Source organism: Leeuwenhoekiella nanhaiensis, assembly GCF_002744755.1.
In the GTDB taxonomy this organism is placed as follows: domain Bacteria; phylum Bacteroidota; class Bacteroidia; order Flavobacteriales; family Flavobacteriaceae; genus Leeuwenhoekiella; species Leeuwenhoekiella nanhaiensis.
This window is the reverse complement of the sequence record NZ_KZ319292.1, coordinates 56,647-244,513: the sequence shown is the minus strand read 5'-3', so window position 1 is coordinate 244,513 and position 187,867 is coordinate 56,647. Positions and strand designations below refer to the sequence as shown.

The 187,867-nt window shown below is 41.8% G+C and carries 153 protein-coding genes (1 of these 153 cut by a window edge); 82 read left to right on the top strand and 71 right to left on the bottom strand.

What is annotated here, in order from left to right; translation table 11 throughout:
* Positions 1-294: 294 nt before the first annotated feature.
* From CJ305_RS12805 to CJ305_RS12795, 3 genes are all read left to right on the top strand, one after another.
* Positions 295-1,581 carry an APC family permease gene (locus tag CJ305_RS12805; RefSeq protein ID WP_099646672.1) on the top strand — a complete coding sequence of 429 codons (1,287 nt, stop codon included), beginning with the start codon at positions 295-297 and terminating at the stop codon, positions 1,579-1,581.
* Between the two features lie 83 nt (positions 1,582-1,664).
* A complete protein-coding gene (locus tag CJ305_RS12800) occupies positions 1,665-2,624 on the top strand; it encodes an ion channel (RefSeq protein WP_223248873.1) in 960 nt (319 codons plus the stop codon).
* Positions 2,625-2,731: 107 nt separating this feature from the next.
* Positions 2,732-3,460: a phosphatase PAP2 family protein gene (locus CJ305_RS12795; RefSeq protein ID WP_099646671.1), complete on the top strand. Its 729-nt coding sequence runs from the start codon at positions 2,732-2,734 to the stop codon at positions 3,458-3,460.
* Between the two features lie 54 nt (positions 3,461-3,514).
* Here CJ305_RS12795 and tamL read toward each other — a convergent pair whose 3' ends face one another.
* On the bottom strand, positions 3,515-5,803 hold the full coding sequence (gene tamL, locus CJ305_RS12790) for a translocation and assembly module lipoprotein TamL (protein ID WP_099646670.1): 2,289 nt from the start codon (positions 5,801-5,803) through the stop codon (positions 3,515-3,517).
* A complete protein-coding gene (locus tag CJ305_RS12785) occupies positions 5,787-10,763 on the bottom strand; it encodes a translocation/assembly module TamB domain-containing protein (protein WP_099646669.1) in 4,977 nt (1,658 codons plus the stop codon). Before CJ305_RS12785 ends, tamL begins: the two co-directional genes overlap by 17 nt.
* A 177-nt stretch (positions 10,764-10,940) precedes the next feature.
* Here CJ305_RS12785 and CJ305_RS12780 point away from each other — a divergent pair, with 177 nt between their 5' ends.
* Complete coding sequence (locus tag CJ305_RS12780) at positions 10,941-11,219, top strand: hypothetical protein (protein WP_099646668.1); 279 nt, start codon at positions 10,941-10,943, stop codon at positions 11,217-11,219.
* A 64-nt stretch (positions 11,220-11,283) separates the two neighbouring features.
* Here the strand turns inward: CJ305_RS12780 and CJ305_RS12775 are convergent, their stop codons facing one another.
* On the bottom strand, positions 11,284-12,018 hold the full coding sequence (locus CJ305_RS12775) for a hypothetical protein (RefSeq protein ID WP_099646667.1): 735 nt from the start codon (positions 12,016-12,018) through the stop codon (positions 11,284-11,286).
* A gap of 150 nt (positions 12,019-12,168) precedes the next feature.
* On the opposite strand from CJ305_RS12775, the gene CJ305_RS12770 reads away from it, so the two are divergent.
* The gene (locus CJ305_RS12770) at positions 12,169-13,464 is read left to right on the top strand and encodes a carboxypeptidase-like regulatory domain-containing protein (RefSeq protein ID WP_099646666.1); all 1,296 of its coding nucleotides are present in this window, start codon (positions 12,169-12,171) and stop codon (positions 13,462-13,464) included.
* Between the two features lie 93 nt (positions 13,465-13,557).
* The gene (locus tag CJ305_RS12765; RefSeq protein WP_099646665.1) at positions 13,558-14,085 is read left to right on the top strand and encodes an ExbD/TolR family protein; all 528 of its coding nucleotides are present in this window, start codon (positions 13,558-13,560) and stop codon (positions 14,083-14,085) included.
* On the opposite strand, the gene CJ305_RS12760 is transcribed toward CJ305_RS12765, so the two are convergent.
* Complete coding sequence (locus CJ305_RS12760) at positions 14,075-16,324, bottom strand: tetratricopeptide repeat-containing hybrid sensor histidine kinase/response regulator (RefSeq protein WP_189319444.1); 2,250 nt, start codon at positions 16,322-16,324, stop codon at positions 14,075-14,077. The two genes, CJ305_RS12765 and CJ305_RS12760, sit on opposite strands and share 11 nt — an antisense overlap.
* A gap of 208 nt (positions 16,325-16,532) precedes the next feature.
* On the opposite strand from CJ305_RS12760, the gene CJ305_RS12755 reads away from it, so the two are divergent.
* Complete coding sequence (locus CJ305_RS12755; RefSeq protein ID WP_099646663.1) at positions 16,533-17,180, top strand: WbqC family protein; 648 nt, start codon at positions 16,533-16,535, stop codon at positions 17,178-17,180.
* Here the strand turns inward: CJ305_RS12755 and CJ305_RS12750 are convergent.
* The 7 genes from CJ305_RS12750 to CJ305_RS12720 form a co-directional block, all read right to left on the bottom strand.
* Positions 17,169-18,197, bottom strand: coding sequence for an endonuclease/exonuclease/phosphatase family protein (locus CJ305_RS12750; protein WP_099646662.1), 1,029 nt, complete (start codon positions 18,195-18,197; stop codon positions 17,169-17,171). The two genes, CJ305_RS12755 and CJ305_RS12750, sit on opposite strands and share 12 nt — an antisense overlap.
* The gene (locus tag CJ305_RS12745; protein WP_099646661.1) at positions 18,197-19,084 is read right to left on the bottom strand and encodes a rhomboid family protein; all 888 of its coding nucleotides are present in this window, start codon (positions 19,082-19,084) and stop codon (positions 18,197-18,199) included. The genes CJ305_RS12750 and CJ305_RS12745 overlap by 1 nt, the downstream gene beginning before the upstream one ends.
* Before the next feature lie 2 nt (positions 19,085-19,086).
* Complete coding sequence (locus tag CJ305_RS12740) at positions 19,087-19,860, bottom strand: rhomboid family intramembrane serine protease (RefSeq protein WP_099646660.1); 774 nt, start codon at positions 19,858-19,860, stop codon at positions 19,087-19,089.
* Positions 19,861-19,902: 42 nt separating this feature from the next.
* Positions 19,903-21,783 (bottom strand): DNA mismatch repair endonuclease MutL, encoded by a 1,881-nt coding sequence (gene mutL, locus CJ305_RS12735; protein WP_099646659.1) that lies wholly within the window; start codon positions 21,781-21,783, stop codon positions 19,903-19,905.
* 88 nt (positions 21,784-21,871) lie between these two features.
* Positions 21,872-22,153, bottom strand: a complete 282-nt coding sequence (locus CJ305_RS12730; RefSeq protein WP_099646658.1) for a riboflavin synthase subunit beta — start codon at positions 22,151-22,153, stop codon at positions 21,872-21,874.
* Between the two features lie 156 nt (positions 22,154-22,309).
* Positions 22,310-22,801, bottom strand: coding sequence for a 6,7-dimethyl-8-ribityllumazine synthase (gene ribH / locus CJ305_RS12725; RefSeq protein ID WP_099646657.1), 492 nt, complete (start codon positions 22,799-22,801; stop codon positions 22,310-22,312).
* A gap of 29 nt (positions 22,802-22,830) precedes the next feature.
* Positions 22,831-23,595: a tetratricopeptide repeat protein gene (locus CJ305_RS12720; protein ID WP_099646656.1), complete on the bottom strand. Its 765-nt coding sequence runs from the start codon at positions 23,593-23,595 to the stop codon at positions 22,831-22,833.
* Positions 23,596-23,747: 152 nt separating this feature from the next.
* Between CJ305_RS12720 and recF the strand changes: the two genes are divergently transcribed.
* The 3 genes from recF to CJ305_RS12705 are packed head-to-tail and all read left to right on the top strand — an operon-like array spanning position 23,748 to position 25,545.
* A complete protein-coding gene (gene recF, locus CJ305_RS12715; RefSeq protein ID WP_099646655.1) occupies positions 23,748-24,827 on the top strand; it encodes a DNA replication/repair protein RecF in 1,080 nt (359 codons plus the stop codon).
* Positions 24,824-25,249, top strand: a complete 426-nt coding sequence (locus tag CJ305_RS12710) for a lipocalin family protein (protein WP_099646654.1) — start codon at positions 24,824-24,826, stop codon at positions 25,247-25,249. Before recF ends, CJ305_RS12710 begins: the two co-directional genes overlap by 4 nt.
* Positions 25,249-25,545: a DciA family protein gene (locus CJ305_RS12705; RefSeq protein WP_099646653.1), complete on the top strand. Its 297-nt coding sequence runs from the start codon at positions 25,249-25,251 to the stop codon at positions 25,543-25,545. Before CJ305_RS12710 ends, CJ305_RS12705 begins: the two co-directional genes overlap by 1 nt.
* A 119-nt stretch (positions 25,546-25,664) precedes the next feature.
* On the opposite strand, the gene CJ305_RS12700 is transcribed toward CJ305_RS12705, so the two are convergent.
* On the bottom strand, positions 25,665-26,084 hold the full coding sequence (locus tag CJ305_RS12700; protein WP_099646652.1) for a nucleoside-diphosphate kinase: 420 nt from the start codon (positions 26,082-26,084) through the stop codon (positions 25,665-25,667).
* A 111-nt stretch (positions 26,085-26,195) separates the two neighbouring features.
* Complete coding sequence (locus tag CJ305_RS12695; protein WP_099646651.1) at positions 26,196-27,218, bottom strand: alkaline phosphatase D family protein; 1,023 nt, start codon at positions 27,216-27,218, stop codon at positions 26,196-26,198.
* A 77-nt stretch (positions 27,219-27,295) separates the two neighbouring features.
* On the opposite strand from CJ305_RS12695, the gene CJ305_RS12690 reads away from it, so the two are divergent.
* The 4 genes from CJ305_RS12690 to CJ305_RS12675 all read left to right on the top strand — a co-directional run bounded on the left by CJ305_RS12690 (position 27,296) and on the right by CJ305_RS12675 (position 30,799).
* Complete coding sequence (locus CJ305_RS12690) at positions 27,296-28,312, top strand: DHH family phosphoesterase (RefSeq protein ID WP_099646650.1); 1,017 nt, start codon at positions 27,296-27,298, stop codon at positions 28,310-28,312.
* Positions 28,305-28,862 carry a gliding motility-associated peptidyl-prolyl isomerase GldI gene (gldI, locus tag CJ305_RS12685; protein ID WP_099646649.1) on the top strand — a complete coding sequence of 186 codons (558 nt, stop codon included), beginning with the start codon at positions 28,305-28,307 and terminating at the stop codon, positions 28,860-28,862. The genes CJ305_RS12690 and gldI overlap by 8 nt, the downstream gene beginning before the upstream one ends.
* Positions 28,863-28,960: 98 nt before the next feature.
* Entirely contained in the window at positions 28,961-30,133 is a 1,173-nt protein-coding gene (locus tag CJ305_RS12680; protein ID WP_099646648.1) for a peptidylprolyl isomerase, read from the top strand.
* Between the two features lie 159 nt (positions 30,134-30,292).
* A complete protein-coding gene (locus tag CJ305_RS12675; RefSeq protein WP_099646647.1) occupies positions 30,293-30,799 on the top strand; it encodes a DUF4168 domain-containing protein in 507 nt (168 codons plus the stop codon).
* Positions 30,800-30,839: 40 nt separating this feature from the next.
* On the opposite strand, the gene CJ305_RS12670 is transcribed toward CJ305_RS12675, so the two are convergent.
* Entirely contained in the window at positions 30,840-32,303 is a 1,464-nt protein-coding gene (locus CJ305_RS12670) for an aminoacyl-histidine dipeptidase (protein ID WP_099646646.1), read from the bottom strand.
* Between the two features lie 148 nt (positions 32,304-32,451).
* On the opposite strand from CJ305_RS12670, the gene CJ305_RS12665 reads away from it, so the two are divergent.
* From CJ305_RS12665 to CJ305_RS12650, 4 genes are all read left to right on the top strand, one after another.
* Entirely contained in the window at positions 32,452-32,736 is a 285-nt protein-coding gene (locus CJ305_RS12665; RefSeq protein WP_099646683.1) for a 4a-hydroxytetrahydrobiopterin dehydratase, read from the top strand.
* Between the two features lie 74 nt (positions 32,737-32,810).
* On the top strand, positions 32,811-33,536 hold the full coding sequence (locus tag CJ305_RS12660) for a YebC/PmpR family DNA-binding transcriptional regulator (protein WP_099646645.1): 726 nt from the start codon (positions 32,811-32,813) through the stop codon (positions 33,534-33,536).
* A 112-nt stretch (positions 33,537-33,648) separates the two neighbouring features.
* Positions 33,649-34,866: a peptidoglycan-binding domain-containing protein gene (locus tag CJ305_RS12655; protein ID WP_099646644.1), complete on the top strand. Its 1,218-nt coding sequence runs from the start codon at positions 33,649-33,651 to the stop codon at positions 34,864-34,866.
* Between the two features lie 2 nt (positions 34,867-34,868).
* The gene (locus tag CJ305_RS12650; RefSeq protein ID WP_099646643.1) at positions 34,869-35,381 is read left to right on the top strand and encodes a hypothetical protein; all 513 of its coding nucleotides are present in this window, start codon (positions 34,869-34,871) and stop codon (positions 35,379-35,381) included.
* A gap of 78 nt (positions 35,382-35,459) precedes the next feature.
* Here CJ305_RS12650 and rny read toward each other — a convergent pair whose 3' ends face one another.
* From rny to CJ305_RS12630, 3 genes are all read right to left on the bottom strand, one after another.
* Positions 35,460-37,025 (bottom strand): ribonuclease Y, encoded by a 1,566-nt coding sequence (gene rny, locus CJ305_RS12645; RefSeq protein ID WP_099646642.1) that lies wholly within the window; start codon positions 37,023-37,025, stop codon positions 35,460-35,462.
* Between the two features lie 221 nt (positions 37,026-37,246).
* Positions 37,247-37,537, bottom strand: coding sequence for a cell division protein ZapA (locus tag CJ305_RS12635; protein WP_099646641.1), 291 nt, complete (start codon positions 37,535-37,537; stop codon positions 37,247-37,249).
* 10 nt (positions 37,538-37,547) lie between these two features.
* Positions 37,548-37,838, bottom strand: coding sequence for a septum formation initiator family protein (locus tag CJ305_RS12630; RefSeq protein WP_099646640.1), 291 nt, complete (start codon positions 37,836-37,838; stop codon positions 37,548-37,550).
* A gap of 368 nt (positions 37,839-38,206) precedes the next feature.
* On the opposite strand from CJ305_RS12630, the gene CJ305_RS12625 reads away from it, so the two are divergent.
* Both CJ305_RS12625 and CJ305_RS12620 read left to right on the top strand, forming a co-directional pair.
* A complete protein-coding gene (locus CJ305_RS12625) occupies positions 38,207-39,898 on the top strand; it encodes a M23 family metallopeptidase (protein WP_099646639.1) in 1,692 nt (563 codons plus the stop codon).
* Between the two features lie 5 nt (positions 39,899-39,903).
* Positions 39,904-42,360 (top strand): TonB-dependent receptor, encoded by a 2,457-nt coding sequence (locus tag CJ305_RS12620; protein WP_189319443.1) that lies wholly within the window; start codon positions 39,904-39,906, stop codon positions 42,358-42,360.
* A 13-nt stretch (positions 42,361-42,373) separates the two neighbouring features.
* Here CJ305_RS12620 and CJ305_RS12615 read toward each other — a convergent pair whose 3' ends face one another.
* Positions 42,374-43,519: a cysteine desulfurase family protein gene (locus CJ305_RS12615; protein WP_099646638.1), complete on the bottom strand. Its 1,146-nt coding sequence runs from the start codon at positions 43,517-43,519 to the stop codon at positions 42,374-42,376.
* 106 nt (positions 43,520-43,625) lie between these two features.
* On the opposite strand from CJ305_RS12615, the gene CJ305_RS12610 reads away from it, so the two are divergent.
* Positions 43,626-44,558 carry a hypothetical protein gene (locus CJ305_RS12610; protein WP_099646637.1) on the top strand — a complete coding sequence of 311 codons (933 nt, stop codon included), beginning with the start codon at positions 43,626-43,628 and terminating at the stop codon, positions 44,556-44,558.
* On the opposite strand, the gene CJ305_RS12605 is transcribed toward CJ305_RS12610, so the two are convergent.
* The gene (locus tag CJ305_RS12605) at positions 44,555-45,106 is read right to left on the bottom strand and encodes a Smr/MutS family protein (protein WP_099646636.1); all 552 of its coding nucleotides are present in this window, start codon (positions 45,104-45,106) and stop codon (positions 44,555-44,557) included. The genes CJ305_RS12610 and CJ305_RS12605 overlap by 4 nt on opposite strands.
* 93 nt (positions 45,107-45,199) lie before the next feature.
* Here CJ305_RS12605 and CJ305_RS12600 point away from each other — a divergent pair, with 93 nt between their 5' ends.
* Genes CJ305_RS12600 through CJ305_RS12590 form a run of 3 tightly spaced genes read left to right on the top strand, consistent with a single transcriptional unit; the run spans position 45,200 to position 47,761 of the window.
* On the top strand, positions 45,200-47,149 hold the full coding sequence (locus tag CJ305_RS12600) for a T9SS type A sorting domain-containing protein (protein ID WP_099646635.1): 1,950 nt from the start codon (positions 45,200-45,202) through the stop codon (positions 47,147-47,149).
* Between the two features lie 7 nt (positions 47,150-47,156).
* Entirely contained in the window at positions 47,157-47,432 is a 276-nt protein-coding gene (locus CJ305_RS12595) for a DUF2752 domain-containing protein (RefSeq protein ID WP_099646634.1), read from the top strand.
* A gap of 2 nt (positions 47,433-47,434) precedes the next feature.
* Complete coding sequence (locus CJ305_RS12590; RefSeq protein ID WP_099646633.1) at positions 47,435-47,761, top strand: CCC motif membrane protein; 327 nt, start codon at positions 47,435-47,437, stop codon at positions 47,759-47,761.
* 77 nt (positions 47,762-47,838) lie between these two features.
* Here CJ305_RS12590 and CJ305_RS12585 read toward each other — a convergent pair whose 3' ends face one another.
* The 3 genes from CJ305_RS12585 to CJ305_RS12575 are packed head-to-tail and all read right to left on the bottom strand — an operon-like array spanning position 47,839 to position 51,174.
* Positions 47,839-49,203 carry an alanine/glycine:cation symporter family protein gene (locus CJ305_RS12585; protein WP_099646632.1) on the bottom strand — a complete coding sequence of 455 codons (1,365 nt, stop codon included), beginning with the start codon at positions 49,201-49,203 and terminating at the stop codon, positions 47,839-47,841.
* A 47-nt stretch (positions 49,204-49,250) separates the two neighbouring features.
* On the bottom strand, positions 49,251-50,204 hold the full coding sequence (locus CJ305_RS12580) for a phosphoribosylaminoimidazolesuccinocarboxamide synthase (protein ID WP_099646631.1): 954 nt from the start codon (positions 50,202-50,204) through the stop codon (positions 49,251-49,253).
* Between the two features lie 16 nt (positions 50,205-50,220).
* Entirely contained in the window at positions 50,221-51,174 is a 954-nt protein-coding gene (locus CJ305_RS12575) for a PhoH family protein (RefSeq protein WP_099646630.1), read from the bottom strand.
* Between the two features lie 109 nt (positions 51,175-51,283).
* Here CJ305_RS12575 and CJ305_RS12570 point away from each other — a divergent pair, with 109 nt between their 5' ends.
* From CJ305_RS12570 to miaA, 7 genes are all read left to right on the top strand, one after another.
* Positions 51,284-52,114 (top strand): SAM hydrolase/SAM-dependent halogenase family protein, encoded by an 831-nt coding sequence (locus tag CJ305_RS12570; RefSeq protein ID WP_099646629.1) that lies wholly within the window; start codon positions 51,284-51,286, stop codon positions 52,112-52,114.
* Between the two features lie 68 nt (positions 52,115-52,182).
* The gene (locus CJ305_RS12565) at positions 52,183-52,494 is read left to right on the top strand and encodes a putative quinol monooxygenase (RefSeq protein WP_099646628.1); all 312 of its coding nucleotides are present in this window, start codon (positions 52,183-52,185) and stop codon (positions 52,492-52,494) included.
* A gap of 77 nt (positions 52,495-52,571) precedes the next feature.
* On the top strand, positions 52,572-53,459 hold the full coding sequence (locus CJ305_RS12560; protein ID WP_099646627.1) for a 3-hydroxyacyl-CoA dehydrogenase family protein: 888 nt from the start codon (positions 52,572-52,574) through the stop codon (positions 53,457-53,459).
* Positions 53,460-53,529: 70 nt separating this feature from the next.
* Positions 53,530-54,189: a YggS family pyridoxal phosphate-dependent enzyme gene (locus tag CJ305_RS12555; protein WP_099646626.1), complete on the top strand. Its 660-nt coding sequence runs from the start codon at positions 53,530-53,532 to the stop codon at positions 54,187-54,189.
* A gap of 28 nt (positions 54,190-54,217) precedes the next feature.
* Positions 54,218-55,555 carry an exonuclease domain-containing protein gene (locus CJ305_RS12550; protein ID WP_099646625.1) on the top strand — a complete coding sequence of 446 codons (1,338 nt, stop codon included), beginning with the start codon at positions 54,218-54,220 and terminating at the stop codon, positions 55,553-55,555.
* A 10-nt stretch (positions 55,556-55,565) separates the two neighbouring features.
* The gene (locus CJ305_RS12545; RefSeq protein WP_099646624.1) at positions 55,566-56,411 is read left to right on the top strand and encodes an ion transporter; all 846 of its coding nucleotides are present in this window, start codon (positions 55,566-55,568) and stop codon (positions 56,409-56,411) included.
* Positions 56,404-57,312, top strand: coding sequence for a tRNA (adenosine(37)-N6)-dimethylallyltransferase MiaA (gene miaA / locus CJ305_RS12540; protein WP_099646623.1), 909 nt, complete (start codon positions 56,404-56,406; stop codon positions 57,310-57,312). Before CJ305_RS12545 ends, miaA begins: the two co-directional genes overlap by 8 nt.
* 26 nt (positions 57,313-57,338) lie before the next feature.
* Here miaA and CJ305_RS12535 read toward each other — a convergent pair whose 3' ends face one another.
* The 13 genes from CJ305_RS12535 to CJ305_RS12475 all read right to left on the bottom strand — a co-directional run bounded on the left by CJ305_RS12535 (position 57,339) and on the right by CJ305_RS12475 (position 69,654).
* Complete coding sequence (locus CJ305_RS12535; RefSeq protein WP_099646622.1) at positions 57,339-58,058, bottom strand: response regulator transcription factor; 720 nt, start codon at positions 58,056-58,058, stop codon at positions 57,339-57,341.
* Positions 58,059-58,062: 4 nt separating this feature from the next.
* The gene (locus CJ305_RS12530) at positions 58,063-59,634 is read right to left on the bottom strand and encodes a sensor histidine kinase (protein ID WP_099646621.1); all 1,572 of its coding nucleotides are present in this window, start codon (positions 59,632-59,634) and stop codon (positions 58,063-58,065) included.
* A 66-nt stretch (positions 59,635-59,700) separates the two neighbouring features.
* The gene (coaE, locus tag CJ305_RS12525) at positions 59,701-60,294 is read right to left on the bottom strand and encodes a dephospho-CoA kinase (RefSeq protein WP_099646620.1); all 594 of its coding nucleotides are present in this window, start codon (positions 60,292-60,294) and stop codon (positions 59,701-59,703) included.
* The gene (locus tag CJ305_RS12520; protein WP_099646619.1) at positions 60,291-61,232 is read right to left on the bottom strand and encodes a CdaR family protein; all 942 of its coding nucleotides are present in this window, start codon (positions 61,230-61,232) and stop codon (positions 60,291-60,293) included. Before CJ305_RS12520 ends, coaE begins: the two co-directional genes overlap by 4 nt.
* 23 nt (positions 61,233-61,255) lie before the next feature.
* A complete protein-coding gene (locus CJ305_RS12515) occupies positions 61,256-62,254 on the bottom strand; it encodes a glycosyltransferase family 2 protein (protein ID WP_189319442.1) in 999 nt (332 codons plus the stop codon).
* A gap of 105 nt (positions 62,255-62,359) precedes the next feature.
* Complete coding sequence (locus tag CJ305_RS12510) at positions 62,360-63,184, bottom strand: enoyl-ACP reductase FabI (RefSeq protein ID WP_099646618.1); 825 nt, start codon at positions 63,182-63,184, stop codon at positions 62,360-62,362.
* 38 nt (positions 63,185-63,222) lie between these two features.
* Entirely contained in the window at positions 63,223-64,875 is a 1,653-nt protein-coding gene (gene recN, locus CJ305_RS12505) for a DNA repair protein RecN (protein WP_099646617.1), read from the bottom strand.
* A 103-nt stretch (positions 64,876-64,978) separates the two neighbouring features.
* Positions 64,979-65,863 carry a type IX secretion system protein PorD gene (gene porD, locus CJ305_RS12500; protein WP_099646616.1) on the bottom strand — a complete coding sequence of 295 codons (885 nt, stop codon included), beginning with the start codon at positions 65,861-65,863 and terminating at the stop codon, positions 64,979-64,981.
* The gene (coaBC, locus tag CJ305_RS12495; RefSeq protein ID WP_099646615.1) at positions 65,856-67,067 is read right to left on the bottom strand and encodes a bifunctional phosphopantothenoylcysteine decarboxylase/phosphopantothenate--cysteine ligase CoaBC; all 1,212 of its coding nucleotides are present in this window, start codon (positions 67,065-67,067) and stop codon (positions 65,856-65,858) included. Before coaBC ends, porD begins: the two co-directional genes overlap by 8 nt.
* A gap of 2 nt (positions 67,068-67,069) precedes the next feature.
* Complete coding sequence (locus tag CJ305_RS12490; RefSeq protein WP_099646614.1) at positions 67,070-67,393, bottom strand: DNA-directed RNA polymerase subunit omega; 324 nt, start codon at positions 67,391-67,393, stop codon at positions 67,070-67,072.
* A gap of 19 nt (positions 67,394-67,412) precedes the next feature.
* Positions 67,413-68,204 (bottom strand): outer membrane protein assembly factor BamD, encoded by a 792-nt coding sequence (locus tag CJ305_RS12485; protein ID WP_223248872.1) that lies wholly within the window; start codon positions 68,202-68,204, stop codon positions 67,413-67,415.
* A gap of 51 nt (positions 68,205-68,255) precedes the next feature.
* Positions 68,256-69,137 (bottom strand): 4-hydroxy-tetrahydrodipicolinate synthase, encoded by an 882-nt coding sequence (dapA, locus tag CJ305_RS12480; protein ID WP_099646612.1) that lies wholly within the window; start codon positions 69,135-69,137, stop codon positions 68,256-68,258.
* A gap of 1 nt (position 69,138) precedes the next feature.
* Positions 69,139-69,654 carry a DUF6913 domain-containing protein gene (locus tag CJ305_RS12475; protein ID WP_099646611.1) on the bottom strand — a complete coding sequence of 172 codons (516 nt, stop codon included), beginning with the start codon at positions 69,652-69,654 and terminating at the stop codon, positions 69,139-69,141.
* A 73-nt stretch (positions 69,655-69,727) separates the two neighbouring features.
* Here CJ305_RS12475 and CJ305_RS12470 point away from each other — a divergent pair, with 73 nt between their 5' ends.
* Both CJ305_RS12470 and CJ305_RS12465 read left to right on the top strand, forming a co-directional pair.
* On the top strand, positions 69,728-70,477 hold the full coding sequence (locus CJ305_RS12470) for a 5'-nucleotidase C-terminal domain-containing protein (protein WP_099646610.1): 750 nt from the start codon (positions 69,728-69,730) through the stop codon (positions 70,475-70,477).
* Positions 70,478-70,479: 2 nt separating this feature from the next.
* Entirely contained in the window at positions 70,480-71,394 is a 915-nt protein-coding gene (locus CJ305_RS12465; protein ID WP_099646609.1) for a bifunctional metallophosphatase/5'-nucleotidase, read from the top strand.
* 146 nt (positions 71,395-71,540) lie between these two features.
* Here CJ305_RS12465 and CJ305_RS12460 read toward each other — a convergent pair whose 3' ends face one another.
* The 6 genes from CJ305_RS12460 to CJ305_RS12435 all read right to left on the bottom strand — a co-directional run bounded on the left by CJ305_RS12460 (position 71,541) and on the right by CJ305_RS12435 (position 76,840).
* Positions 71,541-72,080, bottom strand: coding sequence for a hypothetical protein (locus CJ305_RS12460; RefSeq protein WP_099646608.1), 540 nt, complete (start codon positions 72,078-72,080; stop codon positions 71,541-71,543).
* Positions 72,081-72,184: 104 nt separating this feature from the next.
* Complete coding sequence (locus CJ305_RS12455) at positions 72,185-72,874, bottom strand: hypothetical protein (RefSeq protein ID WP_099646607.1); 690 nt, start codon at positions 72,872-72,874, stop codon at positions 72,185-72,187.
* A gap of 37 nt (positions 72,875-72,911) precedes the next feature.
* Entirely contained in the window at positions 72,912-74,903 is a 1,992-nt protein-coding gene (gene ligA, locus CJ305_RS12450; protein WP_099646606.1) for an NAD-dependent DNA ligase LigA, read from the bottom strand.
* Between the two features lie 20 nt (positions 74,904-74,923).
* On the bottom strand, positions 74,924-75,517 hold the full coding sequence (locus tag CJ305_RS12445) for an LOG family protein (RefSeq protein ID WP_099646605.1): 594 nt from the start codon (positions 75,515-75,517) through the stop codon (positions 74,924-74,926).
* Positions 75,514-76,359, bottom strand: coding sequence for a peptide chain release factor N(5)-glutamine methyltransferase (gene prmC, locus CJ305_RS12440; protein ID WP_099646604.1), 846 nt, complete (start codon positions 76,357-76,359; stop codon positions 75,514-75,516). The genes CJ305_RS12445 and prmC overlap by 4 nt, the downstream gene beginning before the upstream one ends.
* Positions 76,349-76,840, bottom strand: coding sequence for a GNAT family N-acetyltransferase (locus CJ305_RS12435; RefSeq protein WP_099646603.1), 492 nt, complete (start codon positions 76,838-76,840; stop codon positions 76,349-76,351). The genes prmC and CJ305_RS12435 overlap by 11 nt, the downstream gene beginning before the upstream one ends.
* Before the next feature lie 35 nt (positions 76,841-76,875).
* Here CJ305_RS12435 and ribD point away from each other — a divergent pair, with 35 nt between their 5' ends.
* From ribD to CJ305_RS12415, 4 genes are read left to right on the top strand one after another with little or no spacing between them, the layout of a single operon-like run.
* A complete protein-coding gene (gene ribD, locus CJ305_RS12430; protein WP_223248871.1) occupies positions 76,876-77,922 on the top strand; it encodes a bifunctional diaminohydroxyphosphoribosylaminopyrimidine deaminase/5-amino-6-(5-phosphoribosylamino)uracil reductase RibD in 1,047 nt (348 codons plus the stop codon).
* On the top strand, positions 77,919-78,533 hold the full coding sequence (locus CJ305_RS12425) for an HAD family hydrolase (RefSeq protein ID WP_099646601.1): 615 nt from the start codon (positions 77,919-77,921) through the stop codon (positions 78,531-78,533). Before ribD ends, CJ305_RS12425 begins: the two co-directional genes overlap by 4 nt.
* The gene (locus tag CJ305_RS12420; protein ID WP_099646600.1) at positions 78,530-79,405 is read left to right on the top strand and encodes an EamA family transporter; all 876 of its coding nucleotides are present in this window, start codon (positions 78,530-78,532) and stop codon (positions 79,403-79,405) included. The genes CJ305_RS12425 and CJ305_RS12420 overlap by 4 nt, the downstream gene beginning before the upstream one ends.
* Positions 79,405-80,013 carry an IMPACT family protein gene (locus tag CJ305_RS12415; protein WP_099646599.1) on the top strand — a complete coding sequence of 203 codons (609 nt, stop codon included), beginning with the start codon at positions 79,405-79,407 and terminating at the stop codon, positions 80,011-80,013. The genes CJ305_RS12420 and CJ305_RS12415 overlap by 1 nt, the downstream gene beginning before the upstream one ends.
* On the opposite strand, the gene CJ305_RS12410 is transcribed toward CJ305_RS12415, so the two are convergent.
* Positions 80,010-80,408 (bottom strand): acyl-CoA thioesterase, encoded by a 399-nt coding sequence (locus CJ305_RS12410; RefSeq protein ID WP_099646598.1) that lies wholly within the window; start codon positions 80,406-80,408, stop codon positions 80,010-80,012. The genes CJ305_RS12415 and CJ305_RS12410 overlap by 4 nt on opposite strands.
* Before the next feature lie 201 nt (positions 80,409-80,609).
* On the opposite strand from CJ305_RS12410, the gene dnaA reads away from it, so the two are divergent.
* The 4 genes from dnaA (at position 80,610) to tnpA (ending at position 83,852) form a co-directional block, all read left to right on the top strand.
* On the top strand, positions 80,610-82,040 hold the full coding sequence (gene dnaA, locus CJ305_RS12405) for a chromosomal replication initiator protein DnaA (protein ID WP_099646597.1): 1,431 nt from the start codon (positions 80,610-80,612) through the stop codon (positions 82,038-82,040).
* 69 nt (positions 82,041-82,109) lie between these two features.
* A complete protein-coding gene (locus CJ305_RS12400; protein ID WP_099646596.1) occupies positions 82,110-82,565 on the top strand; it encodes a low molecular weight protein-tyrosine-phosphatase in 456 nt (151 codons plus the stop codon).
* Between the two features lie 16 nt (positions 82,566-82,581).
* Complete coding sequence (locus CJ305_RS12395; protein ID WP_099646595.1) at positions 82,582-83,301, top strand: SAM-dependent methyltransferase; 720 nt, start codon at positions 82,582-82,584, stop codon at positions 83,299-83,301.
* A gap of 116 nt (positions 83,302-83,417) precedes the next feature.
* Positions 83,418-83,852, top strand: a complete 435-nt coding sequence (gene tnpA, locus CJ305_RS12390) for an IS200/IS605 family transposase (RefSeq protein ID WP_099646594.1) — start codon at positions 83,418-83,420, stop codon at positions 83,850-83,852.
* Positions 83,853-83,927: 75 nt separating this feature from the next.
* On the opposite strand, the gene CJ305_RS12385 is transcribed toward tnpA, so the two are convergent.
* From CJ305_RS12385 to dapF, 4 genes are all read right to left on the bottom strand, one after another.
* Positions 83,928-84,584: a peptidoglycan-binding protein LysM gene (locus CJ305_RS12385; protein WP_099646593.1), complete on the bottom strand. Its 657-nt coding sequence runs from the start codon at positions 84,582-84,584 to the stop codon at positions 83,928-83,930.
* Positions 84,585-84,890: 306 nt separating this feature from the next.
* A complete protein-coding gene (mltG, locus tag CJ305_RS12380; RefSeq protein ID WP_099646592.1) occupies positions 84,891-85,934 on the bottom strand; it encodes an endolytic transglycosylase MltG in 1,044 nt (347 codons plus the stop codon).
* The gene (locus tag CJ305_RS12375; RefSeq protein ID WP_099646591.1) at positions 85,924-86,466 is read right to left on the bottom strand and encodes a GNAT family N-acetyltransferase; all 543 of its coding nucleotides are present in this window, start codon (positions 86,464-86,466) and stop codon (positions 85,924-85,926) included. The genes mltG and CJ305_RS12375 overlap by 11 nt, the downstream gene beginning before the upstream one ends.
* Entirely contained in the window at positions 86,454-87,230 is a 777-nt protein-coding gene (gene dapF, locus CJ305_RS12370) for a diaminopimelate epimerase (RefSeq protein ID WP_099646590.1), read from the bottom strand. Before dapF ends, CJ305_RS12375 begins: the two co-directional genes overlap by 13 nt.
* 133 nt (positions 87,231-87,363) lie before the next feature.
* On the opposite strand from dapF, the gene CJ305_RS12365 reads away from it, so the two are divergent.
* The 10 genes from CJ305_RS12365 (at position 87,364) to CJ305_RS12320 (ending at position 99,556) form a co-directional block, all read left to right on the top strand.
* A complete protein-coding gene (locus CJ305_RS12365; RefSeq protein ID WP_099646589.1) occupies positions 87,364-88,758 on the top strand; it encodes a trypsin-like peptidase domain-containing protein in 1,395 nt (464 codons plus the stop codon).
* Positions 88,759-88,882: 124 nt separating this feature from the next.
* Positions 88,883-90,331 (top strand): glyceraldehyde-3-phosphate dehydrogenase, encoded by a 1,449-nt coding sequence (locus CJ305_RS12360; RefSeq protein ID WP_099646588.1) that lies wholly within the window; start codon positions 88,883-88,885, stop codon positions 90,329-90,331.
* Positions 90,332-90,492: 161 nt separating this feature from the next.
* A complete protein-coding gene (locus CJ305_RS12355) occupies positions 90,493-91,095 on the top strand; it encodes a hypothetical protein (RefSeq protein ID WP_099646587.1) in 603 nt (200 codons plus the stop codon).
* Between the two features lie 54 nt (positions 91,096-91,149).
* Positions 91,150-91,827, top strand: coding sequence for a tRNA (guanosine(37)-N1)-methyltransferase TrmD (gene trmD, locus CJ305_RS12350; RefSeq protein ID WP_099646586.1), 678 nt, complete (start codon positions 91,150-91,152; stop codon positions 91,825-91,827).
* A gap of 134 nt (positions 91,828-91,961) precedes the next feature.
* Positions 91,962-92,312 (top strand): 50S ribosomal protein L19, encoded by a 351-nt coding sequence (gene rplS / locus CJ305_RS12345; protein ID WP_099646585.1) that lies wholly within the window; start codon positions 91,962-91,964, stop codon positions 92,310-92,312.
* A gap of 667 nt (positions 92,313-92,979) precedes the next feature.
* The gene (locus CJ305_RS12340; RefSeq protein ID WP_099646584.1) at positions 92,980-95,205 is read left to right on the top strand and encodes an NADP-dependent isocitrate dehydrogenase; all 2,226 of its coding nucleotides are present in this window, start codon (positions 92,980-92,982) and stop codon (positions 95,203-95,205) included.
* Between the two features lie 103 nt (positions 95,206-95,308).
* Complete coding sequence (locus CJ305_RS12335) at positions 95,309-97,687, top strand: TonB-dependent receptor (RefSeq protein ID WP_394340050.1); 2,379 nt, start codon at positions 95,309-95,311, stop codon at positions 97,685-97,687.
* Positions 97,688-98,497, top strand: coding sequence for a DUF4249 domain-containing protein (locus tag CJ305_RS12330; protein ID WP_099646583.1), 810 nt, complete (start codon positions 97,688-97,690; stop codon positions 98,495-98,497).
* 32 nt (positions 98,498-98,529) lie between these two features.
* Positions 98,530-99,348: an N-acetylmuramic acid 6-phosphate etherase gene (gene murQ / locus CJ305_RS12325; RefSeq protein ID WP_099646582.1), complete on the top strand. Its 819-nt coding sequence runs from the start codon at positions 98,530-98,532 to the stop codon at positions 99,346-99,348.
* Positions 99,335-99,556 carry a DUF6095 family protein gene (locus CJ305_RS12320; RefSeq protein ID WP_189319441.1) on the top strand — a complete coding sequence of 74 codons (222 nt, stop codon included), beginning with the start codon at positions 99,335-99,337 and terminating at the stop codon, positions 99,554-99,556. The genes murQ and CJ305_RS12320 overlap by 14 nt, the downstream gene beginning before the upstream one ends.
* Before the next feature lie 121 nt (positions 99,557-99,677).
* Here the strand turns inward: CJ305_RS12320 and CJ305_RS12315 are convergent, their stop codons facing one another.
* Positions 99,678-99,929, bottom strand: coding sequence for a type B 50S ribosomal protein L31 (locus tag CJ305_RS12315; protein ID WP_099646679.1), 252 nt, complete (start codon positions 99,927-99,929; stop codon positions 99,678-99,680).
* Positions 99,930-100,137: 208 nt separating this feature from the next.
* Here CJ305_RS12315 and CJ305_RS12310 point away from each other — a divergent pair, with 208 nt between their 5' ends.
* The 7 genes from CJ305_RS12310 (at position 100,138) to CJ305_RS12280 (ending at position 107,351) form a co-directional block, all read left to right on the top strand.
* Positions 100,138-100,668, top strand: coding sequence for a DUF4199 domain-containing protein (locus CJ305_RS12310; protein WP_099646580.1), 531 nt, complete (start codon positions 100,138-100,140; stop codon positions 100,666-100,668).
* A gap of 6 nt (positions 100,669-100,674) precedes the next feature.
* A complete protein-coding gene (locus tag CJ305_RS12305) occupies positions 100,675-101,622 on the top strand; it encodes a glycosyltransferase family 2 protein (protein WP_099646579.1) in 948 nt (315 codons plus the stop codon).
* 148 nt (positions 101,623-101,770) lie between these two features.
* Positions 101,771-103,489: a phospho-sugar mutase gene (locus CJ305_RS12300; RefSeq protein WP_099646578.1), complete on the top strand. Its 1,719-nt coding sequence runs from the start codon at positions 101,771-101,773 to the stop codon at positions 103,487-103,489.
* A 76-nt stretch (positions 103,490-103,565) separates the two neighbouring features.
* Positions 103,566-105,389 carry an ABC transporter ATP-binding protein gene (locus CJ305_RS12295; protein WP_099646577.1) on the top strand — a complete coding sequence of 608 codons (1,824 nt, stop codon included), beginning with the start codon at positions 103,566-103,568 and terminating at the stop codon, positions 105,387-105,389.
* A gap of 447 nt (positions 105,390-105,836) precedes the next feature.
* Complete coding sequence (locus CJ305_RS12290) at positions 105,837-106,355, top strand: RNA polymerase sigma factor (RefSeq protein WP_099646576.1); 519 nt, start codon at positions 105,837-105,839, stop codon at positions 106,353-106,355.
* A gap of 31 nt (positions 106,356-106,386) precedes the next feature.
* A complete protein-coding gene (locus CJ305_RS12285; protein ID WP_099646575.1) occupies positions 106,387-106,887 on the top strand; it encodes a hypothetical protein in 501 nt (166 codons plus the stop codon).
* A 20-nt stretch (positions 106,888-106,907) separates the two neighbouring features.
* A complete protein-coding gene (locus tag CJ305_RS12280; protein WP_099646574.1) occupies positions 106,908-107,351 on the top strand; it encodes a hypothetical protein in 444 nt (147 codons plus the stop codon).
* Positions 107,352-107,387: 36 nt separating this feature from the next.
* Here the strand turns inward: CJ305_RS12280 and CJ305_RS12275 are convergent, their stop codons facing one another.
* Complete coding sequence (locus CJ305_RS12275) at positions 107,388-108,437, bottom strand: WD40/YVTN/BNR-like repeat-containing protein (protein ID WP_099646573.1); 1,050 nt, start codon at positions 108,435-108,437, stop codon at positions 107,388-107,390.
* Positions 108,438-108,512: 75 nt separating this feature from the next.
* On the opposite strand from CJ305_RS12275, the gene CJ305_RS12270 reads away from it, so the two are divergent.
* From CJ305_RS12270 to CJ305_RS12215, 12 genes are all read left to right on the top strand, one after another.
* A complete protein-coding gene (locus CJ305_RS12270) occupies positions 108,513-109,733 on the top strand; it encodes an RsmB/NOP family class I SAM-dependent RNA methyltransferase (protein ID WP_099646572.1) in 1,221 nt (406 codons plus the stop codon).
* A 178-nt stretch (positions 109,734-109,911) separates the two neighbouring features.
* Positions 109,912-113,568, top strand: coding sequence for a phosphoribosylformylglycinamidine synthase (gene purL, locus CJ305_RS12265; RefSeq protein ID WP_099646571.1), 3,657 nt, complete (start codon positions 109,912-109,914; stop codon positions 113,566-113,568).
* Positions 113,569-113,799: 231 nt separating this feature from the next.
* The gene (locus CJ305_RS12260; RefSeq protein ID WP_099646570.1) at positions 113,800-115,569 is read left to right on the top strand and encodes an AMP-dependent synthetase/ligase; all 1,770 of its coding nucleotides are present in this window, start codon (positions 113,800-113,802) and stop codon (positions 115,567-115,569) included.
* Between the two features lie 135 nt (positions 115,570-115,704).
* Positions 115,705-116,169 carry a MarR family winged helix-turn-helix transcriptional regulator gene (locus CJ305_RS12255; protein WP_099646569.1) on the top strand — a complete coding sequence of 155 codons (465 nt, stop codon included), beginning with the start codon at positions 115,705-115,707 and terminating at the stop codon, positions 116,167-116,169.
* On the top strand, positions 116,166-118,574 hold the full coding sequence (locus tag CJ305_RS12250; protein ID WP_099646568.1) for a 3-hydroxyacyl-CoA dehydrogenase/enoyl-CoA hydratase family protein: 2,409 nt from the start codon (positions 116,166-116,168) through the stop codon (positions 118,572-118,574). Before CJ305_RS12255 ends, CJ305_RS12250 begins: the two co-directional genes overlap by 4 nt.
* Positions 118,575-118,621: 47 nt before the next feature.
* Entirely contained in the window at positions 118,622-118,978 is a 357-nt protein-coding gene (locus CJ305_RS12245) for a four helix bundle protein (RefSeq protein WP_099646567.1), read from the top strand.
* 44 nt (positions 118,979-119,022) lie between these two features.
* Positions 119,023-120,213 carry an acetyl-CoA C-acyltransferase gene (locus tag CJ305_RS12240; RefSeq protein WP_099646566.1) on the top strand — a complete coding sequence of 397 codons (1,191 nt, stop codon included), beginning with the start codon at positions 119,023-119,025 and terminating at the stop codon, positions 120,211-120,213.
* Between the two features lie 110 nt (positions 120,214-120,323).
* Positions 120,324-122,132: an acyl-CoA dehydrogenase family protein gene (locus tag CJ305_RS12235; RefSeq protein ID WP_099646565.1), complete on the top strand. Its 1,809-nt coding sequence runs from the start codon at positions 120,324-120,326 to the stop codon at positions 122,130-122,132.
* Between the two features lie 410 nt (positions 122,133-122,542).
* On the top strand, positions 122,543-123,421 hold the full coding sequence (locus CJ305_RS12230; RefSeq protein WP_099646564.1) for a TolB-like translocation protein: 879 nt from the start codon (positions 122,543-122,545) through the stop codon (positions 123,419-123,421).
* A gap of 9 nt (positions 123,422-123,430) precedes the next feature.
* Positions 123,431-124,591: an MFS transporter gene (locus CJ305_RS12225; protein ID WP_099646563.1), complete on the top strand. Its 1,161-nt coding sequence runs from the start codon at positions 123,431-123,433 to the stop codon at positions 124,589-124,591.
* A 92-nt stretch (positions 124,592-124,683) separates the two neighbouring features.
* Entirely contained in the window at positions 124,684-125,424 is a 741-nt protein-coding gene (locus tag CJ305_RS12220) for a sugar-binding protein (RefSeq protein ID WP_099646562.1), read from the top strand.
* An 8-nt stretch (positions 125,425-125,432) separates the two neighbouring features.
* Entirely contained in the window at positions 125,433-126,338 is a 906-nt protein-coding gene (locus tag CJ305_RS12215; protein WP_099646561.1) for an aldo/keto reductase, read from the top strand.
* A 3-nt stretch (positions 126,339-126,341) separates the two neighbouring features.
* On the opposite strand, the gene CJ305_RS12210 is transcribed toward CJ305_RS12215, so the two are convergent.
* The 16 genes from CJ305_RS12210 to CJ305_RS12135 all read right to left on the bottom strand — a co-directional run bounded on the left by CJ305_RS12210 (position 126,342) and on the right by CJ305_RS12135 (position 157,776).
* Positions 126,342-129,065 carry an MG2 domain-containing protein gene (locus tag CJ305_RS12210; protein ID WP_099646560.1) on the bottom strand — a complete coding sequence of 908 codons (2,724 nt, stop codon included), beginning with the start codon at positions 129,063-129,065 and terminating at the stop codon, positions 126,342-126,344.
* Positions 129,066-129,071: 6 nt separating this feature from the next.
* Positions 129,072-132,200, bottom strand: coding sequence for a beta-galactosidase, LacZ type (locus CJ305_RS12205; protein WP_099646559.1), 3,129 nt, complete (start codon positions 132,198-132,200; stop codon positions 129,072-129,074).
* Between the two features lie 312 nt (positions 132,201-132,512).
* Complete coding sequence (locus CJ305_RS12200; RefSeq protein WP_189319440.1) at positions 132,513-134,549, bottom strand: DUF2264 domain-containing protein; 2,037 nt, start codon at positions 134,547-134,549, stop codon at positions 132,513-132,515.
* Between the two features lie 36 nt (positions 134,550-134,585).
* On the bottom strand, positions 134,586-135,212 hold the full coding sequence (locus CJ305_RS12195; protein WP_099646558.1) for a hypothetical protein: 627 nt from the start codon (positions 135,210-135,212) through the stop codon (positions 134,586-134,588).
* Positions 135,213-135,266: 54 nt separating this feature from the next.
* Positions 135,267-136,454: a glycoside hydrolase family 88/105 protein gene (locus CJ305_RS12190; protein WP_099646557.1), complete on the bottom strand. Its 1,188-nt coding sequence runs from the start codon at positions 136,452-136,454 to the stop codon at positions 135,267-135,269.
* Between the two features lie 2 nt (positions 136,455-136,456).
* A complete protein-coding gene (locus tag CJ305_RS12185; protein ID WP_099646556.1) occupies positions 136,457-137,326 on the bottom strand; it encodes a glycoside hydrolase family 16 protein in 870 nt (289 codons plus the stop codon).
* A 9-nt stretch (positions 137,327-137,335) separates the two neighbouring features.
* Positions 137,336-140,728 carry a VCBS repeat-containing protein gene (locus tag CJ305_RS12180; RefSeq protein ID WP_099646555.1) on the bottom strand — a complete coding sequence of 1,131 codons (3,393 nt, stop codon included), beginning with the start codon at positions 140,726-140,728 and terminating at the stop codon, positions 137,336-137,338.
* Positions 140,729-140,782: 54 nt separating this feature from the next.
* Positions 140,783-142,741 carry a glycoside hydrolase family 97 protein gene (locus CJ305_RS12175; RefSeq protein ID WP_099646554.1) on the bottom strand — a complete coding sequence of 653 codons (1,959 nt, stop codon included), beginning with the start codon at positions 142,739-142,741 and terminating at the stop codon, positions 140,783-140,785.
* An 8-nt stretch (positions 142,742-142,749) separates the two neighbouring features.
* Positions 142,750-145,875 (bottom strand): glycoside hydrolase family 2 TIM barrel-domain containing protein, encoded by a 3,126-nt coding sequence (locus CJ305_RS12170; RefSeq protein ID WP_099646553.1) that lies wholly within the window; start codon positions 145,873-145,875, stop codon positions 142,750-142,752.
* A gap of 6 nt (positions 145,876-145,881) precedes the next feature.
* The gene (locus CJ305_RS12165; protein ID WP_099646552.1) at positions 145,882-147,198 is read right to left on the bottom strand and encodes a BNR repeat-containing protein; all 1,317 of its coding nucleotides are present in this window, start codon (positions 147,196-147,198) and stop codon (positions 145,882-145,884) included.
* Between the two features lie 262 nt (positions 147,199-147,460).
* The gene (locus CJ305_RS12160) at positions 147,461-148,666 is read right to left on the bottom strand and encodes a hypothetical protein (protein WP_099646551.1); all 1,206 of its coding nucleotides are present in this window, start codon (positions 148,664-148,666) and stop codon (positions 147,461-147,463) included.
* Between the two features lie 127 nt (positions 148,667-148,793).
* Positions 148,794-150,008 carry a DUF4998 domain-containing protein gene (locus tag CJ305_RS12155; RefSeq protein WP_223248870.1) on the bottom strand — a complete coding sequence of 405 codons (1,215 nt, stop codon included), beginning with the start codon at positions 150,006-150,008 and terminating at the stop codon, positions 148,794-148,796.
* Between the two features lie 19 nt (positions 150,009-150,027).
* The gene (locus CJ305_RS12150) at positions 150,028-151,245 is read right to left on the bottom strand and encodes a DUF4959 domain-containing protein (protein ID WP_099646550.1); all 1,218 of its coding nucleotides are present in this window, start codon (positions 151,243-151,245) and stop codon (positions 150,028-150,030) included.
* A 16-nt stretch (positions 151,246-151,261) separates the two neighbouring features.
* The gene (locus tag CJ305_RS12145) at positions 151,262-153,229 is read right to left on the bottom strand and encodes a RagB/SusD family nutrient uptake outer membrane protein (protein WP_189319439.1); all 1,968 of its coding nucleotides are present in this window, start codon (positions 153,227-153,229) and stop codon (positions 151,262-151,264) included.
* A gap of 12 nt (positions 153,230-153,241) precedes the next feature.
* Entirely contained in the window at positions 153,242-156,454 is a 3,213-nt protein-coding gene (locus CJ305_RS12140; protein WP_223248869.1) for a SusC/RagA family TonB-linked outer membrane protein, read from the bottom strand.
* Positions 156,455-156,612: 158 nt separating this feature from the next.
* Positions 156,613-157,776, bottom strand: a complete 1,164-nt coding sequence (locus tag CJ305_RS12135) for a glycoside hydrolase family 43 protein (RefSeq protein WP_099646549.1) — start codon at positions 157,774-157,776, stop codon at positions 156,613-156,615.
* Positions 157,777-158,002: 226 nt separating this feature from the next.
* Here CJ305_RS12135 and CJ305_RS12130 point away from each other — a divergent pair, with 226 nt between their 5' ends.
* Complete coding sequence (locus CJ305_RS12130) at positions 158,003-162,103, top strand: hybrid sensor histidine kinase/response regulator transcription factor (RefSeq protein ID WP_099646548.1); 4,101 nt, start codon at positions 158,003-158,005, stop codon at positions 162,101-162,103.
* A 93-nt stretch (positions 162,104-162,196) separates the two neighbouring features.
* On the opposite strand, the gene CJ305_RS12125 is transcribed toward CJ305_RS12130, so the two are convergent.
* On the bottom strand, positions 162,197-164,383 hold the full coding sequence (locus CJ305_RS12125) for a glycoside hydrolase family 43 protein (RefSeq protein WP_099646547.1): 2,187 nt from the start codon (positions 164,381-164,383) through the stop codon (positions 162,197-162,199).
* Between the two features lie 241 nt (positions 164,384-164,624).
* Between CJ305_RS12125 and CJ305_RS12120 the strand changes: the two genes are divergently transcribed.
* From CJ305_RS12120 to CJ305_RS12110, 3 genes are all read left to right on the top strand, one after another.
* Positions 164,625-165,734, top strand: coding sequence for a mechanosensitive ion channel family protein (locus CJ305_RS12120; protein WP_099646546.1), 1,110 nt, complete (start codon positions 164,625-164,627; stop codon positions 165,732-165,734).
* A complete protein-coding gene (locus CJ305_RS19625; RefSeq protein ID WP_317044002.1) occupies positions 165,694-166,239 on the top strand; it encodes a glycosyl-4,4'-diaponeurosporenoate acyltransferase CrtO family protein in 546 nt (181 codons plus the stop codon). Before CJ305_RS12120 ends, CJ305_RS19625 begins: the two co-directional genes overlap by 41 nt.
* 257 nt (positions 166,240-166,496) lie before the next feature.
* Positions 166,497-167,360 carry an alpha/beta hydrolase gene (locus tag CJ305_RS12110; protein ID WP_099646544.1) on the top strand — a complete coding sequence of 288 codons (864 nt, stop codon included), beginning with the start codon at positions 166,497-166,499 and terminating at the stop codon, positions 167,358-167,360.
* A gap of 62 nt (positions 167,361-167,422) precedes the next feature.
* Here CJ305_RS12110 and pgl read toward each other — a convergent pair whose 3' ends face one another.
* The gene (gene pgl / locus CJ305_RS12105; protein ID WP_099646543.1) at positions 167,423-168,136 is read right to left on the bottom strand and encodes a 6-phosphogluconolactonase; all 714 of its coding nucleotides are present in this window, start codon (positions 168,134-168,136) and stop codon (positions 167,423-167,425) included.
* A 181-nt stretch (positions 168,137-168,317) separates the two neighbouring features.
* Positions 168,318-169,856, bottom strand: a complete 1,539-nt coding sequence (gene zwf, locus CJ305_RS12100; protein WP_099646542.1) for a glucose-6-phosphate dehydrogenase — start codon at positions 169,854-169,856, stop codon at positions 168,318-168,320.
* Positions 169,857-170,055: 199 nt separating this feature from the next.
* Here zwf and gndA point away from each other — a divergent pair, with 199 nt between their 5' ends.
* From gndA to CJ305_RS12080, 4 genes are all read left to right on the top strand, one after another.
* Positions 170,056-171,468: an NADP-dependent phosphogluconate dehydrogenase gene (gene gndA / locus CJ305_RS12095; RefSeq protein WP_099646541.1), complete on the top strand. Its 1,413-nt coding sequence runs from the start codon at positions 170,056-170,058 to the stop codon at positions 171,466-171,468.
* Positions 171,469-171,605: 137 nt separating this feature from the next.
* Complete coding sequence (locus CJ305_RS12090; protein WP_099646540.1) at positions 171,606-173,012, top strand: amidohydrolase family protein; 1,407 nt, start codon at positions 171,606-171,608, stop codon at positions 173,010-173,012.
* An 89-nt stretch (positions 173,013-173,101) separates the two neighbouring features.
* Positions 173,102-174,589 carry a S10 family peptidase gene (locus CJ305_RS12085; RefSeq protein ID WP_099646539.1) on the top strand — a complete coding sequence of 496 codons (1,488 nt, stop codon included), beginning with the start codon at positions 173,102-173,104 and terminating at the stop codon, positions 174,587-174,589.
* Positions 174,590-174,658: 69 nt separating this feature from the next.
* Positions 174,659-175,480, top strand: coding sequence for an HAD family hydrolase (locus tag CJ305_RS12080; RefSeq protein ID WP_143469382.1), 822 nt, complete (start codon positions 174,659-174,661; stop codon positions 175,478-175,480).
* Here CJ305_RS12080 and CJ305_RS12075 read toward each other — a convergent pair.
* Entirely contained in the window at positions 175,466-175,888 is a 423-nt protein-coding gene (locus CJ305_RS12075) for a secondary thiamine-phosphate synthase enzyme YjbQ (protein WP_099646538.1), read from the bottom strand. The genes CJ305_RS12080 and CJ305_RS12075 overlap by 15 nt on opposite strands.
* A 134-nt stretch (positions 175,889-176,022) precedes the next feature.
* Between CJ305_RS12075 and CJ305_RS12070 the strand changes: the two genes are divergently transcribed.
* From CJ305_RS12070 to CJ305_RS12055, 4 genes are all read left to right on the top strand, one after another.
* The gene (locus tag CJ305_RS12070) at positions 176,023-177,033 is read left to right on the top strand and encodes a pirin family protein (RefSeq protein WP_099646537.1); all 1,011 of its coding nucleotides are present in this window, start codon (positions 176,023-176,025) and stop codon (positions 177,031-177,033) included.
* Positions 177,034-177,141: 108 nt separating this feature from the next.
* A complete protein-coding gene (locus CJ305_RS12065) occupies positions 177,142-181,806 on the top strand; it encodes a gliding motility-associated C-terminal domain-containing protein (RefSeq protein ID WP_099646536.1) in 4,665 nt (1,554 codons plus the stop codon).
* Between the two features lie 15 nt (positions 181,807-181,821).
* Positions 181,822-182,766 carry a PorP/SprF family type IX secretion system membrane protein gene (locus CJ305_RS12060; protein WP_099646535.1) on the top strand — a complete coding sequence of 315 codons (945 nt, stop codon included), beginning with the start codon at positions 181,822-181,824 and terminating at the stop codon, positions 182,764-182,766.
* Positions 182,767-182,783: 17 nt separating this feature from the next.
* On the top strand, positions 182,784-184,664 hold the full coding sequence (locus CJ305_RS12055) for an OmpA family protein (protein ID WP_099646534.1): 1,881 nt from the start codon (positions 182,784-182,786) through the stop codon (positions 184,662-184,664).
* Between the two features lie 72 nt (positions 184,665-184,736).
* Here CJ305_RS12055 and CJ305_RS12050 read toward each other — a convergent pair whose 3' ends face one another.
* The 3 genes in view from CJ305_RS12050 to CJ305_RS12040 are tightly spaced (at most 15 nt apart) and all read right to left on the bottom strand, a layout consistent with a single transcriptional unit that may run on beyond the window.
* The gene (locus tag CJ305_RS12050; protein ID WP_099646533.1) at positions 184,737-186,200 is read right to left on the bottom strand and encodes a magnesium chelatase; all 1,464 of its coding nucleotides are present in this window, start codon (positions 186,198-186,200) and stop codon (positions 184,737-184,739) included.
* A gap of 15 nt (positions 186,201-186,215) precedes the next feature.
* Positions 186,216-187,043 (bottom strand): sulfurtransferase, encoded by an 828-nt coding sequence (locus CJ305_RS12045; RefSeq protein ID WP_099646532.1) that lies wholly within the window; start codon positions 187,041-187,043, stop codon positions 186,216-186,218.
* On the bottom strand, positions 187,043-187,867 hold the 3' portion of the coding sequence (locus CJ305_RS12040; RefSeq protein ID WP_099646531.1) for a vWA domain-containing protein. The gene runs 297 nt beyond the window's last position; only the last 825 of its 1,122 coding nucleotides appear in the window; its start codon lies beyond the right edge, outside the window; its stop codon occupies positions 187,043-187,045. Before CJ305_RS12040 ends, CJ305_RS12045 begins: the two co-directional genes overlap by 1 nt.

Genomic DNA, 187,867 nt, shown 5'->3' with positions numbered 1-187,867 from the left:
TTAACTTACACAGTTAATAGGATAGTGTCAACTTTTATAAAATCTCGCGTATTTAAATCTCCCAGAGCTCCTAGATAAATCATTTTTGTGGTGTTATGACCTTGCCAAAGCCGCACTTAAATTTTTGAAAACATTTAAGACAGCCTGTCTTAAATTAACGAATCTTTACACCGCGACATTAAAGGCTTCCACTCAATTTTCCGAATTTTATGTAAGCAAGAGTACAGAGACAAAAAAACGATTTTTCTGTTCTTCACGTAACTGAAAATCTACCCCGCTGAAAAATCAAACCCAATGAGTAAAAAAATAGGATTAAAAGACGCCATCTCTATTGGAATTGGAGGTATGGTTGGCGGTGGAATTTTCGCAGTTCTGGGCCTTGCGGTTTCCCTGGCTAAAGGAGGTACCCCGGTTGCCTTTGCCTTTGCCGGGCTGATTGCCTTCCTCACTGCCTATTCCTATGCAAAACTTTCTAAAAAATACCCCAAAGATGGTGGTACGGTTGAGTTTGTAAACAGTCAGTTTGGCGAAAGTCTGTTTTCGGGAGGTATCAATAATTTGCTTTGGGTAAGCTATATCGTTATGCTGGCACTTTATGCCTCGGCATTTGGCTCTTACGCCGCAGAATTGATTTCGCTAACAGGAACCAAAAGCCTGGATACGCATATTTATCAAACCGGGATTCTGGTCATTGCATTGCTTATCAATTATTTAAGCATGAAACTGGTAAGCGGCATAGAGTCTGTCGCTGTGGTCATCAAACTCCTCATTCTCATAGCTTTTATAGGAGTTGGCTTCTACGGCCTCACCACCAATCCTGAAAACTTAAGCCAATTAGCTCCCGCAAATTGGGAAAGTCCGTTGATTTTACTCAGTGGCGGTATGGTCATTTTTGTCGCCTATGAAGGTTTTGAATTGATTGCCAATTCCATTTCCGATTTAAAGGACCGTGAAAAGAATACTGAAAAAGCCTATTTTGGTGCAGTAGGCTTTGTGATCGTGCTGTATATCCTAATTGCTATCGTGACCGTTGGTGCCTTACCTTTTGATAAAATTGCCAGCGCTCAGGATTACGTGCTTGCGAAAGCGGCCGAGCCTACCTTAGGTCAGATCGGTTTTACCATTATTACCATTACGGCAATGATTTCCACATTTTCAGCTATAAACGCTACCGTGATGGGCAGTGGTCGGGTGAATTATGACATCGCCAAAGATGACGAGTTGCCTAAATACTTCACCCATAAATTTTGGGGCAAACCCATAGGTTATCTGATCACCGCGATACTTTCAATAACCCTGGTAAACATTTTTAATCTTCAGAGTATTTCAACTGCCGGAAGCGCCGGCTTCCTGCTTATTTTCGCGATCGTCAATTACATCGGTTACCAAAAGCACAACGAATTAAATTCCAAAAAATGGATACACGCCGTAGCCGGAATTCTGTGTGTTTTGGCCTTTTTTACCCTCCTCATTCAGCAATTTGGGAGCAATAAAACCGGAGTCCTGGTTTCTGTTGGTATCATTCTTTCCTGCTTTGTGATCGAATTTATTTATAAGAAAACACGGGCTGAAGAAGCCTAAGCCGCCTATTTTCGTATCTGAAACGCTTGTAAAACCTGCAACTAAAATTTTAGCCCTATTTTAGTGCGATTAAAAGCCAAGGTATGTCTGCAATGCAACCCCCGGAAACCTATACAAAACAGGAATACAATGACTTTGGTCTGGGCGAAAAAGCCACTTCCGGCCATTATCGCGTGCTTAAAAAAGACGGTTCGTTCAATATCCACAAAGACAATGTGCCTTTTCTGGAAAGACTGAATTTCTTTCACAGCCTGGTGACCATGTCCTGGACCCGTTTTTTGCTGCTTGTGGGTCTCACTTATTTTTGTACCAACCTCCTCTTTGCCTCAATCTATGTCGCTATAGGTACCGAAAATTTAACCGGAATAAATGGCATCACGCCCTTTGAACGTTTTACCGAAGCTTTCTTTTTCAGCGCACAAACCATTACAACCCTGGGTTACGGGCAGGTGGCGCCATTAGGTATTCTGGCCAATATTGTCGCCGCTACCGAGTCTATGCTGGGGCTACTGGGTTTTGCACTGGCTACCGGTCTCGTTTACGGAAAATTTTCAAAACCGGCTTCAAAACTGAAATACAGCGAGCATGCCGTAGTTGCACCTTACAAAAACATAAACGGCTTTATGTTTCGGGTTGCAAATCCGCATGGCAATCAATTGCTTGAGATTGAAGCCAAAGTTTCGCTATCTATCCTACGTGAGAATTCAAGCCTGCGCGATTTTTATGAGCTCGAATTGGAACGCTCTAATGTAGTGTTTTTGCCCGCTGTCTGGACGATTGTCCATCCCATTTCAGGCGACAGCCCTTTCTTAAAATTTAAGCGGGAAGAACTGGCGATGGGTGATATTGAGATTATTGTAGTGATTAAGGCTTTTGACGAAAGCTTCTCGCAATCAGTCTATTCGCGCTCTTCATATAAGTTTGATGAAATTAAATGGGGAGAGAAATTCGTGTATTTAATGTCTCACAAAAACGGAAGAATTTCCGTCGACCTGAGCGGATTGAGCACGAGCGAAACCGCCGAACTCAACACCGATTCTTAAGGCCATTGTACCTTTCTGCTTAAAACCTTAAGATAAAATTAAAAGTATAGCTGCCTAAAATTGGTATTTTCAACCGCTTAACACTTCCGGCAGGCTAAATTGCATCTATGAGAAATTCGTTACTTCAGTTTATTTACAAATTAGGCCGGCTGCTGCGCGATAAATTTCATCAGTACAACCCCGGGCTGCCCTACCTCATCACCATTCTGGTAGCTTTGGTCATTGTTGTTTTGGGCATCAACCTGTTTATTGAACTTACCGATACGCTGGAGTCTGATATGCTCAATGCATGGGATTCGCGCGTTACTGAATTTGTTCTCTCGTACCGAAACCCGGCACTTACCAAATACTTCATTTTTGTAACAGATGTTGGAGATGTATACGGTTACTTAGCCATTTTAGTCATTGCCACGATTTTATCCTATTTTGTATTTAAGCAATGGAAGTACGTCTTACAAATCGTTCTGGTACTTGCCCTGGCTTCGATCTCAAACGTGATTTTAAAACGCTTTATAGACCGCGCACGCCCCAGTATCGAACATCTGGTTACGGTAGAAACACTGAGTTATCCCAGCGGCCACGCGATGAGCGCCATGGCGTTTTACGGCTTCCTCATCTATCTGGTTACTCGTTTTAGGATGAATAGGTTTTTAAAAGCGCTCTGCATTACTGCGCTGGTACTGTTTATTCTGAGTATCGGCATCAGCCGTATTTATCTGGGTGTCCATTTTCCTTCAGATATCGCGGGTGGGTTTATCGCCGGTTTTATCTGGGTGATTTTCTGTATTCTGCTTTTTAATGTAATCGAATTATTCCGTAGAGATCCTAAAACCTAGGCCTGTAAACAGACTTTTAGTATACTATTTGAAAAGTTTAGCTTTCGCGCAAGCTTAAAACGGATAACCAATAGCGAAATTCAAAATAGGGTTGCTAACATCCCAGGACCAACGCTGCCCTTGTTGCAAACTGGGATCGTGAAAAGGAGCTGCAAGATCCAGACGTATCACAAAACTCTGAATGTCTACACGCAGCCCAAAACCGCCGCCAATACCCAATTCACTCATAAAATCACTGCCAAAAGTATCCCCTTCCAAAGCTTCGTTATTTGTAGTATTCCAAACGTTACCGGCATCCACAAATAAGGCTCCCTTCAGCACATTGATGAGCGGAAAACGGTATTCGATATTGGCCTCTAAACGCAAATTACCGGTCTGGTCATAATAACTGTTGTTGTTATCGGGCTCATAAGTTCCGGGACCCAGCGAACGTGTTCTAAAGGCTCGTACACTATAGGGCCCGCCCGAAAAGTACTGCTTGGTGTACGGCACCACTTCAGAATTGCCGTAAGGAACACCCAGACCGGCAAAAAGTCGTGTCGCAAGGGTTTGATTGCTGAAGTTGAAATGATACCGCACATCGGCATCCAGGCGCGCGTATTGGGCATAATCTAGGCCAAAAATACTTTGGGGTTTGTCTCCGCTTGCAAAAAGGCTCAGACTGTTTCCGGCTGTGTCAAAGTTGGCATTAAAATATATTTGGTGCGTCTTGCCGGCATCTACCATTCCGTTATAAATAAATGAATAAGTAAGTCCGGAAATAAACTGCTGCTCAAAACTGGTTTGTAAAAAAGGATTGGCCTCCAGAATTTCATCAAATTCTGGAGTGGTATTGGCCAGAGAAACGTAGTTTATCGCTACGGGATTGATCTCGTGAGTCACATATTTATTAGCCTGCCACACATAACCAAATTTCCCTTCAACCGAACCCAGCGTAAACAATTGGGTACGGTTGAGATAAGCCACGCCTAATTCCATCTTGGTTTTAGGAATGTCGTATTTAAAGTAATTTTTTGAAATCGTTATGGGGAAAAGCATTCGGGGGAGAATCAGGGTTCCGTTTAGACCCAATTGAATACTCGAACTCCCTGCGTTATTACCGGCACCACCGGCCTGTACTTCATAACTTCCGTCGAGAGAAATGTTGAGCGTCTCCCCGCCTTTAAACAGGTTTCGGTTTACAAAGGTGAGTCCGAGCCCCGGCCCGGTAAATCCGTTAGATTTCGTCACCGCCTTAACCTCAGCGCGCACGGCACGTTTGTTTAAGGGCGAAAGAAAAATATTGGCTTCCAGCAACCCCAGACTATCATCTGTAGCATCAGTTTCGAGCTCATTATAGCGAATGTTCACAAACTTATAAGCGCCAATGGAACCCAAGCGACGGCTGGTAGATTTTGAAGTTGACGGACTGTACAAATCGCCTTCTTCAAGCAGGATAAATGGATCAAGACGCTTCGGTTTAAAAAAGGTTTCGCCCTGAATAAAATTCTTTTCCGCATAACGGGTTGTGTCTAGCGCGCTGCTATCAAGCTCTACGGTATTATTGGGATAGACATTTACTTTAGCAATCTTGTAAGGTATCACCGATTTTGTTGGCACGTCTTTTTTCAGCCTTAAATAGAGGTCAAAGCGCCGGTTTTTATGCTGATTGGTATCGGTTTCAAAAATTAGAAATGCCGGATTGAAGTTGTAATATCCCCTTTCTTTAAGGACGCCGTCTATACGCTGACGTTCAGCCTTCATTGCGCTGAGATCAAAACGCATATCTTTTTTTATCAGACTTTCTGATAAGGAATTTTTTATGGGATTGTAAACCATCAGCGTGTCGGTATCCAGCTGATAGGTTTTAAGACGATAGGGTTTTGACATGCGTAAGCGGTAGATCGCCTCTGCCTCTTTATTTGTAGTATCGCGCACAATCTCTGAAGTCGCCACGCTGTAGAAAAAGCCCTTATTCTCCAGGCGGTTCAACAGAATCTGCTCCATTTCATAGGTCTGTACATCGGTATCATAAACCGGTTCCTGACCAAATTTCTTGTTGAGGAAGCGATTGATGAATCCGGGCTTTTCACGGTTTGCTTTATAATGAAAATAAACGCCGGGATAACCGCCCAAAAAGCCGCTCACGGGATCGGGTCTAAGCGCAGCTTCCAAGTCAAGTTGTATGTTGTCAATATCGTTTACTACCGAATCTGGCGTTAGCTCAACCCGGTGATCCACATATAAAAATTTATCTTCCGGAATAAAGCGCTCAACCGAGCAGCTGTATAGCAGCAAACCCAGTAACAGCAGCGCGGATACCCGTGTCAATAATTGTAGTGTATGATTAGTTCTTCTCGTCATCCTCTTCTTTTTTTGCCGGAAACATCGACTTCCAGAGCTCTGTAAACTTGTTAAACTCCTGTGTAAACAAAAGCGAAATGCCATTAACGATGATTTGCCCGTCAACCACATTCTCAAACTGACTGCGGCGATAGCCTCTTAAACGGTAACGGCCGTCTTCGGTCAATAAATACTCAATACTCACATTACCCACAACCGGAGCCGTGCCGCCATCTGCATTGGTGTTACTGCCCTGCAGGTCAACATTGCTGCCCACGCTCACCACTACCCTGTCGTCAAAGAGTTTTTTCTGCGCGGCGATATCCAATGTCGTTCGCTCGCTGGGAGAACTTCCCTGATAGTCGGTATAGCTGTCCAGACCAAAATTTAAATTAAAGCCGGTGTCGCCCAAAAGTTTATCGGAAAACAGATTAAGCTGGTCTGAAATCGCATCATTCAGGTTATCGCGTGCGATAGTTGCAGTACCTCCCGCACTGCCGTCGCTGGATGCTGAAGGGAAAAATCGGTTCAGTACAAGTAATGAGAAAACCTGTTTGTTAAGTTCGTTCTCCTGTTGATTAAGCTGTTGTACCCTGCTGTACACCTGCCCTCCCACTGCACCACGGCTACCTTCCGGAATGTCGAGATTAAAGGAAATAACCGGCTGCATAAGTTCGCCGTTGATATTGATATACACCCGAAATGGTACTTCCTGGCGGTATTGTCCCTGAGTGCTGATGTCTGCTCCACTGGTTTGTGACGCCATAAGTCCGCTTGCCGAAGCTTCCACGCTGTAATAGGCCTTGATATCCAGATCGGCATCAAAAGGATCACCAGACCAGGTTATACGGCTATCGGGAGCCAGATCAAACCGACGCTTGACCAAACCGTACAAACTCATCTCATAATGCCCGTCTGTAACATCGTAACGTCCGCTGAGGGTCATCCTTCCGTTAGGATACATATCAAACTGAAAATCACCCGTACCGGAAACCTGAAAATTATCGCCGGTTTGCTCGTCAATCACCAGATTGAAGACCGCACCTTTCGCTATGCTTAAATTAGCATCCACACCAAAACCTGAAACCGTATACGATTCCTCTTCAGAATTGGTTAGAATAGCATCGGGATTTTCTTTATTTACAAAGATTACTACGCCATCTTTAGATTCGATCTGCACTTCAGAAGGCGGTAAAACATAGGTGACATCAGTTTCCGGTTTTACGGTGAGGTCCAGTTTGACTTCGGGTAAATTGAGATCTCCGGTTACGCGGGCATCTGCATCAAAAACCGCTTTCCCGTAGACCAGATCAAAGTCTTCTTTGGTTGAATTTAGCGCTTCAAAATTGGTCGCTTTGATGTTTAGATCAAAGGTGGGATTGATAAAGCTTTCCGTACCCACTTCCCCATTTACAACCAGGGTATTGGAGTTGGCATCCTGTATTTTGAAATCTGAAAAATACAAAGCGGTATTATCAAGCTTAATGCTTTCGTCAGCCAATAGAAATGGAGCATTGAGTTTAGTCACTTCAAACTTAGCCTGATCAAAATTTAAGGTTCCTTCATAATTGGGTTCTGCAGTGGTCCCGGTAAGACTTAGTTTACCATTCACGGTACCCGAAGCATTGCTGATTTCTCCCAGTGAAAAGTTCTCCAAAGCTTGCATCTGCAAGGCGTTGATGTCAAGGTCTAAATCAATTTCCGCAGCGGTAGCATTGGTACGATAGGTTCCCGTAAGATCCAGATCGGCAACTCCCTGCTTTACACTCAGATCAAAATCGTAGGCCGTTGCGCTAATCGATTTTCCGTTTGCGGTAAGTACGCCCATATCGGTCCCCAATACCTCAAAATCTACGATCTTAAGATCGGTTACCATTCCCGGGGAAGTTGTAGGTTCTTCTACGGCAAAGATTCCGCTTAACTTACCTTTTGCCAGACTTTCATCGGGATTGAGGAAGCTCGTAATGGTCGAAAGTTTAAAATTATCAAACTGCACGCCCAGATGCTCTTTAGATACACCCGATAACGTGTTGCCCGCTTCTACCCGCTGGTTGTTGTAACTCAGCACAAAATCGGTAAACACAGTATTGTTTTCCTTAAATGCAATCCGGTTGTTAGGGTTCACATTCCAGGAATTTTTATTCAGTATCAATCCATCAGGCACAATGTGCAGCGTGACTACATCATCCTGTAACTCGATTTCTGAAGCGATATGCATCAGGCGTTCGTTCTTATGCATCGAACTGAAATCGAGCGCAAGCTTGCTGTTTTGTAAAGCGCCTTCCAGCCTGGTGTTTTGAAGATCAACAGGACCTGCAATCAATTCCCGTAACCCAAAATCAAAATTTAGATGCTCGGCATCAGAATCCATCGTAAATGCCAGACTGTCTATGGTATACCCGTTATAATTGATGTAGGGTAAATTGATGTCTGCATTGAGATCGCGTTTGAGTTCGTCAAAATTGATTGCAATTTGCACGGTATCAAGTTCCCTAAGATTGGGGACAAAGACTTCATTGAGTATAGGCGCCTCGTGAACCGTTCCCCTTACACGAATCACAACAGGATCTGCAATGGTATCCATATTGGGGTTGGTGTCGAGATAGCGTCTAAAATGATTTTGAACCGCTGAAAGAAAATGTCCCGGACTCGTATTAGACTCCAGATCTAACTGAAGAATTCGGTTTTGTATGTCTACCGAAGTGGTATCGGGCTTTACAAAGGCATTTACCGAAAGATCGCCCAATTGATAGGCCTCATCATCATACACCGCTACTCCACGGGTTATTTTTGACTGTACCTCATAATCGGCTGCAGTTCCTTTAAAATTAGCCTGAAGATTAAAGGCTGCCTTAATGTTTTGCTTTACCAATCCCAACTCCTGTAAATCAGCACCAATTAAATCTAGATTTACTCGTGCACTGCTCGCCACCGAATCTAGATCTACATCGGCGTTGAGCTTCATATTCAGGTTGCTGTCTTTGTAGGCTGAAGTAAGGGCTCCGCTTCCGTTTTTAAATTCCCCTTCAAGCTTTAAATCTTTAAACGTGTAATCATTATAATCCAGGCTATCAATTTGCGCAGTAAGACTGGCATCCAGATCGTTAAGTGTAGCTCCCGAACCCCGTGCATCCAGATTAAAGCTTACCTGACCCAGACTCTCGTTTTGAAGCAGCTTACCTAATCTTATTTGAGAACCGGAGACCTTGCCCTCAAATTCAATCGCGTTTTCAAAATCAAGCCGGCCATCTAAAGCTACGATACCCTCACTGGTTTGGAGTTCACTTTTGGTAAGCAGTCTGCTGTCTGTTCCTTTAAGCGATCCCCTGAGTTCAACTTGCTGAGGCAACGCTACTCCCAATTCTTCTTCGTCTAGAAATTTATTCAGATCACTTCGGGTACTTACTACTTTATAATCCGGGAAATTATAGGCTAACTCTTCAGGATTGGTGAGATTATAAACCGTACCGCGTAACCTGACGTTAGTGCTCCTTCCCCAATTGATTCTAGCGCTGTTAACGTCAAGGGCTGAAAGATTTCCGCTTGCGTAAAGATTACCCGTAACCGGGCGCCTGCTTAACGTGGCCAGGTATTCATTAGAGCGAAGCGCAGGTTGAAACTTAAACACGGTGTTTAGATCTGCCACGATTTGATTCAGGTTCAAATTGAGGCGTGCATCTCCGGGATTTTCAATAAAGTTTGCCATTGAAGCATAATTTAGTTCTGAAGATCCGGAGAGTCTGTTTCCATTCAGCTGAATATTCAGGTCTTTAAGGTTTAACTGTTTATCTGTAGCTTCGACTTCAAAATTCAGCGTTTTCAAATTCAGACCGGAAGCTTCCTGAAAATTAGCCTCAGCGACCGTCGCAGTCAGGTTTTGGTCTTTAAAATTCAGATTGGGAAGCTTAAAATTCAGCTTAGATAGCGCAACGGCATTGGGATTAAACTGATTAGAGGAAACCTGTGCCCCATCAAGCGTATAAATAAAATCGGTATTACGCAGTTCTATATTTTCAGCCTGAGCGGCAAGTTCAGCCCAGGTAAACGGAACAGGTTCTGCTGGCGTATCAGACACCGGTTGCTGTGTTTTTAAGTCGAGATTTGCGATACTGTTTTCCAGCAAAAAACCGTCTATACGGTAATTTTGATCTTTCAGATTTAAAAGGGGAACCGAAGTAATGAGATTACCCACATCTGCCTTGAGGCTTATACCATCGGGCTGTGAGGCGTAATCTACTTTTACGTTGGTTATATTTAGACTGCTTATGCTAATCTTAGGCATAGGTGCCGCGGTAGTATCCTGAGGCTCCGGAAAGGGTTTAGTCTGCTTATAATACAGGCTGGTGTTGTTAAGGCGGACATCTCCCACATCAAATACAAACTGATCCAAATCGGTTTGATCAACATCGAGTTCGAGTTGATCAAGTCGCAAGCGGGCGTCAATACCGGCAACATCATCCTGAAATTTTAAATCGAAGTTTTCAAAGTCGAAAGAACCCAGGTTAAGTTGAAAAGCCGTAGTGTCCTGAGGCGTTTGTTGAACGCTAGTAGTATCTGAAGCAAAGGCGTCAACCAGAAACTCATAATTAAATCCGGCAACAGAATCCTTACGAATGATATTTGCCTTGAGACCGTTCCAGCTTACGTCATCAATACTCAAAGGACCACCTTTTATCAAAGACCACAAGGGAATATCAGCCTCCAGATGTTTGCTGTACACCAGCGTATCGCCTTCTTTATCTTCAATATAAAGCCCATCTAACGAAAGATTTCCGTCAAAGGTGATAAACAGATTTTCAATCTGAACTTCGGTATTGGTCTTTGATTGGATGTAGTTAACCGCCTTATGAACTAAAATACCCTGCCCCCAGGGACTTCGCACAAATAAAATCAGTAGTAGAAGCAAAAGCAGTAAAACCCCAAGAATTTTAGCGGCAATCTTCAGGCTTTTTTTTAAAATCGTTTTGCTTTTTGAGGTCATACATTCCCGGTGTCACAGCAAATCAATTTGCTGTGTTTTTTTAAATGTTAAAAGTACTGTTTCTGCCCGGGGCACTAACTACGCGTTCTATTAAAACCTTGTTATAGTTTTCTTTAAACGCAGTTAAAAAGGTTTCTATAACGGTATCGGTCTGTTACCTTTAATAAAAATCACATTATGAAAACGAAGAAGAACGAAGAAAACACGTATAATTCAGACCTTACCCAACTTGATAAAGACATTCTTAATCAAAAGAATATTCATAAAGACGGAGGAGCTGATGAGCAACTCAGAGATCGTACTAAAGATGTAGACTTTACCGGAGATGATCTGGATATTCCAACCGGTGAAAAAACCACCGAACAGACTACCGGCTTAAAAGATGAAGAAAACAAGCTCTACAGTCAGGGAGGAAGCCGCAACAACAATCTGGAAGAACAAAAAGGCGAGTTGTAAAGAAATCGCATTAACTAAAAAAGGGTCTGCAGTTGCAGACCCTTTTTTAGTTTTATACGCTCAGTTAGTTACTGCTTTCCTTGACATATACAAATTGGGCTTCAAAACCGGTCGCCAGCAACCACTGATTGGAATAGACCAAATTGCCCAGTTCGTCATAAATATAAAATTCGGCAGTATTGGCTCCCAAAGATCCCTGATTCAGTGCCTTGATAGCAATTTTATTAAATCCTTCCTGGAGCTGCATGGTAATTTGAGTAAATGTACCTGCCAGAAATATTCCCGGAACAACCGTACGGTCGTTGTTTAAAATAGCTACCCTGTCATTATCAATAGCTCCAAAATCCCGGCATTTGATTATAAGCTGTTTAGAGTTGCCTTTAAAAACACCAAAATCAATATTTTCTCTAGGTATATTGCCCCGCCGTTCCTTATCTAAACGGGCCTGATATTCGTTCATCGAATCGGTATAGCGTTTCCCGGAATCTGCAAAATCCTCGCGGTCTAACATATAAAAATCTGAAGACTCAGGAGCCCGTAATACCGGCCTCTCAACCAGTTTACCGCTTGCATCCAGTTTTAAACCACCCTGAGATCTTGGGATTTCAAGATCTGGAGCCGATTTATCAGGCTGAATAGAAGGCGTAGCGGTAGAATCTTTAGCTGCCGGAATCTTAAACGAACCTCCACGATTATCAATCTGACCTAATGCATTAAAGCCCGCAAAAATCAGGAATAATACAAACACCATCCCCTTAGGGAATGCTTGCAGTTTATGGTTTCGCCGATTTTTGATCACTTTAGTTTTATTTAAATACAAGAGTTGCACTGTAATGTTGCACAAATTTACGCAATTATAATTTTCATAAATCGTGCCAAAGCCTTTTACTATGAATATTGGCTTTTAACCTATGGTGAAAAATTCGTATATTCAAAATAAAAATTTTCGATGAAAACGATTAAATCATATCATAACCTCAAACGCTCCTTGAATCTTATTTTCAGCTGTTTAGGCTTTTTGTTTTTGCTCTCACACGTTAATCTTCTGACTGCTCAGGAAAACGAAGCCTTTATTGAATATAAGGGTACCGTAATTGACGCTGACACTCAGGACCCACTTCCCTTTGTAAACATTCTCATTGAAGGTTCAAACATAGCCACAGTTACCAACTCTGAGGGAGACTTTGTATTAAAAATTCCTCAGGCAATGCCTCAGGCTAAAGTTTCATTTGGGTATCCCGGTTACGAAAAATTGCTCATCATCTTAAGCGACCTCAGCAGAACTGAAAACACTATCAGTCTCAATCCGCAGGCTACCGAGCTTGACGCCGTAAATGTTACCAGACCTAAAAGTGCAGAAGCCTTAGTTCGCCTGGTTTTTGAGAACCGAAATCAAAATTATCTGGATGACGAGACCTATATGACTGCTTTCTACAGAGAATCGATTAACCGTAGAAACCGAAGCGCGTCGCTTGCAGAGGCTGTCGTAGCAATTGAGAAAAAGCCTTATACCTCTAGCGGAAAAGATCTTGTAGCGATTTACAAAGCCCGAAAAAGCACCGATTACGATAGACTGGATACTGTTGCGCTTAAACTTCAGGGAGGACCTCTAAACGCCCTCTATGCCGATTTGATGAAATATCCTGAGTTTTTTATGACTCCGGAGACGATTTCAGATTATGATTTCAGTTTTGGAGAACCGGTAACCGATGATGGCCGACTGGTGTATACCGTAAATTTCAGACAAAAAGAGACGATTATAGATCCCCTGTATTACGGTAAACTCTTTATTGACGCCAACAGTTATGCTCTTACAAACGCGGTATATAATATGAATGTTGAAAACCGAAAACTTGCGGCAGACTTGTTTGTACGCAAAAAACCCAATCAGGTAAAAGTATGGCCTACCGAAATAACCTATCGCGTGGATTATCGTAACCGGGATGGTAAATGGTATTACGGGTATAGCAATGTTAAACTCGAATTTGTCGTAAACTGGAAGCGTAAACTCTTCAATAATAAATACCGCATCAGCAGTGAAATGCTGGTTACTGACTGGGAAAAAAGCATACCGGTAGCAGATATTTCCAGAAAATCGAAATTTAAAAATAATACTATTCTTGCTGACGAGGTTTCGGGTTTTGCAGATCCTGAATTCTGGGGGGCTTACAACCTCATTGAACCTGAAAAATCAATCGAACAGGCTATCGAAAAAATTCAGCGCCAAATACAACGCAGCGAATAAAAAGGAACTCCTTTCTGCATTATTCTCATAAACAGGGATTTGAGGCATATTAGTTGATACGTGTTTTTTATGTCTAATTAAAAAACACGTATTATGAGAACAACTACTACGGTTAATGCCGGTTCAATGGCCGACATCGCATTTTTAATGCTCATCTTTTTTCTAACCACGACAACGATTGAAACCGATAAGGGTTTAAATCAAACACTGCCTGAACCCTGTGAATCGAAGGATTGCTCTTCTGAAATCGCAGAGCGGAATCTCTTTCGCATTTCGGCGAATTCTGAAGGAAACTATCTGGTAAATGATGAGCTCACTCCGGTTGAATTGCTATCTGAAGAAATCATTCAATTTGTGACTAATCCTGATCAATTGGAAAGCAAACCCGCTCTACCTGAAAAAGCAGTGATTAGTTTTCAGTTTTCGCGCGAGCTTGATTATAGGGCTTATGTAGAAATTTTAGACCAGGTAAAAGCAGCTTATCACAAAATGCGTGCTGCATACAGTCAACAAAAGTTTTTGAAAGATCTTGATCAACTCTCTGAATCTGAATTAAAACAGGTTTTAGAAGCCTATCCGCTTAATCTGGGCGAATCGACACCAGAAGTTTTTAGTTTATAGCCTGTGCACGCCGGGCGAACTGTTCTGAAATGGCTTTGAAAAATTTCTCTGTATTGAAAGGTTTGGTAATCACATCATTCATTCCGCAGAACTCTGCTTTTCGAATTACATAGTTCTCCACAGAAGCCGTTAAAGCAACAATGGGCACATTCAATTCAAACTCGCGAATGATTTGTGTCGTTTGGTACCCATTAAGACCCGGCATATTGATATCCATAAGTATGAGGTCATAGTCCTGGCTTTTCACCCGTTCTATGGCCTCTCTACCATCAGGAGCCTCATCAACCTCAGCCTTAAAGTTTTTCAGAATACGGTTGGTTACCATCCTGTTAATCTTGTTGTCATCAACTACTAAAAAGCGCTTTCCTTCAAAATCAACCGGAAGTTCAGTGATAGGGTGAACAACTTTTTTAGGTGTACTGGCAACCTGCTGTAAAGTAGCTTCTTCGAGAAGTAGATCAAAACTAAACAGGCTTCCTCTGCCGGGTTCACTTTCCACGGTGATATCAGCACCCATTTTCTCGAGCAATTTACGCACGATAGGCAAACCGAGTCCGGTTCCCTTAGCCTCACGGAGCTGTAATTCTTCAAGCTGACTAAATTCATCAAAAATGGCTTCCTGCTTATCTTTTGGAATACCTATCCCGTTATCTTCAATTTCAAAATGTACCTGATGCCTGCCTGACTCAAGGTGTTTGCTGTTTAACCGAAGCGTTACCTCTCCTTTCGGGGTAAATTTTATCGCATTGCCTATTATATTAAGTAAGACCTGCTTGATCCTTCGAGCATCACCCATCACATAGTTGGGAACGCTTCGGTCAATTTCACAATTCAAAAAACACTGCGCGTTGCGTAATCTGTTACGGTCAAAACTGTTGATTACATCTTCAACCAATAATTTGATATTAAATGACTTCTTAACCAGCTTAAAGGAATCGTCTTCCAGCTTTGAGATGTCTAAAAGATCATTGATGATTTCAAGCAGGTGATCTGCACTAAAACGAAGCGAACTAATTTCCTCCTCGTACTTTTTGAGCTCCGGATTGTTTTCAAAAATAGTTATCGTTCCCGTAACCCCGTAAAGCGGTGTCCTCATCTCGTGACTCAAGGTAGAAAAGAAACGGGTTTTGGCGCGTTCACTTCGTTCAGCACGAATTTTAGCCTGTTCCAGGTTTTTATTCTTAACCTTTAAATTCTTAATCAATCCAAGTCTAAGTCGCTCACTGTAGAACAAATAGGCTAAAAATAAAATCATCAGCACAATGATTGATGCAAGCAGAATAGACTGGGTCTTCTTACGCTTTAAATCATTGTCCAGTATTTCCTGCTGCAATTCGGCCTGATTGCGTTCCCGCCGCGCTTCAGCGGCCTCAAATTTTGCCTGAGCCAACTGATAGGTTTCTTTGGCTTTGAGACTTTCCTGTGCTGTATAATATTCCTGAAAGCGCTTCTGCACTTCGTAAGCCTTTTCCGGATAGTCTTGCTCCAGCAGAAATTTCGCGTAGCGTTCATAAAAATCGAGTGCCAGATAATCAACTTTCTCACTTTCTATAAGCTCATGAGCGTGATTGTAACTTTTTAAAGCACGGTATTCAGACTTCAGCGCCACATAATAGTCACCCCATAAAATCTCGAGATGAATTAAAGGATCGTCAAAATAGATATATTCTGGATTATAACTTTTCTGGGCTTCTTCCAGATACTTATGCATCAGGTGATAATCTCCAGATTTGTGGTAGAGTTCTGCAAGATTAAGCGCTGCATCATAAAACTCTCCGTCATTAAGTCTGCGTTGTATACTCAGGGATTTCTTATAATATTCCAATGCCTGATTGCGCGTTTCTTTTCGTGTTGAAAGATCTGCTGCCAGATTATTGTATGCCCAGGAGATCAGCGTGTCATTTTTAGACAATTGTGCATAGTACAACGCCTTTTTTGAATAATTCATAGCAGGAATGCTATCTCTAAGATTGGCGTGACTGATACTAAGCAGGTTGTAGCTGTGAAAAAGATAGGTAAAGTTCCCTTCTTTTTCGGAATCCTTGATTAATTGACCTATTAACTGAATGGCCACCTCATAATCTTTATCATCTGTGACCTTAAAAATACTATCCAGCTGAGCTTGCAGGGAAATTTTAGGCTTTTGCTGAACATTTTTGAAATAAGCAAAAGCTGAGGAAGGTTGACCGCATAACACGATCAGGAGTAAGAAAATTAAGGGGCCGAAGTTCTTTCTCAAGTTGGGGAACATTAAAAACTGCCATAAAGATACATTTTATCGATGATATGCACGTAATAATTTGATTAGTTTTATTTTAACACAACAAATAGGGCATTATTTTGCTGAAATAAAAATTGAAAATTGAGTTATTCTAAAGTTGTTTAACTGCTTTTCTCCTTACACGCTCTGCATTAAAAATTTATCTTTGCCGCCTTATCAAAAGCTTATGAAATCTGTTTTACATCCTGTTTATTTTCCAGACATTCTTACTACAGCTGCATTAGTACAAAGCGAACAAATTATGTATGAAGTATGTGATAATTACCAAAAACAGAGCTATCGCAACAGGATGTATATAGGCACTGCAAATGGCAGGTTACTGCTTAATATTCCTATTAAACACACTGGTACGGGCGGTCACAAGAAAACGGCTGATGCGCAAATTGAACAAAGCTTTTTGTGGCAACGACAGCACTGGCGCTCGCTGGTGATAGCCTATCGTACTTCACCATTTTTCGAGTTCTACGAAGATGAACTGCACCCGTTATTTCATACTGAATTTGATTCGCTGCTGAACCTCAATAAAGCCAGTCTGCATTGCATTTATGAAATGCTTGGTATTATGCCGGAAGCAACTGATACTAAGGAGTACAAAATGAATTATGAGGATTCTGAATATGATGACCTGAGAGTTTTAGCTGATGCTAAACGCAAACCGGAAGTGCACTTGCCACGCTATCGCCAGGTTTTCGAGGAAAAGAATGGATTTATTCCACACCTCTCTGTTCTTGACCTGATATTCAATCTGGGGCCGGAAAGTCTTAGCTATTTAAACGATCTTGATTTAAAACCGCTTTTAAATTCAAAAGCTTAGTACAGCCTGAATGGGATAGTGATCGGAAAAATCAATATCAAAATTGCGAAATGCGTTTATCTGTAATTCAGGATCAGCTAGTATAAAATCGATACGCATAGGGATAACATCAAAAATAAAGGTGCGCCCAAAACCACTCCCCTTCTCTTCAAAAGCATCCTTTTTCTCTCCTCGTATTTTGTTATAGGTGTAGGAATAAACGGTGTTATTAAAATCACCCGTAACCACCTTCTTATACGTGCAAGCAGCCTGATGTTTTAAAAACAAACCCGTCTGTTCCTGTTGTTTTTTAAAGGCCTGTCCCAGTCTTCCCACAAGAGATTTGGTGTTCTCTTCTTCTAAAGCGTCTAATTTTGCAGTTAGCGCAAGGGATTGCATATGCAGATTATAAACGCGTATGGTATCCTTCCCCTTAACAAGGTCAACGAAAACCCCATTATTAAAGGTGCTTTTGAAATCTAGTGAGCCCCCGTTTATGATCTTATATTTAGAAAAAATTGCCGGACCGTAATTGATTTTTTTTGCTTCACTTCCCAGATATTTATAAGGTAGCTCCTTTAAATCAGGGGCATTGTGTGAAGAAAACTCCTGAAAACAAATCACATCAGGATGCGCATCTGCTACGAGTTGGGTAACTCCTTTGGTAATAGCCTGCGCATTATAGGTTTCACTGCGAAAAACACGAACATTATAGCTGAGTACATTGAGTTGATTTTCGGTTTTAGCGATTTCTTTAGGAAGCACTTCGTCTCCAAATCGATACAGGGTCTTTCCATTAAAAAAACTGAAGGCGATAAGCAAAGCTGAAAGCAAAAATTGCCGTTTAAACTGAATAAGCCAATAAACCACAAAACCCAAATTAACCGCTAACAATACGGGTATGACTAAGGTAAGCACCGATGCCGGAGGAAAAATACGTGGAGGAAAGTACGGCAGAATATAGCCTACAAGCAGGAAGAATGCAAAAAGGCTGTTGAGGAAAAAAACAAGCTTATTAAAAAAGCCAAGATTTCGCATCAGTTCTCTTTTCCGGCTTTAAACAGAAAGTCCTTATCTTCTTTAGAAAGACTCTCATAGCCACTTTTACTTATTTTATCAAGAATGCTGTCTATGCGCTTCTGCTGTTCACTTTTTGACATTCCGGAAGTGCTATAGCTTGTGGATTGACGGGATTGATTTTTATAAACCGTTTTCATTTTAGCTTTCTTGGGCTGCTTTGGTTTTGATTTAAACCATCCGGCTACCGTATCGGCCAGGCGCTCCCACCAGATACCAATATCGTTTCCTTTTGCCAGTTGCGTGGCATAAACATAACCAAACAGCGCGCCTCCCAGATGCGCCAGCAGTCCACCGGCATTGCCCGATGTAGGCAACTGGATCAAATCCATCAACACCACAAAAACACCAATATGCCAAAGCTTTACATTGAAAAAAATAATTCGAACTTCAGTATTTGGCGTATAGGTAGCTATAAAAATCATTATCGCACGTACCGCAGCACTTGCTCCCACTAAATAAGCAGAAGAAGTAATTAGCACTGGAAACAGATTATAGGCTAAAACATAAAGTACGCCGCCCGCTAAAGCTCCCAATAAATAGACGGTGAGAAAACGTTTTTCGGTAAACAGGTTAAGCACAATCTGACCAAACCAGTAGAGAATGACCATATTCCAGAAGATGTGGAAGAACCCTCCGTGCAAAAACGCATAGGTAAGCAGCGACCAGGGTTGAATGACCAGGCGTCCTAAATCTGTAGGTAAACTAAGCCACCGTGTAAGTATTGGCCCCATATTTAAGGCCCATTCTATTAAGAATAAGCCCAGCCACACCACTACATTTATCACAATAAGCTTGACGACTATGTTAGCCGTTTTAAACTTATAGCTTAAATCATTTGTCGCCATATCTAATACCAGCGTTTATCGTTAAAACTGTTTTTCTTCCAGTACCACATCATTATAAATCCAAACAGGGCACCACCGATGTGGGCAAAATTGGCAATATTCTGACCAAATAAGCTAAAACCGGTCACACCTGAGAACAAATCAAGCAGTAATAACGCGGGAATGAAAAATTTAGCTTTGATCGGAATAGGTAAAAAGATAAGCATAAGTTCTGCATTGGGGAATAACATCCCAAAGGCCACCAAAACCCCATATACTGCTCCCGATGCTCCCACAGCACGAGTAGAAAAGGCTTCTACCATTCCTTTTACCGCCTCAACATCGGTCACGCCATTGGGAATTCTATACTGACCCTGATTTGAAGCTATACTCGTAAAGGCGTCATTTACATAAGTAGTAATTTCACTTGGCGAAAAACCGGAATCTACCAGTGCCTGATAACCCTGGTAATAATAAAAATACGCAACTGCAAGATGAATAAGCGCAGCACCTAAACCAGCTGAAAAGTAGAAAAAGATAAATTTATTTTTGCCTATACTCGATTCTACGGGACTTCCAAAAGCCCAAAGCGCGTACATATTAAACAGTATGTGAAATATACTGCTTTGGTCGTGCATAAACATATGCGTAAGCGGCTGCCAGAACTCAAAATTTGGATTTTCCGGAAACCACAAAGCAAAAAGTCCCTGACCCTGGGGAAACAAAAACAGAGTTCCCAAATAGAAAATGATATTGATGATCAGGAGGACTTTTACAGTCTCGGTAATTCTACCCATTATTTTAATTTACAAATTAACGTCGCATCAACGACAAACCATTTAGGCGTTAAATTTACGATCGAGCTCATCAACGCTAAGCGTTATAAAGGTTTTTTTATGAAATGGTGAAAGCGTAGGCTCTGTACAGGCAAATAATTTGTTGACCAAATGCTCACGAGACAGATCATCAAGCTTTTCTCCGGTTTTAACCGCCATACTTTTTGCCATACTCTTAGCCAGTAAATCGGTTTGACTGAAGCCGGTATCGGGCACTTCATGCTCCAAATCGCTTAACAACTGCTCCAGTACGATCGAAACCTCACTCTCCGGAATGCCCGCTGGAATACCCGAAATTTCCAACACACCCTCTTCGGGTCTGTCCATTATAAAGCCGGTGTTTTCAAGCGAATCTTTGATTTCATCTAAAATCAACAACTCGTTTGCCGAAAAATCAAGCCGTAGCGGAAACAACAATTGCTGACTTACCGATTCTTTAAGGCTGATGTTGCGTAAAAATTCTTCATATAAAACGCGTTGATGCGCGCGCTGCTGATCAATTACCAGCATACCGCTTTTAATCGGGCTTACAATGTATTTGTTATGTACCTGATAGGTGTTTGCCGTTTCACTCTCAACCAGTGGTTTATCTCCAAAACCTTTACTTTCCTGCTCCACAAAAAGGGATTCGGCTTCAGGCTCTACCTCAATCTCAACGCTGCTAAACCCACTAGACTTGTTGTGCTTTTCAAGTCCGTCATAGAGATTCTCCCAACCCGATGTACTTTCCTTTTTATAGTTAGGAGTTCCGGTATAGCCACTTTTCGGACTTACGGTATCAAAAGGGTTGAAATTGCGATCTATTTCAATACGCGGGGCTTCTACAGATTTGTTTTTGTACGAATAAGGAGTATCCATACTAGACTCACGATTAAAATCGAGAACCGGAGCAATATTAAATTGGCCCAAACTGTGTTTTACCGCAGCACGCAATAAGGTGTATATGGCGTGCTCGTCTTCAAATTTCACCTCGGTTTTAGTAGGGTGAATATTGATATCGATGGTTTTAGGGTCTACGGTAAGAAACAGAAAGTAACTCGCCCGTGCACGGTCTGGCAACAAACCGTCAAATGCCGCACTAACGGAGTGATTGAGATAAGGATGCTTGATAAAGCGATCATTAACGAAAAAGAATTGCTCGCCCTTGGTTTTTTTTGCAAACTCAGGCTTGACGATAAAGCCTTCAATCTTAACAATTTCGGTATCTTCAGTCACCGGCACCAGTTTTTCATTGGTTTTAGGACCGAAAACCCCAACTATACGCTGTCTTTTATTGGTTTTCGGAAGATTGAAGAGTTCACCATCGTTATGATACATCATAAACGTTATCCCTTCGTGAGCCAAAGCCACACGTTGAAACTCGTCTATAATATGTCTCAGTTCTACGGAATCGGACTTTAGAAAATTTCGCCGTGCGGGAATATTGAAAAAGAGATTTTTAACGGCGATGGAAGTTCCTTTCAGACATGCGCAGACCTCTTGAGATTTAATTGTACTGCCCTCTATTTCAATCTGAGTACCTACATCTTCTCCTTCGGGCCGTGTTTTTAGGTCTACATGAGCAACTGCCGCGATTGAAGCCAAAGCCTCCCCGCGAAATCCTTTTGTATGTAAGGCAAATAAATCTTCAGCACTTGAAATCTTGGAGGTAGCATGCCGCTCAAAAGAAAGTCGGGCATCTGTAGTAGTCATCCCTTTCCCGTCATCAATCACCTGAATGAGCGTCCGACCGGCGTCCTTTACCAAAAGCTTTATTTGAGTCGCCTGAGCATCTATGGCGTTTTCAAGGAGTTCCTTAACCACAGAAGCCGGACGTTGCACCACTTCACCTGCGGCAATTTGATTGGCCACGTGATCGGGTAAAAGCTTGATAATATCAGACATGAATTCAGTTTAGCTAAAAATTATAAAGTAGTGCAAGTTAAAAATCTGAGAGTAGATTTTTCAGGCTAAACTGAAAAAATACGTTTGACTAGGACTGAAAGAAAATGCTCAGATCAAAATCAATGATATAAAGAAATAGAAAGACCAGAATTGCGGCAATAAGCAAGGTCGTTTTCCGGGCACGTTCATCCTTATTGTATTTGTAATCTTCCCAGGCTGTAGTAAATTTTGCTTTCAAACCTTTGGTTTCAAGCGTAGCCTTTCGGTATTTGTCAAATTTGGATTCTAATTTATACGGACTACTATCACCCTCATAATAACGAGGACTGTAGCTGTATTTTTTGTTCTTGCGTGTTTTTAAAACTCCCATAATGCCTAAAAATCTAAAGTTACATAAAAAAGCTGTAAAGCTTTATTTAGAGGGTATGTTTCAAAAAGCATTCCAAAAAAACAGGTTGTAGTTTCAGTAGGCAGTTTTCGGTTTTTAAATAACTAAAATAACCCAATAACTAAAAACCCTTAACTCCTAAAACCGGGCTTCTTTACGCAACTGGGCCATTTTAATCGCGGCGATTGCAGCTTCCACACCCTTATTACCGTGTTTACCACCACTACGATCTATAGCCTGTTGCATGGTATTATCTGTCAGCACACAAAAGATTACCGGGATATCGCTCTGTACATTCAAATCTTTAATGCCCTGAGCCACACCTTCGCAAACAAAATCAAAGTGCTTGGTCTCCCCCTGAATAACGCTACCTACGGCGATAACCGCATCGAGCATGTCGTAACTCTGTTGCATTTTTTTGCAACCGTAGATGAGTTCAAAGCTACCGGGAACATTCCAGCGTACGATATTCTCCTTAATTACACCACAGTCAATAAAGGTGTCAAAGGCACCCTGAAAAAGACCTTCAGTTATGTTGTCATTCCATTCTGAAACAACAATCCCAAACCGAAAGTCTTTCGCGTTTGGGATTGTAGATTTATCGTAAACAGACAAGTCTGTTGTTGCCATATTTTAAAATTTTAGCTTTTCAAGGGCACTTATTCGGCTTTTGCCATACCCATATAGAGCGCAACTTCACCTGCAAGAGGTGAGTTTGCATATTCCTCTTCAATTTGCTCCAAATAGCCTACCGCTTTATCATTTTGACCAAGGCTAATTGCTGTTTGAGCAGCTTTCATCAGAAAACGCGGAGTTGTAAAATCATTAGTACGCATTTTTGCAGCTTCCTCATAATAGGAAAGCGCCTCTTCAGGCTGGTCTAATTGCATAAACGCATCACCTATTGCCCCTTTAGCAAGGGGTGCAAGCATCATATCATCGCTCTCAAAATCTTCAAGCTCATCAATAGCTTCCTGATATTTATTGAGGTTTAGATACGCCATACCTGCATAATAATGTGCAAGGTTACCGGCTTTGGTGCTTCCGTAATTGTCAATGATTTCAAGGAAACCAAATTTCCCTTCGCCCCCATTTAACGCGAGATTGAACAGCGAATCTTTCGCTACGCTGCCTTCAATAGCCTCGTTAAAATAGTTTTGCGCCTGATACATCTCGTTTGAGGCCTCTAATTCCTTAGGTTGCTGAATGAATTTTTCATAACCTAAATACCCTAAAACACCAATAACCACAACCGCGATACCTATTAAGATAGGCTTTTGGTTCTGCTCCACCCAGGCTTCGGTGCGGTTTGCCCCTTCATCAAGAGAATCAAAAACTTCTGCAGTTGTGCTTTCGTCGTGCAGTTGCTCTTCTATCTCTTCCTCTTTCTTAGGTTTATATCCTCTTTTTTGATATGTAGCCATATTTTAACTTTTGTTGGGCGCAAAAATAAAATTTTTATTCAATATTGGTGGCGGATTGTTTTGTTATTTTTCAATAATTTGCAGACGACACCGCTACAACACAGCTCCTTATTTTTCAAGCATTTAGCATTTTTCAAGCCGAAAAAAAACCTATGATTCTCAAAGCCCTTTCGCTTATCAATTATAAAAATTTTGAATCGGCATCCTTTGAACTGGATGCAAAGATCAACTGTTTTGTGGGCAATAACGGGGTGGGAAAAACCAATGTGCTTGATGCGATTTACCATCTTTCGTTTGGAAAAAGTTACTTTAATCCCATCACCACTCAAAACATCAATCACGATGCTGATTTTTTTGTGATTGACGGTGTTTATGAAAAAAACGAACGTGAGGAAAAAGTGATCGTTAGTGCCAAACGCGGCCAAAAAAAGGTGATTAAACGCAACGGTAAAGTTTACGAGCGCTTTTCAGACCATATCGGTTTTTTGCCACTGGTCATTATATCACCCGCAGACCGGGATCTTATTATTGAAGGCAGTGAAACCCGCCGTAAGTTTATAGACGGGGTGATTTCGCAAAGTGACAAGGCGTATCTGGACACCCTGCTTAAATACAACAAAACCCTGTCGCAGCGAAATGCCCTGCTCAAGTATTTTAATGCAAATCATACTTTTAATCCGGATACGCTTGAGATTTACAACGCGCAGATGCACGACCTGGGAAGCCTGCTGTTTCAAAAACGGGCAGCTTTTCTCGAAGCCTTTACCCCAATTTTCAAAAAGCGTTACGAAGCCATAAGCGGCGGCAAGGAAAACGTCAAACTGAAATACAAAAGCCAGCTGCACGACGCGCCTTTGAGTCAGCTTTTTATTGAAAACCTCAAAAAAGACCGGGCTTTGCAGTACACCAGCGTTGGGGTACACCGCGATGATCTGGGCTTTAAGATTGAAGGGCATCCGATAAAGAAATTTGGCAGTCAGGGTCAGCAAAAATCCTATCTTATCGCCTTAAAACTGGCGCAGTTTGACTTTATAAAAGCTCAAAGCAATACCACGCCCCTGCTCCTGCTTGATGATATTTTTGATAAGCTTGATGAAAACCGGGTAACCCAAATCATCGATCTGGTCAACGATGAGAGTTTTGGTCAGTTATTTATAAGTGACACACACCCGGACCGGACTGAAGCCATTGTAAAAGAAATTCACCAATCGTATAAACTCTTTAAGCTTTGAAGAACACCTATTATATAGCACTTGCGCTTAGTTTTCTGGTTTTGGGCTGCACCCGAAACAATCCGCAGGAGCAATTGCAGCATCTTAACGGCTATTGGGAAATCAAACAGGTGGAAACTCCCGGTGGCAAGGAACGGGAATACAGTTTTAGCGAACAGGTAGATTATTTGGAAATTCAAGATTCTACCGGATTCAGAACCAAAGTACTACCACGTATCGACGGAAGCTTTGCAACTACAGATTCACGGGAAGCTGTAACCGCTCGTATTAAAAACGACTCGCTTTATCTGGAATACAGCACCAATTATGATACCTGGCAAGAAGTGGTCTTAAAAGCTGACGAAGAAGAATTGCAGGTGCGCAATGCACGCGGCATAACCTACACGTACAAAAAATTTGAACCTATAAATATTACCGATTAATGGCACAACGCGACGCAGATCCCAAATCTATAAAAGATGTTTTAGGCGCTTTTGTTGAAAAAAACAAATTGCAAAAAGGCATTGATAAAGTTGACGTAGCTGAAGCCTGGCGGGATGTAATGGGACCGGCCATTGCCAAATACACCACACAGATCAAACTGGACGGTGACCGGCTTATGATACAGCTTAGCTCCTCGGTATTGCGGGAAGAACTGAGTTACGGCAAAGAAAAAATACGCACCAATCTCAACGAGCAGTTGGGACGGGAAATCATAAAAAAAGTGGTTTTACGCTAAGCAACAGTTTTAAAACAGCGCATAAAAAAAAGCAGCCCTCAGGCTGCTTTAATTTTTCCGGACGAAAAGGGATTCTAAGACAAGCCTTCAGATCCCATTCGTCTTCAAAATTGAGAAGTTTAGAACATCTCTCTTCCTGAGAAATGGAAAACACCTTCAATAGCTGCATTCTCATCGCTGTCACTACCGTGAACCGCGTTTTCACCTACAGAAGTTGCATATAATTTACGGATGGTACCTTCAGCAGCATCAGCAGGATTGGTAGCACCAATAAGAGTTCTAAAGTCTTCAACAGCATTTTCTTTCTCAAGAATAGCTGCAACGATTGGTCCTCTGCTCATAAATTCTACAAGTTCGCCAAAGAATGGACGCTCGCTGTGCACCGCGTAGAATTCCTGTGCATCAGCTACAGTCATTTGGGTAAGTTTAAGCGCTACAATGCGAAAACCTGCAGCAGTAATTTTTTCTAGTATTGCACCGATGTGTCCGTTTTCTACAGCATCGGGCTTAATCATGGTAAACGTTCTGTTTGTTGCCATTTCTTCTTGTTTTAAGCGCGCCGGTATGGTTTAAAAGGCGCTACTCTGGTTTTTAAAAATCGCTGCAAAAGTAATTCTTTTAATGACAATAGCTAAAAGGCTTAACGAATATTAATAATCCTGTGTTAATGCCTGCATAACCTGATTGTTTTCACCCATTATTTTAAAATCAACCTCATTGGTACTGAGATCAATAGCAATTAAACCGTAATTCTTACGGGTGACGACTTCTCCAACCCTATGGGCATTGGGTTCGCCGTCAAAAGATATGTAAGTATGCGTAAGACCGCTACTGGTAAAATCAATAAGTGGATACTCCAGTCCCGGAAGTTCTTTTTTTGAAAATTCGGCAATATGACGATCCCCGCTTAAAAGGATTACCGCCTTGGCATTGGATTTTTCAAGGAGCCGCTCAAAACGGGCAACTTCATGCGGAAAATTCCCCCAGGTTTCAAAACCGTGTTCGTTACTGAGAAATTGAATACTGCTCATAATCACCGTAAAATCAGCAGCTTCAGAAAGTTCATTTTCAAGCCAGGCCCATTGTTCTTTACCTAACATTGTATTTGTGGTATCTGTTGAGGGTGCATAGCGCTTTTCGGGATCTATTGCGCGTTTTAGACTACTCCGAAAGTAACGCGTGTCTAACACAATAATTTTTATGGTTTTTCCGGAAACGCTGAAGTCTTTAGATGCATAAACCCCTTCAGTTTGGCGTGTTTCAGCATCTGAAGGCATTCCTATAAAATCTAAAAACAATTGCTGGCTCTTTTGCTTTTGGTCATACTCAGCTCCGGCATCGTTTAGACCATAATCGTGATCATCCCAGGTTCCCATCACCGGAATACTTTCGGCGAAAGCCTTATACTCCGGAATGTTTTTCTGGGCATTGTACATCCTTTTCATCTTACGCATATTTCGCGTATCAGCATAGATGGCATCTCCTCCCCAAATAAAAACATCAGCCTGCGTAGCGGCCATTTGATCCCAAAAAGGATTTGGCAATTCGGTACGGTTGCACGAGCCAAAAAGAATCTTAAAAGCCCCTGAATCTTCCTTTTGGGCACACAATGTCTGAAACACGAGTACACAAAAAAGTAAAATAGAAAACCGCCTGATACCTGTATTTTTCATCGCTCACATTTTGATTCGATTCAAAATTAGAACTTCTCGTATTAAGTCTATATCAAGAAATCGTATCTTCGTCAACTATGAAAAACGCAGAAATAGTCCTTCTCAAAGAGTTATTAGCATCACCTAAAAAGATTGTAATCATCCCGCATAAGAATCCCGATGGTGACGCGATGGGTTCTACCCTGGCCCTGGGACAATACCTCACCAAAACCGGCCATAGCGCTACGGTTATTACCCCAAATGATTACCCAAAATTTTTAAAATGGCTGCCCGGCGATAATCAGGTTGTTAATTTTGAATTTCAAAACAAAAAAGCCAAACGCCTCATCAAAGAAGCGGAGCTTATCTTCACCCTTGATTTCAACTCGCTTTCGCGTGTGGGCGATATGCAGCACGATCTGGAAAAGGCTACCGCGCAATTCATTATGATAGACCATCATCAGCAACCCGATGATTATGCCGTGGTAACGTATAGCGATGTTACGGTCTGCGCAACCTGCCAGATGGTGTATCATACTTTTGAGATGCTTGATGCTACCCACCTGGTAGATGCCGATATGGCGACCTGCCTGTATACGGGAATTATGACCGATACAGGTTCCTTTCGCTTCAGATCAACAACAGCAACCACCCATCGTGTCATTGCAAATCTTATAGAAAAAGGTGCCGATAATGCTTACATACACCAGCAAATCTTTGATGCCAACAGCTACGAGCGTATGCAGTTGCTGGGAACCGCACTTACCAATCTGGTAAAGCTTGAAGAATACCAAACTGCGTATATCACCTTATCTCAGGAAGAGCTTGACAAACACAATTATCAAAAAGGCGACACCGAGGGTTTCGTGAATTACGGCCTTTCGCTAGACGGAGTCGTCTTAGCCCTGATTTTTATTGAAAATAAGCAGGAAGGTATTGTCAAAATTTCGCTGCGCTCCAAAGGTGATTTTTCGGTTAATTTGATGGCTCGCGAGCACTTTGAAGGCGGCGGTCATACCAACGCTGCAGGTGGCAAAAGTGATCGCTCGCTACAGGAAACAGTTGACTATTTTATTAGTATATTACCCCAATACAAAGAAGCCCTAAATGAATAGATTAAACATCCTACTGGTTATGCTGTTGGCACTTGCCGGCTGCAAGACCCCTGAAGCGCGACGACCCGTTAGTCACGCCACAGGCTCCTATATTGACGCTTCAATAGCCCGCAATAAAGAGCTCAATAAAGCCGAAGAAAATGCCATAAAAAAATTGATGGAGGCAAATCCTCAATACGAGTATTTCACTTCAGACAAAGGTTTTTGGTATTACTATAATGTACAGGATACGACCGCGCTTGCCACAGCAGAAACGGGAGACCTGGTCACTTTTGACTATGAGATCAAAACGCTGGACGGTCAGCTTATCGTAAGTGAAGAAGAACTGGGAACACAAACCTATCAAATTGAGCAAAGCAATCAGGATTTGATTTCGGGTCTTAAAGACGGACTCAAACTGATGAAAGAAGGAGAAACTGTCACTTTTTTATTGCCTTCACACAAGGCTTTTGGCTACTATGGTTATCTTGATAAAATTGGTTCAAACTGGCCCATACAAACCCGGGTAACGCTAAATACCATTCAAAACGGAGAGACCAATAATCCGTAATATGTTCCGTTAAAAAGTCTTTTATCTTAAGCAGAAATGGGTCGTTACTTGTAATTACAGGTTTACAGATACCCAGGCTTTTCCTTATATTAAATGCCATGAAAAAAACGATACTTTTTGTTTTCCTAATAGCCCTTACATTTATTGCCTGCTCTAGTGACCAATATCCTGAGTTGAAAGACGGGCTCTACGCACGTGTAAAAACCAACAAAGGCACGATGGTTATTGAGCTGTTCTACGATAAAGCTCCGGCTACTGTTGCTAATTTTGTGTCTTTGGCCGAAGGCACTAATCCACTTGCTGATTCCATTTACAAAAAGAAAGCCTATTACGACGGCCTCACCTTCCACCGCATCTTAAAAGACTTTATGATTCAGGGAGGAGACCCTGAAGGTACCGGTAGTGGTGGTCCCGGTTACAAGTTTCACGATGAGTTTAGCCCCGAGTTGAAGCACGATACCATTGGTTTACTTTCGATGGCAAATTCTGGTTATGGCACTAATGGCAGTCAGTTTTTTATCACGCTGGCTCCTTCCCCGCATTTAGACGCATACAATGAGGCAGGCGAATTGCGCAACTGCGAAAATCCTAAGATTAGTTGTCATTCCATCTTTGGAAAAGTGGTTGAAGGTTACGATGTCTTGCAAAAAATAGCCAATGTCGAAATGCTGAATCCTCAGGCTGGCAAGCCAAAATCCCCAGTAGAAATTGAAGAGGTAGAAATTATCCGAAAAGGGAAAGAGGCCCGTTTTTTTGATGCTCCAAAAATATTTACCCGCGAAATAGACGAGAAGGAAAAAGAACGCAAAAAAGCGGAAGAAGCAGCACGTAAACGGAAAGAAGCCAAGCAGCAACAATTTGATGAACTCCGCAAGCAGGCAGACAGCCTGGAAAGTGGTCTTGCATACGTCATCACCGAAAAAGGTAGTAAAAACAAACCCAAAAGATCACAACGGGTTAAAGTAAATTACGCCGGTTATTTTGCAGAGGGTGAGCTTTTTGACACAAACGTCAAGGAGATAGCTGACAGTTGGGATAAACAAACCCGGCCTCAACCTGAAATGTATCAACCTGTCGAAATACCTTATGGCCCTGAAGCCGAAATGATAGCCGGCTTTAAGGAAGGGGTACAACAGCTTAATTATGGCGATAAGGCAGTTCTTTTTATTCCTTATTATCTGGGATATGGTGAGCGCGGGTATCGCATCATTCCACCGCGTACCAACCTGGTTTTTGAAATCGAACTTCTAGAAGAACCCGAAGAAGAATAACTAAGGCAAATTACCGTTGCCAGGCATTAATCCCGGCAAATGTTAATCTCTGGGTCTTTATTTGTTAAGTTTTTCTTAATAAACAGAGATACTACCTTAAATCTATGGTATTGGCTTTCCTATTTTTTATCCTTCAGGTTAAACAATTAAAAGCTATACATGATTACATTTAAGAAAAATATTATAAGTCTGGCACTAACCGGAGCCCTACTTGGCGGATTTAGCCTAACGGCGAAAGCACAACAAGCTGATGCTGTGACACGCGCACAGGATCAGGTTGATGTAACACCTGCCGAACTGAATAATTTTGCCAATGCCTTTGTCGAAGTACAAACGGTCAATCAAACGGTAAAACAAAAAATGATGACCGTGATTACCGAAGAAGGTCTGGAAGTAGAACGTTTTAACAGCATTCAGAAAGCAAAAATGAATCCTGAAGTACCCGTTGAGGCTTCTGAAGAAGAGTTGAAAAAGCACGGGGCAATCGTAACTAAATTGCAGGAAATGCAGCCGCTTCTGGTCGCGCAAATGAAAGAAGTTATAGAAAATCACAACCTTTCCTTTGACCGCTATCGCGAGGTCGCAATGGCCTTGCAGCAAAGCAAGGATTTACAGAAACGTTTTCAGAACGTAATGAGCCAGAAACAAACCAATTCTGAAGGATAGAAAACTAAAAAAGGAGCTGTTTAACAGCTCCTTTTTCTTTTTAACTCTTAGGAATATCTTTTAAAATTTCCTGTATAAACGTCCAAAATTTCTGTACGGAAGAAATACTCACACGCTCATCTGGAGAGTGTGCACCGCGAATGGTGGGACCAAAAGAAATCATATCCATTTCAGGGTAATTTTGACCCAGAATACCACATTCAAGCCCCGCGTGGCAAGCTGCTACGTGGGGTTTTTCAGCATTCAGTTTTTCGTAATGATCAACCAGAACCTTAAGAATAGGACTTTCCATATTGGGTTTCCAACCGGGATATTCCCCTGAAAAAAGAACCTCACAACCTATCAGTTCAAAAACGCTTCGCACGGTATTTGCAAGATCTGTACGAGACGACTCTACTGATGATCGCGTAAGACACAAGACTTCAAGTTCTCCTCCGCCCGCTCTTACCCGGGCAACGTTATTTGAGGTCTCTACCAAGTCTTTAATATCCGGACTCATACGGTATACGCCATTCCAGGCTGCGTGTATAGCCTTTATTAAAGCTTCCTGAACTCCAAGTTCCATAACCTTCTCGGGCAATGTTGTGGGTTCAAGTGTGATTTTCAGATTAGGTTCCAGATTTTTATACTCGGCTTTTATGGCTTCAGCAAGTTCGGCAACATCAGCCTCAAAGGCTTCGGTATGAATTGAATCTATGCAAAACACAGCCGTACTTTCTCGAGGGATGGCATTTCGCAGACCGCCACCGTCAATTTCACTTAAGCGCAAGCCATAATTTTCAAAACCATCCAGTAAAAATCGATTCAGCAGTTTATTGGCATTACCCAAACCCTTTATGATATCCATTCCCGAGTGACCGCCCTGAAGACCATTTACGGTAAGTCGGTATCCTGTTTTACCCGGCTCTGTGTCTTCCTGTTTATAGCTTCGAGTGGCTGTAATATCAACGCCACCGGCACAGCCCACACCTATCTCATCATCTTCTTCGGTATCCAGGTTGAGCAAAATTTCACCTTTCAAGACTCCCGGCTTTAAGCCCATGGCACCGGTCATTCCGGTTTCCTCATCAATCGTAAAAAGAGCTTCAAGTGCGGGATGCGGAATAGCTGTACTTTCGAGCAGGGCCATTATGGTCGCAACGCCCAATCCGTTATCAGCGCCTAAGGTGGTTCCTTCGGCCTTTACCCAATCGCCGTCTATTTTCATTTGAATCCCTTCGCTGGCAAAATCGAATTGAGTCTCCTTATTCTTCTGATGCACCATATCTAAATGAGACTGTAAAGTCACCATTTTTCGGTCTTCCAGACCTTTGGTTGCAGGCTTGCTTATGATCACATTACCTACTTCGTCAACAAAAGTTTCCAAATTCAGCCTTTCGCCGAAGGCTTTCATAAAGGCAATAACCTGCTCCTCGTGCTTTGAAGGTCGCGGCACAGCGTTTAAATCTGCAAAGTTTTTCCATACCGGTTGTGGTTCCAGCTGGCGTATATCAGCATTTGTCATAAAATCATTTTTTGCAAAGGTACAGGTTCTGTTTTTGCTCTAAAGCTTAAACTTAAAATATGCTTAAAACACCGGGATGAATAGCCAATTGCCTGCCTGGTTTGAATTTAAATGGCGAAATTTGATCGTATCACTAAAACCTTTAAAAATGGATAAACTAGACCAAAACACCATACAAAGCCGACTTGAGAAACTTGAAGGCTGGGAATACAAAGACAATGCGATTCATACATCTTTAGAATTTGAAAATTTTAAAGAAGCCTTCTCGATGATGACCCGCATCGCTTTTGAAGCCGAATTGCAGCAGCATCACCCCGACTGGACCAACGTATACAATACGCTCAACATCTCCCTGTCAACTCACGACGCCGGTGGAGTTACCGAAAAAGACTTTAAACTCGCACACGCCATCGAAAAGCTCATTGATGCTTAAAAAATAGGCTAGGTAAAAAGCACTTTTCTAACCGGTGAATTTTACTAAATTTACCGCCTTTAAAAACACACATTATGGGAAGAGCATTTGAGTTTAGAAAAGCTCGTAAAATGAAGCGCTGGAGTGCGATGGCCAAAGCTTTTACGCGCATAGGGAAAGACATTGTTATGGCCGTAAAAGAAGGCGGTCCTGATCCCGACTCAAATTCAAGACTGCGCGCGGTGATTCAAAACGCCAAAAGCGTAAACATGCCTAAAGACAACATTGAGCGCGCCATAAAACGCGCCAGTGACAAAAGTCTTGGCGAATATAAAGAGGTGCTTTTTGAAGGCTATGCCCCGCACGGTATTGCTATTCTTATCGAGACCGCAACTGATAATAACAACCGTACGGTAGCCAACATACGCTCTTATTTTAATAAGTGTAATGGAAACCTGGGCACTTCCGGCTCTGTTGAATTTATGTTTGACCATACCTGCAATTTCCGGATTGCGGCTGATGGTATTGACCCGGAAGAACTAGAACTTGAACTTATAGACTACGGTGCCGAAGAAGTTTTTGAAGATGAAGATGGAATCCTTATTTACGGGCCTTTTGAAAGCTTTGGAACCATTCAGTCTTATTTAGAAGAAAACAATCACGAGATTCTATCAAGTGGATTTGAACGCATTCCACAGGTTACTAAAAAGTTGACTCCGGAGCAGGCCGAAGAAGTAGAAAAGCTATTAGAAAAAATAGAAGAAGACGAGGATGTACAGAATGTCTACCATTCTATGGACGAAAGTTCGTGTGAAGCATAAATTATCAGGAAAAACAGGTACTTAAATAGGGGCATTTGCCCCTATTTTTTTGCTTTTTGCTCAAGCCACACTTTAATTCATACTTTTATAAGTCATTATACTTAAATAAGTTATGAGTACACTGAGATTAGGATCTGTTGACACCGGAAAGCTTCCGGGAGACAAAGGCGATTTTTTACGCCCGTATCATCGGTGGATGGCTACACGTCTTCGCGATCGCGAACAGTTTAGAGACGAGGCTAATTTTCAATGGCAGGATTTTAACGAGCTTAATGGGAATCTGGTTTTTAGACTACAACGCTTTTTGAAGAACAAAGGCTTCTTTCCCAATGCCGAACTCAGTGGCATTTTTGGTTACGGGACTCAGGCAGCCACGCGCCTGTTTCAGGAATATGTGTATTCCATTGAAGGTGAAAAATCTATAGGTAAGCCCGATGGTATTGTGGGGCCAAAAACCTGGGGTCACATTGATCGCTGGGAATCTAACGGAATCATTAACGACTGGGCCCGGCACGATGCGAGCAACCCCACCGAAGAATTTAAACTCTGGTTTGAGATTCTGAATAAGGCTAAATCACATTACAGTTCCCATTCAAATAAAATCCTGAACGACGTATCTAATTACACCAAAGCCTCAGACACCTACAGTCCGGCAGATTGGCAATTTGATCCTCATAAAACCCATTTAATTGGAATACGACGCAATGCCGATTTGAGTACGAGCAAACGGGAGAACGACGATCTGTTTGTCCTGCTCATCAAAGGTCTTGCATTTACCTTTTGGGGTAGCACGGATCCCAGCGCCTCAATGGCAGATCGCAGTGATGAAGCTTTTTTAGTGGAAGGGCAGCACAAATACCGATTGAGCTGGCATAAGATTGCAAGTGCTCAAAAGATCTATAAAGCTCTAAGACCTTATTCTAAAGGCGTTTTGGTTTACCGGGATAAAGTGGCCGATAATGCACTTACAGATGCAGATATCGCCGCCGGACTCGACGAACCCAACACGACCATAAACATTCACTGGTCAGGAGACGGGCGTACTAATTTCTCGGCAGGTTGTCAGGTTATTGCCGGGCGTAGTTATATGGATCCTGCGGGGCGTATAATCAGCTGTAAAGATTATGCAGCAGTCTCCTACGACGATCTAGCGCGTGGCAAAACCCGTGGTGCTTACAATGTATTGAGCGATCTCGTGGTATGCTATAACAAGCCAAATGATGATTGTGTCTGGTACACGTTGGGACGCGAAAAGAATCTGACTGAAATTAATAACACATTCCCTGTCAACTACCTTAAAAAATCGCTTGATGAGCTCAAAAATGTTTAAAAATGGACACCGCTAAAATCATCTCCCTGATTTTAGGCAGCAGTTTACTCACCGGGTTGATGGGTTTTCTGTTATTAAAACAAAGCGAAAAAATTACCAGTACCGTAAAGTCCCGACTCGCTTGGAAAGAGAAAGCCTGTGAAGCTATGGGGAGCATTTATTTTCAGCTACAGCGATCGAGCCTGGCCTTTGAGCGCTATGTAAAGGCTAAAACGGAAGTAGAACGCCGGTTTATTGAAACGGAGGTTCTTTATAAGTCAAACGAAGCCGTAAATAAACTCATTCTTGCTCAGGGCTACCTCATCGCACCTGAGCTTCTGGAAAGCACTCAGAAACTAGTTAATCATTATGACGCGTGGATTGAAAAGTACCATCGCCTCCGCGTAAGCAGTCAAAGCGAAGAGAAATTCATTTTCGTAGGTCCGGACGGATATCCGTTTCCTAAAGAACTGGAGCAGCAATTAGCTGATCATTATTTGAGGCTTTGGAATGAGTTATATGGTAAATCGACCTAACTAAATATCAATAGGAGATTTACCATATTGAATGTATAAAAACTAAAAAACCACTCTTTTCAGAGCGGCTTTCCTAATTTATTTGGCGATGTTGACCGCCCTGGTTTCCCGAATAACGGTGATTTTCACCTGACCGGGATAGGTCATATCGGTTTGTATTTTTTGCGAAATCTCAAACGACAGGGCCGAAGCACGCTCATCATTTACTTTCTCGCTTTCTACAATCACACGAAGCTCACGACCCGCCTGAATGGCATAGGCCTTTTTAACTCCGGCAAAACCAAAAGCAATATCCTCAAGATCTTTCAAACGCTGAATGTACGAATCCAACACCTGACGACGAGCTCCGGGACGGGCGCCACTGATCGCATCACACACCTGAACTATAGGCGCAAGCAGTGTTTTCATCTCAATCTCGTCGTGGTGGGCTCCAATGGCGTTACACACATCGGGCTTCTCCCCGTATTTCTCAGCCCATTCCATACCCAGTAATGCGTGTGGAGTTTCGCTTTCAGTTTCAGGTACTTTACCTATGTCATGTAACAGACCAGCCCGCTTGGCTAGTTTTGGATTAACGCCCAGTTCAGCAGCCATAGTCGCGCAAAGCTTAGCCACTTCCCTACTGTGCTGCAACAGGTTCTGACCGTAAGAAGAACGGTACTTCATTCTTCCCACAGCTTTAATCAATTCCGGGTGCAGTCCGTGGATACCGAGATCAATCACCGTGCGTTTACCTACCTCAACAATCTCCTGCTCTATTTGCTTGGTTGTCTTTTTAACTACCTCTTCTATACGAGCCGGGTGTATACGGCCGTCTGTCACCAACTTGTGTAAAGACAAACGAGCAATCTCACGCCGTACACTATCAAAGCAGGATAAAATGATCGCTTCCGGTGTATCGTCTACGATGATTTCAACTCCTGTTGCCGCTTCAATCGCTCTAATGTTTCGACCTTCGCGACCAATAATTCGTCCTTTTACGTCATCGCTTTCCAGATTGAAAACCGATACGCAGTTTTCAACCGCTTCTTCGGTACCTATACGCTGAATGGTGTTGATGATAATCTTTTTGGCATCCTGCTCTGCGGTAAGCTTAGCCTCCTCCATCGCATTTTGAATAAAGGCCATCGCATCACTCTTCGCCTGATCTTTTAAGGACTCAACCAACTGGTCTTTGGCGTCTTCAGCAGACAAACCACTTATGACCTCAAGCTGTTGAATTTTACTCGCGTGCATCTTATCAATGTCGCTCTGGCGTTTTTCAAGATACTCCAGACGCTCGTTGTAATCCTGCACTTTAGCCTCAATATCTTTATTGAGCTTTTTGTTTTTGGCCAGTTCGCTACTCACCTGTGATTCTTTATCCCGGGTGCGCTTTTCAACTTCATTAATCTTTTTATCCCGGGCGAGAATGACTTTCTCGTGCTCAGATTTAAGTTCAATAAACTTTTCTTTGGCCTGAAGAATCTTATCTTTTTTGATGGATTCCCCTTCATTTTTAGCTTCTTTTATAATGTTTTCGGCCTCTTTGCGGGCGTTACTAACAATTTGAGAGGCATTATTTTTTTCCAGCAATTTTGCCAGTAAAAATCCCAGAGTGCCGGCAATCAAGATGACCCCTACGATTGTAAAAACTGTTTCCATAAATTAAGTATATATAAAAAAAGCCTACATTGGAAGTGTTTTGAGTAAACTCCTTATATAAATCATAGGACTAACGGGCTGATCAAGAATCCGTTCATCCCGATAAATCGGGAACGGCGCGCTTTTACAACCCAGACTCATCCTTCTATAAAGAATTAGTGTTGAGTTTACCAAAAAATGTAACCAATGTAGGCAGTAAGTAATTTCTAATTAAAAGAACGTTAGGATAATTGGCTCTGAATCAACTCTTCCAGACTCTTGAGTTTAAGAGCCGCTTCAGCCTGCTCTCCTTCTCCTGCCAGATCCCTTTGTATAGTTTTTGAAGCAAATTGTAAGGCGCACATGGCCAAAACATCCTGCTTATCTCTAACGGCATAACTTTGCTCAAATTTTTTAATCATCGCCTCAATATCTTTAGCTGCCTTGCGCAGGCCTTCTTCCTGCTGTGGCAAAATAGTGAGTGGATACACCCGGTCTGCAATAGACAGTTTTATTTTAAGATGTTCAGACATATCCTGTTAATTAATCAGCTAATTGCGCGATACAGGCATCTATCTCCCGCATCATCGCATTTATTTTGAGCTTGGTTTCCCGTTTGTAATCATTACTGCCCAGCATAGCATTTGCAGTTTTGAGTGTGCTGTACTTTGCCTCCCAGTTTTCTACAAGCTTCTTAAGCGCTGCATTCTCTTCTCTGAGTTGTGCATTTTCGGCCGCCAGAGCCTGTAATTGCTGTTGAAGTTGCTGGTGTCTGCTTATTAGAGTACCCGTTGCCTTCTGCAATGATTCTACGCGCTCTAACAGTTCACTCATAACCTTTTTTTAACAATGCTTGGTCTCACAAAGTTAACATTCGACATCTAATAACACAATACAATCTATTTTATTTTTAAAGCTGTTACCGCCATTAGATAAACAATTGAATATGAAACCGGGCAGGTATTTTTGGGTTGATAATCCTATATGTCGAGAAGCTCAATGTTCGTAAAAACCAGAACCGGAAATACGTTTTCTAGTATCCAACAGTTAAATTAGAGTGTCAACCGAATAGTATTAAAATAAAACTTCGATCTTATTTTTTACTTTAGAGCATCAGGAACGGCACCATTTTGGTAACCTATTAGAAAAATCAATTCCTGTTAACTAATTTTCCGCTCTGCGGAACCCAATATTCAAAATCTGTGCAAAACATTTTCAGCTTCTTTTTTCTACTTATTTCGGCAATTGCCCTGGCTCAGGACGAAATTCCTCAGGACTATTTTATCAAACCCCTGAAGATCCCCACGGTTCTTGCAGGTTCATTTGGCGAATTGAGAAGCAATCATTTTCACAGCGGTCTGGATATTAAAACACAGGGACGCACCGGCCTTGATGTGGTGGCCAGCGCATCAGGTTACGTTAGCCGAATCAAAATTTCGCATTACGGTTATGGAAAGGCCCTGTACATTACCCATCCCAATGGGTACGTCACCGTTTACGGTCATCTGGATGCTTTTGCAGGGGCTGTTGACGACTATGTGAAAGCAAGACAGTACGAGGCTGAAAGCTATGAGATTGAATTGTTTCCCAATCCCGATGAATTACCGGTTGATCAGGGTCAGCTGGTCGCCTACAGCGGCAATACCGGTAGCAGCGGCGGCCCGCACGTGCATTTTGAAATTCGTGATAAGAATGAGCGGCCTATGAATGCCCAATTGTTTGGCGTTGACGTACCTGACCACAGCGCACCGGTTATAAATGACCTTCTGGTTTACGCACTTTCAGATACCAGCACCGTAAATAACTCGAGAAACAAGGTGCGATTGAAGTTTACCAAACAGCCCGATGGTAATTTTTTAAGTGAAAAAGTAACCGCATATGGGCCGATAGGTTTTGCTATCGGGACCATCGACCGGCAGGATGGCGCACCCAACAGCAACGGGATTTATAAAATTGAAACACGCTTAAACGGGTCTAAAACGCTGGAAGTAGAAATGGACAAGTTCTCTTTTGCAGAAACCCGCTACCTGAACCGCATGATTGATTATGCGCTCTTTGAATCTGAAAGGGATCGCGTTCAAAAGCTGTTTATAGAGCGTAACAATCCGCTAAGCATTTTTAAGATGGAGCAGAACAAAGGAATTCTCAATCTCTCAAAAGAAGGAGGTTCTGCTTTGTATACCATCAAAATTTCAGACCTGCCCGGAAACACTACCACGCTCACGGTTCCCATTACTATTCAAAAGGAAAACACCGTAAATCCTTTAATCTCTAAAGAAACACCTTATTTGGTGCAGCCCGAGACGGCTCAGAATTTTGAAGTTGGCTCCTGGTCACTTTTTATTCCGAAAGGTGCCTTTTATGATGATTACTATCTGGATATCAAAGCAAATACAGATGCCCTGCACCTCGATCAGGATACGATTCCTGTTCACGAATACATACGCCTGGGTTATGATGTTTCGGCATTTAAACCACAGGATCGCGAACGCTTGTATATTGGTAGGGTAAACAGCCGCGGTTTGTTAAGTTATGAAGGCGCGACCCTAAATGGAGATGAACTTTCTGCAACCGTAAACAGCCTGGGAGATTTTAAAATAGGTCTTGACACAACGGGACCTTCCATTGAGTCGCTTGACTTTAAAGATGGAAAATGGATTTCTGAACTGAAGCATATCGATTTTAAAATTAGCGACAGAGACAGCGGTATCAAAAGTTATAGAGCAACCATCAATGGAAAATTTGCTTTGCTCGAATATGAATACAAAAACAACAGGCTTCGCTATTTTTTTGAAGATGGAATCAGTGTAAGCGGAGCAAATGATTTTAAACTGATTGTGACCGATAATGTAGGAAATAGCACTACTTTTAGCGCAACTTTTTACCGAAAATAATCGTATTGAAGCGTCTCGTCTATCTTCTTACCGGTATTCTGATTCTGGCAACACAGGCTGTATTTGCACAGGAAGCCACACTAACCGGAATTGTATTTGGGGAAAATGAAAGGCCCTTAGAGCAAACCAACATAAGCACTTCCGTAAGGGGAACTACAAGTACAGAAACAGGCTTTTATACCCTAAAAATCCCCGCAAATACCGTTGTTGAAGTACAGTTTACGCACATCGGATTTATGCCGGTAAGACAGCAATTCCGGCTTAAGGAAGGCGAAATTTTTGAATTCAATCCGGTGCTCAAAGTAGCTGTTGAACAAATATCAACAGTGATAATTTCGGGAGACAATAGAGATCAGATTGAAGGCATTACAAGTCTCGACCCCGAAACGGTACGGAAAATCCCCGGCGCCAACCCCGGAGTTGAAAACCTGCTGCAAACACTCCCCGGCGTGAGTTCTAACAATGAGCTCAGCACGCAATACGCTGTGCGCGGCGGCAATTATGATGAAAACTTAATCTACATAAACGACATTGAAGTCTACCGCCCTTTTCTCATACGCTCGGGACAACAGGAAGGTTTTAGCATTGTGAATGCAGATTTGGTACGTGATATCGATTTTAGTGCAGGTGGGTTTCAGGCCAAATACGGGGATAAGCTTTCTTCCGTTTTAGACATTACCTATCGCAGACCTGTTGATTTTGCGGCGACAGCAGACTTAAGTCTTTTAGGCGTTTCGGTTTCTGCGGAAGGACTTTCAAAGAACAAAAAGTTCACAGCACTTGCAGGTGCCCGATACCGGGATAATTCGCTTTTGGTAAATGCCAAACAAACCGAAACCAATTACAAACCACGCTTTACCGATTTCCAAACCTATTTGACCTATACCTTCAACACTAAATTTCAGTTGGATTTTTTGGGAAACCTGAGTAGTAACCGCTACAATTACGAGCCGCTAACGCGTCAGACTAATTTTGGAACCCTGGCCAATCCAATCGCTCTTGTCGTAAATTACGAAGGTCAGGAAGAGGATCGTTATACCACCGCTCTGGGTGCACTCTCCGGAAGTTATAAGCCCAATGAAAATCTCAATCTTAAACTTATAGCTTCGGCATACCATACTCAGGAACAGGAATATTATGATATTCTGGCACGTTATGCTTTAGGTGTCCCGAATACAGATATAGGAAGTGATTCAGCCGGCAGTGTTGATTTTACAGAAGACATAGGCTCCCAACTTACACACGCCCGCAATAAACTGGATGCACTCATCGTAAACCTTCAACATCGCGGACAATACCAAAAAGATAATAACCTTCTTGAATGGGGATTAAAATGGAGCCACGAATCTATTCGGGATCGATTACAGGAGTATGAGATTATTGACTCGGCAGGATTTTCGGTAAGACCGCCGCTAGAAGGGTTCAGGAATCAGCAGCCTTACGAACCTTTTGATACTCCATTAGAACCTTTTACAGCCGTTCGCGCCCAAAATGAGGTTGACATCAACCGTATCTCAGCGTATACACAATACAGCAAAAGACTAAACCTAAAAAACGCTAAGCTTTGGTATAATCTGGGCTTACGCGGGCAATTATGGACTGTAAACAGTCTCAATCAGCCGCAAAACACACAGGTTATTGTGAGTCCACGTGGGCAAGTCAGTCTCAAGCCCAATTGGGATACCGATATGCTTTTTCGATTTTCGGCAGGTCTCTACCTGCAGCCTCCTTTTTATCGGGAATTACGGGATTTTCAGGGACGTGTCGTTCCTGACGTTAAGGCGCAAAAAAGTCTGCACCTGGTCGCGGGAAATGATTGGAGTTTTGATCTTTGGGGAAGACCATTTACCCTGAATTCTGAACTGTATTATAAAAATCTTTCCGATGTAAATGCCTATACGCTCGAAAATGTTAGGATACGCTACAGGGCCGATAACGATGCAAAAGCTTATGCTTATGGTCTTGATTTAAGACTCTCAGGAGAATTTGTTCCCGGAACCGAAAGCTGGGTCAGCTTAGGCATTCTCAAAACCGAAGAATCTATAAATGACCGGGGGTACATCCCACGTCCTACAGACCAGCGCTTAAAATTGGGAATTTTGTTTCAGGATTATGTACCTACAATTCCTGATTTGAAGTTGTACTTGAATACCGTTTTTCAAACCGGACTTCCGGGAGGATCACCCAGTTATACCGATCCCTATTTGTATCCAACTCGATTACCATTCTATTTCAGATCTGACATCGGATTTTCGTATGTGATCATCAATTCTTCCGGTAAAAACCAAAAAAGCGGTTTATTTAAAGAACTGAGTGCTGGTCTTGAAATTTTCAATGTGTTTGACCGGCAGAACAGCATAACCAACACCTTTGTGAGAGACGCCGCGACACAGCAGCAATATGCAGTACCTAATTATCTGACACCCCGGGTGTTTAACTTTCGCGTAAGCACCAAATTTTAAAAGTTGAAAGTTTTTACTTCAAGAAATCTTTAAGACTCTGCACCACATAGTCTACCTGTTCTTTTGTATTCTCGTGAGAAAAAGAAAAGCGAATAGAAGGCTTGTCTAACTTATCCTGAGGAAGAAAAGCATTAAGTACATGGCTTCCCTGGTCGCTGCCGCTCTGACACGCACTTCCCTTTGAACAGGCAATTCCTTTAAGATCCAATTGAAAAAGCAGCATCAATGATTTTTCGGGTGGTACCGGCAGGCAAACGTTTAATAACGTATAGGTACTTAGACTCCCGTCGTGACAGTTCCCATTAAAATTAACTCCGGGAATATTTTTTTCGAGTTGTTCTTTAAAATACCATTTGATTTCCTCAATGTGTTTACGCTCCGCGTTCAGGTTTTCCTGAGCTTTTATAAGTGCAGTTTCCATACCTGCGATATTATGCACCGCTTCAGTACCTGCACGGCTACCCCGCTCCTGTCCGCCACCAAAAATCAATGATTTTATTTTGGAATTTTTTCGCAGAAAGGCAAAACCAACTCCCTTTGGTCCGTGAAACTTATGAGCTGCTGCGGCGATGAAATCAACCTTAATTTCGCTCAGATTTAAATCGAAATGCCCCACAGACTGAACCATGTCACTGTGAAATAAGGCGTTGTAAGTCCTGGCCAAATTGCTCACCTGCTCCAGATCAAGCAAGTTTCCTATTTCGTTATTAATGTGCATCAGGCTTATCAATGTTTTGCTATCTGAGGACTGAAGCAATTCTTCGAGGTGATCCAAATCGACGCTGCCACATTCCTTAATACGTACCATCGAAACCTTTACCTGAAAGCGCTCTTCCAAGTGCTCTACCGTGTGTAAAACCGCGTGATGCTCAATGGGACTGGTGATGATATGCTTCACATCCAGATCACGCACAGCACTGTTAATGATGAGATTGTCTGCTTCGGTCCCTCCGGAAGTGAAAATAATTTCAGCAGGAGAAACGTGCAGATAATTGGCAATCGTTTTACGTGCCTGCTCAATTATGCTCTTAGCTTTTCGGCCAACAGCGTGAGTTGAAGAAGGATTTCCGGGCACCTCACGCATAACCTCAACCATGCGATCTATAACTTCGGGGCGTAATGCAGTAGTTGCTGCATTATCAAAATACACCTGATTCATAAGACTAATTTAGAGGGTGCAAAAATAGCCAGAATAAAATTATTAGATAACCGAAGGCCCTGTAAAAACCAATTCGATTATTTTTGCGCTAAAGAATTAAAGAGATATGAAAAAGATTGGACTGGTATTTTTGTTATTAATTGGTATAGTTTCTTGTGATGACGGTGATCTGATTGTCACGTCATTTGACTTTACTGATTTACCTGTGCGATATTGCTCTACCGTTGACGACAATGAGACAACCGCTACCAATTATATTTTCTACAAAATAAATCCCGAGACCTTTGAGGCTTTGGCATTCAGATTTACAACAGATACTCCTATTCTTGAGGAAATAAGTGAAGTAGATATTGATTTAGGCAGGAGTAATTCTTCTTTTGTTTCCTATAGATTATTCAACGATGTTGTTGATTCAGACTATTTCTGTTCAGACATTCCCCCAGCCCAACCGAGAGTAAATGAAGAGTATATAAGTGCCGAAGGCGATTTGAGAATTGTGACCCAGGGAGATTTTAATGACAATGACGGCATTGCGGCTGAGTTTGAGGAAATTTTAAATGACTCAACAGATCTAGATGGAGACGGTATACCCAATACTTATGATTTTGATGATGACGGTGATAATGTACCTACGAGCCGGGAAGGAGTCGTTTTTAATGAAGATGGTTCAATAGATATGCAAGGATCACTTAATACAGATGGTGATGAATTGCCTGATTTTATGGATCCTGATGATGACAACGATGGGGTTTTAACTATTAATGAAGCAAACCCGGAAAATGGACCACTGAATCCTTTAAATACTGAAACAGATGAATCTATTGGCCCCGACTATCTCAATCCAAACGTGGCAATAGATTATAATATAGAAGAATACCGCCAGCATACCTATATATTGGAAAATATTACCCTCACCATAAGTCTGGAAAATCTGGTTTTTGTGAATAACTCGGGATCAGAGACTATCAGACAGGAGTCCTTATTCTTTGGAGACTTAGAGGCTCCAGACCAAACAATCACTGAAACCCCCGAACGCTAGCCGACTGAATTTTGGTAAATGTAAATCTCGGTAGCTCCTAACCCATACTTTTGGTAATCTGCATCGTAGTATTTAACCTGTTCATATCTTGAAAAAAGATACTCTAATTCAGCCCTGAGCACACCCTCCCCAACTCCATGAATAAATACCACACGCTGTATTCGCCTGGAAAGTGCAAATTCCAGTTTTGAGCGGGCGACATCCATTTGCAGATTTAATTTATCAAATGCACTCATACCCCGTTCATTTGGTGTAAGTTGATGTATATGCAAATCAACTTCCATTGGCGGAGTTGTACCTTTGATCCTATTTGTAGGCTTTTTCCTTCTTTCGTAAGCTTCATTTTTCTGTTCTAACGCGCTATTAAAATCAGAATTAAAGCTGATATCAAGCTTCTTATCCGGTATTATTTCATTTCTGGAAACAATCATTTCGAAGTCGTAATCGGTCTGAATATAAACCATTTCGCCTTCCAATCGAGTAATCAATCCAGAGATCGCTTCATCTAATAAACTTACACGTTGCCCAATTTTTAATTCAAAATTCATAAACTACTTAATTATTCGATGAAATACACCAAAACCTCTTTAAAAAGATTATATTCTAGTTAAATTTGATTATCTTTACAAAAATATTTCATTATGGGAAAATTTTACTCCAAAATCATTTTTTTGATGTTACCTGTTTTTGCGATGGGGCAATTACACATCAAATCTGCTACTGCTGGGACAGCAGCAGATCAGACTTATGTTTACAATAAAGGTGAAATACTTTTTGTAACGCAGGAAATTGGAATGGATGGAACACCCGATCAGGATGGTGGGAATCTATATCTTCGTGAAGAAGGCCAGTTGATTCAGGGAGATAACAGCTCTGCAAATTCAGGGAATGGTATTGTATCTGTTTATCAGGAAAACACCCGTAACGCCTGGGATTACCACATGTGGACATCTCCAGTTGGAGATCCGCTTGAAAGTGCAGGTGGAAATGGAAACACGGGAAATGCTCGATTTTATATGAGTTCTAATATGGGAGGTGGTATTTATCAGGTTGTTGATGAATTAAATAGTAATGCAGCTTCTTTCACTGGCGGGTACGACGGTCAAATCAGCCCATTAACTATCTCTACCACCTGGCTATACAAATACATTGCTACTCAAGGATATTCGGGCTGGAAGAAAGTTGACGCCGCCAATCCCCTTCTTCCAGGTGAAGGATTTTCTATGAAAGGCGTTGGTGGAGGAACTACCCCTACCAGTACAGCATTTGATTTTAGAGGAAGACCCAATAACGGTACTATTGAAGTAGCTGTAAAAAAAGGACAACGTACATTAGTTGGTAACCCCTATCCTTCTGCAATGAATCTAAGTTACTACCTGCTCTATAACTCCGCAGGTAATGTTTCAGGGTGTGAAGGTGTAGGCACTCCTGCAACAGGCCCTGAAGTAATTACGGGAGAAGCTTACTTCTGGGAATCTGATGAACGCGTTCAGTCACACTATCTATTTGACTACCAAGGGGGTTATGGCACTTATGTTCCTGATGGAACCTGTGGTTCTGCAGGCACTTATACAGGAGCTACCTATTTAAGATACAATGATGATGGTACTGTCATGTCTGCTCCTGCATTTTTAGGTGGTTCGGGTACAGATGGTATTGGCAGACGTTATGCACCCGTTGGTCAGGGATTTTTTGTATTGGGAAGTGATAATTTAACTGATGGGACAGAATACAAGATAATTGCCAAGAATGATTTCAGAGTTTTCCAAAAAGAAGATAGCAATCCGAATTCTGATTTCAGAAAGCCTGGAAAAGGTTCGAAAAAGACCAGTACCCAAACCAATGTAAGCCTGAGCCCTGGGCAAATCACTTATGATGAAAATGGTTTCCTTGTGCTTCCAAAATTTACCCTTGAAACATTTATCAACAAAACCTACACGCGTACACTCAAAGGCGTCATGTTTGATGAATCAACAATGGGTTATGACTATGCGGCTGACGGTCAAAACCGAACTCTATTAAAGACAGATGTCAATTTCAAATTAGAAGGTGAAAATCGCCCGTTTCTAATCAATAATTTCCCATATTCTATAGATGTTGCCCTTGCTCTTAAAGTTGATGGTGAAAAAGAGACTAATTTCTATGCTATGCGAGTGACTGATTTGAATTTCACTCCAGACGAAGGCATCTATTTATATGACAAAGAAACTGATGAATATCACGATATCTTAAATCAAACCTATGAATTTGAACTCCCTAAAGGAAGTTATGCAGATCGTTTTGAGGTTCGTTTTAAAGATGGGAATAAAGAAAATCTGGATTTAGCTGAAGAGGTAAAGGAATCTTTTGCTGTATATCAAAATAATGGTTTAGCCGAACTTACCATTCTAAACCCGCTTGAAACAGAACTAAAAGATATAAGTGTTTACGATATTACCGGTAAGTTATTGGTCTCCAAAATAAATGAAGGTACCAGTTCAAAAGTCACCATTCCTTCAAACACCTGGAGTGATGGAATTTATGTTGTGCGGATAGTAACTCGTGACAATGTGGAGTACAGCAAAAAAGTCTCTGTGTTTAATAAAAAATAATTCGATTTTGGAAGAGTACATGCTCCCCTGCCTAAACAAGAAGTTTTTCGGGTTTGAGTGTATGGGATGTGGAATGCAACGATCTTTAATGGCCCTTTTACAGGGCCATTTTGCTGAAGCTTTTTTTCTATACCCAGCAGTATTTCCTCTTATAGCGCTGGGTATTGCCATTGGAGCTAACTTCTTTTTTGATTTTAAATATGGCGGGCGGCTTATTTCCTTTTTTGCTATATTGTCTGTACTTACAATTATTACAAACTATATTATCAAACTAACCCACTAAAAATGGAACAAAAAAAACTACCTAACGTTACAATCTCTCTGGTTCTGGGTGTCATTTCTTTCATCGCCTGTTGCTTTAGCTCTGGTTTTGGAGGTCTTTTATTTTCTGGTATCGCACTATATCTGGCAAATAAAGACAAAAAAGCTGCGCAACCAGATCCTGAATCCTATGAAAATTATGGCCAACTCAAAACGGCACGTATCATAGCAATCGTAGGCTTAATTCTGGCAATTATTACTTCTATTATTTCTGCTATTTTCTTGATTATCTTTGGAAGTGTAGAAGCTATACAGGAATGGGCTCAGGAAATGCAGGCCGCTCAGCAATAATCATATTTACTGTAAATTATTCAAAACCCTGCTATGAAAATAAAGCAGGGTTTTTTATTTGTAATGCAAGGTTGATATTATAAAGCCTTAAAATAGTCTTTAGCTCTCTTCATAACTTTAGGAGCTAAGATCAACGTTGCGAGCATTGTAGGTATTGCCATAAGAGCGAAGAAAGTATCAATCACATTGATCATAAGTGCCAAAGAAGTGGTCGCACCTAGTAAGATACTGGCAATGTAAAAATAGTTGTAGTAATGGCTGTATTTAGTTCCAATCAAAAACGATAAACACTTCGTCCCATAATACGAGTAACTGAACAAAGAACTGATACTAAAAATGGCAATACATACTAAAAGTATATAAGTACCAAAACCAGGCATCGCGTCACTAAATGCTTTCGCTGTCAGACTCACCCCGTTAGCCTCAGATGTTTGCCAAACTCCGGTTACTAAAATACACATAGCCGTAAGCGTACAAACGATTAGAGTGTCTATAAATGGTCCCAGCATAGCTACCAGACCTTCCCGTATAGGTTGATTGGTTCGCGTAGCTCCGTGAGCCATAGGCGCAGTACCTATACCCGCTTCATTAGAAAAAGCTCCTCTACGTATTCCTAAAACAATCAAAGCTCCAAGAACACCACCAAAAAGTGGATCTCCTTTATAATTTTCGGCAGCAAATGCATCTGTAAATATCAGTTTAAAATAAGAAGGAATTACTTCCCTATTTACAAACAAAATGATAAGTACCGCTATAAAATAGAATACCACCATTGCCGGCACCAGTTTAGAAGCCGTTTTACTAATACGATCTAATCCACCTAAAACGACTATTGCCGTAATAATAGCTAAGAAAACACCAATTATCAGATCTGTAGAAAAGCTTTTTGCGATACCGTTTGGCACTAATAAAATATCATTAACGGCCTGGGTAAGTTGGTTGACATTAAATACCGGTAGTGCCCCTATAAGACCCGCAAGACTGAAGAAAACGGCTAAAAACTTCCAACTCTTTCCCAAACCTTCCATAATGAAATACATGGGGCCGCCCTGTATTTGACCGCTATCATCCTTTCCCCTATACAAAATGGCGAGACTGCAGGTAAAAAACTTGGTACTCATACCTACGATCCCGCTTACCCACATCCAGAATACGGCTCCCGGTCCTCCGGCGGCAATCGCAACCGCTACGCCTGCGATGTTTCCCATACCCACTGTTGAAGATAAAGCAGTCATCAACGCCTGAAAATGGGTGATTTCGCCCTCATCTTCAGCATTGTCGTATTTACCTCTTAAAACCTGAATCGCGTGGCCGAAATATTTAAAGGGAATAAATCTGGAATAGATCAATAAAAAGATACCGCCACCTATAAGCAAAACCAACAAAGGCAATCCCCAGACAAAGCCGGAAGCCTTTTCAAAAAAAGCATCAAGTTTTTCCATCGCATAAAAAAACCGAAAAACTTATTTTCGGTTTATAATTTTACAGGTTAAGATTTTAGATAACCCAAAACATTGCCTTCTATTCGTTTTTCAATATCGGTTAAATCTGCCTTTACAAATTTTTCACCGGTAATATTTTCGTAGAGCTCAATATACCGCTCTGATACCGTCTCGATGTATTCATCAGTCATTTCAGGTAGTTTTTGACCTTCGAGCCCCTGGAAACCATTACTTATGAGCCATTGTCTTACAAACTCTTTAGACAACTGCTTTTGCGGCTCTTCCTTTTGCTGACGTTCTTCATATCCATCGGCATAAAAATAGCGCGAAGAATCCGGTGTATGTATTTCATCAATCAATACGATTTTACCATCACTGGTTTTACCAAACTCATATTTGGTGTCAACCAAAATGAGTCCGCGATCAGCTGCTATTTCGGTACCTCTTTGAAAAAGTTTGTGGGTATAATCTTCAAGAATGGCATAATCTTCAGCTGAAACGATACCTCGCGTGATGATATCTTCTTTTGAAATATCCTCGTCATGATCACCCATTTCGGCCTTAGTTGCCGGCGTGATGATTGGTTTTGGAAACTTATCATTTTCCTTTAAACCTTCAGGTAAAGGCACTCCGCAGAGCATACGCTTTCCGGCTTTATACTCGCGAGCAGCGTGACCGCTCATATAACCCCGTATTACCATTTCGACTTTAAAGGGTTCACACTTTGAACCTACAGCAACATTGGGATCTGGAGTCGCCATCAACCAGTTAGGGACCAAATCTTCGGTATCCCGCATCATTTTTGTCGCAATCTGATTAAGAATCTGTCCTTTATACGGGATTCCTTTAGGCATCACTACATCAAATGCACTCAGGCGATCTGTAGCGATCATAATCAATAAATCATTTTCAAGGCTGTATACTTCGCGCACCTTGCCTTTATAAAAATTGGTCTGACCCGGAAAATTAAACTGTGTCCGGGTAATGGTTTTATTTGACATTGGTAAAAATTGCTTTTTAATCTCTGTTTTCAATCGCTTTGTAGGCCGCGATAACTTCTTTTACGAGCCTGTGACGTATTACGTCTTTATCATCCAGATAAATCATACCCACACCTTTAACGTCTTTCAATACTAAAAGCGCCTCTTTGAGACCACTTATTACGCGTCTGGGTAAATCAATCTGACCCGGATCACCGGTAATCATAAATTTGGCATTTTTACCCATACGGGTTAAAAACATCTTCATCTGGGCGTGCGTGGTATTTTGTGCTTCATCCAGAATCACAAAGGCATTATCCAGGGTACGCCCTCGCATAAACGCCATCGGAGCGATCTGAATAACCCCTTTCTCTATAAAACTTTCCAGCTTTTCGTGCGGAATCATATCACGCAACGCATCATACAAAGGCTGCATATACGGATCAAGTTTTTCTTTGAGATCGCCGGGCAAAAAACCCAGGTTTTCCCCTGCTTCAACAGCCGGTCTGGTCAAAATAATACGTTTAACCTGCTTTTCTTTTAAAGCTTTTACGGCCAAAGCAACACCGGTGTAGGTTTTACCCGTTCCGGCAGGGCCTACCGCAAAGACCATATCATTTTTTCGGGCCAAATCAACCAGTTTACGTTGGTTTGCGGTTTGAGCTTTGATAAGTTTTCCTCCTATCCCGTGTACCAGAATCTCTCCACTTGCTACCGAAGTCTCATAATCTTCCCGGCTCTCACTGGTAAGTACCCGCTCTATACTGTTTTCATCTAACTTATTGTACTTGGCAAACTGCTCTAAAAGCATGGTAATGCGTTTATCAAACTCCTCCAGGAGGTCCTCATCTCCGTAAGCCTTTATGGTATTACCTCGGGCGACAAGTTTTAACTTGGGAAAATACTTCTTAAGAAGTTCAATATTGGCGTTGTTTTGACCAAAAAATTCACGTGGTGTGATCTCTGAAAGTTCGATGATAAGTTCGTTCAAAAGCGGAAGGATTTTTATAAAAAACTAGTTAATTATCTTTAGTTTTGTGCTAAACAAATGTAACCAAATTTAGTTACTATCCCCCTTAAAAATATCAACAAAACCACCTATGCCCATTATAACCCTGACTACTGATTTTGGCCTGAAAGATCATTTTGCGGGTGCAGTTAAGGGGGCTATCTACAGTGAAATGCCTGAGGTGACCGTTGTTGATATATCACACAATGTTTCTCCGTTTCACATCACTGAAGCAGCTTATATCATAGAAAACGCCTATCGTAATTTTCCTAAAGGAACCATTCATATCATAGGTATAGACTCTGAACGAAATCCTGAAAACAAACACATTGCCGTAAAACTTGACGGTCATTATTTTGTGTGTGCAAACAATGGGATTATGTCAATGATTACACGCAGCATAATGCCTGAAGAACTGGTAGAAATCAACATTCACGACCGCATCAAAACCAACTTTACCGAGCTTGACGTTTTTGTACAGGTGGCCTGTCATATTGCACGTGGCGGAAAGCTCGGAGTAATTGGAAAACCCATTCAGGAAATCAAGGCCATTACCGGTATTATGCCCGTTATAAGCAGCGAGCAAAAACAAATTATTGGCAACGTAATCTATGTTGATAACTACGGAAATGTGATCACCAATATTACCCGCCGTCTATTTGAAGATGTAGGCAAAGGACGGTCTTTTATCATTCAGGCGAAGCGGGCGCATTTCAAGAAAATTCATCAACATTATAGTGACGCCATAAATTTTGAAATTGAAAAAAGCAAACGGGAAGAAGACGGAAAGAAAATCGCGTTATTCAATTCTTCGGGCTATCTCGAACTCGCGATTTATAAAAGTAATCCCAGCACTGTAGGTAGTGCCTCTACTCTTTTCGGACTCGACTACCGGGATACGGTTAGCATTAATTTTGAGTAAAACAAATTCTTGATTTCGGGGCTGGCCTGTAAGTGTTTTACCTTTGGCATCACCAATAACTACAACGTATGATTATTCGCATTGTGAAATTGACCTTAAGAACCGAAGAGGTTGATACCTTCCTTAAACTTTTCGCCGCTGCCAAGCAAACGATTCGGTCTACTGAAGGCTGCGAACATCTTGAATTGTTAAGAGACAATTCTAATCCCAACATATTTTTCACCCATAGCCATTGGCAAAATACCGAGGCTTTAGATAACTATCGCAATTCTGATTTCTTTAGAAAAACCTGGTCAGAGACAAAAGCTCTTTTTCAGGAAAAGGCCGCAGCGTGGAGCCTTGAAAAATTCGTAAATTTACCAGAATCAACATTAGACTAAGTTGATTATTGATAACCAAATTATTCTAAAAACAAGAATACCTCAATATTCTGAGTTATTCCGCATAAAACAATAGTATGAAGAACATTGCAGTAATAGGAGCCGGCACTATGGGAAATGGTATTGCACATACCTTTGCCCAAAATGGTTTTAAAGTAAGTCTTATTGATATTTCTGAAGAAGCACTCAAGACCGGGATAGAAACCATATCTAAAAATCTGGATAGACAGGTTACCAAGGAAATTCTTACCGACGCTCAAAAAAATGAAACCCTTCTCAACATAAAACCGGTAACCGACCTGAAAGAAGGTGTTTCTGAAGCTGACCTGGTTGTGGAAGCCGCGAGCGAGAATCTGAATATAAAGTTGGATATTTTCAAAAAGCTTGACGAGTTCTGCAAACCTGCAACAATACTAGCAACCAATACTTCTTCGATCTCCATTACTCAGATTGCAGCTGTTACTAAACGTGCTGATCAGGTAATTGGGATGCATTTTATGAATCCGGTTCCTGTAATGAAACTGGTCGAGATTATAAGTGGTTATTCAACCTCAAAAACCACCTTAAATCACATTACAAAACTTGCGGAACAATTGGGCAAAAACCCTGTTCCTGTTAATGATTATCCGGGTTTTGTGGCCAACCGTATTCTTATGCCTATGCTTAACGAGGCTATTGAGACATTATACAACGGCGTTGCCGGCGTTAAAGAGATTGATACGGTCATGAAACTGGGAATGGCGCATCCTATGGGGCCTTTGCAGCTTGCCGATTTCATAGGCCTTGATGTGTGCCACGCGATTCTGGAAGTGATGTACGAAGGATTTAAAAACCCGAAATACGCACCCTGTCCCCTACTGGTAAATATGGTGCGTGCAGGTAAACTAGGTATTAAGACCGGAGAGGGCTTTTACGATTACAGCGAAAGTCGCAAAGCTGAAAAAGTTTCAGACCAATTTAGCTAGTACGCTTTCCTCTAGACTTGCCACATTGCTTAAATTTGTTTTGAACTTAAAAAAATCTGCTTTTCTCTGTATGGCTTCAATAACTGAAAACCTAAACGCCTTTAAAAAGGCAATCCCTGAATATGTTGATCTGGTTGCTGTATCTAAAACCAAACCTGTAGCAGATTTGCAGGAAGCTTATGACGCCGGTCAGCGTATTTTTGGCGAGAATAAGATTCAGGAAATGACTGATAAATGGGAGGCTTTGCCTAAGGATATCAAATGGCATATGATAGGGCATGTTCAAACCAATAAAGTCAAGTATATGGCGCCTTATGTAAGCCTGATTCACAGCGCCGACCGCCTTAAACTTTTTAAAGTTATTAATAAGGAAGCCGAAAAGAATGACCGCGTTATTGATGTTTTACTTCAGGTTAAGATTGCTGAAGAGGACAGTAAATTTGGGATGGATCCGGAAGAGGCTAAAAATCTTTTGTCTGGTGATCAACTCAAGAAATATCCTAACGTTCGCGTTGTGGGCTTAATGGGAATGGCCTCTTTTGTAGATGATGAAGAGCAAATAAAGCGTGAGTTTTCGCAACTTGAAAAAATTTACAATACCTTTAAAGCATCTCAGGGCTTCACCACGTTGTCAATGGGAATGAGCGGCGATTACCGTTTGGCTCTTGAATATGGCAGTACGATGATACGAATAGGTAGTGCCATTTTTGGTGCCCGTAATTATGACTAAGCCGTAAAAGTAGGATTTAAAGCTGTTTATGTACGCAATACTCGATCTCGAAACCACAGGAGGCAAATACAATGAAGAAGGCATTACCGAGGTTGCTATCTATAAATTTGACGGACGTGAAATTGTAGATCAATTCATAAGTCTGGTTAACCCCGAGCGGCCTATTCAGGCATTTGTGGTAGGTCTTACCGGAATTAATAATCAAATGTTGCGTAATGCTCCCAAATTTTACGAGGTAGCAAAACGCATCATAGAGATTACTCAGGATTGCATCATTGTTGCTCATAATGCACAGTTTGACTACCGCATTCTTCAACTGGAATTTGACAGACTGGGCTACGATTATCAGCGCAAAAGTCTCTGTACGGTAGAATTGGCTCAGGAGCTCCTCCCCGACCAGGAAAGCTATAGCCTAGGTAAACTGGCCCGCAATCTGGGCATTCCGGTTACAGACCGGCATCGCGCAAATGGAGATGCCCTGGCTACCGTAAAACTTTTTAAAATCTTACTGGCTAAAGACACTCAAAAGAAAATCATTCAGGAGTCGGTAAAATTGAATCCAAAAAAACAACTGGATAACAAACTACGCGATCTGATTGAAGAAATTCCCAGTGAGACTGGCGTTTTTTATATGCACAATGCCAATGGCAGGGTGATTTATATCGGCAAAAGTCGAAATATGAAAAAGCAGGTAAATCAGCATTTTACCAGTGATAACAAGAAGTCAAAACGCATTCAGGACGAGGTCGAAGCCCTGAGCTATGACGAGACCGGCAGTGAACTGGTGGCTCTGCTCAAGGAAAATGAGGAAGTCAAAAAAATCAGACCCTATCATAACAGGTCTGCCAGACGCGCCAGGTTTAAGGCGCAATTGGTAACTTTTCTGGATGACGACGGTTACCTCAATTTAAAGGTGGAAAAAGCAGATCGCAACAAAGCCTGCATCACAACCTTTGCAACTATTCCTTCAGGATTATCCTATTTGCAGCGTATGAGTGAACAGTATGAATTATGCCCTGCCAAGACAGGCCTGGAAAATCCGGATGAGCCATCTGAATGTGAGGATTCGCCAGAAGTGTACAATCAACGTGTTCAAAACTTTATAGACAGCCATACTTTAGAAGGTAAAAACAAGATTATTATTGATCGTGGGCCAAGCAGAGACGAGCGCAGCGCAATCCTGATTGAAAATGGCCAATTTAAAGGTTTGGGATACTATAATCTCAATCATCAGATTACCAATATTGAAATTCTGGAACGCATTATTACTACTATGCAGGATACTCAGGATGCACGTCATATCATTCAAAGCTATTTGCGCAACCGAAAGGTCATTAAAATAATCGAACTCGAAGAATTAAATTAGTCTAAACCCGGTGGTAGAATCTGCAAAACATACATGGCGAACTAAACTTCACGAGGTTATTTATGAAGCAGACACACCTGCGGGAAAAACTTTTGACGTAGTCCTCCTAATTCTCATTTTTCTAAGTGTTGTACTCGTAATGCTTGAAAGTGTTTCCAATCTCCAGATTGAGTATGGAAAATACTTTTACATTGGAGAATGGATCATTACCATTTTCTTCACCATCGAATATATTTTACGGGTTATTTCGATAAAAAAACCTTCGGCATACATTTTTAGCTTTTACGGTCTTATTGATTTTATCTCTACTATTCCGCTTTATTTATCGTTCTTTATTGTAGGCACTAATGCCTTACTGACCATTAGGGCATTGCGCTTGCTACGGGTTTTTAGAATTTTAAAAGTCACCCGCTATATTGGGGAAGGAAATAAACTCGCCAAAGCTCTTAAAGACAGCAGACCTAAAATTTTGGTATTTCTTTTTGCCGTAATGATTCTTTCAGTAATCGCGGGTACACTGATGTATATCGTAGAAGGACCTGAACACGGCTTCAAAAGTATCCCGGTGAGCGTATATTGGTGTATCGTAACACTTACTACCGTGGGCTTTGGAGACATTGCCCCGGTTACGGCTTTGGGCCAATTTATAGCAACTGTGATCATGATTATGGGTTATGGCATCATTGCGGTACCTACAGGTATAGTAAGCGCAGAAATGGCTAAAGGTGGTAATGCAGAACCCGAACCCAACAAGCTACACCTCAATACTCAGGTGTGTCATAATTGCGGAGCTAAGAAACATCAGGACCACGCCAAATATTGCCACAACTGCGGAAACAGCCTGCATTATGAATAAAACCTTGCTCGCAGTAGTTGGTCCCACTGCCATTGGTAAAACGGCTTTAGGTATTAAACTGGCTAATCATTTTAATACCGAAATTATTTCGGCAGATTCCCGACAGTTTTTTAAAGAAATGAATATTGGTACAGCAGTGCCTACTTCTGATGAACTTAAAGCTGCTCCTCACCATTTTATTCAGCATATTTCAATCACTGATACGTACAATGTGGGCCTTTTTGAAGCGGAAGCCTTATCAAAACTGGATCATCTTTTCAAAACAAAATCTATTGCTGTGATGGTTGGTGGCTCAGGACTTTACGTAGATGCCGTAATATCGGGGCTGGATGATTTTCCTGATGTAGCCGATGAAATCAGAGCGAGTTTAAAAGAAAAACTGGAGCAGGAAGGTATTCAAAGCTTACAGGAAGAACTTAAAATATGCGACCCTGATCACTATCAGAGCATGGATATTAACAATCCGCAGCGGCTTATACGAGCGCTCGAAATATGCAGGGGTACCGGAAAGCCGTATTCTTCATTTACGGCGCAAAAACGCGTAAAACGAAATTTCCAATCCTTGAAAATCGGTTTGACTGCAGATCGTAAACTTATTTACGACCGCATAAATAAAAGGGTTAATCTTATGGTTGAAAATGGCCTTATTGAAGAAGCCCAATCCTTATATCCGCAAAGGCATCTCAATGCTTTACAGACCGTAGGTTACCGCGAATTATTTGCACACTTTGAAGGGGAATATGATTTAGAACAGGCTATTTCCGAAATCAAAAAAAATACCAGACGATTTGCTAAGCGCCAGTTAACCTGGTATCGCAGGGATGATTCCATACTGTGGTTTGAGCATAATACGCCTATAGAAGAAATTATTCAAGCAATAAAAAGAAAAGTGTCTCTGTAGCAGAGACACTTTTTCTTTTACCACTATTATTTCTTTTCTTCTTCATTTTTCACCACAAGGCGGAAACCTTCTCCGTGAATGTTGAGTATTTCTACTGAATCATCACGCTTTAAGTACTTACGCAATTTGGCAATATAAACATCCATACTTCTGGAAGTGAAGTAGTTGTCATCACGCCATATTTTTGTAAGAGCCAACTCACGAGGCATCAAATCGTTCTCGTGCAGGGCCAAAAGACGCAATAATTCGTTTTCCTTAGGAGAAAGTTTATTAGGCTCCTCGTCCTTATACGTAAGGAAACGCAGTTTTGAGTTGAGGAAAAAATTACCGATCTGAAACTCAAACTGTTTGCTATCAGCAACTGAATCTGTCGCCTTACGCATCATAATCGCCTTGATTTTCATCAATAACACTTCGCTGTCAAAAGGCTTATTTAAATAATCATCTGCACCTACTTTGTATCCCTTAAGTACATCTTCTTTCATCGCTTTCGCAGTCAAGAAAATGATTGGCACATCTTCGTTCTTTTCGCGTATTTCTTTAGCCAACGTAAATCCATCCTTATAAGGCATCATTACATCAAGAATACAAAGATCGAAATCGTCTTTCTTAAATTTCTCAAAGCCTTCCATTCCATTTTTGGCGTGCGTAACGTCATAATCATTCATAGAAAGATAGTCTTTCAGGACCGTTCCAAAATTTGGATCATCTTCTACGAGTAAGATTTTTTTGTTTTCTGTTTCCATGTGTTTAAGATATTAGTGGTAATTTAATTATAAAGGTACTGCCCTTTCCTTTCTCGCTTTGTACCCAGATTTCACCTGCGTGATCCTCTACAATACGTTTAGCATAAGAAAGTCCCAGACCATGACCTTTTACGTTATGAATATCGCCGGTATGTTCGCGATAAAATTTGTCAAATATTTTTTTCTGAACCTGTTTGGTCATTCCATTACCCTGATCTTTTATTTTCACGAGAATAAAATTCTTTAGGTTCTCTGTGTAAATATCAATTTTAGGTGGTTCAGACGAGTATTTTACAGCATTGTCAAGAATATTAACTAGCACATTAGTAAAGTGAGATTCATTTGCCAATACTGACGATTTAACTGCACCCAGGTGCTGTTTCACATAGCCCTCTCGATCTTCTACCAGCAACTCTATATGAGTCACCGCATCTTCAATAAGATCGTGCAGTTTAACACGTTCTTTTTTGATATCAAGTTCATTCTTCTCCAGCTTAGAAATGCGTAATACATTTTCTACCTGAGCGTGCATACGTTTGTTTTCTTCGCGTATCATACCCATATAACGCGCAAGCATCTCCGGGTTACCAGACACTTTTGGATTTTTGATCGAATCAAGCGCAAGGTTTATTGTAGCTATCGGAGTTTTAAACTCGTGCGTCATGTTGTTTATAAAATCAGTCTTGATCTGAGAAATCTGACGCTGTTTTACCAATTGTTGTAAGGCACTGCTGTAGGCAATTACTATAATTAACGTAAAGAGAATACTTAAACCTCCCATTCCTATAACCGAGGATACAACATATTTCTTTTCTCCCGGAAAATTAGCTACCAGCTGATAATCACTGTTTCCCTCACTGTCTGTAAAAAGCGGAACGCTAAAATTTTGCTCCGGAGATTCCATGTCAAAATCTTCTGACCGTACATTGGTAACCAGGTTATTGCTGTATACCGCATACTCAAACCGGGTGTCCATATCCCGCTCTGCTAGTTCCATGGTCAGGAGGCGTGTAATTTCTTCATCAGAAACCCGCTTATGAATAGGAATCTTCCGTGTAATATACATCACCGCCTGCTCAATATTGAAACGCTCGATCTCACTTAAATCTGACATTCTGTTGAGAATGTTGGTGCGATCAACCTCAGCATTATCAATATCGTTTTTATCAATGATCTGCGTGTACTGTCGCTGTAAATACCGCTTAAAACGAATACTATCTACTTCATAATCCAGAACAGGTGCACTCAGTTTATAATTCTGCTCAACAATACTGTTTCTGAAAATTTGAGACTCATTAGTAAGGCTGTCATCAGTCTTGTATACCAAATCATATAAGCTTACATCATCGGGAATTCCCAGACTGTCTCGTATACGCAAAACCGGATTGTACCAGGTGTTAACCTCTTTAATCTGAATCTCACGGGCTACGTCTTTAAGTACCTGTCTGGCATTAAATGCAAACTGACCACGCTTAGCTTCAATACTGTTAGAAATCCAATAACCCTGCACAAAAATGATACCTATGAGCGACAGGCTCATAAGCACAACCAGCAGGACGAAGAGATTTCTATTCATAGGCCCAAATGTATAATTTTAACATTTAAGGCTTTGGTGGTTTAACCAAATGTTAACAAGAACAACCTATGTATTTATGCGGTCTCCCAGTAGTTTAGAATGAATTTTTTCGGCTTGTTTCTTGCTCTCGGAAAGTTGAATGTTCTCAATCACGAAATCAGCCAGAGGAATTTTTTGGGCATCACTCCACTGCTTATTTATACGGTCTTTAATGTCTTCAACAGGAGTGCCATCCCGGTCAATTACACGTTCAATCCGCAGGGCTTCGGGAGCTGTAACTAAAATTACCGCATCACAATCTGCAGCGTTTCCATTTTCAAAAAGAATAGCAGCTTCTTTTAGAATATAAGGTGCACTTTGTTTTTTAACCCAGGATTTAAAATGCTGCTTCACCGCCGGGTGCACAATAGCATTTAGTTTATCAAGCAGCTTTTGATCTTTAAAAACCCGTGAGGCTACAAAAGCACGATCAAGCCTTCCGTCTTTATAAGACTGTTCTCCAAGTAAAGCAATGATCTGTTTAACCAGCTTAGGTGAATGCATCAAAGCTTTGGCTTCGGCATCTGCATAATATACCGGAACCCCAAACGCATCATTAAAGTAGCGTGCAAGGGTGGTTTTACCGCTGCCTATTCCTCCTGTAATACCTACGATTTTCATTTGATGAGCAAGTATTGTACAGTACTCTCACTTAGCCGTATGTCCCGTACGAAGTCTGGGGCTTCAGCTACCTGTGGCGTCAGAGATGTAGATAAACTGTCTGTTTCTTTAAAGTCAACCACCACTCTAAAGTCTGATGATTTTACCTGCTCGTAATTCGACAGGTTTACATTAAAAATGATATTGATTCGTTTAGGGAAAACCTTTGCTGAAACGCCAGCCGGCACATTGAGTAGCTGGAGCGGTACTGTTACGGTTCCTTCGGTAAATTTATCAACATCCAAGCTGTAAGCAACTGTGTTTGGAGTAATCTCAACTAAAGGAATATCTTTAGAAAGACCAACAGCCAGATTACCCGTCTGATCTGAGCGTACATCATCCAATTGAATTCTGGAAATTACACGCGAAATAGAATCCAGTTCAGACCGTGGGCCCCTTACCCTGACACTGTCCGGTTCCAGAACCAAACCCTGAAGACTACCGTAACCCGCAGCAAAACCTAGATCTTCCTCTACCACCACAGGCACGCGCTTTTCAAAATTTCGATCCAGATTAAAAAAAACAGTGTCCGGTTTAAAAGATGTGATAGCACTTCCGCTCAAACTCCCCTTTAAGGCGTCATTTTCAATATTAAAGACATAATAGTACCGATCCTTTTTACGGGATAAGGCCGAAAGATCAATAGGAAAGTCCTGAGAAAAAAAGCGGTATTTAAAATAGTCGTAGCCGCTAGCCTTTCCCGTTACTTTTACGCTTTGGGCAGAACTGGACTTTAAAATCAGATCGTCTGAAAGATTTTGAAACGTAAGCGGAACAGTCACCGAAAAGGTAAAGTTTCGGTTGAGTTTTATCATCACCGAAATTGTAGCGGTAACCAGTAGAATGGTTATAAAAACCCGGAGGTTTGCCTTTCTGTTTTTAGCGTTTCGGTTTGACATAGCAGCGTTCTGAAGCTGTAAACTTAGTCAAAAAATAAGTGAGGAAAGCTTTGCCGGGGTTCCTTTTTGAGAAGTCTGACTTTAATAAAGGACTCTAAAAAACCCAGGCCGTAACCGGTAAACTGAACTAAAACTGCTACCACACTAAGTAATCCTATATACACACTTCGGGTCTCCATAGATGCGTGAATTAATAGCAGAACGAGGTAACTGAGAGCGAGATACAAGGGGGCCATAAATCCGAATGATGCAAAAATCAAACTTGCCAGCACTCCAAATACAAATACGGTGGGAAACCAAAACGTAATTTTTGCCGTTTGCGGATGCCAGCTCGTTAGTATGGGCCGAACCAGACCAAACTTTCGAACCTGTGCATAAAATTTAGACCACGAGATGCGTCTTTTGTGGTATACAAAAGCATCAGCCAAAAGCCGTGATTTGAAACCTAGTTTCCAGAGGCGTATAGATAAGTCAGGATCTTCCCCGGGATGAATGCGACCAAATCCTTCTGATGCCTGAAAGGCTTCTTTTGAGATACCCATATTAAAACTTCGGGGCTCAAATTTGCCGGCAGCCGTCTTTTTACCGCGAATGCCCCCTGTTGTCAACAGGGATGTCATAGTGTAGTTAATTGCCTTTTGAAGGGAGGAAAAATCATTTCGCGCAGCATCAGGACCTCCGTAAAAATCGCAGTAGGCTTCAGATAAAGCTTTGCTCACCTCACTCAAATAATGTGACGGAATTACACAATCACTGTCAAAAATGATAAAGTAATTACCCTTAGCCTTCCGCATCCCAAAATTACGCGAGTCACCGGGACCGGAATTCTCTTTGTAGAAATAGGAAATATCCAGATCAGGAAAATCAGCCACAACTTTTTCAGAAGTATCTGCCGAACCGTCCTCTACCAAAACCACCTCAAAGGGCTCAAGATAATCCTGCGCCTTGAGACTTTGCAACAATTCGCGCACCTCATCAGGACGGTTGTACACCGGAATAACAATGGAAAAAAACAAGCTCATTATAAATAGCTAATTAATTGACAGGACTTCTTACCTACGCAAACTTAAAATGAAAATGCCCGAAAACACAAAGGCTTCGGGCATCATAAATTTTTTGATGTGATATTACTTTTCCTGCTTCTCTACAAAAGCTTCCATCACTGCATCGCTTACGCCCATATTGCTAAATCCGCCATCGTGGAATAAATTCTGCAAGGTTACTTTTTTAGTCAAATCAGAAAATAAAGAAACCGTGTAGTCTGCACAATCCTGAGCCGTTGCGTTACCTAACGGACTCATTTTTTCGGCATAGGCTATAAAACCATCAAAACCTTTAACCCCCTGACCTGCAGTGGTAGGTGTTGGTGATTGTGAAATGGTGTTTACACGTACTTTTTTGTCACGGCCAAAGAAATAGCCGAAGCTGCGTGCAATACTTTCTAAATAGGCCTTGTTATCTGCCATATCGTTATAATCAGGGAATACGCGTTGCGCTGCCATATAGGTAAGGGCTACAATACTTCCCCACTCGTTCATCGCATCCTGCTTGTACAAAACCTGCATGGTCTTGTGAAAAGACATTGCACTTACATCTGTTCCCTTTTGAGTCCAGTCGTAATTCTGATCAGTATAATGCTTGCCTTTACGCACGTTGATAGACATCCCTATACTGTGTAATACAAAATCAAGCTTTCCACCCAATTCTTCTACCGCACCGGCCACCAGCTTCTCAAGATCTTCAATTGAAGTCGCGTCTGCAGGAATAATTTTAGAACCGGTTTTCTCGGCTAATTTATTTATAGATCCCATACGCATAGCTATGGGAGCATTGGTAAGGACAAACGTGCCACCTTCTTCATGCACACGCTCTGCGGTTTTCCAGGCAATAGAATTCTCGTCTAATGCGCCAAAAATAATCCCTCGTTTTCCCTTAAGTAAATTATAAGACATAATAGTTGTTTAATTTAAGTGGTCAAATATACATTTTATTAATCAAGAAGTTGTCTTGCGTGCTCAAAAGCAGACTCTGATGTGGCCTTCCCTCCTAACATCTCTGCAAGTTCAACTACCCGATCCTCCTTAGATAATGCACGTATGGCCGTCGTGGTTTTTTGATCTTTATCTTCCTTATACACCTTAAAATGTGAAGCACCCTGACCAGCTATCTGAGGTAAATGCGTGATACTGAGCAATTGCATACGCGATCCCATGGCTTTCATGATGCGTCCCATTTTTAAAGCCACTTCTCCACTGACTCCGGTATCAATTTCATCAAAAATCAAAGTAGGCAGATTGGCATAATCGCTCAAAACCGATTTTATAGCCAGCATAATTCGTGAAAGCTCTCCACCCGAAGCAGCTTTCTTCAATTCCTGTGCGCGCATACCTTTGTTTGCCGTAAACAGAAAATGCAACTCATCTTTACCATTCTCGAGAAACGAGGTATTGTCTGTAAGACTTACCTCAAAACGAGCGTTCGGCATACCCAGATCAACCAGAATCAAACGCAAACGCTCGGTAAGCGCCGGGATTACTTCAGTGCGCTGAGCAGTGAGTTTTTTGGCGAGCTCTTCAAGGTCTAACTTAGCCTGAGCAATCTCACGCTCCAATCGTAAAATATCGGCATCCAGATTGGTTAAAGACTGTACTTCTTCATCCAGTTGCTCTCTGATGCTTATTAATTCGGTTACCGTATCGACCTGGTGTTTCTTCTGTAAATCGAAAATTAACTTTAAGCGGCTTTCGGTTTTAGCCAACTCTTCAGGGTCGCTTTCGGTATCTGAAGCCAGATCGTTAACCGTTTCGGCAATATCCTCAAGCTCAATATGCACAGCTTCAAGCCTGCTGCTGAGTTCGCTGAACTGGTTACCAAAACCGGCTAGCTTTGCCAATTTAACCTTTACACCCAACAAAAGATCATTTATTCCCAGTTCTTCCTGGCTTAAAGTCTGATAAGCTTCTGCAAGCGATTCTGTTATGACTTCAACATTATTAAGCGTCTCAAATGCTGACTCCAGTTCTTCCTGCTCTCCGGGTTTTAAGTTTGCAGCAAGTAATTCTTCCAGCAAATAGGTTTTGTATTCTTCTTCCTTTTGAGCTTCTTCTTTGAGTTTACGTAGCTTTTTGAGCTCCTGCTCATTTTTTCGATAGGAATGATACAATCGCTTGTAGGCCGATAAGGTTTCTGCATTTTCAGCAAAAGCATCAATTACCTGAAACTGAAAATCCAGATCTGTAACCTCAAGGGTCTGATGCTGGCTGTGAATATCTACAAGCCTTTCGCCCAAAGCACTTAACTGATGCAGCGTAACCGGAGTATCATTTACAAATGCCCGGCTTTTTCCGCTAGGCAAAATCTCACGCCTAATAATCGTCTGAGCCTCATAATCTAAATCTTCCTCTTCAAAAAGCTTTTTGAGATCGTAGGATTGAATATTGAAATGTGCTTCAATCACGCATTTCTCTTCCGGATTACCAATACTGCTCAAATCGGCACGCTTTCCTAAAATCAAACCCAAAGCGCCCAAAAGAATAGACTTACCCGCACCGGTTTCTCCGGTAATTACCGTAAAACCTTCTGTAAACTGAAGCTGTACCTCTTCAATTAATGCGTAATTTTTGATCTGAAGTGAACTGAGCAAAAGATTCTTTTGATTTAAGTGAAAACAAGCAAGGCGTCACACCTTGCGGCGTAAAGATAAAAGAGAAAAACGGCACAATCAAAGATTTAAAAGACCTTGTTACCTACAATTTAATCTGCTGCCAGTAGGTAGATTTTGTAGGCGCCACTTTATTGAGCGTTGAGACCAGACTGCTGATGTTTACCTGAGGTCCACCCGAGAAAATAGAAGCAATTTCTTCGGCCTTAGAATCAAAAAAAACTCGTGTCAGGAAGTTGTTGGGTCTGTTTCGGTAAAGCTGCTCAAAAAGCGAAAGACTAATGGCAATAGACTGTTTTGCCTCCCGGTCGCTTTGAGCCATATAATCAAGCCCATTACGGTGGTAGGCATACATCGCATCAAAAAACTCCCTGAAATTAGGAGAAAGTAAATCCTGATTAAGACGGTAACGCGACTGCGTACCACTTTGAGCAGACCAGCCGTCGCTTACCTGCTGTTGAGCGGTATTTACAATCTGTTTGGCTTCCTCAAAATAAGGTTCTCCTGCACCCAATTCATAAGATGCCGCATCAAGCCCTATGATGGTATAGGCATAAAAGGCTAAAACTGAAATGAGGTTGGAATCAAACGTATTGGCGTTGTAATTGAGCGGCTGAAACTCGGTATACTGAAAATTAAATTGCCGGTCATTAAAATTTAGAATCGGCGTGTTGTAGGTGCTGTTATAAACCGGGCGTGACGATTGCACCTGAATACTCGCCGTAAAAAAGTCTGAATTTATATTAGAGACAATGATTGCCAGACTGCAATCTATCCTTTCCTGCTGCTTAACATTAAGATCAGTCCAGCTCGTTCTATTCATGAACTCCGTAATCTCTGATTGCAGGGTTCTAAATACCTGTAAATTACTTTGACCGGTTTGCTCTGCATTAATACTCACCGTACAATTGAGTTCCTGAGCTTGCAGACTCCAGGTAAGCATCGAAAGAATAAAGAGCAGTTTACGCATAAAGTTTTTCTTGTATGAATTGAAACAGATCCTGAGCAACCTTTTCTTTTGCTTTCAGTTCCTGCGGAAGGATGTCACCTTCACGGGTGATGAAAGTTACTTTATTTGTTTCGGTTTTAAAACCTGCACCGGTGTCGTTTAGCGAATTGAGCACAATTAGATCAAGATTCTTTCGGGTTAGTTTACCTTTTGCGTTAGCTATTTCATTTTCAGTCTCCAGAGCAAAACCCACTAAAAACTGATTTTGTTTCTGCTCTCCCATATACTTCAGAATATCTGGAGTAGGCTCCAGGTTGATCTGAAGCGCAGCTCCTTTTTTCTTGATTTTTTGATCAGCAACCGTCGCGGGTTTATAATCTGCAACCGCCGCAGCTGCAATGGCAATATCGGCATCAGCATATTCAGACTTTACAGCTTCAAACATCTCCTCTGCCGAAGTCACATCAATACGCTCAATAGTCTTACCAGATAATTTCAAATGTGTGGGCCCGCAAACCAATACTACCGAAGCTCCAAGAGCTGCTGCTGTTTCGGCTATTGCAAAACCCATTTTACCGCTGCTGTGATTGCCTATAAAACGTACCGGATCTATGGCTTCGTATGTAGGACCTGCAGTAATCAATACCTTCTTGCCGCGAAGTGGAAGCTTTCCAATAATATCTTGTTCTATAAAGGCAACAATATCTTCGGGCTCTGCCATTCTTCCTTTGCCCTCAAGACCACTGGCTAGTTCTCCGCTTGTAGCAGGAATCATTATGTTTCCGTACGAAATGAGTTTTTCGAAAGACTGGGAGGTACTGGGATGCCTGTACATATCCAGATCCATCGCCGGAGCAAAATACACGGGACATTTCGCAGATAAATACGTGGCCAGCAAAAGGTTGTCTGAAGCCCCGGACTTCATCTTAGACAGGGTGTTAGCCGTAGCAGGTGCTATAACAAAGAAATCGGCCCAAAGGCCGAGTTCTACGTGATTATTCCAAACGGCATTCTCATCTTCTTCGTTTGTAAAAGTTGAGAGCACCGGATTTTTAGACAAGGTTGAAAGGGTAAGCGGCGTAACAAACTCTTTGGCATCTGGCGTCATTACTACGCGCACCTGTGCCCCGGCTTTGATAAAGCCTCTAACCAAAAAAGCCGCTTTATAAGCAGCTATCCCGGCGGTTACTCCAAGTAAAACTTTTTTACCGCTTAAAACGGACATGACTACTGTTTTGTAGTCGTATCGCGGTAGTAGATTTTATCTTCTAACCACTCCTGTACTGCCATTGCGTGAGGCTTTGGCAAACGCTCGTAGTATTTAGACACTTCAATCTGCTCCTTGTTCTCAAAAATCTCTTCAAGACTATCGCTGTAGGTAGCAAACTCATCTAGCTTCTCTAAAAGCTCACGCTTGATTTCAGTGTTGATTTGCGTTGCACGCTTAGAAATGATAGAAATGGCCTCGTAAATATTTCCGGTAGGAGCATCAATCTCACTTCTGTTGAAGGTAACTGTATTTACAGGTGCATCTAGGTTTTTAACGTCCATGGTATTCGCTTTAAATTAATTAGGAATAATTTTCTAAAATAGCATCAATATCTTCTCGTAATGCGTCGGCTTCTTCTCGATATTCTCCCTCAGGAAAATAGCGAATTAAAGTTTCATACATTTCAATAGCTTCATTTAATCGCGGTTTTACAAGTACACTTATACTTTTTGAACCGTATTGATACTGAGAATCAAATTTATAAAACAATGCGGCTTCCCTAAAGGGTGAACCGGGATAATCTGATAAAAAGTCATCAAAAGCAGCAATTGCAGTAGGATAATCCATAATCTTATGCCATCCCTTGGCAATCTCGTAGGATTTCTTCTGTAATTTTACACTCAACTCCTGAATGCGCTCGCTGGCATCATCTGCGTATTCTGACTCGGGATATGCGGTTATAAACAATTGCAACTGGTCAAGACCTTTTTCGGTCTCACTCTGATCCAACTGATAATTTGGCGACAAAGCCGCGTAACTCATCGCTGCCTTATACTGTGCCTCTTCAGCCTTCTGAGAATCGGGATACGATGATACAAAACGATCAAATTGATAACCAGAAAGGTAATAATCACCTACCTGATACAACGCATCCGCATTAAGGAACATAATACGTTCGGCCTGTGGTTTACCGCGGTAGGATGGAACAATCTGCTCCCAAAGTTTAAGGGATTTGCGGTATTTCCCAATATCATACAGAGAATCAGCAAAAGCATACTTGGCTCCCATATCTTCAGACTTTAAAATCTTTTGATATTCACTACAGGAGGCCAGAGTTACTACTGCCAACACTACCAGAATTATCTTCTTCATCAAGCTTAAAAACATCGTGCAAAAATAGGTTTTTTCTAAGGATTACAAAACTTAAAGACCGTTGTCTTGAAGGTATGTTGCAATATCCTGTTTTAAAGCTGCGGTTGCAGACATCAAAGGCAGTCGCACCGTGTCTTTACAAAGCCCTTTGTAAGCCAGTAAAGCCTTAATTCCTGCGGGATTACCCTCAGCAAAAATCAAATCTGTAGCACGCATTAATTTATAGTGCTTAGCATAAGCGGCGGCAAAATTTCCGTTTAATCCCTCGCGAATCATATTGGAAAAAATCTCAGGCAAACCCTGTCCTAAGACCGAAATCACCCCTTCTCCCCCAACACTAACAGTAGGTAACGCAATCATATCATCTCCTGAAAGTACCAAAAAACCTTCTGGTCGATCTTTAACGAGACGCATCATCTGAGTAAGATCACCCATGGCTTCTTTTACGCCTATAATATTTGATTCGGCCTGAGCCAATTTAATTACCGTTTCAGGCAACACATTGCTACCGGTTCTGCCGGGAACATTATAAAGGATAACCGGCAATTTTGAAGCTTTTGCCACCTGAGTATAATGTGCAAAAATTCCTGCCTGTGAGGGTCTGTTGTAATATGGAGAAACGGAAAGAACAGCACTAAAAGCCGACAAATCCTTCTTCTTTAGAGATTCGGTAAGCGCGGCAGTATTATTACCCCCTGCGCCCAATACTAATGGAACCCGACCTGCATTAATCGCAACAGCCTTATTAATTACAGCCTGTTGCTCTTCTGCTGTAAGCGTTGCATTTTCGGCCGTTGTACCCAGAATAACCAAATAATCGGTACCGCCTTCAATATTATATTCGATGATGTTAGCGAGTGCATCAAAATCAATCGAATAATCTTCATTAAATGGTGTTATTAGCGCAACACCTGTTCCTTTTAACTCCTGCATGTTAATCTATGCGGTTTACAATTTTTAAATATTTGATGATTTCAGTCTTAAAAACTTCGGTTTGATCTGGATGCGTTTGAATCGTCAAATCCTGAAAACGATCAGATACTCCTTGCTGAAACCCAATCTTAAAAGCCGCCTGTGAGCTGGCTTTTAAAAAGTCCAAAAATACATTTTCTCTTTGGTAATAACTGATTAAGAATCTAAAAGGTTTTGCCGTAAAATCAATAAGATTTGCCGATTTAACAGCGCCCCAGAGCTTAAAATCGGAATTTGAAAAACCCTCAACGTTTTCCACATTGAAATCACGTGCATTTTTAGAATAGGCCAAAATCTGAACTGGAGCATCTGGGGCCAATGTAAGAGCCAGATTCTTTAGAAAACCAAAATCAGAAAATTCATCGGAATTTACCAGAATCCCCACAGATTCTTCAAAAGACTTTGCAGTAGAATGCAAATTGGTCTCCTGAAGAATTTCAAGTTTTCTTTTGATGAAATTCTGTTTGCTTAAATACAAAACGTCTAATTTTGTTAAGCGACAAATGTACTTAATTCTACCACACAATAAATCGCTATAAAACTTCTGATTTATGTTTAAAAAATTCTGCCTGCTCAGTTTACTGCTTGCGTTCTCTGCCTGTAAGCAATCGCAGGTTACCCTAAATGCCATTGAAGGTTCTCAGCTTGCAATAACTGACAGCCTCCCACAAAATCAACAGGTACTTGATTACATCGCTCCATTTAAAAAGTACATAACTGAAGAAATGAGCGCGGTACTGGCCTATGCGCCACAAAGTCATTCTAAAACCGAAGGCCCCTATAATACGGCTATAGGCAATATGATGGCCGATGCGGTATTTGAGCTGAGTAATCCTATTTTCAAAAGCCGTACCGGTCATGAAATTGATGGCGTGCTGCTCAATCACGGCGGGATCAGATCTACTCTCAATGCCGGCGATGTCACCATGCGCACCGCCTATGACATTATGCCTTTTGAAAACAGCATTATTGTGGTAGAGCTTACGGCAGATAAGGTACGCGATATGTTTAATTATCTCAAAAGCGGAAAAGCCCATCCTATCGCCAATATGCAACTCGTTTTGGGCGAAGACGATTCTATTGTCAAGGCTACTGTAAATGGGAAACCTGTTGAAGACGGAAAAACCTATTTTATTGCCACCAATGACTATTTAAGACAGGGCGGTGACGGAATGGTTTTTTTCGCCGATCCGGTCAGCGAAAACGTTCTTAACTACAAGGTACGTTCGGTGCTGATCGATTATTTTAAAGAAAAAGATACCATCGCTCCTGTGCGCGACAACCGGTTTATAAAGGAATAATTATGGAAAGAAGATCGTTTTTAAAACAAACCTCAATAGCCACAGCCGCGTTTTCGGTATTACCGGCTCTTGAAACCTTTGGTGCTAACGCTGAAACGAAGAAAATCACCATTCTGCATACTAACGATGTGCACAGTCATATCGAACCTTTTCCTGCAACTGACGCTTCTTACGCTAATCAGGGTGGTGCCGCGCGCAGACTCAGTTTAATAAATCAAATACGGCAGGAAAACCCCAATGTTCTATTACTTGATGCCGGTGATATTTTTCAGGGCACGCCTTATTTCAATTTTTACGGAGGTGAACTGGAGTTTAAGCTGATGAGTATGATGGGTTATGATGCGGCTACTGTGGGTAATCACGACTTTGACAACGGAGTTGAAGGTCTGGCAAAACAAATGCCGAATGCCTCGTTTAAAATGATCAGCTCCAACTACGATTTTTCAAATACGATTATGGAAGGCCTTACAAAACCCTATGAGATCTTCATTAAAGACGGAATAAAAATCGGTGTATTTGGCCTGGGTATTCAACTTAAAGGGCTAGTTACAGAAGCTTTATCAAAAGAAACCCAATATCTTGACCCACTCGAAATTGCCCAGGATATGACCCGTAAACTGAAACAGGAAGAAAAATGCGATCTGGTCATTTGCCTTTCGCATTTGGGCTATGAATACCGTTTTGATAAAATTTCTGACGTAAAACTTGCACAGCAAACTCAGGACATCGATTTGATTATTGGTGGTCATACACACACCTTTCTGCCTAAACCGGTTGTTTTAAAGAATAAAATCGGGCGTGATGTACTTGTTAATCAGGTGGGATGGGCCGGTATAAATCTGGGTAGAATTGATTTTGAATTTTCTTCGGGATCTAAAAAATCAAAACCCGTTGACGCCGCTGTTATACGTATCTAAAGATAATGACGTTCATCGGAACGAACCTGTATGATTTTCACAAAATAGGAACTTACAGCAGTTTTATGCACACAAATTGCCACATTAAGCGTGGTGAGCATTAAACTGATATGAATACTGTAATAGTACAAAAAGCCCAGAATACATTATACAAGTAAAGCTGCAGCTATTATGTAAAGATGAATATTATAGGGATGCCTGTTGCGCAAAGGTATAAGTGTACAAATAAGTGTAAATATCCAAAGTAAAATCGCCCCTGCTAAAAACAAGGGTTTATTTGGTACATTATAGTAAAAAACAGTGATCAGATGTACAATCACATAGGTACAGAAGATCACCCCGAGTATGGGCTCAATTAGCATAGAATTCTTAATTTCCTGCGGTTTAATTTTAAGCACAGGAACAAAGGTGAGCAGCATCATTGCCGTAGCTATGAAATAGAAATAGATAACGTGATCAAAATACTTATTTAAATCTGTTAGCAAATAAATTTCTGCTATCAAAGCTGAAAGCTGAAATACCAAAAAAACCAGATTGTGTTTTTTAGTTGAACTGTAGTAATACAGGTAAAAAAATGATGCATAGACAGGCTTCAGAAAAAAACCCCAAACGATGTCGAGATTTGATACTATTACATATAAAATACAACTCGCTAAAGCAAGATACCAATACCTGGAGGAGTTCATTTAGACATCACTGTTTACGTCGAAAGTATAACCAAATATCGACAAATAAAACTAATTAACAAGCAGGCATTTTTTACTTGTAAGAACTATCTCACGATAAATATTTACAAAAATTCATCAGAAGTCTCTAGAATTTGATCTCTTCGAATAAGGAAAATTGCTATTACCCACTTTAGGGTAAGCATGGTCATCATGCATAATGCTAAAATCAAAATGTGATCCCAGAGATAGGTATATATAAACATCGTGGGGGCCATAATTGCCATTAATCCTCCCATCAGGTAGAGTAAAGAATTTTGAGGATGTCTGTTTTTTAGTGGAAGTACCGTACAGAAGAATATCCAGCTGAGCAACGCAGATAACCCTATAAAAAAGACCGTATAGTTGGGAATTTTTTCAAATACAAGTATCAAAAGCTCCCAGAAAATGACCAGCATACCCAATATACCTAGAAGAGGACCAATCAAAATATCGAAATTAAATTTCAGAGAAGCTTTAGCAAACAACGGCCACAAATGATAAATCATCGTAAAGGTTGCCAACGTATAACAGAGTAATACCAGCTCAAAGTAATAGTGAAAATCGAACAGAAAGAACACTTCATTTAAAAGCTCACAGGCAAAGAAAAAAATCAGATAGAAGTTATGCTTACGCACATTAATGTAGTAAAACCAATAGATCAAAAGTGCTCCTAGAGGATGTAGATAAAAATAACTTGCAGAGTTATTTACCACCAGAAAAACTTCTAAGAGTCCCAACAATAAATAAATATACACCAGTAATTTTCCCCGCATAGGCTTTCTTATTTACACCTTATCATTTGTAAAAGAACTACAGCATTTCTAAAAACTCATCTTCAGAGATTATGGTCACGCCTAATTTCTCTGCTTTTTCAAGTTTACTCGGCCCCATATTGTCACCGGCAACCAGATAATTGGTTTTTGAAGAAATGCTCCCGGCTGCTTTACCACCATTATCTTCTATTGTTTTTTTGAGGTCTGTACGCGAAATTCTTTCAAAAACGCCGGAAATAACAAATGTCAGGCCTTTGAGTTTTTCGGTTTGATTCTCAAGTACCGAAGCATCAAGCTCCAATTGCAATCCGTAGTTTTTCAAACGGCTTATCAATTGCCGGTTTCGGTCTTCGGCAAAAAAACCAACAACGCTTTCTGCGATACGACTTCCTATTTCATCTACGCCAACCAGACGCTCCTCGCCTGCTTCGGCTAATGCATCAATGCTCTTGAATTCTTTAGCCAATTTTCGGGCTACGGTTTCGCCCACATAGCGTATACCCAAAGCAAACAAAACCCGCTCAAAAGGTACTGCTTTTGAAGCTTCAATACCCTTTATCAAATTATCTGCAGATTTTTCAGCCATTCTTTCTAATGGCAAAATCTGCTCTTTCTTGAGTTCGTAGAGATCCGCATAATTCTGAATCAAACCGGCATTTACCAAAAGTGCTACCGTCTCTCCCCCAAGCCCTTCGATATCCATTGCTTTTCGGGAAATAAAATGCTGAATGCGCCCAATAATCTGAGGAGGACATCCCATCTCATTAGGACAGTAATGCTGCGCCTCACCCTCTTCTCTTACTAAAGGAGTCTCACACTCGGGACAGTTTGTGATGTAAACAGTAGGTTCAGACTTAGGATCGCGCTTCTCGAAGTCAACACCCACAATTTTTGGTATAATCTCTCCTCCCTTTTCTACAAAAACTGAATCTCCTTCTCGCACATCAAGCTTTGCGATCTGATCTGCATTATGCAGGGAAGCTCGTTTTACTATAGTTCCGGCAAGCTGCACCGGAGTAAGGTTTGCGACCGGGGTAATAGCGCCGGTGCGCCCTACCTGGTAGGTAATTTTCTCCAGAAGCGTTTCGGCCTGTTCAGTCTTGAACTTATAAGCCATTGCCCAGCGCGGAGCCTTGGCCGTATAACCCAGCTCTTCCTGCTGTTGCAGATCATTAACCTTTATAACTACCCCGTCTGTCTCATAGGGTAAATCGTGACGGTGCTCATCCCAATATTCCAGAAATTTTAGGGTCTCTTCGGTTGAGGCAGTCAACTGAGCGACTTCAGGCACTTTAAAACCCCAGGAGCGTGCTTTTTCAAGCCCTTCATACTGCGTTTTAAAATTGAGGTTTTCACCTTTAATACTATATAGTAAACAGTCTAAGGGACGTTTGGAAACCTCAGCACTGTCCTGTAGTTTGAGACTTCCCGATGCCGTATTACGCGGATTGCTGTAAGGCTCTTCCCCGGCTTCCACCCGTGCTGCATTCATTTCAGCAAAACCGGCCAGCGGTAAAATGATCTCGCCTCGTATATCAAATTTAGCGGGATAATCGCCTTTTAACTGAAGTGGAATACTTCGAATCGTTTTCACATTATTAGTAATATCATCCCCCTGAACACCATCGCCACGAGTAACCGCGCGTACAAGTTTCCCCTCTTCATAAGTTAGACTTATAGAAGCTCCATCATATTTGAGTTCGCATACGTATTCGACTTTTCCATCAATCAGTTTTTTGATACGCTTCTCCCAATCCTCAAGATCTTCCTGAGAGTAGCTATTATCCAGCGAATACATACGGTATTCATGGCGCACGGTTTCGAAGTTTTTAGTAATCTCCCCTCCCACGCGTAACGTGGGAGAACTGGCGTCGTAATACTCCGGATGCGCTGCCTCCAGTTGCTGAAGTTCTTTCAATTTCTGATCAAAGGTATAATCATCAATTTCAGGCTTATCTAAAACATAATAATTGTAATTATGTCTGCGAAGTTCTTCTCGTAACTCGTTTATTTTGCGCTCTATACTCATAACTGGAATCGGGTAATTATCTAGATGTTTTCAGGCTTTAAAAATTTAGACTTCAGGTTGGGCTCAAAATGCTCCATCGCATCTAGAAGACGGTTGATATCTGTATCCACCAAAAGAAGATCGCGGTTATCTTGCTTTAAGAAGCCCCGTTTTACCATCTCGTCAAGCATTTCAATCAAAGCATCATAAAATCCATTGGTATTTAGAAGGCCTATAGGTTTGTGATGTAAGCCGAGTTGGCTCCAGGTAATGATCTCAAAAAGCTCTTCAAAAGTACCAAAACCGCCGGGTAGTGTTATAAATCCGTCACTTACTTCCTGCATTTTCAGTTTGCGCTCGTGCATGGTTTCTGTGGTCATGAGTTCATCAAGACCGGTATGCACAATCTCTTTGGTCTTTAAAAATTCAGGAATAATGCCTATTGCCTTACCACCTGCTTCAAGACAGCTCTTGGCAACTGCTCCCATAATGCCCAATTGTGACCCCCCATAAACCAGGGCAATATTTCGCGCTGCGAAAACTTCACCCAAATGTTTAGCTTCTTCAACAATCTTAGGATCATTGCCCTCACTGCTTCCGCAGAAAACACAAAGACGGGATATTTTTTGACTCATAAACTTGCTTTTATCATTCTGGGTTTACCTGCAAAATCAAGCCGAAGCTCCACTTCTTTAAAACCTGTTTCTTTAAAAAGAACCTGCGTTTCTTCAGCGAGATATTGATTGATTTCTACGTATAATTTCCCCTCTGAACTTAACGAACGTATTGCAAGTTCTGCAATTTTTCGGTAAAAAATAAGTGCATCGTGATCCTCAACAAATAAAGCCAGATGCGGCTCAAAGTTTAACACGTTAGCCTGAATTTCGGTTTTCTCAAGATTACGCACATAAGGCGGGTTTGAAACAATAATATCATACGAAGTTTCAAAGCTTTCGGTTTCTAAAATGTTTTGTTGTAAAAAACGGATATCAACCTTGTTCAATTCAGCATTGTGTGCTGCTAAATTTAATGCGCCTTCAGAAACATCGAGAGCATCCACCTGAGCTAATGGCAGCTGTTTAGCCAGGCTGACAGCTATACAGCCTGAACCGGTGCCTATATCCAGAATTCTTGAATTTGTACCGGCTTCCAGATCATTCAAAATCCACTCAACCAGTTCTTCGGTCTCGGGTCGCGGAATAAGCACGTCGGGATTCAGCGTAAAATGCAGACCATAAAATTCGGTCTCACCCAGTATGTATTGCAAAGGTTCAAAAAGCACCAAACGTTCTCGCGCAGCCAATAATTGATCCAATTTCTTAAGCTTGATTTTTTTATCAGGATTTAAATGCACATCGATACTACGCAAACCCAAATAAGTCTCGATAAGGATTCTGAAAAAGCTTTCAATCTCCTGATCGGGATACAGCGGACTCAGTCTTTTAAAAAAATGCTCCTTAAATTCTTTAAGCGTCATTATTCAAGTCTTTGAGCATATGAACCGGGCAGGCAGAATGACCGGTGTCTCCCATAGGTCCGTCTATATAAGAAAAACCAGATTTCACATACAATTGCTGAGCGGCCTTCATATACGGCATCGTTTCGATATACACCTGCTCAAACTTAGCTTCCCGGGCAAAATCAAGACATTTTTGCATCAATTGTCTGCCAACCCCTTTACCTCTAAGCGAAGAACTTATATACATCTTCTGAAGTTCGCAAACCGGTCCCTCAAAATTAGCTAAGGGTGCAATACCTGCTCCTCCCAGAATCTGACCATCTTCAACCACAACAAAATATTTAGAAAGCGGAACATCGTAAGTCTCAAACATACAATCAAGCGCCTGGTCAGCATAAGCTGTACCTACTTTTGGAACTCCCATTTCTATTAAAATACCGCGCAATGTAGCGGCCAGCTCTTTATTATCAGCAGGTTGAACAGCCCTGATTTCCAACATCGTGTTTGTAATTTATAAATGCTAATTTTGAAGATGTGAAGATACACGAAAAATACATGGCGCGCTGCCTTCAACTGGCTAAAAATGGACTGGGAACAACCTATCCCAATCCTATGGTAGGCGCCGTTGTGGTGCATAACAACTGTATTGTTGGCGAGGGCTGGCATCAAAAAGCCGGTGATGCTCACGCAGAGGTTAACGCGATCAATAATGTCAATAAAAAGGAGCTTTTAAAAGAAGCTACGATCTATGTAAGCCTAGAGCCTTGCAGTCATTTTGGCAAGACCCCGCCCTGCAGTGATCTTATCATTGCGAGTGGAATAAAAAAGGTAATCGTAGGCAGTGTTGATCCTTTTGCTGCAGTTGCCGGGAGAGGCATAAAAAAGCTCCTCGACGCGGGATGCGAAGTTATTGTTGGCGTTCTAGAAGCGGAATGTAAAGACCTGAACAAACGCTTTTTTACATTTCATACCCAAAAACGCCCCTATATCATTCTCAAATGGGCCGAAAGTAATGATGGCTTTATTGCTCCGGATAGCGAAACCCGAAACAACAGAGAGCCTGTCTGGATTACAAACTCCGCAGCCAGGCAACTGGTACACAAGTGGCGAGCAGAGGAAATGGGCATTTTGGTTGGAACCAATACAGTTGAGGCGGACAATCCGTCACTTACCACCCGTTACTGGGTCGGCAAATCTCCTACACGCATTATTCTGGATCGCGAGTTGAAACTGAAGAAATCATCAACTGTTTTTGACGGAAACGTTGCTACGCTTACCATAACCGAAAAACCCGTTGAAAACAAGAGCAATCTTAATTATATAAAAGCTGATTTTGAACAAAATTTAGTGGCACAGCTTGTTGATATCCTGTATGCTGAAGGCTTACAGTCGGTCATAATTGAAGGAGGAGCAAAAACACTTAATTCTTTTATTGAAGATGATCTTTGGGATGAAGCACGTATCTTTAAAGGCAGGGTTCATTTTGGCAACGGAGTAGCCGCACCACATCTTAAGAAGGCTACAAAAACACGTACCAGCAATCTTAATGGAGATCTGCTTAGCATTCATTATCGCTTATGATAAAAAATCTACTCTTCGATTTTGGTGATGTGTTCATCAATCTGAATAAAAAAGCCCCTGAACTCGCGCTAAGTAAATTAGGTATTTGGGAAATTTCCGAAGAAATGAACGACTGGCATAACCAGTACGAAAAGGGATTACTTACCTCAGACCAGATTACAGAAAAATACCTAAAAACCTTTCCGCAGTTAACAGCGCTTTCGTTTAAAAATTCCTGGAACAGTATTATACTTGACTTTCCGCAACATCGCCTGGACTGGATTGTGAGGCTTCATAAAGAAAATAACTACCGTCTCTTTTTGTTGAGCAATACCAATGAATTGCACATTGAGCAGGTTATCAAAAATATGGGAGCCATTCGCTATTCAAAATTTCAAAGTTGTTTTGAGCGTTTCTACCTATCTCACCAGATCAGGATGCGCAAGCCAGATCTTGAAATTTATGATTTCGTTTTGCAAAACGATAATCTAAACCCCTCAGAAACTTTGTTTATAGATGACACACTTTTAAATACTGCTGCGGCAGCATCTATGGGCATTTACACCTGGCACCTGGAGCCTACTCGCGATGATGTTACTCAACTTTTTAATTTGAAAAAAGATCTGTTTTGATTTACCTCTTTTTAAGCATTCTGGCTTCCAGCATTATCTTTCTGGTGTTCAAACTATTCGACACCTTTAAAATTGATACGTTTCAAGCCATTGTGGTCAATTACCTTATTGCAGCGGCTTCGGGATTTATAGCTTATAAAAATCCGGTAGATCCAGATCAGATCTTAGCGGCTTCGTGGCTGCCCGGAACCTTATTTTTAGGAGTGCTTTTTATTGTGATTTTTAACCTGATGGCGATAACCACCCAGAGAAGCGGTCTTTCGGTAGTGTCTGTCGCTACAAAAATGAGTGTAGTCATTCCTATTTTATTTGGTTTGATCTACTACAAAGAAGCCAGTGGATTTCTAAAAATTACAGGCATAATCATGGCACTTGTCGCGGTGTATCTTGTTTCGATCAAAAAAGAGGATAAAACTCAAACGGTACCTAAGAATTTACTTTTCCCCATTTTGGTTTTTTTAGGCAGCGGTATTATTGACACCAGCATAAAGTTTCTTGAAGACACTTACGTCGCCGAATCTGAGATCCCGGTTTTTTCTGCACTTATTTTCACTACGGCTTTCTGCCTGGGTATTCTGGCTTTAATTTATCAGGCTTTGCGTGGTAAGACGCGTTTAGCATTAAAAAACATACTTGGGGGCATAGCACTCGGTGTTCCTAATTATTTTTCCATTTACTTTTTAGTACGGGCCTTACGTGCACCGGGATTAGACAGCAGCACCGTTTTTACCCTAAACAATATGGGAATTGTTATGCTGGCAACCCTAATAGGTTTGTTATTTTTTGAGGAAAGACTTTCCAGGAAGAATTGGCTGGGAATAAGCCTGGCTTTATTTAGTATTGTACTCATCGCCCTGATAAAATCAAGCTGATGACCGAAATCAGAGACAGTTACAAAACCCTAAAACGCCCGGGAGAACCCGCTTTATTCAAAGATCGCGGGAGTAAATTCATCGGACAGGCATACCCTGTTCTAAATGAGCAGCAAATTGAAGAGGTGTTGTCAAAACTTTGGGCTGAGCACGCTAAAGCCTCACATATATGCTATGCCTGGCAATTAGGCGCTGAATACGACAGTTACCGGGCCAATGACGACGGCGAACCGGGAAACTCTGCAGGACACCCCATTTACGGACAGCTTCAGGCTTTTGAATTAACAAACACGCTGGTTACGGTGGTAAGATATTATGGCGGCACTAATTTAGGAGTAGGCGGATTGATTCAAGCCTATAAAACTGCGGCACAACAAGCCATTGAAGCTTCAAAGATCATTACCAAAACGATCAAACAAAAACTGTATTTGAATTTTGACTACCCGCTTATGCATACCGTAATGCGGATTATCAAAGAAGAGCAGTTAATTGTGGAAACTCAGGAAATGGCTCTGGACTGTAACTTCACCCTCTTAATTCGAAAAAAAGATTTTAAACGAATCAAAAAACGTTTTGATGCCGTGTACGGCCTGAACGTTAAAACTTAGTTTTTCAACTTATCTAAAATGTATTTTGGGCAACGTGTAGGTCGATTTGTTTTCATATCTACAAAAACCAAAGTAGTTTCCGCTTTTGTCAACAAAATGCCATGTTGATTGGTGATTTTATAATCGAAAATTATACTTGCACCGGGTAGTTTTCTCAATTCAGTTTTAACACATAAAGTATCATCAAAAAGTGCTGGTTTTAGAAAAGAAAATCTCATGTCATAAACAGGCAACATAACTCCGTTTTCTTCCATATTTTTATAGGAAACTCCTAAATCACTCAACCAATCAATCCGTGCAAGTTCCAGATACACAGCATAATTAGCGTGATGTACAACACCCATCTGATCGGTTTCGGCATATCGTACTTTAACATAGGTTTCGTGTGATTTCATAGACTTATTAACAAGTAAAATTTGTTTATAAAAAATAAAAAAGAGTATGGGTAAAAAAATCTAAAAATGCAATCTAATTTTCTTTTTTTATTACATTTTTTGTTCACATATTTGCCTCGCACTGAATGAAACGAAGATCTCTTTATTTTCTCACTTTTCAGTTGATCTAAACCAAAAATAACTTAAAACTTAGTCACTAGAATGAGTATGACTGCGCAAACAGTATGGGATAATTGTCTCTCGTTTATACAGGACAATATCACCCCGCAGGCTTACAAAACGTGGTTTGAGCCCATACGTGCGGTAAAACTTACAGATAATGCTTTAAGTATTCAGGTGCCCAGTAAATTTTTTTACGAGTGGCTTGAAGAGCATTACGTAAAACTCTTAAAAGTTTCCTTAACTAAAGAACTGGGAGAGAATGCAAAGCTGGTTTATGTTATACGTATGGAAAACACCTACGGTAACAGACAACCCTTTACTGAGAAAATACCAAGTACCAATCGCCCTTCTGTAATGAAGTCTCAGGAGGTAGATGCTCCTCTTAAAAACAAAAACCCCGAATTAAAAAATCCCTTTGTAATCCCGGGAATTCGAAATCTGGAAATCGAATCCCAGTTGAATCCCAATTACAATTTTGACAGTTTTCTAGAAGGAGACTCCAACCGGCTTGCACGCTCTGCAGGTTTAGCAGTGGCAAACAAACCCGGAGGAACTTCCTTCAATCCTTTATTGATTTTTGGAGGAGTAGGTCTAGGAAAGACACACTTGGCACACGCCATTGGTGTTCAAATCAAAGACCGTTATCCTGATAAAACCGTTTTATATATTTCTGCGGAAAAATTCACCCAGCAATATATAGAGTCGGTAAAAAAGAATAATCGCAATGATTTTATTCATTTTTATCAGGTGATTGATGTACTTATTGTAGATGATATTCAATTGCTTTCCGGAAAAGCCGGAACTCAGGATGTATTTTTCCACATCTTTAATCACCTGCATCAAAATGGCAAACAGGTTGTCCTTACCAGTGATAAGGCTCCTGTAGATATGCAGGATATTGAACAGCGTTTATTGTCCCGTTTTAAATGGGGTCTTTCTGCGGAATTGCAACAACCCGGTTTTGAAACCCGTGTTTCGATCATTAAAAACAAATTGTATCAGGACGGTGTTGAAATGCCCGAAGAAATTGTTGAGTTTTTAGCTAATAACATAAAAACCAATATTCGGGAGTTGGAAGGTGCTATCATTTCTCTTATCGCCCACTCCTCGTTTAACCGCAAGGAAATCAATCTGGAGCTTGCCAAGAAGATTGTAGACAATTACGTGAAGCATACAAAACGTGAAGTATCTATTGATTACATTCAAAAGGTAGTAAGTGATTATTTCCAAATGGATGTTGATACGCTTCAGTCTAAAACCCGTAAGCGTCATATTGTACAGGCACGTCAGCTGGCTATGTTTTTCGCAAAGAAACTGACTAAGGCTTCTTTAGCAAGCATTGGTTCGCAAATAGGGAAGCGCGATCACGCAACCGTATTACACGCCTGCAAAACTGTTGATAATCTTTCTGCAACTGATAAGCAATTCAGAAAATACGTAGAAGACCTGAATAAGAAACTTACGATGTAGCAAACCTGCGCAGCCTTCTGCCGGTTTGTTAATCTAACATAAATCACGCGAAAGCGAAAAATCAGCTTTATGAAAACGCGCATCCTTATGGTATGCCTGGGCAATATTTGCAGGTCTCCACTTGCTGAAGGCTTATTACAAGCTAAACTAGACCCTGAAAAATTTGAGGTAGATTCTGCAGGTACCGGCCACTGGCACGTGGGCAGTGCACCCGATTCCAGAAGTATAGCTGTAGCCCAAAAGAATGGGTTAGATATTTCACATCAGCGGGGTATGCAATTCAAACCTGCCTTTTTTGACCGTTATGATCACATTTTTGTAATGGATCAGTATAATTATGAAGATGTTCTGGCCATGGCTTCTACCGATGCGGAAAAGGCAAAAGTACAGATGATACTTGATGAATTGTTCCCCGGCGAGCGCGTAGATGTGCCAGATCCTTATAACGATAGTTTGAGAGGCTTTGATAGGGTTTACGAGATGCTTGATGAGGCGACTACCAAAATCGCTGAACGCCTTTCCTGATTTCAAAATCTAAATTATGCCTACCGCTTCTCCTTACGGCAAACTGTATTTGATTCCCGTTACGCTCGGCGATACCCCTCCTCTTGATGTCATGCCGCAACAGGTACAAACACTAATTGCAGCGATTGACGCGTATATTGTAGAAAATGAAAAAACAGCGCGCAGGTTTATCAAGCAAATTTATCCTCAGAAATCACAGCCTTCGTTAAAGCTACATCCACTTAATAAACATACAGATCCTATTGAGATAACGTCCTATCTGGACCCCTGTCTAGAGGGAAAGGATATGGGCTTGATGTCTGAGGCAGGAGTACCCGGTGTTGCTGATCCTGGTTCTGAAATTGTGCGTATGGCTCACGAGAAAGGAATTCAGGTAGTACCTCTGGTTGGCCCCTCTTCCATTTTGATGGCCATTATGGCTAGCGGAATGAACGGCCAAAATTTTGCATTCAACGGATATCTGCCCATTGATCAAAAAGAACGTCGCAACGAACTTAGACGTTTAGAACGTATTTCTAAAGATTACAACCAGTCTCAACTGTTTATCGAAACACCCTACCGCAATGGCAAAATGCTTGATGAGATTTGTAATAGTCTTCAGGCTTCAACACGCTTATGTATAGCCTGTGACATTACCTTACCAAGCGAATTTATTAAAACGCAGTCTGTAAGCCATTGGAAACACAGCAAGGAAGATTTGCACAAGAGGCCGGCAATCTTTATCATTCACGCATAAAAAAAGTGACCGGTCGGGTCACTTTAATAAACTTTTATTGGTCTCAGGTAAGGGTGTAAAACCCTGCAATTTATTGCAGAACTTTAGTATTGCGAAAAAATCTATAATTTGTGACTATGAGCAATACCTTAAGAAGAGGTTCTCATACTGTTAGCAGGTTGACCTGTCATATAGTTTGGGTTACCAAGTACCGCTATAAAGTTTTACGTGGGGATATTCAAATTCGTTGTCGAGAGCTTTTGATACAAATTTGTGAAGCAGAGGGGATAGAGATAATGAAAGGGGTTGTTAGTTCCGATCACGTCCATATGCATGTAGAGTATGCCCCTAAGACAAATGTCAGCCATATTGTGAAACAACTAAAGGGGAGGTCATCTCGGAAATTGCAACAAGAGTTCCCAAATCTTAAGGAGCGCTACTGGGGTCAACATTTTTGGGCGAGCGGCTATGGAGTATGGAGCACAGGTAATGTAACCGACAAGATGGTCAATGACTATTTGGAACATCATCGACGCGATGGCAGTGATAATTCCAATTTCATATTGGAATAAGAAAGGGGACTTTCAGTCCCCAGTAAAATAAACCTCTGCACTTTCAGTGCAGAGTGGTTTAGTTTATACCAGATATTAATCTAGCTTTACTTTAGCGCTACGGTCAGGTACGATAAATGAAACATCATAACCACCAAATTTTTTCATATAACTGCGTATTGAAGTACCAAAAGCATCTTTAAAGCCTTCTACTCCTCCTGATCTCAGGTAACTTTTTACACTACCGGGACCCGCAAGGTGAGCGGCGGCTAATATTCCGGATTCAGTTACTTTAACGCCATTAATGACTTTTCCTGAAAAGCGTTTGATGTCTTTACGTAAAACCCATTTGTTACGTGATGCATTGGCAATAAATGCCTTTTCCTGTAAAACGGGATCGTTTAAAAAGGCATCAGTGTCTGTAATGCCCAGTAAAAGGAGTGTGCTGCGACCAAATTGGTATTTACCTAAATAACCAAATTGATTGATACGCTTATAATCGTTTTGAGACTCTTTAAATCCAAGAGCTTCTTTAAAACCGGTAAAGGATTTTCCGGTGGTTGCCAGATTTACATTTAAGGAATTATCCAGCTCTGCTGTGTCGGTATCGTCGAGCTGAGGAACGGTATAAAATAACTCTAAACCTTCAGTAGAATTTTGACTTGGCTTCTCGGCGTCTTTGACAGACATACTCAAGGCTACGAGCCCAAAAACCGAAGGAAGCGCTGCTAATTTTACAATGTTTTTCGTCATATATAAATTTTCAGACCTCTGCTGTGCGCCACTACAGTTTCAGTCTATATTACTGCGCAAATATACTTAACCTAATTAATATACTGATTACTAAAGGGTTAAGCTTTTCCCAATATCAACAAAACCTAGAAAAATAAGCGGTTAACAGCAGAAAAGCTTGCGATTTAAGCATGTATTTCTACCTACCGGTCCAGATTTATGCCGAAGGTTTAAAACTTTAACACTTTTGACTCAGGAACAAGAAATGAAGACTTTTTAACAAATCTAAAAGCTTCAAAAATAATTTTAATCGATCAATTACGCCTTTTACCGATTAATCCCCTGAGCGTTTATCCAATCAATGTACTGCTTACGGTTGGCATTATGTTGTGCAACCGTTTTAGCAAACAAGTGATAACCGGGTTTAGAAACGTCTGCGACGAAGAAATAGTATTCGTGCTTTTCAGGATTTAGCACAGCATTTATAGCAGAAAGATCAGGCATGAATATAGGCCCCGGAGGTAAACCTCCGTATTTATAGGTGTTATAAGGAGAATCGGTTTCTAAATCACGGTATAATACCCGCTTAATAACCTGATCAAAATCGCCCTGATTTTTCTTTACCGCGTAGATGACCGTAGGGTCGGCATCAAGCTTCCAGCCATTTTGCAGGCGATTGAGGTAAACTCCTGCTACTCTGGGACGCTCATCTACTTTGGCCGTTTCTTTTTGTACGATTGAAGCCAGGGTGTATACTTCCTGCGCATTTAATCCCTGAGCTTCGGCTTTAGCAATACGCTCCGGAGTCCAAAACCGTTTGTATTCCTGAAGCATGCGATCTCTAAATTCTTCGGCACTGGTATTCCAGTAAAACTCATAGGTATTTGGAAGGTACATCGTAAGCGCAGTCTGACGATCAAGGTTTTGTTCCTTTAGAAAACCTTCGTCCTCAAATGCTTTGAGCAGTTCAAGACTATCTGCTTCAATCTGAACCGAAATACGACCTGCCAGATTTTCCAGACGTTCCTGATTGTTGAAACTGATCTTAACCGGAATGTTTCCGCTACGTATTGAATTTACAATCTCATTATTATTACTCCCTTTTTTAATGATGAAGTGTCCGGGCTTTATTGCATTCACGTAACCTTTTCGCGCTGCGACTTCATCAAAAGAAACCGGGTCTTTAAGCAAAGGCTCTAAATCTGCTCTAACATCTGCATACGTAGCATATGAAGGTATATATATATGAGCCTCATCGGTATTGAAAGCGGTATTAGGCGAGAATAACTTACCGTAAACGGTGTAAGCGAAAACACCCGCGATCACAAGACCTATTAATGCAGTTGCTGCGATTATTTTTTTAATGTACATGAGTATTGATCAATTGATATAAGTATTCATTTTTGAAACTGCCTTCCAGTTGAAGCCAGTCTTTTTTTAAACCTACGGGTTCAAACCCCTGTTTTTCGAATAAACGTATGCTGGGAGTATTTTCTTCTAAAATATTCGCATAAAGCTGATGCAAATCAAGACGCTTAAAACTGTAGTTAATCATAAGTCTTAAGGCCTCTGCACCATAGCCTCTACCCCGCTCCACTTCGCTAAAAATTAGAATCCCCAGGCCTGCCCGCCGATGCTTAGGCTCAAAGTCAAACAAATCGATTAAACCTAAAGCCTCATCGGTATCCTTACGGCAAATGACTAAACGCAATTGTTTGGCTTCATAGATATCTTTATGCGAATTGCGCAGGTATTGCTTCAGTAAGAACTTTGAAAAAGGGGTAAGGGTTGTAGTGAGCTCCCAAAGATCCTCATCGTTTTCAATTTTAAAAACGAGGTCCAGGTCTTCGGGTTCTAAAGCCCTTAAATAGACGAGATCGCCCTGTAATGTTAGTCCGGCCATACTCCGGTATAAACAGCCTGAGCCGGCCCAATTAAAAATATGTTTTTATATCCCTGCTCCACCGGTTCAAAAGTCACTTTGAGATTACCACCCTCAACCTGAAGAGGAATTTCGTGAGCTTCAGTTTTACCCTGATGATGAATGGCTAAAGCAACTGCCGTAGCACCCGTTCCACAACTCAGTGTCTCATCTTCTACTCCACGCTCATAGGTGCGTAAGGAAAACGACACACCCGTTTGCTCTACAAAATTTATATTACTGCCGGCTTTACCATACAAATCGCTGTATCGCAGTCTGGCTCCTTCGGTCCTGACATTATAATGTGCCAAATCTTCTACCCACTGCACATGATGCGGTGAGCCTGTGTTCAGAAAAAGGTGATCTTCAAAAGTTTCTACCGTCTGTACATCCTGCATCTTAAGGTGTACCAAACCGTCTTCAACCCGTGCTTCGTGTGCACCATCTACCGCTTCAAAAACAGTTTCGTTTTCAATAACGCCTAATTGTTTCGCAAAGGCCACGATACAACGCCCGCCGTTACCACACATAGAACTGGGATTTCCGTCAGCATTATAATACACCATTCTAAAATCTAAGGAATCATGATTCTCAAGTAATATCAAACCATCTGCACCTATGCCAAATTTACGGTCACACATCTGCTTAACAAGTTTGGTATCATTTTTGAAAAATATACCTTGTCGGTTGTCGATCATTATAAAATCGTTGCCCGTGCCTTGATATTTGAAAAAGGGTATTGCCATAACTTATTTTTAAAGCCCTGCAAAAATACATAAAGCCAAAATTCTACGGCTTGTTAAGGCTTAGTTAAATCGTGCAACACGACATACCACAACTCGTATTTAAATTGTTATTCAAAAAAGAAAGAAAAGTATTATGAAAAAATTTGCCAGCTTATTAGTTGTAGCCATCCTGGGTGGTACAATAACATTAGGTGCGTACAAGTTTTTAGAGGAGGACCCTATTCCTGCAACGACTACCACCACAACGTCTAATTTTAACCCTGTAAACTATAACGGAACGCCCATCACCAGTACCAATGCAGATTTTACAGAAGCTGCAGATCGTACGGTTCATGCTGTTGTTCACGTTAAAAACGTTCAAATTTCAAGAAGACCGCGCACAATGCAGGATTTCTTTAATGGAGGCGGTGAATTACGTAAAGGACTGGTTGGTGCCGGTAGTGGTGTTATCATATCTGCTGACGGCTATATTGTAACCAACAATCACGTTATTGACGGTGCTGCTGAACTTGAGGTATCTCTTAATGACAACAGAACTTTTAAGGCTGAAGTTATAGGCAGCGACCCTAAAGCAGATATTGCTTTGATAAAAATTGATACCGAAGATGATTTGCCATACCTTCCTTTTGGCGATTCAGACAACGTACGTCTGGGAGAATGGGTTCTTGCTGTGGGTAATCCCTTTAATCTTACCAGTACAGTAACTGCCGGAATTATTTCCGCTAAAGCTCGTGATATTAATGAGTATGATTCAAACCCTCAGTCTTTTATACAAACCGATGCAGCAATCAATCCCGGTAACAGCGGGGGTGCCTTGGTAAATATCAACGGAGAATTAATTGGTATAAATACGGCGATAACTTCACAAACCGGAAGTTATGTAGGTTATGCTTTTGCAGTACCTTCAAACAATGCCCGTAAAATTGTAGAAGATATTTTAGAGTATGGTGATGTACAACGCGGTATTCTGGGAATACGTGGTGGTGGCATAAACGCTAACACGGCCAGTCAGTATGATCTTGAAGTTTCTGAAGGTGTTTATGTAGGTGCTGTTAATCCTGATACCGGTGCAGCAGAAGCCGGATTGGAGGAAGGAGATGTGATTGTGAAAATTGACGATGTAAAAATTACTAAATTCTCAGACTTAACCGGTTATTTAGGAGCAAAACGTCCCAATGATATTGTTGAAGTCAGTTTTATAAGAAATGGAGAAACTTCTACAGTTCCTGTGAAATTGACAAAATTCACAACATTTGTAATTGAAAAGCCGGGGCTTGAAATTCGTGAGGCATCTAAAGAAGTGCTTAAAGAAAATGGCGTTAAAAATGGTGTGATGATTAGTAGAGCTACTAACGAACAATTACAGCGCTATAATCTAAGCGGGATTATCATAACCGCAATTGACGATCAGAATGTAAATTCAGTTGAGGATGTAAAACGCATTATTTCTGAAAAAGATTCACGCGAACCCATCAGTATTAATTTTGCTAGTAAGGATGGGGAGTCCAAGCAAATTATTTTCAATTAATCCCTGATTTTAGCATCAAAAAAGCTCTTCGTAATTGAAGAGCTTTTTTTATTTAAATCGCTTACGAAAACGATATAGTTAAGTATCTTTGCCGAAAATTTAAAAACCGCATTAAAATCCATTCATGAGTTCGTTAAACACTTACGAGAAAGAATTAGCCTTTCAGGCAGACCGTCGCCGCGCGACCGTTGAGTTTATTAAGATCATAAGCGACCTGTGGTATGATAAAAACATCGAACTGGTACTCTTTAGAAATCAGCTTTTAGATCGCAATGTGAGCGAAATTCTCAATTTGCACGCCTACGCAGGCGCTTTTGTTCAGAAACCGATTTCGATTTTTGATAGTGTGGAATTAGCTAAGGCGATTCAACAGGCTAAGCTCCCTCCTTCTAAATTAGATATCGGTAAACTTACTTATGAATATCATTTGGAAGAAAATGAATATACTGATGCTTCCATCTTCATTCATCATAAACTGAAAGATGCTGAAAGCTCCAAAGAAATAATTCCTCGTGACGTCGTTCTTTACGGTTTTGGGAGAATAGGAAGGCTTGTTGCCCGTGAATTAATGACCCGTACAGGAAGTGGCAATCAACTGAGATTAAGAGCCATTGTGGTCCGAGGTAAACTTGATGAGGAAATCCTAAAAAAACGAGCCTCTCTGTTCAAAAGCGATAGCATTCATGGAGATTTTGCAGGAACCATTTCTGTGGATGTCAATAAAAACGCGCTGATTATAAATGGCACTACGGTACAAATCATTTCTTCAAACGAACCGGAATCTATTGATTACACCAGTTACGGTATAGACGAGGCGCTGATTATAGATAATACAGGGGCATTTCGCAATAAAGAACAATTAAGCAGACATCTAATTGCGAAAGGTGTTTCGAAGGTATTGCTTACTGCTCCGGGTCAGGGCATCCCGAATATCGTACACGGTGTTAATCACAAGAATTATGATCCTGATGAATGGGATATCTATTCGGCCGCCTCGTGTACCACCAATGCCATTACACCTGTTCTCAAGGCAATAGACGAAAGCTTTGGTGTGGAAAGCGGACACATCGAGACGATTCACGCCTACACTAACGATCAGAATTTGGTTGACAATATGCACTCCAAATACCGAAGAGGTCGTGCTGCCGCATTAAATATGGTTATCACAGAAACAGGAGCAGGTAAAGCCGTTTCAAAAGCATTGCCCGCTTTAGAAGGTAAACTAACCTCAAACGCTATTCGAGTACCTGTGCCCAACGGTTCTCTGGCAATTTTAAATTTAAAGCTTCAGCAAAAAACCACACTTGAAAGCGTACACGCCAGTCTTAAAAAATATGCGCTCGAAGGAGATTTGGTAGAACAAATTAAATATTCCATTAATAATGAATTAGTGTCCAGTGACATTATTGGTTCTTCGGCTCCTTCTATTTATGACAGCCAGGCCACAATACTTGGTCCTGATTTAAAAAGTCTGGTCTTATATATATGGTATGATAATGAATACGGTTATAGCCATCAGGTGGTACGACTTGCAAAATATATCGCAAAAGTGAGACGCTATACCTATTATTAATAAGTCAAGTTTACTCTAATACCATAAATAGCTGCTCCCGGGCAGCTATTTTCATCAATTCCCAAGTTTAAAACCATTGGTTTTAATTATTTTTGCCGCTTTATTATACTAAGCGCGAAAGCATACCGTTTTCCCTCAAACAGCAAAAAGACTAACTCAAAATGACTACGATACGCATCAGCTTGCTCTTAAGCTTATTTACAATTTTAGGCCTTAACGCACAGGAGACAGAGAGCCAAAAACCGAAAACCAATACTATTTCTCAACAGTTTGAAGATCTTCTGGAGAACTCCAATAATTACCAGGATTATAAGGTAGTAAAACTTAACAGCCTCAATAAATTGAAAGCCAATACCGCAGACAGCATTTCGGCTTTTCAAGGACAGATCACTGATTTGCAGGCACAGATCAACTCACAGCAGGAAGAAATCAAAAATTTAAATACAACCCTGGAAGAAACCAAAGCCACTCTTGAAGAAACCCGTGCAGAAAAAGATTCCATTTTCTTTCTGGGAATACCTATGAGCAAAGGCGGTTATATGGGAATGATGTGGGGTATTGTTGCCGTTCTTGCTCTGGCGCTGGTATTCTTTATTTTTAGATTTAAAGGAAGTAATGCACATACGCAGGAGGCTCGTAAAAAGCTGGCAGACCTTGAGGTAGAATATGATGATTACCGTAAAAAAGCTTTAGAAAAAGAGCAGAAAATGGGTCGCTTGCTCCAGGACGAGCGCAATAAAGCCGTAAAGAATACCAAGAAATAAGCGGCTACAAAATTGCATAACAGGATATAAATCGAATACCAGCACCATTTAGCCATGCGCATAGATATCATCACCGTTGTACCAGATTTGCTTAAGAGTCCGTTTGAGGCTTCTATTATGCAGCGGTCTATTGCCAAAGGACTGGTAGAGGTACACTTTCATAATTTAAGGGACTACACCTCTAACTCGTACAAACAGGTAGACGATTATCAGTTTGGCGGAGGTGCAGGCATGGTGATGATGATTGAGCCCATTGACAAGTGTATTACCAAACTTAAGGCTGAGCGGGATTACGATGAAGTCATTTATATGACTCCTGACGGTGAAACCTTAAATCAAAAAATCGCCAATCAAATTTCGCTTCAGGGAAACATTATAATATTATGCGGGCATTATAAAGGTGTTGACCAGCGGGTACGCGATCAGTTTATAACACGAGAAATATCAGTAGGAGACTATGTTTTAAGCGGAGGCGAACTTGGCGCACTCATACTTTGTGATGCTGTGATACGTCTTATTCCCGGTGTTTTAGGAAACGAGACCTCTGCCCTAACCGATTCTTTTCAGGATAATTTACTGGCCCCACCCGTATATACGCGCCCTGCAGAATATAAAGGCTGGAAAGTTCCGGATATTTTAACTTCAGGTAATACTCCAAAAATAGAGGCCTGGCGTGAAGAACAGGCGTACAAACGCACCCAGCAGCGCCGTCCGGATCTTTTGGAAAACTAATTGTAAAGCAATTAAATAATTAATCTTTAGAGGTTGCCAGATTCATTTTTTATAGTAAATTTGCAGCCTTGTAAGATCAACCTCTGGCGAAAACCGTGAATGTTGGTGTTATGCCACTTTAAAAAATCTTAAAAATGGAAGATTTAATCAGTTTTGTACAAAACGAATTCGTAGAAAAAAAGGAATTCCCAGAATTTAGTGCCGGTGATACTATCACTGTGTATTATGAAATTCGTGAAGGTGAAAAAGTACGTACTCAGTTCTTTAGAGGTGTAGTTATTCAGGTTCGCGGTACAGGAGCAACCCGTACATTCACGATCAGAAAAATGTCTGGTACTGTAGGTGTTGAGCGTATTTTCCCAATCAATATGCCTGCTCTTCAAAAAATTGAAATCAATAAACGAGGTAAAGTACGTAAATCACGTATTTACTATTTCAGAGGTCTTACCGGTAAAAAGGCAAGAATCAAAGAAATCAGAAAATAAAAAACCACTCAACAGGTTTTCAAAATGCTCCGCTCTGCGGAGCATTTTTTAGTTAATCACATAGGGTTATTAACTTTTGTGAATACCCAGGGTTTATAACCGGTTGATAATTAAACATCTAAAGCCTTGATTTTTTAAATTCTTTTTACTTACTTTATATAAAGAAATTATAATGGTGAACTTCTTGAAGTTGTTCACATTATGTTCCCAATGCAGTTACGAAAACCTCCGTAGGGTTTATACGTTATTTTGAAAACGATCTGAATTATACAAGACATCAGTGGTGTTTCAATTAACTGAAGTAAACGTGTTGGATTCGGGGCTTAAAACGCCCCAATGTATTGGTTCACGGTGCAAGTACTAATATTCTTGCTACAGAACTTCAAGGGTTCACCGGTAAAAAACCAAAACATTAGAAGCTCTGATAGAATTATTAAATTCTGTCAGAGCTTTTTTTGTTTTAAAAAGAGTCAAAACTTCCGAAAACAGCAGAAATACATACATTATTAAGCGGCTTTAAGAAGAATTTAAGTGTTAAAATCTGCTATAAAACCCTATATTTGCAATCCGAAAAAAAGCGCTTCAGGCGATAATCTGCAAACCCTAAATGCAGCCTTATTTTTTCAACCAAATTTTTAAGAATCAGGATTTATAAACGAACTTATTTATGTCTACAAAAACGTCTACAATAGCCTATACCAAAACTGACGAAGCTCCGGCTTTGGCCACGCATTCGCTTTTACCCATTTTGCAGAAATTCGCAAAAGAAGCTAATATAGAATTTGAAGTTAAAGACATATCTCTTGCAGGCAGATTACTGGCTAACTTTCCTGATTATCTTGAAGAGAATCAAAAAGTAAGCGATGCTCTTGCAGAATTAGGGGAATTAGCAAAAAACCCTGAGGCAAATATTATTAAGCTTCCCAACATCAGTGCATCTATCCCGCAGCTTACAGCTGTTATTAAAGAATTACAGGCTAAGGGATATAATGTACCTAACTATCCGGAAGAAGCAAATACCGAAGAAGAAAAAGAATTAAAAAATCGTTTTGCCAAGGTTTTAGGTAGTGCGGTTAATCCTGTGTTACGCGAAGGAAACTCAGACAGACGCGCGCCAAAACCCGTAAAGGAATATGCCCGTAAAAACCCACACAGTATGGGCGCCTGGGATAAAGACAGCAAATCACACGTAGCGACAATGAGCTCCGGTGATTTCAGATCCAATGAAAAATCGGTAACCTGTGAGGATGCTACCAAAGTATCTATTGTACATACTGACGCCAACGGAAGCGAAACAGTACTCAAAAAAGATTTGGCATTACTTCAGGGCGAAGTTATAGATGCTACGCTTATGAGTAAATCTGCTTTGGTAAAATTTCTTCGTGAGCAGATTAAAGATGCCAAAGATAAAGGTGTTTTATTTTCTATTCACCTTAAGGCAACGATGATGAAGGTTTCTGACCCTATCATCTTTGGCCACGCGATGCGCATTTATTTTGAGGATGTTTTTGAAAAATACGGTGACGACCTTAAAGCTATTGGAGTAGATCCTAAAAATGGTCTTGCCGATTTACTGAGCGACATCAATAAATTACCAGAAGCCAAACGCAGTGAAGTAGAAAAAGCTATTATTGATACTCTTGAAAACCGCGCAGATCTTGCGATGGTTAATTCAGATAAAGGGATAACTAATCTTCATGTACCCAGTGATGTAATCATTGACGCGAGTATGCCGGCAATGATACGTAACAGTGGTCAAATGTGGAACGCCAAAGGTAAATCACAGGACACTAAAGCTGTAATTCCAGATAGTTCGTATGCAGGAGTGTATCAGGAAACCATTGACTTCTGTAAAGAAAATGGTGCTTTTGATCCAACCACAATGGGTACTGTTCCCAACGTAGGGCTTATGGCTAAAAAAGCTGAAGAATACGGTTCTCACGATAAAACTTTTGAAATCCCGCTAGATGGTAAAGTATCTGTGATTGATGCTAACGGAACTGTACTTATGGAGCACCAGGTTGAGCAGGGAGACATCTGGAGAATGTGCCAGACTAAAGATGAGCCGGTACAGGACTGGGTAAAACTTGCTGTTAGCCGCGCTCGTGCAACTCAGGATCCCGCCATTTTCTGGTTAGACAAAGACCGTGCTCACGATGCAGAGCTTATTAAAAAAGTAAACCTATACCTTAAAGATCACGATACCGAAGGATTAGATATTCAAATCATGTCTCCTGTAGAAGCTACCCGTTTTACGTTAAAACGTATGAAAGCAGGAAAAGACACGATATCAGTTACCGGAAACGTATTACGTGATTATAACACCGATTTATTCCCGATTCTTGAAGTAGGAACCAGCGCTAAAATGCTTTCAATCGTACCACTTATGAATGGTGGCGGACTTTTTGAAACCGGTGCCGGAGGTTCTGCTCCCAAGCACGTACAACAATTTGTGGAAGAAGGTCACTTACGATGGGATTCTTTGGGTGAATTTTTAGCCCTTGCCGTATCTCTGGAGCACGAGGCTACAGCAAACGGAAATACCCGCGCGCAGGTTCTTGCGGAAGCTCTTGATGAGGCAACCATAAAGTTCTTAGATAACAAAAAATCACCTTCACGAGTTGTTAATGAACTCGATAACCGGGGTAGCCATTTTTATCTTGCACTCTACTGGGCGCAGGCGCTTGCCGCTCAGGAAAAAGACAAGGAATTACAGGTTCACTTCGCAGAAATTGCCAGCGAATTAGAAACCAATGAAGAGAAAATCAATCAGGAATTATTGGATGCTCAGGGCTCTGAAGTTGATTTAGGTGGATATTACTTCCCGGATGAAGACAAAGTAACTGCTGCGATGCGACCAAGCGCAACCTTTAATGCGATAATCAACTCATAACATTTGTTATAATAACGAAGAAAGGCTTCCCAGATCGGGAAGCCTTTTTTATTTCATTAACTTTTTCTTAAAAACGTATAAGTATAGCCTAAGTCCGCTATTTTTGAAAAAAAACAATTTGCTGAAACATTTTTACTCTCTTGTTTTATTTCTTCTCGTTAATGCTGCCTTGGCACAACAGAATTACACTTTAAGCGGAACCATCACTGCTGAAAATTCAAACGAAACCCTTATCGGTGTTAATGTGTTGTTTCCTGAGATCAACAAGGGTTCTGTCACTAACGAATACGGTTTTTACTCCATAACCCTACCCGAAGGCTCCTATACGCTTCAAATAAGCATTATGGGCTATAATGCGATTCAGCAAACAATTCAATTAAATACTGACAAACGTCTCAATTTCAGTCTTGAAGAGGCTACTGAAATGCTTGATGAGGTAGTGATTGAAGAAAATGTAGAAGAGCTTAACATTCGTAAGCCCCAAATGAGTGTTAATGCGCTTACTGCAGAAACCATAAAGCAGATTCCTGTAGTTTTTGGCGAAGCCGATGTTATCAAATCTATATTACTCTTACCCGGGGTAACCAGTGCCGGCGAAGGTGCTTCCGGTTTCAATGTAAGAGGTGGCGCTGTTGATCAAAACCTTATTTTACTTGACGAAGCTATAATTTTTAATTCGTCACACCTGTTTGGTTTCTTTTCGGTTTTTAACCCCGATGCGATAAAGGATTTGAAACTCTACAAAGGCGGAATTCCTGCCCGTTACGGCGGTCGCGTGGCCTCGGTTCTTGATATTTATCAAAAGGAAGGAAACAGTAAAGAGTTTCATGCTAATGGAGGTATAGGTGCGATAGCCAGCCGGCTGCTTGTTGAAGGTCCTATTGTAAAAAACGAATCGGCATTTTTAGTAGGTGGCCGGGCGTCTTACGTACACCTTTTTCTACCTCTTTTCGATATTGATAACAAGGCCTATTTCTACGATCTCAATGCTAAACTGAATTACCGTTTGGGAGACAAAAACAGTCTTTTTCTGTCCGGGTATTTTGGTCGCGATCTGTTTAGTGTCAATGAAAGTTTTGTAAATACTTATGGTAATGCAACCATCAATCTAAGGTGGAATCATTTATTCAGCGATAAGATTTTCTCCAATTTATCACTCGTCTATTCAGACTATTATTACGGGCTCCTACTCGATTTTGTTGGTTTTAAATACGACTCAGGCATTCGGAATTTTAATCTGAAATATGATTTTCAGCATTACATCAATCAAAATTTCAAAATGGGTTATGGCGTAAATAATATTTATTACCGCTTTAATCCCGCGACCATAATGCCTAACCGCCCTGATAGCGGTATTGTACCATCGCAACTCACTCATAAGTACGCTAATGAGTTTTCGGCATACATAGAAGCTGAACAGGATTTTACTGATGCACTTACCCTACGCTATGGTTTTAGATTGAGTCATTTTACCCGTCTGGGTCAGGATCAGTTTTTTAGATATGCTGATGATAATCCGTTGATTTTTGATGAAAACCTCAAGATTTATCAACCGGCAACACCCGTGGAAACCGAACTAAATACAGGAAAACTGGCTGAGTTTACCAATTTTGAACCCCGTTTTTCATTGAGTTGGGCTGTAAACAGTAAAACTTCCCTTAAAGCCAGCTATAACCGCCTGGCGCAGTACCTGCATTTAATTTCTAACACCAACTCTCCTACTCCTCTCGATGTATACACACCCAGCGGACCTTATGTAAAGCCACAATTACTCGACCAGTATGCCGTTGGCTTTTTCAAGAAAATTAAAGACGGGGAGTATTCATTTGAGACTGAAGCCTTTTACAAAGACATTCAGAACCGGCTTGACTACCGCAACGGCGCCCAGCTCATTGCTAATGATGCCATTGAAGGTGAAGTACTTTCAGGAATTGGCAGAGCCTACGGTCTTGAATTTCTTCTTAAAAAAAATGACGGACAATTAACCGGCTGGCTTGCCTATACCCTGTCGCGCAGTGAGCAGCAAACACCAGGCAGAACTCCTGAAGAAACGGGTATTAACGATGGTGACTGGTATCCTTCGGCTTATGACAAGACACACGATCTGAGCGCTAATTTTAATTTTGAACTGAGTAAAAAATGGAGGTTTGGTGCTAACTTTCTTTTTCAAACCGGCCAACCTACAAATTATCCCGTAAGTCAGTCCCGCTTTCAGGGTTTGTCTATTTCTAATTTTGGAGGTCGTAATGAGCAACGCCTGCCTGCCTATCACAGGCTTGACCTTTCCGCTACACTTACCCCACAAAATAATGCAAACCGAAAGATTAAAGGAGAATGGGTATTTAGCATATACAATGCCTACAATCGTATGAATGCCGCTTCTGTAAACTTTAGACCCAATGAAGATACGGGTCAAAATGAAGCGATAAAAACCTCAATTTTTGGCATTTTACCTTCGGTAACCTATAATTTTAAGTTCTAGATGAAAGCTTTTAAAACTTACTTTTCGATTTTGGTTTTGATTCAGCTAATTACAAGTTGCCAGGAAACCATTGAAGTCGACTTGCCGCAGCAACAGGAACGCCTCGTCGTTGACGCTCTGATGCGTATTCCTAATGAAAACTCTGCATTTGCGACTGCTTATCTTAGGCTTACGCTTACTGCAGATTATTTTGCTGATGATATACCAGTTGTGGGTGATGCTATTGTAAACCTCAACAGTGAGTCAAACACCTACCGGATGCAGTACAGGGGCGATGGTTATTATTCAGTTGCGCTACCCCGTGCTGAATTTACCCGGGACCTGATGCGTCTAACCATCTTTCATAATGGCGATACATACCGGGCCAGTGCCCGCTTCCAATCATCAGTACCTTTTGATAATATAGTACAGGGAGACGGCAGCCTTTTTGCCGGAGATGAGACCGAGGTAGTTTTTAGTTACACAGATGAACCGGGTATCACAAACTACTACCTGTTTGATTTAGATAACGGGCAATTTTTAACCAGTGAAGACACCTTCTACAAAGATCAGGCATTCTCATTTTCCTACTTTTATGAAGATTTAAAGCCTAATGATACCTTAAAGGTCGATTTGATAGGCATTACCAAACCCTTTTTTGATTATATGAGTATTGTAATCAATCAATCGGGGCAGGCTTCGGGGAACCCGTTTACAGCACCGCCTTCCGAAATACGCGGTAATGTCATCAACGCCACAAATGAAGACAATTATCCGTTGGGCTATTTCGCAATAGGTCAGGTCTACAGCGATCAAATTGTGATTGAATAACGATATTTGCCAAAGGCGAAAACATTCAGCACATGAGTTTCACAAAGACTACAGAACAAGATTCAAACTACAATGGGCTTGAGAACATGACTGTCTCAGAGCTCCTGCAAAATATCAATGCCGAAGACCAAACTGTTCCCCTAGCCGTTAAAAAGGTATTACACCAAATAGAGCGGTTAACTCAGGAAGTAATAAGTAAGCTAAAGCAAGGCGGAAGACTTTTTTATATGGGTGCCGGTACCAGCGGAAGACTTGGGGTAGTCGATGCTTCAGAATGTCCACCCACTTTTGGCGTGCCACACGGAATGATAATAGGTCTAATTGCCGGTGGCGAAACCGCCATTCGTAAAGCCGTGGAGTTTGCTGAAGACAGCACCACTCAGGGCTGGTCAGATCTACAGGAACATTCTATAACAGAAAAAGACATAGTAATTGGTATTGCAGCATCAGGCACTACTCCTTACGTGTTGCATGCATTAAAGGCCTGCAACGAAAACAACATCCCGACCGGAAGCATTACCTGTAACGCCAGGAGTCCCATTGCTCAGATCTCAAAATTTCCTGTAGAAGTTGTGGTAGGACCTGAATTTGTTACCGGAAGCAGCCGTATGAAAGCCGGTACCGCTCAAAAACTTGTGCTCAATATGATATCTACCACTACGATGATTCAGCTGGGTAAGGTAAAAGGAAATAAAATGGTAGATATGCAGCTTAGTAATGATAAGCTGGTAGATCGCGGTATACGGATGATTCAATCTGAAATACCTGTTGATTCACAAGAGGCGGCTCAATTATTAAAAAATCACGGCTCTGTAAGGGCCGCAATAAAAGCTTATCATGGCAACAAATAAAGAAGCCCTGGCACGTGGAGTGCGCACATTAGCCACTTCGTTACTCTTTATGTTCTTAGGACCCGGCATCTTATATCAGGCGTTCAAGAATCAGGAGCATCCACTTTACGTACCGGTTTTGATTTTGGGCATTGTGGCTGCAACGTTGGCCATTTATTTTGGTTTTAAGGGAATCAATCGCATCATGAAAGCCTTATTCAACGATTGAACCACGAGCCTGAAGCTAATCACTTTTAGACTTGCTAAAAATTTACGAGGCACCTGAGGTGCTGCCAAATAAAAAAGCCTTTGCAAATGCAAAGGCTTTTTCTGTATGTATTGAATTCTGCTTACTTAGCGAATTTCTTGTATTTGTTTTTGAACTTGTCAATACGACCAGCAGTATCTACCAGTTTAGATTTACCGGTATAAAAAGGATGTGATGCTCTAGAAATTTCCAGTTTTACAAGCGGATACTCCTCACCGTCAACCTCGATCGTTTCTTTTGTATTTGCTGTAGATTTAGTTAAAAACACTTCGTCGTTAGACATGTCTTTAAAAGCTACTACTCTGTAATTCTGTGGATGTATATCTTTTTTCATCTTAAATGCTTTAAAATCTGCTGAATTTTGAGGTGCAAATTTAGAAATAAAAAACAATCTAACAAGGAGTAATCCAAATAATATTTTACAGCAAATTATTCTTCACCCTTCAAATGTAACAATTTTAGATTTCGCAATACTTATGCCTCATTAAAAACTAGGTGTATCTCGTGCTAATATGTACTTTTACACCGCAATTCATTAAATTATGGAAGCACAAAAACCATCAACCGGGCAAATCGCCCTTACCTACGGAGCCCTGCTTGGGTTTCTCTCCATAGCTCTAGCTGTGGTACTTTATGTAACAAACTCGTTGCTCGATCAAAACTGGATCACTGCCCTCGTAGGCTTTTTAATTATGCTTGGCGTTATTGTCTACGGGCAACAGGTATTTAAGAAGGCAAACGGTGGTTTTATGGAACTTAAAGATGCCTTAAAAGTAGGATTAGGTATTGCGCTGATAGGAGGAATTCTGGGTGCTGTCTATAATTATATTTTTCTGACCGTCATAGAACCCGACTTTATCAACCTAATTATTGAAAAACAACGCGAAGCGATGATTGAGTCTCAGCCCAATATGACTGAAGCCCAAATGAATCAGGCGTTGGAACTTGCCGGTAAATTTGCCCGTCCCTGGGTTCAGTCTTCTATTCAAATCATAGGTGGTATTTTCTTTGGGTTTATCATTTCATTGATAAGCGGTCTTATCCTGAAGAAATCAAACCCGCACCAATATTAAGAATCTATGCAGCTATCGGTAGTTATACCCCTTCTCAACGAACAGGAGTCTCTACAGGAGCTTTACAACTGGCTGACCAGCGTACTCGTCAAAGAGGAGCTCTCGTACGAGCTGTTGTTTATAGATGACGGGAGTACTGACGGTTCGTGGGATGCGATAGCGCAATTAGCAGATAGCGACAAGCGGGTAAAAGGCATTCGTTTCAACCGAAATTTTGGTAAAAGCCAAGCATTAAATGCTGGTTTTTTGGCTGCTGAAGGCGAAGTTGTAATTACTATGGATGCCGATTTACAGGATAGTCCCGATGAAATTCCTGAATTATACCGCCTGATTACCGAAGAAGATTTTGATCTGGTTTCAGGCTGGAAAAAGAAACGTTATGATTCGGTGATTTCTAAAAATTTGCCGTCTAAACTATTTAATGCGGCTGCCCGCAAAACCAGTGGACTCAAACTGCACGATTTCAATTGCGGCCTCAAAGCTTATAAAAATGAAGTCATAAAAACCATTGATGTATATGGCGATATGCACCGCTACATTCCGCTACTGGCTAAAAATGCCGGTTTTTACAACATAACCGAAAAGCCGGTACAGCATCAGGCTCGGAAATACGGGGAAACCAAATTTGGCGCCGATCGTTTTATAAAAGGCTTTCTCGACCTCATAAGCATCTGGTTTATAACTCATTTTGCCAAAAGACCCATGCACCTTTTTGGAACATTGGGAGTCATTATGTTTATTCTGGGCGGCTCATTTGCCGCATACCTGGGTATTGATAAACTATTTATAAACCCCACAGCACGCCTGTTAACCCAGCGTCCCCAGTTTTACCTGTCGATCACCAGTATGATTATTGGGGTACAACTGTTTATCGCAGGCTTTATAGGTGAACTCATTCAACGTTCACAAAACAACAGCCCGCGCTACTTAATTAGAGACAAAAAGGGCTTTTAATCTTATTTAGCCCACACTTGAAATAAAACGATTTGAATAGTGTCCCATTTAAAAACACCAAGCTATTTATTCGTTCAAGGGATTGTCCCGAAATAGTTTACTTAAATCGAAATGCCTATTTTTGACCTTCAAAATAGAATATAAAATTATGAACGCCGAAATACGAGAAAAAGCCGAAGCCTGGTTATCCCCTACTTTTGACAACGCCACAAAAGAGGCCGTCAAAAAAATGATGAATGAAAACCCTGAAGAACTCAATGAAAGTTTTTATAAAAACCTCGAGTTTGGAACCGGTGGAATGCGCGGTATAATGGGTGTTGGCACCAATCGTATTAACAAATACACTCTGGGTAAAAACACGCAGGGCCTTTCTGATTATTTAAAGAAATCCTTCGCGGGAGAAACCATTAAAGTTGCAATTGCTTACGATTGCAGAAACAACAGTAAGGAATTGGCTCAGGTAGTTGCAGACGTGTTTTCAGCAAATGATATCAAAGTATTTTTATTTAGTGACCTGCGTCCTACTCCAGAACTCAGTTTTGCGGTAAAACATTTAGATTGTCATTGCGGTATTGTATTAACAGCCAGTCATAATCCACCGGAATATAACGGATACAAAGTGTACTGGCAGGATGGTGGTCAGCTTGTACCGCCGCAGGATTCTGAGATTGTTTCGGTAATTGAGTCGCTAGACTATGATGCTGTAAATTTTTCTGCGAAAAAAGAACACATCACCTATATTGATAAAGATGTAGATCAGGCATTTATCGAAGCTTCTTTGGCTAACGGAAGCTTTTCGGAACTAGATAGCCACCGCGATGATGTAACCATCGCTTTTACTCCACTTCACGGTACTTCGGTAACGATTATTCCTGATGTACTGAAGCAGGCCGGATATAAAAATGTTCACGTTGTTGAAGAGCAGCGTAAACCCGACGGAAACTTCCCAACTGTAAAATCACCCAACCCGGAAGAACCGGAAGCTCTCAAAATGGCTCTTGATCTTGCCGAAGAAAAAAATGCTGATATCGTAATTGGTACCGACCCGGATTGCGATCGTCTGGGCATCGCGGTACGTGATGATTCAGGTAAACTGGTTTTGCTTAATGGAAACCAGACTATGGTTGTGATGACCGATTTCTTATTAAGTCGCTATTTTGACCAAAACACACCAAAGGGTAACGAATTCATTGGTTCGACCATCGTTTCTACCCCTATGATGGAGGTTCTTGCCAAATCGTATGATCTGGAATGCAAACTGGGCCTTACCGGTTTTAAATGGATTGCCAAAATGATTAAAGATCATCCGAAACAGCATTTTATAGGTGGTGGGGAAGAAAGCTTTGGTTATATGGTAGGTGACTTTGTACGCGATAAAGATGCGGTAACCGCTACCCTGCTGGCTTGTGAGATTGTAACACAGGCAAAAAGTGAGGGTTCTTCCTTCTACAAAAAGCTACAGGATTTATATGTGAAACACGGGTATTATAAAGAAGACCTGACCTCTTTGGTTAAAAAAGGAATTTCTGGCGCCGAAGAAATCAAGCAAATTATGATTGACCTTCGTGAAAATCCATTGAACACGGTAAACGGAGAGCGTGTAGTGCAAATTGATGATTACGCATCTTCAAAATCGCTAAAAATTTCAACCGGAGAGTCCACACCTATCGATATTCCCAAATCTAACGTGCTCATTTATCATACTGATCAGGGATCTCGAATAGCCGCAAGACCTAGCGGTACCGAGCCAAAAATTAAATTTTACATCAGTGTGCACGAGCCTGCAAAAGATTTAGAAAGTCTGCCACAGGTAGCGCAAAAACTCGATAAAAAAATAGCCGGAATACAAAAGGACCTGGGTCTTTAAAACGAATCCGTGCTAAAAATCAATATCTATCCCCGATTTTTGTCGGGGATACGTATATAAACCGACTACGGTTCTTATGAATTACTTCAAACAAATCATACAATTTGCAAGGCCCTACAAGCAGTATGCGGTGTACAACATTATTTGTAACATTTTGTATGCACTTTTCAGCACCCTGTCTTTTTTGGCTCTTATTCCGGTTATCGAAATCCTGTTTGATAAAAGCAAACGAGTTACCGAACTGCCGGTTTGGGAAGGCTGGACAAACTTTACAGATTATGCAACAAATTATTTTTATTTTCAGGTAAGCTCCAGAGTTGCAGAAGATGAACTTTCAGCTCTGGTATTTATTTGTGGGATTGTAATAATCCTGTTTTTTCTAAAAAATGTTTTTGGTTACCTGGCCACTTTCTTCATTACCTTTTTGAGGAATGGCGTGATGCGAGACGTACGAGATGCCATCTACGATAAACTGATTGAGCTTCCGGTTGCCTATTTTTCAGAAAAACGAAAAGGAGATACCATATCTCGCATAACAGCAGATGTAAACGAAGTGGAGCGTTCTTTTCTTTCCATTCTTGAAATGGTAGTGAGAGAACCGTTGACAATTATTTTTACAATCGGAGCAATGTTAATCATTAGCGTTAAGCTCACGATTTTTGTTTTTGTTTTTCTTCCTATATCCGGAATGATCATTTCCCGAATTGGGAAATCACTAAAAAAACAATCTCACCAGGCGCAGGAAGAAAACGGAGCTTTTCTTTCGATTGTTGAAGAAACCCTTTCCAGCCTTAAAATCATCAAAGGTTTTAATGGCGAAGAGCAATTCAGAGCTAAATTCAGAGCCAGTACTACCCGACTCAATACAATTCTCAACAAACTCATCAACCGGCAAAACCTGGCTTCTCCGGCCAGTGAGTTCTTGGGTATTTTCGTGATAGTTGTGATTTTATGGTTTGGTGGCCAAATGGTTTTGGTTGAAGGGTCTCTTGAAGCAGCACAGTTCATCGCATTTCTGGGACTTTCGTATCAAATTTTAACTCCCGCAAAACAAATAAGTAAAGCCTCCTACAACGTAAAGCGTGGTAATGCTGCTGCAGAACGCATTCTTTCGATTTTAAATACCGAAACGACAATTAAAGATAAACCGGATGCAATTGAAGTTGCTGAGTTTAAAGAAGCTTTGAGCATTGAGCATATTTCATTTAGTTATGAAGATGAAAAAGTTCTGGAAGATTTTTCAGCAAATGTCAAAAAAGGACAAACCGTTGCTTTGGTGGGACAAAGCGGAAGCGGCAAGAGCACCATTGCCAATCTCGTTACGCGCTTTTATGATGTAGATTCTGGCGCGATCAAATTAGACGGTATAGACCTGAAGGATTTAACCAAAAAATCGGTACGTGCGCAAATGGGATTGGTTACTCAGGATTCTATTTTGTTTAATGATACCGTACGCAATAACATCCTGTTGGGAAAACCCAACGCAACCGATGAAGAAGTAATCGATGCCCTAAAAATTGCCAATGCCTGGGAATTTGTTAGCGAGCTTCCGCGTAAGCTGGACACCAACATAGGAGACAGCGGAAACAAACTGAGTGGCGGTCAAAAACAACGCCTTTCTATCGCTCGTGCGGTACTTAAGAATCCGCCAATAATGATACTTGATGAGGCTACCTCAGCTTTAGATACCGAAAGTGAACGTTTGGTCCAAAAAGCTTTAGAGAATATGATGATGAACCGTACTTCGATCGTAATCGCGCACCGTCTTTCAACCATTCAAAATGCAGATCTGATCATTGTGATGCAACGCGGTAAGATTGTAGAACAAGGCAAACATCAGGAACTCCTTGCGGCTAACGGAACCTATAAAAAACTGGTTGAGATGCAGTCTTTTGAATAGACTACGAAAAAACCGGTAAGAATCAAGAGCCGTGACACAAACAGCGAACGAGCTAATATCCTTTGGCAGAAATCCCGTAAAAAAACAAAATCCACACTCCTGACGAATGTGGATTTTTTTGTTGTTGACCTTAAACTTTTGCTGTTGGGTAAAAATCAGGGGTGAAAAACTACTTTTTAATTTGGGACAAAAAAGGAATTAAACAATTTAATCGTGTCAACAACAGTTTTTACATTTTCAACGAGATTAAAGATAATCTCAAAATCCAAAAAAACAAAGAATTAATGCATTTTAACTAAAATATTTGCATTTCATCGTTTGTATTCGATCCAGAACTGATTTCCATTCAGTTCTGAAAACTCAAAAATCTGAGGTATTCTTGTTAACTTTATTGAGCATTTTAAACCTTTCGTGTAATATAAGGTCAAAACAAATAGAATTTTAGAATTGAGTAAAACCGCTACATATCCCACAGACCTCAAATTTGAGGATTTGGTAACCGAGTACAAAGAGCGTTTGTACTGGCATATACGACGTATGGTGGTTTCTCACGATGATGCAGATGACGTTTTACAAAATACCTTTATTAAGGTGTATAAAAATCTGGATGGTTTTAATGGCGAAAGTCAAATTTACACCTGGCTCTACCGCATTGCGACTAATGAAAGTATAACCTTCATAAATAAAAGAAACCGTCGCGCCAGTGTGGGCAGTGAAGAATTGCAAAGTGCGATTGTAAATAATCTGGCAAGCGATCCTTATTTCAACGGAGACGAAGCTCAGGCTAAATTACATCAGGCCTTAGATACGCTGCCGGCAAAACAGAAACAGGTTTTTGTAATGAAGTATTTTGATGAGCTGCAATACAATGAAATTTCTGAAATACTAGGCACATCTGAAGGCGCCCTAAAAGCCAGTTATCATCACGCGGTAAAAAAAATAACCGACTTTGTAACAGGTCATTAAACCTTCAGCATTTTTAAAAGTCAAAAAGACAATGAATACCAACGATAAACATATACCGAAGGATTTTAAACTGCCTGAAGACTATTTTCAGCAGTTTGAAGAGCGTCTGTATACGGAGCTTAAATTCCAAAAGTTATATCCTGATAATCAGGATGGCTTCAGGGTTCCTGATGGATATTTTGATCAGGTGGAGACTTCCATTCTTTCGAAAACCACTAAAGAGCCGAAAGTTATTTCATTAAACTACAAAAAATTTGCTGCTGCTGTAGCCACAATCGCTGCCCTTTTTGCTTTGCTGTTCTATACCGTAAAACCCAATGCAAATGAAGCAGGTTTTGAGGGGCTAAGTTTAAGCAGTCTTGAAAATTATTTGATAGAACAAGATCGAATTCAGGATTTCTTTTCTGATGAAGAACTAAACACCATTGAAGCAAACACCTCCTTTTTTAATGAAGACCATCTGAGTGATGAAGTAATTCTTGAATATGTAGATCAGGATGTGATTGAGTATGCTTTAAATACAGACGATTAAATACAACCCATAAAATTTCTATGAAAAAGTTTATATCTATACTCGTTCTACTGGTTTGCCTGGCTTCCTATGGTCAGACTGACGAGAGACACGAGCGTATAAAGGCCCTTAAAGTTCCTTTTATAACTGAAGAGCTGGAGTTAACTCCAGCAGAGGCCGAAAAATTCTGGCCTATTTACAACAGTTACGACAAGCGTATGCACGACTTACGGGAGCGCGAGCGGGAATTGTTTAAAGAGAAGTTTTCCAGATCGGGATCAAAAAACAAATTGAGTGAGTCTCAGGCACAGAATCTGATCGAAAAATACAACGCGCTTCAAAAAGAGAAATACCAGGTTGAACGCGAAATGCTTAAAGATTTAACCCAAAAACTCCCAGCCTCTAAAATGGTCTTCCTACCGGAAGTAGAACGTAACTTTGGGCGAAAACTTTGGGAAGAATACAAGAAAAGGAAGAATAATTAGTGTTAGTTAAAAAGGCTGTCAATTGACAGCCTTTTTTTAACGCTTGAATTTCAATTTTGCAATCCGGTTAGTTCCTGCAGCATAGGCCACAGAATCATTTAAAAACCGAACGGTAAAAAAGCCTTCCTCACTTAAATGTTTCCAGGTGGATCCCTGATCTGCAGAATAGTCAATCCCCTCAAACCCTATAGCAACCAGTCCCATTCCGGCGCTTTCGGGTACAAAGCGAACACAACTTCGGTAACCGGGGTTTTGATTGTCAGCCACCAACTCCCAGGTTTTACCGCCATCACGTGTCAACGCTTTTACCGCTTTATTAGCTTCAGCATTGCTGTAATCTCCACCTACAATAAAACCGATATTTTCATCATAAAAATCAATGGAATAACCTCCGGTCGTAGGGGTTCCCTGAACAAGAGGTGTCTCAAAAACCTCCCAGGTTTTTCCTTTATCTGCAGTGTGCAGTACCCGCGATTTCATTACACCGGTAATAATCCAGGCCTGATTCCCATAAATCGCAATATTGCTGTTACTGGCTGCAAATGCAGCCTCCCCTTCTACCGCTTCAGGCAAAATATCACAACTTAATTTGTTCCAAGACTTCCCTCCATCACGGGTTATAATTACCGAAATACACGAATCGGTAGGATCGCCCATCGCGATTCCTTCCTGATTGTTCCAAAACGTCATCGAATCGTAAAATGCTTTGGGATTGTCTTCTTTATAAACCACTTCCATCCTACCCGTATCGCCGGTTTTATAAAGCAGCGCAGGGCTTTCGATACTCAGCATAAAGAAATCCTGAGTTGTGTGAGCCACAGCTCTAAAGTTTGGCGTGATCGAATCGTAGGTCATAACACCGGTATTCCAGGTTTCAGTCTGTGGGTTATATAAACCATATTTACCCTTAGAACCTGCAAAAGCAAGGCTTCCGTCAGCAAGAATCTCAATCGCCCGTATACTTACCGAATCACTAAAAACAGGTTCAATCTCAACAGCTTGAATGGGGCCTGCCTCCCGTTTTTCTTCCGTTTGCATACAACTTGAAAAGGTCAGAAAAAGAATAAGTACTGCTACTAATCGCATAATCTAAATTTTCGCCCAATTTAAAACTATTCCTTTTGAAACCTGTACCTTTGCGGGCATTTTAAAACAAAACGTATGCGTTTACACCGCAATCTGGTCTTTGCCGTAATTGATGGACTGATCGAAATATTTAATGAAGGAGGCTATGCCGATAAGGTAATCGCAAAACAACTGAAACGCGATAAACGCTGGGGCTCCCGCGACCGCAGTTTTATAGCCGAAACCACCTACGACATCGTTCGCTGGAAACGCCTCTACGCCGCTATTGCAGATGTAGGCGAACCCTTTGAACGCAAAGACCTCTGGCGCCTGTTTGCCGTTTGGTGTACGCTTCGCGGAATCAAACTGCCCGACTGGCCGCAGTTTGAAGAGACCCCTACCCGTCGCATCAAAGGCCGTTTTGACGAATTTTCAAACATCAGAAAATTACGGGAGTCAATTCCGGATTGGCTTGATGAATTGGGCGAAAAAGAATTGGGTGATAAATGGGATGCAGAGATCGCTGCGCTAAACAAGCAGGCGCCTGTGATTTTACGCGTAAATCGCCTGAAAACCAATATTGGTGAGCTTCAACAAAAACTGGTTGAAGAAGGTCACGAAACCGAAAACCTCAAGGCTTACAAAGATGCTTTACAATTGCAGGAACGCGCTAATGTTTTCACCACTCAGGCTTTTAAAGACGGTCTGTTTGAAGTGCAGGATGCTTCCTCACAACTGGTTGCTCCCTATCTGGGTGTAGAGCCGGGAATGCGTGTGATTGATGCCTGCGCCGGTGCCGGTGGTAAAGCCTTACACCTGGCTGCCGAGATGGATAATAAGGGGCAGTTGATTGCGCTTGATATTTATGCCAATAAATTAAAAGAATTGAAGCGCAGAGCACGTCGCGCCGGAGCTTTCAATATTGAAACCCGCGCGATAGACAGCACTAAAGTCATTAAAAAACTGCACAACTCGGCAGATCGCGTATTGCTCGATGCACCCTGTACCGGACTGGGCGTTTTAAGCCGTAACCCCGATGCCAAGTGGAAACTACAGCCGGATTTTGTTGCAAAAATTCAGGAAACACAGCAAACTATTTTAAGAGATTACTCTAAAATGGTCAAGCCGGGCGGAAAAATGGTCTATGCTACCTGCTCTATACTTCCTTCCGAAAATCAGGAACAGGTTAAAAAATTCCTGAAAAGCGAGGAAGGAAAGAATTTTAGCATTGAAAAGCAAAAAACCGTACTTTCCAGCGAAAGTGGTTACGACGGCTTCTATATGTGCCTGATGGTTAAGAAGGACGAAAAGAAATAAGCTGTTTATTGAACTGATTTCAAACCTCACAGGTCCTGTAGACCAGTGAGGTTTTTCTTTTTTATACCGAAGTCCGCTTATCAACAAAAGCGATGATTTTCTGTTGATTTTGTTTCGGATTTAGGGCCAAATAAAAAAACAAAAAAGCCTAAATTTGTCGCTTCTTAGCAAACGCATTATGATTCACTTTTTCGGTTCTCAGGACACCAAGATTTTCGCAGTTCAAAGCAAAAACGAACTTTCAGAAGAAACGACTAAAAAGCTCATCTGGCTCTTTGGCAACCAGCCCAAAATACAAGCGTCTGCAATCGACGCTTTTTTTATTGGTCCGCGTGCCACTATGATTACGCCCTGGAGCACCAATGCTGTTGAAATCACCCAAAATATGGGGATTGAAGGCATCATCAGGATTGAAGAATTTGTTGCAGGCAAAGCCGAATTTGATCCGATGCTTTCTCAGGAATACAAAAAACTAGATCAGGATATTTTCACCATAAATATCGAGCCCGAAGCCATCAAGCCTATTGAAAACATTGAAGAATACAATAAGCAGGAAGGTTTGGCATTAAGCGCCGAAGAAGTGATGTATCTCGAGGGCGTCGCAGAGCGCATTGGTCGCCCGTTAACCGACTCGGAAGTGTTTGGCTTCAGTCAGGTAAACTCCGAACACTGCCGCCACAAGATTTTTAACGGGACCTTTGTGATTGACGGAGAGACCAAACCGGTTTCGCTCTTTAAACTCATCAAAAAAACTTCCGAAGAAAATCCGAACGAAATTGTTTCGGCCTATAAGGACAACGTCGCCTTTATCAAAGGTCCAAAAGCCACACAATTTGCCCCTGAAACCGCAGATAAACCCGATTTCTATACCGAAAAAGAATTTGAAAGCGTGCTTTCGCTTAAAGCCGAAACCCACAACTTCCCTACAACCGTAGAGCCTTTTAACGGGGCTGCGACAGGTTCTGGGGGTGAAATACGCGACCGCCTCGCCGGTGGAAAAGGTTCGTTACCCCTTGCCGGTACTGCGGTTTATATGACCGCATATTCACGATTGCTCGACGATCGCCCGTGGGAAGAAACCTTCCCGGCGCGTAAATGGTTATACCAGACCCCGATTGACATCTTGATCAAAGCTTCAAACGGAGCTTCAGATTTTGGAAACAAATTTGGCCAACCGCTTATCGCAGGTTCGGTACTTACGTTTGAACACGAAGAAGCGGGCCGTAAGCTGGGTTACGATAAGGTCATTATGCAGGCCGGTGGTATTGGTTACGGCAAAAAACCTCAGGCACTTAAAGAAAAACCTCAAACCGGTGATAAAATCGTTATTCTGGGTGGTGACAACTACCGCATCGGGATGGGTGGTGCCGCGGTGTCTTCGGCAGATACCGGCGCGTTCAGCTCCGGGATTGAGTTGAATGCCATTCAGCGTTCAAACCCCGAGATGCAAAAACGTGCTGCTAACGCCATCCGTGGAATGGTAGAAAGTGACGAAAACACCATCGTTTCGATTCACGATCACGGTGCTGGCGGACACCTCAACTGCCTTTCAGAACTCGTTGAAGAAACCGGCGGAAAAATTGATTTAGATAAATTACCGGTGGGTGACCCTACCCTTTCGGCTAAAGAAATTATAGGTAACGAGTCTCAGGAACGTATGGGGCTGGTTATCGGGAAAGAACAACTGAAGACCTTACGCACGATTGCCGAGCGTGAGCGTTCTCCTATTTACGAAGTGGGTGACGTTACCGGCGATCACCGTTTTACCTTCAAATCGGCTACTACAGGCGCCGCGCCTATGGATTTGGCGATGGAAGATATGTTTGGCAGTTCGCCAAAAACCGTGATGATCGATTCAAAAATTGATCGTAAATACAGCGATGTGGCGTACAGTCTGGAGCATTTTCACGATTATCTGGAAAACGTACTACAGCTGGAAGCCGTTGCATGTAAAGACTGGTTAACCAATAAAGTTGACCGTTGTGTTGGCGGAAGAGTTGCCAAGCAGCAATGTGTGGGCACGCTTCAGTTACCGCTCAACAATGTAGGTGTGATGGCACTCGATTTTAAGTCTAAAAACGGAATCGCAACCTCCATTGGGCACTCACCCGTTAGCGGACTTATTGACCCCGTTGCCGGAAGTAAAAACAGTATCGCCGAAGCGCTGACCAATATCATTTGGGCACCGCTTGAAAAAGGTTTGAAGTCTCTTTCACTCTCTGCAAACTGGATGTGGCCCTGTAATAACGAGGGTGAAGATGCGCGTCTTTACGAAGCGGTTCAGGCGGTTTCTGAATTTGCGATTGATCTGGGCATCAACGTACCAACCGGGAAAGATTCGCTTTCTATGAAGCAAAAATATCCTGACGGCGATGTTCTTGCACCGGGAACTGTAATCATTTCGGCAGCCGGAAGTTGCAACGATATCGACCGCGTGATTGAACCGGTTCTTCACGCAGATGCCGGAGCGATTTATTATCTAAACCTTTCTAAAGATGCATTTAAACTGGGCGGTTCATCATTTGCCCAGGTGCAGAATAAAATTGGTGCCGAGGCTCCGTCTGTAAAAGATACTATCGCATTTGCGAAAACATTTGACGTCATTCAATATTTGATCAAAAACGATATGATCGTTGCCGGTCACGATGTGGCTTCAGGAGGCTTGATCACTACCCTGCTTGAATTGTGTTTTGCCGAAAATAAACTGGGAGCTGCTTATGATTTTTCAGCCTTCGGCGAAAAAGACATCATCAAAATCCTGTTTGCAGAAAATGCCGGAATCGTCATTCAGGCCGCCAAAGACAGGGATATCGAAGCGGTAATGAAGGAATACAACATCGAGTTTTTCAAAATTGGTACCGCCAATACTTCGGAAGAATTAACCATTAAAAAGGATCTTGTGGAGATTGGTCTTAACATTCCTTCACTGCGTAGAAAATGGTTTAAAACCAGTTATTTGTTAGATCAAAAGCAAACTGCAAACGGCCTGGCTGATGCGCGTTTTGAAAACTTCGACAAACAGGATTTAAAATACACCTTCCCAAAAGGCTTTACAGGTCTAAGACCCGGAAACCGCGCTGCGGGAAGCCGACCAAAAGCGGCCATCCTTCGTGAAAAAGGAAGTAACTCGGAACGCGAGATGGCAAACGCGATGTATCTCGCCGGCTTTGATGTCAAAGACGTTCATATGACCGATTTAATCAGCGGTCGCGAAACGCTCGAAGATATTCAGTTTATAGGTGCCGTGGGTGGATTCTCAAACTCCGATGTATTGGGGTCAGCCAAAGGTTGGGCCGGTGCTTTCCTGTATAATGAGAAAGCAAACACAGCTCTAAAGAATTTCTTTGCACGACCTGATACGCTATCGGTAGGTATTTGCAACGGCTGTCAGCTGTTTGTAGAACTTGATCTGATCAACCCTGATCACGATCAAAAACCGCGTATGCTGTACAACGACTCACATAAGCACGAAAGTGGCTTTACGAGTGTAACCATTGCAGAGAATGATTCGGTGATGCTTTCAACACTTTCGGGAGCGACCTTAGGTGTATGGATCTCGCATGGCGAAGGCAAGTTTGACCTTCCGTTAGGTGAAGAAAACTATAAAATTGTTGGGAAATACGGTTATGATGCCTACCCGGCAAACCCTAATGGCAGTAGCTACAATACCGCGATGATGACCGATAAAACCGGTCGCCACCTGGTAACCATGCCACACATTGAGCGCTCTATCTTCTCCTGGAACTGGGCCAACTACCCTAAAGATCGCAAAGACGAAGTAACGCCTTGGGTTGAAGCTTTTATCAATGCACGAGAGTGGATTGAGAAGCAGTAAATAGTTATTTTTAAATATTGAAATAGCACAGACCTTAAAAATCTGTGCTATTTTGATATTCGCAGGTTTTCTTCGTAAATTTTTCTAAAACGATATAGTAAAGCAACTAAATTCGTTATTTTGCATGTACAAACCCCTCTAAAGCTTCTCAATTACTTTGTCAGAAGAATGGAATGTGGGGATTTAACCCTAATTTTTCACATTTAATAAGCAAATCCTATTTATAGCGCTATGGAAATTAAACGCCTATTTGACTTCCCTTATCATCAACTGGAGCAATACAACCTGAAAGAAGCTTTGGTCACTAAATATAACGGAGAATGGAAAGCCATTTCCACTCAGGAATATCTTGATCAGGCCAATGCTGTGAGTAGAGGTCTGTTAAAACTGGGAGTAAAACCTAATGATAAAGTAGCTGTCATTTCATCAAACAATCGTACCGAATGGAACGTGATGGATATTGGCATCCTCCAGTTAGGAGCTCAGAATGTTCCTATTTATCCAACCATTTCAGAAGAAGAATACGAATATGTGCTCAATCACAGTGAGTCTATATATTGCTTTGTATCTGATCAGGAAGTACTCGATAAAGTAATGGCCATCAAAGGCAATGTTCCCTCACTAAAAGAGGTGTTTAGCTTTGATGACATCAAAGGTTGCAAAAGCTGGAAAGAAGTTCACGAGGCCGATACATCAAGCCAGGCAGAAGTAGATAAACTGAAAGCGGCTGTCAAAGAAGATGATCTTGCGACATTAATCTACACCTCCGGAACTACCGGAAAACCGAAGGGCGTAATGCTTAGTCATAAGAATGTGGTTTCTAACGCCATCAACAGCGCCACACGATTCCCAATCAATCCTGGACAAAGTATCGCACTGAGCTTTTTGCCTGTGTGCCATATTTACGAGCGTATGTTGATGTATCTGTATCAGTATACCGGTGTGAGCATCTATTTTGCAGAAAGCCTGGAAACCATCAGCGAAAACTTAAAAGAGGTAAAACCTCAGGTAATGACTGCTGTACCGCGTTTACTTGAAAAGGTATATGATAAAATCATCGCAAAAGGTGCCGATCTTACCGGCGTTAAGAAGAAACTCTTTTTCTGGGCTGTGGAAGTGGGTCTGCAATACGAACCCTATGGTCAGAATGGTTGGTGGTATGAGCAAAAGCTGGGTCTTGCGCGTAAATTGATTTTCAGCAAATGGCAGGAAGCCCTGGGTGGAAACCTTAAGGTAATCGCTTCTGGTAGTGCTGCCTTGCAACCCAGACTGGCACGTGTATTTAATGCTGCAGGAATGGGCGTAATGGAAGGCTACGGTCTTACCGAAACTTCTCCGGTTATATCGGTAAATGATATGCGTAATCACGGCTTTAAAATCGGCACGGTGGGTAAACCTATTCCGGAGACCGAGGTAAAAATCGCTGAAGACGGAGAAATCCTGATTAAAGGGCCTCAGGTGATGATGGGATACTACAAAGACAAGGAAAAAACCGACGAGGTTTTAGAAAACGGATATTTCCATACCGGGGACATTGGGGAGATTGACAGGGAAGGCTTCTTAAAAATCACCGACCGTAAAAAAGAAATGTTCAAAACAAGTGGTGGTAAATACGTTGCTCCTCAGCTTATCGAAAACGCGATGAAGCAATCCCGCTTTATTGAGCACATTATGGTTATTGGCGAGGGCGAAAAAATGCCGGCTGCTATTATTCAACCCAATTTTGAATTCATAGCAGACTGGGCCAAAAAGAAAGGGATTTCTGTAGGATCTACCAATACGGAAATTGCCGAAAACGAAGAGGTTAAGAAACGCATTATGGAAGATGTAGATCTTTATAATGAAAAGTTTGGAAAGTGGGAACGTGTTAAAAAAATTGAGCTCACTCCGGACGAATGGAGCATAGATGCCGGGCACCTCACTCCTACTATGAAACTGAAAAGACGTATCGTCAAAGAAATGTATATTGACAAGTACAACAAAATTTACGAGCGCGAATAATCTTTAAAACTCCTTAGAAATAAGGAGTTTTTTTATGCATACTGGTAACGCACATGGTTGAAAACAGATAATCTTATAAAATTTCCTTAACTTATTATGCGTGCATAGTATTTTTTTCTAACTTTACGCAAACGTATGAGTAAAAAAGAAATCACTATCGATCACGCCCTTAGGGCAACCTGGCAGGCCATTACAAAAATGTATAATGAGCAGGCCGCACAACTAGACAGTACCATGGCCACAGGCTTTGCACTGCTAAGTATAGATCCCGAAGAAGGCACCCCTTCAACGGCTTTAGGTCCGCGAATGGGAATGGAAGCTACCAGCCTTTCGAGAACACTAAAATCGATGGAAGAACGCGGACTCATTGAACGAAAGCCCAATCCTGCTGATGGCCGTGGAGTTCTAATTTTTCTAACAGAATTTGGAAAGGAAAACCGGGATTTTAGTAAAGACCGGGTTTTAAAGTTTAATGAGGCTATTCGTCAAAACATTGAAGCTGAAAAAATAGATCACTTTTTTGAAGTTATAAATGTGATCAACGATTTGATACAGAATAAAAAAGTTTATAAAACCACTGAAACGACATTAAAAAAATGAGTAAAAGACGCATCAACAAAGTTGCAGTAATTGGCTCCGGGATTATGGGAAGCGGTATCGCTTGCCATTTTGCCAATATAGGAGTTGAAGTGCTGCTACTCGATATTGTTCCCCGTGAACTAACCGATAAAGAAAAAGCAAAAGGTTTAACCTTAGAGGATAAAGCGGTACGCAATCGTCTGGTTAACGATCATTTGCAAAACGCATTAAAATCAAAACCTTCGCCCATTTACCACCAGGATTTTGCAAAGCGCATCACCACAGGTAATATGGAAGATGATATTGCAAAGGTGAAGCACTACGACTGGATTATTGAAGTTGTGGTAGAACGCCTGGATATCAAAAAACAGGTTTTTGAAAAACTTGAAAAACACCGTACCCCGGGAACCTTGATTACCACAAATACCTCCGGTATTCCTATCAAATTTATGAGCGAAGGGCGTAGCGAAGATTTTCAGAAGCATTTCTGCGGAACGCACTTCTTTAACCCTGCCCGTTACTTAGATCTTTTTGAGATCATTCCTGGACCTAAGACTGATAAGGAAGTGCTGAGTTTCCTTAATGAATACGGTGAAAAATTCTTAGGTAAAACTTCGGTTGTTGCTAAAGATACTCCGGCATTTATCGGTAACCGAGTGGGGACTTTCAGTATTATGAGCCTTTTCCATACGGTTAAAGAACTTGACATGACCGTAGAAGAAGTTGATAAATTGACCGGTCCTGTAATTGGTCGTCCAAAATCAGCAACCTTCCGTACAGTTGATGTGGTTGGTCTGGATACTTTGGTACACGTGGCAAACGGCATTCGCGAAAATGTTGAAAATGATGAGCGTGCCGAGTTGTTTTCGCTTCCCAACTACATCAATACGATGCACGAGAACAAATGGCTGGGAAGTAAAACCGGACAGGGCTTCTATAAAAAAATTAAGAAAGACGACGGCTCAAGCGAGATTCTTACACTTGACCTCAATACGATGGAATACCGCGAAAACAAACGCGCTTCCTTCGGTACTTTAGAAAAAACAAAAGGCGTTGACAACGTTGCTGACCGCTTCCCTATTTTGGTGGACGGTAAAGACAAAGCCGGCGAATTCTTCCGTAAAAACTTCGCAGGATTGTTTGCTTACGTGCAAAACCGAATTCCTGAAATTACAGACGAACTCTATAAGATCGATGACGCGATGCGTGCCGGTTACGGCTGGGAGCACGGTCCGTTTCAGATTTGGGATGCTGTAGGTTTTGAAAAAGGAATCGAATTGATGAAAGCCGAAGGTTATGAAATTGCAGACTGGGTTTCTGAAATGCTTTCGTCAGGTAAAAATTCGTTTTACACCGTTAAAGAAGGCAACACCTGGTATTATGACATCCCTAAAAAGGAATATGTCAAAAAACCGGGGCAGGATGGTTTTATCATTCTCGATAACATTCGCGAATCAAAACAAGTATTTAAAAACAGTGGCGTAGTCGTTGAAGATTTAGGTGACGGAATCCTCAATGTAGAATTCCGTTCAAAAATGAATTCTATTGGTGGTGACGTTCTTTCCGGATTAAATAAAGCTATTGATCTGGCCGAAAAAGATTTCGCCGGACTCGTGGTTGCCAATCAGGGTAAAAACTTCTCGGTGGGTGCCAATATCGGTATGATTTTTATGATGGCCGTTGAGCAGGAGTATGACGAACTCAACGCTGCGGTTAAATATTTTCAGGATACTTGTATGCGTCTGCGCTACTCTTCAATTCCTACCGTTGTGGCTCCACACGATATGACTTTAGGTGGGGGTTGCGAAATGACCCTACACGCTGACCGTGTCGTGGCAGCAGCAGAGAGTTACATTGGTCTGGTAGAATTTGGCGTTGGGGTAATCCCCGGCGGTGGTGGTTCTAAAGAAATGACTTTACGAGCTGCTGAAACCTACCACAAAGACGATGTGGAATTAAACCGTCTTCGCGAATACTTCCTGGCAATCGGGATGGCTAAAGTTTCGACTTCGGCTTATGAAGCCTTTGATACCGGTATTTTAAAGCCCGGTAAAGATATTGTCATTGTTAACAAAGACCGCCAGATTGCAGCAGCCAAAGAGGTTGCGAAGTTTATGGCAGATCAGGGTTATACTAAACCTATTGAGCGTACAGATATCAAAGTGCTGGGTAAACAGGCTCTTGGTGCATTCCTTGTAGGTACAGATCAAATGAACGCTGGTAAGTACATCAGCGATCACGATAAAAAGATCGCAAACAAGCTGGCTTACGTAATGGCCGGTGGTGACCTATCTGAAGCTTCGTATGTAAGTGAGCAATACCTGCTTGACCTGGAACGTGAAGCTTTCCTTAGTCTTTGCGGGGAACGCAAAACGCTTGAACGCCTGGAGCATATGATCAAAAAGGGGAAACCGTTGAGAAACTAATTAGACACGAGATTTCAGATATAAGATGTTAGATAAAATCTACGACTATGCACAATTTTCAAGAATTAAAAATTTGGCAGAAAGCAATGGACATTGCTGAAAATGCTTATTTGATTTCAGCTGATTTTCCAAATGATGAAAAATTTGGTTTAACGAGTCAGATTAGAAGAAGTGCTGTAAGTATTCCTTCAAATATTGCTGAAGGAGCGGGAAGAAATACAGATGGTGAATTCAAAAATTTTCTTGGAATTGCAAGTGGATCTTGTAATGAACTTTTTACGCAACTCATCTTATCTAAAAGGCTAGGTCTTATTTCTGAAAATGAACATTTTTCTTCTTTACTGGAAAACTTGTTAGAAGTTCAAAAAATGAATTACACCTTAATAAAGAAATTTTCAAAGTAGACTAATGATCTCAAATCTAAAGTCTAGAATCTAAAATCTATTCCATGAAAACAGCATATATAGTAAAAGCATACCGAACAGCCGTAGGGAAAGCTCCGCGCGGATTGTTCCGATTTAAAAGACCCGACGAACTCGCTGCGGAAACCATCGATTATATGATGAAAGAGGTTTCAAACCTCGACAAAAAACGCATTGATGATGTAATGGTTGGCAACGCGATGCCAGAAGCCGAACAGGGCCTTAACGTGGGGCGTCTGATTTCCCTTATGGGATTGAAGATCGAAGATGTACCGGGTGTAACCGTAAACCGCTATTGCGCATCGGGTATTGAAACCATCGCGATGGCCTCGGCAAAAATACAGGCCGGAATGGCAGATTGTATCATCGCCGGTGGTGCCGAAAGTATGAGCTACATCCCTATGGGTGGTTACAAACCGGTACCTGATTATAAAGTGGCCAAAGCCGGAAACGAAGATTATTACTGGGGAATGGGACTTACCGCCGAAGCCGTAGCCAATCAGTTTAAGGTTTCGCGTGAAGATCAGGATGAGTTTGCGTACCATTCGCACCAAAAAGCCTTAAAAGCCCAAGAGGAAGATCGTTTTAAAGAGCAAATCGTTCCGATTGAAGTAGAACACACGTTTGTAAACAACAGTGGCAAGAAAGAAACAAAAACCTACACCGTAAGTAAAGACGAAGGTCCGCGTGCCGACACCAGTCTCGAGGTATTGGGTAAGCTACGTCCTGTTTTCGCCGAAGGCGGAAGCGTAACCGCAGGAAATTCCTCGCAAATGAGTGACGGTGCAGCCTTTGTGTTGGTAATGAGCGAAGAAATGGTGAAAGAATTGAATCTGGAACCCATCGCCCGTCTTGTAAACTTTGCAGCCGTGGGTGTTGAACCGCGCATTATGGGAATTGGTCCTGTAAAAGCAATTCCGAAAGCGCTAAAACAAGCAGGACTCAAGCAAGACGACATCGACCTGATTGAGTTAAACGAAGCCTTTGCTTCGCAGTCTCTTGCAGTAATCCGTGAATTGGGTCTAAATCCCGATATCGTAAACGTAAACGGAGGAGCAATTGCACTGGGTCACCCGCTGGGATGCACTGGAGCCAAACTTTCGGTACAGTTGTTTGACGAAATGCGTAAGCGCGATATGAAAAACAAATACGGTATTGTAACGATGTGCGTAGGTACCGGTCAGGGCGCCGCCGGAGTTTATGAGTTCCTCAATTAGACAATAGATTTGAGACTTGAGATAACAGACTCATCTAGCAAAATAATTTAAAAACACATTTGAGAGTAAGGTTCTAAAATCTAAAATCTCAATACTTATATCTTAGAAAAATGGCAGAAACAGCAGATAAAAAAGACATCCTTCGCGGTGGTCAGTTTTTGGTAAAGGAAACTCCTTGCGAAGACATCTTTACTCCCGAAGATTTTAACGAGGAGCAGAAAATGATGAAAGAAACGGTTAAAGAATTTGTTGACCGTGAGATTGTACCACACAAAGAACGCTTTGAGCATAAAGACTATGCGCTTACCGAAGAGGTGATGCGCAAAGCCGGTGAGCTGGGTCTTTTGGGTATCGCAGTTCCTGAAGAATATGATGGTCTGGGAATGGGCTTTGTTTCTACAATGCTGGTTTGTGACTACATTTCAGGAGCAACCGGGTCTATCGCGACCGCTTTTGGTGCGCATACCGGTATTGGTACGATGCCAATCACCCTTTACGGGACCGAAGAACAAAAGAAAAAATACGTTCCCAAACTCGCTACAGGCGAGTGGTTTGGAGCCTACTGTTTGACCGAGCCGGGCGCTGGTTCTGATGCCAACAGCGGAAAAACCAAAGCAGAACTTTCGGCAGATGGGAAATCGTACAAGATCAACGGTCAAAAGATGTGGATTTCCAACGCGGGATTCTGTAATGTCTTTATTGTTTTCGCCCGAATTGAAGACGATAAAAACATTACCGGTTTCATCGTTGAGAACGATCCGTCTAACGGAATTTCATTAGGTGAAGAAGAAAAGAAACTGGGTATTCACTCCTCTTCTACCCGTCAGGTTTTCTTCAATGACTGCGTGGTTCCTGTAGAAAATATGCTTGCCGGTCGTGGTGAAGGCTTTAAAATCGCGATGAACGCACTTAACGTAGGCCGTATCAAACTCGCTGCTGCCTGTCTTGACGCGCAACGCCGCGTGATCGACATGGGTGTTAAATATGCTAATGAACGCGTACAATTTAATACGCCTATTGCCAAATTTGGTGCAATCAAATCAAAATTGGCTGAAATGGCGACCAATGCCTACGCCAGTGAGAGTGCTTCTTACCGTGCTGCAAAAAATATTGAAGACCGAATTTCAATCCGTCTTGAGGATGGTGCAAGCCACTCAGAAGCCGAACTTAAAGGTGTTGAAGAATATGCGATTGAATGTTCGATCCTAAAAGTAGCCGCTTCAGAAGATATGCAGAATTGCGCCGATGAAGGCATCCAGATTTATGGTGGTATGGGTTTTAGCGCCGATGCGCCGATGGAAGCAGCCTGGAGAGACGCCCGTATTTCGCGTATTTATGAAGGTACAAACGAGATCAACCGTATGCTTGCGGTAGGTATGCTTGTCAAAAAAGCGATGAAAGGTCACGTAGATTTGCTTAATCCTGCAATGGCAGTGGGCGAAGAACTTACCGGAATTCCTTCTTTTGACACACCAGACTATTCTGAAGTGCTTTCGGAAGAAAAAGCGATGATCGCCAAACTGAAAAAGGTATTCTTGATGGTAGCCGGTAGCGCGATCCAAAAATACGGTCCGGAGCTCGAAGAGCATCAGCAGTTATTGCTGGCCGCTTCAGACATCCTGATCGAGATCTATATGGCTGAAAGTACCATTTTGCGTACAGAGAAAAACGTGAAACGTTTTGGCGAAGAAGCTCAGAAAGAGCAGATCGCAATGGCGCAGTTGTACCTGTATCACGCCGTAGACACCATCAACCAAAAGGCTAAAGAAGGCATTGTCTCCTTTGCCGAAGGTGATGAGCAGCGCATGATGCTTATGGGTCTTAAGCGTTTTACCAAATATCAAAATCAGCCTAACGTGGTGGCGCTGCGCAATACCATCGCAGAGAAAATCACGGCTGAAAACACCTACCCCTTTTAGATTTTCACCCCTAAAACCGAAATTCTAAAATCAAACAACCTGTAGCTTTAAGTTGCAGGTTGTTTTGTTTTTGGGCGTGCCCTTCGGGCCGGGCTATTCGTTGCAATCTTTAGTCGCTCCCGCTCCTAAAGGATTTCCACTACTATACCTCACGCGGATTTGATTTAAGGTTTAAAATTTGAAATTCAAAGTCCAGGTCAGCTGTCACCTCGACGGCAGGAGCCGTCACATCCTACTTGGTAAACAAAAACCAAGCTCCCGTTAATGGTTGATGCGATTTCTCCCTACCGGTCGAAATGACCATACTTGTATTTCGTATTTTCAATTTTGTCTTTCGTATTTCAAAACGGCTCAATCCTTGCAAGACTCTTTACACAAACATCTGTATCTTTAAAATCTGAATCACGACTATGCTTAGATCATCACTTTTTTTCTTCCTGGGACTTTTGAGCTTTAGCCTTAGCGCGCAAATCGCTCCCGAAGTTTACCTTTTTGAAATCAGTACCACACCCACTACTCTGGAAGTTAAGTACGGCCAAAACATATCCCAAAACCCGGGTTACGATAATCAGCCTTCATTCTATGATGATAACACCCTGATTTACAGCCGCACCAAAGACAGCCTTACTGCGATTGGCGTTTACGATCTGCAAACTCAGAAAAATACAGTTTTAACAAACGAACCCAATAGCGGATTCTTTTCGCCCCAGCGCATCCCGCAAACCGATCTTGTGGCTGCGGTTCGCCAGGACCCGGAAGGCAGACAGCGCCTCGCTACCTACGACTTTAAAACTAAAGCCTTTCAAAAATTGCTGGACAGCAGTCAGGTAGGTTACTTTTCGTTTTACGATAAAGAAACTTTTATAGCTTCGGTATTAGTGCCCAATCAAATGGATTTATTCCTTTCAGCTCCTGCTAACGACAGCCTTCAAAGAATAGTGGCCAACGCAGGTCGCTCCCTTCATAAAGTGCCCAATAGCGACTCGATGAGCTATTTGGTAGAAAACGACGCTCAGAATATGGACCTATATATGCTTGATCTTTCCGGAGAAAGCCCTACCAGCTATTTTGTATGCGAACTCCCTATCGGGCGGCAGGATTACGCCTGGCTTGATGAAAACCGCATTTTGGTGGGCAGCGGTGATAGCCTATTTGTTTACGATTTGTTTGGAGAACCCGCCTGGGTTTTTGCTGTGAGTCTAAACAGCTACAAGCTCACCAACATCTCCCGAATCGCGATAAGCGCTGATGGAAAACACCTCGCTCTGGCAGCAGAACCGGTAGAATAGCTGTAACACGTGCTGCAAAAGAACCGCATCATCTTCCTCATCGTACTCGCCCAGTTTTTGGGGACTTCACTGTGGTTTGTGGGCAATATCGTGGTGCCGCAGTTGCCGCTGGCGCGCTTAGATACCGCCACCGGCGTGAGCAGTATTCTGGCTTCGGTGCAATTTGGTTTTATTAGCGGTACACTGGTCTTTGCGCTTTTGGCTTTTGCAGACCGTTTTTCGCCTTCCAAAGTCTTTTTAATTTGTGCCCTGCTGGGAGCCCTTACCAATCTGGCGCTGCTGCTGCCTGCTGTTACGTATTCAACCGTACTGATCTCGCGCTTCAGTACCGGTTTTTTTCTTGCCGGGATTTATCCCGTAGGCATGAAAATCGCAGCTGATTATTTTGAGCAGGGTCTGGGCAAAGCATTAGGTTTTCTGGTAGGTGCGCTCGTGCTGGGCACTGCCCTGCCCCACTTTTTAAACAGTTTTGGACTTTCGCTTAATTACAAAAACATCACACTCATCACCAGTGCTCTGGCCGCACTGGGCGGAATACTTATCGGTTTTGGAGTGCCCGACGGTCCGTTTCGCAAGGCGCAGCAGAAACTACAAATAAAGGCGATCCCCCGGCTTTTTAAAGCGCCTAAGTTTAGAGCGGCAGCTTTTGGCTACTGGGGCCATATGTGGGAACTCTATGCGTTCTGGGGATTTGTCCCGCTGTTTATAACCTATTACGCGCAAAAACACGTTCTGCTGCTTAACATTCCGCTTTGGTCATTTGGAGTGATTGGCGTAGGTGCCATCGCCTGTGCCATGGGCGGAAGCTTAGTCGCGCGATTTACCAGTAAATCTGTGGCGCGCTTTGCACTTGTAGCCTCAGGCATTTGCTGTTTGCTTTCGCCGTTTGCGCTGCAATTGCCGGTTTGGCTTTTTGCCTCCTTTCTCCTGTTTTGGGGTGCTGTGGTGGTGGCAGACAGTCCGCAATTTTCAACGCTCGTTGCCTCAAACGCCCTGCCCGAATACAGGGGTACTGCGCTAACACTGGTAAATTGTGTAGGTTTTGCGATTACAATTGTCAGTATTCAGGCGTTGGGATATGCCATTCTGCATTTTGAAATGCCTTATCTCTTTTGGGTTTTGGCGCCGGGGCCTATCTTTGGCGTTCTTAGTCTGGGCAAAACACACTAATGAAAGCACATAATGGGCATTTGGCAAGTAAAGTACATTCCCACGTGAGTAAGCAAAACACTGAAAAATAGATTTTTGCATATTTTAAACAGATGAAATACCTCTTTTTAGTTTTCGCTTTGCTTGCTTTTTCCTGCGGAAAAAAAGAAGACCCAGCACCCTTTCCCAAAGCTGAAGCTCCACAACTGAAAATTCCTAAAGCCACAATAGCACCCAAGATTGACGGCAAGCCCAATGACCCGGCCTGGCAGAAAACCGATTGGCTTAAGCTCGACCAACTCTGGCAAGGCCAAAAATCCGATCAAAACATCCAATACAAACTCACTTGGACGCCCGATGCTCTTTATGTTCTGGTATATTTTCAAAATTTCAATCTTCAGCTAAAAACTAGGAATCCCCTTGAAGACTACAACCGGCAGGACCGGCTTGTGATTTATCTGGACGAAAACAACAGCGGCGGACTTTACGACTCCGGCTTTGACGTTTTTACGTATAATGTGCTCTACAATGGTTTTGTAGTGGGTTATGATGCTCAAAAGCTTCCGAAAACCTATAACAATCACATTAACCACAAAATTTTCCGAACTAAGCAGGAAGCCTATCACGAATTACGCATTGCTATTTTTGACCAAAATTTTAAGCCGGGATCGCCCAATATGGCCGTGTCGCTTTCGCCCAACAAAGAACTGGGTTTTGCAATGGCTTACATTAGTAGGGCTTCCGAAGAAAAAGATTCCGATACCATTCTGGGATCTGTAGCGATTCCCGAAGATTATAAAAACCGCATCGATCAGGATTCCGGACTTTTTGCTACATTACAACTTGTTGAATAAAACCTGTTATGAAAAATACACTAGCCCTAAACGAAAACCTCAGCCTCTCACGCATCATTCACGGATATTGGCGCCTACGCGACTGGAACCTCAGCGATACTGAACTTTTAAAACTGATGGAACAGTTGCTCGAACTGGGGATCACCTCGTTTGACCACGCTGACATTTACGGGAATTATACCTGTGAAGAATTCTTTGGCCGTGCGCTGGCCTTAAAACCGGAATTGCGCGAGCAGATGCAGCTGATTAGCAAATGCGGCATCAGACTGGCTACAGATTTCAATCCGGAACTGGACGTAAAAATTTACGAGTACAGCACCGAGTATATCATCAAGCAGGCTGAAGCTTCGCTTAAAAATCTGGGAACAGACCGTCTCGATTTGTTGCTTCTGCACCGCCCAGCTCCGTTTTTTGAGCCTGAAGAAGTCGCGAAAGCTTTTGACCATTTAAAGCAAAGCGGAAAAGTGCTGAACTTTGGAGTTTCAAACTTTAGCCCAATGCAGTTTGACAGCCTTCAGGCGTATCTCAATATGCCGCTGGCGACCAATCAGGTGGAACTTTCGGTTGCCTGCCTGGAGCATTGGGAAAATGAGAATATTGAATTTTTCCAAAAACATAAAATCAAACCCATGGCCTGGTCTCCCCTTGCCGGTGGTAAACTATTTAAACCCGAAACCCAGCGCGAGCACCGCCTGCATTCGGTATTGAAAGAAGTCGCAACCGAACTGGGGATTGAGCAAATTGATCAGGTGATGTATGCGTGGTTATTAAAACATCCTGTGGGCGCATTGCCCATTGTAGGGTCTCAGCATATTGATCGCATTAAAAGTGCGGTAGATGCTCTTGAAATTGATTTAAGCCTGCAGCAGTGGTACAAAATCTGGATTGCTTCTAAAGGACAAGATTTGCCTTAAAAGCTACTCTCTCACTTCATAATCAACAGTCTTATAGCCTATTTTACCATCCGGGGAAATGACTTCCACAAGAACGGTTTTAATTCCCGGGATGGTATTGTTTGGGTATTTAACGTTAACAGGTTCTCCATTTTGCAGACTTATGTTTGGATCCCAATAAAGCGTTACTGCATTATCCCCGGAGCCTAAAGAAGTTTCCCCACTCTCATATTTTGGGATATAAAATGCTTTGGTAGGCGCAAATAACGGGATGCTGGTCTTGAGAATGCCTTTTGATTTTGTGGCCGTATAAAAACCGTTACCGCTGTAGGTATAAATAGCCAAAATGCTTCCCTGTGTTGGTGTTGAGCTCATATCTCTGAAGGGATACACCCTCCGGTACAGCGGCATAAAATTTTGAGTGGTGCCATCTAAAATTTCAACGCTTTTTACTTCGCTGGGCGGCAGATTAGGCAAAAACTGATAGGCGTCGGCCAAAACCGGAATCCCATCAACCAGCACAAGAGTTTCCATCCCACCGGTGACCATTGCTTTTTGATAACGTACGCCGGTGCTATCCTGATAGAGTTGAAAACTGATTTTATCTCCAAAAGACTGCCTTAGCACGCCATACAGACCATTGCTGTACTCATTTGCTTTCGTTTCAATCTTACGACCATCAATCACCACATCGGGCTTGCCATAAGTATCCATCACTTTTTGGCGTTGCGGTGTAAGTTCATAATCGCTGATCAGCACTTCGTCTAACTGGTTGACTTCAGGATCATAATCGAAAAACGAATCAGGCGTTTCTTCATTCTTTACTTTTTGAAAAACTTCAGGTTGTAGATCCTTTTGTTTGAAGTAAGCACGGGTACGGTCATATTGTACTTTTGGCTTGGTTGGCTCGTCCAGACTTAAGGTATAATTTCGGTTTTTACCTGCATCATTTTTGGTTTGTAAAACCGCGCGCACTCGTCTGCCTTCCATTGGGGGCAACAGAAAATTGAAGCGTCCCAGACTATCGGTTTTCTGATCGTAAAACTGTTGTTCTTCGCCAAAAACCATCAGGCTCACGTCTACATCCTCCTTCATTTTATCTTTATCAAAAAGTGCTGCTATCTCGCCCTGAATCCCTAAGGTAAATTCAGGCAAAAAGGGCATTTCCTGCTGATCTGGAGAAGAATTGAAGGTGTAGCCCCGCCAACCTTGAGTGAGCAGCAAATTATCCAGATCAGCTTCGTGAACTAAATCTGTTCCGTCAAAATAAAACGAAGGCTTTTCAATCTCCCCTCGCAACTCAGAAGTCAACATAAAATAGGTCCAAATACTGTGCTCATTGCTTAACTCTTTAGGAACTGCAACCACAGATGCACTGGCATCCCGGGTAAGTCCGGTTACAGAAAGTGTCAAGTTCACCTCTTCTTCCGTTTTAAAAGAAGGTTTGGTCAGTTCTATATCTAATTCTAGCGCTTCGGTTTCTAAATGATTAAAGTATAAACGTTCGGCTAACGGATTTTTGTTTTGGTCTTTAAGCGTAAATACTAAAATTCCTGCGGGTAAAGATTCTTTTGAAAACATTAAACTTTGCTTTCCACTTTCAAGTTTTCGCCCAACTTCGCCAAGTGCCAAACCTCTTCTGCTCACTGCTACATAGACCGAATCATTCACAAATTGGGTGGAATGCACCTGTATGGCGAGATTAGAACCTACGGGGTTTACCGAAATTTTACTACCCGTCTCAACAACATTAGGGAAAGAATAGGTGAACTCAGTATCCTTATTTGCCTCTGTTAATTCAACCCTATAAGTTGTTGATGCATTTGGAAAGAGGTAAACCCGTCCCATCCCCAGCTCATTACTTTTAAACGAAGTAACCTGAGTTCCCTGATCGTCGTAAATAGTCCCGGAAACGGCAACGCCTTTTCCGGTCTCGTCAATCGCCTTAAAACCAATAAGGTTGTTGATTCCGCCCAATAAACTACCGCCCTCAGGTAAAAACTGAATATCTATCCCAGGTTTGGAAAGTGGTATACTCTCACTGTATTGCTTACCTGATTCGGTAAGGATTTTAAAATGCACCCAGTCTGTATCTTCGGCAAAATTTTCTTGCAAAACAAAATAGCCCGCGCCATTCTTACGAATGAGGCGCTTTTTTACCTGATCTCCATAAGCGAGTTCCAGATCAAATTTATTCCCGGCAGTGCTGTCTATAAGTTCGGGTTTGAAAATGAAACGGATGGCATCCTTACCTTCAACTTCCATTTTTTCAACAACAAGTTCCTGGCTTTTGGCTTCGGCAATGTTGAGATAGGTTTTGAAAATAAAGTCGGCATCAAAATTTTGATCCCACCGGGTATAGGCCCGCAATTGATAGGTACCTGGTGCATAAAAATCTGCAATAGTGAAAAAATTACTTCCAATCCCGTTATTGAGTTTTATCATTTTTTCGCCCACAAGCGTTTCAAACGGGTCTATCAGTTCTACATGCAAAACGCCGCTCAAGCCTGAAAGCATATTGTCTTTCGCCTGGGCAACAATGGCTTTAAACCAAATGGTCTCTCCCGGCGTATAGGCTTTACGATCGGTTTGCAGGTAAATCTTTTCGGCCAGGGCTTCCTGAGCGCTGATGTCCTGCTGAGCGGTAAGCCTGGAAGCAGTTATTAAAATTATAAAAGCACAAAGGCCCGTTTTAAATTTGATGAAGAAATTTGGTAGGGGGCTCTTCGATACTTTTACATGGTGCATAGTCTTTTAGTTTATGGGTTTTATGAGAAAGCTGTATTGGTAATCTCCGGGCAGCAGCCGGTATTTTTTGTGAGGTTTAGCGCCCCAGCTGTTATCACCGCCTACCCCGGTTTGTTTGTAATCTATATTCAAACTGATCAGGTCGCGGGGTTTAATATCGGTAATATGTCGCTGTTGTTTCCATTCGCCGGGATCAAAATCGGAAACGTAATTGTGATGCGCACTGAAGGATACTACAGGCAGACCTACAATTTTAATTCCGGCACCGGAATCGTTGGTTAAGCTTATCCATCTGTTTTCGGTGCGGTAACCGTTTTCCTGAGGCCTGATGTATGGGAAATACAAATCTGCTACCGAAGACTCATAGATCCCCACAAAAGCCGACTCTTTACGGTCCTGATAGTTTTCGTGCGGACCGCGGCCATACCAGCTCACCTGATCGTATACGTCGGGCAAAATAAAATTCATACCAAAACGCGGAATTTCGGCCACCTCTTCAGAACCCGTGTAATTTAATCGGTTTGTGATCTTCAGGCTGCCATCTGCATACATAACAAAACGGGTAGTTGCCTGCGCCTGTAAGGTGTCTAACTGATAAACAGATTCTACAACCACAGAATCCCGCGTTTTTGAAAGCATCTTAAATGAGATTAATTGCTGCTTTTCAGAAGCATCTTTCCACAGTTTTCCTCGTTTTTGATAGTTATTACCAAAATCATTATCGGTTGGCGCGCGCCAAAAATTAAGACGAGGTTCTTCTTTCAGGTAGTTTTGGTCTTTATAGACATACGATTTTAAGCGTCCGCTTTGGGTGTCAAAATTGAGGCTTACCGCATCGGTTTTTACCGATAGCGCATTTTTGAGCTCTTTAACCTGAAGCTTTCCTTTTCCTGTGCTGTTCACACGGTTGTTAGAAGAAGGTTTTTTGAGCAGGATCTGCTCCCGGGCCACCACAAAACCTTTTGGCAAGAGCGGCGACGCCGTTTTGGTAATCACGTTAAAATTGATAAAATATTCGTGTTCATCTTCAGGAATCTGCAATGCGTTCAGTTTAAATACCAAAGAGTCTTGCGGAGCCACGTTGAAAGACTCTAAGTTATTGGAAGAAACCACAGCTCCGTCACGCAACAAATCATACTCTATTTCAAAACCTTCCAGATCGGTAAAGAAAAAACGGTTTATCAGGTTGAGTTTTAAACTTTCGGTATCGAGCGCCTCGATCCTCACGTTTTGGTACACGTGCTTCACCTCTGCCAATGCCGGATGTGGCGTACGATCTGGGTTTACAATACCGTTGAGCACAAAGTTCGCATCGTTGCGATAACGGTCAGGACCATAATCCCCACCATAGGTCCAATATTTAGTGCCAGTGCTATCCTGCTTTACAAAACCCTGATCTACCCAATCCCATATAAAACCGCCCTGCATTTGCGGTTGTGCGTAAACAAAATCCCACAAATCCTGCAGATTACCGGTACTATTACCCATACTGTGCGCATACTCACACCAAATAAAAGGCCTATCGGGATACTTGCCGATGTAGTTGTTTTTGATATAATCAAGGCTGGCATACATCCAGGGAATAATATCGGTATGTGGTTCCTGAAAACTCTTACCACGTTCTGCGCGTTCATACTGTACCGGACGTGAAGTGTCCCGGTTTTTGATCCAATGATACCCGTCTACAAAAGCAGGGCCATCACCTGCCTCATTACCCATAGACCAAATAATCACTGACGCGTGGTTCTTATTGGTCTCGACCATTGCCTCTAACCGGTCTTGATGCATGGCAGCAAATTCGGGCTTGTTGGCCGGGGTTTTATCTTCATCATAACCAAAACCATGGGTTTCCAGATTGGCTTCATCAACCATATAAATGCCATATTCATCGCAGAGTGCGTACCATAAAGGATCGTTGGGATAATGGGAGTTGCGCACGGCATTGATGTTATTTTCCTTAAATAGCCGAATATCCCGAATCATCGATTCTTCAGTAATCACGTGACCGGTATATTGATCGTGCTCGTGGCGGTTAACCCCCTTGAGTAAAATGGGTTTTCCGTTTACCAGAAGCTTTCCGCCTTTAATTTCAACAGACCTGAAACCGATTTTAAACGAAGTAGCCATCAGCGTATTTGAGCCTTCGGCAAGACTAAGGGTGGCTGTGTACAGATTAGGATGCTCTGCACTCCAGACTTTTACCTCTTTGAGTATGTGCTGAAAACGGAGCGTATCTTTTGCAGAAGCGGAAAGACGAATTTCCTTCTGCGTCTCATAAACCGCACCCGAGTCATCATAGATTTTTAACTGCAGTTGAAGGGTTCTGGTTTTGGCACTTTCATTAGCAAGGCTTACTGAAGCATCCAGAACTCCGTCAGTGTAAGTCGAATCGAGACCCGCTTTAAAAAACGCGTCGGCTATGTAGGTTTTTGGCGTTGCATAAACATAGACATCACGCTCAATGCCGCTGAGTCTCCAGAAATCCTGATCTTCCAGATAGGTGCCGTCGCTCCAGCGGTATACTTCAACGGCGAGTTCGTTTTCGCCCGACTTAACAAAAGACGTAATATCAAACTCAGACGGGGTTTTACTGTCCTCATCGTAGCCCACTTTCTTTCCGTTTACCCAAACATAAAAGGCACTGTTTACTGCTCCAAAGTGCAACACGACGCGTTGATCTTTCCAGTTTTCGGGCAGGTTAAAATTACGTTTATATGAGCCAACCGGATTGTAAACCGCATCTACAAGCGGCGGATTGATCTCGTGCGTATAGCCGGCGCTTACATACAAAGGGAAATCATAGCCCTGCATTTGCCAGTCGCCCGGAACTGCTATCTTATCCCAGTCAGAGACATTATAACCTGTCTTATAAAAATCTTGGGGACGGGTTTCCGGGGTTTCGGCAAAATGGAACCTCCAGGTACCATTTAAGGATATCAGATTATCTGAATTGCGGTAGTCATTTTGAAGTGCCTCTTCTTCGGTATCGTATACGTAAAAGGTAGCACGTGGCGCCAGGGTGTTGACTTCAAAAACACTCAGATTCTGCCACTCCGGGGGATTTTGCTGGGCATTTATTAACTGAGCTACTAAGACGATTAGTATTATACTCAACTGGTTTTGCTTTCGTTTCATGGACTTTTATTTAAGAAAAAGGAGCATAAAATACTATATCAACTAAAGAATGGGTTGTACATAATTATTCTTCGTTTATTAAAATACTAGCCCGTTTATACAAGATTGAAAAAAACCTCCAGAACGGGTCAATTTCTGTTCAAAACTATGCTTAGGTTAGGGCAACTCCCAGGCAAAGGCATAGCAAAGCCTAGGATAGAGTATGAAGAGAGTATGAAAACGCATTTCAAAAAAGAGTTTTTTAACGCTTTGTTAATAATGTAAAAACTTCTTCTCTTGCATTGTGTCAAACCTTAGAATTTGTTTTAATTATCAAAATGCAATGATTTTCTCAGAACCATCCTTTAAAATAACTTTAATCCTTTCTGCATTTCTTTCTAAAGTTACCGGCATCAACTCCGCCTCGGTAAAGTCTTCGCCCGATTTTTTCCAGAGCATCAACGTAGCGTAGATGTTGGTTGCAGCCTGAGCCTGCGGCGAAAAGGTAGCCGAGACATTGATCGTTGTACTTTCGTCAGAAACCGGGTTGAGTCCGCTGGCTGACACAAATTCTGTTTTTTCCCAACCCTGAAGAGGAAGCATCGCAAGTTGATATTCACCGTTATCGATGATAAAAGCTTCGGTTTTGCCCACTTTGAGTTTGGATTCCTTGATTTCTTTACCTTCTAATTTTGGCAATGCATAATGACCTAAACGCATTTCTACAGGAACCTTACTGGTCTGTTTATCAACTCGTAAAATCCCATTAGGTAATGGGATGTCTGCCAGTTGCATCGTCACCTGCTCGTTTGTTTCCAATACCGCATCCCGGCGGTACACGCCATTTTCATAGCTTTTGAAGGTATACAACCGCCAGGGTTCCCATTCGTTTTTGGCATTTTTAAAGACATAATTCATCGAGATTTCACCCTGCTCTCTGTCTGCCTGCCAGGGAAATGCCGAATTGTACGACAGCTTGTTGTAGTTTTCGCTGCTGCGGAAGCCTTGCCAGTCGTCTGCTTTCTTTTCGTGGCACCATGCCCGTATTTCAGAAGCGCCGATATTGGGATAATCGGTAATCAGAATATTAGAAGCAGCCTGAAACTTATTGTACACCTTATCCTTTTCAAAAGTGTTATCCCACGGACCCAAATTTTCAGTCGCCGTCCAGAATGGATTATCATCAGGCACCAAAAGACCCAAAAAAGCTTTACCCATCCAGAACACACTGCCGCGGGCGCTGTACACCTGTACTGCAGGTTCAAAATGTCCGTAAAAACCTAAAGTCGGGATTCGATCGAGTAAAAAGTCGGGATTCTGTAAAAACTGAAGTAAGGTGCCCGAAGAGATGCGCCGTAGCCAGCCGAAGTTAATCGTGTCATCCTGCAGCGTTCCGGTAAAGGGAAACGGACTAATAGACCCAATGCGGTAACTGATGCTGCGGCCCCACATAATCATCTCGCCATCTTTTGAAAACATATAGGGATAGTGATACACCAAATCCTGAAAATTGGTTTTAAAGGCTTTGGCTATCTCGGGATAATGCGTATCTCCGTAGACCGACGCCCACATAGGCCCGTAAACCTGAAAGGCCCACATACTGTAGTAATCATAAGCCGGATTATCGTTGTACCAGCCTTGCCCACGGTAATGGTCTAGTGATTTTTGCAGGTATTCTTCAAGCAAGGGCTTGTTGACTTCATAGCCCTGAGCATCAAAAAAACTAAGTACAAAAATGTTAAAGAATTTCCAGTTGGAAGGTACTGTGGGTCCGTCGCCATAACTCAGCATAGAGGCTGCCAAGGCGTCTTTATCTTCCTGGCTCAACGGATCCCAAAGCGTTTCGGGTGAAATGAATAAGGAAATCGCCAAAGCCCCGTACTCTACCAGATTCTGACTTGGACCGCCGTTACCTCGTGGTTTGATGTAAGCTTCGCTATCCGGGTCTGCCAGTTTGGGCAATTGATGCTGATAATATTCGGCGACCTTGATTCCATTTAAGGTAAGATCGGGTTCTTTTTTTAAAAGGGGTGCAGCAACGAAAAGGGTACGCACCAGACCTTCCAGTTTCTCGGTAGGCACGCGGCTTATATGGTGCGGATAGCTTTTACCCGGAAGCTTGGGAAACTTCATCGGGTCGTCCAGATCGTCAATATAGCTGAACGCTCCTGCCAGTAAATACCTGGCGGCATCTTCCCAGTGCTTTTTGGTCATTCCGGTATACGGACTCGTTTGAAAATCGGGCTTTTCAAGCTCAAAGAGCGACATTTCGCCATCCACTTGTTTTGCTGGTTTGATTTCCTGAGCAAACAGGAACGAGGTACTCGTGAAAAAAAAGATTAGTGCGGGAAAATTTTTTAATAAGTTCATAATTAAGTTATGGCTGGTTTTTTAGATATGTTGCACTTATAAACTGCCCAAAAGCAGTTTTTCCTGATAGTTTGATATATAAATTTCTTCGAGAATTGCGTTTTCAATCACCTTCTTAGGAGGGAAGTTATCTTTGGAATAGCCTGATATAGAAGACCTAAATCGGATTCCTATTTCGGTAAACTCGTGAATAGTCAATTCATTTAAAGGATTTCCGCTAACCAGAATAGTGGCTGCGTCATAAGCTGTTTTTGCGGCTCCCATTGTAGATTTATTTAAAACAATACCCTTTTGACTTTCAGCCTTAAAAGGATGATAAAATTTCACTGCCCTAATGGTTTGGGTACTGTCATTTGACAACCAATAAAAGGAAACTCCCAGGCTTTCGTATTTAAGTTCCAAAAGCAATGGAAACTGTTTAAGGTTTTCTCTAGAATGAGATTTTCTTTGATTCAAAAATTCTTCAATTTTTTCCTCTTTATCATCGAGTTGATAATCACCTCCAAAAGCTGAAATTACTGTGGCCATGCTAGTTGAATCTATCGGAAATTCTGATAAGCCTATATGAGGAACTACGAGATGTGTATCTCCCCGATCAAAAATATCTTGCGCAAATAAACTGGAACAGGTTAAAATTATTAATGCGGTAAATATATTTTTCATTGCTTTGGCTGTTTTTTAGCTTATGATTCAACATTTTAAATCTCTAACCTGATTCTAATTATCTGAAACCATTCGGTACATTTCAGAAGCGGCAAGCAGGTAGGCTCCCACTCCAAAGTCGGCAGTAGAGTTGACATCAACTACCTGCCCGGGAATGGCCCTTTCGCCGATAGGCTGTACATAACCCACGGCTCCGTTTTCCTGTAAAGCCACTTCCGTCAGGTATTTCCAGCTTTTTTCTACAACAGGCAAATAGGTTTTTGCATCCAGAATACCGTTGTTGATACCCCATAAATAGCCGTAGGTAAAGAAAGCGGTACCACTGGTTTCAGGTCCTGGAGCATGCTCCGGATCGAGAATACTACGCGTCCAGTAACCTTCCGGCTGTTGGGCTGCTTTTAAAGCTTCGGCCATTCGCCTGTAGCGGGCTTCAAATGCGTTTCGGTATTTGGAATCTTCAGGGAGATCCTGTAAGACTTTCGCCAAACCGGCAAAAACCCAGCCGTCGCCGCGTGCCCAGAAATCCTTTTTACCGTTCAGGCTTTTGTGTTTGGGATAGACATATTTGGCATCTCGATAATAAAGCCCCGTCTCTTCATCAAGCATAATGCTGTCTGAATACTTCAGGTATTCATTGAGTTTATCTAAATACTGCTCGTTGCCGGTCACCTGATAGAGTTTGGTCATCACCGGCATCACCATATACAGGCCATCAGCCCACCACCAGAAATCATTTTGTGGCGTGCTCATCTGGTATTCCATCACCTCACGGGCGCGGGCAATTTTTGAAGGATCTGTAGAACCCTCAAGCGTATACAAATCGATATAAGTTTGAAAGGCAATCTGCCAGTCGCCAAAAAGCACGTGATCGTCAGTCTCGCCATAATTGTATTTCCACGCCGATTTATCATCAGATTTTGCACCTTTCCACTCATTATGCTCGGCCCAGGCCGTGGCATAGTTCAGAAAATCTTGATTTCCTGTCACTTTATAAGCTTCAATATTCCCGGTCTGATAGGCCGCGGGATGCCAGAATGCCGATGCAGGCTCGGGATGCGTCTCTTGCCAGTGGGTATTCACCATCTCTATGATGGCCAAAACCTGATTGGGTTTGGGAAGTGAAGCTTCGTTTAAGGCCGAATCAGCCGGTTTTGCTCCCCCGCAGGAAGTGAATATTCCTGCCAAAATTGAAAAAAAAATAAGCGGTGTTTTCAAGGATTTGTATTTTAAATTTTGTTTCATAACTAAGAATCTGTTTTCTGATACACCCGTACATAATCTACCAGGTATTCTTTAGGGAATTGCGTGCTTGAAGGATCACCACCGTTGGAACCAATCGCTAAATTGAGTAAAATATAATGCCGTTGGTGAAAGCCATTAAACCCGTCGGGATTTTTGGTTTCGGCTAAATCAATCTCGTTGATTAACGCATCGTCCAGATAGAGTTTGATAAACTGCGGAGTCCATTCCATTTTCCAGATGTGGAATTCTTCAGGCCATTGCGGGTCTTTCTTTAAGAACTCAGTAAAGGGAATTTTAGCGCTGTCCCAAGACACATCCTGCCAGTGTGCTCCCCAGGCTGCGTTAGCCAGAATGTGGGGTTTTCCGTCAATCTGATAGTATTCCATCATATCGATCTCGCCGTTTGAAGGCCAGCCTTTTTCAACGCCCAACGTCCAGATTGCCGGCCACATTCCGCTTGCGGTATCAATCTTAGCGCGTACTTCTACAATACCGAACATAAACTCAAACCGATCCCGGGTATTGATACTTGAAGACGTATACTGCGCTGTTTCGCGACTTTTACTCCAATTAGTACTACCCGGTTCATAACCGGGATTTACAAGCTCTTCGCGTTTACCTGTGATGACCAGATTTCCGTTAGCAAGAGTGGCATTGTCTTCCTGATACCATTGCAGCTCTTTGTTGCGTACAAAACCGTACTCATAGTTCCATGAATCCCGATCGGGCTTAGTACCGGTGTCAAACTCATCGTGCCAGATCAGCTCGTAGCCTTGTGGAGTTTGAATAGCAGAATCCCCCACCTGCCCGGATTTTGAAGATTTACACGAAATCACAAAAGCATAACTAAGCAGCAGGAACAGGATTCTCATAATTTGTATTTAATAGGTGTACAGACCGGGCCCGTCATTATTGCGGGTGACCAGTAGGTGTTTTTGACCGGATTTTGTATTTAAAATGTTTAAGGATTTTATATCGCCATCTAACCACAGATTGGCTGTTTGAGGCATAAGGCGAAAATCACCCTGATTAAAGTTCAGCAACGAACCGAAAGAAGCGTCAAGAGGCCCCTGACTCACGCGAAACGGATACAGGTTTCCGGCAGTAAGAATCTCTGAATTGCCGTCATCATCGAAGTCTGCAACTACAAAATCCTGAATGGGTGCATCCTGAACCGCTTTGGGCAAAGCTTTTATACTAAACGTACCATCACCTTTATTTTCTATAAAAGCCGAAGCAAGCATTTTGATCTCCAGAGTAAAACGTGGCTCGATCTTATTAGTTTTTAAAAACTCTTCGGTATTGGTTTTCGCATAACTCTCGTACGATTGATACTGCTTTTTTAAGGCGGAAACCTGCCCCATGAGTTCGTCGCGGGTAGGCCACGGATAGCTAACCCCGTCAATGTAGTAGGTCAAAATAGGATCTATACGCCCGTTGTTGTCAATATCCTGAATATAATAGCGCATAGGCTCTTGAACCGAAGCTTTAAACTGGTTGTTTTCGCCCAGATTACCGGCCAGAAAATCAACATCCCCGTCGCCGTCAAAGTCCCCGGACTGCAGGCTAAACCACCAGCCGTTTGAATTGGCCAGGCCTGCTGCTTCTGTTTCATTTTTTAAAGTACCTGCGTTGTTTTTAAACAGACTAATAGGCATCCATTCCCCTGCCAAAACCAAATCAGGCCAGGAGTCGTTGTCAACGTCTACCCAATCTGCATCGGTTACCATACCCACCTGCTCCAGGTCATAGTTTCGGGTGACGCTAAATTTCACATCAGAGCCGGAAGTTTCATTGGTAAGTAACACGCTTCGGGGCGACATCGGGTAATTTCCTCCCGAAATCCTTCCGCCTACGAATAAATCCAGGTCGCCGTCCTTATCGTAATCTGCAGCTTTAACCACTCCCCCGCTGAATTTCATATCGGGCAGCGCGTTTTCAGCTTTGCTGAATTTACCGTTACCTGTATTGAGATATAAACGGTCCTGATAATAGGCATCGCCATTAAACTCTTCATTACCGCCGCTTACCACATACAGGTCCAGATCGCCGTCATCATCAGCGTCAAAAAACAGGGCGTCGTAGTCTTCGTGAACTACCTCTTCAGCGGAAGTCCAGGGCTGGCCGGCATTATTCAGTTTAAATTTGCCAGAATCAGAACCCAGATACAGTTGCGAAGCCTGACCACTAGCGCCAAGGAAGAAAATATCGTCGTTACCATCGTTGTCAAGGTCGCCAACTGCGGCTTTTCCGCTGGTTTTTGAGACCTGATATGGGATAAGGCTTTCGTAGTTATAGTCTACATAATCATTCTCCTGATGGATGAAATCGATATTCGAATTTGCCGTAATATCAGTAAAGAAGGTTTCAGGCGGTGTGATCTTATAATCATAAGTTTCAGTCGCTTCAGCCTCCTTTAAAACCAAAGCCAGATTGGCCTGAACGTTTTCGAGGCGGGTCATTTTTTTAGAGGGCCAAATTATTTCAAGACTCTGAATCCTTTCGGCTTTGCCTAAACCAATAGTCATTTTGGGCTCTACCGAAGACTGATAGCCGCGAATGTAATAGGCTTCCTGATAGATTTGTTTACCATCCTCAAGCTGAAGCATCACTTTGGCACCCAGAGCCTGGGTATTTTTACCTGCACCCTCGAGCGTCAGCGACAAAAAGTTATTATTCAGCTGTTCATTTTCATGATTCTCATAAACCAAAACTGGATCATTGAGGTTATTGATGATCAGGTCTAAATCCCCGTCGTTATCAAAATCGGCATACGCGGCGGCATTAGATACCGTTTTTTGGTCAAGTCCCCAGGCCTGAGTTTTGTTTTCAAAGAGGAGTCCGTCTACATTCTTATAGATGTAATTGGAAACTTTGGTGGAAGGAATTTTACTGATGAGTAAGCCCAGATCAAGTCTTTCGCCAGTTGCCTGAGCACGATCTCTGGCCTCGTGCACCGTGTAGTTATTAAAATCGAGATTGCTATAATCACGTAGATAGCCGTTTGTGATAAACACATCCTTTAAACCATCGTTATCGTAATCAGCAAGTAAGGGAGCCCAACTCCAGTCGGTATTTGAAATCCCTGCAAGCTGCCCCACCTCCGTAAAACGTAAATTTGCATTGGGATCTAAGCCCTTGCTCAACTGTAAATTGTTGTGCATATATTGCGGGTGGTAACCACTATCAATAAGTCGCTTAACTTTATTGTATTCATCCGGTCCTTTGAGCACTTTTTGACGATAATTACCTTCCGGAAGCATATCAACCACAAACAAATCAGGATTCATATCGTTGTTGATGTCTGCAGCATCAGAACCCATTGAGTACTTTGAGAAATGGGCGAAAGAAGCTTTCGAGGTTTCGGTAAAGGTGCCGTCGCCGTTATTGAGATAGCAAAAATCCTGTTCGGAATAGTCGTTAGTCACGAAAATATCAGGATACCCATCTTTGTTAAAATCACTAATTGCGGCACTCAGCCCAAAATTGATACCCGTCCCGTCAATTCCCGCTTCTTCTGAAACTTCTACAAATTGATTATCGCGGTTTTCGTAAAGTTGATTGCCGTAATACGGATGCCTTTTGCTGCGTAACAGGGTTACGTTGAAGAAAATGTTGTAAAACTTGTTGGCGTGATTGAGCAAAAATAAATCGAGATCGCCATCGAGATCATAGTCTAAGAAATAAACCTGTGTGGTGAAGGTGCCTATGGCGTCAACCCCATATTCTTTAGCCTGATCTTTAAAGGTGGGAACACCGGTAGCATCAAGCCCCTGATTGATAAACAGCTGGTTTGACCGGGGTTTGTATTCGCGTATTACGGGCGATGTAACCCCTTCCTGCGGGGCATTGCCTGAGTAGCAAACATAAATATCGAGTAAGCCATCGCCATTAACATCAGCCATCGCGGTACCGGTTTTCCAACCCTCTTTTTCCTGAATCTTCGCTTTGGCAGTGATATCTTCAAAGCTCAGATCACCTTTATTCAGGTAGAGTTTATTTTGAACCTGATTGCCCGAAAGATAAACGTCTGAAAGTCCGTCATTATTAACGTCTCCCACTGCGACACCGCCACCGTTGTAAATGTATTCGTAGGTGATGATGTTGCTTTCATCGGTTTCTACGAGTGTATTTTCGAAGTCAATACCTGTTTTTGAAGCGTTTAAAAGTGTAAATAAGGTATTCGTATCTTCAGTAACAGCAGCGTCTTCCTTTCCGCAGGAAAACAACAGGAAAATTGAAAGAAAAGATAAAAATGTAGGGATAAATTTCATAAAATGCTTTTAAATGAATACGATCAAATCCCGGGATGCTTCGTGCAAAAAAGCCTAATTGCCAGTGATCACGGCACCGCCTTCTCCCAGTAATTTGAATTTCAATTTACCATTTTTAATGATTTTCATTGACTTGAGACCGGCTGTTCGGTCTGATTTATCGTAAATAAGTGTTATTTCTGCATTTTTAAGCATTGGAAGGTTTAGCTCTAATGTGCGATCTTCTTTTTTGCCGTTTGTTACCGCCACATACCATTTCTGTCCTTTTCGCCTTGCGATAGCCGCATAATCACCGGGCTCACCGCCTATGTAAACCGTCTCATCCCAGGTTGCCGGAACTTCTTTTAAGAAATCGAGCACAAACTGCGGTTGTTCGTCCAGGTTATTTGGCGTAAGGCCAAAATGCTGAATGGGCGAAAAATACAGGACGCCGGTTGCCAGCTCAAAAGCTTCGGTGGTTTTACGAATAGAGCCGCCCTGTTGATCTTTAGTTAAACGTTTGTTGAGAAAAACGGGGCCAAAATCCATCGCTCCAACGGTATTCCGTATGAAGGGATGCAAGGTACTTTTATACGCGTGCTGATCTGAAGCTTCCTGAGTAAAAATTAAATTTTCGGAAGCCAGTACCGCTTCTGAAGACATATAATTGGGATACATACGCTCCCAGCCACGCGGTAAAGTACAGCCGTGAAAAACCACGCCCAAACCATAATTATTAGCATCGTTAAGAATGTCTTCATAAAGCTGCATGGTGGTTTGCTTATCACCCCCAAAGAAATCAACTTTAATACCCTTAACCCCTATTTCTTGCATCCAGGCCATCTCGCGCTGACGCTTGTAAGCGGTGTTCATAAAATCCTGCGGGGTCTGTGGCGCATTGCTCCAATAGCCGTTTGAATTGTACCAAAGCAAGACTGAGACGTTCTTAGAGCGGGCATAATCTACCAGTTCCTCCATTCTATCCCGGCCAATGTTGGCATCCCACCAGTTGTCAATGAGCACGTATTCAAAATTCAATGCAGCCGAGAGATCAATAAACTTAATCTGATCTTCATAGTTGATGCTGCCATCCTGCCAAACAATCCAGCTCCAGGTTGCCCTACCGGTTTGGTAGTCTGTCGTAGCCCGGTATTTTGGTTTCACCAAATCAAAAGCTACGGTAGATTCTACGATGGGCTTCAAGGTTTTACCCAAGGTAATGGTGCGCCAGGGCGTTTGAGCCGGCATCGCCATCGCCGCATAGGTAGCGCCAATGCTATTGTTTTCTCCTTCCTGCGGAAACAATAATGGAAACACCCCGTCAGTACCTGACTCTCCCAATCGTGAACCGGGATAGGTACCATCTACGCCTGTCTCTGAAATAAGTAACCAACCTTTAGTTTCATTTTTAAAGAGTGCCGGAAACGTATAGCCCACCCCATACTGTGACGCTTCTCCCAAAGGCGCGTCAAAGGTATAACCCTCTTCATAAGAAGGTTTGGTTTGCTCCCATCCGGTCATCGGCAAAGCCTGAGCGCTTAAAAATGTGGTTGCCTGATCGGGCAGATTGAATGCTGTAGCTTCGCTGAGAATTTTTACTTTGGTATTGAGATCTTTCCCGATTAACTTATAGGAAAAGGCTACATCACGATTGCTTACCCTGAAAATAACCTGAAGCGTGTCCTTAGCTTCATTTGTAAAAGAGGTGACCAACTCGTTTGCATTGTATTGAACTTTACTCACTTTAGCACGGTTCAACTCATAGGAGTCCGCAATAGTGTTTGAGGCTGAACTCTCAATAGTAAGTCCTTCGCTAAAATCACCGATTGAAGTTTTTAGACCTAGAGGAGAATCTTCCAGAAAAATATCAGAATCGTGAGCAACACTGTAAACGGGTTTTCCATTTTCTAACCTGACTGTAACCGAAATGTGACCGTCCGGCGAACTCACCTTTGCAGGAGTTTGCGCCAGGCCGGCATTTACAGCGACCAGACTAAAAATGATTGGTATAAAAAATGAAGAAATCTTTCGCATTGTAATTCTTATAATAATGAAATAATGTAACTGTAGCTGTAGTTTCCGTCTTCGAGTCTGTATTCTTTAAACGGATACTGCCCCCAGCTGTTAAGGCCACCCAAACCGCGTTGCTTTAAGTCTACGTGTAAAAAGACCTCATCCTGTACCGTAAGGTCTGTGGGATGTCTTTGATCTTTAGTCATACCCGGATCCAAATCTTCGGTAGAAATATTGAGTGCGCTAAATCCTAAAGGTTGTTTACCCACTATTTTGAGTCCGTTACCGGCATCATCAGTAAGCGTTAACCAGCGCGTATCAGTGTGATAACCCGATTCCTGAGGGCGGATGTACGTCCACGTAAATTGGTTGGCTACTTTATCTTTATAGGTGCCCATAAAGGCAGACTCTTTTCGGTCTGAATAATTCTCCCAGGGGCCACGACCGTAATACTCCAGATTGTCGTACTTTCCGTCCAGGATCATACGCATCCCGAAGCGGGGCATTTCAGGTGTTTCTTTTACCGAAGTATTCAGGTTTGTGTTTACAGTAATGCCATTAACTGCATCAATCAAATAGGTCACGGTGTAAGGCAATTCAACCCCGGCAAGCTGATAGGTGAATGTCACAGGTAAGCCATTATCTTCTTGCGTTCCTACCTCTGCTGACAGCAGTTGCGGATTTTCACTTGCTGTTTTCCAGGCCACTAATTTTCTAGGCATTCCGTTACCAAAGTCATTGTCGGTAGGAGCTCTCCAAAAATAAGGTTCGGGAAAGGTGTTAAGCACACTGCTTCCGTCTTTAAGCTGATACTGCTCTAATTTTCCGGCTTTCAGGTCAAGAACACCTTGAGTTTTAGCCGTGCTGAAAACCAAAAGCGAGTCGCCCTGTACCTCATAAACCAGTTTATCTTTAGTCAGTGAATCTGCGTTTTGAGCAAAGAAATCTTTTTCGCCCAGCTGAAATTGCTCGCAGGCAAGTTCGTAACCCGCGGGAACTAATGCACTGCTGTCTTTTGTGAATGCGTGAACACTCAAGAAATATTCTGCGTCATCCGTCTCAGGAAGATTGAATGGCACAGTTTGAGACGTATTTGGCAAAGCCGAAACTTCAAAGCTTCCGGAATCGATTTGCTCACCATTTTTAAGCAACTTCCACTTAAAATTGAAGGCATCCAGATTGGTATAATTGTATTTGTTTTGGACCGTAAGCGTGTTTCCATCCAGATCAAACTCGATATTTTGATATACTTTTTTTACTTCCGCCAGCGAAGGATGCGGTACCCGGTCTGCAGTAACCAATCCGTTTGCGTTGAAGTTTTCATCGTTTTGCAGATTCTTTCCGCCTAAATCACCACCATAGGCCCAAAATTCGCGACCGTCTTCAGTCTCTGCCCGCAAGCCCTGGTCAACCCAATCCCAGATAAAACCACCCTGCATATGCGGGCTGCTGTCAATAATATCCCAATATGCTCTGAAGTTACCACTGCTGTTACCCATAGCGTGCGAGTACTCACACATAATAAACGGGCGGGTTACCGTATCATCTTCAGCATATTCTTTCATGTGGTTCATACCCGGATACATAGGCGCTACGATGTCGGTATTTCGGTTTTGACCGGCCTGCTCAAAGGAAACTACGCGGCTGGGGTCTGTCTCTTTTAACCAGTCGTAAGCATCATAAAATACAGGGCCGTTACCGCACTCATTACCCATAGACCAGATGATCACCGAAGTATGATTTTTGTTAAGCTGGTACATACGTTTGATACGATCTAAATGTGCAGGTGCCCATTCGGGTAAATACGCCGGATGCTTTGATTTATCAAAATTACCCTGCCATTCTGCGCCCATCGCGTGCGTTTCAATATTCGCTTCATCTACAATATAAAAACCGAATTCATCGGCCAGATCGTAAACTTCCTGCCCGTGAGGATAATGGCTCATACGCACCGCGTTTATGTTGTTACGCGCCATCAATTCAAAATCTTTGCGCGTCATCTCAAGATCGGGTACGTGACCATTATCAGGATGGTGCTCGTGCAGGTTTACACCGTGCACGGTAACTGCTTTACCGTTTACTAAAAGTTGTGCGTTTTTGATTTCGACTTTACGGAAACCCAGGCGTCCGGAAGTAGCAACCACGGGATTTCCTTTTTTGTCTTCGAGATTCAATACATAGGTGTAGAGATACGGAGTTTCGCCGCTCCACTTCTTAATATTAGGCAGGTCGCGTGAAAACTCAACCCTACCACCCTCAGCTGGTACGGCTTTCTTTTCTGCGAAAACTAAATTGCCATTTGCATCATAAACCGAAACACCAAGACGAGCTTTCTTGATATCTGATTTTCCGAAATCACGAATGTCGACAGTTGCGGAAAATTTTCCGTTTTTATAATTGGAATCGAGATCACCCAAAACCTTTACATCCCAGATGGTAGTTTTAGGCATCGCTTTAAGAGCTACCGAACGCTCAATCCCGCTAAGACGCCAGAAATCCTGATCTTCTAAATAGCTGCCATCGTGCCAGCGCGTTACCTGCACAGCAAGTTGGTTTTCACCGGACTTAATCAGATTTGTTATATCGAATTCTGCAGGAGTCTTAGAAGCTTTGGTCATCCCAGCTTCCTTTCCGTTTACATAAATACGTGCATAACCAGAGATGGAACCAAAACTCAACAACACCTCTTTATCTTCCCAATTTTCAGGAATAGCAAACGTAGTACGGTAGGTGCCCACCGGATTATAGTCGCCGTTGATAAAAGGCGGATTTTTTTCAAAGGGATAGGCTACGTTAGTGTAGATTGGAATGTCAAATCCTTCGGTCTCCCAGTTGGAAGGAACCGTGATCTGATCCCAACCGGCATCGTTAAAATCGGTTTTGTAAAAATCCTGCGGGCGTAGTCCCGGATTCTTGACAATATTGAATTTCCACTCCCCGTCAAGGCTTTTTTGCAAAGCAGACTGGGAATGGTCTAAGGTTAAGGCCTGAGACAGGTTTTCATATAAATGGAAAGACGCTCGCCCTTCTTCTTTATTTCGGTCTATGACCGTAGGATTCTCCCACTCATTGATTGCCTGCGAAAAACTAGTGTATGCCTGTACTAAGCACACCGATAAAAAAATGACTAGTCTTGATTTGTTGTTAATTTTCATAGGTTTTTATTCTTGTAATGTATTATACTCTAAAATCTTAACAGGTGTAGGCTTACTGTTTTGAAGCCCTTCGCCATCCACCTGATTCACCTTTTGCACAAATAGGTGAAGCTTTCCTGTTTTTTTAAATAATTCTTTGTCAAAATTGGGTTCCCAATCGCCAACAGATGCTTTAGTCAGATCAGTTAGCTTCCAGGATTCTTCTTTGTTTAAATCCCGCGAAGCGAGGACTATTTTTGATCCGCGCTCTGCATCACGAAAGAGCAGGTAAAGCCTCTTGCCCTGAGATTCATCGATAAAAATTTCAGGCCGCGAGATGGGTATTTTTTTTGTTCCGCCGCCGCCCAACTGAAAACCCGTTGTTCTGAATGCGGTATTTTCGGTTTGCCATTGACCTTCTTTGAGATAAACCACGTGAAATTGGGTTGCATCGTCCACATTCCAATAATTAGCAATGTAGGGATTACCCTGACTGTCAGTAGTCATCGCCGTCTGATTGATCAGCGAATTCTTTTGCGGAACGATCGCAGCATACTCTGCACTGCGCTGCGTAATGGGCAATTCATAAAGACTCCCGTCTGATTTTTTCCAGGTTTTACCGCCATCTTTTGACTGCGCGTAAGCGATATCGTGATTGGTCGAAACGTCCCAGCTTTCGCGCCACACCCAAGAAAGGTGAATGGTACCCTCCTGATCTACATAGGCCTGCCAATAGGCATTACGCTTATCTTCACCATCTATGAGATTGCTGTGCAGTGTAGTCCAGTTTTCGGTATCTAAATCATATCTGTTTAAAACTAAACTTCCGCTACCCGACTTCCCCGAGCGGTACATAAAGATTAAATCTCCTGAGGGCAAATTGTAGAACTGTGGATAAGAAACTTTGTTTTCGTCGAAACCGATCATCGGTTGCATTTCAGAAAGTTCAAGACCAAAAGGTTCTAAACTCCTAGCATAACGCAACGGATTGTCGTGGTGATCCCAGCTAACGTGCAAATAACCTTTTCCATCAACCGCAATACTAATCGCATTGTGTGCATCTTTTGCATTGCCTGTAAATCGCGTTTTATAAACCTCCCATTTGCCACGGGGCAGTTTACGTTTGGCCAGAATTACCCGTGCTTCGGCATCGTAATAGCCTGTAAATTGTATATTGGCATAGGTCGTAACCGCATTTTGCCTGAAGATTACCGTATTCACCGAATTGAAAGACCAGCCCTCGCCTACAACACTTTCTTTTGCAGTTTCGGCTAGAGGAACACCAGCGCAGCTGCCAAAAATGGCAAGCACAAGAATTGATGAAATGAGTAATCTGAAATTCATAAAAATTTTATAAATGTAATTAAAACATTTATAATTCTAGTAACCTACGTTCCTATCTTTAGTTGTAACGCCAGGTTCGTTTTTTCGAAAACGTAATAGCATTTATCCCCAGCTTACAAGTTTCCTAAAAAACAGGTGTTATTAGAGGGTATAAATTGACATATTAGGGGGGACGGGGTGGTCAAAACCTTGGATTATTGAATACAAGCTTACAATTTGCTCTTAAAGCTTGCTCTATGTAAACTCAGGTATATAAATAGCCTTAGTTGATGGGTAATCCATCAGCACGCATTCCTTGAATAATTAAGGTATTAATAATATATGTCATATCCTGACCATCATCTTCGTGAGCTCCGTTTATTCCAAACGGCCAAAAATGTAAACCGTCTCCTTTTATTGCTGCATCCTCATCCTGAATTAAAAGCTTTAAAATTTGATTTGCTCTTGAGCCCTGATAGATTCCGCCTTCAAGAAGTTCATTCCACTTAGAATGTGTCCCTACTCCTACCGTATGAGCCACCTCGTGCAGGGCTGTTCCAGTTTGTTGATAGGATTGATTAGAACCAAAACGGATCCAGCCATCAAAGTTAGCATCGGCAGTAGTCACACCAGGGACATAATTTACCCAGACGTGTTTTTTAATCGAAGTGAAATTGTTATAATAGTATTGCACTCTTTCGATAGCATTTTTCAACCTCACAAACACCGCATTGTTTTCATTGTATCCGTTTATAGTATACGTAAAGTCGCCAGAATTTATCGTTTCAAACGTTTCAGGTTCGCTATAAAAAACGTCATCATTATCTGTGACGGCATAAGCTTTAAAATAATAGGTTGTTTTTTCTTCGAGTTTGGTCATTCTGCTTAAATATTTAGCCTTCACCTCCTCCTGAACAACGACAAGATTCGTTTCAATATTTAAATCACCTGTTGTGCCGTAAACAATACCTACCTCCTTAATATTAGCGTCACCGGTTTCAATCAACGTGGTTTCAACCCATATATCATGAACCCCACTTACTTTGGTTTCACTTATCGCAAATTTGGGTACATCGGCATTAAGAGTTTTGAACGACAGTTCGTTACCATAAGCAATTCCTTTTGAATTTGTCGCAAATGCACGGACAAAGTAGGTTGTGTTATCTTCAAGATCAGAAAGGTTAATGTCATATTCGCCAGATCCTTTAAATGAATTAGGTGTAGCCCTATTATCTGAATAATCTGGACTAGGTGCCAGAGCATAACATATTCCACGCTCTTTAATTGTACTGCCTCCATCATCTTCAACCTTGGCTGATATTGTAGCCTTATAAGCATCTACATCTGAAACCTCATTAGTTTTAACAGTAGCTAAATTTAGCTCAACGACAGGATCCTCTTTAGGTTCTTCTTTAGCATCTTCCGGTGAGCAACTAAGACTCCACAACAGAATGCTAGTTGAAAAAAATATATATTTTAAATATTTCATTATAGTATGTATTGTATTTATCCTCAGTTTTAAGGTATCTCTTGCTTTGGAAATATGATTTTATTAACTGAATGTTTCATTAAATAAAAAGGGAAGATTAAGACCTCTTCCCTTTTAAATAATGTTTTTAGTTCTGTACGACAATATCCCAAGACATAATCTTCCAATAACTTTGATCAATAGTAAAATCTGTAACTATACCTACAGAAACTGTCATATCCTGATTTGCATCAAAATTTAATACATAATCGCCTGTTCCTGTAATTCGCTTATAGCCTAAAACAATTGGGTTATCTACGATATTATCAACGTCTGGTAAACCATCTCCATCAACAATTGCCAGGTAAACTTTAGTACCCGCCTCATTCAACTTGTTACCATTTCTTACAAAAACATTAAGCGCATAACTGGCTTCTTTGACTTCTACCTGTTGGTAGATTTTACCATTTCTAATAAGTGGTGAACCCCAGCTTTCCTGCCCCATTGCAGCTAGACCTTCATTATCGTCAAAACCGCCTACTGGTGGATTTCCAAAAGTTTTAGCGGCATCGTTGGTGGTCCAATCTGCAAGAGTTCCCCATCTGTTATTCGCTCCTACTTCACCTCCTCGTTTTACTGTGGCAAAAGGAGCCTTAGCATTTACCAGTATAGGCTTGGGAATTGGAGTAAACGAAATATAATCAGTATAAAAGGTATCGATAGCTGTCTCTTCAGGTAAAAACAAGGTCCTGTATTTATAGCTACTATTTACGACATAATCTGAAATTTCATACTCTTCTGAATCTATGGGAACAAAGATGGGCTCAGAGGCTCCATCCAATAGAACTTCGGTTCCAATAACACCTGTTGTAAGATCCATACTTGCGTATGAAATAGTTAATGTTCCACTAACCAAATCGTTTGCCAGGACTGGTCTATTAAACAAGGTATTTTGATACCGTTCTCCATATACCGCACCCGTTACATTAGATACTAAAGATTTATTACCTGCTGCGTCATACGTACGGATCTGAAAGTTGTAGATATTCTCCGGAATATCAGCAATCGTGACCTCAAGTGTATCAACACCACCACTTCGTGTTATCGGTACAGAAACAGAATCTCTCCCGTCGTTCCAAAAAACACGAAATTCAGTGATTTTTGGGTCAGCATCAATAATTCCCTGAAGCATAATTCTGTTTTTCCCTGAAAAGGATTTTAACGAATCTACTTTTTCAGTATAATTTATTTCACCTCCATCAGCAAATTTCTTGTAATCATCATACTCCTGATCTGAACATGACCAAAGAACTATAAAACAGCTTACGACCGCTGCGTATATATATAAGTTTAAATTTTTCATCTTGCTTTTCTCTTTAAGATTAAAATTTTGTGTTACCGTATACCTGAAGCTCAGATATACCCATAGAGTAAGTACCTGCCCAATTATCAATCATCTCTATACGGATGTAACGCATGGGACCGGCACTAGGGTCAACATCCCAACTAAACCCGGCGTTTGCAGTTTCAAAATCTTCACCGGTACTCTGGCCGTAAGGTAATCCGGATGGTTTAACTTCCTTGTAAGTCCCTAAAAGAGTCCATTTATCAAGGTCCCCGGTAGTTTCTAATTCTGCAGAACCGTAAATTTTGAATTCCTTCATACAAACGTTATAATAATAAGCCCTTCCGGTACCATTACCGCTATTGTAATATTCCGGGTAGTCCCATATAACTATTCGACTTAGCTTGGCAAGAACCCCAATATCAAAACTTGTTATGTGCGTATCAGCAATAAAATTACCCTGAGTTAAATAACAGCGAGGCCAATTAATAAAATCATTATCCCACATTCCGCTCTTTGGAGTAGAATTATGCCCGGGAGCATCATTGGGCAATCGCAAATCTCCATAGCTTGACTTAGGTATTGCCTGCTCAAATAATGGAGTAATTGAGGTAACCAGTGTGTCAGTATAATTGAGCCATCTGTCACGAATGGTAAATGCAAACTCTCTTGGTATCGTATCATAACCTCGTACTACGCGTCTAATATCATCAGTAGAAGTATAGATGCTATTAGGATCAGCTACATAGTCACCTTCTTCATTTTTGGTAAGAATTAAAATTGCCAGATCCTCCCGTACCGGATTATCAGCGTTTACAAAAATACCTCCAAACGCACTTCCTACGCTTAAACTTTCATAGACGTCGAATATTGGAGACCGTAAAGGCTTCACACTAAGCAATACGGGTTCTGATTCAACCTCGCTACGGTTTACAGCAACAACCTCAACATCTACCTCCTCATTACCACTAAAGCCTTGTAAAATCATAGAATTAGAATACAAAGATGATTTTACCTCCATCTCTCTTCCTGTGGGAAGCGTATAATTAGCTTTTACGTACAAAAGATCCGGATCTTTGGGAAGTGTAAAAGTCAACTTAACCTTACCCGGTAAGTTTTCCACATCAACATTGGATACGGGTGCCGGTGCAGTGCTATTAGATTCCAAAGGAACCTGCTCGACTTCTTCGGAGCAGCTTAGACCTATAGATAAGAGTATAAATAGGACTACTGATTTTAAAATTAATGTTCTCATAGTTTCAATTTTTAAATTACCAACCTGGGTTTTGAACCAGATTTGTGTTACGGATTAAAGACGTTTCACTAAGTGGCCAGAAATAATCACGAGGTGAAATAAAGTTTTGTAGATGAATGGTGCGTATTTGATAGTAAGATGCTTCGTCATCACCTTTAATATTCCAACCCTGCACATTATCGTTAAATTCCTGAACCGCGCGTTTCCAGCGAAGAAGATCCCAATATCGTTGTCCTTCAAAAGCCAATTCTATCATACGCTCCTGTTGTATAATACTTCTTAAACCTTCTTGAGTTGTTGGCTTATTTGGATTGTTAGAATGGGCTGCCCAGGACTCTACAACACCATCTAAACCAGCACGTTCTCGTATTTGATCTAAGTAGGAATAAACTTCTTGTGAAGGTCCTGACACTTCATTAAGAGCTTCTGCATAGAGCAAATATAAATCTGCAAGACGCATTTCGGGCCAGGCATAGGTCTCAAAGGTTCCACCATCATTACTAAATGTCATTCTCCAATTCACCAGTTTTTTACAGTAATACCCGGTCTCGTTAAAAAAGAATGGATGATCACTTCCTGAATAGTCCCCGAATTTACCTTCTATGTGCCATTTGGTTTCATCTCCCAAAGCATCACGCTTATACCACATACTTCCATCAAAACCCAAGTCTGCATAAAAACGAGGTTCCCGGTCAAAATTTAATCTTGAAGTGCGGTATCCTTCTTCTATATTATAACGCTCATCAGGTTGAGCTTCTCTCAACTCAAGGATATCGTTAAAATCGTAAGCTTTATCTTCCGTGATTGGCACTCCATTATCAGTATAAAATAATTTTGCCATCGTAATGGTAGGTGAAATTACTTTACGTGCCACCCGGGTATTATGACCAACCTCGAGAGGTGCCATAGCACTGGCCTGAAGGCCGTCTGCGCCATTTGTAAGACTCTGAGTATTAGGCCAAATAATTTCCAGGCTTTCAGGGTCTGTGATTGCATTACGAATGCTCAACTTGGTAACAGTCGTATCTGTAAGATCAAATCCCGTTAAAGCCTCATTGAACTCATACAATCTTAGTCCTGCAGCTTCAGCTGCATCAATGGCTTCTTTTGCTGCATCAGCCGCAATTTGCCATTTATTAGCTTCAAAAGTGGTATTATATAAAGGTGTACCATCGTTATTAATTACTACCGAAAGATCTGGGTTACCATTGTATAATGGACTGGCGGCAGTTACCAAAACCCGTGCTTTTAATGATCTTGCAATAACCGAGGTTATGCGACCATATTCTGTATTGATATCTGCGATCACCGGTGGTAATACTGCAGCGGCTTCATCCAGAAGTTCTACTATATAATTAATTCCCTCATCATAAGGATCACGCGGTAAATCAAATGCAGGTGTTGGAGCATCTACAGAAACGTTTTCTTTGATAATAGGTATCGCCCCGTAATGCCGCATTAAATAAAAATGATAATAGGCCTTTAAGAACTTAGCTTCTGCAATCCAGCGTTCCCGCTCAGTATCTGTAATATCAGGTACATTGTTAGGATCAGACATATTCTCAATAAAAATATTACAGTGTCTGATACCATCCCAGATTTCAGAGCCGTCAAAAGGTAAACCTCCCTGATACTCTCCCTGCCATACATCATAATATGGGTTTGCAACACGTTGCCTTCCTAATGCTATCTCTAATGCAAAGTAATCCCCGTTTTCACGGTTGTCTGGTACCCACATTTCATCACCGGCAAGAAAGGCCGCGTTTCTACGCAAATCTCCTAACCTTGGCATATATGAGTAACAGGTAAATAAGTACTTTTCAGCTTCCTGTCTCAAATTAAAAATTTTATCAACAGTAGCCAGACCATCAGGAACTACATCCAGATAATCATCCTGGCAGGCATTATAAATCATCACAAAGGGTAGTGCCAGTACCAGCACTAACTTTCGCTTAAAAGATTTTTTAAATAGTATATTTTTCATATTTAAGTTTTTTTAAAAGTCAAATTGAACACCTAAGTTGTAAGTAGATTGAATAGGATATCCTAAACCATTTCCTCCCATTTCAGGATCCCAAAGCTTAAAGCTGCTCCAAACGGCCAGGTTGATTCCACTCGCATAAACACGTAAAGAGCGTAAGCCTAAGGATTCTGTAAGGCGCTCTGAAGCACGATAGCCAAACTCAAGATTCTTAAGTCTTAAGAAATCATTGTTTTGCAGCCACCAGGATGAACTCTGCACATTATTCTCAATTACTGTTGAGCTTAGGCGAGGCCAAAATGCATATAGGTCTCTGTTGTCTTCAGACCAGTAGCTGTCTGCAATGATTTTAAGCAAGCCATTTTGTCTACCAGTGTTATCACCCGTACCCAAAACAAATGGTGAAATAGCTCTGGGATCGATTTGAAAAGAGGACCGGGCAGATCCCTGAAAGAAAATACTTAAGTCAAAATCTTTATATCCAACAGTGCCTCCAAAACCATAGATTAATTCAGGTGTAGTTGGTAAACCAATAGGTACGCGGTCTAAAGGTGTAATCACGCCATCGCCATTTACATCACGATACTTAATATCTCCACCGGTATATTGACCAAATTGTGCTGGTGAATTATTTACTTCTTCCTGATCTGTAAATAAACGCTCAGCAAGATACCCGTACATTTGAGATGCATTATTACCTACCTGAGAGAGGTAACTTAAATCATCGGGATAGTTGAGCTCATTAGTCTGTTTAACCTCATTAGTCGCAAAAGTTAACGTAGCTCTTGCCTGTGTCCACCACTCCTGATTTATTTGCCTGTTATAATCTAAAGATAAATCAATACCCTTTGACTCAAGCTCTGCAAAATTTACTTGAGGCTGTGCGGTTAGACCTATTACATCCCCAATTTCGGTACGTCTTTGAAGTATATTTGAACGGTTTTGTTGATAAATCTCTGCAGTAATATTTAAATCCCTCCATAAACCAATGTCTATACCAAAATTGTATTGCTCCGAAATCTCCCAACCAATATTTGGATTTGCATAACGATCTATCGATATACCCGGGCGGTAGTAATTATAATCCTGACCGAACAGAGCTCCAAATCCTCCGTTATTCGCATTTACTCTTGATAAATAAAAGAATCTATCCTCATCTGCATTTCCAATTTCGTCGTTTCCGGCCTTACCGTAGGTAAATCGCAACTTGAGATTGGTCACAGTTTCTTTCCATTTTTCAAAAAAAGCTTCATTTGAAACTACATAGCTTACACCAAATGAAGGGAAAAAACCATATCTGTTGCTGCGATCAAAACGCTCTGAACCGTTATACCCAAAGCTAAATTCGGCAATATACCTTCTATCAAAAGCATAGGTAAACCTTCCAGAAAAAGTATGGTTACGATATTGTAACGATTGCTGAAGGTTATCATATTCCGTAGTCTCATAACTTTGTAAAACATTGATTAGAAAACCCGAAACCACATGCTTTTCAGCAAATGTTTTATCATAATTAAGTGTAAACTGGTTGTAAATTCTGGAATTTGAAACATTCCCGCCTCCGGCAAGATTTAAAAATTCAGTTCCGGGGGTGCCTATGGAGGCCTGAGTACCGTCATTTAGTACTCTTAACATTATACTGTTATCAACCGGATTACGGGAAGCCTGATAGTAAAAAGGATTATAGGCTCTACTTATTGAATAGGAATTATAACGTCTTATATAATTCATAGTTCCTAGTTTAAGCCCTTTAGTAATAAAGTCAAGTTTTTGATCAATTGCAAGTTGTGCCTGTACCGTTGAGTTCTTGGTAGTACGATACCCTCTAACCATCTCTGCATATGGATTTCTATATAGAGCATTACTTGACAATGACAAGGGAGCATTACCAAATAAAGGATGCTCTGCTATAGGATAAAATTCTGAAGGAAAGATTGCTGGAAATGCTACCGGGTTTGCATTTACCGTTGAAGCAATGATGTCTCCACCTTGAGCGATTGGACCATTATAGTCGTCAAACTGACCGTAGATATTAACTGTTGCGAAAGTCGTTGGTGTTAAATCTATGTCCAATTTACTTCTAAGCGAATAATTTTGGAGTTTAATATTACTGTTAAAGTTATTTATGGGATTAACATCCAAAATTCCATTATCAACATTGTAAGTTCCTGAAACATAATAGCGCGCACGTTCTGAGCCTCCACTGGCACTAATATTAAAACTTTGGTTAACGGTATAGTCTTTTAGGATTTGATCTATCCAATTATTGCTGGGGTACAAATATGGATTATCTCCTGCCGCTGTACGATCAATTTTAATTTGCGAATAAGGCAATGCCGCCAGAGGATCACGCGTAAGTGCAGCCTCATTTGCCAGATTCATATAGGTAATATTATCTGCAAACTGAAAATTATCAGTATTAGTTGAAATTCGCGATGCTGCACGTGCACTAAATTTTGCCTTACCGGCTTTACCACTTTTTGTGGTAATGAGAATCACGCCATTTGCACCACGCGCTCCATAAACTGAAGCAGCTGCCGCATCTTTTAAGACTGAAAAGGTGTCTATATCGTCTGGTTGCAAACGAGCAAGATCAGTGGGCGTAGATTCAATATTATCAATTAATATGAGGGGATTACGCTTACCACTCCCAAAAGTACTCAAACCCCGAATAAAGAAGTCAGAGTTATCTGCCCCCGGCTCACCAGACCGCTGAAAAGAAATCATTCCCGGTACGCGACCCGCGATCATATTAGTAAGGTTATTGGTAGGTCCTTTTAGTTCTGCGGGGTTGATAGTTGCGATAGAACTTACCTGACTTTCTTTAAGCTGCTTACCTCCAAAGGCTATTACAACGGTTTCTTCCAATGATTCTGAGCTAAGACTCAGAGTTACATTTATACTTTCCTGGTCTGAAACCAATACTTCCTTCGTTTCAAAACCTACGAACGAAAAAACCAGGGTAGCCCCCGGAGCGACCCGAATAGAATAATTTCCATCAAAATCTGTAGCAGTACCATTATTAGTTCCTTTTTCAACAACCGTAACCCCGATAAGAGGTTGATTGTTATCACTGTCGTCATATACAGTACCGGTAACCACTTTCTGCAACGCCACGTCTTCAGAATTATCAAGTCTTAAGGCATATGTATTTAGACTCAATGTGCAACTCAAAACCAGCAGCATCAAAGAATAGGCTCTTTTAATATTAAGAATATTATGTTTCATAATTATTGTTCTAATCTTAAGGTAGTTTTTATCAATAGTTTCATAGTTTACAGTTGGGTTGCTTTAAAAGGCAAAGACTTAAGTCGTCTGGTTTGATCATAGTTTAATAGTTTTAATTATTGATTACTGGTTTACGATATCGATTGAGGTATCGCATTTTATTTTCCACCTAATTCATTTTCAGTTGAATAGCTTTTTTCGTTAAAATTCCATTCATCAGTCCATTTTATTTCAGGGTTTCCTTCATTATTTATAATTACTGGCAACCACACATACCTTCCATCCTGATGATTTTTGGGGTTCCAGCGATCAGCCATAAAAATGAAAGTATCTTTTCTATCTTCTACAGGCAACACATAAGTGCTTTGCGAATTAAATGTAACTTCAGCCCCTTTTCCTTTTGCCGGGTTGCCAAGACTTTGCCAGGGACCAAGCATTGATCTTGCCCGGAAAGAACGGGCAGCGTTAGGGTCCCAACCAGTCAAGCCCGAAGTAATCATATAATAATAATCGCCATTTTTAAAGACAGCAGGAGCCTCGTTTTGTCCACCAGGCTGCACCCGAACCCAGGTGTCAGTAAAGTCTAGATAATCTTCTGTCAAGAGTGATATATGCAGCGTTTGATTCTCTTCTGAAGAGTGTATGTGATACGCTTTCCCATCATCGTCAACAAAAACAGTCATATCTCTTGACATTTGCCCTTCTTCAAAGTCTCTGCGAACGTATAGACCATTTACAAGAGCTTCTGACCATTTTTTTGTCCACCACTTATAGGACGATTCGTTAGAATTTGTCTTTTTCTGTTGAGAATTAAAATTTTGTGGCCACACACCTGCATTCGGTCTGTACGATTTTAAATACCTGAAAGGTCCAACGGGTGAATCACTGACTGCCACCCCTGTTCTCGCTGCCTCGTATCCTTTTCCTTTAAGTTCAAGATGAAACCACAGCACATATTTTCCGGTTTTCTCATTATAAATAACTTTAGGTCTCTCAATGACTGAGCCTCTAGTAATTTCAGAAGATGCTTCTTTACTTACCTCAAGGGCAACACCTTCATTTTTCCAATTAAGCAGATCTTTTGAGCTATAAACGCGAACACCTACTTCAGCTAAACTATTACGACTCTTGTGCTCGCCATACCAGTAGTAAACCCCTTTCTCGTAGTAAAAACCAGCCCCATGAGCATTTATAGTATCTCCTTGCATATCATACCATACCTTTCCGGGAAGAAAGGAAGTATTCTTAATATTTTGCTGGGCATTAGTCAATGCGCTAATTGCAAAAGCTACCAATAAGAAATAAACACTTTTAATATGCATTAAGGATACTATTTCTAAAATGATTGTTTTAAGACTTGCCTGAGATTTTCTTTTTTAATAAATCTTTAGCAATTTCACATTTACAAGTTTCCCAATATTATGTGAAGTCTTACGGGGGTGGCTGGGGAAATCTTAGGGGGTATACTGTTCAAAAGCCCGATAATACAACGGTTTACCAAACTAAAGTCTTATTTTTAATAACAATTCACAATTTAGAAGTCACAAGATGTTAACTAAAAATTCTGTTAAGACATTATTTATATTTCAATTGTTTGGTTTGATCCTATTTGGTCAAAATCAAACTACTAAACAGGAACGTTTATCCAATAAGCTAACCTTTTATACTATTGATACAGACTTCGGTTTATCAAACAATCAGGTCAAATCTATTGAAGAGGACAAACTTGGTTTTATATGGGTGGGGACATCAGACGGCATTAACAGATATGACGGGAATCAATTTAAAGTATTCAGACAGGAAACTTCTAATCTAACTAACAACTATATTCAACAAATAAGGAGGTGTGAAAATGGTTCGCTATTTGTTGCAACAGATGGTGGGCTAAATATTTTTAATCCGCGTACCGAAGAATTTTCATTTTTCCAATCCGATCTCGCTTATATATCAAATAGCATTAATTCAGTATTACAACTTAAGGACAACAAATTGCTTGTTGGAGCCTATGATGAAGGATTACATATCTTTAAAAACAATAAAAGTGTTGGTTTTTATTCCCATCAGTCAGAGCATTTAAATTCGCTTTCATCAAACAAAATATCATGTTTAACAAATCAAAATGATAGTATAGTCTGGATAGGAACCTTTGATAACGGTTTAAATAAACTTAATATCAAAAGAAAAGAAGTTATTCGATATCCCTATAAAAACAAAGATGAAGCCATTATAAATGCGGTTTTAGTTGATCAAAAGAATAATGTATGGGTAGGAACACACTCGGGACTTAAAGTATTTACGGCTACTGGAAAAGAATTTCATTTAGGCCAACAAAAGACAACAAGAGGGTTGAGTGACGATGTAGTTCTATCTCTCGAAGAAGATGATTTTGGTCAAATCTGGATTGGCACTCAATACGGTGGCTTAAATATTTTAGACCGTGAAAGTCTTTTTGATAATCCTGAAAAACCCTCCATTAAATGGTATCTACCTAAAGAAAATAACTCAAGTGTCTCTGACGCAACAATATCAGCGCTTTATAAGGATTCTTCCGGCAATATGTGGATTGGAACCAGTGCCGGTTTAAATTTTGTTGATCCAAGCGGTGAAGCATTGACTTTAATAAGCAATGATTTGTATAACTCTGAACGAATTGCGCATAACCGTGTATTTGCAATTGAAGAATTATCTGAAAACAAACTTATTTTGGGTACTGACGGTGGAGGCATTGACCTATATGATCTCAAAAGCGGAAATTTTGACTACGGAGTTTACTCCTCGAGCAACAAACTTTCTACAAACTATATAAATACTATTTATAAAGACAGCAAAGATAGATTATGGATCGGCACTTATAAGGGTGGTATTACCTGTGTTGATTTGAAAACTCAAAAATGGTCTTATTATTTGCAAGGAAGTATAGGCAAGGGAAGTGATGTAAGATCAATATTTGAGAATAAAGAGGGACAACTTTGGGTTGGAACAAACCGCGATGGCTTTTTTAAATATTCCGAGAGTAAAAAAGACTTTATCAATGAAGAGCCTTTGGAGAAAGCCTTTGGAAAAATTGATGTGCGTGATATTACTGAGGATTCAAAAGGAACCTTATGGTTAGCAACTTATGGTAATGGTATTCTGAGTTATGATCTGGAAGATCAAAGTGCTTATTCCTATCACACCAATAATCTTGAAAATTTACGTGGTAACGTCGTTTACAGTATTACTGTTTTAACAACCGGAGAAGTCGTAGCAGGAACCAAGCACGGAGGACTAATTCGCTTCAATCCTAATTCGACAAAAGCAATCAGTATTACAGAGACAGAGGGATTGAGCAACAATACGGTAAATAGCATAATTAATTGGGATGATAATTATCTCTGGTTAGCTACCGATAAGGGAATCAATAAATACAATATTGAAACCAATACTATTGAAACTATAAACTTGCCCAAAAGTTTTCAAATAACGGAATTCAATCTCGGCGCAATTTTAAAATCATCCTCCAATAAACTCTTTCTGGGAAGTAATAGAGGAATATTTGAGTTTAATCCAGAAGCTCTGGATCAAAATAGTTCTGCCGGGCCAATTGTTCTGGAAGACCTATTAATTTTTAATGAGTCTGTACCCATATCAGGAGAAGACGACAAAGGAATTTTGAGCAGCTCTATGCTGTATAAAAAGCAAATAAATATTCCATATGACAAGACGATATTTTCAATTGATTTTACAAGCCTTAGCTTTCCCTTTTCAGAAAATATCACCTACTCCTATATTCTTGAAGGTTTTAATGAAAATTGGATTGATCTTAAAAATGCGAATAGGATTAATTTTAGTAACATCCCGCCAGGGAAATATACTTTAAAAATCAAACAGAATAATCTGCCTAATGCCACAGATTTAAAAACTCTAGATATTAATATTTTGCCTCCGTTCTGGCGAACACTACCCGCGTATCTGTTCTATTTAGCTGTGATTATTATACTGGTTGTTAGTGGGCTCAAATACTACTCCGAACGCATCCACCTTAAAAACTCGCTGCTCTTTGAACAAAAACAGCGCAAACTTGAGCACGAACTCAATGAAGAGCGTATTCGATTTTATACCGGGTTTTCGCACGAACTTAAAACCCCGCTTACCCTTATTTTAGCTCCGCTCGAAACCTTGCTCGATGAGATTGTTCATAAACGACACCGCAAAAGCCTTAAGCTCATACGACGTAATGCAGATAACCTGCTCAGTTTTATAAATAAACTGTTAGAATTCAGGAAAAGCGAAGAAGGCCTAAGTAAACTGGAAATTAATGAATACAATCTGAGCAAAAACCTCTCTCAGTGGCTCTCGGGATACGAACCGGTTGTAAAGAAAAAAAACATCAACCTGATGGTCACTATGCCTCAGAAAACAATAAAGGTGTATTGTGATCTTGAGAAAATACACGTGATCGTAAACAATTTGATTTCAAACGCTATAAAATACACGCCCGATGGTGGTAAAATCAATGTCATTCTGGAAGTTGATGAATCGTATGTCAATATTGTGGTATCAGATACCGGAAGTGGAATCAAAACCAGTGACCTCAACCACATTTTTGAATGGTACTATCAATCGGAGAACAAGTTTAAAAAAGACGGCACAGGTATAGGTCTTGCGCTTTCCAGAAGATTTGCACATCTGCATAAGGGCTTTCTTGAGGTAGAAAGCAAAGCCAATCAGGGCAGCACCTTTACGCTAAAAATACCGAACGACGACACCTTACTTGATGCCTATCTTCAGCTCGAAGAGCGGCCTCAGATCAATAAAAAAGAGGTTGAAAAACGGATTAGTGATTCAGAGCCTGTTAATCCTGAACCCAAGGCAAACAGCGTTTATCTTAAAGCAGAAAGCTCCCGCAAACTGGTTTTGCTCGTAGACGACAACCCAGATATTCTTGAGTTTTTAGAAAGTGCGCTTGGTTCAGAATACGACCTCATTCAGGCGGAAGATGGAGAGGAAGGCATAAACCTGGCAACAAAATATATCCCAGATTTGATTATCAGCGATGTAATGATGCCCGTAAAGAGCGGCCTTGATCTCTGTCAATTTATCAAAAACAAAAAGGAGACCTCACACATTCCGGTGATTTTACTGTCTGCGAAAAGCAATTATGAGACTATTGAGACGGGTTATGACGAGGGAGCTGATGATTACATCGTAAAGCCTTTTAATGTTCAGGTGCTGCGAGCCCGGGTTAAAAACCTGATTGAAAGTCGGGAATTTCTGCTTCAAAAAGTTCAGGACTCCCAATCTGAGGTATCAGATAATCAGGAGGATTCCAAAATTCTCGAAAATGAAAAGAGATTCCTGGCCGAATTAAAACAACTCATTTTTGAGCAAACCCAGGAAGGGGATCTAAGCGTAGAGACTATTGCAGAACATATTGGGATGAGCAGATCTTCCCTCTACCGCAAGGTTAAAGCCATTACTGGTCAAAGTATCAATGAGTACATTAGAGACATCAGGCTTGAGAAAGCGGCTTACCTCATCGAAAAGGAAAATTTTACCGTATCGCAGGCAGCTTACGAAGTTGGTTTTGGCGATGCCAAATACTTCCGAAAAATCTTTAAGGAGAAATTTGGTAGAACACCTTCTGCCTTCAAACAGAATCCGCTTTAAATTGCTGTTTGTAGCACGTATAATTTTTGAATTAAAAAGCCGTCGTTATCAAAGTAACGAGGGCTTTTAAGTATAGTATTTTTTGATGCTCTGTTATCTCGGAAGACTTACCGGCTCAATTCCCTGAAGCGTTGGCTTTACAGGAACTATTGACCCGTCTTCCGCAAAAGTAAGTTTGTCTATAGACACTTCTCTGTTAAAACCTGCCGGACTTCCCATCGCGATCCCCTTAGGACGCGTAAAACGATGGTAAACAATATACCAGTCGTCAGTGCCCGGTACATTGATTACCGAATTATGCCCGGTACCATAAATTTCCTGTTCTTCATCTTTCATAATGACCAGATTGTCATCGGGAATATTTAAAGGTCCTAACGGACTATCGGCAGTGGCATAGCGCACCCGGTAATTAGGGCTTCGGGTGTCGTCTTCAGACCACATAAAATAGTATTTTCCGTTTCTAAAGAATACTTCGGTACCCTCACGATAGGTACCATCAGGGGTCATTTCGGTGATGGTTTCTTCCTTCATAGAACGCATATCGTCATTCAGTTCGGCTCCTGCCATATACCCATTTCCCCAATAGAAATAGCTTTTTCCGCTTTGTGGATCGTAAAAAACATCAGGATCTATGATTTGACCTCCTCCCCTTTTGATGGCTTCAGGTTTTTCGCCTACAAAAGCCTCACCCAGATCTTTGTAAGGTCCTGCAGGATCATCAGCTACAGCCAGACCTATTTGTTGAGCTGCCGAAAAGTAGTAGAAATACTGATATTTCCCATCAATCTTTCGCTCTGCGATACAGGGCGCCCAGGCATTGCGATTCGCCCAGCTCACATCTTTAGTCAAATCGAGGATTACGCCTTCATCTTTCCAGTTTATTAAATCTGTAGATGAAAAAGTCTTGAAGTATTTACCAGACCAGCCGTCAAACCCATCGCTGGTAGGATACAGGTAAAATTTTTGGTCTTTGTTAGAATAAATGATTTCGGGATCTGCGTAGTATCCATTCAAAACAGGATTTCCGGCTATTTCAGCTTCCACTGCATAGGTTGTTGTAGTACCATCGGGAAGGCTGAGCGTATAGGAAACCGGAGCGTTTTCAAAATTCTGACCGCTCTTCTGTTCTACCTGAACTCCCGGAAATGCTAATAATTTAGGATCGAAATCAGTCAGGCTTGTACCCGGATACACCGGAAGGTAAATCGTCTTATCCGTTGCATCGGCTTTGACATTTTGGGTGCGAACGCTCGAATTAGCTGCGCCTACTAAAAGCGGTAAGTCTTTAGATGGAAAAGCCTTGAGTAAACGAGTGGCTTCTGCTTCAGTTACCGGAATTATGGTCCCGTGACGGGGGTGAAAATTCATGGAAATTTCGGCTGCGCCCAAAGCCGTAAAGTTTTTGAGGTCTGTACTCTCTGCAAACTGGTACTCGCCGTCTATGTACATATCATAAAGCAAAATGTACGTATTGCTGTTTATCATTTTAAAAACGGAAGAACCCTCAACGGCCTTTTCGGTCTGGTCTACGTAGCCCTCAACAGGCACATAACCGTCCGTAAGACTGTCTGATACTGCAACCCGAATACCTTTGGTCGCGGTGCCTTCGGTTTTGTAAAACATATAAAATTGACCGCCTTTTTTGATGATATCGGCATCAATACAGGATTTTTCATCGGGACTGTAAAAAAGTTGTTTGGGAGTGCTTTCCAAAGCCGTAAAATCAGCATTGGCATAGGCGTAGTAAATCTTGTCATAGCTACCCGGCTGTAGCATCGAGAAATATACCATATATTTTCCGGCTTTTTCGTCATAAATGGTTTGAGGAGCCCAGGCACGGGTAATGTCTGAAAATTCAGGAAAGACCTCTGCCAGATTGATTTTACTCGATTCCCAGGTAACCAAATCACTGGATTTTGCCAGAATGATTTCGGTATTGCTCCAGCCATTTTGGGTTTTAAGATCGGTAAGTACCATATAAAACATACCATCCTCACCACGCAAAATATGCGGATCGCGCACCCCTCCCGTATTGCTTATCGCATCAGTAGCTACAATGGGTTTATCATCATTAAGCGCATAATAATCGAGGCCATTGCGACTTAAGGCATAATGCACGGCCTCTTCGCCCGGGCCATTACCGGTAAAGTAGACAAAAAGGTAAGCCGACTTAGCCTGTTCATTGACCGACTCATTTATTCCGGAAGTTTTGCAGGAAGTAATGCCCGTTAGGACCAGAAGAAAACTTAGCGTAAATAATCTGAAAGAATTGAAAATCATAATAAAGCGTTTGAATAATGTGCTGAAAAACAAATTAACTAAAAATAAATGTATTTTTTACATTTTAAAATAAAATTTTGTCTTTTCCTTCTGATTACGCCTAAAAAGTTAGGGTTAAACGCTTAAAATAAAAACCCGATTTTACATTTACCAACGTTGTAGTTCACTCATTTTAAAAGTTTTAAGTTTTATTAACGAATACTCCGGTTTCTTCTTTTAGCTTTAGAGAAATACCCAGATTATGATCAACACGATAGACTCTCAGACATCGGTTTTTTTATTGATTACCCTTGCTTGCGGACTGGTAGCCTTTACAGTTCTCTTTTTTGTACTTCGCAAATTGGGCAAAAGTCCTAAAACTATGCTGCCGCTCAATTTTGCCGGAAAAATCAGGATACCACTTGCCCTGTTTATGCTTGCTCTGATTTTGCGCATTATAAAAACGAATGATGAAGTTTTAAGTATTATTGATGAACGCGTACTTTCCCACTCGAGCACGCTCCTCTTTATTTTAAGTATCACCTGGGCTCTAATCGTGATCATCAAGGCTTTTAAAAGACATATACTCACCAAATACGATATGAGCGCTACAGATAACATACATGCGCGAAAGGTGTACACCCAGTTCAATGTTTTAGAGCGTGTGCTCATCTTTCTAATTATTTTGTTTGCCGTAAGTATTGCTTTAATGAGTTTTGACAGCATACGCTCTATTGGTGTAAGCATGCTTACCTCTGCCGGTATTGCGGGTATTATCATTGGTTTTGCGGCTCAGAAAGCTCTAGGAACTCTGATGGCCGGTATACAGATTGCGTTTACGCAGCCCATACGTATTGATGACGTCGTGGTGGTTGAGGGCGAATGGGGCCGTATTGAAGAGATTTACCTCACCTATGTGGTGGTTAAAATCTGGGATAAGCGTCGTCTTGTATTACCTACCACCTATTTTATTGAAAAACCTTTTCAAAACTGGACACGTAACTCGTCAGATATTTTGGGTACCGTTTTTATTTACACGGACTATAAAGTTCCCTTTGATGCACTGCGTGCGGAACTGACCCGAATTCTGGAAAATACCGATCTTTGGGATGGAGAGGTCAATGTCTTACAGGTCACTGATGCCAATAACGAAATGGTTGAATCCCGTGCGCTTATGAGTGCCAAAGACTCCCCTACTGCCTGGGATTTAAGGGTTTTGGTGCGCGAAAAACTGGTGGTTTTTATTCAGGAAAATTATCCGGATAGCCTTCCCCGTACGCGTGTTGAAATACAGGCGGAACCGGGCTCCAAAACTCCGTCTCAGCAGAAAAATGATCCGGGAAAGTCTGATTTGCTTAGAAAGGAAAATTAAGATCTTAAGATTAAATCAAAATAAAATGATTCTTAAAAATCTAGTATTGGGGTTCACCTTTGGAATATCGATGTCATTTATTTCCTGGATCGTAGGGATGGCACTTAATGCTATTCTGATGAAAACGAAATACTACAAAAAGTTATCAAATCTCAATTTTATTAGGAGTCAAAAGCTGAATAGAAAAATCGGGATTCAATACTTCAAATGGATCGTAAAAAATACCTTTTTCAGATTTTTTAACCAGAAACTAAAACTGCATAATAGAAATACTGATTTGAACGAAATTAGAAAGGAAATGACCCTTTCCGAAATAAGTCATCTTATTGGCTTCACATTTGTAGCTCTTGTTGCGATTTATAAAGGCGTAACCACTGGAATACTTTTCGCATTTGCAATGATGATTCCGAACGTTCTACTTAATTTTTATCCTTCCTTATTGCAACAGGAAAACAAGAGAAGGATAGATAGCGTCTTAAATAAAAAATCGGCAATGACGAGTTGAGTAGTGCTGCAGCAAAATTTTAAAAATTATTGAGAATCTGTCACAGGAAAAAGGTCAATTAACACCTCAATAAAAAAAGGAGTACCTGAGGCAAATAGGGAAACGCTTTTTTAAAAGGGAGTGCTGGCTAAAGAACAATTCATAAATCTAAATCATTAGCATTTAGAAAGTTTCCATTCAAAATTACGCTGACATTTAATCAGAAATCTCATTTTTACCGGTAATCAAGGTTATTTTAAACTTCAAAGCCAATTTTAATGAGAACAAGTCTAATTATCTTTTTCCTCTTAAGCGTTGTGTTCCACAATCTTTCTGCACAGGAAACTCGCAATATATATCTAGGTACCTCCTATACATTTTACTCCAAAACCTTAAACGAAGACCGCATCTATACGGTAAGCCTGCCGGAATCGTATAATGACGATAGCGCCGCAGACAAAACCTATCCGCTGCTTATTGTACTGGACGGAAATACGCATTTCAGGCCCCTTTCTGGTATGGTGCAGTATCTGAGTTCGGCTTCTACCCGCAATCTTTGTATCCCTGAAATGATCGTGGTAGGTATTGAAAATATCAACCGACGCAGAGACTTTACGCCCGATAAAGTCATCACCACAAGACCCAATGATACCGGCGGCGGAGCAGCATTTTTAAGCTTTCTGGAAAACGAACTCATCCCGGAGCTGGATCAAAAATTCAGAACCAATGCTAACCGCGTTCTTTTTGGTCACTCTTTAGGCGGCCTGCTCGCAGCACATGCCTATATGCAGGAAGAAAGTCGCTTTAATGGTTTTATCGCGGTAGATCCCAGCTTTGGCACCTGGGATGCTGAAACGATGGATGCTAAGATTGAACAGGTTACGCCCAACTCCTTTAACCGGTTTATCTATATCGCTACAGCCAACTGGGGCAAGCGCAACGTCAGAAACCGGGACCGGCACGTAAGATGGTTTGAATCCTTAAATCAAAAATGCGAAGACCCCCTACCCGCAAAACTTGAATATTTTGAAAACGAAACTCACAGTTCAGTTTCTATCATCGCATTTTATAATGGGATTACAAGTCTGTTTGAAGAGGATGGCATTTATCTTCAAAGCATTTTTCAGGGTTCTGAAAATTAAAAAAAGGATGTCAGCTCAAATAACTGACATCCTTTTTAAATTGTAGCACAAGCTTTCTATGCTTACTCCAGGCCAGCTGCGGCATCCTGATCTAAAAACCAGATCAATTCGTTGCTTTTAGGCGCTACCAGGCTGGCCGGATACTGCTTATAATCTTCAGTCTCATTAATAATTGCAGAAACCTTTTCGGCTTTGCCCGCTCCGGTAACTAAAAAAGCTACGGTTTTAGCATTATTAATTACTTTTCCGGTGATGGTTACCCTTTTTTGACCACTATCGGGATGAGTGGCTACCCTACAGTTTTCGGGCATATCCCACAATGCGATCTGATGCGGAAAGATAGAAGCCGTATGCCCATCATCACCCATTCCTAAAATCACCAAATCAAAACACGGGATTCCGTTTGCTGTTAGGATGTTTTCCTGCAACACCTCGCTATAACGCTTAGCCTCTTCTTCGGGATCATTCTCCCCCTTCACCCGGTAAATATTGGTCTTTGGTATTTCAATTTTCGACAACAAATGATCTACAGTCATTTTATAGTTACTCTCTTCATCGGTAGGCGGCACGCAACGCTCATCGCCCCAATATAAATACACCTGAGACCAGTCGATATCCTTACCAAATTCTGATGCGAGCTGATCAAAAACAATTTTAGGCGTACTTCCTCCCGAAAGCGCAATATGCACCGGCTCTCCAGTAGCGCAACGCTCCTTAAAAAATGCTGAAAAATCCTCAGCTACTTGTTGTTTTGTATCTTTTATGCGTAATTCCATCTTTAACTCAAAATTTAAAATTAACAAGGGTTTTCCGTTTGCGGTTTGCGGTTTGCGGTTTGCGGTTTGCGGTTTGCGGTTTTAAAATAACTAAATAACCTTCTTACTTCTTACCTTTTACCTCTAACCACTTACTTTTTACCCGCTACCAACCACCATTTAACCATTAACAAATAACGTTCTAAATGATGCAGTATCCTGTCTCATCGGTAAGTAACTCGCCGGGATTGCGCCAGCCGTTAGCATCTTCAATAAGATCGTCTGAGTTTTTAGGTCCCCAGGTTCCTGCAGGATATCCGTAGGTGTTTACATTAACATCCTTAGCCCAGTATTCTAAAATAGGGTCTACAAATGCCCAGGCCGCCTCGACCTCATCAGCACGCGCATAAAGAGTGGTATCACCCTGCATCGCATCGAGTAGCAAACGCTCGTAGGCATCCATAATATTATTATCGCTCAGGCTGCTGTAGTAAAAGTCGAGATTGGCGCGCTCTACTTTAAAGCCCTGCCCGGGTACTTTTACACCAAATTTGATCAAAATACCTTCATCAGGCTGAATGCGGATGATGAGTTTGTTGTCTTTATTGTTGATGTCCTGATTCTTAAATACCTGATGGTGTTGAGTCTTAAAGTGAATCACCACTTCCGTTACCTTGGTAGGCATACGCTTAGCAGTCCGCACGTAAAACGGAACGTCCTTCCAACGCCAGTTGTCTACAAAAAACTTAACCGCCGCATAGGTTTCGGTCTTCGATTCGGGATCAACGCCTTCTTCTTCCCGGTATCCTTTCACGCGTTTACCATTAATACTTGAAGCGATATACTGCCCTTTCATCGTATGGTCAAAAAGTTCTTTTTCATCCCGCATAATGCGCAGGGATTTCAGAGCTTTTACTTTCTCGTTATGAATCTCTTCAGCCGATGCGTTGATAGGTGGTTCCATCACAATCAGCGACACGATCTGCAACAGGTGACTTTGAAACATATCGCGCAAGGCTCCTGATTTATCATAATAGCCACCGCGTTTCTCTACCCCTACCGTTTCGGCATTGGTGATTTCTACGTGGTGAATGTAATTCCGGTTCCAGAGCGGCTCAAAAATAGAATTTGAAAAACGGGTAACCATCAGGTTTTGCACGGTTTCCTTACCCAAATAATGATCTATTCGATAAATCTGGCGCTCTTTGAAGTATTTCTGCAATCCGGCATTAAGCTCTTTTGCCGTTTCTAAGCTATACCCAAAAGGTTTTTCGACCACAATACGTCTAAAACCTTTATCGCTACCACTTCCTTTGGTCAATCCCTGATCGTACAGGTTTTTGGCAATAGGTTCGTACAAACTGGGTGGAGTGGATAGGTAAAACGTAAAATTATCATCGGTTTTATGCTCACTATTCAATTCGTTGATGCGCTTGGCAAGACCGCTGTATTCCGAATCGTAATCGTCACCCAGATCAGTATAGAACATCATATCTGCAAACTTCTTGATAAACTCCTTATCTCGGGATTTCACCTCATCTTTTAAGAATTCGCTTTCATACACCACGCGCTTTCTAAAATCTTCATCGCTCAGGTTGCTTCGGCTGGCCCCCAAAACCACAAAGTTTTCGGGAAAGTGACCGTCTGCATATAAGTTATAGAGCGCAGGTATCAGTTTACGCGCTGTAAGATCTCCGGAAGCTCCAAAAATGACCAGAAGCTGATTTGATGTAGAATTCATAGAACTAGTTTGGTTTTTTAGTTTTTGCGTTAAGCCTTCGCGTCAAAATAACATGAGTTTATAATTTATAACTACTTCATGTCACTATTATCGTTTAATTTTGGCTTATACGCTCACAAAAATAAGGTATCCTGCCCGTAAAGCAGAGGCTTTATAAAAACATTAGCGTGCAAATTTAAAAGAACAATAACAAATTATTATGGAGCATAAAGATTATGATTTTGGCCTGGTTGGTCTTGGAGTAATGGGACGCAATTTTATTTTGAACGTCGCAGACAACAACTTTAAAGCCTTTGGCTACGACCTCGACTCAGAAAAAGTAGATGCCCTTAAAAAAGAAGGTGGCGATCTAAACAAAGTAGATGCCTCTACAGATATCAAAACCTTTACTGAGGCGCTTGCCGCTCCGCGAAAAATTATGCTCCTGGTTCCTGCCGGGAAAATTGTAGATCAGGTTATTGAGAGCCTGCTGCCCCACCTGGACAAGGGTGATATTATCATTGATGGCGGAAACTCGTTCTTTACCGATACAGACCGTCGTGAGGCCTATTTAAAGGAAAAAGGAATTAATTTCTTTGGAGCCGGTGTTAGCGGTGGTGCCGAAGGTGCCCGTAAAGGCCCAAGTATTATGCCCGGTGGTGACGCCGATGCTTACGAACACATCAAACCTATTTTTGAGGCTGTAGCTGCCGACTTTAAAGGCGAGCCTTGCGTAGCACATTTGGGTCCCAAATCTGCCGGAAACTACGTGAAAATGGTGCACAATGGCATTGAGTACGGCATGATGCAACTAACTTCTGAGATTTATGATTTACTGCGAAAGTCGGTTGGTTTGAGCAATGACGAATTGCATCAGGTTTATGACCTGTGGAATAAAGGGCGTCTGCAATCCTTTTTAGTGGAGATTACTGCCGAAATATTCAAGCAGGAAGATGATCTGGGTGACGGGAGATTGATCGATAAAATCCTTGATAAAGCCAAGCAAAAAGGTACCGGTAAATGGACCTCACAAAACGCGATGGACCTTGGGATTCCCGTTCCTACCATAGATATCGCGGTAAGTATGCGCGAGATTTCAGCCTTAAAAGACGAGCGTATTGTTGCCGATAAACTATACGACCGTCCTGAGCCTAAAGCCATTGATAAAGACAAAATCATCGAGATGGCTGAAGAAGCTTTGTACTTCTCATTCATTATCGCTTACGCGCAAGGTTTGCACCAGCTTGCCGAAGCTTCTAAAGAATACGAGTACGATCTCGACATGTCTGTGATTGCCAAAATCTGGAGAGCCGGTTGTATCATACGTTCAGGCTTGTTAGACAACATTTCGGAAGCGTATTTGGCAGACAAGAACCTGCCTAACTTATTGTTAGCGCCTTCTTTTGTGCCTAAAGTTCAGGAAACGATGGCTTCTGTTAGAGAACTGGTGGCATATGCTGCTACCAGCGGAATTCCGGTTCCCGGACTTTCAAACTCCTTGAACTATTTCGAGGCTTATACCTCTAGTCATTTGCCGCTAAACCTTATTCAGGCGCAGCGCGATAACTTCGGTTCGCACACCTACGAGCGTCTAGACCGCGAAGGGGTTTTCCATACCGAATGGGGAAAATAATTTCTTGATATCCATTTACAAAAGAGCCTTTAACGAGGCTCTTTTTTTGTTTGGGCAAAGCCGAAAAATGGAATACCAAAAGAAGGTTTTAAAACCTGAAGATTATCAGCTAAATTGAAGACTTAATAAATCAAGCTATGAAACTCATACTTACCGCTGTTTTGGGTGTGCTGTTCTTCATTTCGTGTAAAACGAGGAAACCGGAAGCAGATCTGGTGATCGCCCATGTAAACCGAATTGATCTGGAGAGCGGCAGTGTTTATCCCAATCAATTTATCTACATCACAGGAGACCGCATTATCACGGTGTTAGACAGGGCTGAAGCAGCTCAAATCGAAGCCAAAGAAACCCTTGATGCCACCGGAAAATACCTGATGACCGGTCTTTGGGACAATCATGTGCATTTTAGGGGCGGCGACAGTTTAATTGCCGAAAATAAAAACCTGCTCAATTTGTATATCGCAAACGGTATTACCACCGTTCGAGACGCCGGCGGTGATTTGACAAGTTCTGTTCAGGATTGGCAAAGCCAAATTGAAAGCGGTGCTCTTACCGGCCCCGAAATCTACACCTCTGGACCTAAGATTGACGGCCCCGGTGCTACCTGGGCGGGTTCGCTTGAAGTTTCCGGCGAAGCCGAAATAGAAGCCGCCTTAGACTCCCTGCAACAACTCAATGTAGACTTTGTAAAGATTTACGACAGCACGATTTCTGCGGAAAACTACCTGGAGGTTATCGCTAAAGCCGAAGCCCGCAGGATGATCACCAGCGGCCATATGCCCTATAGCGTCACGGTAGATGAGGCGGTAAACTCCGGTATCGATGCGATGGAGCATTTGTACTACGTCTTAAAAGGCTGCTCAGCCGAAGAAAAGTCCATCACCGAAGCGGTGAAAACTGGTGAAGCCGGTTTCTGGTCGTCTTTAGACCGCGTGATGCAGACCTACTCAGACTCCACCGCTCAAAACACCTTTAAGACACTAAAGGATCAGGATGTTTTTGTGGTGCCCACGCTGCATATTGGCCATACCTTAAGCTATCTGGATGAAGAGAATCATACGGACGATTCCTATTTAAAGTATATGGGTCCCGGAATTCAAAAAACCTACGGCGGGCGTATCAACAGCGCTAAAAACGCCTCACCTGAGTTTGTCGTGATGCGTAAAAATCTGGATTCGGCCTTTGTAAAACTGGCGGGTGACCTGCACCGTAACGGAGTAAAATTACTAGCGGGTTCAGACTGTGGTGCCTTCAACTCCTATGTCTATCCCGGCGAGTCCTTACATCAGGAATTGCAGGCTCTCGTGGATGCCGGATTAACTCCCTTGGAAGCTCTTCAAACTTCAGCTTTAAACGGCGCTGATTTCCTTAAAAAAGACAAACCGCTTATTCAGACAGATGCCGTAGCCGATTTGGTGCTACTCAATGCAAATCCGCTTGAAAACATAAACCATACTCAGGATTTATTTGCCGTAATCAAACGCGGCAATTTATATTCCAAACAAGATCTGGAGGATTTACTCAAAAAAGTCAGCAATCAATAAATGCTACACTTTTGGAAATTGGTTTCGCTAAGGCCTTAAACCGAATCCCCTATAAATCGTATTTTTAAAACCACATTTAAAAACTTCCTATGAGATATTCAGTATTCGTTCTTTTCGCTTTGCTTTTAAACACTGCTTTCGCCCAGAAGGTTCAGGTTCCTGTTGATACGACGATGATTTCCAAACATTCAGTTAGTATAAAAGGAAAAACGATTCCCTATACTGCAGAATTGGGTTTTCAGCCGGTTTGGGATAAAAGCGGAAATCCCGTTGCCACCTTAAACTACACCTATTACTCGCGCTCAGATATTGCAGATAACCAGACCCGGCCTTTGCTCATCAGTTTTAACGGTGGCCCCGGCTCTGCTTCGGTGTGGATGCACATTGCCTACACCGGGCCGCGTATTCTTAAAATCACAGATGAAGGATATCCGGTACAGCCCTACGGCATTAAAGACAATCCCAATTCGGTACTCGATGTGGCCGATGTGGTTTTCGTCAATCCGGTAAACACAGGCTATAGCCGTATGATTCCCAATGCGGAAGGCAAAATGCCCGAACGCGAACAGTTTTTCGGTGTTAATGCAGACATCTCCTATCTGGCAGACTGGGTAAACACCTTCGTGACCCGGCATAACCGCTGGCGTTCTCCCAAATTTCTCATCGGTGAAAGTTACGGTACTACGCGGGTTTCGGGCCTTGCCAATGCCTTGCAACAAAAACGCTGGATGTATCTCAACGGGGTGATTCTGGTCTCACCTACCGAAATTGGTTTTGAATTTGAAGGTCCCGTTGAGATCGCTAACCGCCTGCCTTATTTCGCTGCCACTGCCTGGTACCATAATGCTCTACCTCCTGACCTTCAGAATAAAGACCTTACTGAAATGCTTCCGGAAGTTGAGGCTTATACCGTTAACGAACTGCTTCCGGTATTGGCTAAAGGCGGTTATGCTTCCGCAGCCGAAAAAGAAGTGGTAGCCGAAAAAATAGCGTATTACTCGGGGCTTTCCGTTAGGACTGTTAAACAAAACAATCTTGCCGTACCCTTCAATTATTTCTGGAAAGATCTGCTGCGCGATTCCAAAGGTTTTACTGTAGGTCGTCTGGACAGTCGCTATCGCGGACTCGACATTGCTGACGCAGGTACTACGCCAGATTATAACAGCGAACTCACCTCGTGGCTGCACAGCTTTACGCCCGCAATCAATTATTATATGCGTGAAGAACTGGGCTTTAAGACCGATCTGACTTACGATCTCTTTGGTGATGTACATCCCTGGGACCGCTCAAACAATCACGCCGGTGCAGATCTGCGTGAAGCCATGGCGATCAACCCCAATCTTCACCTTTTGGTACAATCGGGTTACTACGACGGCGCCTGCACCTATTTTAATGCCAAATACATTATGGGCCAGATCAACATCAACGGGAAGTTTGACGATCGCATGGATTTTAAAGGCTATCGCAGCGGGCATATGATGTATTTACGTGCCGAAGATCTTAAAGCCGCCAATGAAGATCTGCGTTTGTTTATCGAAAAAGCTTCACAGGGAATTGATCAGGGCGCAAAATACTAAGCTTGGATTTAAGATTGAATTAATATAAAATCGGTTTTAGGGCTGAAGCTTTAAAGTATCTTTGCGGCTATGGATTTATCACAGGTAAAATTGGTCATTTCAGATATGGACGGTACGCTCCTCAATCACAAAGACCAGGTAAGCGATCGTTTTTTTGAATTGTTTAAAGAATTGCAGGCGCACGATATTCCGTTTGTAGCAGCCAGCGGCAGACAGTATTACAGCATTGTTTCAAAACTGGCTCCTATAAAAGACGACATTTTTGTCATTGCCGAAAATGGAGGGATTACCGTAAAAGGCAAAGAGGTTTTGGACACCTGCACCATAGATACCGAAACCGTTCACAAGCTCATCAGGCGTATGCGCGACATTGAAGATGCGCATATTGTGCTCTGCGGAAGAGAGCAGGCCTATGTAGAGTCTAATCACGATGAATTTCTCGAGATATTTAAAGAGTATTATACCAAATACAAAAACGTCGAAGACCTTACCGCGATTACCGAAGATTCCTTCTTTAAAATTGCGGTTTACAGCTTTGGCGGTTCTGAGGAAACCACCTATCCTCAGGTTCGGGATATTGAAGAGGAAGTAAAAGTCAAGGTAAGCGGCGAAAACTGGCTGGATATCAGCCACCTGGATACCGATAAAGGTCGCGCCTTAAAATTGCTTCAGCAAAAACTGAATATCTCTAAAGAGGAGACCATGGCCTTTGGTGATTACAACAACGATCTGGAAATGATTGAGCAGGCCGCTTTTAGCTTTGCTATGCAAAACGCGCATCCCAATATTTCAAAAGCTGCTGCTTACTCCACAAAAAGCAATGTTGAAAATGGCGTGGAGCACATTCTGGAGCAATTGGTCGCAATAAAAAAACAGTTACACACCAAATAAGGTAAGAACCACCTTGCGACTGCCACCGTGATTGCGGTGCTCGCACAGGTAAATTCCCTGCCAGGTGCCCAGATTCAATCGGCCGTTGGTAACCGGTATGTTGACGGAAGTTCCCATCAGACTGGCTTTAATGTGGGCTGGCATGTCGTCAGGTCCCTCAAAAGTATGTTTGTAATAGGGTGCATTTTCGGGCACCATCTTATTGATATGGCTTTCAAAATCTTCCCGTACCGTTGGATCTGCATTTTCATTTATGGTAAGCGAGGCCGAAGTATGCTTGATAAACACCTGCAACTGACCGGTATTAATCTGATTTAACTCGGTTAACTGACCCGTGATTTCTGACGTAATCAGGTGAAACCCGCGACGACGGGACTGCAGGCTTATTTCTTTTTGAAAAAATTTCATATCTGTTTTTTTGAAATTGAAAATTACAAAATGCCTGTAAAACGGGGTAATCAGACTGTGAATAAGTGTTTATAACTACACTTTAGAAATTGAAGGCCGGTGACTATATTCGTTAGAACCAAAAAATCTACGATATGGCAGCTATTCAAAAAATTACCCGGCTTCAAATGCCCTGGGATACTCAGGATCCTTTTCTATTTTGTGCATTTCACAACGACAACTACCCAAAAGGAAATGGCAAACTAGGGCCCGATGCTTCTTTAGCCGGTCGCTATATAGGTCAGGATTTTGTACAAAAAGACGGCTGGGCGATGTACCATGGTTCTAAAGTGCCCGGTTTTCCTGCGCATCCGCACGTGGGCTTTGAGACGGTAACCGTTTGTGAAAAAGGCTTTGTAGATCACTCCGATTCTTTAGGCGCTGCAGGGCGTTTTGGAAATGGTGATGTGCAGTGGATGACTGCCGGCAAGGGAGTGCAGCATAGCGAAATGTTTCCCTTATTGAATGAAGAAGCTGAGAACCCGCTTTTACTGTTTCAAATCTGGCTGAATCTTCCTGCGAAAAGCAAAAAAGTAGAACCCTATTTTGGAATGATGTGGAATTCAAAAATCCCTGTGATAGAACAAACCGATGCAGAGGGCAATTCCATAAAAATAAAACTCATCGCCGGAAGCTTTAAAAACCAGTCTGCTTTAAACCCAGCACCGGATTCCTGGGCGGCAAATCCCGAAAACGATATTCAAATCTGGTTGATTAGCCTCGACCCGAATGCAAGTTTTACTCTTCCTGAAGGTGCCGAAGGTTCTAACCGTTCCCTCTACTTTTATGAAGGGGAGCAACTGGAGGCCGAAGGTTTTGAAATCCCCGTTATGCACCACATTCGCGCGGAAGCTACTGAGCAACTTACGCTTAACAACGGCTCAACAAAAGCGCATCTACTCCTACTTCAGGGAAAACCTATCGGAGAGCCAGTGGTGAAGCACGGTCCCTTTGTAGGCAATTCCCGTAAAGACATAGAAGATGCTTTTATGCGCTTTCAGCAGGATGCCTTTGGCGGATGGCCCTGGCCCTCAAACGAACACACCCACGAACCCGAAAAGAAGCGTTTTGCCAAATATCCTGACGGTAAAATGGAAAATTTATGATTGTAAATGATAAATAATGTAAAAATTCAATTTATTATTTTACATTTGATCGGTATAATGTGTAATTTATCGACTGTACTTGGATAAAATTTTACTAACCCAACTCTTATGATTAAGAACTCTACGCTTCTTGGAAGGGCGACATTTGTGCTTTTCCTATTTTTTTCTGTTGGTTTTTCTTCTAAAACCTTTGCGCAATGTGCCGGAGAAGACAACACAATCGATTTATGTGACAAAAGCTCGCAACGAGACGTTGATCTTTTTGCTGCTCTGGATGGAAGTCCTCAGCCTGGAGGTGTTTGGACCGATGACGATAACAGTAACGGTTTAAATACCACTACCGGCATACTTAATACCTGGCAAATTGTTCGTGGTGGGACATTTCACTACACCTATACCGTCGAAGGTGTTGCAGGCTGTACTGATAATTCTGCTACAGTAACCCTGATTTTAGGAAGTTACCCCGGAACAGATGATATGAATGCTGTAGCCTGCGATGATGATACCAGCGTAAACCTGTTTCAATTTACGGGTAGTTCACCCAGTCCTACCTTAGATGGAACCTGGGCGGTTACCAGTGGTCCTGCAAATGCGCTACAAGGCAGTGTTTTTAACGCAGCTCAGGCCGGCTTTGGAAACTACACCTTCACCTATACTGTTCCTGCACAGGGAGGAGGATTATGCCCTTCAACGGTATCTACTGTAATGCTAGAGGTTATTGAGTCTCCCGACGCAGGTACCGTAGATCCGGCTGTAGTCACTACATTTTGTCTTACCGATAATTTATCGGACCAAAGCAACTTTAATCTAAGAAATGCGATTGTTGGAGAAGATGATGGAGGCTTCTGGTCTGAAGGCCCTACTTCTGAAATCAATGGCGTAAATGATAACATCATCAATGTAGAGAACATACGTAATACACTTGGAGCAGGTACCTACCCCTTCACTTATCGCGTTTTCCCTATAAATCCAAACTGTAATATCAGTGAGGTAACGGTAAACATTACCATCGAAGCCGTTGCTGACTTCACTGATGCGTCTTTAGAATTGACATTTCCTGCTGACGAGGAAGACATTATATGCGAAGATGAATTACCTATTACACCTGTTGCTACCATTACAGGAGACCCTGCTGTAATTGCCGATGGCGATTATGAAGTAAGTTACGAGATTAGCCCGGCTCCAAATACAGGAAGTGAAACGGTTATTGTTACCATCACAAATGGAGAAGGTTCATTTAATGTAAATCCTGACTTTTTTACCGCTGCCGGCGTTGCCGAATTACGCATCGTACAAATAATTGATCCCAATACACAGGGTAGTTGTGAAGCTATCATAGATGTTCTTAGCGATACATTGACCATAATAGCATTACCCGATGCTTCAGACACTCAAATAACTGTTGGCGAACCGCTTTGTTTTGGTGAAAATGCTACGCTTTCAATCGCAGATGGCGGCACTACTCCAGAAATAGAATTGGTAGATGGGGATTATACCTTTACCTACACCCTAACCACCGGTACTACTTCACAGCAGTATACGCAGACCGCAACCGTTAATGGTGGTGCAGCTTCAATCGCTATTATGGCGTCTGCATTACCAACCGCTGATGAGTACACCGCTACTTTAAATTCAGTTTCTAATGAAGCAGATTGTGTTACTCCTACCGATGTAACTACCACCTTTACCGTAGACCCGCTTCCGGATGCTCAAACGGTTAGTGTGAGTATCTTAAGCGCCTGCGAAAGTGAAGAAGTACGTGTTACAATCACAGACACTTCTGATCCGGCTAACCTGGCAGATGGCTCCTATGATTTTACCTATGATCTCAGTGGTGCGATCAATGCGACCGGTGAGACTGCTACTGATGTTGCGATTACCAATGGAACAGGAACTTTCACCATTCCTTCAGCTTTGCTGGAAAACGGAGAAACTACGCTTACCCTGACCTCAGTAGTTAATTCGACGACTACGTGTACAGCGACCACCCTGACCAATCCTTCTGCAAGCTTTACCATAGTTGCTACTCCGGATCTTGCAGAAAGCACGATTACTGCAGAGGCAATTTGTGAGGGCGAAAATGCTACAGTAACGATAAGCACTGATGCAGCATTGGTTGCAGACGGTAACTATAACCTCACCTATACACTAACCGGTGACAATACAGCTGCTGAAACTACCATCCCTGTAACCTTTACTAGCGGAGAAGCAAGTTTCAGCCTTGATACAGCTACGGTTGCAAACCCTGGGACTACCACTATCACAATAACAGCAGTTGCAACCGAAAATCAGGATTGCCCTAGTGCAGGCCTGCCGGCTTCAGTTGACCTCATAGTAAATCCGCTTCCAAGTCTGGTTGATACGGAATTAACGACGGACGCTTCTTGCGAAGGTGATGCTGTTACAGTTAGCCTTTCTAATCCTGACGTCGTAGACGGAACCTATGAAATCGTTTATCAGATTACGGGTGCTAACACGCTTACTGATCAAACTGCGACTCTCGTTTTTGCTTCAGGCGAAAGTAATTTTACAATCGCAGCAGCAGATTTAGTTAACACAGGTAACAACACACTAAGTATTACCCAAATTACTGATCTAAACACAGCCAATGCCTGTGAGGTTCCGGTTACTGGTTTAAGTATTGATTTTACCATTAATCCGAATCCTGATTTTTCAAACCTTAGTATCAATCAGATTACGGGTACCTGTGAGGGAGACAATGCATCACTGGTTTTATCAGATACTACCGGTACTCTAGCTGATGGCACGTATACTGTAACTTACGATCTTAGTGGTGCTAACACTCAAATGGCTCAGACTGCTGTGGTAACTATTGCTTCAGGAACCGGTACTCTGGTTATCGACTCCGCTTTAATTCCAAATGCAGGTACCACAACGGTAAATCTAACTTCATTTGTCAATGATTCAACTCTTTGCGAAAGTACTAATGCAGCCGTAAGTGAAGATTTTACCATTGTTTCTCCTCCTGATTTAACCGGTGCAACGCTGAGTCTGAATGATCTTTGCTTAAATGACTCACCGGTAAATGTGATGCTCAACGCACCAAATTTAAGTGACGGCAGTTATACGTTTACGTACGCCGTCAGCAGTGCCTCAACCGGAACTGCAATTGAAAGTGCAGTAGCTGTGGCAGGTGGTGAAGCTACGTTTGCAATTAATGCAGCACTTCTGGCAAATGCAGGGAATACGACATTAAGCATAAGCCAGGTTACTAATGATGATACAAGCTGTGTTACCTCAAATCTGGAAATTTCAGTTGATTTTGTTGTAAATCCGCTACCGGTGATCGAAACCGAAGACCTCGCAGTAGCCGATATTTGTCTGGAAGAAGGAACCAGTGTTGAAATCACCGGTACAGATCTGGTTGACGGCGATTACGAAGTCACCTATGAGCTTACCGGAGCCAATACCGCTTCGGCCACCGAAACCCTGACGTTCACTGATGGGGCTGCAACAATTAATCTAGATGCGGCAACTCTGGCGAATGCAGGTACAACTACGTTCAGTATTAATCAGGTAATTAACGCGGCTACTTCGTGTGTAAGTACAACTATTGCAACCGTAGACTTTGTTGTTAACCCTATTCCTGATGTGGCTGATGGACAACTGGCGGCTTCAGATATCTGCCTTAACGAAAACGGATTTGTAAGCTTTACAAACGCTACCGGCCTGGCTGATGGGGATTATACGATAACTTACGATCTTTCCGGAGCTAATGAAGCAACTGATGTTACAACAACTTTAAGTATAGCCTCTGGTGCCGGAAGCTTCGAAATCCCGGCTACTTCACTTACCGAAACCGGTATTACAACCTTCACCTTGACTCTGGTGAGCAGTGCTGCCGGTTGTGATTCTGATCCATTAGTAATTTCTGATGATTTTGAGGTACTTCCATTACCCGATGCAGACGGACTTGCAGTTTCAATTGCTGATGTCTGTTTTGGCGAGCCTGTTAGCGTAAGCTTATCTGGGGCGACGCTTTTAGCTGATGCTGATTATTTCGTAACCTATCAATTAAGCGGAGCCAATACGAGCGAAGCATTGACCGAGACCCTTTCGTTTACTTCTGGAGCGGCTACTTTAGATCTGGATGCAGCGTTAATCCTTAATAGCGGAAGTACTACGGTTACTATTGTTGATGTGCAAAATTTCACAACAACCTGTAGTGCTTTAAATGTAGACAATCCTGCTGCATCGTTTATTTCAGAAGATCCTGCTGCGCCTACTCTTGCAGCCGGTGGTGAGACTTTCTGTATTAATGATTCACCTACTATCGCAGACCTTGAATCTCGAGTGACCGGTTCATTTACCGTAGTAACCTATAACGCCGCAATCGGTGGTGCTGCCCTGAGTTCAGGGACGCTACTAAGCGACAACAGCACCTATTACATTGGTGTTATTAATGGAGATAGCGGTTGTGAAAGTTCGCAACGTCTGGCAGTAACTGTTGATTTAAGTGGTTGTGACTCGGTATTTATTCCTAACGGATTCTCACCAAACGGAGACGGAATCAATGATGTCTTTGAAATGAAAAACATTGACCTCATCTACCCGGATTACACCATTGAAATCTTTAACCGAAACGGAAGCGTGGTTTTTAAAGGTAACACCTCAACCGGTTTCTGGAACGGACAGGCTAACACCAATAATTTGGGTGGTAATGTGCTACCCAATGGTGTTTATTTCTACATCATCAACTTCAATGACGGTCAGACCCGTCCAAAACAAGGTAACGTATATCTTAACCGATAAAAAAGGATTATTTCGATGAAAATTTCAACTTCAATATTTACAGTATTTGCAGCTCTTGTCCTTTTTTGCGGTAGCATGTATGGACAGCAAGATCCTGAGTACACCCAGTATATGTACAATATGAGCGTAATCAACCCTGCTTACGCCTCAGTAAACAAAGCCAAAGTTGGCGCACTTTACCGTTCGCAATGGGTGGGTATAGATGGAGCACCCACAACAGCAAGTTTCTTTGGTCATTTGCCTATGTCAGATAAGGTTGAATTGGGTCTTAACCTCGTTCACGATGAGATTGGCAACGTTGTACAAGAAACCAACCTCAATGCAGATTTTGCTTACAAGCTGAAGATTCAGGACGATGCAACGCTCTCCTTAGGTTTAAAGGCAGGTGCTTCGTTTTTTAGTACGGATTTTAGCAACATCCAGCTAGGAACCGGCGGACCAGCAACAGACCCTTCCTTTCAGCAGAATATCAATCAGACTTATCCTACCATTGGTATAGGAGCCTATTATTTTTCTGAAAGATACTATGTGGGGCTTTCTGCTCCCAACCTGGTTGCCTCTAAACACATAGAAGACCAGGATGGCGTGCAACGTCTGGGAAGTGAAAACACCCATTACTTCCTGACCGGAGGTTATGTTTTTGAACCTTCCGAAAACCTTCAGTTCAAACCTTCATTTATGGCTCGCTGGGTAAACGGAGCTCCGGTAAGCATAGATGTAAACGCAAACGTACGCTTCAATCAGCGTTTTGAGGCGGGTATTGGTTACCGTATAGATGATGCCGTTACCGGTATGGTTAATTTTGAAGTTACTCCGGGAATACGAGTGGGTTATGCATACGATTACACCACTTCAAATCTTGGGCAGTACAACAACGGAAGCCACGAAGTGATGGTGCTGTTTGACTTCAATATCTTCAGCGACGTACCGTCTTACCGCAAATCACCCCGATTCTTCTAAACTACAGCACCACAACTATGAAAAAACTTACCCTCTTCGTTATTCTGCTAGCTGTTTGCAACGTAGGATATACTCAAAATAAAAATTTGCAACAGGCTCATAAGCTCTTTGCAAATCAGGCATACGCCGAAGCGATAGAAGCCTATACAACGGAGGCCGAAAATGGCAGCCTTGATACCTTAGCGACCCGCAATCTGGCCGATGCGTATTATTACACACAAAATGCTGCGAAAGCTACTGAAACATATGCTGATTTGTGGGAATTAAAACCAAATCAGGATAAAGCAATCCTATTCAGATATGCTGATGCGGCCAAACGCAATAGTGATTACCAAAAAGCAAATGAACTCCTCACCAAATATACCGGCGAGGAAGTCAATGTTTTAAAAGATATGGAAGCCCTTGATGAAACTGTTGAGCAGTTTTTCTTTCCTGAAATTCTGGATGCCAGTTCTGCTTACAATGATTTTGGCGCGGCTTACTATGATCGTCAAATCATCTTTGCTTCAGACCGAAACGCTTCCCGCCCTATTTATCCCTGGACCGGCAGACCGTATCTTGATCTGTATTATGCCAACGTTAATGGAAGCGCTATAACTGATAACGGGGAATTCCCCGGAATGATCAATACCGATACGCACGAGAGTAACGCGGTTTTCAGCGCTGATGGCCAGAAAATGTACTTTACCCGTACAAGCAATGATTTTACACGCGTACGCGGTGCAAAAGTTGCGGTATTGCAAATCTACAGTGCCGAACTGGTAAATGGTCAATGGGGAAATATTCAGCTTTTACCCATCAGTTCTGACGAATATTCTGTTGCGCATCCTGCATTAAGCCCCGATGGGAAAGCGCTGTATTTCAGTAGCGATATGCCCGGAGGTTTTGGTAGTTTCGATATTTATAAAGCAACGATTAACGATGACGGATCGTTCTCTGATCCTGTTAATTTAGGAAATCGTATCAACAGCGATAAGCTGGAGCAGTTCCCGTTTATTTCTGACGCCGGCAGTCTTTACTTTGCTTCCAATCGTGCCGAGGGTCTGGGTGGTCTTGACCTGTATCGTAGTAAGATTTCGGGTGATACTTTTGCTGACGCTTATAATTTAGGAACATCTATAAACTCCAATGCAGACGATTTTGCCTTGATTATGAAAGAAAATGAGGGTACCGGTTATTTTTCATCAAACCGAACCGGTAAAGACAAACTATACCGCTTTGAAGCATTACCGAATATCAATTATCAGATCATTGGTAATGTAGACAATAAAAAAACACTAGAGCCTATTCCCGGAGCCAAGGTAACCTTGTTCAGACCTGAAACCGGTACACTTTTAACTGCTACTACTGATGAAGAAGGAAGCTTCAAATTTGAAGTACGTCCTAACAGTTTGTATAAGGTAAAAGCCTCAAAAGAGCTTTTTGTTCCTATCGAAAAAGACGTGCGTATTGAATATTCTCGCAATACGAAGACTGCATTGAGATTGTATATGGAAGCCTATGCAGATACTGAAGAACTTGTTGTGGTTAATGAACGTAACCAACTTACGCAGATTAATCTCGAAAAAATTTATTTCGATTTTGATAAGTCAAACATAAGACCCGATGCAGCGCTAACACTGAATAAATTAGTGGGTATTATGCAGAAATATCCTGAAATGAAAGTAGAGATTGGGTCACATACTGACTTGCGCGGTTCAGACACCTACAATCAGGAATTGTCTGAGCGTCGTGCACAGGCTACCCGCGATTATGTGATTTCAAAAGGTATTGACGCAGATCGCCTTACCGCAAAAGGCTATGGTGAGTCTGACCCAATTAATAACTGCGATGAAATGAACTGTACAGACGAGCAGCACGATGAAAACCGCCGTAGCGAGTTTACCATTGTTAATTAAAAGCACAAATCTTCATAACAAAAAAATCCCGTCAATGTTGACGGGATTTTTGTTTTATAGCCTTAGGAATCACTAAAGTCCTTTAATGTAACTGCCGTATAGATCATTAAATCGCATTCCGTCAGAGAGACGGTATTTGCTCAATTTTTTATACTCTACCAGCGCCCAAAGCACAAACTCTTTCATAAAGTATTTGTCTTTCGCATCGAGATCGGGTTGATGGGTATTGATCAATTCTTCGAGCGGAGTAATTGAATCTAAAGTCTTTTTATATTCAGTTTCACTTAAATCATCAAGTAATCGGAAATCGGTCTGATCAAAAAACCAGGATACGATATCATCATACGGACTTTTCTCACTTTCCTTTTCAAGCTTTTTGATTTCGGGGAAATAAGTGATGAATAAAGTTTTAATCGCATCTCCTACCAGCGTCTGAGCCACATTTGCAGCTCCCTCCTGCTCTCCTTCGTAAACAAGCTCAACTTTACCCGTAATTGCCGGAATCATTCCCATAAAGTCTCCTAAACGCACCGTCGTATTTTCTTCACCGGCTAAAAGCGCTCTGCGCTCTGCCGTACTCAGCAGATTTTCATAGGCCGTTATACTCATACGGGCACTCACCCCACTCTTAGCATCGATGTATTCACTATTGCGCGCTTCAAAACTAATTTGCTCCAGCAAGTCTTTGGCTAACGAAGGCACGTAGATATTATCTTCGGTGCGCTCATCGCTTTTAGCCTCCTGTTGGGTGATCGTTCGGGCAATCTCTATACTTTCGGGATAATGCGTAAGAATCTGAGAGCCGATTCGGTCTTTTAGTGGAGTTACAATACTTCCGCGGTTGGTATAATCTTCCGGGTTTGCGGTAAATACAAACTGAAGATCTAAAGCCAGACGCAGTTTAAACCCGCGTATCTGAATATCTCCTTCCTGCAAAATATTAAACAAAGCAACCTGAATACGCGCCTGCAAATCGGGCAATTCATTAATCACAAAAATGCAGCGGTTAGCGCGTGGAATCATCCCGAAGTGAATCACGCGGTCATCAGCATAACTCAGTTTAAGATTAGCAGCTTTAATAGGGTCAACATCCCCTACTAAATCGGCTACCGTAACATCTGGGGTTGCCAGTTTTTCGGCAAAACGCTCATCCCGATGCATCCAATCAATGGGGGTGTCATCGCCTTTATCGGCGATGAGCTCTTTCGCGTAGCGTGAAAGTGGCTTTAGAGGATCATCATTTAACTCAGAACCTTCCACTACCGGAATCCACTCATCCAGTAATTGAACCATCAGGCGCGCAAGACGTGTCTTGGCCTGACCGCGCAATCCCAGTAAATTGATATTGTGTTTAGATAGAATGGCACGTTCCAGTTCGGGGATTACGGTATACTCATAGCCGTGAATGCCCTCAAACGAATTGACTCCATTTTTTATATTCTTCAGCAAATTGGCACGTAACTCGTCTTTAATACTTCGGCTTACATAGCCTGACTTTTTAAGTTCGCCCAATGTTGAACTACTTGGTTTACTCATTTTTCAATTTTTATTTTACTTTTTCATTTTCTTTAATTCAGCCCATTCGGTCCACGAGCCATCGTAAAGCTGTATTCCTTTTTGAGCGGCAATTTGGCCTGCCAGCATAATGATACAGGCAGTAAGACCCGACCCGCAACTGTAAACCAGTTTATCAGTCAACAGAGAACGCTCTTCAAACAACTTATACAGTTCGGTTTTAGATTTAAATTTTCCATTTTCTAAAACATCCTGAAAAGGAAAATTTACCGATTGTGGAATACTCCCACTCTGTAAATGCGGCCGGGGCTCCGGATCAATACCCTTAAACCTTCCGGAAGAACGCGCGTCTACAAGTGTAAACTTTTGAGCATCGGTATTCTGCTCAATATCTTGAAAAGACTTGACGCTGCCGTGATCAAATGCTGCTTTAAAATTTCCTTCTTCAAAATCAGTTTCAAAACCTTCCGCAAGCGGAAAACCTGCCTCGTTCCAGGCCGGCAAACCACCGTTCAATACTCTAATGTGCCTGTTTCCCATCACTTGAAACATCCACCAGACTCTTGGGCTCGAGTACATCCCTCCCGCGTCAAAAACAACAAGTTTTGAATCGGTATTAATCCCTAAGGCTCTTGCCCTTCGCTCAAAATCCTGAGTCTGAGGCAAGGTGTTAGGAAAGTCACTTTGAGCATCGCTAAACGTATTCTCAAGATCAAAAAATCGCGCTCCGGGAATTGTTTTACCTTTTAGATCAAATTCCTTCCCAGATGCAGTCTTTTTCAGACTGCAATCAAGCAATACCAGATCAGGATCATCAAGCATTGCGGAAAGCTCTTTAACCGCGATTAAAGTGGAACGCTGCATTAACGAATTCTCTTTTTTCGGTTGGTCTCGTAATCTTCAAAAATCATTTCGCCCAGTCCCTGTAAACCGGTGTAAAACGCCTTACCTTGATTGGCCTGCGTAAATTGACGTACAAAGCGCATCAAATATGGGTCCTGAGCAATCATAAATGTGGTTATGGGGATTTTGAGCTTTCGAGCCTGGCTGGCCATACTGTAGCATTTGTTAACGATATACTCATCAAGTCCTACGCTGTTTTTGTAATAAAATCCATCGGGTTCCCGCACGCAGCTGGGCTTACCGTCAGTAATCATAAAAATCTGCTTGTTGGTATTTCGCTTACGCCGCAAAATATCCATCGCCAATTGCAGCCCGGCAACCGTATTGGTGTGATAGGGGCCTACCTGCAAATAAGGCAGATCTTTAATTTTTATGGGCCAGGAATCATTACCAAATACAATAATGTCTAAGGTATCTTTCGGGTAGCGGGTGGTGATGAGTTCGGCAAGCGCCATCGCCACTTTCTTTGCGGGCGTAATGCGGTCTTCGCCATACAGAATCATACTGTGGCTGATGTCTATCATGAGTACCGTACTCATCTGAGCCTTATGCTGGGTTTCTTCGACAACCAAATCACGTTCCGTGAGATCAAAAGATCCCAAACCGTTGTTGATCTGAGCATTTTTAAGACTTTCGGTTACTGAAACCCGTTCGAGCGCATCGCCAAAACGATACTCACGGTATTCACCAGTGTGCTCATCTCCCCTCCCGATGTGGTTGGTTCGGTGATTTCCGACTCCGCTGCGCTTCATCTTACCAAAAATCTGCTCTAAAGCCCGCTTGCG

Excerpts from the sequence above, each read along its gene's own strand:
- pgl (WP_099646543.1), bottom strand. The coding sequence starts at position 168,136 with ATGGAATTACGCATAAAAGATACAAAACAACAAGTAGCTGAGGATTTT.
- CJ305_RS12175 (WP_099646554.1), bottom strand. The coding sequence starts at position 142,741 with ATGCGAAAGATTTCTTCATTTTTTATACCAATCATTTTTAGTCTGGTC.
- CJ305_RS12135 (WP_099646549.1), bottom strand. The coding sequence starts at position 157,776 with ATGCATATTAAAAGTGTTTATTTCTTATTGGTAGCTTTTGCAATTAGC.
- CJ305_RS12590 (WP_099646633.1), top strand. The coding sequence starts at position 47,435 with ATGGAACAAAAAAAACTACCTAACGTTACAATCTCTCTGGTTCTGGGT.
- CJ305_RS12395 (WP_099646595.1), top strand. The coding sequence starts at position 82,582 with ATGCCTACCGCTTCTCCTTACGGCAAACTGTATTTGATTCCCGTTACG.
- CJ305_RS12730 (WP_099646658.1), bottom strand. The coding sequence starts at position 22,153 with ATGGGAGTTTTAAAAACACGCAAGAACAAAAAATACAGCTACAGTCCT.
- CJ305_RS12195 (WP_099646558.1), bottom strand. The coding sequence starts at position 135,212 with ATGAAAAATATATTTACCGCATTAATAATTTTAACCTGTTCCAGTTTA.
- tamL (WP_099646670.1), bottom strand. The coding sequence starts at position 5,803 with ATGACGAGAAGAACTAATCATACACTACAATTATTGACACGGGTATCC.
- CJ305_RS12800 (WP_223248873.1), top strand. The coding sequence starts at position 1,665 with ATGTCTGCAATGCAACCCCCGGAAACCTATACAAAACAGGAATACAAT.
- CJ305_RS12400 (WP_099646596.1), top strand. The coding sequence starts at position 82,110 with ATGAAAACGCGCATCCTTATGGTATGCCTGGGCAATATTTGCAGGTCT.
- CJ305_RS12300 (WP_099646578.1), top strand. The coding sequence starts at position 101,771 with ATGAACGCCGAAATACGAGAAAAAGCCGAAGCCTGGTTATCCCCTACT.
- CJ305_RS12560 (WP_099646627.1), top strand. The coding sequence starts at position 52,572 with ATGAAGAACATTGCAGTAATAGGAGCCGGCACTATGGGAAATGGTATT.
- miaA (WP_099646623.1), top strand. The coding sequence starts at position 56,404 with ATGAATAAAACCTTGCTCGCAGTAGTTGGTCCCACTGCCATTGGTAAA.
- porD (WP_099646616.1), bottom strand. The coding sequence starts at position 65,863 with ATGCGTAAACTGCTCTTTATTCTTTCGATGCTTACCTGGAGTCTGCAA.
- CJ305_RS12585 (WP_099646632.1), bottom strand. The coding sequence starts at position 49,203 with ATGGAAAAACTTGATGCTTTTTTTGAAAAGGCTTCCGGCTTTGTCTGG.
- CJ305_RS12455 (WP_099646607.1), bottom strand. The coding sequence starts at position 72,874 with ATGCGGGGAAAATTACTGGTGTATATTTATTTATTGTTGGGACTCTTA.
- tnpA (WP_099646594.1), top strand. The coding sequence starts at position 83,418 with ATGAGCAATACCTTAAGAAGAGGTTCTCATACTGTTAGCAGGTTGACC.
- CJ305_RS12755 (WP_099646663.1), top strand. The coding sequence starts at position 16,533 with ATGAAATCTGTTTTACATCCTGTTTATTTTCCAGACATTCTTACTACA.
- CJ305_RS12675 (WP_099646647.1), top strand. The coding sequence starts at position 30,293 with ATGATTACATTTAAGAAAAATATTATAAGTCTGGCACTAACCGGAGCC.
- CJ305_RS12180 (WP_099646555.1), bottom strand. The coding sequence starts at position 140,728 with ATGAAATTTATCCCTACATTTTTATCTTTTCTTTCAATTTTCCTGTTG.
- CJ305_RS12470 (WP_099646610.1), top strand. The coding sequence starts at position 69,728 with ATGTTTAAAAAATTCTGCCTGCTCAGTTTACTGCTTGCGTTCTCTGCC.
- CJ305_RS12150 (WP_099646550.1), bottom strand. The coding sequence starts at position 151,245 with ATGAGAACATTAATTTTAAAATCAGTAGTCCTATTTATACTCTTATCT.
- CJ305_RS12740 (WP_099646660.1), bottom strand. The coding sequence starts at position 19,860 with ATGGGTAGAATTACCGAGACTGTAAAAGTCCTCCTGATCATCAATATC.
- CJ305_RS12515 (WP_189319442.1), bottom strand. The coding sequence starts at position 62,254 with ATGAGCTTGTTTTTTTCCATTGTTATTCCGGTGTACAACCGTCCTGAT.
- CJ305_RS12250 (WP_099646568.1), top strand. The coding sequence starts at position 116,166 with ATGAGTAAAAGACGCATCAACAAAGTTGCAGTAATTGGCTCCGGGATT.
- CJ305_RS12245 (WP_099646567.1), top strand. The coding sequence starts at position 118,622 with ATGCACAATTTTCAAGAATTAAAAATTTGGCAGAAAGCAATGGACATT.
- CJ305_RS12365 (WP_099646589.1), top strand. The coding sequence starts at position 87,364 with ATGAAAAAATTTGCCAGCTTATTAGTTGTAGCCATCCTGGGTGGTACA.
- recF (WP_099646655.1), top strand. The coding sequence starts at position 23,748 with ATGATTCTCAAAGCCCTTTCGCTTATCAATTATAAAAATTTTGAATCG.
- CJ305_RS12605 (WP_099646636.1), bottom strand. The coding sequence starts at position 45,106 with ATGAATTTTGAATTAAAAATTGGGCAACGTGTAAGTTTATTAGATGAA.
- CJ305_RS12565 (WP_099646628.1), top strand. The coding sequence starts at position 52,183 with ATGATTATTCGCATTGTGAAATTGACCTTAAGAACCGAAGAGGTTGAT.
- CJ305_RS12070 (WP_099646537.1), top strand. The coding sequence starts at position 176,023 with ATGGCAGCTATTCAAAAAATTACCCGGCTTCAAATGCCCTGGGATACT.
- gldI (WP_099646649.1), top strand. The coding sequence starts at position 28,305 with ATGAATAGATTAAACATCCTACTGGTTATGCTGTTGGCACTTGCCGGC.
- CJ305_RS12130 (WP_099646548.1), top strand. The coding sequence starts at position 158,003 with ATGTTAACTAAAAATTCTGTTAAGACATTATTTATATTTCAATTGTTT.
- CJ305_RS12050 (WP_099646533.1), bottom strand. The coding sequence starts at position 186,200 with ATGAGTAAACCAAGTAGTTCAACATTGGGCGAACTTAAAAAGTCAGGC.
- CJ305_RS12310 (WP_099646580.1), top strand. The coding sequence starts at position 100,138 with ATGGAAGCACAAAAACCATCAACCGGGCAAATCGCCCTTACCTACGGA.
- mutL (WP_099646659.1), bottom strand. The coding sequence starts at position 21,783 with ATGTCTGATATTATCAAGCTTTTACCCGATCACGTGGCCAATCAAATT.
- CJ305_RS12110 (WP_099646544.1), top strand. The coding sequence starts at position 166,497 with ATGAGAACAAGTCTAATTATCTTTTTCCTCTTAAGCGTTGTGTTCCAC.
- CJ305_RS12205 (WP_099646559.1), bottom strand. The coding sequence starts at position 132,200 with ATGAAACGAAAGCAAAACCAGTTGAGTATAATACTAATCGTCTTAGTA.
- ribH (WP_099646657.1), bottom strand. The coding sequence starts at position 22,801 with ATGGCAACAACAGACTTGTCTGTTTACGATAAATCTACAATCCCAAAC.
- CJ305_RS12210 (WP_099646560.1), bottom strand. The coding sequence starts at position 129,065 with ATGCACCATGTAAAAGTATCGAAGAGCCCCCTACCAAATTTCTTCATC.
- CJ305_RS12360 (WP_099646588.1), top strand. The coding sequence starts at position 88,883 with ATGAGTTCGTTAAACACTTACGAGAAAGAATTAGCCTTTCAGGCAGAC.
- CJ305_RS12780 (WP_099646668.1), top strand. The coding sequence starts at position 10,941 with ATGAAAACGAAGAAGAACGAAGAAAACACGTATAATTCAGACCTTACC.
- CJ305_RS12125 (WP_099646547.1), bottom strand. The coding sequence starts at position 164,383 with ATGATTTTCAATTCTTTCAGATTATTTACGCTAAGTTTTCTTCTGGTC.
- CJ305_RS12220 (WP_099646562.1), top strand. The coding sequence starts at position 124,684 with ATGAAATACCTCTTTTTAGTTTTCGCTTTGCTTGCTTTTTCCTGCGGA.
- CJ305_RS12055 (WP_099646534.1), top strand. The coding sequence starts at position 182,784 with ATGAAAAAACTTACCCTCTTCGTTATTCTGCTAGCTGTTTGCAACGTA.
- CJ305_RS12700 (WP_099646652.1), bottom strand. The coding sequence starts at position 26,084 with ATGGCAACAAACAGAACGTTTACCATGATTAAGCCCGATGCTGTAGAA.
- CJ305_RS12280 (WP_099646574.1), top strand. The coding sequence starts at position 106,908 with ATGAAAAAGTTTATATCTATACTCGTTCTACTGGTTTGCCTGGCTTCC.
- CJ305_RS12060 (WP_099646535.1), top strand. The coding sequence starts at position 181,822 with ATGAAAATTTCAACTTCAATATTTACAGTATTTGCAGCTCTTGTCCTT.
- CJ305_RS12090 (WP_099646540.1), top strand. The coding sequence starts at position 171,606 with ATGAAACTCATACTTACCGCTGTTTTGGGTGTGCTGTTCTTCATTTCG.
- CJ305_RS12490 (WP_099646614.1), bottom strand. The coding sequence starts at position 67,393 with ATGGACGTTAAAAACCTAGATGCACCTGTAAATACAGTTACCTTCAAC.
- rplS (WP_099646585.1), top strand. The coding sequence starts at position 91,962 with ATGGAAGATTTAATCAGTTTTGTACAAAACGAATTCGTAGAAAAAAAG.
- CJ305_RS12285 (WP_099646575.1), top strand. The coding sequence starts at position 106,387 with ATGAATACCAACGATAAACATATACCGAAGGATTTTAAACTGCCTGAA.
- CJ305_RS12240 (WP_099646566.1), top strand. The coding sequence starts at position 119,023 with ATGAAAACAGCATATATAGTAAAAGCATACCGAACAGCCGTAGGGAAA.
- CJ305_RS12120 (WP_099646546.1), top strand. The coding sequence starts at position 164,625 with ATGATCAACACGATAGACTCTCAGACATCGGTTTTTTTATTGATTACC.
- CJ305_RS12260 (WP_099646570.1), top strand. The coding sequence starts at position 113,800 with ATGGAAATTAAACGCCTATTTGACTTCCCTTATCATCAACTGGAGCAA.
- CJ305_RS12355 (WP_099646587.1), top strand. The coding sequence starts at position 90,493 with ATGACTACGATACGCATCAGCTTGCTCTTAAGCTTATTTACAATTTTA.
- CJ305_RS12610 (WP_099646637.1), top strand. The coding sequence starts at position 43,626 with ATGAAAAAGATTGGACTGGTATTTTTGTTATTAATTGGTATAGTTTCT.
- CJ305_RS12670 (WP_099646646.1), bottom strand. The coding sequence starts at position 32,303 with ATGACAAATGCTGATATACGCCAGCTGGAACCACAACCGGTATGGAAA.
- CJ305_RS12305 (WP_099646579.1), top strand. The coding sequence starts at position 100,675 with ATGCAGCTATCGGTAGTTATACCCCTTCTCAACGAACAGGAGTCTCTA.
- CJ305_RS12550 (WP_099646625.1), top strand. The coding sequence starts at position 54,218 with ATGTACGCAATACTCGATCTCGAAACCACAGGAGGCAAATACAATGAA.
- CJ305_RS12385 (WP_099646593.1), bottom strand. The coding sequence starts at position 84,584 with ATGACGAAAAACATTGTAAAATTAGCAGCGCTTCCTTCGGTTTTTGGG.
- CJ305_RS12270 (WP_099646572.1), top strand. The coding sequence starts at position 108,513 with ATGCGTTTACACCGCAATCTGGTCTTTGCCGTAATTGATGGACTGATC.
- CJ305_RS12750 (WP_099646662.1), bottom strand. The coding sequence starts at position 18,197 with ATGCGAAATCTTGGCTTTTTTAATAAGCTTGTTTTTTTCCTCAACAGC.
- CJ305_RS12555 (WP_099646626.1), top strand. The coding sequence starts at position 53,530 with ATGGCTTCAATAACTGAAAACCTAAACGCCTTTAAAAAGGCAATCCCT.
- CJ305_RS12510 (WP_099646618.1), bottom strand. The coding sequence starts at position 63,184 with ATGTCTTATAATTTACTTAAGGGAAAACGAGGGATTATTTTTGGCGCA.
- CJ305_RS12145 (WP_189319439.1), bottom strand. The coding sequence starts at position 153,229 with ATGAAAAATATACTATTTAAAAAATCTTTTAAGCGAAAGTTAGTGCTG.
- CJ305_RS12770 (WP_099646666.1), top strand. The coding sequence starts at position 12,169 with ATGAAAACGATTAAATCATATCATAACCTCAAACGCTCCTTGAATCTT.
- CJ305_RS12465 (WP_099646609.1), top strand. The coding sequence starts at position 70,480 with ATGGAAAGAAGATCGTTTTTAAAACAAACCTCAATAGCCACAGCCGCG.
- CJ305_RS12665 (WP_099646683.1), top strand. The coding sequence starts at position 32,452 with ATGGATAAACTAGACCAAAACACCATACAAAGCCGACTTGAGAAACTT.
- CJ305_RS12190 (WP_099646557.1), bottom strand. The coding sequence starts at position 136,454 with ATGAAACAAAATTTAAAATACAAATCCTTGAAAACACCGCTTATTTTT.
- CJ305_RS12580 (WP_099646631.1), bottom strand. The coding sequence starts at position 50,204 with ATGTCAAATAAAACCATTACCCGGACACAGTTTAATTTTCCGGGTCAG.
- CJ305_RS12765 (WP_099646665.1), top strand. The coding sequence starts at position 13,558 with ATGAGAACAACTACTACGGTTAATGCCGGTTCAATGGCCGACATCGCA.
- CJ305_RS19625 (WP_317044002.1), top strand. The coding sequence starts at position 165,694 with ATGATCCGGGAAAGTCTGATTTGCTTAGAAAGGAAAATTAAGATCTTA.
- CJ305_RS12230 (WP_099646564.1), top strand. The coding sequence starts at position 122,543 with ATGCTTAGATCATCACTTTTTTTCTTCCTGGGACTTTTGAGCTTTAGC.
- gndA (WP_099646541.1), top strand. The coding sequence starts at position 170,056 with ATGGAGCATAAAGATTATGATTTTGGCCTGGTTGGTCTTGGAGTAATG.
- CJ305_RS12340 (WP_099646584.1), top strand. The coding sequence starts at position 92,980 with ATGTCTACAAAAACGTCTACAATAGCCTATACCAAAACTGACGAAGCT.
- dnaA (WP_099646597.1), top strand. The coding sequence starts at position 80,610 with ATGAGTATGACTGCGCAAACAGTATGGGATAATTGTCTCTCGTTTATA.
- CJ305_RS12415 (WP_099646599.1), top strand. The coding sequence starts at position 79,405 with ATGACCGAAATCAGAGACAGTTACAAAACCCTAAAACGCCCGGGAGAA.
- CJ305_RS12690 (WP_099646650.1), top strand. The coding sequence starts at position 27,296 with ATGAAAAACGCAGAAATAGTCCTTCTCAAAGAGTTATTAGCATCACCT.
- CJ305_RS12520 (WP_099646619.1), bottom strand. The coding sequence starts at position 61,232 with ATGTCAAACCGAAACGCTAAAAACAGAAAGGCAAACCTCCGGGTTTTT.
- ligA (WP_099646606.1), bottom strand. The coding sequence starts at position 74,903 with ATGAGTATAGAGCGCAAAATAAACGAGTTACGAGAAGAACTTCGCAGA.
- CJ305_RS12330 (WP_099646583.1), top strand. The coding sequence starts at position 97,688 with ATGAAAGCTTTTAAAACTTACTTTTCGATTTTGGTTTTGATTCAGCTA.
- CJ305_RS12215 (WP_099646561.1), top strand. The coding sequence starts at position 125,433 with ATGAAAAATACACTAGCCCTAAACGAAAACCTCAGCCTCTCACGCATC.
- CJ305_RS12045 (WP_099646532.1), bottom strand. The coding sequence starts at position 187,043 with ATGCAGCGTTCCACTTTAATCGCGGTTAAAGAGCTTTCCGCAATGCTT.
- CJ305_RS12630 (WP_099646640.1), bottom strand. The coding sequence starts at position 37,838 with ATGAGTGAACTGTTAGAGCGCGTAGAATCATTGCAGAAGGCAACGGGT.
- CJ305_RS12795 (WP_099646671.1), top strand. The coding sequence starts at position 2,732 with ATGAGAAATTCGTTACTTCAGTTTATTTACAAATTAGGCCGGCTGCTG.
- CJ305_RS12375 (WP_099646591.1), bottom strand. The coding sequence starts at position 86,466 with ATGGCCGGACTAACATTACAGGGCGATCTCGTCTATTTAAGGGCTTTA.
- CJ305_RS12535 (WP_099646622.1), bottom strand. The coding sequence starts at position 58,058 with ATGGAAACAGAAAACAAAAAAATCTTACTCGTAGAAGATGATCCAAAT.
- coaE (WP_099646620.1), bottom strand. The coding sequence starts at position 60,294 with ATGAAAATCGTAGGTATTACAGGAGGAATAGGCAGCGGTAAAACCACC.
- CJ305_RS12720 (WP_099646656.1), bottom strand. The coding sequence starts at position 23,595 with ATGGCTACATATCAAAAAAGAGGATATAAACCTAAGAAAGAGGAAGAG.
- dapA (WP_099646612.1), bottom strand. The coding sequence starts at position 69,137 with ATGCAGGAGTTAAAAGGAACAGGTGTTGCGCTAATAACACCATTTAAT.
- CJ305_RS12155 (WP_223248870.1), bottom strand. The coding sequence starts at position 150,008 with ATGAAAAATTTAAACTTATATATATACGCAGCGGTCGTAAGCTGTTTT.
- CJ305_RS12530 (WP_099646621.1), bottom strand. The coding sequence starts at position 59,634 with ATGAATAGAAATCTCTTCGTCCTGCTGGTTGTGCTTATGAGCCTGTCG.
- CJ305_RS12785 (WP_099646669.1), bottom strand. The coding sequence starts at position 10,763 with ATGACCTCAAAAAGCAAAACGATTTTAAAAAAAAGCCTGAAGATTGCC.
- CJ305_RS12680 (WP_099646648.1), top strand. The coding sequence starts at position 28,961 with ATGAAAAAAACGATACTTTTTGTTTTCCTAATAGCCCTTACATTTATT.
- CJ305_RS12160 (WP_099646551.1), bottom strand. The coding sequence starts at position 148,666 with ATGAAATATTTAAAATATATATTTTTTTCAACTAGCATTCTGTTGTGG.
- CJ305_RS12655 (WP_099646644.1), top strand. The coding sequence starts at position 33,649 with ATGAGTACACTGAGATTAGGATCTGTTGACACCGGAAAGCTTCCGGGA.
- murQ (WP_099646582.1), top strand. The coding sequence starts at position 98,530 with ATGAGTTTCACAAAGACTACAGAACAAGATTCAAACTACAATGGGCTT.
- CJ305_RS12255 (WP_099646569.1), top strand. The coding sequence starts at position 115,705 with ATGAGTAAAAAAGAAATCACTATCGATCACGCCCTTAGGGCAACCTGG.
- CJ305_RS12445 (WP_099646605.1), bottom strand. The coding sequence starts at position 75,517 with ATGAGTCAAAAAATATCCCGTCTTTGTGTTTTCTGCGGAAGCAGTGAG.
- CJ305_RS12570 (WP_099646629.1), top strand. The coding sequence starts at position 51,284 with ATGCCCATTATAACCCTGACTACTGATTTTGGCCTGAAAGATCATTTT.
- CJ305_RS12320 (WP_189319441.1), top strand. The coding sequence starts at position 99,335 with ATGGCAACAAATAAAGAAGCCCTGGCACGTGGAGTGCGCACATTAGCC.
- CJ305_RS12275 (WP_099646573.1), bottom strand. The coding sequence starts at position 108,437 with ATGCGATTAGTAGCAGTACTTATTCTTTTTCTGACCTTTTCAAGTTGT.
- CJ305_RS12185 (WP_099646556.1), bottom strand. The coding sequence starts at position 137,326 with ATGAGAATCCTGTTCCTGCTGCTTAGTTATGCTTTTGTGATTTCGTGT.
- CJ305_RS12650 (WP_099646643.1), top strand. The coding sequence starts at position 34,869 with ATGGACACCGCTAAAATCATCTCCCTGATTTTAGGCAGCAGTTTACTC.
- CJ305_RS12235 (WP_099646565.1), top strand. The coding sequence starts at position 120,324 with ATGGCAGAAACAGCAGATAAAAAAGACATCCTTCGCGGTGGTCAGTTT.
- CJ305_RS12600 (WP_099646635.1), top strand. The coding sequence starts at position 45,200 with ATGGGAAAATTTTACTCCAAAATCATTTTTTTGATGTTACCTGTTTTT.
- CJ305_RS12085 (WP_099646539.1), top strand. The coding sequence starts at position 173,102 with ATGAGATATTCAGTATTCGTTCTTTTCGCTTTGCTTTTAAACACTGCT.
- CJ305_RS12745 (WP_099646661.1), bottom strand. The coding sequence starts at position 19,084 with ATGGCGACAAATGATTTAAGCTATAAGTTTAAAACGGCTAACATAGTC.
- CJ305_RS12435 (WP_099646603.1), bottom strand. The coding sequence starts at position 76,840 with ATGTTGGAAATCAGGGCTGTTCAACCTGCTGATAATAAAGAGCTGGCC.
- CJ305_RS12315 (WP_099646679.1), bottom strand. The coding sequence starts at position 99,929 with ATGAAAAAAGATATACATCCACAGAATTACAGAGTAGTAGCTTTTAAA.
- CJ305_RS12065 (WP_099646536.1), top strand. The coding sequence starts at position 177,142 with ATGATTAAGAACTCTACGCTTCTTGGAAGGGCGACATTTGTGCTTTTC.
- CJ305_RS12635 (WP_099646641.1), bottom strand. The coding sequence starts at position 37,537 with ATGTCTGAACATCTTAAAATAAAACTGTCTATTGCAGACCGGGTGTAT.
- zwf (WP_099646542.1), bottom strand. The coding sequence starts at position 169,856 with ATGAATTCTACATCAAATCAGCTTCTGGTCATTTTTGGAGCTTCCGGA.
- CJ305_RS12805 (WP_099646672.1), top strand. The coding sequence starts at position 295 with ATGAGTAAAAAAATAGGATTAAAAGACGCCATCTCTATTGGAATTGGA.
- CJ305_RS12080 (WP_143469382.1), top strand. The coding sequence starts at position 174,659 with ATGGATTTATCACAGGTAAAATTGGTCATTTCAGATATGGACGGTACG.
- coaBC (WP_099646615.1), bottom strand. The coding sequence starts at position 67,067 with ATGTCCGTTTTAAGCGGTAAAAAAGTTTTACTTGGAGTAACCGCCGGG.
- CJ305_RS12705 (WP_099646653.1), top strand. The coding sequence starts at position 25,249 with ATGGCACAACGCGACGCAGATCCCAAATCTATAAAAGATGTTTTAGGC.
- CJ305_RS12165 (WP_099646552.1), bottom strand. The coding sequence starts at position 147,198 with ATGAATTTCAGATTACTCATTTCATCAATTCTTGTGCTTGCCATTTTT.
- CJ305_RS12425 (WP_099646601.1), top strand. The coding sequence starts at position 77,919 with ATGATAAAAAATCTACTCTTCGATTTTGGTGATGTGTTCATCAATCTG.
- CJ305_RS12660 (WP_099646645.1), top strand. The coding sequence starts at position 32,811 with ATGGGAAGAGCATTTGAGTTTAGAAAAGCTCGTAAAATGAAGCGCTGG.
- mltG (WP_099646592.1), bottom strand. The coding sequence starts at position 85,934 with ATGTACATTAAAAAAATAATCGCAGCAACTGCATTAATAGGTCTTGTG.
- dapF (WP_099646590.1), bottom strand. The coding sequence starts at position 87,230 with ATGGCAATACCCTTTTTCAAATATCAAGGCACGGGCAACGATTTTATA.
- CJ305_RS12075 (WP_099646538.1), bottom strand. The coding sequence starts at position 175,888 with ATGAAATTTTTTCAAAAAGAAATAAGCCTGCAGTCCCGTCGTCGCGGG.
- purL (WP_099646571.1), top strand. The coding sequence starts at position 109,912 with ATGATTCACTTTTTCGGTTCTCAGGACACCAAGATTTTCGCAGTTCAA.
- CJ305_RS12615 (WP_099646638.1), bottom strand. The coding sequence starts at position 43,519 with ATGAATCAGGTGTATTTTGATAATGCAGCAACTACTGCATTACGCCCC.
- CJ305_RS12140 (WP_223248869.1), bottom strand. The coding sequence starts at position 156,454 with ATGAAACATAATATTCTTAATATTAAAAGAGCCTATTCTTTGATGCTG.
- CJ305_RS12295 (WP_099646577.1), top strand. The coding sequence starts at position 103,566 with ATGAATTACTTCAAACAAATCATACAATTTGCAAGGCCCTACAAGCAG.
- prmC (WP_099646604.1), bottom strand. The coding sequence starts at position 76,359 with ATGACGCTTAAAGAATTTAAGGAGCATTTTTTTAAAAGACTGAGTCCG.
- trmD (WP_099646586.1), top strand. The coding sequence starts at position 91,150 with ATGCGCATAGATATCATCACCGTTGTACCAGATTTGCTTAAGAGTCCG.
- CJ305_RS12410 (WP_099646598.1), bottom strand. The coding sequence starts at position 80,408 with ATGAAATCACACGAAACCTATGTTAAAGTACGATATGCCGAAACCGAT.
- CJ305_RS12460 (WP_099646608.1), bottom strand. The coding sequence starts at position 72,080 with ATGAACTCCTCCAGGTATTGGTATCTTGCTTTAGCGAGTTGTATTTTA.
- CJ305_RS12170 (WP_099646553.1), bottom strand. The coding sequence starts at position 145,875 with ATGAAAATTAACAACAAATCAAGACTAGTCATTTTTTTATCGGTGTGC.
- rny (WP_099646642.1), bottom strand. The coding sequence starts at position 37,025 with ATGGAAACAGTTTTTACAATCGTAGGGGTCATCTTGATTGCCGGCACT.
- CJ305_RS12485 (WP_223248872.1), bottom strand. The coding sequence starts at position 68,204 with ATGAAGAAGATAATTCTGGTAGTGTTGGCAGTAGTAACTCTGGCCTCC.
- CJ305_RS12695 (WP_099646651.1), bottom strand. The coding sequence starts at position 27,218 with ATGAAAAATACAGGTATCAGGCGGTTTTCTATTTTACTTTTTTGTGTA.
- CJ305_RS12200 (WP_189319440.1), bottom strand. The coding sequence starts at position 134,549 with ATGAACTTATTAAAAAATTTTCCCGCACTAATCTTTTTTTTCACGAGT.